Source organism: Henriciella marina, assembly GCF_027213945.1.
GTDB lineage: Bacteria > Pseudomonadota > Alphaproteobacteria > Caulobacterales > Hyphomonadaceae > Henriciella > Henriciella marina_A.
The window spans coordinates 1-224936 of the sequence record NZ_JAPWGW010000005.1 but is presented as its reverse complement, the minus strand read 5'-3'; the positions used below and the strand labels follow the sequence as shown (position 1 = coordinate 224936).

Below are 224936 nucleotides of genomic sequence, written 5' to 3'. Positions count from 1 at the left end.
TCATTCTGGCCCTGGCCTTTTGCGTCGGCGAGCAGGATGTCGGCGGCCTTGTCGAACAGCGCCTCAGAAGGCGCCTCGCCTGTGAGCAAATCGTCGATGGCCGGGTCGTGCCAAGGCTTATGCGCGAGGCCGCCGAAGGCGAGCGAGGCGGACGCAATCTTGCCTGCGTCCATCTCGACCACGGCGGCGATCGAGACAAGCGCGAATGCGTAAGAAGCCCGGTCGCGGACCTTGCGGTAGATGTGGCGGCCTTTTGCAGGCGCAGGAAGGGTCACATGGGTGATGAGGTCGCCGGACTCGAGGATGTTGTCGCGATCCGGCTGGTCGCCCGGCAGGCGATGGAAGTCACGAACGGGCACGGTGCGCGTGTCGCCGCCCTGCCCTTCGATCACGACTTCAGCGTCTAGCGCGGCCATGGCAACCGCCATATCGCCCGGATAGGTCGCGATGCATTCATCGCTCGCGCCGAGGATGGCGTGAATGCGGTTCGCCCCTCCGATTGCGGAGCAGCCAGAGCCGGGCTTGCGTTTGTTGCAGGCCATGTCCGGGTCATAGAAATAATAGCACCGCGTGCGCTGGCAGAGATTGCCGCCCGTGGTTGCCTTGTTGCGGAGCTGGCCACTCGCGCCAGCAAGGATGGCGCGGGAGAGCACAGCGTAGTCCTGACGAATCCGCATGTCGGCGGCGCAATCGCTGTTGGTCACCAGCGTACCGATGGAAAGACCGCCATCATCGGAAGGCGTGATTTCATCAAGGCCGATACGATTAATATCGATGAGCCGATTTGGCGTCATCAGGTCAAGCTTCATGAGATCAAGCAGGTTTGTCCCACCCGCAATGAAGAGCGTCCCCTTTTCGCTGGCAGCTTTCACGGCATCTGCCGGGTCGTCCGAGCGGTAATAGTCGAAGGGCCTCATGAGCTTGCCTCCGCGGCTTCGCGGATCGCATCGACAATGTTCGGATAGGCCGCGCAACGGCAGAGATTGCCGCTCATCCGCTCCGAGATTTCTTCAGGCGTGAGTTTCGCTTCGCCGGTCAAGCTGCCGGACACGTTGCTTGGCCAGTTATCCTTGATCTCTTCGAGCATCGCAGTTGCCGAGCAGATCTGTCCGGGCGTGCAATAGCCACACTGGAAACCGTCATGCTTGACAAACGCGGCCTGAAGCGGGGAGAGATTGCCCGGCTCACCGAGGCCCTCAACGGTCGTAATCTCATCGCCGTCGTGCATGCAGGCGAGCGTTAGGCAACTATTGATGCGCCGCCCGTTTACCATGACCGTACAGGCGCCGCACTGGCCGTGATCACACCCTTTCTTCGAGCCGGTCAGACCGAGGTGATTGCGGAGGGCGTCGAGAAGCGTTGTGCGCGTATCAGCAGAGAGCTTGCGCTCTTCGCCGTTGATGCGCAGCGTCGTGTCTTTCATGGGGCAGGTCCTTGCGTGCGTTCATCGTGAACGCCGGACAACCCGTTCAGTTGCTCATCAGCATCGTAAAAACCGAAAAACGCCGCCCATGCAGGCGGCGTTCTCACAATTTCATTTGAAAGATTTGTCAGGCCGTTTCGTTGGCGATCTTTTCGTGGAGCCAGGCGGCATGACGGGGCGCCTTCTTGGTCTTCGACCATTCGTCGAGCATGTCGTGCGCGACCGATTTTAGCTGTGCCATCTGATCAGGCGTGCCGATATCACAGGCCAGCTCGAGCCGGTGACCATTAGGGTCGAAGAAATAGATCGACTTGAAGATGCCGTGATGGGTGGGGCCGACAACGTCGAGGCCCATTTCTTCTGCCCGCGCCTTGGCGTTCATCAGGTCATCCATCGTCTCCACCTTGAAGGCGATGTGCTGGACCCATTCCGGCGTATTGCGGTCACGGTCCATGTCCGGCTTGGTCGGAAGCTCGAAGAAGGCGAGGACGTTGCCATTCCCCGCATCAAGGAAGACGTGCATGTAGGGGTCTGGCGCGCCGGTCGAGGGCACCTTGTCCTCTGCAATGGCGAGCTGGAAATCCATGCCGAGCAGCTTGTTGTAGAACTCGACCGTCTCTTTGGCATCCTTGCAGCGATAGGCGACGTGATGGACGCCGTTCAGTTTTGGAGCAGCGGTGGCCATTATGCGTCCTCTTTCTCATCGACCTTCAACGCGCCGCGCTTGATCTGGTCTCGTTCCATGCTTTCGAACAGGGCCTTGAAGTTACCTTCGCCGAAACCCTGCTTGTAGTCACCCTTGCGCTGGATGAATTCGAAGAAGACAGGGCCGACCTGCGGTTCTGCAAAGATCTGGAAGAGGAGGCGTGGTTCGCCGCCATCGGTCGTGCCGTCGAGCAGGAGGCCGCGCGTTTTCAGCGCGTTCTCGTCTTCGCCGTGGCCCGGCAGACGCTCGCTCAGCATTTCGTAATAGGTGTCCGGCGGAGGCGTCATCATCGGCACGCCGCGCGCTTTCAGCTTGTCATAGGCGGCCACCAGATCGTCGCAGATGAGCGCGATGTGCTGGATGCCCTCGCCATTGTATTCGCGGAGGAATTCCTCGATCTGGCCCTTGCCGCCTTCAGCTTCCTCATTCAGCGGAATACGGATCTTGCCATCCGGCGCGGTCAGCGCCTGCGAGGTGAGACCGGTATATTCGCCCTTGATGTCGAAATAGCGGATTTCCTGGAAGTTGAAGAGCTTCTCATAGAAGTCAGCCCAGTACTTCATCCGGCCTTTATAGACATTGTGGGTCAGGTGATCGACGAGCTTGAAGCCACAGCCTTCGGGATACTTCTCGACGCCCGGCAGGTATTCGAAATCGATGTCATAGATCGAGAGGCCGTCGTCGCCCTCATCGGCGTAGCGGTCGATGAGATAAATGAGCGAGTGGCCGATACCGCGAATGGCCGGCAGCTTCAGCTCCATAGGCCCGGCGGGGACATCGCATGGCTCTGCATCATTCGCGATGAGGTGGTCATAGGCCGCCTTGGCGTCGCGGACGCGGAAGCCCATGCCGCAGGCGCTCGGCCCATGTTCCTTGGCGAAATAATAGGCCGGGGAGCCTTTTTCGTAATTGGTGATGAGGTTGATGCCGCCCTGGCGCCAAAGCTCAACATCCTTGGAGCGGTGTCTGGCGACTTTGGTGAAGCCCATGACTTCGAAAACGGGTTCGAGCTGGCCTTTCTCAGGCGCAGAAAATTCGATGAATTCAAAGCCGTCGAGGCCAGCTGGATTTTCAAACAGGTCTGCCATGTGCTTAACCTCCAAAAGTTGCGTCTGAATCGATAATAGTTTCATTTGCAACTAAATCAAGTTAACTCGCGCAAAGGTAGGACCTCGCCCGATCATGAATGATGCTGCCGGTGACAAGCTTCGCCTCGACAACTTCCTGCCCTACAGGCTCTCAGTGCTTTCCAATGCGGTCTCACGGAAGATCGCTGACATGTATGAGCGCGAATTCGATATCTCGATCTGGCAATGGCGCATCCTGGCAGTCCTCGGCGAGAGTGACGGGATTACCTCTACTGAGGTTGCCGCGCGCACACTGATGGACAAGCCTGCGGTCAGCCGGGCAACGTCGAGCTTGATCGAGCGCGGCCTGGTCACGCGAACCTCTGATACGGCAGACCGGCGCAAGTCGGCGCTCGGCCTCTCCACCGCCGGCCGCGAGGTCTATAACGCCGTCATTCCGCGCGCGCTTGCCTATGAGCAGGAATTGCTGGCGGCGCTCAGCCCGGAAGATGCAGAGGCGCTTCACGGCTTGCTAACCCGTCTGGCGCAAATAGCGTCACCAGAGCGCGACCTATGGGACAGGCGTGAGGACTGAAGGTGCTTCGGCGCGCCTCGTCCAGTGAGGGCAATGGGGGAATAGATGTCGAAATCGATGACGCTGGAGGATCACTTCGCGCGGCTTCATCCTGTCCGCCCGGAGCATGATGCCGCCCGCTTACTCTGGCAGGATCGTCTCGCGCCCCGGTTGTCCGAAATGGAAGAAGAGCGCAAGGCCGTCATCAAGCGGGCGACCATGCACACGGTTGCGACAGCGGCCTTCATTGTGGCGCTGGTCTTTGCGGCCATTATCGCCTTCGGGTTCGAGGCGATCTTTCCATTCGGCATTTTCGCAGGCATCGTCGCCACTTTCATCGCCTGCGCGGCCGTCTGGATGCCCGTCTTCAGCATGAAGTCGCAGACCAAGCAGCTGGTCGTGGGCGCGGCGTGCGAGCCATTCGGCTTTACCTATCAGACGCTGCATCAGGACTTTTCGGGCGTGAGCAGCCTGCGCAGCCTTGGCACATGGGTCAGCGCCAACCGGTCGACCGTTTTCTCGAAGGGTGATGAGCCCCCGACACCGGCTTTCGAGCGGCTTAAGGCTGTCGGCCTGATGCCGAGCTATGATACGCGCAAATTCGAGGACCTGATCGAAGGCGTGCGCGCAAATGCAGCCTTCACGATGGTTGAGTGCAAGCTTACCGAGCAACAGGGATCGGGCAAGAACCGGCGCACGGTGACCAAATTCCAGGGCCTGCTGCTCAACATTGAATATCCAGACCGCTTCCTTGGACGAACGCTGCTTGCGCGGGATGGCTGGTGGAGCTGGGGCCGCAAGAACGGCATGCAACAGGTCCAGCTTGTATCGAAAGAGCTTGAAGACGCCTTTACGGTCTACTCAACAGACCAGGTGGAGGCGCGCACCCTGCTGACGCCTGACCGGATGGAGCGCCTCATCGCGCTGGAGCGCCATTTCAAGGGCTCAAAACTCCGCGGCGTGTTCGAGGAAGGCCATCTGACGATTGCGCTGGAGGCGGACAACCAGTTCGAGGCTGGCTCTATCTTCAAACCGCTCATCGACCCGGCGCGCTATGTCGAAACGCTGACCGAAATCGGCCTGATCTGCGACCTGATCGACGGCTTCCTGACGCGCGACTGGTACAAGGACAAGATCTGAGCACGGCCAGATCCAGCACCGGGCTGCGCACGCCTGACCAGTTTAGTTGAAATTTGAAACATGCCACAAAGGCAATATTGATGCTGTTCTGGCAGTAATGCTCTCAGTTGCATGAGACCGAGGCGATGGCTGAAGGACTATCCAGACTGGCCGAACCGGCCAACAGCAATCGACCTGATGAAGCGGCTCACCTCGTTTCAACGGCGACGACGTCACCGGCTGACCTATCAGCAGGGGCGCGGCGCATTCAGCAACGCCATCATCCGATCAATCGCGAACTGCTGCGCGCCGCCCTCAAGATCGTCGATTTTGCCGGCGCGGCCTTTATCGCCTGGTTCACGCTTTACCTTACCGGCCACAGCGTTCTCTACTCGCCAGTCAATCTGGTCCTGCCATTTGCCCTTATGCCGTTTGCGCTGCGCTGGGGCCTGAAGGCGAGCGAGTCCTATGCGCTGTCCTATGCGCGGCCTGTGACGGAACACATGATCCGTGCTGCGATTGGCGCCGGGTACGGTCTGGCAGCGCTGTGTGCGGCAACCGCCATCTTCTATGGTGAGGCGCATACGCGCTGGGTGATGGGATCTGCGTACCTTACCTTTTGCGCCAGCATTGGCATCCACGCCCACTTCATCGTCCTGTTCAAGATCCTTACCCGTAATGGCGCCCTCTCGGAGAATGTTGTGCTGGTGGGCGCGACCCCGAATGCGCAGCGCCTCCTCTCCCGAAATGACGAGACGCGTGAGCTGAACATTGTCGGTGTCTTCGATGACAGACTTTCACGTGCGCCAAAGACCATGGAGGGTGTACCCGTGCTTGGACGGCTGGACGATCTCATGAACTGGGACCGCCTGCCTGATATCGACCGCATTGTCGTGACCGTGACATCGGATGCGCGCCACCGTGTTCGTGAGCTTATCGACCGGCTCCGCGTGTTGCCGCAACGCGTCGTCCTTCTGCTCGATCTTGAGGGCTTCGACCCGGAAACCGAAAGCCTTGCCGAGATTGCACGGTCGCCTGCTGCATATGTCTCCGGCGCGCCGGACGACAATCGCCGGGCAACCGTGAAGCGCGCTGCAGATATCGTGTTTGCGAGCCTCATGCTGGTCGCGTTCAGCCCGATCCTTCTGATCACCGCCATCGCCGTGAAGCTGGAGAGCCCAGGGCCGATCCTGTTCCGCCAGCGCCGCCAAGGCTTCAACAATCAGGTCATCCGAGTCTGGAAATTCCGTTCGATGCGCCACGACCCGGACGCCGAAGAGAAGATGTCCCAACAGACGCTGAGTGATGATGAGCGGGTGACGCGTGTCGGCAGACTTATCCGGGCGACATCTCTCGATGAGCTACCGCAGCTGATCAATGTGCTGCGGGGAGAGATGTCGATTGTCGGCCCACGTCCGCACGCGATCGGTATGACGGCAGAAAATGACGAGGTTCAGGGCATTGTCGGCGACTATGCGCACCGCCACCGGGTAAAGCCGGGCATTACAGGCTGGGCGCAGGTCAATGGATCGCGCGGCCCCGTTCATACGCGCGAGGAAGTGCGAGAACGCATCCGCCTCGATATGGAATATGTGAACCGCGCCTCTTTCTGGTTCGACGTGTTCATCATGGTGATCACCGCGCCTTGCCTGCTCGGCGATTTCAAACGCCAGCGCTAGCATGACAGGTCAAGATGCCATGACCCCGGCGGGGGAGCACACCAGACAGGCGGGCGTTCGCAACGATGAAGAGAACTGGTCGAACGGCAAGCCGGGAGACGCCGCTATCACGGTTTGCGTTCCCTGCTACCGCGATGATGCTTCGGCACTAATCGCAGACCTCTCACAGGCAAAAGGCGCGGCCCGCGTCGCGGTGTTGGTCTACGACGATGGCAGCGGCGACCCGCAGCTGACCGCCAGACTGAAACCATTTCTGGAAGCCTATCCGGGACCGGCACGCCTTGTGACGGCCTCCGTCAATCATGGCCGCGCTCATGCGCGAAACCGGCTGCACCACCTTAGTAAAAGCCACTGGATCCTTTTTCTCGACGCCGACATGAAGCCAGACGATCCGAAATTCCTGGCGCGCTACCTGACGGCCGTTGAAGACTGCGATGGCCCGGCCCTCATCGCGGGCGGTTTCAGTCTCCAGCATGCCAAAGTCAGCGCGCAAACGCGACTGCATGCCGCTCAATCGCTCGCTTCGGAATGTCTGGCAGCGGCCGAGCGGCGCAAAGAGCCCGGACGCTATGTTTTCACGTCCAACATCCTCGTCCATCGCCGCGTGCTGTCCGAGGTCCCTTTCGATGACGGCTTCAAGGGTTGGGGCTGGGAGGATGTCGATTGGGGGCTGAATGTCGCGAAGGCGTTCCCTGTCCGGCACATCGACAATACGGCAACGCACCTCGGACTGGACGATGCGGCAACGTTGCTTCGCAAATTTGGCAGCTCAGGACAAAATTTCGCTCGGCTAACACAGCGCCATCCGGACGCTGTAAAATCGATGCCGCTATACCGAATGGCCCGCAAATTCAGAAACTTACCGGCCCGCCGTCCACTGCAGGGTCTTGCGCGCTTTGGCGCGCGATCAGCGATGCTTCCCGATGGCGTGCGACTTGCATGCTTGAAGACCTATCGGGCGCTGGCATATTCGAGGGAGATATAATGACCGCAGCCACGCTTTCCGCCTATCAGCCATCCGACTCGCTTCTGGCGAAAGTCCGTCGGCGTGCCGCACGATGGCACCGGGCGCGCCCCCTTGGTGCAGCGCCGCGGCGCACCCGTATCTGCTTCACCTTCGATGACTTTCCAAAATCAGCCGCCGACACCGGCGCCGAGATCCTGGACGAAGTCGGCGCGAAGGGTTGTTACTATGCCTGCACGGGCATGGCAGGCACGAGCAACCATCTTGGCGACCTGTTCGACGAGCGCGACCTGAAGGCGCTGACCGCCGCCGGTCACGAGATCGGCGCGCATACGCAGACGCACCTGGACTGCAGCCAGGCGCCCGCGTCCATCGTACTGGCTGATATTGATGCAAATCTTCGCAATCTTGTCTCGATGGGACACAATGAGATTGTTCGCCAGTTTGCCTGGCCGTACGGTGAAACCCGTGCGGAATTGAAGCCGCGCCTCGCCACCCGCTTTGACGCCGTGCGCGGCATCCATGCAGGCGTGAATGTGAAAGGGTCTGACCTGATGCAGCTAACCGCTCTGGAACTTGATGCTGACGAGAGCAGCATTGAGCGCGCAGCGGCGGTCATAGAAGCGTCCGCACATAATCCATCCTGGATCTTCGTGTTCACACACGACGTCCGGAAAAATCATAGCCGCTGGGGCACCTCCCCTGAGCACTTCCGCCGGATTGTTCGGCTCGCCCGGGACACCGATGCGCGCCTGCAAACACCGTCTGATGCGCTCGATGCGATCATCGCCCGGGATAAAAATTGACCGGCGATGTCCTCACGATTGTCATACCTACCTATAATCGGCCGGACAGTCTGCGCCGGGCCGTGGAGAGTCTGTTCTGGCAAAGGGCTGCGCGCTCTGGCTTCAGGCTGATTGTCGCCGATAATTCGGTCGATGCGACGGCGCGCCTGACTTTCGATACGCTTGCCGAACAGGCGCCAGACACGATCTCTCTAACCTATCTGCACGTTCCGGAAGCAGGCGTCGCGAATGCGCGCAATGCCGCGATGAAAAAACTCGAAACGCCGCTGATCGCATTTCTGGACGATGACCAGGCAGCGCCGACGCACTGGATCGAAGAGCTTCTCGCGGCCTACAAGACGTTCGGCGCTGCGGTGACATTCGGCCCCGTGCAGACAGTGTTGCCGGACGATATCACCAAGCATCGCGCCTATTATGAGAACTTCTTTGCGCGCGAGCCCAATCTCTCACCCGGCTATATCGACAAGCCATTCGGGTGCGGCAACTGCCTGATCGATGCGCGGCAAGTGCCGACAAAGGGACCATGGTTCGACGCGCGAATGAATGAAGTTGGCGGCGAGGACGATCTTCTCTTCCAACGGATCCGCGCAAATAGTGGAAAGTTCGCCTGGGCGCCGAATGCGCCGGTTTTCGAGTACCCGCTTCGTCAGCGTATTTCGCTATCCTATACGCTACGCCGGGCTTTCGCTTATGGCCAAGGTCCCGTCACGCTGGCGCGCAAACGCCAACCGCCGCGCTACGATCTGCTGGTGTTCTGGGTCATTATTGGTGGCGGGAAATTCGCCCTGCACTCACTGCGCTGGCTGGCTCTTCGCCTGATTGGTCATAAGAAACGCGCTTTCGAAGCCGATCAGGCCGTACGGGGCCTTGGCAAGATCTTTTTCTGGGTCAAGCTACGCTTCTATGGCACCTCGACCGTCACCCAGTTCAGCGGTCAACCCGGCGCCTCATCTGCTACGGGCGACCCGGCCTCCGCTGTGCAGGACACCCGCGCCAGTGTGACCGGGCGCGACAGTCTTGCGCGGCGTTGAATTCGGGACGTAGGCCGGTCGCTTCAGACTTATCGCCGTTTTCGCGGCTATCGCGACATAGGTCACCCAGATGATCGAGTTTTGCTGAAGGGCATTGCTCTCTGACAGGCTGAAAAGCAGGAACTGCCCGGCAACACCTAGTGCAAAAATGCCAAGCCAGTTGTCGATGGACAGCCAAGCCGCCCGCGCGACGAACAGAACATAATTCGCCATGAGAAGCCCGAGCCCGACGAGGCCGACGCTCAAAGCCGTCTCAAGCCATCCATTGTGCGCAGTGGGAACCAGCCATTCCGTAGCCGAGCGCACACGATGGGCCGGCATCGAGTCGAGTTGCCAGAACGCTCCGTACCCATATCCAAGCTGCGGGCGGTCTGCGATCGCACCAGCCAGAACGCTCCAGATATCGGTCCGTCCAGTCAGCGTGGCGTCACGCCCTAGCAGGTTGAGAACGATGCCGGGCTCGATAATCATGATGGCTGTGAAGGCAGAGGACAGGACAATACCAGTCCAAAGACCCGAGATGGTTATGGCCGTCCCCTTCCGGCTGACCCAGCCCGCGAAAAGTATACCAAAGCCCAGTATCAGGCCGAGCAGCGCCGTCTTCGATGTGGAGGCAATGACCAGCGCGCTGCAGAGCAGGACCGCAAAGCCCCAGACCGGACGCCACGGACGGTCCAGGATGAACAGGAATGCGCAGAGAAATGCGGCGCGCGCCATATGACCGCCCAGCGTATTCTTCTCCCACCAGAGCCCCTTCCAGGCGCCCGGGTGAATTTCACTCATGATCGCAAAGCCCGGCGCGACAATGACGGCGCCGAGGGAAACGATTGCCATGAATAGCCACATCGCGCCCATCAGGCGCAGGAGTGTGCGCCAGTCATAGCGTGCGGCGAGATAGAAACCTGCAAGACTCGTTGCGACAACGGCAATCGAGCGGCGCTGTGTCAGAGCCGGGTCGAGCGACCATAGAAAGGAAGCCGCCGTTATCGCTAGCAGCGCAATCAGGAAGGGCATCCGCACCGCAAGCGACACCATTGACTTCACCTTCCAGAGGCAGCCAATCGCGACAAGTCCATAGACCGGCAACCAGAGCAGGCGCAGGAAAGCGCTGCTGTCTGTGTCATACTCAGAGGCAAAAAGCCGAGGCAGAAGGCCTTCGCTGAAGAGGACGAGGCAGATGAAAGCCAGTCCCAGCTCTACCGTCAGTATGACAGTCTGGATCAGCGAGCGCTGATTATCCTGCAAGCCGGTCGGCGAATCTGGCATCGGACCCGATCCTGTTCATGACGACACCGGCGACGTGTCCGCCGTGCGCTTCAATCGCCTCGCGCAGACCCATGACCTCATCGGCGCCAGTGGAATCTGCTTCGAGGACGATGAAGACCCCATCCATCTGTCCGGCCACGGCAAGCCCGGCTTGCGAGCGCGATAGCGAAGGCGCATCGACGATCACGAGACCGGCGGCGCGCCGAACCTGCTGCCACCAGTCTGGTCGGGCGTGAAGCTGTACGCTCTGTCCCCTGCGGACTCCCTCGTTTCGGAAACGTGTCACGAAAAGACGCGAGCCCTGAATAGGGTGAACGGAGAGCAGGCTCTTCTGCTGGCTTTCCTGACGACTGCCAGACAAAGCCGGGGACACCGAATAGATCGGGGCTGTACGAAGCGATCCGTCAAAGGCCCGGCCCGGTTTTCCTACATCGCGGGCAAAGCCCTTCTGGAATGCCCTGAACATGGCATTCTGCCGCAATCCCAGATCGACAAGCCAGGTCGGTCGCGATGACTGGGCTGCGCAGCGAAGCGCCACCGATGCGGCAACGCTGCTGGTACCTTCTTCCTGTCTTGCGGAGATGAACATGACGCAGCGGGCACCCGTATCCGGCGACACCCGCGCCACGGCCTTGCAGACCGGGTCCATCTTTCTGCGCAAATCTTTCATGGCATCCAATTCCCTGTTGAATCGGGCCTATCATGCGGTTGGTTAACGGTTTTCTTAATGTTGATCGCGGCCGTTCCGTCAGACAGCTTTGAGCGACCCGACGACCTTCAGGCCGGTCGTGCGTTCTACTGACCGTGCGGTTGCAAAGCCAGGGCGCGTCAGAGCCCATAACAGGCCTGCCATGAGAGCCGTGAAACCTGCGAACAGGATGCTGAGCGCGGCCACCACCATTTTGAGGCTCTTGCCTTTTACCGGCACACTTGCCGGCTCAAGCACGCGCACACTGTCCGCTGTCTGACCGGAGATCTCGGAAAGGGCACGCTCCTCGACCTCGCGGACCGAGAAGTTCTCGACGTTTCTCTCCATCAGGGCCTTGCGGCGCTGCAGCTCCTGCCATTCCGGGGCCAGGTCGTTCAGACGGCTGAGGCGTCCTTCGACTCTGGCGAGCTGGCGATTGAGTTCCGCTTGCTGCAGCGCGAGCGATTGCTGCTCTGCCTGCAGGGACGAGGCCGATTGCTCGATGGTCTGGTAGACGGGATTGGGGCCGCGCCGGGTCGTGCCGGAAAGGCCGTCGCGCGATGAAAGATAATTCTCGACCTGCGCGATACGCCGGTCGATCGCCTGCACGCGCTGGGACTGTTCAGTGTAGCGCGACAACAGATCTTCGCGCTCAATACGAAGCTGCATCAGCGTCTGGGCGGAGTTGTCCTCGACATAAAGGTCCTGCTGCGGGTTGAGACGCGCGAGTTGCTGGTTATAGATGTCGAGCTGTCCATCGACGGCACTTGCCCGCGACTGCGTGGTCAGAAGCTCCGATGAGACAGTCGAGTAGAGCTGCTGGGCCGTTGCCCGCTCACTTTCAAAGTCACCAATATTGTTGCGGCGAAGGAAGTCACGGATGTCCTCTTCGACATCAAGCAGCTGAGCTTCGAACTTCACGCGCTGTTCCTGCAAGCTGGCCGAGCCATTGCTGGAGAACACTTCGCTGCGATAGTCGAGATAGCTATTGATCCAGTAATTGAGCAAGTCAGCGGATAGCGCGGCATCTTTGTGCTCAAGCGCCGTGCTGATGACCGGTGTCTTGGGCGCCGTACCGGAGCTGAAGTCTTTCTGCAGGCCGAGCACCCCCTTGCGGAATGTCTGCTCTTCAATCGCGGCATGTTCCGATGGTGGGCTGGCGGCGATCTTGTCGTCGCGCGCATCGGCAAGTTTAGGGAAAACCCGGTCGATACCGAACTCGGTCAGGACTCGCTCTGCGATGACGGGGCTGCGTAAAACTTCGAGTTCCGCCTGGATCAGAAGCTCTTCTTCCGGCGCAACACCCTGAAGTTCACCGCCGACGCGAGGCCGGTAGACATTCTCGTCGCCGATGCGGACGAAAAGGCGCGAGGTTGCCTCGTACGATTTCGGCATCTGGAAGGCGACAAGCAACCCGATGAGGAAGATCGGAATGAAGACGAAGATCATCAGCCACTTGGCTCGCCAGAGCTGCAGGATGAGTTCAGTCGGGCCAATGCGGGGGCGTGAGCGAACAGGCATGGCACCGCCCTGCTGCGGTTGTCTCGCTCCCCATTCGGCTGAATTCGACATAGACGGTCATCCCTGAAGGTGTCCGGGAGCAAATCAAACGCAAACCCCCTTACTTGGCTTCTTCAGGCACGTGGCTTGATAATTCCTTAAACATTAACGTTGAGCCTCAGACTGTACACAATTTGCAAAGAGATCGTGAGCCAGCATCATGCGAAGTCTTCTCGCCGCATCTGCTCTTGTCCTCGGTGCCTGCCAGTCAGTCACGCCGACGCCTTCGGAGTATTTTCCAGTCGCCGAATGGCGGCATGAGGATGGCCGCGACCAGCCTTACCTGCTTGCTCCGGGCGATACGGTGTCCATCGTTTTCAACTCCGTGCCAGAGCTCAATCGGGATATCAAAATCGCCCCTGACGGGTCGCTTACCCTGCCTTATGTGGGCACGGTACAGGCCTCCGCGCGCACGCCAGCAGAGATTCAAGCCGAACTCGTGCAGGCTTATGCGGGTGAACTGCGATACCCCGACGTCGACGTCATTCCGATGGAGTTCGACAGTCAGAAGATCTTCGTAGGCGGTGAGGTACAGGCGCCAGGCATGCTTGATCTGCCAGGCCAGATCGATCCGCTGCAGGCAGTCATCATGGCGGGCGGCTTTACGCCCGGCGCCCAGCCAACTCAGGTGGCGCTGATGCGTCGAATGCCGGGCGGCGAGGTCATGACGGCTGTCATTGATATCCGCGCCGGGCTGAATGATCCAAGGCTTGCGGACTTTACGCCGCTTCGCCGTTTTGACGTGGTCTACGTGCCACGCTCGGCAATCGCTGAAGAAAATCTCTTCATGGAGCAGTGGTTCCGCTCTGCCCTGCCGATTGACTTCTCACTGTATTATGATCTCGCGGGCGATTTTCGCGGGCGCTAGGTCAGGCCCGCCTGCCGCGCGAAATCAGTTCATCAGCTGAAGCCAGTCACGTGCAGATTTGAGCGCCTGCTTGATCTCTTCACTCGAGAGCATGTCAGACATCTGCTGGCGGTATTCCTTGGCCTCTTCCGAGCCCTTGAGCACAGCGAGATTGAACCATTTGTGCGCAGCGACCATGTCGGCATCGACGCCCACACCGGTTGAGTAGGCAAGGCCAACCTTGCAGAGTTCTTCGGCCGTCGCGTGTTCGCTGAGACCAGTTTCAGGGGCGACATCCATCGCCATTTCTGAATACGGCATTGTCTTCTTCCTTTAACCCAAAACCCGTCGGTGTGCGGCTGTCTTTGCGTCCGCTTGGCCGATGGGCTTTTGTCCATCCGTCACGTCTTGTGACAGGGAAGAGGTTGCGCTCAGGGGTTTGCCACATGGTTAACAGGATCGGCCTGAAAGCGCGTCTGTGTTAACGATAGGCGGGCCAATCTTTACACTTGGCGAAATTCTGGCTGCAGAGGCGCTGTTGCGGCAGACTTTGCCGAGGGCCGCAGCTTGGCTAATGGCAAACGGACGCATTGGCGCAAAGGCCGCCGCGCGATAGAAATCCGGCCAGGAACAGACAAGGCAGACGCAATGAGCAACCTTTTCGAACCGATCCCCTACAGCCTCTGGAGAGAGGACAAGCAGGCCTTCGCCAGACGGCTCGGCAGCTCTTTCCGTGAGACCGGCTTCGCCGTGATCACCGGACACCCGGTCAACCAGACCATCATCGACGGGGCAAATGACGCGGCGAAGGCCTTCTTCGCACTCTCCGGCGAGGCCAAGGAAAAGTATCACGATGCAGAAGGCGGCCGCCAGCGTGGCTATACGCCGTTCGGCACGGAGAACGCCAAGGGGCAGAAAGCCGCCGACCTCAAGGAATTCTGGCATACGGGCCGCAAGCTGCCCGCAGACTCGAAATACCGCGCGACGATGAAGGACACGCCTGTTGTCGACGAGGTGCCGGAGTTCGACGCCGCGACCTATGCCTTCTACACCGAGATGGACGAGTTTGGCCGCGACCTGCTGCGCGCCGTCGCCTTGCACCTGGAGCTGCCGGAAGACTGGTTCGACGACAAGGTCGAGAGCGGCAACTCCATCCTCCGCCTGCTTCACTATCCGCCGCAGGAAAACCCACCGCCAAAGGGCACGGTTCGCGCCGCCGCGCATGAGGACATCAACGTCATCACGCTTCTGCTGGGTGCTGAAGAGGCAGGCCTTGAAGTCCTGCATCGCTCTGGCGACTGGCTTTCCGTGAACCCGCCAGCTGGCTCTCTCGTCATCAATTGCGGAGACATGCTGCAACGCCTGACGGGCGGCGTCCTGCCGTCCACTACGCACCGTGTCGTGAACCCGGAGCCGGAACGCGCCAAATTCCCACGTTATTCCACGCCCTTCTTCCTGCACTTCAATCAGGACTTCCTGATCGAGCAGCTGCCGCAATGCCTCGAAGAAGGTGGCAAGACACAGCCGCCGATCACGGCGCAGGACTATCTGATGGAGCGTCTGCGCGAGATTGGGCTGGTAAAGGCGTAAAGTTTTCTGGCTGCGTCCTTGCCGCCGCGTCCGGCTTGCAAGACGACATCATAGCGACTGAACTACTCCCAAGGCCCAGCAGAGGCAAAAGGGAGTAGACATGTTCGACAATGACGACTGGCTGAACAAGCACCGTGAGGAGGTCATCGACCCGACCCGCGAGATTGTGGACCCGCATCATCATCTCTGGCGCAAAAGCCACCCGGTTATCCGGTACGACCTCAAGGAATTGTGGTCGGACACCGATGATGGTCACAACGTTACTCAAACCGTATTCATGGAATGCGGCTCATCCTATCGCGATGATGGACCAGAGCATATGAGGCCGGTTGGCGAGACCGAATACATCGCCGAAGCCGCTGCGCTGTCGGATGCCGTACCTGCCAGGGCGAGCATTGCTGCCCTCGTCGCGCATGCTGATCTTCGTCTGCCGATCGAGACGCTGGACGAAGTTCTGGATGCCCATATCGAGGCGTCGCAAGGGCTTTTTCGCGGGATCCGGCACTCAGGTCCGTTCGACAAGGCTGGCGCTGGCTTCCGCATTCCTCCGCGCGCGCCAGAAGGTCTCTACAAGGATGAAGCTTTCAGGCGCGGCGTCGCGCATCTCGGCCAGCGCGGCTTTACCTATGACACTTGGAACTATCACCACCAGATCCTCGACTTCCGCGATCTCGCCGCCGCGATCCCGGACACGGTGATGATCCTCGACCATTTCGGCACGCCACTGGGTGTCGGGCCGTACGCGGGCAAGCGCGAGGACAATTTCGAGAAATGGAAAGACGATATCGCGGCCGTCGCCGAGCAGAAGAACGTCTTCGCCAAGCTTGGAGGGCTGGCTATGCCGGACAATGGATTCGGCTGGCATGAACGGGATCTCCCGCCCTCATCCGACGAGGTCGTCAACGCGCAGGCGAAATACTATCACCACGCCATTTCATGCTTTGGCGCAGACCGCTGCATGTTCGAAAGCAACTTCCCCGTCGACCGGCTCTCGCTCAGCTACCGGGTCTACTGGAACGCCATGAAGAAGATCGCCGCCGACTATTCGGAACTGGAGCAGCAGGCCATGTTCAGCCGCGTGGCACGGCAGGTCTATCGCATCGATCCACCACTATAGGAGGCCCTCCGTGTTCGAAGAAATCCTGTACGAGGTCGAGAATGGCCGCGCGCGCATCACACTGAACCGGCCAGACAAGCTGAACGCGCTGACGCTGAACATGCAGGCTGAAATGTCAGAAGCGCTCTGGCAGGCGGACAATGACCGGGCGGTGCATTGCGTCATCATAAAGGGCGCGGGGAGAGGCTTTTCGGCAGGGTACGACCTTGCCGGCTCTGACAGCGTGCCGATTTCTCGCCTCGACGCCGATACGAGCAACAAGCGCGGCGGACGCTCTGTCGATGACGATATCTGGCAGCTAGAGCGCGCGCAGCGCTATCGCATGGCGATCTTTGACATGCACAAACCTGCCATTGCGCAGGTCCACGGCCCTTGCGTGGCAGGCGGGACTGATATCGCGCTTCTCTGCGACATGGTGATCATTGCCGATGATGCGATGGTGTCCTTCCCGGCAGGGCGAAACCTTGGCGCACTGCCGAACCAGATGTGGCTCTACAATGTCGGACCGCAATGGACCAAACGCCTTATGCTGACCGGCGACAGCATAACCGGCACGGAAGCTGCGCAGCTTGGTTTTGCGATGAAAGCTGTGCCTGCTGATATGCTTGAGGCAGAAGTCGAAGGCCTCGCCGACCGAATGGCGCACATTGATGCTGACATCCTTGCCGCCAACAAGCGGGCCGTGAACCTAGGCATGGAGCTCATGGGCGCCCGCACGATGCAGCGCCTCGCCGTGGAGAATGACGTACGCGGTCACCAGGCGGCCTCAGCCCATGCCTTCGTGAAACGGGTTGGCGAAGCAGGCCTACGAGACGCCTTGCGCGAACGCGACGCGCCGTTCGGTGACGGCCGCGCCCGCGTGAACGGGCCTGAGGTGCGCGACACTGAAGGGAATCTGATTGAGGACTAGCCCACCCCGACCCTCCCCAAAAGGGAGGGAGAAGAGGCATAAGTCCTTCGAGGATATCGTCCCCTCCCCATTCATGGGGAGGGTTCGGGTGGGGCCTACCCGGCCTGCCCCGCCAGCCAGTCATCGCGCATGATTTCCCAGACCTGCGACTGGCGGATGGTGCCGTCTGGGCGTTGGCTCTCTATATCGCCGCGATGGACAAAACCGGTGCGCTGAAACAGCTTCTGTATACGGACATTGTCGGACGCAGTCGTGTTGCAGATGAGGTCGAGGCCCAGCGTTTTGAACATCCAGGTGAAGGTCGTGATCATGCCAGCGCCCCCCTGCCCCTTGCTCTGGAGGTCAGGCCGCATTGCGCCCGCAAGTTCGCCAGCGCCCCATTGCGGCCAGACGCACAGCTCGGAATAGCCAGACAGGACGCCGGCCTCATCGAAGTTGAGCGACAAGAGGCCTTCGCCCCTCTCCCGCGCAGCCTTCATACTGGTGATATATTTCGCGACAGCTGCTTCGGTCAGGGGCCGGGGCAGGCTGTAGATCCAGCGGTTCACTTCTGGAAAGGCGAACAGCTCCGTCAGGGCGGCGGCATCCTCAGATGTTGCCAGCCTGCTCGTGGCAGCAGTGCTGGGTAATTCGCGCGTGCCACGAACAGCAGCCCGGATGTCAGCTTCGCGCGCTGCTCCGACCTCAATCCGCGTCCATGGAAACTGGCCCATCCGCCGCTCTCAGTCCTGCTCTTCCAGAAACGCGCCCACCTCTTCGCGCCAGGGCAGGCTCGGCTGCGCGCCGGGTTTGGTGACAGCCAGCGCAGACGCGGCGGACGCAAAGCGAAGCGCTTCGCCTTCCTCGCGCCCCTCGGCAAGTGCGAGCACGAGCGCGCAGCAGAACGTGTCGCCAGCCCCGGTTGTGTCGATGACGGGTACGGTGAAGGCCGGTGCGCGCGCGATCTCCTTGCCGGCGCGGTAAAGAACAGCACCCTGCCCCCCAAGCGTCAGCGCGACCATGCCTTCGCCGCGGTGGATGCCTTCGCCATAAAAAGCAGCCTCGCCCTCATTGACGACAAGGAGGTCAGTCTTTTCGAGGAGTTCAACAGGAACCGGCGCAGCAGGCGCGAGATTCACAGCAAAAAGGCGGCTCTTCGCACGCATGGCCGCGAGGACGCATGCGGTCGGCACTTCAAGCTGGCAGAGAATGGCATCCGGCGCGCCGTCGATCTTCACATCATCTGGAGTGAGGTTTCTATTGGCGCCGCTCGCCACCACGATCTGGTTCTCACCTGCCTTGTCGACGGCGATGAGGGCGACGCCGGTCTGTTCTTCCGTATCGCCGACGATGCCAGATAAGTCGACGCCGTCTGCCTTTAGCAAGGCGAGGGCAGCGTCACGGTTCGGGCCTTCGCCTGTGCGCGCGATCATGGAAACATCAGCGCCGAGGCGGCGCGCTGCCAGGGCCTGGTTTGCGCCTTTGCCGCCGGGATGCTGAGCGAAGGTGGCCCCCGTGACTGTTTCGCCTGCGATGGGCAGTTTTTCAGCCGTTGCGACAAGGTCGAGATTGACGGAACCGACAACTGTGATACGGGGGCGCGTCATTGAGGATATCTTCCAAGCTGGCCGAGCAGTTCTGCGAAGGCGCCTTCGGCATCGACGCCAGTGTACCATTCGACATGCCCGTCTTCGCGATATTCCGGCACGGTTTTGCCGAAGCGCTCGCCTTCCTCGGTGACGACGGATACGCGCGCCTTGCGCCCCGTGAAGAGATCTGGCCGTAGCAGCGTCAGAATGGTGGAGGGGTCATGCAGCGGGGCGTTGCGCGACTTGGCGGACTCTTCCAGCTTGTTAGACGCGGCCAGGAGGTCAGCGGCGACGACAGCCTGACGCGACCCAAGGGCGCGCACGCGCTCGACCATCTCATCCTGCGTCAGCAACTGGTGGGTCACATCAAGGCTGAGCACGCGCATCGGAATGCCGGAGCGAAAGACGGCCTGCGCGGCATGGGGGTCCGCGAAGCTGTTGAATTCCGCGTGCGGCGTTATGTTGCCGCCTTCGGTGTCAGCCCCGCCCATGATTACGATTTCAGAGAGGCCTTCGGCAATGTCGGGCGCCATGCTGAGCGCGAGCGCGACATTGGTCATTGGGCCGGTCACGACGAGAGTTACCGGAAAGCCCTTCATGGTACGGAGGGTCTGTATCAGGAAGTTCACGCCGTGCTGACGCGAGGCCCGTCCTTTCGGTTTTGGCAGGTCCAGCCCGCCGAGCCCTGTCGTGCCGTGAAAATCTTCCGCCGTTACCGGATCGCGCACCAGCGGGCGCGGCGCACCGGCGCGCACGGGCAGGCCTGACTGGTTGCCCGCAAGATCGCGGACGATGCGTGCGTTTCGATGGGTGAGCTCACCGCGGACATTGCCCGCAACCGTCGTAATTCCGAGCACATCGATCCGGTCGGTTGCCGCAAAGGCAAGCAGCAACGCGACGGCATCATCGAGCCCCGGGTCGCAATCTATTATGATCTGGCGTTTCCTCATGCCCCCTATTTGTGTCTGTTCCGATCTTCCCGGCAAGGTCTAGCTATCACTCAGAGAAACCCTAAGTGAGGCGGGGACACGTCAAACAAGAAGGAATGAAGCTCATGGCCGTTTCAACGAAATCACTGGACTATGAACAGGCCGGACAGACCTATGAAGGCTTTCTGGCCATGCCTGAAGGCAAGCCGAAAGCTGTGGTCCTCGTCTCCCATGCATGGGGCGGGCAAGACAAGTTTGACCATGACAAGGCCAAGATGCTGGCTGAGTGGGGCTATGCGGGCTTCGCGCTCGACGTTTATGGCAAGGGCAAGCGCGGCTCGACCAAGGAAGAAAGCCAGGCACTCATGGAGCCGCTGGCGTCCAATCGCGGCGAGCTACAGAACCGTCTGAAGTTCAGCCTCGAAGTCGCCAAGAAGGAATCTGGCTGCGATACGGCCGCCGCTATCGGTTTCTGCTTTGGCGGTCTCTGCGTGCTCGACATGGCGCGTGCTGGCATGGATGTAGAGGGCGTAGCGTCCTTCCATGGCATTCTGGGCGCGCCCGGCAACACCGATGGCCACAAGACAAAGGCCAAAGTCCTCGCCCTGCATGGCTGGGATGACCCGATGGCGAAGCCTGAGGATGTCATGGCCTTCTCCAAGGAAATGACCGAAGCTGGCGCCGACTGGCAGCTGCACGCCTTTGGCGGCGTCATGCACGCCTTCACCAACCCGGACGCAAACGATCCGGACTTCGGCACGGTTTACGATCCGGCCGCCGAGCGCCGCAGCTTTGCGATCCTCAAGGACTACCTTGAAGAGCTTTTCGGCTAGGCCAAACACCTAATCAGGCCAGGCGGGCCGGTAGGTCCGTACAGCATTTTCCTCTATGGCGGCGCGTTCAATCAGGGCGCGCCGCCATTTCATGTCGGCAAAGAGCGGCGCCTGATCGGCATAATGGGGTGAGGTTTCATCCAGCGTCGCCGCGCCAAACTGGTGGATGACTTCGGCCGTCTGCTCGCCGGCCTCATTCCACTCGACCAGCGCGATCCATGTATCGCCAGCAGCTGCCGCCAATATGCCCGTCTCTCCAATCTCTGCCGGATAGATCGCGCGCAGCGTGTCGGGGCCACCATCGAGCGGCAGGCTGACCTCGCCGCGCACCAGCCGGTTCACCTCGCCCCATTCAGGATCAATGCGACCATGATGGGTCATCAGCCAGTCGACTGCTTCACGGAACGCCTCCGCCGGCGCTGGCGGCGTGCTGCCATCGATTGAGCTGCGGATTTCACGGATGACCGTCAGCACACCAAGCGCGGCATAAGTATTCTCGCGGTTTGTTCGTCTGTCCCATGCGCGCAGGTGATCGGCGGCCGCAGCCAGCGCCTCGTCATCGCTCCAGTCTTCAGCGAGCACTTCTTCGATGACCGCTTCTGTCTGCGAGCCCTGCGCATAGGACTGGTCGAACTTGATATCGAGCAGACGCGTGCGCCCGATAGGCTCGTCGTCGCCTGTCAGCTCTGCGATGCGTAGTGAGCGGTTTGTCTCATTTTCCTGTAGACCGATGGCGGCCGGGAAGTCTTCTGGCTTCAGATTGTCCGCACCGTCAGTTGCCGAATAGGGCGTATTGTTCGCATTGTAGACAAAGCCGCTTTCCGGATTAACGAGCATCGGCACAGCCTCGAACGGCAGATAGTCCTGCCAGATGAGATCGGAGCGATCGCCGGGAAGATCCTTGCGCCAATCCTAGCCGGGCGCTCTATCCGGGTACTGAGCATTATGGATGAAGGCTATATTGCCCGCTTTATCCGCATAGACGTAATTGATGCTCGGCAACGCGTTCATCGACATGGCGTCCATGAATTCTTCAAGAGAGCCTGCCTTGTTTAGACGGTAATATTGCTCCAGCTGTCGAACCTCACCGCGCCCGGCATAGCGGATGGCATAGGTGCCGTGGCCCCCTTCGATCACGGGCCCGTGCACGGAATGCTTGAGCGTACGCTTTGCCTTGAACGCGAACGGGCCGAGTAGGCCGACACGGATGGTCACGGTTTCGGTCTCGAAGTCACGCCACTCGCCGTCCAGCCTGTAGCGGTCCCCAGACTCGTCAACTTCCAGCCGGTAGACATCCGCAAGGTCAGGCTTGTTGACGGTGTTGGCCCAGCCAAGGTCCTGATTGAAGCCATGCAGAATGAGGGGCGTGCCGGGGAACAGGCCGCCAGTGATATTAAGCCCCTCCTCGGAAATGAGATGAGCCTCCCACCAGGCGACAGGCCCGGTCATGGGCTGGTGTGAATTGATAACGAGGCGGGTTACGCCGTCGCCAGACCGCTCCGGGGTGACCGCAAACGCGTTCGACCCGCGTTCTGGCTGGCCATGAGGCACCGCGTGAAACGCGTCGCGCCCGCCACTCGGGTCAAGTGCAATGGCCGCCTGACGTTCATCACCGAACAACTCCATCAACGTTGAATCGAGACCGTAGAAGAAGGGCGTCTTGAAGACGAAACCCGCGACGACGTCTTCTGCCGTGAAGGGCGCGAGACCCGCCCACGTCGCGCCCGGGTTTTCAGCGGCGTAGAGATTAAGGCCAGCGGCATAGGCCTCTGCGATGGCTTTTACATCTTCAGGTACATCCTGTTCGTACCGCTCATCGACCGTGTCCCAGACACCGAGCAAGGCAACGATATAGTCCGTCGGGGCCGCACCAGCGCCGTCATACCGAGCCAGCACGCCGCGAGTGGCAGCGACGACATTCTGGATCGTCTCATAGTCATCTTCGGCATGCGCATAGGCCACGCCGAATGCGACATCGGCGTCACGGGCGCCATAGATGTGCGGCACGCCCCAATTATCGCGGATGATCTCTGCATCGTAGTTTGAAGCTGCGGCGGCGAGTTCTTCTTGCGGCGGATTGCTGCCAACCGGGTCCCAGAGCCAGATGGCGAGCCCGACAACAGCAACAATAAGGGCGACGAGGCCCCATCTCAGGATCCGCATCATGGGCCCCTCCCCTTCAGTTTCTTTTATATCCGTGGAGGCGTGCACGCTTCAAAGCGTGGTGGCAATACCCGCTGCGAGATAGCTGACCACGGCGAGGAGCCCGGCGCTGAGCGCATAGGGCAGCTGCGTGCGCACATGTTCGATATGGTCACATTCGGCCGCGAGACTTGCGATGATCGATGTGTCGGATATCGGCGAGCAATGGTCACCGAAGACGCCGCCACCGAGGACTGCTGCGAGGGCAAGCGACGGCGGAACACCGCTGCCGAGCGCGAGCGGGATGGCGACAGGTACGAGGATGCCATAGGTGCCCCAGCTTGTGCCCGTCGTGAATGAGGTGATACCCGCCACGACAAAGACGATGGCCGGCAGTGCCCATGCGAAGGATATACTGCCTGCAAGGCTGCCGAGCACTTCGCCCGTGCCGAGCGCCTTGAGGCTCGCCCCCAGGACGAGCGCAAGGAAGATCACCGTAACCGCAGGCAGGAGGTCGCCCATGCCCTTGAAGCCTGTTTCGATAAGGCTTCCCTTCGGCTCCTTGCCGGAGCGTAAGAGCAGAAGAAATGCGACAGCGGTCGCAATACAGACCGCCCACAGGATGGATTGAGAGCCTGAACCCTCCAACATGTTGCCGCCGCCTGTCCACAGCATGAAACCAAGCGCACCGCCGACGAGAACCAGTAGAGGCACACCCATATTGAAAGCACTGCCCGTGCCTGTCTCTTCTTCAGGGGCATCGTCATTCGCCGCGATCGTCTGTTCTTCGCGTGCGCGCAGCGGACCGAATGTACGGTCGCTGATGACGGTCAGCCAGACGCCGGCCAGCGTCAGAAGCGCATAGAAATTGAGCGGAATGGTCGCCACCAGCACCGCCAGAGGATTTTCGAGATCGTACTCTGCGATGAGGCCAAGGACGAAAGCACCCCATCCATTCAAAAGGATCAGGATGCTGACGGGGGCGGACGTCGAGTCGATAATGTAGGCGAGCCGCTCCCGGCTCATCTTCAACCGGTCGAAAAGCGGCCGACCCATGATGCCGGTCGTCAGAAGGCTGATATTGGTTTCAACGAAGATGAGCGTACCGGTCAGCGCCGTGACCGCACCTGCCCGCCGCCGCGTGCCTGCCGCGCCCGTGCGCACCAGCCAGTTTACCATGCCGGCAATCCCGCCGGACCGGCGCATATATTCGATCAGCGCGCCGATGATCAGGCAGAACAAAAGGATGCGAGTGTTGCCTTCACTGCCGAAGACGGAGACCGCCCGCTCGACGCCGCCAAGCAGGCCAAGCGCCGGGTTTCCCCCGGCGATCAGCGTCTCCGATGTCCAGATGGCGAGGCCCAGCGCCCAGTAGACATTGCGCGTCCAGACAGCGAGGGCGAGCGCCAGGACAGGCGGCAGTAGTGTAATCCAGTCCGCCATTATTGAACTCCCGTCACTTCGCCCTGAAACGCGTTAGTTCAGAACGTCTGGTGATTCCAGTTCAGAGGTACGGGCCTCTTCGGCCTGACGCAGGAGGCGCAGCATGTTGCCGCTCCAGAATTTCTCGATGTCCTGCTCGCTATAGCCGGCCTCAAGAAGCGCCGCGGTCACTTTTGGAAGGAAAGTGATGTCAGTCATTCCGTCGACGCCGCCGCCGCCATCCCAGTCGGCGCCCATGCCGACATGGTCCGGCCCGACAAGGTCGAGCGCATAAAGAAGGTGCTCCATGAACTTCTCGAAGGTCGAACGCGGGGCCGGGTACTGCGTGTCGATCTCTTCACGTGCAGCCATGTATTCCTCACGTGTGGCGTCGTCGAGATCGTAATAGCTGCCGCCGAAACGCTCTTCGAGGTCAGCCATGGCCTGCTGACGCTCAGCGCTTGGTTCCAGCGCCTCGAGGTAGCCGCCATAAGCGTTGATCTGGATGACGCCGCCATCTTCAGCGATTGCCGTCAGTAGCTCGTCCGGGATGTTGCGAAAGTGGTCATAGACGCCATCAACGCCTGTATGGGACAGAATGATCGGCGTCGTGGACAGCTCAATCATGTCGTACACCGTCTCATCCGAAGCGTGCGAGCCGTCCAGCACCATGCCAAGCTCATTCGCCTTGCGCACCAGTTCCTCACCAAGCGGCGACAGTCCGCCATAGGAGTCGCCAGAGACATCTGTCGCGCTGTCGGCGAACTGGCTGTCACGGAAATGGACGGGCGCGATCATGCGCAGGCCGCCGATATAGAAGGTCTCCATCAGTGAAATGTCGGTGCCCAGCGGATAGGCATTTTCCATGCTCTGATAGACGACTCGCTTGCCTTCGCCTGCAATGCGTTCAGCGTCGTCGGCGGTGAACGCGAGTTCGACCTCGTCACTATACTTTGCTGCAAGTTCGCGGATCGACATCTGGCGCAGCATCGCCTGGTTGCGGGCTGCGGCATAGGAGGCTTCGTCGAGTGGCCCCTGCGCGGTGAAAATCACCCAGAACCCGCCATCAAGGCCGCCTTCCTTCATACGCGGTAGATCTACGTGAGTGCCGTCCTGCTCAAAAGTCTGGCGGACAGAGAAGTCGTAATCAGGCGTATGGAAGTAGGCCGGAGTATCAAGGTGCGTGTCCATGACGAGCATGCCCTCATGGATAGACTCCACATTTTGGGCCACGCTCATGGGAGCGGCGACTTCAGCACTGGACTGGGCCTCAGCTGGGGCAAAGATTTCACTGCCGCTTGGCTCAGCGTCCGGGTTGCACGCGGCAAGCACCGCAAGTGCGCCTGCCATCATGAGACCATTGCGAAAGTTGAAACCCGTCATCCTGTTACCCCTTTAATCAATCTGTTGGCGATACCAGCAGAAGCCGGGCCGCGCTGCAATCGCAGATGCGTCATTCACCCCGGCTCTTGCGCAGTTCTGCCCAGCGTTTCAGCCGTTCGGCGATGGGGCCTTCGCGCCCCTGCCCCTTGGGCTGATAGAAGCTTTCGCGCTTCATCCCGTCCGGGAAATAGTTCTGACCTGAAAAGCCCTCTTCGGCGTCATGGTCATAGGCATAGCCTTTCCCATACCCCTCGCCCTTCATGAAGGCAGTTGGCGCGTTCAGGATATGCTTTGGCGGCATCAGCGAACCGGTCTCTTTCGCGGCGCGCTGCGCGGCCTTCCAGGCAGTGTAGACCGCGTTTGATTTCGGCGCTGTGGCGAGGTGGACGACCGCGTGGGCGAGGGCAAGCTCGCCCTCCGGGCTGCCGAGGCGCTCATATGTGCGGGCCGCTTCATTCGCGATCATCAGCGCCGTCGGGTCGGCAAGGCCGATATCCTCTGACGCCATGCGGACAATGCGGCGGGCGAGATAGAGCGGGTCTTCGCCGCCTGTGACCATGCGGGCAAACCAGTAGAGCGCGGCATCCGGGTCCGACCCGCGTACCGATTTATGCAGGGCGGAGATCAGGTTGTAGTGCTCTTCCCGGTCCTTGTCATAGGCGGGCGCGCGCTTCTGCAATGCCTGGCTGAGCGCTTCTGGCGTCAGCTCAGTGCCCTCATCAGCCAGGGTGAAGGCCTGCTCGGCAAGGTTCAGCATATAGCGACCATCGCCGTCGGCCATGTCGATCAGCGCTTCGCGGGCGCGCGCCTCCAGCGGCAGTTTCCGGCCTTCAAGCGCTTCGGCGCGGACGAGCAGTTCTTCCAGCGCCTCTGGCGTCAGGCGCTTGAGCGTCAGCACGGCGCAGCGCGACAAGAGCGCGCCGTTGATCTCGAAACTCGGATTCTCCGTTGTCGCGCCGACTAGCGTCACGACGCCCGCCTCGACGAAAGGCAGGAAGCCATCCTGCTGCGCGCGGTTGAAGCGGTGGATCTCGTCAACGAAAAGCAGCGTTCCCTTGCCCGTTGAACGTCGGTTCTCGGCCCGATCAAAGGCGGCGCGCAAATCCTTCACGCCGGAAAAGACCGCGCTGATCGCCTCGAATTCGAGATCGGTTTCCTTGGCCAGCAGCCGCGCAATCGTCGTCTTGCCGACACCGGGCGGCCCCCAGAAGATGATCGAGGAAAGCCGCTTCGTTGCCAGCATCCTGCCAAGCGCACCTTCCGGGCCAAGCAGATGGTTCTGCCCGACGACTTCGGACAGCTTTGCCGGGCGCAGCCGGTCAGCCAGCGGCCGCGGCGCTTCATCAGCCATACCGGAAGCGGAAAAGAGATCACTCATGCGTCACACCTAGCCCGCGTCAGTGCCCGTGATAAGGTGGCAGCTGGAGGAACCCATGACACTGACCATCACCCAAAGCGGTGAGGCGTGCGGGGCGCGCGTAACAGGCATAGACCTGAGCCAGCCCCTCAGTGAGGCAACCGTTGCGGAGATCCGCTCGGCCTGGCTCACCCATCACGTCCTTGCCTTTCCGGGCCAGAACCTCAGCGATGATGATCTGGAGCGGTTCACGCAATACTTTGGGCCCTTTGGCGACGACCCGTTCATCGCGCCGATACCGGGCCGAAAGCATATCATCGCCGTCAAACGCAACGCCGATGAGACCGGCCCGGTCTTTGCCGAGACGTGGCATACTGACTGGAGCTTTCAGGCCTCACCGCCCGTCGGCACGTGCCTCTATGGCATCACTATTCCACCCATTGGCGGTGACACGCTTTTCACCAATCAGCACAAGGCGCTGGCAGAGATGCCTGACGATCTGCGTGAAAAGCTGGACGGCAAGATAGCAGTCCATTCGGCGCGCAATGGCTATGGCAAGGCAGGCCTTTATGGCGAGAAGGATGAGGGCCGGAGCATGGACATCCGCTCTTCCGATGAAGCGCTCGCGACGCAGTCCCACCCCATCATCCGCAAGCATCCAGAAACCGGCGAGGAAGGCCTGTTTGGCTGCGCCGGATACATTATCGGCTTTGAGGGCATGGACGAGGAAGAGAGCTGGGCCCTTCTGACAGAGCTCTATCGCTGGCAGACGCGGCCCGAGTTTCAGTACCGCCACAAATGGTCGGCGGGCACGCTGCTCATGTGGGACAACCGCTCATGCCTGCACATGGCGACGGGCGGCTATCAGGGGCATGACCGCCTGCTGCATCGAACGACCATTGGCAGCCGCGCGGCGGCCTGATTGTCGGTCAGACCTCCGACCAGAGGCGACGCAGATTCGCGATCACCTTTGAGAGCGCGAGATGCTCTGGCGCGCCTTCTGGCAGGGAGGCGCGCATCGAAACTTTCAGGTTGGCAAGATCGAACAGGATGTCGCGCTGCTCGCTGGTGCGCACCTGGCTCTGTACCCAGCCGACACAGACTGTGCGCTGGCCAGACGTGATCGTCTCTACGCGGTGCAGGCTGGTCGATGGATAGAGGAGAAGCGAGCCAGCCTCGAGCTTCATCGAATGGATCATGCCCGCCCAGTCGATCGTCAGCTCACCGCCTTCATAATCGGCCGGGTCATTGAGGAAGAGCGTGAAGGACAGGTCCGTCCTGAGCCGGTTTGCGCCTGTGCCCATCAACGCATTGTCGACATGGGTGCCATAGCCCTGCCCCTCGCCGCTGCGGCTAACAAGGAGGCGTGACAGGCGCGCAGGCTGGGCGGCGGCCTGAAAGACGGCGTTCTTGCGAATGGCATCATTGAGCAGCGTGTGCAGTGCGCTGCCCGAGCGGGACGACAGATCCGCCTGCTCGTTGCGCTTCACCTTCGCCGCTTCTGGCCCCGCCGTCTTGCGCCCATCGGCCCAGCCGGTCTTTGCCAGAAGCTCCTTCGCCTCAGTCAGGGCACCTGCGTCGAGAATGTTTGGAATCGTGATCAGCATCTTGCTTTTGAGAATTAATTGCAGATATAGCTAGGCGTTACCGGAACACTCGCAACAATGAAAGTGCACATCTATGGCATCCAAATACAAATCTCTTGCTGCGCTCGGCCTGTCGACCACGCTTCTTGGCGGCCTTGTAGCGTGCGGCAATGACGTGGAGACCACCCCTGCCCCGGCCGAAACTGCTGCAGCCGAAGACACTGACACCGCGGCGACGCAGACCCCCGACGCACAAACCGACACCTCGACATACGCCATGTCCGGCGGCGAAGGTGAAGGCGAAGGCGGCGAGGGCGAAGGTGGTGAAGGTGAAGGCGGCGAAGGCGGTGTAGACCTTGCAGCCGCCGCGCAGGACCCTGCCGTCTATCGCAGCGCACTCGCCATGACCGAAGCGCATATCCGCGCCGGCATCGACGCACTGGACGCGGGCGAACGCCGCGCAGCCGGCGAGATGTTCGCCCACCCGGTCAGCGAGATCCTGCTCGACTTCGAACCGGTTCTCGTCCAGCAGGGCGTCGAACCCTTCGCACAGAAGCTGAGCGATGCGTCGGCCGCAGTGTTCGCTGAAGAATCCGCACAAGACCTCCGCGCGCGCGCCGAAGACATCATCGACACGCTGCGCGCAGCCGCCGAAAAGGCACCCGAGGGAAGCGACAGCGAAGCCGTGGTAGAAGGCAAAGTGATCGCAGACCAGATCGACCGCGCCACTGCGCAGTATGATTCAGCGAGCCGCACGGACGCCTATGAGCCCTACCTCGATGGCTATGGATTCTACAAAACGGCGAACGCGTTGCTGGAAGACCACCGCGCCGACATTGAAGCCGACGCGCCAGAGTTCGTTGAACAGGCTGACGCCGTACTCGCCATCCTGGCAGAGGCCTACCCCACGGCAGACCGCCCGGACACGCTGGACGCTGACCAGTCTGTCATGGCGGCCGGCAATTCAGAGCTCCAGCTGATCGTCAGCGGCCTCTAGGGCGTTGCTTATAGGCATCGCAAAAAGAAAAGGCCGGGCAGATCGCCCGGCCTTTTTTATTCGCGTTTGAGGTTGGCCTAGTCAGCCGCGGTATCGCTTGCAGCGCCCGCTTCCTGCTGGGCTGGCTCGCCCTTCAGATAGGTGTTGAGGAAGCTGACATACGCTTCTGATGCGGTGATGCGGTTCTCGCGCTTCTGGAAGCCGTGGCCTTCATCCGGGAAGAGCACATACTCCACAGTCGCGCCATTTGCGCGGGCAGCTTCGACCAGTTCATCGCTTTCAACCTGCAGCACGCGCGGGTCGTTTGCGCCCTGGATGACCAGCAGCGGCTTGGTGATCTGGTCGGCATGGAAGAGCGGCGAGATGCGGCGCAGGCGCTCTTCATCCTCCGCAGGGTCGCCCATCTCATCGTAGAGGGCATCGCGGAAAGAGCCCCACCATGGCGGGATGCTCTCAAGCGTGCGCAGCCAGTTGGTCACGCCGAAAATGTTGACGCCGACATCGAAGACTTCCGGCTCGAAGGCCAGTGCGGCCGCCACCATGAAGCCACCATAGGACCCGCCGATGATGCCGATCTTGTCAGAGTCGATCCCCTCGACGCCTTCAAGATATTCACGGCCATAAACAATGTCCTGAAGGTCGTTTTCGCCATGGTTCTGGTCATCGAGGTGAAAGAAGGTTTTCCCATAGCCCGATGAGCCGCGATTGTTCGCGCCCAGCACGGCGTAACCATGATTGACGAGGTGCTGGATCGTCGCCGAATAGCCGCGCGTTGTCTGGCCGCCCGGCCCGCCATGCACCCAGACGAGCGCCGGCACAGGGTTATCTGCCGATGCCTGTTTCGGCATGTAGAACACCGCCGGAATTTCCAGCCCGTCAAAGCTTTGGTATCGCACGATCCTTGCCGTCACGAGGTCGTCCTCATCGATCGCTTCTGGCAGCGCAGACGTGAGGCGGCTGGCTTCGCCGGTCTCAAGATCGGCCATGTAGAGGTTGAAGGGCGAGGTATCGGTGTTCACGCCGAAAGCGATCTCGCTCTCATCCCGACTGAAGCGGACCTGTCCGACTTCGCCATCCGGGATGTTGCTCAGGGCCACTTCCTCTCCGGTCTGGTTGTCGAGAATGGTCAGTTCCGTCAGCGCGTCGTTGTTGATCGCGGACACCAGATAGCGACCTGTCGGGCTGTCGAAGACGTAGGACACATCCCAGTCTGCCTGAATGAGCGGGCTACGCTCTCCGCTTTTCAGATGGTAGGTCCAGGCCTGGTTGAACTCGCCGTACTCATTGGTGGCGTAGATCAGCGTCTCGCTGTCGGCAGTGAAGTCATAGACGCCATAGGCGATGTCGCCTTCGTGCTCAGTGATGAGTTGCTGGGTCGCTTCATCTGCCAACAGGTCAACGAGGAAGATGTTGGAATCCGCATTCGTGCGTTCCTTGGACTGTGCCAGCCAGCGGCCATCTGGCGAGACACCAGCAATGTCCTTGCCGTCATTCTCGAAGATCATCTCACGCGCATAGTCGCTGGCCCGATAGGCGTAGAGGTCATTGGTCTGCGGGTCGCGCTCATTGGTCTGGACGTAGAAGACCTCGCCGTCGCCGCGCCAGCCGACAAAGCTTGCGCGCGTTTCCTCGCCTGGCGTCAGGTCGCGCAGTGTGCCGTCTTCCTCGCGCACATAGACGTGGAAGATCTCATTGCCGCCGCCATCAGACGTCAGCAGCGCCCGGTCGTCGTCCGGAAAGAAGGATTGGGCATAGATGGCATCGTTATTGGAGTTGGTCAGCGCCGTAACCGCGCCGGTCTCGTCCATCGTGACGGCATTGTAGATGCCGGTGACATCGGTGGACGCAAGGATTTCGCCGCCCTCAGCCGAGAATCCATAGCCGTTAGACGAGACGAGAGAATAGCTGATCGTTTCGTGGAACAGGGCAGCTGGATACGTCTCCACCTCCATGCCGACAAGCGGCGTGTCGCCAGCATCGGCGCTTTCGCTCGGCGGCGTTGGAGCCGTCGTTTCGACTTCCTGAGTCTGCGCGCAGCCAAAGACGAGCATGGACGCACCAAGCGCCAAAGCAGTTCTGAGTTTCATGGGTGTGCCCCTCCACATCTGATGATGATGCGGACGCTATCACCGCCGCCGAGGGGTGGCGAGGCTAGACCGGGCAGATTCTCGAATTCACTTAGAGCCGCAGCGTCCCGCTGATCCGGCGACCATTGCGATCAAGTTCAATCGCCCAGGTGGACGTCTTGCCGCCGAGCGCCTCATCGAGATCGCTCAGGCCCTCGATCTGCTTGTCATTCACCGACACGATCAGGTCCCCCGGGCGCACGACGCGCCAGGCATAGGCCCCGCGCAGGATGCGCGTGACAAGGACACCGGTTTCGAACGGGTCACGGCCAAGCTCTTCGGCAAGGCGTGGCGACAGCTCTGCCACCTCGGCGCCAGAGAAAGGATGACGCCCTTCGAGAAGCTCAAGCTCTGCTTCAGTTGCGCCGGGCGGCGGGGCAAGCTCTACGCTGATAGTTTCGAAAGATCCGCCGCGCAGGACGGTCAGTTCGGAGAACTCACCCGGTGAACGCGTCGCCGCGAGGAATTTGAGCCCCCGCTCGTCGAACACTTCGCGGCCATCAATCTCGGTGATCAGGTCGCCGCGGGCGATACCGGCTTCATCGGCCGGGCCGTTCTGGAAAACTTCGGTGACCATCACGCCAAGTGGGCGGTCGAGACCTTGCGCCTGAGCGATGTCATAACTCACAGACTGTGCCTTCAGGCCCAGCCAAGGCCGCACGATCATGCCTTCATTCACGGCCGCATCGACGACGCGGCGTACCATTTCAGCCGGGATGGCAAAGCCGATTCCGTTCGAGCCGCCGGAGCGCGAGAAGATCGCGGTGTTTACACCGACAAGCTCCGCCTTTGTGTTGATCAGCGCGCCGCCGGAATTGCCGGGGTTAACCGCTGCATCGGTCTGTAAGAAGAAGGAATAGTCCGACACGCCAACATCGGTGCGCGCGGTGGCCGAGATGATGCCGGTCGTCACCGTCTGGCCGACGCCGAACGGGTTGCCGATGGCAAGCACGATATCGCCGACTTCCGTGTCGCGCGTATCGGCGTATTTGACGGTCGGGAGCGGGTCGCCATCATTGTCGATGCGCAGCACGGCAAGGTCTGTGCGCTCATCAGACAGGACCAGCTCGGCCTCATATTCGCGGCGGTCGGAGAGGACGACCAGGAACTGGTCGGCATCCTTCACCACATGGCTGTTGGTCACGATGACACCGTCATCCGACACGATCACACCAGAGCCGAGCGAGTTCTGCACGCGCTCTCGCGCACGCGGTGTCGCACCAAAGAATTGTCGAAAGATGGGGTCATTGGCGAAAGGCGAATTGCTCTGCCGCACGACGCGGCTGGTATAGACGTTCACGACCGCCGGGGAGACCTGTTTGACCAGCGGCGCGTAGGAAAGCTGGACTTCGGCCTGGCTCTGCGGGACGCGGCGGCCGGGCATAAAGAAGTTGCTGTCCTCTCCAGCCTCAGTCTCACCCGCCAGTTCAGTCTCAGACGGAGATGGCTGCGATTGGGCGCCGGCCTGCTGGCCGAAGGAGAAAAGCGGACTGAATACAACGGCCAGCAGCGCAAGGACCGCGATGGCCGAGATGAAGAGCAGTTTCGAAACGTGCCGTGTCATGGCGGTGTTATGCATCATGAAAATGGCTCTATTGCGGCCTTGGCGAGGGCGCAATCTGGCACCGCATGACATTTTTGTCAGCTGGTGCCAGTTGGTGGGCCTAGCTTTTCTCGAAACGCGGCTGCGTCGTTGCCCCTGATCGGAGGGCTTCGAGATTGGCTTCATGATCTTCGCGGCTGATCCGGTAGAAGCTGATGCAGACCATCATGATCGTCCACAGCGTGAGCAGGCTGAGCGCATAGCCCCAACCAAGGATGCGGATGGATTCCTCGCTTGCCTGCGCAGCCCGCATACCAGGGGTGATGGACGCGACCGCGAGGACACCCGACGCCGTCAGAACGCCCATGCCCTGGGCCAGTTTGCGCATGAAGCTGATGCCAGCGAAATAGATGCCCTCTGACCGCCTGCCGGTGGCGAGCTCATTCTGCTCGACAATGTCGGCGACCATGGAGGCTGCCAGCATCTGATAGGCGATGATGAGCGCTAAATCGAAAATTGTGACGGTGATCACGATGTAGTAGAGCGCATCGCTGCCGTTTGGCGGCAGGAGGCCGAACTGGCGCAGGATCACTGGCATGGGTGCGATCGTGAAGGCGAGGAAGCCGATGATGATGGCGGCCTTCTTCTTGCCAAACGCCTTGCCAACCGGCGGCGCGATGACAAGCGCAAGAATGGCAGAGACATAAACTGCGACGGTCAGCCCGCCGATCTGGTCATTTGTGAATTCCCAGAAGAAGCCGTTGATGTACTGGTTCAGGGTCGCAGAGATGCCGCTCGCCAGAAGGCCGAACAGCGTCGCGATGAAAAGCGCCCGGAAGGACGGGTTCGACACAGTTTCCCATATCTCCCCGAGGATCTTTACGGGGGTCAGCTTGCGCGCGGCAGGCGGAGCCTTGAGGTGCGGAATATGCCGGTGCGTACCAAGCGATGTAATGGCGATGGAGGCAAAGATACAGCTCGCGCCAATCAGGCCGTAAGTGTTCCAGCCAGGGATGTGGAAGAAGCCGGACGGGTCGCCTTCACTCGATTTCAGCAAGAAGAAGAACAGGATGATCTGTACGGTGAGACCGCCAACCCATGCAAAGAAGTAGCGGAAGGACATGAGCGACGTGCGCTCATCATAATCCTGCGTCAGCTCTGCAGCCAGCGCTGTACTTGGCACCTCGAAGAAGGTGTACATCAGCCGCACGATGACCGTGAAGCCGAGCAACCAGGCGAAAAGGTTGAGGCCTGAAAGCTCTGTTGGTGGGTTCCACACAAAGAAATAGGCAATCGCAACCGGCAGCATCGCGATATACATGAGTGGATGCCGCCGGCCCCATTTCGTCCGCATATTGTCGGACCAATAGCCGACAACCGGGTCGGAAAACGCGTCGATCAGCAGGGCAATCCAGAGTGCCGCGGCGACGAGGACGGCCGATAGTCCCATGATCTGGCTGTAGAACAGCAAGAGGACGTACTCGAAGCCATTGTTTTTGATGCCGCCCGCCGCGCCACCAATGCCATAGGCGAGGCGGGTCGCGAGGCTCGGCTTACCGGTCTCAACCATATCGGGCCCTCCTCGGGGACGACGCGTCAGAGGGTTTTATTCAACGATATCGTAGCGCTCGATTTCCGGTTTTCCGCCGAGACAGCCTGCCATTTTTGGACCAGCCGCTTTGAAGTATTCGGTCTGACCGTGCGCCTTCAGCGCCTCATCGTCCGAATACTGTTCCATGAAGATATAGGTCTGCGGATCGGACTGCGAGCGATAGAGCTGATAGGTGAGACAGCCAGGCTCATTCGCTTTGACCTTGGCCATCAGGTCCTTGCCGACCTGCTCGAACTCATCATTCTTGCCTTCAGCAATTTGCAGCTTCGCGACGATACCAATCATGTAGTCCTCCCTTGAGGCGTTTTTCGCCTTTATCGAAGGAGAGCTTATCGACTAGCGGAAAGCAGGCAAGGCATGACGTGGCGGAGGGCTAAGCCCCCGCGCGGAACGCCGTCACTTCGATTTCGATCTTCATTTCAGGCGAAATCAATCCCGCGATCACCATGGTCGCTGCGGGCCGAATGTCGCCCATATGCCTGCCGAGAACAGGCGCAACCTCATCGACCAGCGCGCGGTCGGTCAGCGTGTACTGGACGCGTACAATGTCCGACATGGCAAAGCCTGCCTCCTCAAGCACACCGGCAATCGTGGCAAAGCAGGCCTCTGCCTGCGCGGCAGCCTCCACCGGCATGGTCATCGTCGCGTAATCATACCCCGTGACCCCGGCGACAAAGCACCAGTCTCCCTGCACGACCGCACGCGAATAGCCAAATGCCTTCTCGAAAGGCGAACCGGTGGAGATCAGGCGACGCCCGTTGGGCATTGAAGACCTACTTACCTTCAAACTTTGGCGCACGCTTTTCGAGGATGGCGTGAACGCCTTCCATGTGGTCCTCGGTCTCGTGCATCAGGGCTTGCGACGCGGCCGAAAGCTCCATGATCGTATCGTAGGAGGCAGACTGGCCGTGGCGCAGGAGGGTCTTTGCGAGGCGTAGCGCCTGCGGCGGCTGGACAGCCATACGCTCTGCCAGTGACATCGCCGCGTCCATCAGCGCTTCTGGCGTGTGGACTTCAGAGATCAGCCCCCAGTCGAGCGCGGTCTGTGCATCGATCACATCACCGGTGAAGAGAAGCTGTGCGGCACGCGCATTGCCGACGATCCGCGGCAACAGCCATGCGCCGCCATCACCCGGGATAAGACCAAGCTTCAGGAAAGTAACACCGAACTTCGCCTTGTCCGACGCGATGCGCACATCCGCCATACAGGCGACGTCACAGCCAAGGCCGATCGCCGCGCCATTCACGGCAGAGATCAGCGGGACTTCGAGATTGTAGAGCGACTTCACGACCATATGGATATTACGGCGATAGCCATTGCGGATCTGGTTCGGGCTGCCGCCGAAGGCGCCAGTCTTGTCGCGCATGGCTTTCACGTCGCCGCCAGCCGAGAAAGCGCGGCCTTCGCCCGTCAGGATCGCGACACGGATATCCGGATCGGCCTCAATCTCTGCGCAGGCGGCTGCGACGGCCGGGCCGTCCCCTTCCTGGCCGAGGGCGTTCATCATGTCCGGACGCGTCAGCGTCAGCGTAGCGATGGATCCGGATTTTTCGAGCTTGATGACGGACATGGTGTCTCCCTCAATAGTTGGTGCAGTGTCTGATTTTCCTGATCGGACTATGGCAGCCTTGGGACCATGTCGAGTGGTCACGCGGCTCTTATTCGCTGGCAGGGGTGCGGTGATAGATGCCCGTGAACCAGTCGTCCCAGCTTTCCGTCTCTGAATTATACTGCTGGAAGTGCTGGGTGACGCTGCCATCGGCCTCTGGTGTCCAGCTTCCCCGGAAAGGCGCGGTGTTGCCATTGCGGTAGGCGATCTTGCCTTCGAGGCGCATCTCGCCGTCATCGGTCAGCTTTCCCGCATAGTCGATCGTCGCCCCGCGGGCGACCCAGACCTGGCGCCATTTATCGAGGCCGGTGTCGTAGAAATTATAGCTCTGACCCGTGGTGCCTCGCGCGCCTGTCCACCGCTCAATCAGAAGGCACCCATCTTCGGCTTTCGTGATCGAATTGGTGCCCGCAACCTGTCCGTCCGGTGTGGTGACATCCCACTCGCCCAGCCAGAAATCAAAATCGTCATAGACCTCACCTTTACAGGAAGGCGGTGCAGGCTGAGGCGCGGCCTCGCCGGCGTCTTGCGCGCCTGCCACCGGCTGGAAACCCAAGCCCGCGACCAGAGCGGCCAAGGCAATAGAAACCTGTTTCATCTTCACGCCCCAATAGAAAACCCGGCCTGCAGTGTTGCAGGCCGGGTCTTTTCGTCAAGTTTGTCGAAGGCGCCTATTCGGCGGCCATCGCCTGGTCATCACCGCTGAGGCGGGAGTAGCGGCGCATGTGGTAGTCCACATTGCCATACTCGCTGTCGATCATGGTAAGGCGCTTGAAATAGTGGCCGACAGCCAGTTCATCCGTCATGCCCATGCCCCCATGGATCTGGATGGCTTCCTGGCCAACGAAACGGCCGCCCTGGCCGATGCGGACCTTGGCCGCAGAGACGGCTTTCTTGCGGGTCACTTCGTCTTCGTCGAGTTTCAGCGTCGCCATATACGTCATGGAAATCGACTGCTCGTGTTCCATGAACATGTCGACCATGCGGTGCTGGAGCACCTGGAACTTGCCGATTGCGATGCCGAACTGCTTGCGTTGCTTGGAGTATTCGACCGTCTGCTTGTGCGCGACGCCCATGGCGCCCATGGCTTCAGCGCAGATCGCAACCGTTGCCTCGTCCACGATACGCTCGATCAGTGGCAGGGCCTTGCCTTCTTCGCCGATCAGATTGCCGGCTGGGACAGACACGTTCTCGAAATAGACTTCCGAAGCGCGGCGACCATCGACCGTCGGATAATCGCGGGTGGTGACCCCCTTGGCATCCTTCTCCACGATAAAGACTGAGATACCATCCTTGTCGCGGCGGTCGCCGGAGGTGCGTGCCGTCACGATGAGGTGGCTTGCCCATGGCGCGCCAACGACGACAGCCTTGTGGCCGTTCAGCGTATAGGCATCGCCGTCTTTCTTGGCGGTGGTCTCAAGATCGTTGAGGTCATAGCGCCCGCGCGGCTCTGCATAGGCGAAGGCAAACACGCGCTCGCCGCCAATGATGGCTTCGAGGTGCTCGGACTTCTGCTCTGGCGTACCGGCATGCTTCAGGAAGCCGCCTGCGCAGACGATGGTCGGCACATATGGCTCGACGACGAGCGCCTTGCCGAACTCTTCCATGATGACCATGGAGTCGATCGAGCCACCGCCAAGACCGCCATCTTCCTCAGAGAATGGCGCCGCGAGCAGGCCGAGCTCTGCGAACTGCTGCCACATTTCCGGGCGCCAGCCGCTTTCGCTGCTCACAACCTTGCGGCGCGTATCGAAATCATACTGATCGCGCAGCAGCCGAGCCAGGCTGTCGCGGATCATTGTCTGTTCGTCTGAGAAATTGAAATCCATTACGGTCTCCTCCGGGAATTTCTTAGGTTTTGTCTAGTTCAGAAGTGCCGCGCAATTCCCGAGCGTGTCGGGCGACGGCGCCTCTAGTGTTTCGTCAGATTGCGCAATCAGCGTGACGCGGTCCTTGCCCGTCTCACCCCAGTCCAGCGCAACTGTATATGGCTTGTCGGAAAGCACGAATACGATTTCGTCTTCGTGCTCCTCATCGTCTTCCGGAAAGTCGAATACGACCTTGTTGGCGCTAACGGTCTCACCCATCAGGAAGAAGTCCTCGCGCGCACCAACCCTGATGACGGGGCTACCCGTATAAGTCGTTTCTTCCATGACACTGCCTTCGGTTAACGGGAAAAGCGCAGCCAACCGGCCGCGCTCTGCCTCGTCTGGCATGTGGTCCTCGCGACAACTGCGATAGTCGATGCCGGAAAACAGCGCATACAAGTCTGGACCGACTTCATCGCCCTCATAGAGCCCCTCATCTTCCAGAAGCTGATAGATTGCCCAGTCCTCTCCTGCTGCCACAATGCGTTCCCGATAGCTTGAGTCCATGCTGTCATAATGGCTGACCCAGAAAAGGGATACGCCTGCCTCAACGTCAGGAATGCCCTGACCTGCAGCGGGAAGTGCCGGGGCAGCAATTGCGATACTGAGTGAAGCGATTGCTGCCCGGGCTGACATGACTAGAGCCCCAGGATCATCTTCGTGATGATGTTGCGCTGGATCTCGTTAGAGCCGCCATAGATCGACGTTTTGCGCATGTTGAAGTAGCTCGGGGCTGCCTGGTGGGCATAGTCCGGGCCAATCGGGAACTCATTGGAGCCGTCCTCCGGGAAACCACGGAAGTATGGGTGGCCGTAATGGCCAACGGCTTCAAGCGTGAGCTCGGTCAGGCGCTGCTGGATCTCGGTGCCCTTCACCTTGAGGATGGAGCTTTCCGGACCAGGGCCCTTGCCCTGTGCCTCACCCGCCAGCGTACGCAGCTCGGTGAATTCCAGTGCAGTGAGGTCGATCTCCAGCTGCGAGACCTTGCGCAGGAAGTCGTCGTCATTGATCAGCGGCTTGCCTTCAAGCAGCTCGGTCGAAGCAATCTGGCGAAGCTTCTCGACACCGCGCTTGGAGCGGGCGACGCCTGCAATGCCGGAGCGCTCGTGAGCGAGCAGGAACTTGGCATATGTCCAGCCTTCGTTTTCCTTGCCGACGAGGTTCTCTACGGGCACGCGAACGTCGGTCAGCCACGTTTCATTCACTTCATGGCCGCCATCGATCGTCTTGATCGGCTTCACCTCGATGCCCGGCGTGTTCATGTCGGCGAGAATGAAGGAAATGCCTTCCTGCGGCTTGGCCGCATTCGGGTCGGTGCGGCAGAGGAAGAAGCCCCAGTCAGCGTGCTGGGCCAGCGTGGTCCAGGTTTTCTGGCCATTGATCACATAGTGGTCACCATCGCGGACAGCGGTCGTTTTGAGCGAAGCGAGGTCAGAACCGGCGCCCGGCTCGGAATACCCCTGACACCACCAGACAGACCCGTCACGGATGCCGGGAAGGTGCTTGGCCTTCATTTCTTCGGACCCGAATGTGTAGATCACTGGGCCGACCATGGAGACGCCGAAAGGCAATGGCATGATCGTGTCCATGCGGGCGTTTTCTTCCGACCAGATATATTTCTGCGTCGGGGTCCAGCCGGTACCGCCATACTTTTCTGGCCATGCAGGAACAGACCAGCCCTTTTTCCCAAGGATCTGGTGCCAGGCCAGCATGTCTTCTTTGCCGAGGTCTTCACGCGCGCCAACGCCGCGAAGCTGCTCAGGATAATTGTTCTCGATGAATTCGCGGACTTCCTTGCGGAAGGCCACTTCTTCGGGCGTGAATTCCAGATTCATTTGCGCGCTCCTCTAGTGTTTTTGCTCTTACGCACGTGTTCTGCATCCCGCCTACAGCGAAAGCAAGGTGACGCGAACGTCAACGTAAATCATGTCGCACCCAAAAGGCAGCTATCAGGCGCCTGACTGGTCCGGTTTTCCCAGAAATGGCGCGCAGGCGGTCCGCAGGAGGCCAATTGCCGCAACCGATCCCATTCCGCCGCCCGTATTGAATTCCATGGGCAGAAGCGGGGTCATATCCAGGCGGTCCAAGGCGGCCTGATGGGCCGGACGGCGCGTGACATGGCCTGCCAGCACATGCTCGACCGCACTCGGGTTCATCGCATGGACGATTCCGGCAGCAATCGTCGTCGCAAAGCCATCGAGAACGACTGGCACAGACTGTATTCGCGCGGCCAGAATCGCCCCGACACAGGCGGCCAGTTCGCGCCCACCAAGGCATCGAAGCGCCTCCAGCGGGTCGTCCAGACGGCCGCGGTGCCGGGCAAGGCCAGCATTCACCGTCTTGATCCGCGCGGCACTGATTTCCTTCGGCGTGGATGGGCCGGGCCTGACCCAGTATTCTGGCGTGCCGCCATACAGCCCGCAGGCCACCGCAGCAGCTGCGGTACCGATACCGGCCCCGACAACGCCGAGCGCCAGCAAGTCTGGTTTGCCTTCCAGGGCTTCGAAACCATAAGCGATTGTCGCTGCGCACTCGCGCTCACTCATGGCGGCGCCATCGGTAAAGTTCGCCGTCGGCTTCTCTATAGCCAGCTCGAAGATCCGTATGTTCGCCTCATTGGCGGCGGCAATGGCGGAAAGCGGCGACCTGCCTGCGCGCAGGTCTTCGACGCGCGTTTTAGTATTCTCGTCGGACGAGAGAGAGACAGCGCCATCGAGCGCGGTCACGCCATGGGAACCCGCAAACACAGCCAGGGTCGCGTTTTCTATCCGCGGCGGGTAACGCCGCTGCCAGCCAGCCAGCCACTCAGCCGCTTTGCCTAGCTTGCCGAAATCACCCTGCCGCCCCATGCCGAGCAGCGCGTTGTGCACCTGTTCACTGCTAGATGCATCCGGAGCGATATCGCGCATCGCAAGCTCGCGCACGTCGCTGAAAGGTGTAAATGATTCAAGCGCCTTGCTCACACGATTCCCTCTCACTGGATTTAACGGGAAACCGCATGATCCAGCCCTCGAAGTCAACGAAACTTTCGTGAATTTTTGACATAGTCCATTTGCTGCTGAAGAACAGGCCCTGATGACTACACCCCGACCCACGCCCATCGCTTCGCCCTGCAAGAAGGTTTGCGCCGTAGACGGACAGACCGGGCTCTGCCTCGGTTGCGGACGGACCCTGCGTGAAATCGGAAGCTGGTCGAGCCTGACCCCTGAACAGCGCGAGGAGGTCATGCAGGAACTCGACGAGCGGATGGAGCGTCTTCAGTCGCTCGGAAAACTCGGCTGAGGCGAGGACAGACACGGATGAACCATAAATTCCTAAGCCTGATGGTCAGCGCCGGGGCGATTGCGGCAGCGCTGGTGCTCATCCTGATTCCGAAGATCGAAAACGCCGAGGCTGCTTCCGAAGAGCGGGCCGCAGAGACCGTGAATGTCATCGAGGCCGCAAATCCTGACGAGATGCGCCGCACTGCCGTCATGCTCATCAAGTCTGACGGCCATTATTGGGCCCGCACCCTCGTCAATCGCAAGGCCAGCGTCGACTTCATGGTCGACACCGGCGCCAGCACGGTCGCGCTGACGCAGGTCGATGCCCAGAAAATGGGGCTGCGGCCACGCGACCTGACCTACGATATCGAGATCCGCACCGCCGGCGGCATCACTTATGGTGCCGATGTCGTCATCGACTCCATCAGGATTGGCGAAGTGGAAGTGCGTGATGTCCGCGGCGTTGTCATGCAGGATGTGCTGACGCAGTCATTGCTCGGCATGAGCTTTCTGCGCGAGCTTTATTCCTATGAATTTCGCAGCGACCGGCTGATCATCCGGCAATAGTCTTCCAGATCATCCGCACTGAAACGAGTACGAGAAGCACGCCGAACAGCTTGCGCAATAGGCCTGCATCCAGTTTGTGGGCGAGCGCGGCGCCGATTGGCGCCATCGTAACTGTGCAAACAGAGATCAGCGCGAAGGCCGGTAGGTTCACATGGCCGAGCGAGAATGGCGGAAGGCTTTCGCGGCCGAGGCCGTTCAGGATGGCGACAATCGCACCAGGCAGGCCGATCGCGACCCCAAAGCCTGCAGCCGTGCCGACTGCCTGATGGATCGGGCGGCCACAGATCGTCATCAGGCTGACGCCGAACGTGCCGCCTCCAATTCCCATGATAGCAGACAGAGCGCCAAGACCGGTCCCCAGACCTGCACGCGGCACGCCGCCGGGAAGATCTTCAGCAAGCTTCCAGCTTGGCCTGCCAAAATAGAGCTGCAGCGCGAGTATGAGGAGAAGCGATCCGAAGGTAAGCGTCAAAGCATCTTTCGAGACAAAACCCGCCACCAGCTGCCCCAGGCAGGCACCGACCACGATCCAAGGCGCCCAGCCCTTCAGAACTGCCCAGTCTACTGCTCCATGCTGATTATGAGACATGACGGAGCGGATGGAGGTCAGGATGATCGTCGCGAGAGAGGTTGCGACGGCAACGTGCATGGCGGTCTCGCCATAACCGAGTGCCGTCAGCAGAAAATAGAGAACCGGCACGATGACCGCGCCGCCGCCAATGCCGAAAAGGCCTGCCGCCAGGCCCGCGGCGATACCGGCAAAAATCAGCGAGATCATCAGAACGCCATACTCGGCGAGAAACGCGTCCATCAGGCAGAAACCTTCGCGTCGGCAATATGCGACAGCGCTTCATCCAGCACGTCGAGACCGGCGCCCTCCTTGACGGCCTTTTCAGACAGCGTCCGCCGCCACGCGCGTGCGCCCGGCTGGCCCGCAAACAGCCCTAGCATATGCCGCGTCATGGATGACAGCTTTACCCCTTCGTCCAGCCGCGCTGCCATATATGGCCGATAGCGCTCCAGAGCGGCCAGCGCACCGTCCATGTCAAAACTGTCATCGCCGATGCCCTCATGGATCAGTCTGTCCGCCGCCAGCAGGCAGGCCGGCGTCTGATAGGCCGCCCGGCCCAGCATCACGCCATCAAATGTCTCAAGATGAGTGGCCGCGTCCGCCATCGTCTTGATCCCTCCATTGAGGATGAGCGTCAGGTCAGGCCGCTCGGCCTTGAGGTCTGCCACGAGGCCATAGTCGAGCGGCGGGATATCGCGGTTTTCCTTCGGGCTGAGGCCAGACAGCCACGCCTTGCGCGCATGCACAGTGAACACTTCACACCCTGCATCCGCGACTTGGTCTACAAAGCCGAAAAGCGTTTCGCGCGGCGGGTCATCATTGACGGCGACCCGGCACTTCACGGTCACTGGAATGGACACAGCCTCGCGCATTGCGGCGACGCAGGCCGCAACTGTCGCAGGTTCCTGCATGAGGCAGGCGCCGAACCGGCCGGACTGCACGCGGTCCGACGGACAGCCGCAATTGATGTTGACCTCATCATAGCCAAAGCCTTCGGCAATCCGGCTCGCCTCGGCAAGCTTTGCCGGATCCGACCCGCCAAGCTGCAGGACAAGCGGGTGCTCCTCCTCGCTGAACCCGATCAGCCGCGCCCGGTCGCCATGAATGACGGCATCCGCGGTCACCATTTCGGTCCACAGCAAGGCCCTCTGCGACAAGGCTCTGTGGAACATCCGGCAGTGCCTGTCGGTCCAGTCCATCATGGGCGCGACGGAAAAGCGCCAGGTGTCGCTGTTGGGATAAGGTGTTGTGTCAGACATGGATGGCCGGCTCGCTCGATTGCGCAGCGCACCTATAACCTTGCCGCCACGCTGCAATCTACCCCGCCAGCGCGGGTCCGGACAGCTCGCTGCCTGCAAGACGCAGCCTGCGCGTCAACCTGACGGGGCGAGAGGCGCAAGCGCGCCTTGAAGACATTGCCGGTCGGCGGCAAACGGATGCAGCCCGGACAGAGTGAAGGAAATCGCGCCCCATGTTCTCCCGCCAAAGCCTGAAAGCGGCCTTGCGCCACTTGCTTCCAGCCCTGCCATGGCCGAGCCGCACCGAGGCAGCACGCGCCTCGCTGGGCGCCTTCGCCGGCATCGGGCTCTGCACGCTGCTTGGCCTGTTGCTGCCGACTGTTTCAGATCTGCCGCTCTACCTTGTCGCGCCGCTGGGGGCGTCGGCCGTGCTTGTCTTTGCCGTTCCCAACTCGCCGCTGGCCCAGCCATGGTCTGCCGTCGCAGGCAATACCGTGTCGGCGATTGTTGCGGTCTCTGTCCTCATGCTGGCACCGCCTGTCTGGGCCCCCAGCCTGGCCGTGGGCGGCGCCATCTTCGTCATGTTCCTCACCCGCTCGCTGCACCCGCCAGGCGGCGCCGTCGCCCTGCTGGCCACGCTTGAGCGGGAAGCCGTGCTGGAGGCGGGCTTTGCCTTTGCCCTGGTCCCTGTCGGCATCATGACCGTCACGCTCGTCCTTGCCGGGGTCGCTTTCAACCGGGCGACCGGGCGGGTCTACCCTTTCAGACAGCCGCCACAGCAGGTCTCGCGCCCGGCAGAGCCGCGCCTTGGCCTGTCGACCGGCGAACTCACCGGCATCCTCAAACGCTTCAACCAGTCCCAGAATATCGGGGTTGCAGACCTTTCCCGCCTGCTGGCTGCCGCCGAAAAGGAAGCTGCCGGACACCGGTTCGACGGCATGACCTGCGCCGATGTCATGACGGCGCCGCTCATCACCATAGAACCGGACGACACGCTTGAGCACATTGCCGGCCTCTTCCGCTCCCACGCCCTGAAAACCCTGCCCGTCATGGCAGAAGACGGGCGCTGTCTCGGCCATGTCCAGCAAGCGGATATCATCGGCGCGCTCCTGCCCGCCAGGCGCCCGCGGCTGCAACGCCGCAGCAGATTGCGCGGCTCTGACATCATGCGGGACGTGACCGCCGTCGCACCGTCCACAGCGCCTGTCGGCACCGTGCTCAACCGCTTCGCCCGGCAAGGCGTTCAGACCGTATTTGTCATGGAGGCCGAAAAAGTCGTCGGCGTGCTGACACGCTCCGACATCATTTCCCTGCTGCTAAGCGGCGCAGAAGAACGCACCTCCCCCGCACCCTGAGCCATCGCCAGCTTGCCGGAGGCAACGCTATTTCGCGCCCGTCCGACTCAGCTCCGCCTTCTTGATCTTCTTGGCCAGCGACCATTTGTGCACTTCGGTCGGCCCGTCATAGATGCGGAAGGCGCGCACCTCGCGGAACAGCTGCTCGACAATCGTGTCGCGGCTGACGCCCATCCCGCCCATGACCTGAACGCACCGGTCGGCCACACGGAACAGCGCCTCTGACACCGCCACCTTCGCCATGGAGCTTTCGACATTGCCATTCTCGCCGCGGTCCAGCGCATCAGCGCACCAGTCGATCATCAGCGAGGATTGCTGCAGGTCGATCTGGTTTTCAGCCAGCATAAAGCCGACGCCCTCATGGTCGACCAACAGCTTGCCAAACCCCTGGCGCTTGCACGCATATTCGGTCGCGATTTCCTGCGCCCGGGTCGCCATGCCGTGCCAGCGCATGCAGTGCGAAAGGCGCGCGGGCGCGAGACGGATCTGCGCATAGCGAAAGCCCTCGCCCGGATTGCCCAGCATGTCTGTGGCCGGCACGCGCAGATTGTCGATCAGCACTTCCGAATGCCCGCCCGGCATGGAGCTGTCGATCGTGTCGAGCACCCGCTCGATCCGGATCGCCGGGTCCGGCAGGTCGACCAGGAACATGCACGCGCCCGCCTCCGACTTGGCCATGACGATGCCGACCTTGGCGCCCTCAGCCCCGGTAATGAATGTCTTGCGGCCATTGATGACCCAGTGGTTTCCGTCCTGCACAGCCGTCGTCTGCATCATGGACGGGTCGGACCCTGCCCCGCCATCGGCGGCCGGTTCCGTCATGAAAAAAGCAGAGCGCGCCTCACCGGAGACAAGCGGCTTCAGGAAGCGCTCATGCTGCTCGGGCGTCGCGACCTTGCCGAGCAAGAACATGTTGCCCTCATCCGGCGCGCCCGTATTGCAGGCCACAGGACCAAGCGGTGACAGGCCGGTCTTCTGCAGGACATGGGCGGTGCTGCGCTGCGAAAGGTGTGTGCCATCTTTCAGGATATGCGGCGTCATCACGCCGGCCTCGCGCGCTTTCGCCCGCATCTCGACGACCAGCTCTTCCGATGGGCCGTGTTCACCAAGGCGCGGGTCGCGCTCGTATGGCGCCACGACATCGCGCACAAAGGCTTCCACACGTGCGCCAATTTCCTCGGCAAGTTTCTGGTCGGAATAGGTCATGGGGTCTGTCTCCTTTAGGCGGTCAAAGACCTATCCATTGCAATGCAGGCTGCATAGTCTGGCAGGTCTGATAGGTTTGAAGGCTGAACACAGATGTCGGAAAACATGCTTCATGGCGGCATCGATGCGGGCGGCACGACCTTCAAGTGCGGTCTCGCTGATGCGTCAGGTGCGCTGGTCGCTTCGCACCGTGTACCCGTAACCACGCCAGAAGAGACGTTGGCCGCAACTGCAGATTGGTTCACTGCACATATCGAACCCGGCACGCTGAAGACGTTCGGCATTGCCAGCTTCGGCCCGATAGATGTCGACCCACGCTCGGCCAGCTATGGCACGATTACCGGGTCGGCAAAATCGGGCTGGTCCGGCACGAACCTCCGCGCGCACTTTGAAAATGCGCTCGCCCTGCCCGTCACCTTGGATACGGATGTGAACGGCGCCCTACTCGCTGAAATGACCCTAGGCGCAGCGATGGGCTGCGCCTCGGCTGCCTATGTCACGGTCGGCACGGGTATCGGGGCCGGGCTCTTTGCCAATGGCGGTTTTCTGGGTCGGCCCTCACACCCTGAATTCGGTCATATCGCGCTGCGGCGTCACCCCGGCGACGGGAACTTCGAGAGCGTCTGCCCCTTCCACGAGGACTGTCTCGAAGGCCTCGCATCCGTGCGCGCCATTCGTGCGCGGGCCGGTTCGCCGGAAGACCTCCCAGCCAATCACCCCGTCTGGGATATCGCTGCCGACTATCTTGCGCAGGCTGCTCGCGCGCTGACCCTTACCCTCCGGCCGGAGCGTATCGTCCTTGGCGGTGGGCTGATGCTCGCCCCGCACCTGATTTCCCGCATCCGTAAGGCCTTCGACGAACAGATGGGCGGCTATCTCGAACACGCTCCTTCAGCTGAGCTGATCACCACGCCGGGCCTTGGCGACAATGCCGGTCTCATCGGCGCCATCCTGCTTGGTCAACAAGGCACGCAGTGAGCGGACGCAGGGTCAGGCTGTGCTGAGATGAACTCCCGGTCTAGAACGCTTGCAGCAAGAAAGACCACGAGGGAGCATGCGTCATGGACATAAAGGGATTTCCACTCGAAGGGCTGAAAGTCCTTGATCTCTCGCGTGTTCTGGCCGGCCCTTTTGCCACGCGGATGCTGTCTGACCTAGGCGCGGACGTCCTGAAGATCGAGCCGCCCGAAGGCGATGTCACCCGCCATTTCGGCAAGTCGGATGAGGGCGTCGCTGGCTTTTACCTTCAGCAGAACATCGGCAAGCGGAACATCTGTATCGACCTGAAGGCCGAAGGCGCGCGTGAGCTGGTGCTGGAGCTTTGCAAGGAAGCGGACATGCTGGTGGAGAACTTCCGCCCTGGCGTGATGAAGCGCTTTGGTCTCGACTGGGACAGCGTGCACGCGGTCAATCCGAAACTCGTCATGCTGTCCATTTCTGGCTTTGGCCAGACGGGGCCGGAGGCAAAGCGCGCCGCCTATGCGCCGGTCGTGCATGCCGAAGCGGGGCTTATCGCCCGACAGGCAGAGATCAGCGGCGGGCCACCAACCGACCTTCAATATTCGTTCGCCGACAGCTATAGCTCGCTGCACGGTCTTGTCGGGCTGCTCGCTGCCCTGCGAGTCGCGGAAAAGACCGGCGAAGGCCAGCATGTCGATATTGCGATGATCAACGTCATTCATGCGACCGATGACTATGCGCATTGGGCGCTGGACGGCGTCTGGCCGAAACCGAAAGAGAACCAGGTCTGGGACGCGCCGGAGGGCAAGCGCATCCTGATTGCCTCTGACATGAAATGGATCTGGATCGTGCTGTCCAAAAAGGCGGGGCTCGTCGACCCGACCCCGAAAGGCGCAAGCCTCGAAGAGAAAGTCGCTGCCCGCCACAAGGCGGTCACCGAACACATTCTCTCCTATCCAAGCTTTGAGGCGCTCACCAAGGCACTGGACGGGATGAACCTCGCCTGGGGTCTCGTGCGGAAATTTGGCGAGGAATCCTTCTCGCAGACCAGTGTCGGGCCGAACGGCATTCTGGTCGATGTCGAAGACGACAAGGGCAATGCGCGCCGTACGGTCCAGTCGCCTTACAAGTTTTCTCAGTCGAAGAGCGGCATCTCCGCAGGCATGCGCCCACCACGGCGGGGCGAGCACAATGTCGATGCCCTGAAAGACTGGATCGGCGCTGACGAAGCCCGCGTCTCTGAGCTCACGGAAAAAGGCATCCTGCTCAGCGAATAAAAAAAGGGCGCCGGACTGAAACAATCCGGCGCCCTTCAGCAGTCGTTCTATTCTGGCTTAGCTGACAACGAAATTCGACATCCGCTTCTTGATGATCTCTTCGGCATCGGAAACGATCCGGTCGATCAGTTCCTGCACGCTTGGAATGTCATGGATGAGGCCCTGGATCATGCCGGCCGACCAGATGCCGTCATCGGCGTCGCCTTCTTCCATCGCCTTTCGGCCACGCACACCTGCAACGAGGTGCTGGACGTCCTCGAACTTGGCGCCGCCTTTGGATTCGATCGCGACGACCTCTTCGGACACCTTGTTCTTCATGACGCGAGCCGTGTTGTGCAGCGTGCGGAAGATGAGCTTGGTGTCGCGCTCGGTATTCTCGACCATCTGCTTCTTGAAGTTCTCGTGGATCGGCGCCTCTTTCGTGACGCAGAAACGCGTGCCCATATTGATGCCGTCGGCGCCGAGCGCCAGAGCCGCAGCAAGACCACGTCCATCACCGATACCGCCAGAGGCGAGCATCGGGATTTTCACCTTGTCGGCAGCGGCCGGGATCAGGATGAGACCTGGAATATCGTCTTCGCCCGGGTGACCGGCACACTCGAAGCCATCGATCGAGATCGCGTCGACGCCCATACGCTCAGCCGATAGCGCGTGACGCACAGCAGTACATTTGTGGATGACCTTGATGCCGTGCTTCTTGAACTCGTCGACATGCTCCTGCGGCTTGTAGCCAGCCGTCTCGACGATCTTGATACCGCCCTCGATGATCGCTTGGCGATACTCTGCATATGGCGGAGGCTTGATGGCCGGCAGGATGGTGAGGTTCACGCCGAATGGCTTGTCGGTCATGTCCTTGGTGCGCTGGATTTCCTTGGCGAGGTCTTCCGGCGTCGGCTGGGTCAGCGCGGTCAGAAAGCCAAGACCGCCAGCGTTCGAAACGGGCGCTGCCATCTCAGCATAGCCGACCCACTGCATACCGCCCTGAACGATCGGATGCTCGATGCCGAGCAGTTCGGTGATCCGTGTCTTGATGGCCATGTCGTCTCCTCAAATCATGTTTTCTCGCTCTTGATAGGACAATCGCCCGCTCCTGCGAAGGATTGCCCTCGCGGCAGCAAATCACCCGCCCCTTGCACTCGCCTCAGGACAGTCCATTCTTGCGCGAGTTGGAAGAATTGAGGGAAGGACCGACCCGATGGCTGAAGTCAGTGAGCTTTGGATCAATCGCAGCGACTACCGGAAGACGAAACCCGTTAGCCAGCCGCAGGCACAACTTGAGGGCGGTCAGGTCCGCGTTGCTATCGACAAGTTTGCGATCACCTCGAACAATGTGAGCTATGCGATCTCCGGAGACGCGATTGGATACTGGCGCTTTTTCCCGGCTGAGGAAGGGTGGGGCAAGGTCACTGTCTGGGGCTTCGGCGATGTCGTTGAATCGCGCAGCCCTGATATCGCGGTCGGTGAACGCCTCTATGGCTTTTTCCCGATGGCAAGCGAGGCTGTTCTGACGGTTGGACGCGTCAAGGATGACTTCTTCATGGACGCCTCGCCGCACCGCGCAGACCTTGCCGCCGTGTACAACCAGTATCGCCGGCTCGCTGGCGAACCCGAAGCCATGCGCAAGCTGGAAGATGAGCGCAGTCTCTATTTTCCGCTCTTCATCACGTCTTTCGTGCTCTACGATTATCTGACGGACAATGACTATTTTGGTGCAAGCCAGGTAGTCATCGGCTCTGTGTCGTCCAAGACGGCCTTCGGACTTGCCCAGTTCATCCATGAGGATGAAAGCGCAGGTCAGCGTGTCATCGGTCTTACTTCGCCGGGCAATCGGGCTTTCGTGGAAACCCTTGGCTGTTGCGACGACGTTCTACTTTATGGCGAGGAAGAGAAGATCGATCCGGGCGTGAAGACCGCCTATGTCGACATGTCCGGCAACCGGGATCTGACGGTGACGCTGCACAATCATCTCCAGGAAAACATGGTCGAAAGCTGCATGGTCGGCGCGACCCACTGGGAAAGCGCTGGCCGCGCCAAGGGACTTCCAGGCGCAGAGCCCAAATTCTTCTTTGCGCCTGCGCAAATCGCCAAGCGCGACAAGGAATGGGGACCCGGTGTGCTGTATGGCAAAGCGAGCGAAGCAAGCGCTCGCCTTGCCCGTTCTGCGTCGAAAGAGATTCAGATTGAACGGATCAAAGGCCCGGACCAGGTGGCCGCCATCTGGCGCGACTTCCTCGACAACAAGGTCGCCCCAAGTCGCGGCATCATGGCGTCGCTCTAGCGGTGCGTGCGCTGTCGCCGGGCATTTCATTCCGAGATAGCGCCGCGGGCAAATGATAATCTTGACGAAACCGCTCGGCCTCTCTTCCTGAACAAGATACGCGTTCAAACGCTATCTTGCTTTCAGGGAGACCCGCCATGCCGACCAGAAAGACGCCGCTAGACCCGGCCCGTATCCGCAAATTCCTGCGCGATCATGCAGAAGGCATTGACCGCGACCCGCTGACCAATTCGGTTTTCTCTTTTGCGCTACAACTCTTTCAGGATCTGGAGGCCGGTCGCACTGACCTCTCCAGTGTCGCCGAAACAGTCGACGGCCTGCATTTTGACCTTCTGAAGGACCGCGCTGACCAGTTTCGGGCGCAGCATACCGAGGTCGGCAAATCGAAGGATGCCTTCGCTGGGGTCAAGGCGGCGCTCTCTGCGATGGCCAAATCGGACCCGGAGCGGTTCCGGCAAACGGTCACACGGCATGCCGGTGGGATCGTCTTCACGGCCCATCCCACCTTTGCCCTGTCACGGGATTTGCGCCGTGCCTTCGCTGCCTATGCCAGCAAGCCCGGCAAGAGCGAACTCGGCAACCTCCAATCCGTCGCCAGCGACCCGCAACCGGACTGGCCGGACCAGATCACGCTCACCCACGAACATGAGGAAGCGCAGGATGCGATCGCAAATGCGCAGGACGCGGCAGGCCATTATGCAGGTATCATTGTAGACGCGGCCAGAAAGTCTCTCGATGACTGGCGCAGCCTTCGCACCGCCCTTCCCACACTGGCAAGCTGGGTCGGCTATGACCTCGATGGACGGACCGATATTCACTGGTCGCAGTCAATCACGCTGCGCCTGCGCGAGAAGGCAGCCCAGCTCGCCTATTATCGCGGTCGTCTCTCCAACTTCGCAGAGTTCGAGACGCTGGCCGCGCTCGAGAAGAAACTCGCCGATGCGCAGGCCCACACCGAAGCAGCCGCAGAAAAGTTCGGCCAGAACCTCTCAGACCCGGACGTGCTCAGCGATGCAGCCAATTTCCTGACGGCCGCCTCGGACGCAAAGATCACAGACGCGGCCACCCTGACCGATCCGCTGACTACGCTGATCGAAGACACGGAAACACCAGACGAGACAGCCGCCGCCCTGATGATCCTGCGCGCTGAAATCGACGCGCTCCAGCTTGGCACCGCCCGCATCCATCTTCGCGTGAATGCTGCGCAGGTGCGCACCGTCCTCCAGCGCGATCTCGACCTTGAAACCGAAGACAGCGAACTTGGCCGTCTCGCCCTCAGCAAGCTCTCTGAAATGGCAGGCAGCACCGAAGTGCGCCCTGTAAACTTCGCGGACCTCTTCCTCGAACAGTCCACCGCGCGGCGCCAGTTCATGATGTGCGCACAGATCCTCAAACATATCGATGCAGGCTCACCGATCCGCTTTCTGATTGCAGAGAGTGAAAACCCCGCCACCGTCATGGGCGCGCTTCATCTTGCCCGCCAGTACGGCGTGGATCATGCGCTCGACATCTCACCGCTCTTCGAAACACCGGAAGCCCTCGAAACCGGTGGGCGCTTTGTCGAGCGCCTGCTCGAAGAAGAAAGCTTCTGCGCCTACATCAAGGCGCGCGGCTACCTCTCCATCCAGCTGGGCTTTTCAGACTCTGGCCGCTTCATCGGACAGGTCGCCGGCAATATGGCGATCGAGCGGATCCACAGCCTGATCGGCCGCGCGCTCGGCGACGTCCTGCCCGGCACAGGCCTGCTCGTCTTCAACACACATGGCGAGTCGATCGGGCGCGGCGCCTATCCCGGCAGCTTCCAGCAGCGCCATGACCATTTGCTGACGCCGTGGACGCGCAGCGAACTCCTCGCCCGCGACATCCAGCCAATCCACGAGGTGAGCTTCCAAGGCGGTGACGGCTTTCTCCATTTCGCGACGCCGGAGCTTTCACGCGCCACATATGCTGCCTTCTGCGAACACATCCTGTCAGAACCACCATCCACTGACGAAGACGCCTTCTATACGCAGACCGACTTTGTCTGGGACGCCTACCGCGCGCTTCGAAACTGGCACGAGACGCTCTTCGTCGACCGCGACTATGAGGAAATGCTCGGCGGGTTCACGTCCGGCTTTCTGGTCAAGGCGGGCTCCCGCCCAGTGAAACGTGCGGGCGGCCCAAGCGGGCCCTCGGCCATCCGGGCGATCTCTCATAACGCCATGCTCCAGCAGCTCGGTGTGCCGCTGAACTCGGCGTGTGGTATTGGTTCTGCCATGCCGCGCGAGAAAGAGCGCATGCGCGACATCATCAATGCCTCGCCCCGCCTTCACGCCCTTATCATGCTCGCAACCCGCGCCCGCATGCTGACCAGCCTGCCTGTGCTGCGCGGCTATGCCAACGTCTTCGACCCGCATGTCTGGCTGGCAGTTTCGCGTCATGGCGACATTTCGCAGGCAGGCCCAATGCGCCGCGTTGCGGATGCCCTCCGCGAGAACCAGACTGCCACCAGCCTGCAGAAAATCGCCAACCGGCTTAGCGTCGACCTTGTAGAGTTTGATGGTCTTATCGCCTCTCTCGACGAAGCGCCGAGTGTCGAAAGCCGCCACGAAAGCCGGCTGGACTTCCACGCGCTCCACGCCATCCGGCAGGCGCTCATGCTCTACGCGCTTAGCCTGACAGGGCGCCTCAGCGACCTTTCAGCCCGCCACGACACAAGCCGCAGCGACATCATTGCCCTCGTTCTCACCATGCAGATCGAAGAGGCCGCTGATCTTCTGGAAGAAATCTATCCGCCGTCGCGCGGCGAGGCTGATCTGTTCCAGCACATCGACGAAGCAGGCTATGAGACCGGTGCGCGAAGCGAGACCGGCTATGACCGGTTGCATCAGGAATTGATAGCGCCTCTCCGTCAGTGCGGTACGCTGATTTCGAGGCTGTCGATCGCGACCAGCCACGCCTTTAGTGCATGGGGCTGATCCCGTTCTCGCTCCTGCATATATACCTATGGAAAAGCCCAATCTGTTGTGTTTGCAATAGATCGCGCCAATCGTGACATATGCGTCACGTTTTTCAGCACATTTGCTGCACGCGCGAGAATCAACGGCCAAAATATTGCAAGAGAGGTCAATTCACGCTCTACTTCGTGGCCTATAGGGAAAGCTGAGGCATGAGGATCCAGCACTGGGAGTCCAGTAATTGTAGCGGCCCGGCCAAGAAGGTTGAGACGCGGCACCCCCCATTAACCAAGAACACCACCTCGCAAGATAACGCTGTCTATCCAGACTGGCTCGGCGACCACGCTTTCACGAAAATTCATGGCAGCCGCTTTGCCTATATCGTCGGCGAAATGGCACGCGGTATCGCAACCCCGCGCATGGTCATCGCCGCCGTTCAGTCAGGCCCCCTCGGCTTCTATGGCAGCGCGGGCCTCAGGCCTGAAACCATCGCCGCAGGTCTCGACGAGATCGAAGCCGCGCTCGGCAAAGGCGCGCCCGCCTGGGGCGCCAATCTCATCCACACCCCGCAGCAGCCCGGCTATGAGCGCGCGGTCGTTGACCTCTTCCTGTCGCGCGGTGTCGCCCGCGTGTCAGCCTCCGCCTTCATGCAGCTGTCGCCGGAAATCGTGCGCTACAGCGCCGCCGGACTCTCACGGGCCGCTGATGGCAGCATCACCCGCACCACGCACGTCTTCGCCAAGGTCTCCCGCGCCGAGGTCGCCCGGCAATTCATGGCCCCTGCGCCAGACGCGATCCTGAAACAACTGGTCGCCCGCGGCGATATTACGCCAGAGCAGGCAGAGATTGCCGCCAGTGTTCCCGTCGCCCTCGACATCACCGCCGAAGCCGATAGCGGCGGGCATACCGACAACCGCGCCGCCGGGCCGCTCTTCTCCTCGCTGGTTCAGGCCCGCCGGGAAGTCTGCGAGACTCACAGTCTCAATGCTGACGAGATCCGCATCGGCCTTGGCGGCGGCATTGGCACTCCCTGGGCGGCCGCTTCGGCATTCCAGATGGGCGCCGCCTATATCATCACCGGCTCGGTCAATCAGGCCGCGGTCGAGTCCGGCCTCTCGCTCGCTGGCCGCAAGCTCCTCGCAGAAGCAGGCCCCGCCGATATCGCCATGGCCCCGGCCGCCGACATGTTCGAGCAAGGGGTCGAGGTTCAGGTTCTGAAACGCGGCACCCTCTTTGCCATGCGCGGGCGCCGGATGCGCGAGATCTACAAGACCCGTACTGGCTTTACCGACTGCACCCCGCAGGAGCAGGCATTCATCGAGACCGCTCTTGGCGAGACCTACGCGTCCGCCTGGGAAAAGACCCGCGCCTTCATGGCCGGGACCAATCCGAAAGAGCTGGAAAAGGCAGAAGCAGACCTTCGCCACCAGCTCGCACTTGTCTTTCGCAGGTATCTTTTCTTCGGGGCCCAATGGGCCCGTGAGGGCGAGGAAAGCCGCCTGCGCGACTACCAGATCTGGTGCGGCCCGGCGATGGGCGCCTTCAATGAGTGGGTCAAGGGAAGCCCGCTCGAAGCGCTCGAAAACCGGAGCGTCAAACAGATTGCGCTGAACCTCATGGACGGGGCCGCGCACCTGACAGGACTTCAGGCCCGCCGGGCGCGCGGTGAGAACATTCCACAATCAGCTTTCGACTATCGGGCGGGGCTATTCGAGTAAATCTCTGGCTGAGGGGCTGAGAACAACATGGCAGACAGAACGTCGAGACCAGCAGATATAGCCATCGTCGGATATGGCGCGATGTTTCCCGGCCGCGGCGACGCGGCGGGCTTCTGGCGCGATATTGCCGAAGGTGTCGATACGCTGGGCCCGGTCCCGCCGACACACTGGCTGATCGAGGATTATTACGACGCCGACCCGAAGGCCCGGGACAAGACCTATGGCCAGCGCGGCGGCTTCCTCTCGCCGCAAGGGTTCGACCCGCTTTCCTTCGGTATTCCGCCCAATCAGATCGACGCCACAGACAGCGCCCAGCTCCTCGCGCTCATGGTGGCACAGGCCGCGCTCGATGAGGCTGAGAAAGCCACAAATGGCACGATCGACCGCAAGCGCACGTCCTGCATTCTTGGCGTCGCGTCAGCGACCGAACTCGTGGGCCATATGTCCGGTCGTCTGCAGCGGCCCTCCTGGATAAAGGGACTGCGGGACGCCGGTCTTCCCGAGACGCAAGTTCAGGCCATTGCCGACCGCATCTCGGAAAATTTTTCCGAATGGAAGGAAAGCACCTTTCCCGGTCTTCTCGGCAATGTGGTTGCCGGGCGTATCGCAAACCGGATGGATCTTGGCGGCTCCAACTATGTGACGGACGCAGCCTGCGCGTCTTCTCTCTCGGCCCTGCACGGCGCCATACATGAGCTGCGCGCGGGCGACAGCGACCTTGTCCTCACCGGCGGTGTCGACGCCCTCAACGACATCCTCATGTATATGTGTTTCTCGAAGACACCGGCCCTCTCCCCGACAGAGGACTGCCGGCCATTCTCCGACAAGGCAGATGGGACGATGCTCGGTGAAGGCATCGGCATCCTGGCGCTCCGCCGCCTTGCCGATGCAGAGCGGGACGGCAATCGTATTCATGCCGTCATCAAGGGCATTGGCGCAGGCTCTGACGGGCGCGCCACCGCCATCTACGCCCCACTCCCTGATGGGCAGGCTCGCGCCCTTGGCCGCGCCTATGAACAGGCCGGTTACGATCCGCGCTCTGTCGAACTGGTCGAAGCGCACGGCACAGGTACCAAAGCTGGCGACGCGGCTGAAATCGCAGGCCTGAAACAGGTCTTCTGCGAGGACGGTGAGATGGTGGACACCCCCTGGTGCGCCATCGGATCGGTCAAATCCCAAATCGGCCACACCAAGGCCGCCGCGGGATCAGCTAGCCTGATCAAGGCTGCCATGTCGCTGTCCAGAAAGGCCCTGCCGCCAACCATCAAAATCGACCAACCCGCTCCGGCACTCGCTGGCTCCCCCTTCTATGTGAACCGCGAGCTTCGCCCATGGGTCCGGGACAAATCCCATAAACGACGGGCGTCCGTCAGTTCGTTCGGCTTCGGCGGCTCGAACTTTCACGTCACGCTGGAAGAATACACCGGCCCTCAAGCGGCCCTCCCGGACCGTATCCTGCCAGCAGAACTCTTCATGGTTTCTGCCAGCTCGCCAGATGCGCTCGCCACGGCGATCGAAGCGACGGCCCGCAAACTGGTGCACGAGGAAGACCTCGCCATCGCCGCAAGCGAAAGCCATGCAGGTTTTGAAACCGGCGATACCTGCCGCGCGGCCATTACAGCCACCAGCAATGACGACTTCAATGCGAAGGCCGCAAAACTGGCCGCCCTTATCCGCGCAGGCAACGCCGAAACCGCGCCGCTGCCGAAGGGCAGCAGCGTCAGCCTCACCGCCGCCAAACCCGGCAAGCTCGCCTTCCTGATGCCAGGCCAAGGCAGCCAGTATGTCGGCATGGGCCGCGACCTCGCCCTCGCCTTCCCTGAGGCGCGCGCCGCCTGGGATTATGCCGCAAGCCACAAGAAAGCCGGCAAGCTCGGCCTCCACCGCCTCGCTTTCCCGCCATCGGCCTTCAATGATGAGCAGGCAAAGGCGCAGGCCGACACGCTAACCGCTATGGAAAACGCACAGCCTGCGCTCGCCGCCGCGACGATGGCTGTCCTCGCCGTTCTGGAAAAGGCTGGCCTCGATGCCGACATGGCCGCCGGTCACAGCTTCGGTGAGATCATGGCGCTGAACGCGTCAGGCGTCCTGTCGGACAAGGATGCGCTAAGCACCGCCTGCAAACGTGCAAGACTGATGAGCCAGGCCGCCGCCGACAATGAAGGCGCGATGCTGGCCACGCAGGCCTCAAGCGAACAGCTCGCACCGATCCTGAAAGACCATCCGGACGTCGTTGTCGCCAATGACAATGCGCCAACCCAGACGGTGCTTTCCGGTCCGGTCGACGCCATTGAGGCAGCCCGAGCGGCGATTGAAGCAGCCGGTATCAAGGCACGCCGTCTGCCGGTCGCCTCGGCTTTCCACTCACCCATCGTTGCGGGCGCTGTCGCCCCTTTCCGCAAGGCGCTCGGCAAGACCGATTTCTGCAAGGGCGATTTTCCTGTCTTCGCCAACGCGTCTGCCAAACGCTACCCGCTTGCCTACGACAAGCAGCGGGACCTGCTGGCAGGACAGATCGAAAGCCCCGTCCGCTTCCGCGAAATCATTGAGGGGATGTATGAGGCCGGCGTCACGACCTTTGTAGAGGCTGGCCCCGGCACCGTCCTCACCGCGCTTGTCGGGCAGATCCTGCCCGGCAAGGCCAATGCGGTGGCGCTAGACGACAAGAAGGGCAATGGCCTCGCGGCCTTCCTCGCCGGGCTCGGCAAGCTTGCCGTCCTCGGTTATGAGATCGATTTCGAAGCCTTGTTCGCCAACATGCCCGCGCCAGAGGCGCGCAAGCCCCGTTCGAAGCATGCCATAGATCTCACCGGCGCAAACTATAACAAGCCCTACCCGCCAAAAGGCGGTGCTGCGGCGCTGCCGCCACCAAAAGCGGCACCATCAGTCTCCGAGCAGGTCACCAAACCGATACCAGCCGCTCCGCCAGACCGGGCGCCGCCGCCTGCCCCAGCCTCAACCTCTTCTTCCCAGATTTCCCAGCCAGGACCTTCGCCCATGACTGAGCCCCGCCACTCCGCTCCTGCCAGCACCGCCGCCCAGATCCATGCGCAGATGACAGAAGCCCACACCGCCTACATGCAAGCGCTTCAGACGGCGCACGCCCAATACATGCAGACCACGCAGGCCATGCTCGCATCGGCAGGCTCGGTGGCTACTCCAGCGCCTCAGCCACAGGCCCAGCCAGCACCCCAACCGGCTCCAGAGCCCGTCGCGGCCGCACCCACTCCACAGCCAGTCCCTGCGCCGGCGCCAGCCCCGGCCGCAGCCGCGCCAGCCCCAACACCAGCGCCTCAACCGACACCTCCTCCCGCTCCAGCGCCTGCACCGACCCCAGCGCAGGACTTCACCGCCCTCGTCACCAGCCTCGTCGCCGAAAAGACCGGCTACCCAGCCGACATGCTCGAGCCCGACATGGATCTTGAGGGGGAGCTTGGCGTCGACTCCATCAAACAGGTCGAGATCCTCTCAGCCCTCCGCGAGAAGATGCCGTCCCTGCCAGAGATCGAGCCTGAACAGATCGCCGAGCTGCGCACCATCGCAAAGATCGCCGCCTTCCTCAGCCCGGCTGCAAGCGGCGCGACTTCTACGGCTCCGGCTCCGGCCCAGCCCACGCACGCAAATGGGAACGGCTATGCGAATGGCCACGGCCACCACATTGCCGCCGCCCCAGCTCCGGCCCCTGCAGCTACCTCGGCAGCCGCTGGCGTCGACATGACAGAGCTTGTCCGCAACCTCATCGCCGACAAGACGGGCTACCCGCCGGAAATGCTCGAAGATGATATGGATCTTGAGGGCGAACTTGGCGTCGACTCCATCAAGCAGGTCGAGATCCTCTCGGCCCTGCGCGAGCAGATGCCGAACCTGCCAGAGGTCGAACCGGAACAGATCGCAGAGCTGCGCTCCATCCGGAAGATCGCCGATTTTTTTGGCTAAGGGGCGCGCCGGCGTCACCTGACGCTGCTCGCCCCGCTTCGCGCGATGCTGGACCTGTTTCTGGTCCAGCGCCGCTGGCCTTGAAAGCCGTGGCCTATGTCAGCCAGCCTGCCATCGGACGGGTCACGCCCGGCCTGCGCGAAGCATCCCTGATCGAGTGGGTCACGCCAGACCCCGCCGCCGCTGAGCCTTTCATCGCTGCGCTTGGCGCATCAGGCTTTCAGGTCCGCGCCGTCACCGAACCGAGCGGAGCAGCCAACGCTCTGATCCTCGCGCACGGTCTTTCCGGCGCGCGTGAGACCCTGCACGCCGACGCCGTCGCAGCCTTAAAGACCAGTGCCCCACAGCTCGAAACCCAAGGCGGCGCTGTCATCCTGCTGCAGGACACAGGCGGGCTCTTCCAACCGCAGGACCAGCGCGCGTGGCGCGGCGGGCTTTCCGGCCTTGCCCGCACCGCCGCGCGCGAGTTTACGGCCTCCACCATCCGCCTCATTGATATCGACATGGCAGGCTTCGGCACGTCGCTCGCCGCCAGCCACCTCGTGGAAGAACTCCTCACCGGCGGCACCGCGCCGACGACAGGCCTCAGCCCGGCAGGCCGCTATGTGCCGCAGGACACAGACTTCACCCTGCCCCGCAACCAGCCCGGCCGCCTCGGCCCGCAGGATGTCATCTTCGTCACTGGCGGCGCGCGCGGCGTGACGGCAGATTGCGTCATAGAGCTCGCCCGCCGCACCGGCGCGCGCTTTGCGCTCCTCGGCCGCTCCCCCGTGACCCCTTGGCCAGAAGGCTTGCCGACAACGACCGACGAGAAGACCCTGCGCGGCGCCCTCGCCAAAGCGGCGAAGACCGCAGGCGAAAAGATCACCCCCGCCGCCCTCAACAGTCGCGCCCGCGCGCTGCTCTCTGGCGCTGAGATCCGCGAAACCCTCACCGCAATCGGTCAGGCAGGCGGCGAAGCGCGCTACATCCCGGCAGACGTCTCAGACCCCGCCGCGCTCACCCAGGCGCTTGCCGATATCCGCGCCGACCTCGGAGAGATCACAGGTCTCGTCCATGGCGCAGGCGTCCTCGCCGACAAGCTCATCCGCGAGAAGACGCCAGAGCAGATTGCCCGCGTCTTCGGCCCCAAGATTGGTGGGCTCGATGCTCTTCTGAGCCAGCTCGACTCGTCAAAGCTGAAGACAATCGCCTTCTTCTCATCGGTCGCGGCCCGCTATGGCAATGCAGGCCAGGCCGATTACGCAATGGCGAATGAGATTCTGAACCGCATGGCCTGGTGGCTGAAATCGACCAATCCAGATGCCGCCGTCACCTCCATCAATTGGGGCCCGTGGGATGGCGGCATGGTGGATGATGGCCTACGCGCCAAATTCGCCGAGCTTGGCGTCGCCCTCATCTCAAAACCCGCAGGCGCCAACGCCTTTGCAGACGCCGTGCTCGCTGGCCCCGCCTGCCCGGTCGAAATCGTTGCAGGCGCGGAGATCGCCCATGGCTAAGCCGACGTTTGAACCTATCGCCATCATCGGCCGCGGCTGCGTCCTGCCGGGCGCGCTCACCCCGGCTGAACTCTGGCAGGCTGTGCTCGAGGAAAAGACCCTCATCACCGACGCCCCGCCCGGCAAATGGGGCGTCACCGAAGCCGAGCAACAGGCCATCGGCTACAAGGGCGCTTTCGTCACCGGCTTCGACAAGGTCTTCGACCCCGCCGCCCATGATCTCGGCGACACCGACGCAAGCGACCTCGACCCGGTCTTCCAGTGGCTGCTGCATGCGGGCCGCGAGGCCTGGCGTGAAGCCGGACAGCCCAAGGCCCGCAAATCCCGTATCGGCGTCATTGCTGGCAATCTCGGCTATCCGAGCCGCGCTCTCTCTGATTTTGCCGCCGACATCTGGCTGGACGGCACCTCGGGCATCCACTCGCAGAACCGCTTCAATACGGGCGGCCCGGCGCAGCTTCTGGCCCGCGCCCTCGGCGCCGCCGGTCCTGCCTTCGCCGTCGATGCCGCCTGCGCCTCCTCGCTCTATGCAATCAAGCTGGCCTGCGACCGCCTGCAGGATCACAGCCTCGATGTCGTCATTGCAGCAGCCGTCAACGGCGCTGATAATCTCATCCTGCATCAGGGGTTTTCAGCCCTCAACGCGCTCTCGCCAACCGGCCGCTCTCGCCCCTTCGTGGATGGCGCAGATGGACTCGTCCCGGCTGAAGGCGCCGCCGCCATTGTCCTGAAACGCCTCAGCGACTGCGATCTTGCCGACCGCGTCTTCGGCGTCATTCGCGGCATCGGCCTTTCCAATGATGGGCGCCGTAAATCGCTGCTCGCGCCTGACGGCGACGGCCAGCGCGAAGCCATGGCTGCGGCCTGGACCGGGTCCGGCCTCGATCCTGCCCGCGATATCGGGCTCCTCGAAGCCCATGCCACCGGCACCCGCACCGGCGACGCTGTCGAGCTTGCCGCCACCGCCGCGCATTTTGCTGGAACAGATCAGCTCCCCATCGGCTCGCTCAAAGGCAATCTCGGCCATCTCATTACCGCGGCTGGTATGGCGAGCCTCATCAAGCTCACCTATGCCGTCAATGAAGGCACCATCCCGCCGACCCGGCTTGAAGGCGCGGCCATTTCCGGCTTCGAAGGCAGCGGTCTGACACCGGCCCGGCAGGGCAAGTGGCCGGACGACCGTCCCCGCGTCGCCGCCCTCTCGAACTTCGGATTTGGCGGCAATAATGCGCACCTCATCCTCGCTGCCGATGACGGCCAGCGTGCCCGCCGCAAAACCGCCACGCCAGTTCGCAAGCCGCCGCACATCGCCATCACTGCAACTGGACTTTCGCTTGGACCAGACCGCGGTGTCGCCCGCGTGCTCCAGCGCCTGATGCGCCCGCCCATGGATGCGCGCGGCCCCATGCTCGAGACCCATGCCGACCCGAAAGCGCTACGCGCGCCACCATCTGATCTTTCGTCCGCGCAAGGCCAGCAGGTGGCGCTCTGGGACGCGGTCGATGGGGCGCTCGCCCGCACCTCGCTTGCCGACGGTGCGCGGGTCGGCGTCTACACAGGCTTTTCCTGCTCGCCCGAAGCGACCCGCTGGATGCTCCGTGCACGGATTGCACAGCGCCTCGACCTAGTGCCAACCTCACCGGAGGCGGACGAAGCCCGCAACGCCATCGCCGCCCCGCTAAAGGCAGGTGACGTGCTCGGGGCCATGCCGAACGTCTCTGCAAACCGGTTGAATGTGCGCGGCGACTGGCGCGCGCTTGGCTTTGCGGTGATGGAAGAGGAAGCATCCGGCCTGCGCGCCGCAGAGCTTGCCATCCGCGCGCTCCAGGCTGGCGAAATTGACGCCGCCATCGTCGCCGCCGCTGATCTCTCCGCCGATATCGTTCACGCCGCCACCGGCAGCGAACATACGGGTGACGCCGCCGCCGCGCTCATCCTCCAGCGCAGCGCTGACGCGCCGTCTACGACCGAAATCCGCGCGCTCCGCATAGAGGAAGGTACGCGCCCCAACGCCATGATTTCCCGTATCTATGGCCATGCCCATGCCGCAGGCGGCCTCGTCGAACTTGGCCTGCAGGCAGAAGCTGCCGTCCGCGGGCTGGAGCTTGGCGAAACGGGTCTCGTGCCACGTCTGGGTAGTACATCCCCCCGGCCGGCGGTGGCAGGTGCCGCGGTCAAACTGAAGACGCGGCCTCAGCCAACACCCGACCTGCTGCGTCCGCCGCCGCGCCTGGAGACCTATGGCGCCGAAAGCCGGGACGCGCTCATCGCCTCCCTCGAGGCGCAGCGCCAGTCGAGCGACGGCAATCTACGCATCGCCTTGCTTGGCACACGACCTGAAAAGATGACGGCGCTCCGCCTTGAAGCAGCCTCTCGCCTTCGCGCGGGGTCGCTTGAGAGTAGCGACGGCATCATTTTTGGCGAGGGGGCGCCGGAAGGCGACCTCGCCTTCGTCTTTACCGGCGCGGCCGCCGCCTATCCCGGCATGGGCCGCGATCTCTTTTCGGCCTTCCCGTCTCTCGGCAAGCTCGTTACCCAGCGTTTCCCGACCGCTCAGTCGGTCGCCGATACGCTCGCCACGGGCCTCGAAAGCGCCTTCAGCCAGCTTCGCGCGACAACGCTTGTGTCGCAGGCCCAGCACCTCCTCCTGACGCAGATGCTTGGCCTCAAACCAACCGTCGCCGTGGGGCTTTCATCCGGCGAAACCAATTCACTGATCGCCTTCGGCGCATGGGTGGACGCTGACGGCCTGATGGGCACGATTGGCGAAAGCGGCATGTATGACCGCTATCTGGCGGGCGCGTTTGAAACCGCCCGCAAGGCCTGGGGTGAGAAGGCACCGATCGAATGGGCGACATGGCGCCTGCGCACCAGCGAGGCCGCCGTCCGCGATGCCATCAAGCCCGAACCGCGATGCGACATCACCATCATCTATAGCGCCAGCGATGTCGTGATCTCCGGTGAGGCGTCCGCCTGCCAGCGCGTCATCAAGCGGCTTGGCGCAGCGGCCATCCGCGTCCCGCACGACCTAACCGTCCACACCCCAGCCATGCTGCCTTATGAGAAGACCTGGCATCAGCTCCACTTTCGCAAGACGAAGGCGCCCAAGGCCGTGCGCTTTTACGCCAACGCCATCAACGGCGCTTATGAGGTCTCCGCCGACAGCGCCGCCAACATGCTCACCGGACAGGCGATCGCGCCAATCGACTTCCCAGCGACACTCCACGCAGCGCATGCCGACGGGGTGCGAACCTTCATCGAGATCGGCCCGCGCGACACACTCACCGGCGCAATCGAAGAAACGCTTGGGCCGTCGGTCACGGCGCTGTCAACAGACCGTTTCGGCAAGCCCGCCCTCGACAGCATCGCGATGCTGGCGGCGCGGCTTTTTGCTGGCGGTCACGCACTGAACATAGACTGGCTGAAGTCACAGCTGGACGAGGCCAGCGCGAACACCCTGCCTCTCCGCATCAAGGACAAGAGCGCCGTCACCTTCGACGCCCATGCCGCGCCACCGCGCACGCCTCAGCTTCCATCGCAATCAAGGCAGACGGCGCGTCGCCGCCTCACCCCACCGAAGCGGCCATCCTTCAATCCTGGCCCGCTTCCCTCTGCAAAACCTGCTCTCGCGCGCACGCTTCCCCTGCCACCTGGCGCAAGCTGGGTGCCGCCCGTGGTGAAAACTGTCGGGACAGCTGTGCTGGAGCGGAAGCGAACCGCGGCAGGCCAGGCTCCCTCGCCAGCGCCAAATGTCGCTCCGGCCAGACGTATGTCACCTGCGCCTGCCCAAGCCCATAAATCCATCTCGCCGCTGGAACGGAAAGCGCCCACAGGCCCGTCCTTTACGCGTGCACAAATCGAGCAAGCCGCCGTCGGCAATATCTCGGACATTTTCGGCAAGGCCTTCGCCGCACAGGACAAATACCGCCGGCAGGTGCGCATGCCGCGCGCACCCATGCTGCTCTGTGACCGGATAACCGGTATCGATGCCGAAGCCCTCGTTCACGGCAAGGGCACCATCTGGACAGAAACAGATGTGACGGCGGACCTCTGGGCAGTCAGCGACGGGATGCTACGCCCGGGTCCACTGATCGAAGCGGGGCAAGCCGATCTCGCACTCATCTCATGGATGGGCGCGGACATGCTGAATTGTTCGGATCGCGTTTATCGCCTGCTCGGCTGTGAGCTCACCTTTCATGAAGGCGGATTGCCGCGTGTGGGCGAAACCCTCCGCTTCCAGATTTCCATCAAGGGCCACGCAGAGCTCTCTGGCGTGCGCATGTTCTTCTTTGAATATGACTGCTACGCCGATGACCGCCTGCTGCTCTCGGTTCGCAACGGCCAGGCGGGCTTCTTCACCGATGAAGAGCTTGCCAATTCCAAGGGCGTGCTTTGGGACGCGGCTGAAGGCGCGCCGACAGCAGAGCCGCGCCTCGACAAGACGTCTTCATCAACCAAACGAAGCTTCACCGCCGCCGAAGTCGCCGCCTTCCGCGCGGGCGATACTTATCGCTGTTTCGGCGAAGGGTTTGAGCGCGCCGCGCCTCATACCCGCCCCGCCCGCATACCAGACGGGAAACTCGCCCTCTTTGATGAGGTCCTGCAGTTTGACCCTGAAGGCGGGCCATGGGGACGCGGCTATCTGAAGGCACGCCACCACGTCTCGAAAGACGCCTGGTTCTATGACGGCCACTTCCATGAAGACCCCTGCATGCCGGGCACCCTCATGGCTGAAGCCGCGGTCCAGGCGCTGGAGTTCACCGCCGCCGGGCTAGGCCTGACGATTGAGCGCGATAGCCATGTCTTCGAACCGGCACCGGGCGCGCCAGCAACCTTCTATTGCCGGGGTCAGGTCACCCCGGACACCGACCATGAGGTTACCTATGAAGTCTTTGTCGACGAAATAATCGACGGTGAAGAACCGATGGTCTTCGCCAGCCTCTTGGCCCGCTCCGATGGCCGCAAAGTTTTCTACTGTCCGCGCTTTGGCGTGCGCCTCCGCCGCCAGTGGCCGAAACCAGACAAGCTCGGGGCCACCCCGCATTATGTGAATACAGGCTGCGATGTGCGCGGCGATGAGGCCGCGCTGATCGAATGCGGGTCCGGCGCGCCGAGCAATGCATTTGGCAGCATGTACGCGCCCTTCGATACAAAGGGCGCTGTCCCCCGCCTGCCGCAACCGCCCTATCACATGGTCAGCCGCGTGATTTCCGTCTCTGAACCAGCGGGCCAGCAGGGCGCAGGTCTCGAAGCGGTCGCCGAATACGATATTCCAGAAGACGCCTGGTATTTCGAGGATGGCGGCACGGGTACGATGCCCTTCTCGGTTCTGACCGAAGTCATCCTTCAGCCTTGCGGATGGCTGGCCTCCTATTCCGGTTTTGCGCTGTCCGGTGAGACCCGCTTCCGTAACCTCGATGGCAAAGGCACGCTCCATCGACAGGTGAGACCCGAAGACGGCATGGTCCGCACCACCACCACGCTCACCCGCTGTTCGCGCGTCGGTCCGATGACCATCGTCTTCTTCGCGCTCGAAGCCACTCTTGCCGATGGCACGCCCATCATCTCGCTGGAGACGAGCTTCGGCTTCTTTACCAATGCCTCGCTCGCGGCGCAGGCCGGCCTCAAACCAACCGATGCCGACCGCGATTTTGTGAACGCGCCAGCAGACCCGCCGAGCGAAGCAGATACGCGTCTCAAGCCTTCTCAGAACCGTCTCGCCCTCTTTGATGTCATCGACCGGTTCGAGCCGACAAGCGGCGAGGCAGCTCTTGGCCGTATCCGTGCGAGGCAAGCCGTCGACCCTTATGCCTGGTATTTCAAGGCGCACTTCTTCTCCGACCCGGTACAGCCGGGCTCCCTCGGTCTCGATATGCTGGTCCAGCTTCTTGCCCGGGCCGCAGATCTCAACGGCCACGCCGACCGGTTCGATCATCCGGTCTGGGAGCCGATTGCCGAGACCCATGAGGTCAACTGGACCTATCGCGGACAGGTCATGCCGACCGCGAAACAGGCGACTCCGATGGTGGAGGTTCTTTCGGTTGAAGAGGAAGACGATGCGACCATCGTGAAGGGTCGCGGCGTTCTCTGGGTCGATGGGCTCAAAATTTATGAGATGCGCGAACTGAGTGTCCGGATATGCACCGCCCATGCACCGTCACTGCACCGTCACTGCACCATGTTTTCTGCGGGAAATGACGGCTGGCTCCAGTCGCATCGTCCAACCCATACTCTCCCCTCACTTCCCCTCCTGGCACAGGCTGGAATGGCCTTACGCCAGGCCCGTGCCGCAGGCTTCGAAGGCTACCCGATTGAACTGAAAACGTTTTCACCAAGGCGCTGGGGCAGCCTTAGCGGTGATGGCCTCAGCGTTGAGACCAGGGTCACGCCGGACGGGGAGACAAAACTGCGCGGCCGTGATGCCCTGTCCGACGACGCAACCTGGTATGAAATTTCCGCCGGAAAGATCAGCCAGCCCGTGCGCGGACCGAAACCGAAACTAGTCCCGAGAAAGCATGGAAAGAAGCGCGGCGATCCTTATGCGTCCGGCGACCTTTTCCACGGCCCGGCCATGCAATCCATCATCTCGATCCGCCGCGACAAAACGGGGTTCGAAGCGGTTCTGAACCTCGCCGCTGCAACAAATCCGGGGGACCCGTTCGACCCCGTCATACTGGACGGGCTGGTGCATGGTCCGCCGCATGAAACGCCTGAAGAGTGGTTCAAAGGCGCGGAAAACACCGCCATCTACCCCGTCCGCTTAGAGCGCCTGACCGTTCTGCACGACCTCCCCGAAAGCGGAAAACTCACCGTGAGAGGCAGGCCCCAAACCCGCCTTGAAGGCTCAGAAGACCTGCCTGTCCTCATCGAAGCCTATCTCGAAGATGGAAGCCTCTGGGCCCGGCTCGATCTGGTTGAGAAAGCCTATCCCAAAGGCAAACTCGGCGCGCTTAACCCTCTGGCACGAAAAGCTTTTCTGACTGGCAGGAGCGATGAAGTGGTTGCCCCACTAAGCTGGGAGCAAAGCGGAAGATCGCTTGTTTCACCCGCAGCTGTCATGGCCTGCGACTGGCTCCCCGGTACGGTTGCCGCCGCCTGGGGTCTTGAAGGCTTGACTGGCGCAGATCTCATCAAGGGCGTTGCGGTGAAGGAATTCTTCGCCCGCAAATGGCAGGTTCATCCCCAGAAGCTGACGCTCGATCCGCCATTTGTCATCGGCCCGAATACCCGCAGCCGTTACGATCTAAGCTTCGACAAGACCGCACGCGCCTGGTCTGTAGGAGATGATCCCCATGGATAATTTCGAGATCATCCCAGTCACCGACGCAACGCTGCCACTCGTCCAGCATCTGCGCTACCGCGTCTATTGCGCCGAGAAACAATTCGCCATGCCGGGCGCTGACCATGACAACCGTCTGCTGCGCGACGATGCTGACCAACTCGGCGAAACCTTCGCCCTGTTCGATGGCGCAGACCTTGTCTCCAGCGCACAGGTCATCCCCGTCCATGCGAGCAAAGCCGAAGAAAGATTTCAGGTTTTCGATCTCGGATCAGTCCTCGCTGACGGGGAAAGCTGTGTCGTAGTGTCAAAACTGGTCACGGCGCCTGAGCGTCGAGGTTCGAAAACACTCGGCCCAATCATGCGGGCCGTCCTCGACTATGTCGCCCGCGACAGGCACCGCTACATCGCTATTCTGGCAGAAGCGCAAATGCGAGAATTCTATGGCTCCATGGGGTTCGATATCCGCAAGGAAGGCATCGCCGCGCACCCCTTTGGCACTGTTTCCCTCATGGTTTTTGATATGCATGATGAGCGCCATACAAACGGGAAATCACTTGCCGGCTGGATGTTCAAATCTATTTTTGCGCGCTGAACGCCAAAGTACAGACGGCATTGCGACCAGCGTCGATGACGGAAAGTGATAGCGACGCGCCACGATCATGGATCGTGATTTCATCGGCGCGCCCATGTATGAATGCCAGCGGTATTTCAACGCTCTTCGCCCCGCCGCGCAGACCTTCTCCCCGGCATTTCAGGACCGCTTCCTTGGCCGTCCAGAGGCGATAGAAAGCGAAAAGCTGCGCCGTCTCGTCACCCGCCGACGAGACAGCATCTGCCTCTGTTGCGCTTGCCGTCATTGAGAGGACAGCGCTCGTATCGCGTGCAATCGCCCGCTCGATATCGATGCCGACGATCCCCCCTCCCGAAAGGGCCGCCGCAGCCACTGGCCCTGACTTCGACCAGCTGAGGGCCACATCAGGCGCCGCGGCGATTTCCGGGCGGGCATCGTCAAAGCTTTGGAGAATAGGTATCCCGGTTTGCGGGCGTCGCTGCTGGATTAGCTGACGCATAAGCCATCTGGCATGCAGGAAGTCAGCTGCGTCTTCGCTGCGCCTCAGTTTCGATGCACGGCTTCTCTCTACCGCGTCGGCTGGCTCGAAACCGTGATGGATGCCTCGCCTGTCGGAAATTGCCCAGACCGGGCCGGCAGCCAGAGAGCCGCCTCTCGCTGTCAAAGCGTGTGCCGGGCAGGCCCTGCCAGTTCATCGAGGCGGTGAAGTAAGGCAGGAAGCCCCTCCCCTTCCGGACGCTTGACCACGTAGGTCGAGCGCTCGCTCGAAACAAAACGCCGTTTGACGGTTTCGCGCGCCCGGCTGACGCGGCTCTTAATTGTGCCGGCAGAGCAGCCGCAGACCTCACCGGCCTCATCATAGGTCATTCCCGCCGCCAATATGAGGATGAGCGCGTCGCGCTGTTCATCAGGGAGCTGGCTGATCAACCGCTCCATGCGGGCAAAGTCCTTGCTGGTTTCCTGGTTTGCTTCAGCGACAAGCGCCGCCGCGATCACATCCGGTTCGAGATTGACCGACCGCCAGGAGCGGCGCTTCTGCATGTAGAATTCGTTGCGGAGAATGCGGAAGAGCCAGGGGCGCATGGGTTGTGCCGGGTCGAACATCTCCTGCGATGTCCAGGCTTTGAGGCAGGCATCCTGCACAAGGTCATCAGCAAGCGCAGCGTCGCGGCAAAGACCCCTCGCAAAAGCTCGCAGCTCTGGAATGAGGGCTTCGAGACGGGCGACGAAGGACGCTTCTATTTTTTCAACCAAACACCCAACTCCAACACCTGAAAACCGGCTATTGCCGTGCCTCAATCCGTTTTTCTTTCCTGCTCTCGCAGGCGCCGGATCAGATCCTGCAGACGCTCGGGCAGTGGCTCTTCAGCGACATCCCGATAAGCCTTTCGCAGGGCTTCCCCAACAGGCGGTTCCTTCATCCAGGGTGATGGCGATTTGCGGTTCTCCCGGGAAGGCGACTTTTTCTTTGTCACGTTTTCGTCCCAGCGATAGAAAATCAGGTCCGCTCTGGTGCCATACACCTTTCAATGTCGCAACTATGCCTGATGCCATCTAACGATCAATTTCCTAATCTCTTTCTAAATTCACGTGAAACTTTCTGCCTTTGCTGCCGATCAGCGCCCGCACGACAGGCAGGTGTCCGCTCAATTCGACATGTCCGAACTGTAAATTGCGCGCCGAAAGCGGAAACATAACAACGTAGACAACGTTGAATTCCACTGCAGCCAATATACCGCTTAGGGGTATCGTCGCCATCGCAAGGCAACAGATGCCCGCGGCGGTGCCGGGTTGTTACTTAAAGAGCCGGGGACTGATGTTTAATCGACTTATCTTTTTGCTTGTCGTCCTCATGACGATGGCGGCCTCTGCTGCAGCAGAGAAAGTCGATATCGAGTTTGCAGGAGATCGCCCCGGCGACGAGTTGAGATCAACACTCCAGGATGCGCTTCCAGACGAAAGCGACCCTCAGACGGCGCTAGAGGCACGCCGTCAGGGCAGGCGTGCCGCTGAAGCCGTACGAAGCGCGCTGAATAGTAAAGGCTATTACGATCCGCAGATCGACCTCGCCGTTCTGGGTACAGATGCGCCCGAAGCGCGCCTGCGTATTGATACGGGCCCGCGGTTTGCGCTTGGCCGTGTAAAAGTTTCCTTCATCGGAACGAACCCAAGCGAAACCGACGAGGCGCGTATTCGCGAAGGCCTGCCGGTTCGCGCTGGACGCCCGGCAATCCCTTCCGATGTCATCGATGCAGAGCGCTGGATCACGAATGAATTGCGCAATGCAGGTTATCCCTATGCCGAGGTCGAAGAGCGCCGCGTCCTGGGCGACCGCGACGCCGAAACACTGAGCGTGACCTATGAAACGCGTACCGGCCCCCGCGTCGTCTTTGGCGAGACCCGGTTTCCCGACGGCGATATCAAGACGAAGGCGAGCTACCTTAACCGGCTCGTTCCGTATGAGGCTGGCACCGTCTATGACCCTTCCGAACTATCGAGATTCAACACGCGCCTTGCTGAAACCCGCATATTCAAGGTGGCGCGCGCAGATCTCGCCAGCGAAGCATCTGGAAAGACCGAGGCTGGCGAAGAAATCCGCGATGTGGTCGTCACGCTGACCGAGCGGCCGCAGAACTCCGTTGGCCTCGGCGGCAAATACTCGACCAGCGAAGGCTTTGGTCTCAACGCGGAACTGACCCGCCGCAACCTGACGCGGCGCGGCGACGTGTTGAGCGCAGATCTTACCGTTGCCGAACTGGAGCAGTCCCTGGAAGTCATCTGGCGGCGGCCGAACGAGTTCGGATATGGGCGCGGCCTTATCCTCTCAGCCGGCGTGAACAATGAGACGACGGATGCTTATGACCGTCAGGCAGTCTTCGCCGGCGTTGGTTTTGAAGTCGTGCGGAGCCCGGAATTCACCTATTCCTATGGCGTGCAGGGCGAAATCGCCAACGAAGAAGACGAGTATGGCGAGCGCGACCTTCAGATCGTTTCAGTCTATGCAGATGCCCGCCTCGACAAGACTGATAGCCTTCTGGACCCACGCTCAGGCTGGCGGGCCAATGCGCGGGTTGAACCAAGCTATGCCTTCGGCGACGAAGTCAGCCCGTTTGTTCGCTCGGTCGGTCAGGTAAGTGCCTATGTGCCGTTCGACGAAGACAGGCAATTTGTACTGGCCGGGCGTTTAAAGGCAGGCGCCGTGGTCGGCGCGGACGTCGAAAACCTGCCGGTTGATACGCGCTTTTATGCTGGCGGCGGCGGCAGCGTTCGCGGTTATGCCTATCAGGCAATCGGGCCGCGCGCCGACGATGGCACACCGCTCGGCGGGTCCTCGGTCATCGAAGCTTCGATCGAAGGGCGCTACGCCGTTCGGCCAAACATCGGCGTGGTGGCATTCGTCGACGCAGGCGCTGTTTCGACAAGCCAGTTCTCCGACTTCAGCGATGCGCGCTATGGCGCAGGCATTGGCGTTCGCTACACCACGCCTGCCGGCCCAGTCCGCCTTGATGTGGCGACACCGTTGAACCCCACAGACTTTGACGATCCGGTCCAGATCTACATTTCGATCGGTCAGGCCTTTTAATGAGTACGACTGACCCGACACCAAACCAGCCCGCCGGTAAGCGGAGCCTGACGCGCCGTCTCCTGAAATGGTCGGCGATCCTGCTCGGTGTGCTTCTGGCGCTGATCATCGTTCTTGTCCTGGCCGCGAGATACGCAGCGCAGTCCGGCTTTGGCCGTGAGTTCGTGGAAACACGGATCGAGGCGGCCGACCCATCCGGTCAGGAAATCGAAGTCGAAGGCCTGTCAGGCGACCTGCTCGGTACATTTCGGATCGATCGTCTCACGGTAGCCGACGAAGATGGAATCTGGCTGATCGCGGAAAATTTGCTGGCAGACTGGAAGCCATTCGACCTGCGCAAGCGTGCTCTCACCATCGAAGCGCTGGAAGCAGACCTTATCCATGTCCTGCGCCGCCCCGTGCTCCAGACATCCGAAAATGAACCTTCCTCTGGCGGATCTATGCCACTGCGCGCTGGCGAACTTGGGCGGTTGCGGATTGGAGAACTTCGAACAGATGCAGGCGTCATCCCGCGCACCCTTTCCCTGAACATTCAGGCGCAAGGTCGTGTCGGGCGCGATGGCGGGCGGTCCGAGATGGCTGTCGTCCCGCTGGATGGCAATGGAGATGAGCTGCTGGCTGATCTTACCTGGTCAGACGACTTCCGGGTTCAGGGAGAACTGGCATTGGACGGGCCAGCTGGCGGTCTGTTTGCAAGCCTCGCCCGGCTTGACCCCGATCAGTCGATATCGGCCAAACTCGGCACGGAAGGTGCGCTGAACGACTGGCGGGCCGATGCCGATATCGAAATTGGCGGGGCATCGCTTGTTACCCTCGATGCAGAGGCGCGCGACCAGATCATCAGCTTCCAGTCAGATATCCAGCCAGCGCTTCACCCGCTCACACGGCAGATCGCTAAAACGCTGGGCGAAACGCTGACTATTGAGGGCGATCTGTCCCGCGGCGAGACGGGCCTTACACTGGACATCACCGCCATGGCTGATGGCCTGGAGCTAAGCGCGATTGCGCAGCGGGCCGAGGGAGGCGGCTATCGCGCGGACCTGCGGCTGACGGCGGACAATCCGACCCGGTATGCCAATGTCGAGAATCTGTCGGTCGGCGAAGCCATGGTTGACGGCGTGCTCGTCTATGCAGGCGGCACAGCGCGGTTCGACGGCGATGTGCGGGCGTTGAGTGTGGATGTGCCATCATTCGAGGCGGAGACCGTGTCCGGCCCGATGACGGCCACCTATCGCGAGCGTCTCGCGAGCGTGCGCACGACGCTGACCGCTGCAGGCGCGGCCCTACCGGGCACGCTTGGACAGATTGCAGGTCGCGCGCCGGTCCTCGTGTTGAATGGCGACTACGATATCGCGCAGAGAACGATCGACCTGCGCGAGACGGTCATTCGGGGACGCGCAGGCCGCATTGCCGCTCAGGGCGATATCACCTTGGCGCCATCGCTTAGCGCCAATGTCTCGGGCAGCTTCCAGATCGACGGCAATGCGGCTGAGCTGGCGCGACCGGTCAATTTGCAGGGTAATTTCGAAGCGAGCCGCGCTGGCGCGGGCTCCACGCGGTTCAATACGCGCATCAATGCAACCGAGCTTGGCGCCCTGCCAGCCCCCTTGAGTGACTGGGCCACTGGCTCGGCGCTCGTAAACGTGCGCGGCGTCCTTCAACCCGATAATGCGGTGGATCTCAGCCAGATTTCGCTGGAAAGCGGCACGCTGTCATTGGACGGGTCTGGCCGGTTGAGCAGCGAGCAGGCGATATCGGCGTCGCTCCAGCTTCAGGCTGGTGAGGCGGCTGTGGCAGGCTATGCGCTCGATAGTGTGAGCGGTCGCGCCGACGTTTCGGGCACGCTCGACGCTATGGATTTCGTCGTGAACCTGAATGCCCCGCAGCTTGCCAGCGAGAGCTTCACCTTTACGGATATCGCCCTTGCCGCTGATGGCACTTATGGCGGCAGCACGATCAATGCTTCTGTTTCGCTTGGCGCGGGCACGACCAATGGTCCGCTCGATATCGAGACAGGCGTCGCCATCAATGGGGCTGACTGGCAGGTGGACGGGCTGGAAGCAAGCTGGGGGCCACTGACGGCGAACGCGACGATCAGCGGGTCTGGCGGCGAGCTTGGCGCGATGCGCGGTGAAGCAAATGTACGCGGCGAGCTGCCTGACGGCCTTCCCGCCCGCCGCATCGATGCGAGTGCCTTCATCGAAGGTGAAGCCCTTACAATAGATGCAACGCTGGAAGAGGTGGCGGCTGGACCGACACGCGCCGATGCGCTCGTCATCCGGGCGACTGGCACGCCGGACGATGCTGATTTCATCGTAGAGATGGATGGCAGCACAGAAGTTGACGGTCTGTCCTATCGAACGCTGCTGAACGTGGATGGCAATCTGAGTGGCCTGACAAGCGGCGCGACTGAACTGGTGGCAGGTGTGGACGCCAGTCTTGGGGAGCTAACCCTGGTGACGCAGGAGCCGCTTCGCTACGCCTCGTTTGAAGATGGCATGAAGGCGTCGACAGAGCTCGCTGCGCTCGGCGGTTCAGTTTCTGCCAGCCTCACCACGCGCGGAAACACGCAGCTGCGCGCATCTGCAGACGGGCTCAACCTGGCCCCGCTTCTGGTTCTGATCGGTCGCCCGGCGCTGGACGGCGCGCTAGACCTCTCTCTCGCCTTTGACGAAACGGCCGAAGGTGGACTCAGTGGCCCGATTGAAGCGGAAATGCGCGGCGTGGCGCGGCCAGGAACTGACCTGCCGCCGGTTGACCTGTTTGTCAGTGGCACCCTGCAATCGGACCTGCTGGATCTTGCGCTTCGCGCGCTGGACAATAAATCGCTAGAGGCACGCGCGACGATTCAGGTGCCCGTGAACACATTTGAAAACGCACCATTCATTCAGCCTGTGTCAGGCGCCAGCATGCCTTTCTCCGCCAATGCCAGCGGTCAGATAGAAGCAATTGCCGCGCTCTTCATCCCCCCGCAAATGGTGCTGCAAGGCGTGGTTGATGCCGACCTGTCGGGCGACCTGCCAAGCCTGAATGAGAGCTTTTCGGGTACGGTGCAGTTCTCCGACGGTGTTTTCGAGCATGGCGACCTTGGCATGGTGCTCAACCGGATTTCCGCCGATGCGCGTCTTGGTAGCGGCACCGTCACGCTGGCGAGCTTTGCCGCGCGTGGTCGGTCCGGCGGCACGCTTGAAGGCAGCGGCTCAATGGCCGTCGATGGTTCTGGCCGCAGCGATGTCGAGATCCGTGCCAACCGCCTCGTCGTCACCGAGCGGCGCGAGGGCTCTGCAACGGTAAGCGGGACGCTGTCGCTGAACCAGCAGCCTGACCTGTTCGAAATTACAGGGGACCTCACAGTCGATGAAGGCTCCATCAATCTCGCCAACCTGCCGCAGGGCGGTCCGCCGACGCTGGACGTGACTTTCCGACAGCCGGGTGAAGAAGAAGAAGAGGAGGACGTCGAGGAGGCGGCTACCCGTCTCGATATCAGCCTGAACGCGCCTGGCCGGATCGACATTAGCGGGCGCGGCGTCAATGCAGAGCTTGCCCTCGATGCCGACATTGAGGGCCCGATTGGCAGCCCGATCATCACCGGTCAGGCAGAAATCGTGCGCGGCCGGTTTGACCTCATCGGCAAGCGGTTCGAGTTTGGGGAAAGCACGGTCCGGCTGGCGCCAGATCTCGGTGAAAGCCGCCTTTCCGTCCGCGCAGAGCATGAGACGCGCGACGACATTACCGCCATCCTGAACGTGGTCGGCACCGTGTCACGGCCCGAAATTGAGCTCACCTCAGAGCCTGTGCTGCCGGAAGACGAAGTGCTCTCGCGGGTGCTGTTCGGTCGCTCCCCGACTCAGCTGACTGCGCTGGAAACGGCGCGGCTTGCAGCGGCCCTAGCCCAACTTTCCGGTGGCGGTGGCTTCGATCTTCTCGGCGGCATCGAGACCGCGCTGGGCCTCGACACGTTCGATGTCGGCAGCGGTGCCAGCGGCGGCGTGGAGGTGACGAGCGGCAAGTACCTTACCGACAATGTCTATCTTGAGGTGCGCTCAGGCGCGACCGGCGCGCCTGGAATTGCCATCGAGTGGGAGCCGATCGAAAATATCGAAGTCGAGGCCGCCACCAATACAGGTGAAGAGCAAGGTCAGGAACTCTCCGTCCAGTGGACGCGGGATTTCGATGATCCAGGTAGCGGCAAGAAGGACTAAAGCTCGCCTTTGAGGCGCCGCATCACGCCGGAAAAGTCGATATCGCCGAAGCCATCTTCGTCCAGCTTTGCGTAAATCTGCTGGGCGTGATTGCCGAGCGGTGTATCGGCGCCGACATCATCGCCTGCGCCCATGGCAAGCCGCAGATCCTTTAGCATCATGGCGACCGCGAAGCCTGGCTGATAGCCGCGGTTCGACGGTGCGGTGGAGACAGGTCCTGGCGTAGGGCAATAGCTCGTCATCGACCAGCACTGACCGGACGCGGTGGACGAGATGTCGAAGAAGGTCTGCGCATCAAGGCCGAGCTTTTCAGCAAGGTTGAACGCCTCGCATGTGCCGATCATGGAAATGCCGAGCAGCATGTTATTGGCGATCTTGGCGACCTGCCCATTGCCGGGGTCGCCCGCGTGAAAAACGTTCTTGCCCATGACATCGAGAACCGGCTTTGCCTTCTCGAAGCCGTCCTTGGGGCCACCCACCATGAAGGTCAGTGAGCCAGCCTCGGCAGCCGCGACACCGCCGGACACGGGCGCGTCCATATAGGAGAAGCCCGCCTCTGCCGCTTTTGCGGCAGCATCGCGCGCTTCTTCAACAGCGATGGTTGAACAATCGAGAAAGAGTGTGCCCTGTTTCGCGTGCGCCGTGACACCGTCATCGCCGAAATAGACCTGATGGACGTGCTTGCCGGCTGGCAGCATGGAAACCACGACATCCACATCGCTCACTGCCTCGCCGACGGTTGCAGCTGCTTTCGCCCCAGCCGCGACAGCGGCTTTCACCGCGTCTGCGTTGAGGTCGAAGGCTTGTACGTCATGGCCCGCCTTGGCGAGGTTGGCGCACATGCCGGAGCCCATATTGCCGAGGCCAATGAATGCAATCTTCGTCATGGTGGGGTCTCCTCCCTAGAGAAATGTAAGCTCGTCTGCCCCTAGCGGCGCGAAGAAGCTGTCGACCAGCTTCTCATCCACTGAGGCCAGATCGGCCGGGACCCATTTGGGGTCATTGTCGCGGTCCACGAGGACGGCGCGCACGCCCTCGATGAAGTTCTCGGTACAGACCATGCGGGACCCGATCCGGTACTCCATCTTCATGTTCTCGCGGAAATCAGTGAGTTTGCCGCCCTCGCGCAGCTGGCGATGCGCTACTTTCAGCGTGAGCGGTGATTTGGTCTTCAGCGTCTCGGCCTGTTTCTGGGCCCACTCACTGCCCACTTCGAGGCAGGAGATGATCTCCTCGACCGTGTCCTTACCGAAGCAGCCATCGATCTCAGACAGGTGTTCGGCAAAGCTGCCTTCTGCCGACTGTTCCAGCCCATCCAGAGCGGAAAGACCCTGTTTTGCAAGCTTCGCAGCAAGGCCGGTCGCGTCCTCAGTGAAGTGCGTCGCAACACCTGCGGCGAGGACATCCTTACCCTTGAGGCGCGCACCCGTGAGGGCCAGCCACTGGCCAAGCTCTCCCTTGAGACGCGGCAGAAACCAGCCACCGCCGACATCCGGGAAAAGGCCAATGCCGCTTTCAGGCATGGCGAAGGTCGTGTTGGGCGTTGCGACGCGCACATCGCCATGCACGGAGATACCAACGCCGCCGCCCATGGTGACGCCATCAATGATAGCGACGTAGGGCTTTGGATATTCCTCAATCAGCGTGTTGAGGCGGTATTCAGCCGCGAAGAAAGCCTGCGCTTCCTTGCCATCGGCCTTGCCGGAATCCTGCAGCATGCGGATGTCACCGCCTGCGCAGAAGCCGCGCGTGTCTTCGAGATGATCGACAATGACCAGCTCAACCGCATCGTCATCCCGCCAGGCCAGAAGCGCCTCGATCATCAGATCGCACATTTCCTGATTGAGGGAATGGAGCGCCTTCGGGCGGTTCAGCGTGATCCGCCCTGCCCGGCCCTCTTTGCGGGCGATAATGACTTGATCGCTCATACCTGGCCTTTCATCATTTCACGCGCGACAATGACGCGCATGATTTCATTTGTGCCTTCAAGGATCTGGTGGACACGAAGATCGCGCACGATGCGCTCGACTTCATAGTCGCCGAGATAGCCGTAACCGCCATGAAGCTGGAGCGCGTCATTGGCGACCTTGGAGGATGTGTCCGTCACGAAGCGCTTTGCCATGGCGCAGAACTTGGTCGCGTCGGGCGTCTTCTTGTCGAGCTTGGTGGCGGCCTCATAGAGAAGCGCGCGGGCGGCCGCGAGCTCTGTTTCCATATCGGCGAGCTTGAACTGCGTTGCCTGAAACTCGATGATAGCGCGGCCAAACTGCTGGCGCTCCTGCACATAGGCGAAGGCGCGGTCGAGCGCATCCTGCGCCCCGCCAAGCGCGCACGCTGCAATGTTGAGGCGTCCGCCATCAAGGCCGGCCATGGCGAATTTGAAGCCATGCCCCTCATCGCCAACACGGTTGGTCGCCGGGATGCGGCAGTCGTCGAAGTTGACCATGGCGGTCGGCTGGGCGCGCCAGCCCATCTTGTCTTCATGCTTGCCGAAAGAAAGCCCCGGCGCATCCTTGTCGACAATGAAGGTCGACACGCCCTTCGCGCCGCCATCATCGGTGCGCGCCATGACGACATAGACGTCCGAAAAGCCAGCACCTGAAATGAAGACCTTGGCGCCATTGAGGACATATTCATCGCCCTCCAGCTTTGCCGTCGTCTTGAGGCTGGCCGCATCAGAGCCTGCGCCCGGCTCTGTCAGGCAGTAGGAGGCGATGAGTTCGGTGGCCGTCAGGCGCGGGACGTATTTCGCGCGCAGCTGGTCATGCGCGAAGCTGTCGATCATCCATGTCGCCATATTATGGATCGACAGGAAGGCCGCGTGGCTGATGTCACCGCGCGAAAGCTGTTCGAAGATCAGCGCCGCGTCGAGCCGCGTGAGGCCAGAGCCGCCATGCTCTTCGGTCGTATAGATGCCGCCAAAGCCAAGCTCTCCGAGCGCTTCCAGCTTGGAGCGATCAAGATTGCCTTCCTTGTCCCACCTCGCCGCGTTCGGGCGAAGCTCCTTCATGGCGAACCCCTTCGCCATATCAGAAATCATCGTCTGTTCTTCGGTTAGAAGCGTCATGGACTTAACCCTCAAAATCTAGGACTTGGGTCAGACTTATTGCATCGTCGGGATGATGAAAGCCTGGTCGCCAACATCGCCTTCTGGCCAGCGCTGGGTGACGGTCTTGATCTTGGTCCAGAACTTCACGCCTTCCGGGCCGTGCTGGTTGGTGTCACCAAAGGCCGAGCGCTTCCAGCCACCGAACGTGTGATAGGAGACCGGCACCGGGATCGGCACATTGATGCCGACCATGCCGACATTGACCTGCGCGGCAAACTCACGCGCGGCGCGGCCATCCGAGGTGAAGATCGCGACGCCATTGCCATACTGGTGATTGCTTGGCAGGGCCGCAGCTTCTTCCAGTGTCTCGGCGCGCACGACCTGGAGCACCGGACCGAAAATCTCTTCCTTGTAGGTGCGCATGTCGGGCTTCACATGATCGAACAAGCTTGGACCGACAAAGAAGCCATTCTCATGGCCCTGAAGCGTGTGACCGCGGCCGTCGAGTTTGAGCTCTGCGCCTTCCTCGACACCCATGCGGATATAATCCTCGACCTTTGCCTTGTGCGCGGCGGAGACGACGGGGCCGTAATGGGCGTCAGTGTCCGTCGAGATACCGACTTTCAGGTTCTGCGCCGCTTCCAGCATGCGCTCGACGAACTCATCGCCTGTCTTCTTGCCGACGGTGACCGCCACGGGCAGCGCCATGCAGCGCTCGCCAGCCGAGCCATAGGCCGCGCCGACAATGTCTTTCACCGCCTGCTCCATATTGCAGTCAGGCATGATGATGCCGTGGTTCTTCGCCCCGCCCATGGCCTGGACGCGCTTGCCGTGCGCGGTACCGGTTGAATAGACATATTGGGCAATATCCGACGAGCCGACAAAGCTGACCGCCTTGATGTCGGGGTGTTTGAGAATGGCGTCGACCGACATCTTGTCACCGTGGACGACATTGAGCACGCCTTCGGGCGCACCGGCTTCAAGGAAAAGTTCGGCAAGGCGGACCGGGACGGACGGGTCCTTCTCCGACGGCTTCAGCACGAATGTGTTGCCGCACGCGATGGCGACAGCAAACATCCAGCAGGGGATCATTGCCGGGAAGTTGAACGGGGTGATACCGGCGCAGACACCGAGGGGCTGGCGCATCGAATAGACATCTATGCCGGGGCCAGCGCCCTCTGTATACTCACCCTTCTGAAGGTGCGGGATGCCGCAGGCAAACTCGACCACATCGATGCCGCGCTGCACGTCGCCCTTGGAGTCGGCAACGACCTTACCGTGCTCGGACGAAAGGAGCTCAGCCAGCTCATCGATATTCTGCTCGAGCAGGTCCTTGAACTTGAACAGGATGCGCGCGCGGCGTTGCGGGTTTGTCGCCATCCAGCCAGGCAGGGCGGCCTTGGCTGCTTCGACCGCCATGTCGACTTCAGCATCAAGTGCGAGGCCAACCTTTGCCTGAACTTCACCGGTGTTAGGATTGTAGATGTCACCGAAACGGCCAGAGGCGGTTTCGACGGATTTACCCGAAATGAAATGATGAACGCTGCGCATACGGCTTTCTCCCATATCTATCTGGCCGCAGTTTATCTTTGGCGCACACGCAGTTAAACACGCACATGTGCAGGTTTAACCTGCATGATTGCAGTCCAGGATATCACCCATGAACTGGGACGACCTCAAACTCCTCCTTGAGATCAGCCGCCACACGAAGCTGTCGGATGCGGCGGCGCGCACTGGGCTGGACGCGACCACCGTCGGGCGGCGTCTGAGGCGGCTGGAGGCCGATCTCGGCCTATCCCTGTTTGAGAGAACACGGCGCGGCCACATCCTGACGTCTGCGGGCGAGGCGATCGTCGCAAAGGCCGAGGCGATCGAGCAGTCAGCGCTCGAAATCTCTGCGCAGGCCGACATAGGAGGGACGGAGGCTAGCGGACGGGTCAGGCTGGGTGTCACTGAAGGCCTCGGTAACGCGCTGATTGCTCCGGCCCTGGCGGGCTTTCGCGACCACTATCCTTCCATTGCACTCGACCTTATCGCCATGTCGGGATTTGCGAGCGTGCCGAAGCGCGAGGCCGATATGGCGGTCATGCTGGCGCGGCCGACATCGGGCCGGCTGAAAGTCCGCAAGCTGTCAGACTATGCGCTCCACTTGTTTGCGAGCCGGGACTATCTCTCGCGCCGGGGCGTGCCAAACTCGCCAGCTGACCTCTCCCGGCACACGCTGATTGGTTATGTGGACGATCTCATCTACTCCCCGCAGCTTCGCTATCACGCTGAAATCGCGCCGGATCTGACGCTACAATTCTGCAGCCCGTCCATTATTGCCCAGTTACAGATGGCGCGGGCGGGGCTCGGCATCGCCGTCCTGCCAAACTTTATGGCCGCGCGCGATGATGCGCTTCAGCCTGTTCTGAAGGATGAGGTCCGCGTTGAGCGGAGTTTCTGGCTGACGACGCATGAAGATCTGGCGCCCCTCGCCAGAATTCGCGCGCTGAGTGACTTTCTCGCTGAGCTCTTCGATACGCACCGGGATATTGTGCTGCCGGAAGGCGGCTGACGCGCCTAGAGCATTGCTGTGTCAGCGGGCTGACCAAGATAGAGCCGACCTGTTGTTTCCCAGGTCGACGCGCCAACCATGATGTGCTGGGTCGCGACATGGATGTCGCGAAAGCGCCGCTGGATAGGCGACTGGCTATAGACCGCGGTGCCACCCGCGAGTTCATAGACCCGGTCAACGGCCCGCTTGGCCGACTGAACGGCGCTTGTCGTGGCGAGGCGCAGGTCGCGGCGAAGCTCAAGCGGCACGGGCCCGGCCTGTGCAGCCCGCCAGGCCGCTTCTATGGCCTCAAAGAAGAAGGCGCGTCCTTGCCGGATATCCGCTTCGCTTATCGCCACATCGCGGTGGGTGAGCGCCTTTTCGGACAGGGTCTTGCTGCTACCCGACGGCTTCTTGGCGCCGGCAAGATCATAGAAATCATCCATCGCGCCCCGCGCTGCGCCAAGTGCGACGGCAGCAATACCAATCGAGAGCAGGCCGAATGCCGGAAAGCGGAAAGCGGCTTCATCCTGGCGCGTGCGGCCAAAGCCGGTGGTTACCCGGTCGGCTGGGACAAACACGTCTTCGACCTCGAAATCGGTTGAGCCCGTGCCCTTGAGTCCGGTGACATGCCAAGTATCCACGAAACTGATCTGGTCTGCCGCAAAGATGGGCGCAAGTTGTATGGGTCCGCCCTTGGGGGACATGATCAGCTGGCCAGCCTCATCGGCGAGGAAGCAGCCGCCGCTGACCCAGTCGGCGTTCTGGCTGCCAGACCCCCAAGCCCAGCGCCCTGTAACGCGGTAGCCCTTCTGGCCATCCTGCTCAGCTTCTACGGCCCGGCCCATCGGGGCGAACACCCCTGCCGTCTTCACGCCAGACCGGCACAGCAGCTCGCGCACAGTCGCATTGTCAGCGAAGGCCATACCGAAAGCGGCGGTCGAAGCGATGAAGGCGCACCATGCGGGCGCCGCGTCGCCGCGCGCCAGTGTTTCGATCAATTCGGCATATTCAATGGGTGTCGTGCCCGAGCCACCATCACGCTCTGGATGGCAAAGGCCATAGAGCCCATCGCGCGCCAAGCCGTCGGCGATGTCCTGCGGTAGTTTTCTGCCTACTTCGGCTTCCTCTGCGCGCGCGGCAAGTATAGGACGCCAGGCCTCGGCCCGTTCAAAGAGGGTTGCTTTCATATCGAGCGAGTTGATCGTATCTGCGGGCATGGCGCGCCTCCCATTCGTCATGCAGTGTCAAAGCCTGCGTTGCAAGAATGGTAGCACAGGAGCGGCGGCGCTGTCGCCAATCGCTCAAGTCTCGCTCATCGTTTCTTCGTTCTGGCCGTGCGTTCTAAGATAAAGGGCGCCGACGATGGCGGCCGCGAAGCCTGCAGCCGCCCCTGCGCCCAATCCCCAGCGCGGCCCGAGTACATCTGCTATCCAGCCAATAATCGGCGCGCCAAGCGGGGCACCGCCCAACGCGACAGCGATACGCAGTGCCATGACACGGCCGCGCATTTCCGGCGCCGTGGTCAGCTGCATCATACTGTTCGTGGTGGTCATGAAGGTCAGCGCCGCCATGCCTGTGACCACAAGCGCAGCCGCGAAGGTCCAGTAACCGGGCGCGAGCGCCGCGCCGAGGCAGCCAACGCCGAAGAATGCCGCCCCCGTCACCATCAACCCCATCGTGTGTGTGCGGCGCCGTGCGGCCAGAAACGCACCGGCCACCGTACCGACTGCAATGAACGATGAGAGGACGCCAAAGCCTTGAGCATCGGTCTGAAAGACCTTTGCTGCCATCGTCGCAACGAAGATCGAAAACTTGAAGCCGAACGTCCCAATCAGGAAAAGCATGATGAGAGTGATACGTAAGTCCGGCCTGCGCCACACATAGATGAAGCCCGCGGTGAAGTTACCACGCTGACGCTCGGCTCGCTTCGCCTTGTGCAATTCGCACACTCTCAGAAAGAAGAGCGATAGAAGGACCGCGAAATAGGACGCGCCATTGATCAGGAAGGCCCAGCCTGTGCTAAAGGCGGCGATGAGGAAGCCAGCAACTGCCGGACCGGCCAGACGGGCGCCATTAAAGGACGCTGAGTTGAGCGCGACCGCGTTCGGAAGATCCGTGTCGCCGACAAGGTCGCTCACAAATGTCTGCCTGACAGGTGCATCGATTGCGGCCGCGCAGCCGAACAAAAACGAAAAAACATAGACATGCCAGAGCTCTACAAGCCCCATCACTGTCAGCGCACCAAGGAGCAGCGAGAGAACGCCCATCGCGAGTTGCGTCGCGACAAGTAGCTTCCGCCGATCGAAATAGTCTGCGGCAAAGCCGCTCCATGGCAGCAGGAGAAGCTGTGGTGCAAACTGACAGGCAACGACAAAACCGAGCGCGGTGGCGTTGTGATCGGTAAGCTGGGTCAGGACCAGCCAGTCCTGCGCCGTGCGTTGAATCCACGTACCGAAGTTCGAGACGACTGAGCCGCTCGCCCAGACGCGGTAATTGAAGCTCCGGAAGGAGCGAAGCGCACCGTCTGTCGAGATCCGTATCATGAGGAGTGCGCCGCCATACCACGTGACTTAGACCAATCAGCAGAGCCGGAAAACGGCTGGGAGCCAGCTCGATGAGACCAGAGCCTCAGCACAAACAAAAAAACCCCTGATCCGAAGATCAGGGGCTTATTTGGGTGCGGGAGTAGGATTTGAACCTACGACCTTCAGGTTATGAGCCTGACGAGCTACCGGACTGCTCCATCCCGCGTCAGCTTTTTGTCAGAACAGGATTTCTCCGGTCCTGAAAACACAAATCCGGCCACGGGGGCCGGACTGCATCGCGGTCCGGCTTTAGGCGGCCGGCCACGCTCCGCCCGTAAGGCGGTAAATTGTAAGGAAAAGACTTGTCTGCAAGTGTCTAGTTTTGCGCATCGCCCGTTTCGGCGGACCCGGCAGCGACTTACTCTCCCACGTCTTGAGACGCAGTACCATCAGCGCGAGGGGACTTAACGACCGAGTTCGGAATGGGATCGGGTGGGGAACCCCTGCCATAACCACCGGGTCGGCGGAAACGGGCAATGGCGCAAATTCCAACATGTCACTCATACTCACTCACGAGTATGTACCACTTTCATTTTTATCAGAGGTGTTTTGATCTGAAAACCTCAAGCGGTGGTGCATTCACCACCGCACACGAAGCTTCGCAAGATCAAGCCTATCGAGCAATTAGTACTGGTTAGCTCCACGCCTCGCGGCGCGTCCACACCCAGCCTATCGACGTCGTCGTCTACGACGGCTCTCAAGGGAAACCTGGTTTTGAGGTGGGTTTCTCGCTTAGATGCATTCAGCGATTATCCCGTCCATACATAGCTACCCTGCTGCGCGGCTGGCGCCACGACAGGTCCACCAGAGGTATGTCCATCCCGGTCCTCTCGTACTAAGGACAGATCCTCTCAAGTTTCCAACACCCACGGCAGATAGGGACCAAACTGTCTCACGACGTTCTGAACCCAGCTCACGTACCACTTTAATCGGCGAACAGCCGAACCCTTGGGACCTGCTCCAGCCCCAGGATGTGATGAGCCGACATCGAGGTGCCAAACGATGCCGTCGATATGGACTCTTGGGCATCATCAGCCTGTTATCCCCGGAGTACCTTTTATTCGTTGAGCGATGGCCCTTCCACTCGGGACCACCGGATCACTATGACCGACTTTCGTCTCTGCTCGAGTTGTCACTCTCGCAGTCAGGCAAGCTTATGCCATTGCACTCAACAGACGATGTCCGACCGTCTTGAGCTTACCATCGCGCGCCTCCGTTACTCTTTGGGAGGCGACCGCCCCAGTCAAACTGCCCACCATGCTGGGTCCCGTCCCCATCCAGGGGAGCGGTTAGACATCACAAAGAATAAGGGTGGTATTTCAAGGACGGCTCCACTCAGACTGGCGCCCAAGCTTCAAAGCCTCCCACCTATCCTACACATACACTTTATGATGCCACAGCAAAGCTGCAGTAAAGGTTCACAGGGTCTTTCCGTCTGACCGCGGGTACCCCGCATCTTCACGGGGAATTCAATTTCGCTGAGTCGATGCTGGAGACAGTGGGGAAGTCGTTACGCCATTCGTGCAGGTCGGAACTTACCCGACAAGGAATTTCGCTACCTTAGGACCGTTATAGTTACGGCCGCCGTTCACCGGGGCTTCAATTCGGAGCTTGCACTCCTCCTTTTAACCTTCCGGCACCGGGCAGGCGTCAGACTGTATACGTCGCCTTACGGCTTCGCACAGCCCTGTGTTTTTGATAAACAGTCGCAACCCCCTGGTCTGTGCCCCTCATAGCTGGTTGCCCAGTATGAGGCCTCCTTCTCCCGAAGTTACGGAGGTAATTTGCCGAGTTCCTTCAGCATCGTTCTCTCAAGCGCCTTGGCATGCTCTGCCTGTCCACCTGTGTCGGTTTAGGGTACGGTCTATACGGGAGGGCTATTTCCAGGAACTCCCAGGCTGCCTATCCAATCCAATAAGGACAGACAACTTTCGGAATTCGTCACACACTCCCAGGCCACAGAATATTAACTGTGTTCCCATCGACTACGCCTTTCGGCCTCGCCTTAGGGGCCGGCTAACCCTGCGCAGATTAGCTTTACGCAGGAACCCTTGGACTTTCGGCGAGCGGGTCTCTCACCCGCTTTATCGCTACTCATGTCAGCATTCTCACTTCTGATACCTCCAGCATCCCTCACAGGACACCTTCACAGGCTTACAGAACGCTCCGCTACCGCTCCAATGGAGCCCACGATTTCGGTATATAGCTTTAGCCCCGTTACATTTTCGGCGCAGGGTCGCTTGATGAGTGAGCTGTTACGCTTTCTTTAAAGGATGGCTGCTTCTAAGCCAACCTCCTCATTGTCTAAGCAACCCCACATCCTTTCACACTTAGCTATAATTTGGGGACCTTAATCGGTGGTCAGGGTTGTTTCCCTCTTCACGACGGACGTTAGCACCCGCCGTGTGTCTGCCAGATATTACTTCCAGGTATTCGGAGTTTGGTAAGGTTTGGTAAGACGGTGAGTCCCCCTAGCCCATCCAGTGCTCTACCCCCTGGAGTATTCATCTGACGCTCTACCTAAATAGATTTCGCGGAGAACCAGCTATCAGCAGATTTGATTGGCCTTTCACCCCTAGGCACAAGTCATCCGAGTATTTTTCAACATACAACGGTTCGGCCCTCCAGTGGGTGTTACCCCACCTTCAGCCTGCTCATGCATAGATCATCTGCCTTCGGGTCTAATGCTACGTACTCAATCGCCCTATTCAGACTCGCTTTCGCTACGCCTACACCTAACGGCTTAAGCTTGCACGCAACACTAAGTCGCTGACCCATTATACAAAAGGTACGGTGTCACTCCGAAGAGCTCCACCTGCTTGTAAGCATCCGGTTTCAGGTACTGTTTCACTCCCCTCGTCGGGGTGCTTTTCATCTTTCCCTCACGGTACTGGTTCACTATCGGTCGGTAAGGAGTACTTAGGCTTGGAGGGTGGTCCCCCCATGTTCAGACAGGATTTCACGTGTCCCGCCCTACTCTAAAAGGTCTTCATTTTACGGATACGGGACTATCACCCACTACGGTTGAGCTTCCCAGCTCATTCTCCTTATTTCAGACCAGGCCTGGTCCGCGTTCGCTCGCCACTACTAACGGAGTCTCAATTGATGTCCTTTCCTCCGGGTACTTAGATGTTTCAATTCCCCGGGTTTGCTTTTCAACACCTATGTATTCAGTGTGAAATACCTCTCTAGTGAAATGAAAGACCAAAAGCTGACGCGAACGCCAGCCTGTAGTCTCCCATCTCGGAGGTGGGTTTCCCCATTCGGAAATCACGGGATCAAAGGGTGCTCTCGCCTCCCCCGTGCTTATCGCAGAGTGCCACGTCCTTCATCGCCTCTTACCGCCAAGACATCCCCCGGATGCCCTTTTGACGCTTGATCTCATTCGAAACTCGTGTGCGGAGGTGAATGCACTTTCCAGTACATCACAAATCCGCCCACAATTTCAGATCAGACATGTTGGTTTCTTGCAGACTAACCCTTTGGCGCAAGCTTTGTTGCCATACTCCTATGGCACTTGCGTTATCGGCTATAAGCAGACACATCGATCACTAGGATCGGCATGTCGGCCGGATCAGTCTTTCCCTTACGATTTACAAACATCCCGGACCGCAGTCCGGAAACCTATTACTTCTTTCATTCGCAATTTACGCACACCACTCAAGGAATGGTGGAGCCTAGCGGGATCGAACCGCTGACCTCCTGAATGCAAATCAGGCGCTCTCCCAGCTGAGCTAAGGCCCCAAAAATACCAGTATCAAGCTGTAGCATAGGGCCCGGCGCACTCCCTTGGGTCGTGGTGGGCCGAGATGGAGTTGAACCATCGACCTCACGCTTATCAGGCGTGCGCTCTAACCACCTGAGCTACCGGCCCTTGTTACCAGGACCCGGGGGCTCGCTGAACTATGCCGTCCAGCTGGCCGGCACGGCGAATGAAGGAAGAGAAACGAAGACGGCATAAACAGCCGCATATGTTTTGCTGTCAGAGCAAGCTCTGCAGCTATGTCTATCAGAGCTTTCGAAGTCTGCGTGAGCAGACAATCAGAAAGCATCCTTAGAAAGGAGGTGATCCAGCCGCAGGTTCCCCTACGGCTACCTTGTTACGACTTCATCCCAGTCGCTGAACCTACCGTGGCCTGCTGCCTCCGAAGTTAGCGCACAGTCTTCGGGTAGATCCAACTCCCATGATGTGACGGGCGGTGTGTACAAGGCCCGGGAACGTATTCACCGTGGCATGCTGATCCACGATTACTAGCGATTCCAACTTCATGCCCTCGAGTTGCAGAGGACAATCTGAACTGAGACAGCTTTTTGGGATTATCCCATTGTCACTGCCATTGTAGCACGTGTGTAGCCCCGCGTGTAAGGGCCATGAGGACTTGACGTCATCCCCGCCTTCCTCCGGCTTAGCACCGGCAGTTTCCTTAGAGTGCCCACCCAAACGTGCTGGCAACTAAGGATAAGGGTTGCGCTCGTTGCGGGACTTAACCCAACATCTCACGACACGAGCTGACGACAGCCATGCAGCACCTGTGCACCTGCCAACCAAATGAAGGAAACCATCTCTGGTAACCAAACAGGGCATGTCAAACGCGGGTAAGGTTCTGCGCGTTGCTTCGAATTAAACCACATGCTCCACCGCTTGTGCGGGCCCCCGTCAATTTCTTTGAGTTTTAACCTTGCGGCCGTACTCCCCAGGCGGAATGCTTAATGCGTTAGCTGCGTCACCTGTATGCATGCACACAGACAACTAGCATTCATCGTTTACGGTGTGGACTACCAGGGTATCTAATCCTGTTTGCTCCCCACACTTTCGCGCCTCAGCGTCAGTACCAGTCCAGTTAGCCGCCTTCGCCACTGGTGTTCCACCGAATATCTACGAATTTCACCTCTACACTCGGTATTCCGCTAACCTCTCCTGGTCTCTAGGCTACCAGTTCCAAATGCAATTCCGGAGTTGAGCTCCGGGCTTTCACATCTGGCTTAATAGCCCGCCTACGCGCGCTTTACGCCCAGTAATTCCGAACAACGCTAGCCCCCTTCGTATTACCGCGGCTGCTGGCACGAAGTTAGCCGGGGCTTCTTTACCAGGTACTGTCATTATCATCCCTGGCGAAAGAATTTTACAACCCTAAGGCCTTCATCATTCACGCGGCATGGCTGCATCAGGCTTTCGCCCATTGTGCAAGATTCCCCACTGCTGCCTCCCGTAGGAGTCTGGGCCGTGTCTCAGTCCCAGTGTGGCTGATCATCCTCTCAGACCAGCTATAGATCGTAGTCTTGGTAGGCCATTACCCCACCAACAAACTAATCTAACGCGGGCCGATCCTTCACCGATAAATCTTTCCCCCGAAGGGCGTATACGGTATTACCTTCCGTTTCCAGAAGCTATTCCGTAGTGAAGGGTACGTTCCCACGCGTTACTCACCCGTCTGCCACTATGTCGTTCGACTTGCATGTGTTAAGCCTGCCGCCAGCGTTCGTTCTGAGCCAGAATCAAACTCTCAGGTTGAGTGCTCGATCTCTGACGTACTCGACCTCTTGGAATAGAGGTCGGAAATTGCTGATTGCAATTTTGCGTTTTGACGGGAAACCCTTTTCACAAAATCATTGGCCGAAACCAATAATAGTGAAAGGTATTTCCTTGAAACGCATCGTCATGATCGCATTGGAGCCCCTGAGGGCTCCGCAAGCTATTCATGCCGCCTGCGTTTCTCTTCCATAATCCTACGATGTCAAACAACCGGGCCGGAGCCCTGTTTCCCTCGGCTGGAGCAGTGTGCCCCGCTTCGGAAGAGGCGGCTTATATGAGCCACCGAATTTCCCGTCAACACCCTTTTTTGCGCTTTCTGCAGAAGTTCGCAGTGACCTGCGAAACCTGCAATTTGAAGCGCGAAACCCGGCTTTCGATCCGTGCCGTGAGGCACCGTCTCAACCAGTTGAGCGTCTCAGGAGAGGGCGGCATATATGAGGCCGTCCGAACTCCGTCAACACCCTTTTTCGCACCCTCTGCAGTTCGCGGCACAAGGCCAAAAAACCGCAGAAACATAAGCGCTTACCGTCCGTCCGGAACCCCGAAAGGTTCCTTCCGTCTGGCAGGTCGTCTCCAGAAGAAGGGCGCTCTTAAAGACCGGCCCGACCCCCGTCAACAACCCTTTTGCACTCTTCTGCAGCAACTGGCCAAAAGCCGGAAACTGCAGTGTTTGAAGCACAACCCGGATCCCGCGAAGTTCATTAGAACCTCGTTTTCACCGGAAGGTCATTTCCAGAAGAGTGGCGGCTTCTATTTGCCGATCCGTCTCCCGTCAACGACCCTTCTGCACTTCCCCGACAGATTAAACAGTGACCCGTTTATCCTGCCATTTTGGCGCAAAACGCTGCCCAGCTGAGCCGATTATTCATCGACCCCACATAGGCAGAGGCGTTTCAGATGGAACCGACCATATAGAATCTGTTCGCGGCTCTTGGCAAGCGCTAATATCACCCGAGAGGCGATTATTGTCCCTTGATATAGTCCGCCATGGCGTCGGCTTCTGCGCGGGTCTCCTCGATCTTCCACTTCACGAGGTCACCAATGGAGATGATGCCAGCGAGCCGACCGTCCCGCATGACGGGCAGATGACGCACGCGCCTGTCGGTCATTCGGGCCAGACACTGGTCCAGGCTTTCACCCGGATTTGCTGTAATGACGCCGCGTGTCATCGACTCTTCGACTGTCATCTGTAGTGCATCTGCACCATGGCGAGCGACCTGGCGCAGTATGTCCCGCTCTGAAAGAACGCCTGCGAGGCCTGCGTCATTGACGGCGACAACGGCACCGATTTTCGCATCATCCAGAAATCTCGCTGCATCGCTCAGTGAGCTTTGCGCGTCGATTGTAAGGACTTCACCGCCCTTCGTTTTCAAGATCTGCTCAATCAGCATAGTCATCCTCCCTGACTTTTCTGGCCAGTTTTCTGGCTCCGGTTGGGTTCCTCTATAACACACGCAGACGTGCGCGCGAAGGAATCACTCTCGCCTGATGCGCTTGATCCTGGTGCATATCGGCACAATTTCATCCGTCGGCCGTCACCTGCTGGCCCGAAATTCACGCGGGCTGTTCCCCAAAGAGGCGAGAAAAGCCGTACGCGCTCCCGCAAACTGGCACACCCATTGCAACCGATCCTCGCATCAACCCCAAAAGGGATCGGCAGATGAAACATACGATGCAACTTTTTACCGGCCTGGCTGGCCTTGCAATCGCCGCAAGCGCGGGCGTCGCACAGCCAGCCGCGGCCCAGGCTGCCTCAAGCGCCTCTCAGTTCGAACGTCCTTATGGCTTTGCTCCGGGACAAGAAAGCCAGCCGTTTACCGCAACTTCACGCGATGTGAGCAATAATCGCGTCGTTATCAATGGCTTGATCAATGGCGGCACCGGACTTGGCACCGGCCTCTATACAAGCTGGGGGCAGACAGAAGGTGCACCGGGCATGCTCGGATCAGGAACGGCAATCGGCAACCAGCTTAATGTGGTCACGAACGGAAACTACAACACCGTGATCATTGATTCCACGCAGATCAATAATGGCGACCAGACGGTCGTTCTCAATGGGGAGCTCGACCTGCAATGATCAATATCGGCAAGACGAAAACGACCGCGACCAAGCGGCTTTCCGGCGCAGTTCTGGCAGGCGCCATGCTCGCAACCGGCTGTGTCTCACCCGTGGCAGGCCCGGGCGGCAACTATGCTGACCCGATTGGCAACGCCCCGGTGACGGCGAACCCGACGCCATATTCCGACGGCCTCGTCTGCATGGGCCACTATGCCCGTCAAAGTGGATACGCTGCCCCGCGAATCGCGGTTGGCCGCATCCTCGACTATACCGGCAAGGCAGACTTTGAAGGTGGCCGCCGTGTCACCCAGGGAGCGTCACTCATGGCGATCTCCGCTTTCGCGAAAGCTGGCGCCCGACTGGTCGAACGATTCGACACATCTGTTTCAGAGCTTGAGCTTAAATACGCCAATAACCGCCTGATCGGCGACGACGTGGCCCAGGATTTCCGCCGCATCAATGCAGGCTCCATCCCGGGATCCGACTATTACCTGATCGGCGGCATCACCGAGCTGAACTACAATATCCGTTCGGTTGGCGGTGAAGCTTTTGTCGGCGACACCGACGCGATGGACACCAAAGGCTCCATCGGCGCCAAGCTTTACGTCATCAATGTGGGTCTCGACCTGCGTCTTGTAGAGACAGAGAGCCTAGAAGTCGTCGATGTCATTTCCTACCAGAAACAGATCATCGGCCGCGAAGTCTCGCTTGGCGTGTTCGACTTCGCCAATGGCAACGTGTTCGACATCGGTATTGGTGGCCGCGCGCAAGAGCCGATCCAGCTGGCGATTCGTTCGGTTCTCGAACGTGCGGTGCTGGAAATGATGGCGAATCTCTACGCTGCACCGACCTCCGACGTCTGCGCCCTGACGGCTGGCGGCATCTCAACCAACAGCGTTACCGGCGACTTCCGTCCGGCAGGTGCGCCGCTTGAAGAGTATAACGGCCCGTCGCGTCAGTCCGTCTCCGCCTGGCACAACCGCCGAGACCCTGTCCTGCGTGGCCGTAATTAGTCGCACAAACGGACACAGATAACTGCTTCATGGAGGCTAGAATGCCCAAGACAGCAATCAGACTATCGGCTCTTCTTGCACTTGCCGCCTCAACGACGGCCATCGCTGCGGCCCAGGACTGGGAATACATCCCCTACATGGGCGACGAAGCTGCCGAATCGGAAGCCGAATCCTCTTCCAGCGTTGCATCTGGCACAATTGACCAGGTCCAGTTCGGCAATGTCTGGGCGGATATGGACGTCCAGCTGGATGATCATACGCCGAATGCAGTCTCCACATCGACCACTGTAGGCAACCTCGCCACCGCGACTCGCCATACCGGTGACATCGATGCTGAGGTTCGCCAGAGCTTTGATGCTGCCGCTGCCGCGACGAATCGCCTGCGCGGCTATTCGGCTGGCACTGCAGTTTCGACCACGACGGCTTACGCAAACGCCTCTTCCGGCGGCACGAATTACGGCTCCAACAGCTATTATGCGCAGCAAGGCGCTGCTGGCTCCATCGATGCGTACAGCCGAATCGAACTTTACCAGGCCGATCAGGTTGCCAGTGCAACGACCGCTGTGGCGAATGTGTCGACCAGTGACAACAATCACGGCTTCAGCGTCGCCGATCAGACTCAGTACAGCGCTGCAGATGTCACTGCAGAAACTGATGCAGACATGTGCTGCGATGGCACATCGGCTTCATTTGCCACGACGGCTGGCGCAAATGCGACCTCTTCGACCGGCTATACGAGCACGAATTATAACCGTGCCCTGCAGAAAACCGAGGATGGCACCCGCGTTTCGGCATCGACCGACGTCTATATGGGCAACGGTACGAACGTCATTGCGGCAACCAACAGCTTCGGTAACTCCGCGACGGTCCATAATGAGTGGGGCTATGCCACGCTCGGCATCGACGGCGCACCGACCCAGCAAGAAAACAATGCTGATATCGACGCACAGACCTATGTGACGCTCGATCACTGGAACGGCTATGCGAATGCGAGCTCCTATGGCGTCGGTAACTCTGCACTGATCTCGAATGTCGGATCTGACACTGTACTCTACGCAGATCAGTACAATAGCGGCACAGTTTACAGCTATGCGAATCTCAACGGAGCCTCCTGGACGGGCGGCACCGGCATCGTAACGTCAACGGCTATCGGCAATGCCGCAACGGCAACCGTCTGTAATTTCTGCAGCGATGGCGCGGTCGGTGGCCAGATCAATCAGCACAACGCCGCCAATATCATCGCGCAGGGCCAGGCCAGCATCAGCTATGGCGGAAGTGTCTATGGCTCTGCCAGCGCCGTTGGCAACGCCGCAACCATTCAGTCGCTCGGCGAGCAATAGCCCGCAGACGACTGAGGATCTGCCGATCCAAGGCCCCTGCCCTCGCAAGATGGCGGGGGTTTTTGATTCGCCGCCACAAAATCCGGCCTATATCGCCTTGCATGCTTACACGTATCTTCCTCGGCGCGATCGCCGTTCTCTTCGTCGGCTTCGGCCTCTGGTCCATTATTGACCCTATCGGAATGACGGCCCGGCTGGATGTGACCGTCACCGGGTCCAATGCAGCTTTCGAAATGAGGGGCATCTTTGGAGGAGTGAGCCTCGCAGCTGCTGGCCTCACCGGTGCCGGCGCGCTAATGCCGGCACGCTATGAGCGACCGGCCCTCTGGTTTCTGGTTGTTTATATGGGCGGTTACACCCTTGCCCGGCTCGTTTCGCTGATTGTGGGCGATAGCGCGACCTTCAATGGCTGGGCTTTTGCCAGTTTCGAAGTCCTCAGCTTTATTCTGGCGTCTGTAGCGCTCACCGCGCGCCGTAAGCCCTGAGACGCGCCCGCACTACAAAGAAAAAAGCCCCGCCAGGCATCCTGGCGGGGCTTTCTCATTTCAGATTAGGACGCGTGAGCCCTAGAAGTTCACCTTCAGCTCTGCGCCGTACATCGTCGGGATGCCTGGATAGACGGCAATTGTGCCCGTCTGCTCAGGCACCGCGAAGGATGCGAGGTTGTAGTACTCGTCGGTGATGTTCTCACCAAAGATCGAGAATTCCCACTTACCGTCTGCGGTCTGCAGGCCGATACGGCCACCAACCAGCGTGTAGGCGTCATTGTCCGCGATGCCAGCCGTTGCTGCCGAGGTGATGTGCTCGGAGTTATAGCGAGCATTGAGGTGGAACAGCGCCGTGAGGTTTGGCGAGATATCATAGAGATACGTGCCGGACGCGGTCAGAACATGTTCCGGCGTGAGCGACAGCTGGGTGCCACCCTGTGCGAGGACTTGATTCTGACCATTTCCGAGAGGCACAATTACATCGCCCTGACGCTCTGCCTTCGTGTAGGCGTAGCCGCCCTGGATGGTCAGACCGTCTGCCGGAATGATCGAGGCATCAAGCTCAAGGCCGTAGCTTTCCACGTCAGAGTTGATGACGCGGAAGTTCGTGCCCGTGAAGAAGTTCTCCTGGAAGTCCTGCACGTCCTGGAAGAAGATCGCACCATTCAATGTCGCATTGAGCGCGTTGAAAGACGATTTCCAGCCGAGCTCATAGCTGTCGACTGTTTCAGAATCGAACTGCAGGTCGGTTGGCTGGGCGCCATTGCCGCCGAACAGGACGCTGTCGAAACCGGAGCGATCCAGGTTGTAACCACCGGACTTGAAGCCGCGCGAGTATGACACGTAAGCCATGAAATCATCGGTGAAGTCATAGGCCAGCTTCGCTGTACCGCTGAGATTGGTCTCGTCGAAGCTGTCGCTGTCAGAGCCATTATATTCGCTATTGATCGCAGGGTTACAGCTCAGCAGGGCAAGATCGAGCGCGTTGATCGCACCGAGTTGCTGAAGAACCGACTGGCCGTCTGCGGTGAAGAAGAAGTCACAGGATGGCGCGACCGAAGTGAGATCATAGGCGATCTCTTTTTCTTCATAGTTGAGACGAAGGCCTGCCGTCGCCGTCAGGCGGTCAGTAACCATGTACTCATTGTGGGTGAACAGTGCGGCTGCGTTCGTCTTCACCTCGAACACGTCGCTGTTCTGGCCACCGCCATCGACGAGACCTGGAATGAAGTAAGAGGGCAGGCCTGCAGGTACGCCCGGCGCAATGCGCAGCGCTGGGTCACCTGGCACGCCGTCGCCATTGGCGTCGAACGGAAGGCTCACGAAAAGCGATGGTACGGCTGGGCCGAGCGAACCGGTCAGCTGGAGGCCCGTTGGCACCAGCGGATTGGCGGTCGCGCCAGCCGAAATCAGGTCGGTATAGAGATTTGCCTGCGAACCAGTGCGGATCGTGTCGGTGTAGCCAAGCTCCTCATTCATGTAGAAGCCGCCGACTAGCCAGTCGAGGTCACCCCAAGTGTCCTGAAGACGGACTTCCTGGGTGAAAACCTTGTCGGTAATGTCGGTGCCATCACGATAGGCGCGGTCGATACCGGAGAAATCAACGTCCTGCGCGCGATCCGCCTGCCAGTCACGATAGGACGTGATGGAGGTCAGGCTGATTGTGCCGAGCTGGTTCTTGTACTCGCCAGAAATGCCCCACTCTTCGACATCGTCGCGGATATCGCGGTTAGGGGACAGCGCGACTTTCAGGTCTTCCGGACGCGCATTGGCAAAGCCCTGCAGGCCAGCGAAAGCGGCGGCGGTGTTCACTGCGGCGCCGGTTGGGCCTTGCAGAAGGTTCACGCCGATACAGCAGTCCTCATCGGTCTGGCCGTAGTCTGCGATCACGCGAAGGCTGGCATCGCCTTCTTCGAACAGCATCTGGCCGCGCATCAGGAAACGGTTGAGATTGTTGAGCTCACGACCGGAATTCACATCGTCGATATAGCCGTCACGTTCGCGGTATTTGATGTCGACGCGGGTCGCGATGTTGTCAGCGATCGGGCCCGTGACCATGGCCTCAGCGGCGTACATGCCGTAATTGCCCGCAGAGACGCCCAGCGTTGCTTCAGGGTCGAATTGTGGGCCAGCCGTATTGATCGAGACGACACCGGCCGAAGTGTTGCGGCCGAACAGCGTGCCTTGCGGGCCGCGAAGGACTTCGATGCTACGAAGCTCTGGCAGCTCGGAAAGGGCGATGCCTGTACGGGTGCGGTACACACCGTCGATCAGGACACCGACAGCTGGCTCAAAGCCCGGATTGTTGGAGCCGGTACCGATACCGCGGATGGAAATCGAGGTGCCGGAAGCGGCCGACTCGGTCTGCGCGATCTGCACGGACGGGGCGATCTGCTCGATATCGTTGAGGCGGGCGACGCCGGTATCTTCCAGAAGCGATGCATCGAACGCGGTCACGGAAACCGGAACGTCCTGCACGGTGGTGCCAGCACGGCGCGTTGCTTCGACAACAACGGCATTGAGGCGCCGTTGGCTGTTGTCTGCTTCTTCTTCGGCTTCCTGTGCGGAAGCCGTAAACATTTGCGAACCCATAAGCGCGGCAAGGCCAACACTGGCACAGAGCGACACTTTCGCTACCTTCGCATTGCTCGAAGGTCTGGGAAGAAACCTCATCTAACGTCTCCAAATTCTCTGATTTGTTATTTGAACAAGCCTCTAACGGACTCTTCGCCTGATTATCAGCGCTATGCAGGGATGCAAGTCGCAAACCCAGACGCGAGACAATTCGCCGTATCGAATGTCCGAATTGCAACAATAAAGAAACGCCGTGCAGCCACAGCACGGCGTTTCTCCCCCCACACGGCGCGCAAGAATAGCGCGTCCCTGCCCTGTTAAATTTTTATCTCTAGTAGACGCCTTGTCCCACGCCGCCGTCGAACACCATCGACTTGGCTTCGGCCTGGCGCACCCGTTGAACCTGGCGCGTCACTTCGCGCATCACGGTGCGGGTTTGCGGCACGCAGACTTCTTCTGCAACGCGGGCTTCAACGACCTTGATGCCCGGACCGTAACGGCGCAGGAGCGAGCGTTCATTGCAATCGCGCTGCGGCTTCTGCGGGGCACAGCTGAGATCGCCGCCCGGACGATGAACGAGGGCCTCACCTTTTGCACAAGCCATGGTCTGACCACGATTGAAGTCGGCGCGGCCATTCTGGATCCCTCCGAGCGTGACCTGAAGGCGCGAGCCAGCGACACAGCGAAAGACTTCGCCGCTATAGGTGCCGGCAACATCGCGGCTGCCATCGACTTGCGACGCCGGGTGCGGGGAGCCGGTATCATCGATACAGACAGCCTGAACAGCGCGGAAGGCCATACGATAGCTGACCTGGTCAACGCAGTATTCTTCGGTTTCCGGAACCTGTTCGGTTACTGTGTCGGTATAGGTTTCTTCTGCACCGCTTACATTAAGCTGGCCGATTGACGTCACACCAACCGGGGCCGGCCCCCCAAAACCACCGCCACCGCCAGCATAGGCGATCACTTCGCTGGAGGCCGAGGCGCCTGCGGTCACATTGAGATAGCTCTGCGCCGACACATTAAGATTGCCGCCGTGAACGTTAACATTCGTGCCGCCGATGGAGATGTTCGGACCCGCGACATTCACACCAGGCACGCGCAGCGCGTGTTGCTTGCCACCGTCACAACAGCCGGAACGCCCGCCATTATAAGTCGGTGGAGAGACCGGCTTCGCGGTACACGTATTGCAACCACCATTGCCGCCACTACCGCCAGCCCAGGCGAGGCCGGACAGGGTTATAATGACTGCCGCACCAGCGCCGGCGAACAGGGTGTGTCGTGATGAAACGCGCATAAGGGGTCTCCGTGGCTCTTCGCCTGAGGAGAAGCACAAGCCGTGCCAGTTCTCGCCTGATTAGCGAAAAATGTTCCGATGCCGGAAAATCTGGACCGCAGCAGGACACATAGAACTGGCCCGCGCCTTGCGACGAGGTGATGCGACAGCCTGACGGCAGTCCGACGCTTTAGAGATAACGCCAGAATAGAGAAGCAGGTCAAAATGCTCGACAGAACCCTTCATCCGAACAGCCAGACTCTGCTGTCTGCCTGGCAGCGCATGTCTATTGCTGCTTCGGACGTCCCGTCTGGACCGACAACAAAGGATCATCCGGACCTGATCGAGCGACTATTCGTGATCCAGCAGGAGGGCGACGACCAGTGGCTCTTCCGTACCGCAGGCGTTCAACTCCAGTCCTCGCTTGGGCGTGAGCTGGCTGACCACGACTTTCTCGGCGTCTGGACCGGACACGACCGCGATATGCTGTCGAGCCTGCTGAAAATAATCTCGCGAGAAAAGCTACCCGGCATCGTTCGCGCTCGCGGCGAATCCCTCACGGGAGAACGCGTTGATATCGAAATGACACTGGCCCCGCTTGCAAAGCCGCCTCATATCGAGACAGGCGCGCGCATGCTCGGCCTGTATCAGGCGCTGGGCGGTGAGACTTTCCTGCGAGGGCGACCTGTCTGGCGTCATCGCCTCACGGCGATCTACCCGCCAGACGCGCGGACGAAGGAGCCACGCTTGAAACTTGTGGCCAGCAACGACTAGGCAGGTACCTAACCGTCTATGCGGGTCAGTCCTGATTTGAACCGCTTCCAGTTCTCGACATAGACCTTCGCCGACGCCGCAATCATCTGCGCAGCGCCATCATCAAGCTCGCGCACGACCTTGCCCGGCGCGCCCATGACCAGTGAGTTGTCGGGGATCTCCTTGCCTTCGGGTATAAGGGAGTGTGCCCCAATGATGCAGTTCTTGCCGATTTTTGCGCGGTTCAGGATTGTCGATCCGATCCCGATCAGCGTCCCGTCGCCAATCGTGCAACCATGAAGCATCACCATATGGCCGACGGTGACGTTCCCGCCGATCGTCAGCGGCACACCGTGGTCGGTATGCAGGACACTGCCATCCTGGATGTTGGAATTCTCACCGATCTCGATCGGATCATTGTCGCCCCTCAGCACGGCATTGAACCAGACGCTGGTATTCTCTTTGAGAATCACACGGCCAAGCACGGTCGCATTCTCCGCGACCCAGTAATTCCCGCTCTCCGGTGTGACCGGTTTCACGCCATCGAGGTCAAAAAGTGCCATATCGCAGGGCTCCCTTGTCATAAAACTTTATTGACCCGAACCGACTGGTTAACCGGGCCTTAATACTGGTAATCTCTAATGGTGTTGAGATTCGCGAGGCAAGTGCTGATGGTCCAAAGACCATTCCTGACACCCACCCCGCCCGGCCCCTCCCTCGGGTCCGGAGCCAGTCACTCCCCGTTCTTCGTAACCGCCCGGCATTCCGCCCGGCGGTTTTTTTGTGCCCGAAAAGGAGATCCTCATGGGTAAGCGTGCTGTGTCCAAGCGTCAGAAAGCCAGGAACGAGATTGAAGCCATGGGCTTCCTCGAGGAAATGGGCGGCAAGTCCAGACAGGAAGCACGCCTCTACGCGATCAATGGGGGATGGCACCCCGACGATGCTGAAAAGGTCCGCAATCCCAACACACCGCGCGACCAGCGCTATCAGAAGAATGTAAAGCCACGCTCGGAAAACCAGGCGCGCCTGATGAAGGCGCTCGAAACCAAATCACTCGTCTGCGCCCTCGGCCCGGCAGGAACCGGCAAGACCTATCTTGCCATCTGCAAGGCAGTCGAAGCGCTACAATCCGGAAAGGTCGCGCGCATCATCCTTTCTCGCCCAGCCGTCGAAGCCGGTGAACAGATCGGCTTTCTGCCCGGCGCAATGGAAGACAAGCTCGCCCCCTACCTGCGCCCGCTATACGATGCGCTCGCCGACAGGCTCTCGCCGCAGCAGCTGAAACACATGATGGGCGAAGGGCTGATCGAGATTGCCCCGATCGGTTTCATGCGCGGTCGCACGCTGAACAATGCCTTTGTCGTCATCGATGAGGCGCAGAACTGCACCTATACACAGCTCAAGATGTTGTTGACCCGGCTTGGTTGGCACTCAACCATGGCCGTAACCGGCGACCCACAACAGTCGGACCTCCTGCCATCCCTGTCGGGCTTGGCCCAGGCAGCTGAGAAGCTTGCCGGACTGTCAGACGCAGAAGTTATTTACCTCGAAGGTCAGGACATCGTCCGACATCCTCTCGTCGCAGAAATGCTCGGCGTTCTGTAACGGGACACAGATCAGGTAATCGAGACAGGTGGTCCTTAGGGCCGCCTGTTTTCCTTTGCGCTGTTATTCTGCGGGGAATATCTGCTCATAAAGCCATGCGCCCGCTTGCGCGCTGCTCTGGCGTTCCAGATCGACACGGGAATTGGCCTTGCGCATCAGCTCTGTCGAGATTTTTCCCTCCAGCGCGCCGAGGACATTCAGGAGCGCCGTGTTCGTACGCGCCTCGGGGCCGATCAGCATGAAGGCGTCATAAGGCGGCAAGACTGAGCGCGTGTCCTCTAACAGGACAAGCTCGAAGGCGTCGATCCGGCCATCAGTCGTATACGCCGTGATTAGCCCGACTTCGCCGCGCCGCACGGCGTCATACATGAATGCCGAATCCATGCTTCGCGGAGAGAGGCTTTCGAGTCCATAAGCATCCCGGGTGCGGGTCCATTCAGGACGGCCAAAGAATTCAGGGTCGCTCGCGATGGATAGCGGCGCGCCTGAAAGGTCACCAATTGTCTCAAGATCATGCGTTCGGGCCGTTTCGGGGCTGGTCGCAAACGCATACGCATTCTCGAAACCGAGCTTACCGGCACTCAGAACGCCGTGCTCCGCCAGCAGCCAGGCTGAAACCTGTGCATACATATCCGCGCGTTGTGCCGGTTCCTCCTCATTCATCAGGCTGGCCCAGACTGTGCCGGTATAGTCGACATAGATGTCCACCGAATCTGCGGCGAGCGCATCAAAGGCAACCGTCGTGCCTAGACCTTCGCGGACACGGACACGCGCGCCTTGCGCCTCCAGGGTCCGGCGCAACAGGTCGGCAAGGATGTACTGCTCGGTAAAGCCTTTGCTGGCGACCGTGATTGTCTGACCTTCGAGTGGTAGGGCGTTGCTGCTGTCAGCGACTGCGGCCTCAGAAGAAGGCGAAGTCGTCGGCCCTGTTCGCTGTGGACTGATAACGAGCAAAGCCGGAAGGATGATGAGTACAAGTCCGATCCCGCCAGCGATGGCATGTGACCGCTTCCGCTCGCTGGCCGACTTCTCGAACTGCGCAATGATCTGGTCCAGCGCGAGCGCAAGCGCAGCTGAAACGAGACATCCGAAAAGCACTGCGGACCAGTTACGGGTCTGCAGCCCCTGAAAAATGTAATTGCCGAGGCTGCGCGCCCCGACCGGCGTCGATAGTGTTGCTGTGCCGACGACCCAAGCTGACGCGGTGCGCAGTCCGGCGACAATCACGGGCGCTGCCAGGGGCAAATCAACCTCGCGCAGACGCTGGCGCGCTGTCATCCCGACCGCCAGCGCTGCCTCACGCACGTCTTCATCCACACCACGCAGCCCGACAATCGTGTTCCGGAGCATTGGAAGGATAGAATAGAGCGAGAGCGCGACGAATGCTGGCCAGAAGCCGATCATCCCGCCCATCAGCGGCACCATGAGCGCCAGCAGCGCGATGCCCGGTATCGTCTGGATAACGCTCGCCGTGGCGAGTGCTGGCCCGGCCACATATTTCTGACGCGCCGCGAGAATGCCTGCCGGGATCGACACCAGAAGACCCATCGCAAGCGCACCGAGCGCAAGCTTCAGGTGTCCTGCATAATTGGCCGGGAAGACGACGAGCTCTTCTGTCAAAAACCCGCTCATGTTTTATGCCCGGTAAAAGCGCGTCCAACTGTTTCAGCCAGCCGGCGCGGCGCGGCCAACAGGTCGCGAACCGTATCTGTCGCAGGCAGCGCGATCAGGTCTGCGGGCGTGCCCTTCTGCACAATCTGCCCACCATCCATGACGGCCACACGGTCGCTGAGACGCAGTGCTTCGGCAAAATCATGCGTTACCAGAACCGAAGCAAAGCCAAGCTCCTTTTTCAGGCGTGCCATATCATCAATCAGGCTGGTACGCGTAATCGGATCGAGAGCCGCAAACGGCTCATCCATGAGAATGATCTCAGGCTCACCGGCGAGCGCCCTTGCCAGTCCGACACGCTGGCGTTCACCGCCCGAAAGCGCGGTCGGATAGCGGTCGGCATATCGCTCGGCGGGGAGGCCAACCATGGAGAGAAGCTCATCGAGCTTTTTCTTCTGGCGGCCCTCGTCCCAGCCGAGGAGACGGGGCGTCACCAGAACATTCTCAGCCACGCTGCGATGCGGGAAGAGGCCCGCACTCTGGATGACGAAACCAATCCGGCGGCGCCACTCATGCGCAGGCATATCATGCGCGCGTGTCCCGCCCAGCCAGACCTCGCCCGCGTCCGGCTCCACCAGCCGGTTCAGCATCTTCAGTGTCGTGGTCTTTCCACACCCCGAATGGCCGATCAGGGCGAGCGTCTCGCCCGCGGCCAGATCGAGGCTGACGCCATCCACCACGACCGTCTCACCAAATGCTTTGCTGAGGCGGTCGGCAGATAGCAGGGGCGCGTTCAGTCGCCCAGATCCTCTGAGAGGACCGTCATCTGGAACTGGTAAGACGTCTCGCCTTCATCAACATCCTTGTAGATCACGGCGATGAATTCCGAGCCGAGATAGACCTCTACGGAATCATCAGTCTGCGACCGCGTGACAAGGCGGATTTCAGGGTTCAGCTTTTCTTTCAGATAGGCTTCGAGAAGCTGGGTTTCGTTCTTCTTGAGATCTTCGCTCATCATCGTCTCCTGTATTCGCGCAGAGAGCTATATCAATTGGCGAAGCGCTGAAACGGCTGAACGTGCCTTTTCTTCAGTTGCGCGAATAGGTCGGCGGAACGTCTTCGCTTGGGTCGAAGCTGCGACGTGTGAAACCATCCTCATCCTCGCGCGGGTTTGCGACGCGCCAGAGCGCTGCACAAATCCAGAAGATGAACTCCACAAAAGCCCGGGCAATCAACGTCATCAGTATGCCAAAGATCGTGGTTTCGTTCACGAAATTCCGGAACACGGCAACGGCCGTCTGGGGAATGTCAGGGTTCCGGACGAAGTCGAGATTAGCGATCCAGTTCGCGACATCATTGATCTGGTTCAGCTGGCGCGGGAAGAAAACGATACCTAGCAGCATCAGCAAAATGACCATGAAGAATGTCGCGACAATCTTCGTGGACGCGATCGAAAACCCGCTAAGCAATCTAAGCATGAGAAACTTCCCCTGTGCCCCTACGGGATGTTCTATGCGAGTCTTGTGCCGATATCCAGCTATCTAGGAAGTTTCTGGGAGGGTCTGGTCCATGTTCTTGGCTGGTGCCTCGCCGCCGCCGCCCACAACGCGGGCTGGCACACCGGCTACTGTCGTGCGCGGGGCGACGTCTTTCAGCACGACGCTGCCCGCTGCAATCTTGGCCTCATCACCCACTTCGATATTGCCAAGAACCTTGGCACCCACCGAAACGAGGACGCCTCGTCCGATCTTTGGATGACGATCGCCGACCTCCTTGCCGGTCCCCCCAAGGGTCACGCCTTGCAGGATCGAGCAATCATCGCCGACCACGGCTGTCTCACCAATCGTAATATTCGTGGCGTGATCGAGCATGACGCCCGTGCCCATCTTCACGGCCGGGTGGATATCGACGCCAAACCGTTCGCTTGCGCGTGACTGGAAATGAAATGCGAGCGTTTCCCGCCCATCGCGCCACAGGCGGTTTGCAATGCGCTGCGTCTGCAGTGCGAGAAACCCTTTAAAAAACAGGAATGGCTGTAGCAGCCCGCGGCAGGCCGGGTCGCGTTCGAGAACGGCCTGCAGGTCACGCTCTGCTGCTTCGACCAGCCAGTGATGCTCATCATAGCAATGCGCGATCACGTGGCGCACCTGTTGCGCGCCAATTTCAGGTCCTGCAAGCTTCTCCGCCAGATGAAAGGCGAGTGCCTGACAAATTGTGTCATGCGACAGAATTGCTGCATCGATATAACTTGCAAGCGTGGGTTCGTCGGCTGCGGCAGCCTTCGCTTCAAACCTCAGCCTGCGCCAGGGTGGCGGCGGTGCGCCGATGTCAGGATTATCGACCATGGGCCATGTCCTTCTAGCCTGCGTCTGAATGTGCAGATGGATCGCCCGAAGAGGGGCTTCAAGGCTTCCGCAGCGTTCAGGCGCCGTCCTGCTTGTTGAGATAGCGAATGGCAAACCCGTTGCGCAGCGTGCGCACAACCTCTCCAATGAGGTTGCCGACCGTGACCCGCTCTCCGACAAACGGCGTCGGGCCATTGGTTTCAAATGCCGCGCCAGAGAGCGAGATATCAATCGTCCTGCATTGCAGAACGCGCCCATCGGCGCGCTTCACGAGCGCAGGTCCGCCTGAAGCATAACGAGGCGCTTCGCGTTCATCGGTCAGCCCCAGCACCTTTACATTCGCCAGCCAGGTCAGCCTGTCGGCAATCTTCTCTTTCTTGCGGCTCGTCGCGTGGAACCTGACGGCAAAACCGTTGGCTGTATGGCGAACCACATCGCTTTCGATACGGCCAAGATCATCGAGATAACAGACTACCCGGCTACCGATGGCAGGCTGCTGCCGGGAGACGAATGCCGCGCCGCCGCACGAGATATTGTCCGTCAGAAGCGTGTGGTCATTGCCGCCTTCGGCAAGAAAACGACCATTCAGCTGAACATTGACGCGCCGATTGCGGCGCCTGTCCTTGCGCAGTTCCAGTGCGGGGCGCAGTCCTGCTGCCCTTGGTTTGACGGCTTCCATGCGGCCTCCTGCCTGATGGACCCTGCAGAGATCAGCTGCTGGTCCACCGCGAATGTTAAGAAATCTATGTTCACAAAAGGTTGATGGTCGATCAAAAGTTGACACTGTCGTCAACAATTACGAAACCTCCCTTCCAAGGGAGAAAACTGATGCCAGATACTGCAAACTTCGACTATGTGATCGTGGGCGCGGGCAGCGCCGGCTGCGTACTCGCAAACCGTCTGAGCGCCGACCCGGACGTGAAGGTCTGTCTCGTCGAAGCTGGCGGTCAGGATAAAAGCCTGATGATCCGCATGCCAGCTGGCGTGGGCGGGCTGATCAAGGATGCAGGCCCGCACAATTGGGGGTTCTACACCGAAGCCCAGGAGCACATGGACGGGCGCAAACTCTGGTGGCCGCGCGGCAAGGGCTGGGGCGGCTCCTCCTCCATCAATGGCATGGTTTATATTCGCGGTCATGCGCGCGACTACGACCAGTGGCGCCAGTCCGGTCTCACCGGGTGGAGCTTCGCAGACGTTCTCCCCTATTTCCGGCGCTCCGAAGGCTATCGCGGCAAGGACGAAACCTTCCACGGACAGGACGGTCCCCTCGTCGTAGAGGACAGCCCACTCGATTCGGTCGCCTATGACAGCTTCATCAAATCGGGTGAGCAGGCAGGCTACCCCTACACGCCAGACTTCAATGGCGCGCAACAGGAAGGCGTCGGCCCATACCAGCGCACCATTAACGACGGCGAGCGCTGGAGCACTGCACGCGCCTTCCTCCATCCTATCCTGAAAGACAGGCCGAACCTCACCGTCATGTCGACCGCGCTCGTCTCGAAGATCCGGTTTGAAGGCAAACGTGCCATTGGTGTTGAAACGCTTTCCGGGCGCGGCGCTGAGCCTGCGCTGGTGCGCGCAGACCGCGAAGTTCTCATTTGCGCAGGCGCCGTCCAGTCGCCGCAGATCCTGAAGCTTTCCGGGCTTGGGCCAGAGGCGGAACTGCGCAAACACTCCATCGACGTCGTACAGGACATGCCCGGCATCGGCGAAAACCTCCAGGACCATCTGGACGTCACCGTCATTCACAAGATGACCCAGAAGATTTCTGCCTATTCGCGCCAGGCTGGCCTCAAGAAGATCGCGGTCGGCCTCAATTATCTCCTGCGCAAGCAGGGCGCGGGCCGCGACAACTTCCTGCAGGCGGGCGGCTTCCTGAAATCGCGCGAAGGCCTCGACCGCCCAGACCTGCAGCTTCACTTCGTCAATGCGATCATGATGGATCACGCCCGCACGCAGGTGAAAGCGGACGGCTTTACCATCCATGCCTGCCAGCTACGCCCTGAAAGCCGGGGCAGCGTGACCCTCGCCAGCGCCGACCCGTTTGACCACCCGCTGATCGATCCCAATTACCTCGCCACCGAGGAAGACCGCCGCGCCATGCGCGAAGGCGTCAAGATATGCCGCGCGATTGCCGGCCAGAACGCGTTTGATGCCCTGCGCGGTGACGAGATCATGCCTGGACAGGACGTGCGCACAGACGACGAGATTGATGCTTTCATCCGCAGGACCGGTGAGACGATCTATCACCCCGTCGGCACCGTCCGGATGGGTGTCGACAATGCCGCTCCGCTCGACGGCGAACTTCGCGTGCGCGGCATCGAAGGACTGCGCGTCGTTGATGCGTCTGTGATGCCGACCCTGGTCAGCGGGAATACGAACGCGCCGACCATCATGGTGGCCGAAAAAGCCGCAGACATGATCCGCGGCCTCACTGCCCCCACCCCGGCCGAGATTGCCGAACCCGCCTAATCCAGATCGGCGTTCCACACTCTTCGGATGTGGACATCGGCCTCCGGCCCCAGATTGAGCCAGGCGAGACGACCGGTCGATGCATTGGCGATCATGACCTGGTCGGCAGAGGTGATGGTCTGGTTCAACTGCTCGCGCAGTCGTGCATGCTTCACGCTGGATCTTAGCGCCCACACCCCGGGCATGATTTCCGCAAACTTGCCAAGCCGGTTCATCGCGCTGACCAGCTGGGTTTCGCCAGTGCCGGTCAGCCTTGCAATGATGAGATAGTTGGAGGCTTCACCCGCTAACTCCGGCTGGCTGGAGGGGCGAAGCGCCTCTTTCAGATGGCGGACGAGCGGATGATGCTGTTGGGCTGGCAGGAAGGCCCCGCCATCACCTTCAGCGACCTGCGTGCCCGGCCCGACGCGCTTCTCTGCGATAAAGCCAACCATCTGGCCCAGCGTATAGGGACCGTAGACGACTTCATTGACCAGCACGCGCCACTCCGCCGGGTCCAGTTCCGAAAGATCGAGTGCCGTTTCAGTTGTCATGTCCGCAGCGCTCAGTTTCCTTGAGAATCGCAACCTTGTCTCACGCGGCGACTAGCCATGCAAAGGTAAGCGGGCGGTTACGCTGGAGGGGAACGTCGAACTAAGGATGCTGCACGGCTGGGTCGTATGACCGGCCCCTTAGCCGCGCATATAGCCGCCGCCCCGGTTTCATTGTCATCAGCCTGTAAGCAGCAGGCGTGAAGTAGAGCGCTAGCAGCGCAGACCCGGCAACGCCCCCGGCGATTGCCGTGGCCAGCGGCAGCCAGAACACATCACCGGTCAGGATGATTGGCACGAAACCACCCATTGTCGTCAGTGTCGTCGCCACGATGTGGCGCGTTGCATCGACCACGACTTCGCGCTGGGCAAGCACATCATCAGCGCGGGCCGCGGCATTCCCCTGCAGGAGCGATAGAACCACGATCGAACTGTTAATGGAGATGCCGAGCAGCCCAAGAGAGCCGACGATCGCATTGAAGCCGAGAGGCAGATTGAACATCCACACGCCGCCAAAGGCGAGGCCAACGGACAGGAACCCTGTTAGAAGGATAAGCAGAGACAGACGGAATGAATTGAACACCAGCGTCACCGCGCCCGCCATGATGATGATCAAGGGTACGGCCAGGGACAGAAGGTTTGTTGTCGCTTCGGCCCGTGTTTCTGCCTCACCGCCGATCAGAATGTCGTAACCCGGCGGCGTCTCGAAGTCAGAAGCGTCCAGAAGCGCCTGAAAACGTTCCTGCACAGGCGAGGGAAGCGAGAAAGGTTCGGTAAAACCGAATATCTGGTTCACGCGCCGCCCATCAAACCTCGATATCACAGCGGTCTGAGGATCTAGTGTCATCTCACCCAGCGTTGCGAGCGGTGCCCCTTCTCTGCCATTGACGGTCCCGACAGACATGGCCCGCAAATCTGAAAGCTGCGACCGGCGCGATTGAGGCGCGATCACGCGGACGGGGATTTCTTCAATGCCCTCGAGGATTGAGCCAGCAGGCACGCCTTCCAGCTCCGCGCGAACATCCTGCGCAAGACCGGCCAACCGTTCGCCCGTCATCGCCGTTGCGGCTTCGTCAGCGCGTATTGTGACGATTGGCGCGCCAAGCTGGAGGCTCGCCTGCGTATAGGTCACGCCCGGCGTCGCGGACAGCACGCGCCGCGTTTCGTTGCCAAGCCGGTTCAGCGTTTCGAGACTGTCGCCGCGAATATAGAACTCGATCGGCGCGGGCACGGGCGGACCCTGCTCGAAGGGAAGTGCCAGGAACTGTGCCCCCGGAAACTCCATTCGCAGATCGTCCTGTATCTGGCGGACGAGACGGCGTGTCGAAAGATTATCCGTCAGCTGGACCCAGCCTGAGGCAAAGCCAGGCACGCCCTGCGTGTTGTTGAACGCATTATAATATACACGCGGCGCCGACTCGCCGAGCGTGAGATTGACCAGCTCGACTTCGGAATACTCATGCAACAGTTCAGTTGCGCGCATTGCTGCGCGCTCAGCTTCGTGGATCGTAGCGGTTGCCGGTAGGCTAATCTCGATCTGGAACTGATCACGCTCGGTCTGTGGGAAGAATTGAAGCGGCAGGCTGCCGCCCAGAGAGAAGCCGATAAGCGCGGGCACCAGGCCAATGGCGAGGCCAAGCGGGGGAAACTTCAGCACGGCACCAACCGTCCAGCGATAGCCGTCGGTGACAGCATTGATCGAAATCCCGTCGCGAAACCAGTTCTTCCGTTCTCCAATAACCCTTTTCCGGTCGAAACGGCCCGCGAGGAACGGGATGATCGTCATTGAGAGCAGGAAAGAGGCGATAACAGAAAAGATCACCGAGACGCCCAGCATACCGATAAACTCACCTGCCGCCCCTGGCATCAGCGCAATCGGCGCAAACGCCAGCGCCGTAGTCAGAGTGGAGGCAAAGAGCGGGCCGAACAGTTTCGACAGGGCGATGTCGATTGCTTCAACGACGCTGTGCCCACGGGCGCGCTCCTGATCATATTCATCGAAGACGACGATCGCATTGTCGATGAGGAGACCGAGCGAGATGACGAGGCCGGTTACCGACATCTGGTGCAACGGATAGCCGAAGACGTTGAACAGGATGAGGACGAGCGCGATCGTCAGCGGCAGTGCCGCACCGACAACAAAAGCCGCACGCCACCCCATGACCAGGAACAGGGCAAGAAAGACAATCACCGAAGAAAAGGCGAGATTCTGCGCCAGTCCGTTCAATCGCGCATTCGTATACCTACTCTGGTCGAAGACGAGCTGAACATCGATTGCAGCCGGAGAAGCCGCATCAAACTCGGCTACCAATGCGCGTGCCCGCTCTGCCCACTGGTCGACCCGCTGGTTCGGCTGAATGAAGGCGCTGACCACGACGGACCTTCGGCCATTCGTGAAATTCATCACCGTGGCCGGGTCCTCAATACCCTTACGCACCTGCGCAATATCACCCACGCGCAAAGCGCTGCCATCCGCACGCTGCACCAGAGGCACCGACCTTATCCGCGCAATCCCATCAAAGGAGCCGCCGATTTCGACCCCGACATCGGCACGGTCTCCCCGCACCTGTCCTGCAGGCGCCTTGGCATCCGATGCCGCAACCAGCTGGGCGGCATCGCTCATGCTCAGGCCGGCGGCGGACAGGGCATCGGGATCAATGACGACGCGGACTTCCTCGCGTGGCAAACCGAAAATCTCGGCCTCTTCGGTGCCCGGCAGGTTCTGAAACCGGTCGGAGAGATTACGCGCAAAACGCGACATGACGGCGAGTTCCGGCTCACTCTCTCCGGTCCAGACCAGTGAGACCAACATGGTTGATGCGCCAACATACTGACGCTCGACGCGCGGGACACTCGTACCCAGAGGCAGATCTGCGCGGGCGCCGTCCACTTTTGCCCGCACCAGCGTCCAGGCGTCATCGACTTCCGCCTCGCTAAGGCCCTCATCCATCGAGATATTGATCTGGGAAACGTTCTGGCGCGAACTGGACCGGACTTCGTCGACCTCAGGAAGCTCGCGGATCGCGCTCTCAATGGGGTCTGTAACGGTCGCCTCAATGCGCTCGGCATCAGCGCCTGGCAGGGCTGTCAGCACATATCCGAAACGCTCAACGAGGGTCGGGTCTTCCTGTCGTCCAAGCGTCAGCAGAGACCCGATCGCGCCCGCCACGATGACGAGGATGGCAAGAATGCTGAGCCGCGGCAGCCGGTAGAAAAGCGTACGCATCCCCCTGCCCTCCCCTAGCCTTCGTTCGAATAGGACGCAGCGAGCGGCGCAGGCCGCGGCGCCACGGCTTGTCCGGGCGCGACACGCTGGAGGCCGTCAATAATTATCCGGTCGCCGTCAGAGACCGCGCCACGAACGAAGGCGCGCTCTCCATCGCTCTGGACCACTTCAACCAGTCCCGGTCGCGCGACCCAGCCACCCTCTTGCGGCACCGCGATATAAAGGGACCAGAGCCCGCGCTGCCCCTCAGCGAGCGCAGAAACAGGCAACCATAGACCATTCTCTTCCACATCACGGGATAGCGACAGCCGAACGACCGCGCCCGGCGAAACTGTCCTTGGGTCGGTTACGTCAAACACCGTCGTCACACTTCTCTGCCCGGCTTCTATAACACCGGTTACAGAGCGCAGGCGCGCATCGATCGGTCCACCATCACTTTCCAGCGCATAGACTTTTCCAGGCTCCAGCGTCGAGGCGAGGTTTGCCGGCAGGCCGAGCCGCGCTTCGAGCGCACCCGTCTCAACCAGCTCAAAAACTGGCGCACCTCGAGGGGCAATGGCACCCTCATCATAGTTACGCGCCATAATCATGCCCGGATAGGGCGCCCTGATACTTGCAAGATCGATCTGCACGCGCAGCGTGTCGGCCTGCGCTTTCGCCGCTTCGATCCGGGCATCCGCCGTCGCCGCTTGCGCAAGGGCTTCATCGACGCGCTGCTGCGAAACATGGCCTCGCTGCATCAGCGTCTGCTGACGCTCCACCGTGTTCATTGCGAGCGCATGGGATGCGCGCGCTTCATTGACCCGCGCTTCGGCCGAGGCGAGCTGCGAGCGTAGCGCCCGCGTGTCGAGCACCGCCAGTATTTGTCCATCTGTTACACGGTCGCCAATATCGACGTTCAGCGCAGCGATGCGTCCGCCATCTGCAAAGCCAAGATCGCTCGAGCGGCGCGGCTGTATGATACCTGTGAACTTTTCGTCCAACGCCAGTGATGATCGCACATCTGCGACAACCACATCGACCGCGAGCGGCGCTGGCTCTTCGCTGATAACAAGCGGTCCGTCGCTGGAACGCTGACTGAGAACGAACATCGCAAGAAGCACAACGCCAACGGCAATCACGGCGATGAAAAGCAGGCCCTTCAGGAAGCTGGGCCGGGGTGTGCGGTCATACTCGCTCATGCGGCCACTCCACTTTGTTTTTCGAGACTTCGGACAATCAGGTCAGCATGGAAATCAATGAACTCAGCCTGGCTCATCCCGCCCGGCATGGAGGCGGTGGCCGGGAAATCAGGCAAGTGAGCGATCATCATGGCAAGCCCGTGGATCGATGCCCAGACAGACTTGGCCGTATTCACGGTGTCGAGTTCGGGGCGGAAATGCCCGCCCTCAATCCCTTCGGAGACCATGTCAGTAAGAACGCTGAATGCTCGACCTTTATTCGTATCGTCAAAGGCTTGCGCATCGGAAGGCGCCTCATCATCGGCACGCACACCGGTGAACGCCGCTACGTAATGATGGGGCTTTTCTATCGCGATGCGCACATACCCTGCCATGCACCGGCGCGCCCGCGCGCTGAAAGGCTCCCGCCTGTCTATGATTTCGTGGACGGTGCCCAGCAGACGGCCAAAGAACGACTCCTTCAGAACATCGACAAGGTCATCCTTCGAACTGAAATACTTGTAGATAGCGGCGGGTGAATAATCGATCTCATCGGCAATTCTACGGATGGATAGCCCGGCCTCCCCCTCTTCGGCGAAGACCTTTTCAGCTGCGTCCAGTATTGCCCCGCGCACCCTCAGACGGCGCCGCTCTGCCGGCGAAATTTCGCTATCCTGCATGTCGCGCCACCCTCAGCTTACGCGTACAAACTTAGCCGAACCCCGGTCACCAAGCAATAGGCGTTCATTTTGTGAACACCGTTCACTTTGACCTGCATATCCCACAATTATTTCCGACCGGCTGCGGTTTGAATTAGCCAACACGCCCCTATTTCTTGGGCATGACCAAACTCTTCCCCGACGCCCCATCCGTAGGCACCCCCATGCCGGCCACACGCGAAAGCGAAGCGGCGCGCGAATTCCTGGCCCTGCGCCGGTCCGCCAACAAGGCCTGCATCAGTGGCCCCGGCCCCGATGCCGAAACGCTTGATGCCATTCTTACGGCGGCCACGCGGGTACCGGATCACCGCCGCCTTTCGCCCTGGCGATTCATCATTCTCGAAGGTGATGCTCGACACGCCTTCGGTGAGAAGGCCGCCGAAGTCCACAAGCAGGAAAACGAGTTTGCGACCGACGCAGACCTTGAGGCTACAAAGGCTCTTTTGCTACGTGCGCCATGTGTGGTCGTGCTTGTTTCCAGTCCCAAGGACGACAACAAGACGCCGGTCTGGGAGCAGGAGCTTTCAGCCGGCGCCCTCGGCCATAACCTGCTCCTCAGCGCCAATTCCGCAGGCTTTGCAGGCTGTTGGCTGACCGAATGGATCAGCTTCTCGAAAGGCATCAACGAACTGCTCGGCCTGTCGGGCCGTGAGAGAATCGCAGGTTACTTCTACCTCGGCAAGGCGACCGCGGACCCGCAGGAACGCGCTCGTCCTGACGCGAGCGAGATCATCTCCCGCTGGCAGGGTTAACTCAGCCCGAAGAGCGCCTCGCTCTCGGCAAGAAAGCTGTCACCGCCTCTGGTGATGCCTGAGACTCGGCCCGGCGCTTCGGCGAGTGACGTCTCCGCAAAGAACCCAGCCAGCGCTGTCATCCGCCCGCGAAGCGAGGAGTTGTCGGCTCGGGCCGACAGCGCCCCCTTTGTCAGGAAGTGACCCCCAATGACATCGCCGGCCAGTTCCAGATAGGCCGTCGCGCCGGACAGCCCCTTCTCGCGCTCGTCTCTCATTGCCGCCTTCATCCAGTCGGTCGCCTCCCGAAGCGCGTCAGCTGACGCGACCAGCCTGTCCGCAATCTGGCCCAGCTGCGGGTCATTCGTCTCACGCGCAGCGCGCGCGGTCTCGCGTACTTCCTCAATCATTTCATCCATCGCGCGCCCGCCGGACATAGAGAGTTTGCGCCCGACAAGGTCGATGGCCTGGATGCCATTCGTGCCTTCATAGATCGGAGCGATGCGCGCATCGCGATAAAGCTGGGCGGCCAGTGTCTCATTCATGAAGCCCATGCCGCCATGGATCTGCACACCGAGGCTCGCCATCTCGACCCCGGTATCGGTCGACCAGGCCTTTGCGATTGGCGTCAAGAGTTCTTCGCGCAGGCGCGCTGCCTCGCGGGTCGCTTCGTCCTCTGCAGCATCCGAAAGGTCAGCAGCCACACCGCAGGCATAGCAGATGGCGCGCGCCGCCATTGTATGGGCCCGCATCGTTGTCAGCGTGCGGCGAATATCGGCATGGTGCAGGATTGGCGCAGGCCCATCTACCCCATCCACCTTGCCCTGCTTGCGCTCATTCGCATACGCATAAGCCGTCTGGTACGCCGCTTCGGAGACGCCGACCCCCTCAAGCCCGACATTAAGGCGTGCCGCGTTCATCATCGTGAACATGCAGGCAAGGCCCTTATTCTCCTCACCTACAAGCCACCCGGTGGCCCCGTCATATTCCATGACGCAGGTCGGGCTCGCATGAATGCCGATCTTCTTCTCAAGCCCGATACACTGGACGCTATTGCGCTCACCAAGTGAGCCATCCTCATTCACCAGAACCTTGGGCACGACGAAAAGAGAGATGCCCCGAGAGCCTTCCGGCGCATCCGGCAGGCGGGCGAGGACAAGATGGATGATATTATCCGTCATGTCGTGGTCGCCCCAGGTGATGTAAATCTTCTGGCCGGAGATCCTGTAAGAGCCATCCTCCTGCGGCACGGCTTTGGTCTTCAGCGCGCCGACATCAGAGCCTGCCTGAGGCTCTGTCAAATTCATCGTCCCAGTCCACTCACCAGAGATCAGCTTGGGCAGGTATTTCTTCTTCTCTGCGTCTCCGCCATGCGCCAGAAGCGCCTCGATCGCGCCTGCGCTCAGCATCGGGCAGAGACCGAAACTCATATTTGACCCGTGGAGCATTTCGAGCACCGCATTCGACAGCGTGCGCGGCAGGCCCTGCCCGCCCCATTCGACAGGCGCGGCGAGCCCCATCCAGCCACCTTCTGCGAACTGGCGGTAAGCTTCGGCAAAGCCGTGCGGCGCGACAACCCCGTCGCCGGTCAGCTGGGCGCCCTGCTCATCGCCTGACTGGTTCAGCGGCGCCAGGACGTCGCTCGCCAGCTTTCCGGCTTCTTCAAGGATGGGATCAATAAGATCGTCATCGAACGCTTCGTAGTGGTCACCTGACAGGCGGCCAATTCCGGCGAGTTGCCTGAGTGCAAACGCCATGTCTTCAACGGGTGCCCGATAGCTCATATGATGCATCTCCCGGATAAGTACTATTCTCGACGAGGTCTGAAGCCGTACTGGTTAGTTTAGTCAGCTAGTGTATCTATGTTCTGTCTATTCTTGACCATGTATGAGGAGGTCCGTCCATGCGCCGTATCGTAACAACAGCAGTGCTCGCAGCGCTTACTGCTGCACCTGCGCTCGCAGAACAAACCTTGGAAGGTGTCGCTGACGCGACCTACCAGCTCGACCCGAACCATTCCTTCCTGACCTTCAACGTCACCCATAACGGTATTTCGACCTATACAGTCTACTTCACCGACTTCGATGCGACGCTCGACTTCAATTCCGAAGACCCGACCGCTTCGACGCTGAACCTCACGATCAATCCGGCCGCGCTGGAATCCAATTATCCTGCCGATTACAAGGCCGGACATCCCAATAGTGAGTTCGAAAGCTGGAATGAAGCGCTCGCCAATGACGACCGCTTCCTGCAGGCAGACGAGTTTGGCGAAATCACCTTTACCTCGACCAGCGCCGAAATGACCGGCGACTTCACCGGCACGGTGACAGGCGATCTAAGCTTCCGCGGTGAAACGCGCCCGGTCACACTCGATGTAACCTACAATGGCGTCGCCAACCCGCCATGGATGGGCGAACGCGACACGATCGGCTTCACCGCGAGCACCATCATCGACCGGACTGAATTCGGCATGGATGCGCTTCAAGGCGTGATATCGAATGACGTCGCGATCGAGTTCTCCGGCGAATTCATCGAGAACGAATAGACCTCTAGACAATCAGGGCTGATACAAGATGAAACTCACAACGACCTTTCTTGCTGCTTCGAGCCTTCTGGTTCTGGCGGCATGCTCCGGCGCCGAGACCGACACGTCCGACACCGCCGAAACAGATACGGTTGAAACCGTAGAGACCGATACCGACGCCGCGGCCAGCGAAGGCCCGCTCGCGAACGTTGCGACGGCGACTTATTCCATCGAGCCGACACACGCCTTTCTGACCGCAACGGTCATGCACAACGGCTTGTCGGAATATACGCTCAGCTTCACGAGCTTCGATGGCACGCTTGATTTCAATGCTGGTGACCCTGCAAGCTCGAGCCTTGCATTCACCATCGACCCGACTTCGGTCTGGACGCACTTCCCCGGCGACTATAAGGCCGGCCATCCAGACAGCCCGCATGACAGCTGGACAGAAGCGCTGGCGCAGGACGAAGGCTTCATGAATGCGGGCGCCTACCCGCAGATCACCTTCACCTCTACTGAAGTGACCCGCACAGGCGACACGACCGGCACGGTCACAGGGGACCTCGCCTTCCTTGGAGAGACGCAGCCAGTGACCCTCGACGTGACCTTCAATGGCGTCGCCAATGTGCCTTGGTTTGGCACCCGCGACATCATCGGTTTCGACGCGGTGACGACGATCAACCGCTCGGAGTTCGGGCAGGACGCACTTCAGGGCATGATCTCGGATGAAGTCGTCGTCGAGTTCTCGGGCGAATTCCTGCAGCAAGAAGCCGCAGAGACGGATGCCGAAACAGACGGCAACTAGTTTCTTATGACACGGTCACCGCGTTACTCCGCCGTTGCGATCGCCCTTCACTGGGCGATCGCATTCGGCATCCTGTTCATGATCTGGCTTGGCTGGAACATGGATGGCAAGGAATCCTGGTTCCAGTTCCACAAATCGGTCGGGATCACGATCCTGATCCTGACAGTTGCGCGGATAATCTGGCGGGTGATGAACCCGCCGCCACCTTTGCCCACGGACATGAAGCCTTTGGAGAGCAAGGCCAGCCATGCTGTTCATCTCGGCTTCTACGCCCTGATGGTGATCATGCCGCTGACCGGCTGGCTCACTGTTTCGATCTCCTATGGTTTCGACATTCCGACCGTAATCTTCGGCCTGGTCAGCTGGCCTGATATTCCCGGTGTCGGCTTTCTGGAAAATGAAACCGCCTATGCGATCATCTCCAACATTCATTCCAAACTTGCCTATGTCGCTTTCGCGCTTCTTGCCCTGCATGTCGGCGGCGCATTGAAGCATGAATTCGGGCCCGAAGAAGGCGTTCTGAAGCGCATGCTGCCGGGCCTCTTCGGCAAGACGGACAAGCCAAGCCCGCCGCCGCGGGGCTTCCTGACCGCTTTCGGCGCAGCCATCGCGCTTTTCCTGATCATTGCTTTCGTCCCACAGCTCTTCTCCAGCAGCGGAAGTGAAAATGGCTCAGGCGACGGCTCTGCCGATGTGAGCGAGACCTCAATCGAGCCGAACTGGACCGTTGACTATGACCAGTCTTCCATCGCTTTCACGTTCACCCATGAAGGCCAGACCTATGAAGGCAGCTTCAGCGACTGGAACGCCGATATCGACTTTGACGCGGATAATCTTGCTGGCTCAGAAGTGCTCGTCACGGTGAATACTGGCTCAGCCGCCACACCGAAGAAGCTTTACACCGACAGCCTCAGATCCGCCGAATGGTTCGGGGTCTCCGCCTTCCCGCAGGCCACAGTCCGGCTCACCGGCTTCGAAGAAGCTGGCCCCCGCTATACCGCCGACGCAGCGCTCTCGATCAAGGACAACGAAGTCACCGTGCCATTTGCCTTCACGCTCGCAGAAGATGGTGCCTCAACAGTGATGACGGGCGACACAACCGTAGAACGCACACCGCTCGATCTTGGTCAGACGTCCGACGCGAGCGCCGCCTATGTCTCAGAATCTGTCCGCATCGATGTACGCGTCGTGGCCTCGCCTGCTGGCTGATTGAGTGCTAGGCGACTGAGCCATGACGGCCCCAGTCCTGAAACCGGATTCCGCCGCCCTTGATCGGGCGGGACGCCTCCTCGCAGAAGGCGGCCTCGTCGCCATGCCGACAGAGACGGTCTATGGCCTGGCAGCGGATGCATCGAACGCAGACGCTGTCGCTCGCCTGTATGCGGCCAAAGGCCGGCCTGCCTTCAACCCGCTGATCGCGCATTGCGCCTCTGCCGAAGCGGCATTTGCGCAGGGGCGGTTTTCCGAGAAAGCACGGGCGCTTGCCGCCGAATTCTGGCCGGGCCCGCTGACCTTTGTGGTCGACGCCATCGAAACCACGACGGTCTGTTCGCTCGCTCGCGCCGGCTTGGAGACGCTGGCGCTGCGTGTGCCTGCCCATCCGGCTGCGCGCGCACTTCTGGAGGCTTTCGGCGGACCGCTGGTGGCGCCATCTGCCAACCCGTCAGGGCGTATCAGTCCAACAACGGCAGCGCATGTCTCCGGAGATATGGGCGACAAGGTCGACCTCATTCTTGATGGGGGGCCGTGCAGCGAAGGCATCGAGTCGACCGTGATCGATGCGCGCGGCGAGACGCCCGTCCTTTTGCGTCAGGGCACAGTCCTGGCTGAGGCGATCGAAGCCGTCTGGCCCGGTCTCGAAGCTGGCGGCAGCGCAGATAAGCCGACATCGCCAGGACAGCTCCTGCGCCACTATGCACCCAATGCGCGCATGCGGCTGAACGTAGCGACGCCCGAGCCGGGCGAGGCCTTTCTGGGTTTCGGGCCGGGCAAAGCGACGCTGAACCTGTCACCGGATGGGAGTCTCATTGAGGCCGCCGCGAACCTCTTCTCCATGATGCGCCAGCTCGATGAGACGCATGACCGTATCGCCGTCGCCACGATCCCGACCGATGGCCTTGGTGCAGCGATCAATGACCGGCTGGTTCGCGCCGCTGATCGCGGCTAGACAGGCAGGATGCACCCCGCGCCTGCCTATCTCGAAACAGACCGCGCCACCCTCCTGAAGCGCATCGGCGACTGGCCTTTTGCCCTAGCAATCGGCCTTCACGAAGGGCGGCCTTGCGCCGCTCACACGCCTGTTCTGGCTGATGAGAACGGGACACTGCGGTTTCATTTGTCAAAGGAGAACCCCGCCGCGCAGGGCATCACAAACGCGGGCCAAGCACTGATCGTCTTCTCCGGCCCTCATGATTACATATCGCCCGACTGGTACGGCATGGAGAAGCAGGTGCCGACCTGGAATTACCTCTCCGTCGAAGCCGAAGGATCTGTCAGCATCTGTGATGATCAGGATGCCGAGCATTTTCTCGAAGACCTCTCAGCGCGGTTTGAAGCTGGCCTTGCGCCGAAGCCCGCATGGACGGTCGCGTCGATGGACCGGGCCCAGCTGAAGCGGATGCTGACCTCGATTGTGACCTTCAAACTCACGCCGCAACGGCTCGAGGGGATCACCAAGGTCGCTCAGTACAAGCCCGAAGAAGCGCGTGTCCGGGCCGGTCAGGCCTTGAAAGCAGCAGGCGGAGACCCAACCATTGCTGACATGATGGAGCGTCGCTCATGAACCGCCCGAACCAAGAATTTCTCACCGCTGCCAAGGCTTTGCTTGGCCCTTCTGGCTGGAGCGAAGACGCCGACAAGCTTGAAGAGGTCGCCTCACCATGGCGCGGCATCAATAAAGGCGAGACGCCGTTTCTGGCCATGCCCGCCTTCACCGAAGAGGCTGCAGCCCTCGTCAAACTCTGCGCTGAACATCGCGTCGCACTGGTGCCTCAGGGCGGCAATACGGGCCTTGTCGATGGTGGCACGCCGCATGGCGAAATCACCGTTTCGATGCGCCGCATGACCAAGCTACGCGGCGTCGATACCCGCAACAATTCAATGACCATCGAGGCTGGCGCGACGCTTGTGAGCGCGCAGCAAGCCGCTGAAGAGGCTGGCCGCTTCTTCCCGCTTTCGCTTGGATCTGAAGGTCAGGCCAGCATTGGCGGGCTTATCTCGACCAATGCGGGCGGTGTGGCTGTACTGCGCTATGGGATGATGCGTGACCTTATCCTGGGGCTCGAAGTTGTCCTGCCTTCCGGCCAGATCTGGGACGGGCTGTCGGGTCTTCGGAAAAACAATACTGGCTATGATTTGAAGCATCTGTTCGCTGGCGCTGAGGGTACGCTGGGCCTTATCACAGCTGCGACACTCAAACTTTTCCCAAAGGTTTCAAAGGCAACCGCATGGGTGACCTGCGAGACCCCTGCCAATGTCGTCGATCTTCTGGCGCTGGTGCGCGACCATGCCGGCGACACGGTGACCAGCTTTGAGATTATCCCGGCCAATGCCATCGAAATGGTGAAGGCGGATGTCCCAGACACCCGTGATCCGGCCCCGTCCGACCTGCCGTGGAGGGTCCTTGTTGAGGTGTCGATGTCGCGGGAAGATCAGGCGCGGGAGACGCTGATGACGGCCCTCGCCGACGGGATGGAGAGCGGGCTTGCCGCCGATGTCCTCATCGCAGAGAGCGGCCAGCAGGCGGCCAGCTTCTGGCATATCCGCGAGACAATTCCCTTGTCCAAGCGCGCCTATGGCACGGCCCTGAACCATGATGTGGCGGTCCCCGTTTCGGCCATTCCGGACTTCCTCACCGCAACTCAAGAAGCGATCCAGAAACTGGTGCCGGAAGCAGAGATCGTCGCCTTCGGTCACGTTGGTGACGGCAACCTCCACTATTCGGCCTGCGCCCCCAAGAACCCCGAAAATTCAGCGCTTTCCGACAAGGCCGAAGAGGTTACCCGCATCGTTCATGCGCATGCCATGAAGTTTGGCGGGTCGATCAGCGCCGAGCACGGGGTTGGCCGTCTGAAGCGTGATGAACTCGCCGAGATCAGGCCAAAAGCAGCGACAGAGACGATGCGGGCTATCAAGCTGGCGCTCGATCCGCTCGGTATCATGAACCCCGGCCGGGTCGTGTCGGTCTGATTCGCCAGCAACAGAGCTTCGGCGACGCGGCGTCGTATCCGGTCGCAAAGTCTGGGCCCGGTCCCGTGGAAAAGCGCCAAAAACGCGGTGCAGTGACGGTGTACTGGTGGTGTTTCTGACGGTGTCAGCAAGCATAGATTGCAATGCAGTAATTCGCGGCGATTTTTCCTTTGCCAAACTGCGATTGGTTCTTAACATCCCGTCAGGCAGTCTGCTGCAGACTGAACCCACTTGTCCGCCGATCCGGAGCACTGAATGACCAAAATCCCACGTTCGCTTGCCATTCCAAAATCCTGGAAGACAATCGACATGCCCAGCCTGTTTTCGGCTTTCATCTATCCGGCGCTCGGCATTGCCCTGCTCACCACGATGGTCGCGCTCGGCTTTGCGCTGACGCAGATCGAACTCAAGCTCTGGTACATTCCGCTTTCACTGGGCGTCATCGCGTTTACGATTTTCGTCTGCAATGCCGGCATCGGGCCACTTCACCGCATTATGCAGCACCGGGCGGGCGAAATGGCCTGGCCAGCGCAGGTCCTGACCATGGTCAACCTGATGATTGCCATGCAGGGCAATGTGAAAGACTGGGTAAACTATCACTCCCAGCATCACCGTTTCGCTGATGGTCCGGGCGACCCGCACAATCCGTTCGAGAGCAAACGCTGGGCCTGGGTTGGCTGGATCCTGTTCCGCGACCCGAAGGACACGATGCGCCCGATGCCAATCTGGCTGAAGAACCATCCGATCATCGTCTGGATGGACGGCTTCTACAATTCGATCTCTCTCGTCATCCACCTGCTCATCCCGGCGATCATCTATCTCATCGTCTGGGCAGCTGGCGGCTCGCTGGTCCTGACCGGCATCATCCATGCCAGCGTCGTCATTGGTCGTGCGATCCAGTTCCACGCCACCACCTATGGCATCAACGTCCTTGGCCACCTCAAGACCCCGGCCTGGGCTGACCATGCGATGGCGCTTCTGACCGGCGGTGAGGCCTTCCACGACCATCACCATGATGAGCCAGTGTCGGCGCTCCACCGTCCGCGCAAGGGCGTCTGGAACCGTATCGTCGATTATAACGGCACCATGCTGCTCATTTATGAAAAGCTAGGCTGGGTCAAAGGATTGAAGATCGCCCCTCGCTTCGCATGAGCGACAAGCCGCTCAAGGACCGCGTGACCCTAGTCTCCAGCGACATGCTCGCTGATGACTGGGTCCCGCTGGTCAAACATACGATTGACTATGAACGCCGCGATGGGCGCCGAGAGCGCCTGACCCGCGAGGTCTATAACCGGCCAGACGCCTGCGCCGTCCTGCCCTATGACAGCGCGCGCGGCACCGTCCTCCTCATTCGACAGCTACGCCTGCCTGTCTTCCTGAAGGGCGATGAAGAGCCGATGTGGGAGGCCTGCGCCGGTGTCATTGAAAATGAAGACCCTGAGCAGGCGATCACCCGCGAAGCAATTGAGGAACTAGGCTATCAGTTGCATGACCTGCATCTGGTGACGGCCATGTATGCAAGCCCTGCGAGCTTTGGTGAGCGGGTCTGGTGCTATACCGCGACCTACGAACCCTCAGACAAGGTCGCGAGTGGCGGCGGCGCGAGCGGCGAAGGCGAAGACATCGAGGTCGTCGAGCTTGCTTTTGACAACGCCTATGCGCGCATCGCGACCGGCGAGATTACGGACGCCAAGACGATCCTTCTGCTTCAACACCTCAAACTGTCGCTTTGACGAAAAAGAGCGCTTGCAGCCTGACTGCACGCGCCCTCTTAAAGTTATCGAGGCGGTAAAGCCTTAGGCCGTCAGGTCTTCCACGCGGGCGTCTGGCGCGTTCTTCTTGACGGACTCGATGCCATTGTCGCGGCCAGAAGCGCTCTTGTAGTTTTCGGACGTCCCGATCACCTGGCCATTGGTGGACTTCAGATTGAAGCGGAAATTGCCTGCGTCGGTTTCCTTGCGCTCAAAGCGTGCATCATCGGGGGCATTTTTCTTCACCGACTCGATGCCATTCGTTGCGCTGGCTTTCTGCTTATAGCCTTCGCTTGCGAGAATGACTTCGCCATTTCCGGCTTTGAGCCTGAAGCGAAACTCGCCGGCCTTGTCAGTGTAGAGTTCGAATTTGCCAGCCATTTGGCGCTCCTTTTCATTAGGGAATCGGTCGGTTGATGCTGTCTGAAAGCGTGGCCGCAGCGCTGGGCGGGGTCAAGCAGGTTCAACCCGGCCGAGAGCCCTTGCTCAACCGATGAAGAGAAAACCGCGCAATATGTAGGCCGTTGCGGCAACAATCGTGACGCTGGCGATCGCGATACCCCAGAACCAGGCGAGTCGTTTCCAGAGAGGCCCGGCAGAGCGGCCGGTTTCGTCAGGCCCTTCAGGCTCTATCAGATCAGTCATGATAGGCCTCATCCGGGTCCACCTTGCCCCAGAAGAGCGAGTAGACGTAGCCGGTATAGATGAGGATGACGGGCAGCATGATGGCTGCACCGACAAACATGAGCATCAGCGCATTATCACGCGCGGCTGCCTGCCAGATATCGACTTCGAACGGCACAATGTTTGGAAACAGGCTGACCGCCAGCCCGAGATAACCTGACAGGAAGATACCGGCTGACAGGACATAGGGACGCCAGTCAGGGGCAGACACCTTCCCGCTCAGATCTCGCCAGACAAGTGCTGTCAGGACAAGACCGACAAGCGGGATCGGCGAGAGTGGCAGGATCTTGCCGAACTCAAGCTCTGCCATGGAGAAGCCCCACCGTTCTGTCACGCGGGGATCGATAGAGAGGGTCGCAAGGCTGACCGCTGCGAAACCGACCGCAACGCCAGCGAGCGCCATCTTCCCGCGATTTCGTGCGCGCCGCTGCACCTCCCCTTCGGTCTTGAGAACGAGCCAGCACGCACCGAGGAGAACATATCCGATAGCAACCGATACGGCGACGAGAAGCGAGAACGGGGTCAGCCAGTCGAACGGGCCACCGGCGAAGCTGCGCCCTTCCACTGTGACACCCTGAATGAAGCCGCCCAAGATGAGACCTTGTGAAAGCGCAGCCGCAAGTGAGCCATAGAAGAACGCGCCATTCCAGAAGAGCTTGGTAGGCCTGCGCACAGCCTTGTGCCGAAATTCAAAGGCGACACCCCGAAAGATGAGCGCGGCCAGCATGAGCAGGACCGGCAGGTAGAAGGCTGGCATCAGGATGGCGTAGGCAAGCGGGAATGCCGCGAAGAGGCCGCCGCCGCCAAGGATCAGCCAGGTCTCGTTCCCGTCCCAGACAGGTTCGATCGTGGCCGTCATCAGATTGCGCTCGTCATCGGATTTGGCAAAGCCGGTCAGGATGCCGATGCCAAGATCCATGCCATCGAGAAGGACGTAGAGCATGACCGCCGTCGCGATCAGCAAGCCCCAGATCAGTGGAAGATCAAGTTCCATCGTCTTGCCCTTTCCTTATTCAGCTGGCTTGCGGCCACGTGGACCGGTTTCAGCGGGTTCTTCGACGGCGGCAAGCGGCGATCCAGGGGCGCGGTGCTCGCGCTCTGGCGGCTCCGGCGCGTCGTCCTTGAAGCCGCGCGTTGCGATGCGCGCCATATAGATGCTGCCTGCAGTAAAGACGATCGCGTAGACCACCATGAAGATGATGAGCGAGGTGGCTACCTGCCCGGTTGAGACCGGCGCGAGGCTGTCTTCGGTGCGAAGCTGTCCATAGACCGTGAAAGGTTGGCGACCGACTTCGGCAACGACCCAGCCTGTGATGACGGCGATAAAGCCGAGCGCCCCGCCAGGGATGGCGAGCAGGTGGAAGAGGCCAGGCTTGTCGATACGATTGCGCCACCAGAGAAAACAGCCCCAGATGCCGAGGCCCAGCATCGCCATGCCTGCGCCAACCATTATGCGGAAAGACCAGAAGACGATTGCGACCGGTGGGCGGTCTTCCTCGGCAAAGGCGTCCAGTCCTTGTATCGGACCTTCAGCATGCGGGAACAGGTATGGGCTGGTGCCGGGAATGGCGATCTCGGCAATGTTGCGTTCATTTTCCTCGTCCGGAAAGCCGAACAGGATCGTGGGTTGAACCTCACTCGTTTCCCACCAGCCTTCGATGGCTGCGACTTTTGCGGGCTGATACTCATGCGCGACTTCGCCCGACCAGTGGCCGGCCCAGATCTGCAGTGGCATCAGGACTGCCAGCGTGCCGGCAGCCATGCGCATCTGCCAGCGCGTCGGCTCTTCTTCATGATGGCGCACAACCTGCCACGCGCCAGCCGCCAGAATGACTGCAGCCGTCGTGATAAACGCCGCCAGCATCATGTGGACATAGCGCGCCGGGAAGCTTGGATTGAAGACAACATCCCAGAAATTCGTCGCGTAGAAATTGCCGGTTTCCGCATCGATGGCAAAGCCTGCTGGCGTCTGCATCCAGCTATTTGCCGACAGGATCCAGAAGGCCGAGATCGTCGTGCCGATAGCAACGGCGCAAGTCGCGATGAAGTGGAGCTTGTTGCCGACCCGCTTCCAGCCGAACAGCATCACACCAAGGAAGGTCGCCTCAAGGAAGAAGGCGGTGAGCACTTCATAGCCGAGCAATGGTCCGATCACGCTGCCGGTCTTGTCGGCGAACACCGACCAGTTCGTGCCGAACTGATAGGACATGACAACGCCGGAGACGACGCCCATCGCAAAGGCGAGCGCGAATATCTTGATCCAGTGGAGATAGAGACGCTTGAACACGTCACGCTTCGTCCACAGCCACAGACCTTCACAAACTGCCAGAAAGGCAGCCAGACCGATCGTGAATGCTGGAAAGATGATGTGGAAGGCGATCACGAACGCGAACTGCAGGCGTGAAAGGATAAGGGCGTCTAATTCCATGGAATGTTTTCCCGTTTCGCAGAATGTCAGCCGGGCTCGCATAGACTCCTATGGGGCCCGGCCGAATTAACACTGGCTCAGACCTTGGTAAAGCGAAGGTAGGGCCGTGCCTCGTCCCAGCCTTGCGGAAATTGAGTGCGGGCCGCCTGGTTTGTAACGGATGGCGGGATGATGACCTTGTCGCCCATGACCCAGTCTGCCGGTGTTGCCACCTTGTACTTGTCACCCGTCTGCAGCGCGTCCACGACCCGAAGGATCTCGTCGAAGTTGCGACCCACGCTCATCGGATAAGTCATCGTGAGACGGATCTTCTTGTTCGGGTCGATGATGAAAACCGACCGGACAGCCGCTGTTTCACTCTCGCCCGGATGGATCATGTCATAGGCCTGCGCCACGGCATGATCGATATCGGCGATAATCGGAAATGACAGGTCGGTATTCTGTGTGTCGTTGACGTCATCGATCCATTTGAGGTGCTCTTCGACGCTGTCGGTCGACAGGCCCAGCGGCAGGACGTTACGGGCCGCAAACTCGTCGGCGAGCTGGGATGTCCGCCCCATTTCCGTCGTGCAGACGGGCGTGAAGTCAGCCGGGTGGCTGAACAGGAAAACCCATTTGTCCCCTGCCCAGTCATGGAAGGAGATATCGCCCTTCGTGGTCGGGATGGTAAAGTCGGGGGCCGTGTCGCCAATGCGTAAGGACATGTCAGTCGCTCCTGTAAGTCTGGTTTCCCCAAAGGTAGCGACTGGCCCTCTTTCCTTTGCCTGTGCATTCTGCCACGCGGCAGGATGGCGCGGGGGTGACGGGCACTTCGTTCTGGTTCAAAAGATGGCGCATGCCAAAGACCAAGCCCTCCCCCACCGATACGAAAAAAGAGAAAGAGCCGCTTCATGAGCGCCTCAATATCTACCAGTGGTCAGTCGTCGCCATTCTGCTCTGGCTGGTCTTCGGCCTGGTGCCGATTGCGCTGATGCAACTGGTCCGGCTGGAGGATCTCGCCGCGACCCGTGTCTCTCAGTATGGCGCGATGTTCGGCGCGGCGAGCGCATTCTTCTCAGGCTTTGCACTTATCGGCATCATGCTGACCAATAGCGCCCAGAAGAAAGCGCTGGAACTTCAGAAGCTCGAACTGGAGGAAGTCGCTGACAATCAGCGCAAGGCGCTGAACCTGCAGATCATCCTGGCATTCATGGACGATATCGCCGCTGATGAATTCCGGCAGGCCTCTGGCATTCTGTTCGACTATGAGCGGGCAGGCGCGCTCAGCCGCTATGGAGTGCTAAGGCACAAGATGGACCGCACGCCAGAGGAAGAAGCTGAGTATCAGCGCTTCGATTCTGCCCGCCGTCGGTTCGTTCTCGTCTTTCACAAGATGAAACGCCTTCATGCGGGCGGCGCGGTGGACCTTTCCACTGTCCGGACCGTCTTCTCCCCCGATCTCGTCTGGACGCTGCTGCTTGTCGATGAGCCGATGGAAGAGGCGATCCGCGCCAATTACAGCCACGACACGTTTGTTTTCTTCCAGGATCTGTATGAGCCTGGGGAGATACTCGGCCAATGGCCGAGGACGCCCGGCAATCCGCTGCCGACACGCCTGAAGGGCACAGCTTTCGACCCGGATACGAGCACCTGATGACTGCACCACGCTACAAACTGATTGCCTGGGACTTTGACGGCGTCCTCAATGCCAATGTCCAGAACGGTGTCTTCAAATGGATGACGACGTTTGAACAGGATACTGGCCTGCCGATAGATTCCCTGTCGAGCTATCTCTTCTCTGGCCGGTTCCAGCGGGCCATGGTGGGCGAAGCGGACCTGCACGAGCTGGTCGGCAACTGGGCTGCCGAGCACGGCGTGCCGCACCGGGCGGGTGAAGTGATCGACTACTGGTTCGACAAGGATCACATTCCCGATGAGAAGACGCTGGATATCGTCCAACGCGCGCGCCGGGCGGGCATCACCAATGTCATCGCAACGAATAATGAGGTCTACCGCGCCGACTGGATCGAGGCGCAGGGCTTTGGTGAGCACATGCATACCGTATTTGCCGCGGGGCGGATGCGGCTCGCCAAACCTGACCTTGCCTATTTCGCGCATATCGAGGACGCGCTCGGACATGGCGGCAAGGACGTAATCCTCGTCGATGACATGGCCGAGAACGTCGAGGCGGCCCGCCAGCATGGCTGGGACGCGTTTCACTTCGTGCCGGGATGTCATGATGCGCTGGCGGAAAAACTTGGCCTTTCTGGCGATCGCTAGGCACTGCGAAGGCAAGGCCTAGTCTTTGTCTGTGACGGGCAGGTACCGTTCCAGCCATTTGAACAGGACCATGATAACCAGCGCGAGTATGGTCACCAACGCCGCAATGGCCATGAAACCGGCACCGCAGGCGAGACCGATTGCGCCTGCCAGCCAGAGCCCTGCCCCCGTCGTCAGACCCTCGAGCCGGCCGCTATGGCGTATGATGGTCCCGGCTGCGATGAAGGCGACACCCGCCGTTACGGCTTCGACGATGCGCAGCGGGTCTGGCCGGATACTCGAGGCGTCTTCAGTCGACTCGACCAGATAGCTCACTTCAAGCGCGATGATGGTGAAAAGGCAGGCCGCCAGCGACACCAGCATGAATGTGCGAAGGCCTGCCGGGCGGTCACGTATCTCACGTTCGGCGCCTAGGAGCGCGCCGAAGATACAGGCCGCCGCGATGCGCACGACGATCTGCATCGTTCCGATTTCGGTCCCAAAGAAGCTGTCGAGCATTTCCATGCTCGCAGCAACGCCTCAGCCGCGCGGGGCGTTCCCGCGCGTCTAGAACCGCCCGCTAACCGTCAGCCTTGCATTGAGCGGCGCGCCAACGCTTGCCTGATGGGTCGCGTGCGCATTCGGGAAGTAGAGCTCATCGGTCGCGTTCTCGATATTGAGCTGAACCCGGACCGCGTCTGAGACGTCGTAGAAGGCCGCTGCATCAACGCGCGTATAGGCCGGCAGGATCGCCGTATTGCCATTGTCGATGAAGCTCTCATCCTGATAGGTCACGCCAAGGCCGATGCCGAAACGGTCGGTCAGGCGATAGGTGTTCCAGATCGACGCCATGTGCTCTGGCAGTTCACGCGGACGATTGCCGGTCGGGCCCGTGCGGTTGACGATCTCACCATCGAGATATGAGTAACCAGCCGAGATGAACCAGCGGTCGCTGAACTCCCCCTGCACCTGAACCTCGAACCCTTGGGTCTCAGACTCGATCACTTCCAGCGTGGACGGATCATTGTCAGCGACCTGCGGGGATTTCTGCTCAATCTCAAAGACAGCGGCCGTCAGGCTGACCCCGCCGATAAGGTCCCATTTGAGGCCCGCTTCGAGATTGGTGAACTCGTCGGGGTCGAGCTGATCTGCATTGCCATTGATGTCGGCAAACTGCTCACCGCTGCGCGGCAGGAAGGTCTCGCTATAGCTCGCATAGAGAGAGATGTTCTCCTGCGGCTTGTAGACGAGGCCGAGGCGCGGAGAGACTTCCTCATCCTTGCGGCTGCGGGTGTCATTGGCGAGGACGTTCAGGACTTCGATATCAAAGCTGTCGAAGCGCATGCCGACGATGACGTCGAGCTTTTCGGAGATCTCGATCTCATCCTGGAAATAGGCTGAGAACACATCGACTTCGGCCTTGGTGAAGTCGTTGATATCTACTGTGTAGTCATTGGTGGTCAGCTGGCCGGCTGCATTGATACCGACGCCGCCGTTCAGGATGAGAGGGCGACGGATATCGAAGACTTCATTGTCGTCAGCGGTCGTGTCCCAGAAGGCGTTGAACCGGTCATTATCGTTCGACGTGTCGATATACTCACCGCCGACGATGATGGTGTGTTCCAGCCCCCAGGTCGCAGGCTGCCAGACGAGATTGCCCGACAGGATCGTGTTCTGGCGCTTGGTCGAGTCCTCATAACCATCCAGCGTGACGAGGCCCGGCGTCGCCGCTTCATTGTAACCGGATGCGTAGAAGTTGCGGTAGCGCTTGTCATAGTCGCCATAGAACAGGCTGACATTGGCTTTCAGGGTCTCGGAGAAACGATGCTGCAGCGATGAGCGCAGCAGGTGCGCTTCAAGGAAGGTACGGTTTAGCTCCGGATCGCCGAACACAATATCACGAAACGCTTCGACAGGGCGGCCATCTGCGCCGGTCGGGATGCCCCGGTCCACGAAGCGCTCATGGTCGATATACTCATATGAGAGGTCGAGCGTCGTCGACGGGGTCAATTCGACACGCGCTGTCGGATTGATGCCGATCCGCTCGCCGTCATAGAAGTCGCGGTGATTGTCGAGGCTCTCATACATCGCATTGATGCGAAGCGCCGATGCATCAGACAGGGCGACGTTCTGGTCGATCTGCGCGCCGAGACCGCCAAACGTGTCGACGCTTGCCTGATAGCCTGTGAAGGTTTCTCCGACGACACCCTTCTTGGTGACGCGGTTCAGAATGCCGCCCGTGCCGCCCCGACCGAACAGGAGCGCATTCGGGCCGCGGAGGATTTCGATCTGCTCGAGATTGTAGAGCGGGCGGTAATACTGCACGTCGTCGCGCACGCCATCGATGAAGAAGTCGGCCGTCGAGCGCACACCGCGGAAGACAACAGCGTCGCGGTGGCCTTCACCCTGCGACGTGTTCACGCCGGGCGTGTAGTCGATAATATCGCCGACGCTGTTGAAACCCTGCTGCTCGATCTGGTCCGCGGTAATGATGGAAAGGCTCTGCGGCACATCGATGATTGGCGTCGGCGATTTCAGCGCGTTCACTTCATCAGTGTACAGATACTGGCCGGTCACCAGGATGGAATCGAGGACCTGGTCTTCTTCGACCTCTTGTGCGGCGGCGATCGGCGCTGCGAACAGCAGGGAAAGCGCGCTCACACCGAGAAGGGTTTTGTGCAGGTGTTTCATCTGGTTTCGGGCCCTTAAAAAAATGTACTGGCTGCGCCTACTGCAAATGCGAATGATTGGCAAACTCACGGATGCAGTATCTTGCAGTTGTTGCTTTTGAGGACCACCGGATCTCGCTGACACCCTGCCGCTGACATTTCATGCAGGATCGACTATGTAGCGCGCTTCAATTTGCTGTTTCTGCTGCGGGCCTTGAACCCGCTGGAGGATGAGATGACCGATATAAAGATCGCCCCTGCGGGCGAGCTCAACTCGCTTGGGCTGCCAAAACCCCCGTCTGAAACGCGAGTCGTGGCTGCCATGTCTGGTGGTGTAGATAGCTCTGTCGTCGCAGCCATGCTGGCCGATGAAGGCTATGATGTCGTTGGCATCACGCTGCAGCTCTATGATCATGGCGCCGCCATCGAGAAGAAGGGCGCCTGCTGCGCAGGTCAGGACATCCATGATGCCCGTAATGTCGCCGATCAGGTCGGCATCCCGCACTATGTCCTCGACTATGAAAGCCGGTTCAAGGAACAGGTAATGGAAGATTTTGCCGACACCTATATGGCCGGCTCCACACCCATTCCCTGCATCCGCTGCAACCAGACTGTGAAGTTCAAGGACCTTCTGGCGACGGCCAAGGAGCTTGGCGCCGACTGTCTGGCGACTGGGCACTATATCCGGCGCACTGACGGGCCTGACGGGTCGGAGTTGCACCGCGCCGAGGATGCTTCACGCGACCAGTCCTATTTCCTGTTTGCGACAACACGCGAGCAGCTCGATTTTCTGCGATTCCCGCTCGGCGGCCTGCCGAAGACGCGCGTGCGCGAGCTGGCGGAGAAGTACAACCTGCCCGTGGCATCCAAGCCCGACAGCCAGGACATCTGTTTCGTGCCGCAAGGCTCCTACGCCGATGTGGTCAAGAAGCTGCGCCCGGCAGCCGGTCGCGGCGGCGAGATCGTGCATCTGGATGGACGGGTTCTCGGCAAGCATGACGGCGTCATCCACTACACAATCGGCCAGCGCCGCGGACTTGGTGTTGCGACAGGTGAGCCGCTCTTCGTGGTCAAGATCGATGCGACAACGCGCCGGGTCATTGTCGGCCCGCGCGAGGCGCTGCTGACGGCTGGCTTGACGATGGAAGAACTGAACTGGCTGGGCGACGGCAGCCTGCAGGAAGCTTGCGACATGGGCCTGCCCGTGCTGGCACGCGTCCGCTCCACGCGCGAACCCCTTCCAGCTCACCTCGGCTGGGTCGGCGACCAGCCTGCCGTCTTCTTTGACATTCCCGAAGAAGGCGTCGCGAAGGGCCAGGCCTGCGTCCTGTACGATTTTTCATCAAAAAGTCGCGTGCTTGGCGGCGGCTTCATAGCGTCCACAATCGCCGCTGATGAACGGTTGAGCGCCTAAAAATAAAGGAAATTGTCCGGTTCCGGCACACCTGCTCCAGTCGGGGACAGGTTTGCGAAGCTTTGATTAATGGGGACTGCGAGAACGTATCGAATTTTCATGAAAACTCACAGGCTTCGCTGAAAGGTCATTTAAGTCCCGCGCGCTAGAGCAGAGGTCGGGCGCAAAACGCGCCTTCAGGACTTTAACCGCTAAGAAATGGTGGATCTCATGGCGCAGCAAGCCGCAGCTAGAACTCTGAGCATCAAGGGGCCGGACGGCCAGGTCATGACTAGGGAGGATCTGCCGCCGCCAGGTATTCGCCGATGGGTCACGCGTCGCAAGGCACAGGTTGTTGCGGCCGTTCGCGGAGGTCTGCTTTCCAAGAATGAAGCGTGTGAGCGCTACGCCCTTTCCGAGGAAGAGCTGGCCGGCTGGTCGCGCCTCTATGACGAGTTTGGCACCAAGGGTCTGCGCACCACGCGTCTGCAGCAGTACCGCGCCAACTAGAACTGGCACTCCATCATCCCTGTCGAACTGCTTTGATCCGTTAAAGCGCCGTTTACGCTGACAGGCCTAGCCTTGCGGGAGAGATCCCAAGGGGCAGGTCATGACAGCAGGCAGGTCAATTATGCCAGGAGGCACGCGGCTGGTGGCGCTCATTGCGCTCGCCATCACTGCGTGCCTTTTCGCATGGCGTGCCAACACGCTGCTGTCTGACGGCGCGCCGTCAGCAGAAGCGCAGACCTTCGAGCAGCGTCAGCTGACGAACCTGCTTGAGCCGGTGTTCGGTGCCAGGAATGTCCGTGTCGCAACGCACACGGGCAGCGATGGCAACCAGCAATTTCTGCTTCTGGTCAACTCCACCGAGCGCGGCGTGCCTGTAGACCGCACAGTGTTTGATCGTGTTGTCACCATCCTCGAGACGACGGCAGGATATGATCGCGCCGCAGACAGCCTGCACATCCAGCCTTTCGCATTCGCGCCCGGCACCGCTGGCGGGCTCCAGCAAGTCGAGATGTATGAGCTGGGCGCGCTGGGCGCTGTCGCCCTGCTCATCCTGATTTACATGCTGCTTCCTTTGCGCTCACGCGATGAGGTCACTGACCCGTTTCCACGCGCCGAGGCACCGCTTGAGCTGAAATCCGCAAGCCAGATGATGCGGTCACCGGCAGAGCCGGCGCAAGCTGCGAATGAGGACGAGTTTATCGATGTCAGAGAAGCGGCCATGCGCGACCCGAAAGCAATTGCGCAGGTTGTTCGCGGATGGCTCTCGTCAGACGAGGGCGAAAAATGAGCCTTCCAGCATTCCAGCAGCCAGAGACAGCCTCTCGTACCGGTAACCAGCCAGGTCTTGATCGCGCCGCTCGCCTTATGCGAATGCTTGGCCCTGCGGCCGCGGGCGTGTGGAACGAACTTTCAGCCGGCGAGACAGCGAACCTTCGCCAGGCCATGACTGCAGGGCCGATCCAGCCACGCGCAGAAGACGCCGCTGAATTACGCCGCGCCCTCTCCCGACAGCCGGACTTGCCGGCCAGTGAGCCGCAGAATATCTGGCAGCGCCTCTGCGACCTTGAAGCCGGCGCACTCGCCGGCATGCTGCAGGAGGAACATCCCCAGACGCTATCGCTGATCCTGTCGCAAATGCCCGCGCCCGGCGCAGCAAAGCTTGTGCACGCCCTGCCCCGCCCAGCGGCGATCAAGGCGATGCGGGGGCTCATGTTGCTTGGTCCGGTCCACCCAGCCACACTGAGAACGATCGAAGCCCAGCTTGAGGCACTCGCTGCAACGCGCACCGATGGTTTCAAAGCAGCCGGACCAGTTGGCGTCGCCCGTATCTTCGACAGGCTGAGCAACGGGCTTGAGACATCCTTCCTCAAGGCTCTCGAAGCATCCGACCCGGGCTGTGCCGCGCGGATCCGTGCGCACATGTTCACGTTTGACGACCTCGCGGCGCTTGAACCTGCCGCAATCCAGACTGTGCTGTCGCAGGTCGACCGCTCTGTCCTGGCATTGGCGCTGAAAGGGGCCAGCACTCCTGTGCGTGAGGTCTTCATGAAGAACATGACAAAGCGCGCTGGTGAGCTTCTCGTCTCCGAGATCGGCGCGGCGGGTCCAGTGAAGCGCTCGCGCGTCGAAGCAGCCCGCACAGAGATTACCGACATTGCTCGCCATCTCGCCCGCCGGGGCGACATTCTTGCGCGCGATGACATTGACGATGAGCTGATCGAATGAGCGCCGCCCGCCAGCAGACCGTCACCCCATTCGAGTTTCGCAGCGATTTCAGCGCGCCCGTCCCTGCTCCGATGGGCCCGGAGAAGATCGCGATCAGCATTTCCGAACTTTCCGCGCTTCTCGAAGATACGCGCCGCAGTACGCTGGACATGGTGCGTGACCGTGAAGCGAAGGCACGCAATGCCGCCATCGAGCGGTCATCGGATGCGCTGCGGATTGCGCTCCTGCAAATCGTCGAGCTTGCAAATGCGCTTGAAAAAGCATCGATTTCGGAAAGTGTCCGCCAGGATGCAAAGGCACGAATTCGCAAGATTGCATCCGAGCTCGTTGACGGGCAGGGCAATCTCTTCCAAGGGTGATTCGAACCTGAAATTTTGAGGGGCGAGGTCGCGCGGTAACCCGCGCGAAACCTTTTCGGCCAACCTTCAACACCAAGACCGGGAGGAGCGATACGATGAGCGGGCGTGCGTCTGGATCAAATCTGCTGGATGTGCCTGTGCGAGTCGATGTCATTCTCGGCGAGGCGCGAATCCCGATCGAGAAACTGAGTGCCATGCGCGGCGGCGAGATCGTCGCGCTGGAGCGATTCATTAATGAACCTGTGGACATCTACGTGTCCGACCAGCTTCTGGCGCGCGGGCGCCTGATCGTCAGCAACGGACAGCTCGGCGTGAAACTCTCTGAAATTCTTGATGAAAAGCAGGCTGCTTAATCGGGGCTCTTTCTAAGCCCGACAGCACGAACCCGGCTTTCCATGCATGAAAGTCTGGGGATAACTCTGCCAGTCCTAACAGATTGACAGAATTCGTTAACCTTTCTCGCCGACAACCGATCTCCAGAATGGAGTGATTTGCTCATGCGCATGAAAATGTTCGCAGCCGAGAGTCTGGAAGCGGCAAAGGCCATGATCTTTGCCGAGATGGGCGACGACGCCATCATTCTCTCGGAGCGCGAAGTCCCTGGTGGTGTTGAAGTCCGCGCTGCAACCGACAAGCTCGGCGGCGGCATGGTTCCGAGCGAGCCGCGTTTTGTAACCCGTATTGATCGCACCGGCGTCATGGGTCGTCCGCAGGAAAATCCACTGCGCAACCGCGTGCGCGATGCGCTGCTCTGGCATGGTGCCCCGCCGCGCTTTGCGGACCGCGTGGCCGATGCGGGAATTCCAGCCAGCGCCAAGTCCAGCGATCCGGCTGACATCCTCGCCTGCGGCCTCGACGCGCTGATCAGCTGCGACCCGATCGCCGCACGCCCGGTGCGCGACATCATCCTCGTCGGGCCACCAGGACATGGCCGCACGGCAACGGCCGCAAAGCTGACCCGCCGGGCCGCCGTTGCTGACACACGTATCCTGCCTGTTGCGGCCGACCTCGACGCAACTGCAGGCGGCGCGCAGCTCGCAGCCTATCTTGAGCTTGAGCAGGACCAGATCCGTGTCGCGCGCACGCCAGATGACCTTTTCGAGCTGCTGCGCACTGCGCGCGAAGATGGCGACCGCTGCGTGATCGATCTTCCGGCCATCGTTCCTTTCGACCGTGAGGACATGGCCAGCCTGAAAGACCTCATTGCCGTTATTGACGCTGAACCGGTTCTCGTCATATCGGCCGAAGGCCACCCTGATGATCTCGCCGATGCTGCGCACGCTTTTGCAGATGCCGGTATAAAGCGCGCGATTATCTCCAAACTGGATGTGACGCGAAGGCGCGGCGGTATTGTCGCAGCGCTGAGCGGCGCTGGTATATCCTTCGCCCAACTTGGGATCACCCCGTTCATCGGCGGCGGACTCACGCCCGCAACACCGGCCCGGCTATCAAAGATCCTGCTGGAAGAAGCTTCAGCAGATTTCGCACTGAGAGGAGCTGCATGAGATGAGCTTCATGCTTCCAAAATCGATGGACAGACCAAAAGCGCCGCAAGGCAAGTCTCATCACAGACGCGTTGAACCGGGTTCGATCATAGCGGTCGCATCCGGGAAAGGCGGTGTGGGAAAGACGTTCATGTCGATCACACTGGCCAGTGCCTTTGCCCAGCAGGGGCAGAGGACGCTTCTTGTTGATGGCGACCTTGGTCTAGCAAACGTGGACGTCCAGCTCGGCATTGAGCCGATCACCGACATCGCTGCGGTGATCGCAGGCTGGGTTGAACTAGAAGACGCAGTGACGCCGGTTGATGGCGGCGCTGGCGATGGCGGCTTTGATGTGCTGCCGGGCCGCTCTGGCTCTGGTGCACTGGCAGAGCTCTCTTCCGATGAAGTGTCCCGCCTCGCTGCTGGCCTGACGACGCTGTCGCTGCAATACGACAAGATCGTTCTCGACCTTGGCGCCGGAATCGAAGCCAACTGCATGCGTCTTGCGCGCGCCGCCGATAAGGCGCTGATCGTGATCACCGACGACCCGTCCTCAATGACTGATGGCTACGCCTTCATGAAGGTGCTTCGCGGCTATGCGCCGGACGTCGACCAGCACGTTGCTATCAACCAGGCGGCGAACCGCGCCATGGGCCAGCAGACCTATGAAGCGATCGCCATGGCCTGCCGCAAGTTCCAGGGGTACCGCCCACCGCTCGCCGGGATCGTCCACCGCGACGAAAAGGTGCGCGAAGCAGTGCGTTGCCAGCGGACATTGATCTCGACCGATCCGACGGCGCAGCCAATCCAGGATGCGATCGCCATCGCACAGACTTTCATCGGCCGCTCAGGCGGACGGGACCTGCATTATTAAGAGGTGTGAACAAAATGGGGCAATTAATTACCAGTGTTAAACTCTTGGTAATTCTCGCTCCATAGATTCACATTGGTTAACGGGGCGGCTACTGTGTCGCTAGACTGATTCGGGAGAGTGACACATGCGAGTGCTTCTAATTGAGGATGACAGCTCCGTCGCACGTAGCATCGAACTGATGCTCAAGGCGGCTGGCTTCAACATCTATACCACCGACCTCGGCGAAGAGGGCGTGGACCTCGGCAAGGTGTATGAATACGACATCATCGTGCTTGACCTCGACCTGCCGGATATCTCTGGCTACGACGTGCTCAAGCAGCTTCGCATGGCCCGTATCAATACGCCGGTCCTGATCCTCTCCGGTAATCCGGACATCGAAGCCAAGGTGAAGACGCTCGGCTACGGCGCTGACGACTACCTCACCAAGCCATTCAACAAGGATGAGCTGATTGCCCGGATCACGGCGATTGTCCGCCGCTCCAAGGGCCACGCCGAGAGCGTCATCCGCACCGGCGAGATCGTCGTCAATCTCGACTCCAAGACGGTTGAGGTCGAAGGCGACCGCGTGCACCTCACCGGCAAGGAATACCAGATGTTCGAGCTGCTCTCGCTCAGGAAGGGCGTGACGCTCACCAAGGAAATGTTCCTGAACCACCTTTATGGCGGCATGGACGAGCCTGAACTCAAGATCATCGACGTCTTCATCTGTAAGCTCCGCAAGAAGCTCGCAAAAGCGACTGCAACTTCCGACAATCCGGACGGCGAGCATTACATCGAAACCGTCTGGGGCCGCGGCTATGTGCTGCGCGACCCGAAAAAGAAAGAAGACGCGATCGCTGCCTAGTGGCCGCCGTCAAACCGAACAGTCAGGAAGCCCCGGCCCTAGAGCCGGGGTTTTTCTTTGGCGCAAGGCGCCCTGCCCTAACCAAGATCATTGAGTGAGTACGGATACTGGCGCGGCTCGCGCTGGATGGTGATCCATTGATCGGTGGTGAACGCGTCCACAGCCCAGCGGCCGTTAAAGCGGCCAATGCCTGAATTCTTCTCGCCGCCAAACGGACTGAAAGGAGAATCGTTGACCGGCTGGTCGTTCACGTGGGTCATGCCCGCCTCAACCTGCTTGGCGAAAGCGACGCCGCGTTCGATATCGCGGCTGAAGACAGAACTGGAGAGGCCGTATTCCGTCTTGTTTGCGAGGCGAAGTGCATCGGCCTCGTTCTTGGCCCGAACGATCGGGGCGACCGGCCCGAATATTTCATTCGTGCAGAGGCAGGAGTCCTCATCGACATCAACGAACACATGAGGCGGAATGACGAGGCCATCGCGCTCGCCGCTGACACGGCAATCAGCGCCTTCTGCCGTTGCCTTCTCAATCAGCTCCATCACGCCATCAGCCTGGTCTTCATTCACCAGCGGGCCAACGAATGTATAGGGCTTTGATGGATCGCCGACCTTCAATGCCTTTGCGCGAGCGACAAACTTGTCAGCGAACTCATCAAAGACACTGTCGTCGACAATGATGCGATTGATCGCCATGCAAATCTGCCCGGCATGCATAAATTTGCCCCAGATCGCCGCATCGACCGCCGCATCGATATCCGCGTCATCCAGCACAACGATGGGTCCATTGCCGCCAAGCTCGAGCTCGAGCGGTTTCAGGATGGCTGACTGCGCAACCGTCTCCGCAATACCACGCCCGACCGGCGTAGAGCCGGTAAATGAAACAAGGCGTGGGATTTCATGTTCAACCAGCGCCGTGCCGACGTCCGAACCACCGCCGGGAAGCACGCTGACAAGGCCTTCAGGAAAGCCTGCCTCTTCTAGAAGCTTCGCGAAGATCGTGCCGCCGGTCACAATAGAGTCGCTGGCCGGTTTCAACACCACGGCGTTGCCGACAGCCAACGCCGGCGCAAGCGTGCGGGCAGTCAACTGCAGCGGGAAATTCCAGGGGCTGATCAGAGCGACAACGCCAACAGGCTGGCGATAGGAGCGGGACTCCTTGCCGGGGATATCCTCTGGCAGAATGCGGCCTTCGACCATGAAGGGCAGCACTGCCGCCTCTCTCAACACGCCGAGAACGAGCTGCACCTCAAGCGCCGCTTTGACCTGCGTGCCGCCAATCTCGCGCGTGATCCAGTCCATGACTTCTTCACGGCGCGCTTCGAGCGTGTCAGCCAACGCTGACATCCTGGCTGAGCGTGCGGAAGGCGGAAGAGCAGACCATTCGGTTTGCGCGGCCTTAGCTGCCTTGCAGGCTTCATCGACATCATCGGTCGTTGCCGCCTTCATCTCGAAAATGGTTTCGCCTGTGTATGGGTTCTTGTTCGTCAGCGTCTTGCCAGTGCCCTGACGCCATTTACCGGCAAGGAAAATCTGGTTGAGATCGGTATAAGCGTCAGTCATGGGAGCTCCTGTAAGTCAGACAGAAGCTAGAATTCCCGGGCGCGCTGTCATGTTCCGTTGGTGCGACAAGCTGAGACGGGGACGGCCGTAAACTCAGGCCCCGATATTATCGCGTAATCCAGACAGAAAGCGCCGGACGCCGGTTTCTGCCGCGGATACCTCGAAGGCCTCAAGACTGTCTTCGGTCCACGCAGCCTCTGGCGCGAGCATTTTCAGGAGAGCGGCGTGTTCTTTCCGCTGGGCCTGGCTGAGGGGAAGTCTATCCGCTTCGCGAAGCAACAAGAGCAACTCATGTATACGCCGCATAATGTGAAAGGCACGGCCCATGCGCGACATCAGCTCCGGGTCTTCACGCCAAGTGCCGCCGTTGAAGACCTGCTGCACGACGCGCTGGCCTGCCCCGTGGCAATCGAAAGCTATGCAACCTTTGAAGCCGCAATCTGACAGCTTCTCATGTATGCGGCACCCAAAGCAGTCATCGAGATGCCGGCAAGGCTCACCGCCCGCCTTGTCGAAGGCGAAAGCCTCAGACTTATCGAACGGCAGAAGCACGCAGCAGAGCGCGGCGCACTGACTACAATCAGCCTCGAGCGCGGGAAGGTTCATTCGCCTTCTTCGCCCCCACCCGCTTCGGTGCCCTTGTCGCCGCCATCACCGTCCACGGCGCGTCCTTTCGGCTGTGGGCCCGTGGTGGAGCGGCCACCTCCTCTCGCAGAGCCCTTCACGCTCTTGCTGCGGTTCTTGGACGGGACATCGTTGTCATCCTCGCCCTCTTCGTCGTCATCGCCCGGCGGGCTGAAGGTTTCCGGCGCAAAACCGTCGGGCAGCTTCTCGAAATAGAGAGACCGGCTTGGGAAAGCGAAGCTTGCCTCGTGCTCCTCGACCGTCTTCTTGATGAAGAAGGCAAGCTGTTCCTTGATGGCGAGCCATTCGCCCCAGGTCGTCGTCTTGGTGAAACAGTAGACCATCAGGTTCACGGCTGAATCACCGAATTCATCGACATGCACAAAGGTCGACACGTCAGAAGCTGGAGCGAAGTCGTCAGTCTTCTCGATATAGTCAGCTATGGCGCCGCGGATCTTGTTCAGCGTCTCACTGTCGGTGCGATATTCCAGCCCGATCTTCCAGTAGATCCGACGATGCGTCATGCGCGAGAAGTTGACCAACGGATTATCGGCTAGTTTGGCATTCGGCACATAGACCGGCGCCTTGTCGAAACGGCGCACCGTGGTGGAGCGAAAGCCGACATCCTCTACCGTGCCCTCGACAACACCGTCGACGAACACCCAGTCGCCCTTGGCAAGGCGCTGCTCTGCAATGATGGTCATACCAGCGATCAGGTTTTTGAAGAGATCCTGTGCACCGAGCGCGACGGCGACCGAAAGCAGCGACAGCGAGGCCAGGAATGGAATGACTGGAATGCCCCAGACATTAAGGATCGCTGCGCCGCCGATAAAGACGATCACGCCCTGAAGTATGCGCGTCACCCATCCGATGAAGGTGTCGCCGAGCACCTGCTGGACACGTCCGGCAAGTTGCAGGAGCGGTTTCACAAGCCGGTAGAGCGCCCAGAAGATCGCAAATATAATGACCGACTGGGTCAGCGAGATGAAGAAGGTATCGACGTCGCCCTCAGCGCCCATAGCTTGCGCGGCAAAGAAGATACCCGCAGCGACAGGAAGCAGGGAGATTGGCGCTTTCAGCGCATCGACCAGCTTGTCGTCAAAATCGGTTTCGGTCTCGCCCGCCATCTTGCCGATGGTCGCAACGATGATCTTTGCAATCAGGCCGCGCGCGAAGAAGGCGACCATGAGGATGATGATGGCGAGAACGCCGCGCCCGATGGGCTGTCCCAGAAACCCTGTGTTCAGCACACTCTCGACCTGACCCCAGAAATCCTGAAGTGCCTGGACGAAACCAAGTTCGGTAAGCTGTTCCATCGCTGCTTCCCATTCTCGGGCGGTCGCGCCTCAGACGCATCGCCCTGTCTTGTGATAGCAAAACGCCCCGCAAGTGTGTTGCGGGGCGCTTCAGTGTCAGATGAGGGTGGGTTTAGGCCGACTTGCGGTCGTCGTCCACCTCTTCGAAGTCAGCGTCGACGACGTCATCGTCGCTCGAGGCCGCATCGGCTTTAGCGTCGGTCTCTGCCGCTTCTTCCTGCTGGCTGGCATAGATTGCCTCGCCCAGTTTCATGGCGGCGGTCATCAGTGCCTGATGCTTGGCCTGAATGTCTTCGAGGTTTTCGCCTTCAGCAGCTTTCTTGAGCTCCTCAGAGGCTTTCTCGATTTCAGACTTCACTTCGGTGCCGACCTTGTCGCCATGCTCGGCGAGCTGCTTCTCGGTTTGGTGGACCAGAGCTTCGGCACCGTTCTTGGCTTCGACCAGTTCGCGGCGCTTCTTGTCAGCCTCGGCGTTGGACTCTGCGTCCTTCATCATCGAGTTGATCTCGTCGTCGGAAAGGCCGCCATTCGCCTGAATGGTGATCTTCTGCTCTTTGTTGGTCGCCTTGTCCTTGGCCGACACGTTCACGATGCCGTTGGCGTCGATGTCGAACGTCACCTCGATCTGCGGGACGCCGCGTGGAGCCGCCGGCAGGCCTTCGAGGTTGAACTGGCCAAGGATCTTGTTGTCGGCAGCCATCTCACGCTCACCCTGGAAGACGCGGATCGTCACGGCCGGCTGATTGTCCTCAGCGGTCGAGAAGGTCTGCGACTTCTTGGTCGGGATCGTGGTGTTGCGGTCGATGAGGCGCGTGAAGACACCGCCCAGCGTTTCGATACCGAGAGACAGCGGGGTCACGTCGAGAAGGACGACATCCTTCACGTCGCCCTGCAGGACGCCGCCCTGAATGGCTGCACCGATGGCAACAACCTCGTCAGGGTTCACACCCTTGTGCGGTTCCTTGCCGAAGAAGTCCTTCACGGCGGCCTGAACAGCCGGCATGCGGGTCATACCGCCGACAAGCACGACTTCGTCGATGTCGGAGGTCGACTTGCCAGCATCGGCCAGCGCCTTCTTGCAAGGCTCGATCGTGCGCTTCACGAGGTCCTCGACGAGGCTCTCATACTTGGCACGGCTCAGCTTGATGTTGAGGTGCTTTGGACCGGACTGGTCGGCCGTGATGAATGGCAGGTTCACTTCGTACTGCGTTGCAGACGACAGTTCCTTCTTCGCCTTCTCGGCTTCTTCCTTCAGACGCTGAAGGGCCAGCTTGTCCTTGGAAAGGTCAATGCCCTGATCCTTCTTGAACTCGCTGACTAGGAAATCGACGATGCGAAGGTCGAAATCTTCACCGCCGAGGAAGGTGTCACCATTGGTCGACAGCACTTCGAAGACGCCGTCGCCAATCTCAAGGAGCGACACGTCGAACGTACCACCGCCAAGGTCATAGACAGCGATCGTCTTGTTCTCTTCTTTGTCGAGACCATAAGCGAGCGCGGCAGCCGTCGGCTCGTTGATGATGCGCAGGACTTCAAGGCCTGCGATCTTGCCGGCGTCCTTGGTGGCCTGACGCTGGGCGTCGTTAAAGTAGGCCGGAACCGTGATGACGGCCTGCGTCACTTCTTCGCCGAGATAATTCTCAGCAGTTTCCTTCATCTTGGTCAGGATGAAAGCGGAAATTTCCTGCGGCGCGTATTCCTTGTCGCGGCCCTTGACCCAGGCGTCGCCGCCCTTGCCCTTGACGATCTCGAATGGCGAAATCGCCTTGTCCTTCTGCGCGGTCGGGTCGTCGAACTGACGGCCGATCAGGCGCTTGATCGCATAGAAGGTGAAATCAGGGTTGGTGACGGCCTGACGGCGCGCCGGCATACCGATGAGGCGTTCGCCGCCTTCGGTGAAGGCAACCACGGACGGGGTCGTACGTGCGCCTTCTGCGTTTTCAATGACCTTGGCTTCTTTGCCATCCATGACGGCAACACAGCTATTCGTGGTGCCGAGGTCGATACCGATAATCTTTCCCATTTCTACTCTCTCTTCTTTCAGCCGCCGCCATTTCGTTTTTCAGGGCCTGTCGAGGCAGCACCCCGAAACAGCGGCTCTACGGGTTGAGATGTGCGCCTGCCATCATTGGCAAACACGTCCTACCGCTGCGATATGGGAAGGCCTTTTGCTGGCTCAAGAGGCTGGATCACATTTGAGTGAGCCTACCTCTGCTTGATATTGAAAATTCCGATACATCTATTTCGAATAATAGTCTGGAACTCTAGCTCGCTCCGCCTATTTTCATTTACATGTCCAGCCTGTTGCCCCGCCTGCCCCGTGCCGTCGTCAAAACCATGACCTACAGCGCCATGCACCTCACCGTCGCGGTGTCGGTTGCCTATGCGCTGACAGGCAACCTCGCCATCTCACTTGGCATCGGCCTCATTGAACCTGCAGTCCAGACCGTGGCCTACATGATCCACGAGGATGCATGGCGACGCGCAGGCAGCGGGGATCAGGTGACGGACGCCGAACCTGACCCCTGGAATGCCTAGTTTGCCGGACCTGAACTGACCGCGACGATTGCGGCCCGCAAGGTACGCTCCCCGATCTTCCAGCCGGACTGGAAGGTTTCGGCGATAGACCCGGACGGGTGCTGCGACGGAATCTGGCTGACAGCTTCGTGTTTGTTCGGGTCGAAAGTTGCGCCCGGTTCCGCGTCGATCGCTGTGACGCCATGCTTGGCGAGCTTCGCGTGCAGTTCTTTCTGCGTCATCTCGACACCGCCGAGCAGATTCTGGCCAGCCTCGGTCAGGGCGTCGCGCTCCTCATCGGGCAAGGCCGCGAGTGCACGCGCAAGATTGTCGGACACGCTGAGCAGGTCGCCGGCGAACTTCTCCACCGCATAGACGCGTGCGTCAGCGATTTCCTTCTGGGACCGCTTGCGGACGTTTTCCATCTCCGCATGGGCGCGCAGCACCTGGTCTTTCAGGGCCGTGACCTCGCCTTCCAGCTCGGCAATTCGGGTGTCAGCGTCCGGTTCGCGGTTGTCGGCTTCTGCAGCCTCTTCCAGCACCTCTGACTCCGGAGAGCCCGCATCGAGGTTTTCAGTTTCTACCGCTTCGGGTGGACGCTTCTGATCTTCAGTCATGTTCGCTTCCGTTTGTTCTTCATTTCTGGCGCTCGCCGAGTATCTGGCTGACGATACGCGCGGTATAGTCAACCATCGGGATAACCCTTGCATAGTTTAGCCGGGTCGGACCGATCACGCCGAGTGCGCCGATAACCTGTCTTGAGGCGTTCATATAGGGGGCAACAATCAGGCTTGAACCCGACAACGGAAAAAGCCTGTTTTCAGCACCGATGAAAAGGCGCACCCCTTCAGCTTCGCGTGTGGAGTCCAGCACGTCCAGCAGCCCTTTCTGACGGTCCAAGATGTCGAATAGCTGGCGGACCTGCTCCATATCGTCTGCCGCGCGCGAATCAGAAAGAAGGTTTGCGCGCCCGTGCACGATCAGCGCGCGTTCCTCTCCCGGAACTTCGCCTGCCCATTCAGCCAGACCTTTTTCGACCAAAGAGGTCGCTGCGGCATCGAGCTCGGCACGTCTCTCGGCGATTTCGCTCCGGATGGCCAAAGCTGCTTCGCGCAGGGTACGCCCCTTCATCCGCGCAGCAAGATAATTGCCGGCCTCGATGAGTGTCGTGACAGGCAGGCCCTTTGGTATGGGGACGAGGCGATTTTCGACTTCGCCCAGCTCATCGACCAGGATGCAAAGCGCCTCGCCAGTCGCCAGCGGGACAAATTCGACATGGCGGACAGGCCGCTCGCGTGTCGGCGAAGACACAAGCCCAGCCCCACCTGCAAGGCCGGAAAGAATCGATGAGGCTTCTTTCAGCACCCCCTGGAGGTCCCGTCCATTGGCGCGAAGTCGATCCTCGATGGCGCCGCGATCATTCTCGACGGGTTCACCAATCTCAAGGAAGCCATCGACGAAAAGGCGTAGCCCGATATGGGTCGGCATCCGCCCAGCAGAGATATGAGGGCTGTCCAGAAGACCAAGCTCTGTCAGGTCCGACATGACGTTGCGAATCGAAGCCGGAGACAGGCCAATCCCGCTTTTTGACAGGGTACGGGAGCCGACGGGCTCACCGGTTTCCAGATAGGTTTCGACAATCTCACGGAAGATAGAGCGAGAGCGCTCATCGAGGCTCTGGAGAAGGCCGGTTGGTTTGAAATTCTCGGTCATGGGCGCGAATTTCCGGGGTTTGCAATCACGCGTTTAATCGGTTGTTTTTCTCTTGGACGCGGACCGCAAATGGGTTTCAGTCTGATCCATGTCCAGTGTGCCAACGAAACTGTCTACCTCACAAGTGATTGCATACGGCTCGGTCGGAATCCCCTTCGGGGCGGTCGGCCTGCCTATGGCGGTCTTCATTGCCCCTTTCTATGCCGAACAGATGGGCCTCGGCACAGCCATGGTGGGGATCATCTTCATGATCCTGCGGTTCTGGGACCTTTTCTCAGACCCGGTCATGGGCTGGCTGGTCGATACCAAGCCGTCCCGCATGGGCAAGATCAAGCACTGGCTGATCATCGCGGTGCCAATCCTGCTCCCGGCCGTCTGGCTCCTCTATAACCCGATCGGGCCTCCGGTCTCGCCGCTCTTCCTCGGGATCATTCTGTTCATTTTCTATATCGGCACGACGATGATCACGACGCCGCACCAGGCCTGGGCCCCGTCGGTTGCGCGCTCCTATGACGAGCGTTCGCGCCTCTTCATGTGGCGCGAACTTTTCACCATCTCCACCATGCTCGTCATGCTCGCCCTGCCCTCACTTCTGGAGCGGTTTGGCGGGGTGACCTTTGCCCAGCAGATATCGATCATGGGCTGGTTCCTGATCATCGCCCTGCCGGTCACCGTCGGCGCTGCCGTCTGGCTCGTTCCGGACCCCCAGCCTGACCCGAACGCCCCGAAGGCCAGCTTCCATCCGTCCGCCATTCTCGAAGCGCTTCGTCAGCAGACCCTGTGGCGGCTGCTGGCAACAGAGATATTCATCGGGATCGCCATTGCCGGCACAGCCGGCACATTCCTCTTTGCCTCCTTCTGGGGCTTCGGCGTGGGTCATGGCGCCGCCTCTCTTATCCTGATGGCGCATTTCATTGCCGGTTTCGCGGCAATGCCCGTCTGGGTCTGGCTGTCCAAGCGCACCGAAAAATATGTTGCTATGCGCTATGTCTGCATGTGGTCGGCCATCACCTATATTGCCTATTTCCCGCTTTCGGTTTTTGGCGGCGGCATTGTTCCGCTTCTGATCGCTGCCGTCATTTCGGGCTTCGGATATGGCTCGCCCTTCATCCTGGTGCGCTCCATGATGGCCGACCTTGTCGAGGCCGAAGAAGCGCGCGGCGGGGCCAACCGGGCGGGGCTTTTCTTCTCGCTCATGTCGGGCGCCTACAAGACCGGGGCGAGCTTCGCCATCGGCATTCCCTACATCCTTCTCGGCGTCCTCGTCGGCTTCAATCCGGCGGGCGAGAACTCACCAGAGACCGTGCGCGGCCTGATGGCGGTCTTTGTCGGGGTGCCGGTGGTGTCCTACGCCCTCGCCGCAATCCTGATCTGGAAGTACCCGATCACCCGCGCCGTACAGGCAAAGGCAGCAGAAGCCATGAGCGGGGGTGGACAAGCCAATCTCGAGTCGCTTCACCCCCCGGTGAAAGATGGAGATTTGTAATGACCGACCTCGTACGCCCGTCGGGCCGCACCGCAGACCAGCTGCGCGATATCGTGCTGGAAACCAATGTAACCCGCTACGCTGAAGGCTCGTGCCTTGCGAAATTCGGCCACACCCATGTGCTCTGCACCGCCTCATGGTCAGACAGCGTGCCGCCATGGCTGCGCGGTCAGGGCAAGGGCTGGGTCACCGGCGAATACGGCATGCTGCCGCGCGCCACCCACACCCGTGGCAGCCGGGAAGCGGCCCGCGGCAAGCAGTCCGGCCGCACGCAGGAAATCCAGCGCCTTATCGGCCGTAGCTTGCGCTCGGTTGTCGATCTGACGGCGCTCGGCGAAAACCAGCTCACCATCGACTGCGACGTCATCCAGGCCGATGGCGGCACGCGCACAGCCTCCATCACCGGCGGCTTTGTCGCCATGGCGCTCGCGCTGAAATACATGCGCGAAGAAGGCGTCATCAAGACCGACCCGATCCAGAAACAGGCCGCCGCCATTTCGGTCGGCCTGTACAAGGACCACCCCGTCCTCGACCTCGACTACCCCGAAGACTCCGGCGGCGAAGGCGACATGAACGTCGTCATGAGCTCAGATGGCGGCTTCATCGAAATCCAGGGCACCGGCGAAGAGCGCCCAATGACCCGGCCTGAAGTCGAGGAAATGATGCGGCTGGCGGAAAAAGGCTGCACGGAGCTCTTCGAGGCGCAGAAGAAGGCGATCGGGTAGCTTCAAGACCCCACCCCAACCCTCCCCTTTCGCGCGGGAGGGATAGGGTGGGGCCCTAGCCCCGCTCCAGACTGTCGAGCCCGAACATGGCGAGCTGCAAACTTTGCGCGATCCGCTCGGCGCGAACCATGAAATAGTCCACGGTTTCAGCGCCCGGCGAGATATCCTCCAGCGTGCGCCTGAACAGGCCCAGCCATTCACCGAAATCCTCGCGCCGGACGCCCTCAAGCTTCATGTGCGCAGGCACGGGCTTGCCGGAATAACGCCCCGCATTCATCGCCACAGACGCCCAGAAGTCCTTCAGCTTTGCGAGGTGGTCAGGCCAGTCATCAATCTCACCATTGAAAATCGGCCCGAGTCGGTCGTGCTGCCTGACCCGCGCGTAGAAGGTCTCCACGAGCTTCGAGATGAAGGCGTCATCAATACCAAGGCTCCCGGCATGGGCCTTAATATCGCGGCGTCGCTCCTCAGCAGTGCGTCTCTGATAAGTCATGACTTACGCGTGCCACAACACGGCCAAGACCGTCGATACGCAAATGTACCGACGCCTTACTCCGCCAGCTGCCTGCTCTCGAAAGGCCGCGTGCTTAGACGTCACTCGGGAGCGAAGTCGAACCATTCGGGGCGCGCGAAACGCCGCATCGCCAGCCACGTCACGCTCCTGCATGATCGCTTTGATTGCCGGGCATACCCTATGAGCGAAGTTCGAACTTCCCGCGCTTTAGCGTTCCAGTCGCCTTGGCGAGTCGTCCTTGGCTGTATCCTGGCAGGGCCACTTTCCCCGATGCTTCTGCTTTTTTCTGATGTGTTGACCGGAACGCCAAGTCTATCGGCCCTCTTTTGGATTTTTCTCGCCGTCCCCCTGCCAGCCAGCATTGGGGTTCTTGCAGCGTTGATATTTCTATCACGGAAGCATCGCCTGACCGAGGCGACTATCGTGGGCGCGATGGGCTTCGGCGTGTTATGCGCCGTAGTGTTCTATTACGTTCTGTATCTGGTCGCCCTTTATGCTGATCCAAACGCCCAGACGACGCTGATTGAAAAGCTTGCAATGCCGCTTGGTATCCTCGGCCCCGTAACGATTATCGGCTTGTGCTGGGGCAGCTTCACGGCCGCCGCTTCCTATGTCCCCTTCAGGTTCATCGCCTTTAAACGCATCCGCTGATAGGCGCCTACTCTGCCACAGGCTTCTGCCGGCCCTCCCACGTAACGTCAGCGTCCCACAGGGGCACCGTGGAGAGGCTCATCTTGGCGGAGCCGTCGACCGGCTTGCGCGAGAATGAGACATACATCATCGCGTCGCTTGCAGGGTCGTAGATCCGGCGCACGGCGAGTTGCTTGAAAATAAGCGAACGTCCACGGTCCCAGACTTCCTCGCCAGAGCGATCGAGATCGATCCGGCCGATGGTGACGGGGCCGGTCTTCAGGCAGGAAATGGAGGAGTTTGACGGATCCTCGAACCAGTTACCCTTGCCGATCCGGTCCCAGACGCCGCGGTCGAAATAGGCGATATGGCAGGTAATGCCCGGGACTTTTGGGTCCTGAAGACGGTCAATCTTGATCTCGTTACCGAGCCAGTCATTCTTGAACTCGCCAACCTCGCGATCACCACCGCCACATGCCGCGAGGATGAGGGCGGTAAAAAGAACGGCTACAACACTATAAAATTGCATCATTGGGTCCCCGATAGTGCTGATCCAAGCAATGCTTCGCCCCGAATTTGGTTGCCTCCCCACGGCTTGTCCGTGGGGCCCATCTCCTGAGTTGCACAAGCCGCGAGGTCAGAAGCTGGATGCCACGGACAAGCCGTGACAAGCCAAAGACTGAAAAGCCATCACGTGAACGGAAGTATCATCGTAAGGTCCTTCCAATCCGGATTGACCTCTTCAATGAGATTGGTTTTCCACTGCCTCGGCCATGTCTTCAGCCGCCTTTCGCGGTGCACAGCTGCCGAGATGTCCTGATGGAATTCACACCAGACAAGCCGGTCGCAACCATACTTTGCGGTAAAGACCGAACCCTGACCAGATTTGTGCTGGCCGATCCGGGTCCATAGATCAGACGTCGATCCTGTATAGAGCGTCCCATTCTTGCGGTTCGGCATCATGTAGGTCGCGATCAGATCGAACCGCGCCATGTCCGGGCCTACGCCGCAGCCTCATCCTCGCCTTCGGCAGCGCCGTCGCCTTCTTCGTCGAAGATGAGAATGTCGCCCGGCTGGCAGCCCAGCTCACGGCAGAGCGCCTCAAGCGTCGAGAAACGTACCGCCTTTGCCTTTCCGGTCTTAAGGATCGACAGATTGGCGAGGGTCACGCCGACGCGATCAGAGAGTTCGGTGAGAGACATGCGGCGCTCGAGGAGAACGCGGTCGAGAGTTACGCGAATGGCCATATAGGGTGAGGCCCTCCTAAATCGTCATCTTCTCTTCCTCGCGCAGGCGGCTTCCTTCACGGAAGACCTGCGCAAGAACGAAGAGCGCGATGACTGCCGCCCAGGCGGCAAGGTTGATGCTGAGCCTCAAGGGCTGGTCGCTGCCAAGGTCGACAAAGGCATTGAGGAGAATAACGGTCAGATAGCGCGCAAGTTCGATCGCACCGATTGCCATCGCAATACGGGTGAGGCGCGGCCCGTTTTCAGGCACGAACGGATCGCCACTGGCAAGGGTGGAAAGGATGCTACGCAACTGGATACAGACATAGATAATGCCCGGCGCGAAGACGGCGAGACCCGCAAGCCCCGCGATGAATTGGCCCGGTGCCACGCCTTCGACATAGGCTTCCATGCCCGGCACGCGCATGACGCCGCCATTCAGGCTGCCGATCAGGCCGACACCGATCAGGATGAAGGCGATAATGCCGCTCAGGATCGCGATCCAGATCACGACCTGCATCAGTCCCGAAAGAAAGGCAGCCATGGAGTTATGCTGGCGGATTGTCATATGTCTTTCAAATCCTCAGATACCGCTGAACGGCCATTATCTGGCAGCCACATGCGAATTTACCGTTAAACGATAATCGTGTTCACACAGAAAGCAAGATCGGAGCCACATCCACGCATGACTCGCAAACTAGAGAAAGGCCGTCTCGTCGCGGCAACGCATAACAAGGGTAAGGTCCGCGAACTAAAGGACCTTTTCGAACCTGTCGGTATGGAAGTCGTCTCCGCCATCGAGCTGGATCTGGAGGAACCGGAAGAGACCGAACAGACCTTTTCGGGCAATGCGCTCATCAAGGCCCGCGCGGCCTGCAAGGCGACGGGCGCGCCTGCCCTCTCTGACGATAGCGGTCTCGAAGTTGACGCCCTCGGCGGTATGCCGGGTGTGCATACTGCCATCTGGGCGGGCGAGCCGCGCGACTTCTATGTCGCGATGGAAAAGGTAGAGACGCTGCTGAAGGAAAGCGGCGCGACTGACCGCACCGCCCGCTTTGTCTCCACGCTCGCCGTGGTCTGGCCGGACGGGCATGAGGAAGTCTTCGAAGGGACTGTTGAGGGCGAGGTGGTCTGGCCACCGCGCGGCGACAAGGGCTTCGGCTTTGACCCGGTCTTCGTCGCAAGGGGCGAGACCGAGACATTCGGCGAAATGGACCCGGCGAAGAAACACGCGATGAGCCACCGCGCTGATGCCTTCGCGAAGCTGAAGGCTGCCCTTCTTTAAATGGCCGATGCCCCACCCTTCGGCCCGGCGCACGGCTTCGGGCTCTATATCCACTGGCCCTATTGCACGCGCATCTGCCCGTATTGCGACTTTAACGTCTATGCGGCCAAGGACCGGGACAACGCCCCGCTGAATGCGGCGCTATTGAGCGACCTTGGCCGACATGCAGACCTGCTTGCGGGACACCCGGCATTGGGGTCAGTCTATCTGGGTGGGGGCACGCCGTCGCTGATGGCGCCGGCTGATATCGCGGCCTTGATAAAGACAGCGGATCAGCGCTTCGGGCTTGAGGCGGACGCTGAAATAACGCTGGAGGCCAATCCGGTCGACATCAACCGCGCGGCCCTGGAAAGCTGGAAGGCGGCGGGCGTCACGCGCCTGTCGCTCGGCATCCAGTCACTGGATAATGAGGCTCTCAATTTTCTCGGACGCGACCATGATGCAGCCATGGCGCAGCGCTCGGTCGCTGAAGCCCTCACCGTTTTCGAAAACCTGTCGATCGATCTCATCTATGCGCGCCCCGGCCAACCGCAGGCGAGCTGGAAAACAGAACTGACTGACGCACTAACGCTCGGCGCGCCTCATCTTTCGCTTTATGAGCTGACCATTGAGGAGCGGACCGCCTTTGGCCAGCGCGCCCGGCGAGGTGAACTCGTGCCAATGGATGATGATGATCAGGCTGATCTCTATGAACTAACGCAAGAGGTCTGCGAGGCACGCGGCCTGCCAGCCTATGAAGTGTCAAACCACGCAGCGTCGAAACACTACCAGTCGCATCACAACATGACCTATTGGCGCGGCGGCGACTGGATCGGCATCGGCCCAGGCGCGCATGGCCGCCTGACCGTTGATGGAACTCGCATTGCGACCCACGCCCCTGCACGGCCAGCCGATTACCAGCTCAGCGCGCAAACGCCTCTCGAACCCGCATCCTTCAGCGGACTTTCGCCAATGGACAATGCGCGGGAACTGATCGCATTGGGATTAAGGGCTGAAGCGGGTTTCGATTTGGAACGGATTACGCAAGTCACAGGTAGCGAAATCGACCCAGACGGGCTTAAAAGCTTCGTCGAAACCGGTCTGATCCGTCAGAACGGCTCCACAGTATCGCTCACACGGGCTGGCCGCCTGCTTGCTGACAGGATCGCGGCAGAGCTTTCGCCCTAGTCCACTTTCCGGAAGCGTTTGCCCTGTTTCTTCATGATCGCCCGGCCGACAGGCTCTGGCAAGATCCGTGTCAGTGTCGCAACGCCCTTGTTCACCATGCCAGGCACAACGACTGGCTGGCCGCGCGCGACACCTTCCAGTCCAGCCTTAACGACGGGCGCCGCCTCCATCCACATCCACTCGGGCGACTCGTTCGTCATTTCCCGCGTCCCGTTCACATCGTGGAATTCGGTCCAGGTGAAGCCGGGGCAGAGCGCAGTGCAGTGAATATCATGGCCGGCCGTTTCAGCTTCTGCATGCACGCTTTCAGAGAATTTGATCAGGCCCGCCTTCACGCTGGCATAAAGCGTATGCCCGCTTGAGCCGGGCGCGTAACCGGCCAGCGACGCGACATTGATGATGCGCCCGAAATTGCGCTCTGCCATGCCAGGCAGGAGCTTGTGGGTCAGCTCGATCGGCACCGTGTAGAGCACACGGATAAAGTCTGCCTGCTCTTTCCAGCTCGTATTGAAGAAGGTGCCCGGCAGGCCGTATCCTGCATTGTTCACCAGCGCATCGACATGGCGGCCTGCTTCTTTCAGCTCATGCAGGATCGTGTCGGCCGCCCCGTCGCGGGCAAGGTCCTGCGAAATGGTCATCGCCGAGACCTTGTATTTCTCCTCGATCTCGCGGGCGAGGCCATCCAGCCTGTCGAGGCGGCGCGCCGTCAGAGCGACATCCCACCCCTTGGCGGCATACTGGCGCGCAAATTCAGCGCCGATACCTGCCGACGCGCCTGTGATGAGTGCGAGCCTGTTGCCTGCCATACTGCCTATCCTTCCGTCTTGCGCCAGACATTCACCTTGGTGAGGAATGCAAGCTCTGTCCGTTCCAATTTGAAACCTGCCGCCTCCATGGCAGGCGCAAAGTCCCATGCGAGATAGGCATTATAATAGGGTTCGTGGAAACCTTCAGGGAAATGTTCAAGAATCCCGTCGAGACCGTCATTGTCCCCGAATTGAAGGCTGTCGGCCACGATGAACGCGCTGCCGGGTTTGAGAACACGCGCGGCCTCAGCGATGGCCTTCGCGCGGACTTCCTCTGGCAGCTCATGAAAAAGATAGATCGATACGATCATGTCGAGGCTCTCATCTTCCAGCGGCAGCACCTCTGCCTGCCCCTCGATGATCTCGACTTGCGGCCAGGGCGCGACGAGCTGGCGGGCGCGGCCTGCATAATTGGGCGAGAGGTCCAGACCGGTCGCCTGCAGCCTTGGAAAAGCGCGCATTGTCTCGCGCAGGAAACGGCCTGTGCCGCATGCAAGATCGAGCAGCTTTACCTCTCTCTGGTCGCGGCCTTTCATCTCTTGCGCGATCTCAGCCAGCGCTCCGCGTCGCATGGCGTCTGCCGCGCCGGTGAACAGCGCCTCGACCTGATGATCGTAGAGCTTCGCGCTGTCATCAGAAAGCCAGCCATCGGTCTGATAGTGAAAGTTCTGCTGGTAATAGTCCGGATAGCGATTGCTGCCCTCGAACTGCTCTCTCACTTCATCGCCTTCGCGCGCAACGCGCCTGCGATCCACATCCGCAACATCCCGCATGAAATAGCGTGCCCGGCTGACCGCCTTTGGCAGGTCCGCAAGGCGAACATCTTCAGGGGATGGGTAAAGCCCAGCCTCTATATTGGCGCGGTCCTTCGCGAACAGGCCAAGATAGGCCTTGCGTAGCTCTTTGGTATCGACCGGATTGATCGGCTTGAACTCTGGTTCGCCCGGCCGGTTAAAGCCTGCAGAGCGGCGTTTCGCGATCGTGTACTGCGCGCCATACCAGGCCGCGCGCATCGCCTGCGCGGCGCCATATCGCGCCCGGGCAAGCGTCTTTCCCGTTTCTTGCATGATAGCCATACAGGAAAAATGGGGCAGCAAGCCCGCTTCGTCCAGCCAATAGGTTAGAAGTTTGAATTAATTGTAATTTACCCTTCAGCCTGCGTTCAGGCGCAGATGTTACTGTGGCAGGTGAAGTAACAGGGGACGATGTTCGCCCCGGCAAAGGAGACCAGATGTTCAAGATGCGTACAGCAATTCTGGGCAGCGCCGCAGCGCTCGCAATCGCGCTGCCGGCTGGCGCCCAGAACTATGGCTATTCCGATTATGACAGCTATGGCTATGGCCAATCGGCCAACAGCAACGCTGCCTATCTCAACTGCGAACGAGAGCGCCGCCAGCGCCAGCAGACCGCAGGTGTTGTGGGCGCGATCGCAGGCGGCCTACTCGGCGCAACCATTGCCGATGACGATGATGACAAGCGCTATCGCAACCGCCACCGCGGCTATGACCGGTATGATCGCCGCGACCGCTATGGACGTTATGACCGCTACAATCGCCGCGGCTATGGTCGTCACCACCGCGATAACAATGATGGTGACCAGATCGCCGGTGCCGTGATCGGCGCAATCGTTGGCGGTGTTGCAGGCTCTGCCCTTGGCGGCAGCGGCAGCGATGACTGTGCCCGCAGGGCGCAGGCCCAGCCGACCTATCAGTATGGCAACCGGACCAATCCGCCGTCGCGTGTCACCTATGACAATCGCTATGATCCGAACGCCTATAATCGCGGCAGCTATAGCAACGACACCTATAACCGGACCTATAGCCAGGATGAGCTTTATGGCGGTGAGCGGACCTACCGCACCAGCACCACCTACAGCAATGGCGCGACCACGACCGGCTATAATACCGGCTATCAGAGCCAGGGCTATGACAGCGGCGAGTGCCGCATCGTCTACCAGGGCAACCGCGAACGCACTGCCTGTAATGTCGGCGGCGACCGCTGGGAGTATGTCGACTAGCCTGCCAATACAGTAAAAACCAATCGGCCTCGCCCTTCGACAAGCTCAGGGTGAGGCCGTTGGTGAGGCCGTTTTTGTATTCGGCCACAAAGAAGCTCGTCATCCCGACAACAGCTCCCTCATCCTGAGCGAAGTCGAAGGATGAAGAGGCAAAGCACTACATCCCAACAGCGCCCAGAATCACCCGCGCGCCCTCATCCGGCGACACCTCATCGGTCGAAACTTCAAGATCATAGTCCCGGCCTGCATGGACACGGGTAAACTGCCAGCGGGCCATGCCGATCTTACGGTCGCCCCTGTCCCGCTCACGCTGCTCTGCCGTCTCCAGCGCGCAGCGCACCGCGACAAAAGTAACGTGGTGTTCGCCCAGCACGTCGCGGTAATGTGCCTGATCGCCTGCCTCAAGCATGACATCGTCGACCACCAGATCGAGGCCCTCGTCGGCAAGCGCCGCCACAGAGGTCCGCATACCGCGCATGAGTGCTTCGCCGTATGAACCGGTCCCTATCTCGACCACGGCAGGCGTGGCATCCGGGATTAGTCGGAAGCTGAACGCCTCATCGTCATTGGCAAAGCGCGGCGGCATCATCTCAAGGAAGTCGTCCATGCTGACACGCAGCACGGGGCCGTTCGCGAGGCGCTGGATCGCGCGCGCCAGAGACGTCTTTCCGGAACTGCTCGTCCCGTTGAGAATGACGACTTTGGCCATGTGCGCCTAATCAGCCCGGCACGATAGCCGCGATCAGCTTCGGTCCGCTGGACTTCATTGCCTTCTCAAAGGCCTCGTCGAAATCCTCAGCCGTCGTGACCGCTGTCGCCTCGACGCCCATGGACTCAGCAAGGCTGACCCAGTCGATATCCGGCTCACCAATGGCGAGCATATCCTTGGCTGTCGGCCCAGGATTGCCTGCGCCCGTGCGGTGCAGCTCGATATTCAGGATGCGGTAGGTGTGGTTGACGAAGACAATCGTGGTCACGTCCGCGCCCTCGCGCACCATGCTCCACAGCGCCTGATTGGTGTACATGCCAGCACCGTCGCCCGTCAGCGCGATGACCTTGCGGTCCGGCGCGGCAACAGCGGCGCCCAGCGCCAGTGGCAGGCCCTGCCCGATCGCGCCGCCCGTCAGCATCATCCAGTCATGCGGCTCCGCCGTCATTGTCGACAGGAAAACGGGCAGCGAGTTGGACACGCCATCATCAGACACGATGGCATTCTCTGGCATATGACGCGCCACACTTGCACCGACAGCTGCTGCGTTAAGCTCACCCTTCGGCGCGTCTGGTTTGCGAAGCGGCATCGGGTCGGCAATGTCGGCCGCGCCCATCGCGTCGGCGAGCGCCAGCAGTGTCTTCGCGCTGTCCGTATCAGCACCGCCAAGATCCAGCGTCTCGCAGCCTCCCGGCACAAGCAAACTCGGCTTGCCCGGATAGGCAAAGAAAGCGGCCGGCAGGCTGGTGCCCGCGACCAGCATGAGGTCCGCGCCCTCAAGGTCTGACATCGCGCCTTCAGCGAAATACTGCATACGGTCAGGCGCGAAGACGCCAGCGCCCCGGCGCATCTTCCAGTAGAAGGTGTCGGTGATGACGCGCACACCTGCCGCCTTCAGGCGCGCTGCTGCGGCGAGCCCCTGCTCGGTCAGCGCGGTCCCGTTGATCAGGATGACGGGCGCTTTCGCTTCGCCAATGGCTTCCTTGGCCTTGGCTATAAGCTCCGCCGATGTCTGGCGCATCTGAGGTAGCTGCGCCTTGCCGCCTGTTTCGCCGCCTTCTTCCCAGGCCGAATCCGCCGGCAGGATCAGCGAGACCGGGCCGGACACAGGCCCAAAGCTTGCCGCGAAGGCTTCTGCGGCCAGCTTGCCGGTCGCCTTCACATTGTCGGCTGACTTGATCCAGACCGAATTGGGACCCGCAAGGCCCATAATGTCAGAGTTCAGCGGCGCATCATATTTGCGGTGATCGACGGCATGGTCGCCGATCACATTGATCATCGGCGTGTGCGCGCGCTTGGCATTATGGATGTTCGCCCCGCCATTGAGGTAGCCCGCGCCAAGGTGCAGCAGCGTCATGGCCGGCTTGCCCGCGATGCGCGCATAGCCATCGGCTGCGCCCGTCGCCACGCCTTCGAACAGGCAGAGCACCGACTTGATCCGCGTCTCACGGTCGAGCGCGGTGACAAGGTGCATCTCCGACGTGCCGGGATTCGCGAAACAGGCATCCAACCCGTTCTCGGCCAGCGTTGAGACCAATGCGTCTGCGCCTGTCAGTTTCTGTTCCGCCATGGCGTCCTCCTGATAATTTCTTTACCGGGCCGCGCTCAGCGCCGCCGTTTGATACTGTCTGAACTTCTAGTCGACGAGGATCACTTCGTCGTCATAAGGCGCTTTGTATAGTCGCTCGACCTCACGCGTCCGAAGCGTCTGAACACGCCCCTGATTGATATAGCCCTTTTCGGTGATCTCGCCTGCGTCGGCCTTGGGTTGGTCCCGTTGCAGCAGGATACGCGCAATGCGCTTGGCTGCATTCGGATTTGCCTTGTTGTAACGCTCAATGCCTTCCCGCACCGCGGCACGGACCTGATCGTCCTGCGCCAGCTCATCGAGGCCAACATTGCGCCCCGTCTTGCGGCGGCACCAGGCCTCATTGAGGAAGCCGATCAGCGCGATGTCATCCTGATTGAGGCCGCAGACCACGACATCCGACAGCGCGCCATCGACCGCCTCGACCACTTTGACGCGCACCGTGCCTGCTGACACCCAGGTACCATTGGCGAGCTTGAACTCCTCTGCCAGCCGCCCGTCAAAGGCGAGGCCCTCTTCGGGGTTGTCCGGATCCTTGAACTTCACCGCATCGCCCAGCTTGTAGAATCCTTCCTCGTCAAACGCTTCTGCGGTCTTTTCGGGATTCTTCAGATAGCCTTGCGTAATGCCCTGCCCGCGCACGCGCAGCTCCATCTTCTCGCCCGCAGGCACCATCTTCATCTCGACACCCGGCAGCGGCAGGCCAAGCAGGCCCATCGTGTCGCTCGGCCAATGGACGTTTGAAATGGTCGGAGAGGTTTCGGTGGCGCCATAGCCTGCCGACAAGCTGATCCGCTCACCCGTCACCTCTATGGCGACTTTCTGAATGCGCTCATAGATATCCTGGCCCATGCTCGCGCCGCCATAGGCCATCACCATGATGCGCGAGAAGAAGGTCTCTGCCAGCGCGCGGTCCTGCTCCAGCTCGGTCGCGATCGCAGCCCAGGCGGCAGGCACGGTCGTGTGCTGTGTGGGCGCGATTTCCTTCAGATTGCGCAGCATCTCTGGCAGGCGCGCAGGCGTCGGCGCGCCCCAGTCGATATAGAGCGTGCCGCCCCAGTCGAGCATCGAATGAAGGATGGAGTTGGCCCCATAAGTATGGCTCCACGGCAGGAAGCTCACCATGACCTGCGGCCCGTCGGCCATCTCTTCCAGCTTCTCCACATCCCAGACGGAGCGGATCATCTTCACCATGGAGGCGATATTGCCATGCGTGTTGATGACCGCCTTTGGCTCTCCGGTGGACCCGGACGTCAGCATGTATTTGGCAACCGCGTCTTCCGACAGGCGGTCATAGGCAAGGTCCACCTGGCTGGTCGGCTTCTTTGCAAAGTCGAACAGCGAGACGGCGTTGTGCACGTCAGGCGCGCTCTTGCGGTAGATGACCAGCCGCTCATTAACGCCCATGCCTTTCAAGCCGCGCTGGAACTGGATGCCGTCCTCGACATAGACAAAGGCAGGTTCTGTCAGCTTGTCGACGTGTTTCAGACGCGCAAAGTCCTCGCTCAACGTCGCATAGGCGGGCGTCACCGGCACGACGGGGCTGCCTGCCCACATGGCGGCATACATGACGAGCGCATGCTCAATCGCATTGCGCGACAGGATCATCAGCGGCTTGTCCGGCCCGGCCCCGGCATCAATGAAGCCCTGCGCCAGCGCGCGCACCTGATACAGTGCTTCAGCATAGGTGACCGTCTTCCAGCCCGGCTTTGAGGGGTCGTCGGGATCGCGCTGCGCAAGGAAGACCTGATCTGGCCGCGCACTCGCCCAATAGACCAGAGGCGCGAGCATGTGCGGCGGGTGAGGCCGCTTCGGCTGACCGTTGCGCAGGATGATCGAGCCATCGCTACGCCGCTCAACCTCCAGCTTCTGTGGCAGGTAGGGAATATCGCGGAATGGAATATCGGAGGTCATGAAAGGCCTTCAGTCTTGATCTTCATTGGGGCGCCGCAATGCTTGCAATGGACTGCATCGCGGTCATGGCGCATCAACCCGCACGTCTCACACTCACAATCGACCCTGTTTTCCGGTTCGACAATGGCGCGCAACAATTGGAAAAAGAGCGACAGGCCCAGCACCATGGTAAATATGGCGAGCCACCGCCCGAACTCATCGGTCATGATGATATCGCCGAACCCGGTCGTGGTAAGAACGGTCACGGTGAAATACACCGCGTCCGTATAGGTCGTGATGTCCTCATTCCGGCCGACCTGGGTGGCGTAGGTGATCGCCGACATCACAAAGACGAACACAACGAGGTTCGTCACCTTGTCGATGATGCGCTCATGACGCTGAAAGAAGGGCGTGAGCACCTTCACTCGCCGGATGAAAGTGAAGGCGCGGATCGCCCTGACCGCGCGCAGGATGCGCAAGAAGGCGAAATTCGAGATAAGCAGCGGCGCAAACATCGTCACCACGACAACGATATCCGCCCAGTTTATCCATTTCAGGAAGAAGCGATGGCGCGGAGCGGCAATGTAGAAGCGGGCGACGAGGTCAAGCAGGATCACCCCGCCAATCAGATAGTCGATCAGATGATAGCCGCGCTCACGCGAGTCGAACGGCGCCCATAGAAAGTAGGCAATCGTCGCGAAATCAAACGCCAGCAATGCCCAGCGAAACCAGAAGGAGGCCCTGCCCGTGCCCTGGTAAAGCCAGAAAAGCTGGCGATTTAAACCCGTCCGATCGCTCATTGCTCTGGGGTGTCACATGCGCCCGTCACCAGATCAATAGAAAGAGCGGCGCGGTGGGCCCGACCAACCATCTTTTTGCGCCGCACACGGAGTTGTGAGCAGACGCATCAACGTTTCACTCTTTAAACATTGAAAGAGTTCCTTATACCTCTGGATTGTGAAGCTTACTGATTCACCAACCTGACCGGGAGGCATGAAAGACCATGTTCGACTTTGGATTGCCTGCCTTCTTCGACGTTCTGGCCGAACCGCAGCGTGTGGAGCTCAAGAGTCTCTCCCGCCAGAAGACCTATCGTGACGGGGAAACCCTGCACCAGCCAAGTGATGTCGCTAACACGATGGGCTGGATCGAAAGCGGCACCTTGCTTTTCGGCAAGTATCTCCGCGACGAAGGCTTCCACACGCTCGCCCGGCTCGGGCCCGGTCATCACTTCGGCGAGTTCAGCGCCTTCCCGAACGCCAACGGCGAAAAGACGCTGAGACGCCTTGCTGCGGTTGCCGAAGGACGCACTATCGTCAATGAGGTCTCAGCGGACGACCTTCGCGGACTATTCTCGAGCGATCCCGAATATCTACGCGCCTTTCACCACGTTACGACGGCCCGGCTCGCACTTCTGCTCGAACTTTATGACGATGCACGCAGGCTGCCAGCGCGCCAGCGCATCATCAACTTCCTGTCTCTGGTCGACCGGCTAATGCAGGAAGAGCGGCTGTTGAACTGCACGCAGGCGGACGTATCCAAGATGCTTGGACTGTCCAAGGTGACCGTCAATCAGACCTTGAAAGCGCTGACTGAACGCGGTGTCATCTCGATCGGCTATGGCACTATCAAGTTTCAGGATGCTGAGCGCCTTCACGCCATGACTGACCGGGCCTGAAGAAGAGCGCCCTTTCTAAACCCTGCGTTCCAAGAAGTGTCAGCTTCCGGCTCGATGAGGTCTGTTCCTTCTCGGCAATGCGTGCCAGCATGCCTGCAGCTTATAGTTCAACAGCCGCGACAGGACCCGTCCCATGCGCCCAGCTTCTTCCAGCCACCTTTTCAAAATCCTGCTCGCATCTGCTGCGCTCGGCCTCGTTTCGGCCTGTGGCGGGGGTGGAGGTGGCGGTGGCGGAAGCGCTGCGGCTCCGAGCCCTCCGCCACCACCACCTCCGCCTCCGCCGCCGCCCCCACCTTCGGGCCCGTCCTATCAGGCAGGCGTCTACCCGGCCGCCAGCCAGTTCAAGAACCAGTGCGCCAATCCGCGTTCTGGGGTCGATATTGAGGGCAATCCGTTTCCCGATGAGGCAGGCCTGCTGGTCGAAGAACTGTTCTGGCTTCGCTCATGGACGGATGAGACCTATCTCTGGCGAAACGAAGTGCCCGATCTCAATCCCTACAATTACAATGACAGGGTAGCGTATTTCGACCTTCTGAAGACAAGCGAAGTCCTGCCATCCGGCACGCCGAAGGATGACTTTCACTTCAGTGAGCCGACGGCGGACTATCTCGCCTCACGCAATTCGGCGCCCACGCCCGGCTATGGCGTGAACTTCCGGGCCATATCGACGACCCCGCCGCGCGACTTCCGTGTCACCTATACAGAGCCAGGTTCACCGGCTGCACAGACCGTCAACGGACAACCAAACTTCGAGCGTGGGTCACGTATCCTTGAGATTGACGGCGTCGACTTCATCAACGTCAACACGCAGAGCGGTATCGATACGCTGAACAATGGCCTCTTCCCGACCACGGCGGGCGAGACGCATGAGTTTCGCCTGCGCGACCCGGACGGGACCGAACGCACCGTAAGCGTCGCCGCTGGGAGCATTACGAGACAGCCTGTCAACGAGACCACCGTCTTCAACACAGGCAGCGGCCAGGTTGGCTATATTCACTTCACGACGTTCAGCCCGTTCTCTTCGGAAGAGCAGATCGTCAGCGCCATGCAAGAAATGAGCAATGCTAGCGTCAGCGATCTTATCCTCGATCTTCGCTATAATGGCGGCGGCCTTCTCGCTGTGGCGAGCCAGGTTTCCTACATGATCGCGGGTCAGTCCCGCACGGCCAACCGGACCTTCGAACAGCTACGCTTCAATGACCGCGCGGGTAATCTGAACCCGGTTACGGGCCGGGTAAATGACCCGATCCCGTTCTACTCCACCGGACAGGGCTTCTCGGTAAACAATGGCCAGAACCTGCCTGCGCTTAATCTGAACCGGGTCTACATCCTCTCCACAGCGCGCACCTGCTCGGCCAGTGAAGCGGTGATCAATGGCCTTCGCGGCATTGATGTCGAAGTGGTCCTGATTGGTGACATCACCTGTGGCAAGCCGTTCGGCTTCTATCCGACCGACAATTGCGGCCGGACCTATTACACGATTCAGTTCCAGGGCGTGAACGAGAAGGGCTTTGGCGACTATGCAGACGGTTTCGTGCCGCAGAATGCCAACTTCCAGTTCGGCGTGCGCGCGCCGGGCTGTCAGGTTGCCGATGACCTCGTGGCCCCGCTCGGCACCACGGGTGATCCGCTCATCGCTGCGGCGCTCCAGTACAGGTCGAATGGCTCATGCCCGGCCCCGACAAGCTCCAGCAGCGCGTCGCGGGTTCAGCCATTCCGGTCGTCAGAAACTGCCCAGCCTTCGGGCACGGCGATCACGCTGCCGCGCCCCGATGTCATGGACACCAACCGGGACCTTTCCATGCCTGGCGAATATCGCGGACGCAGCAACTAGAAACGAAGCCGGCACCAGAGTCTCAAGCGCGGCCTAACACTCTCGTGCCGGCGTTCTCGCCCTGTAGCGTTTCGAGCCCGACCCGGATCGTGTCGGCGAGGCTATGGGCTGCGACCGTATGCCAATAGGCTGAAACTTCCCACGAATAGAACTCCATAAGGAAGGCATTCTCGCGGCATGCCACCTCCAGCGGTGCGATCAGCTTCGTATCGCGCCACATCGATCCTCCCTCGACCTCGCCACGCTCAAAAGCGGCAATTAAATCATCAGGGCTGGCGTAGCTGAGCTCTCCCGGCTCGGCGATATGGAGCGTGCTCAAAGGATCGCTCTCCAGCTCGTCGTTTATCTCGATGGAATAGCGCTGCATCTGATCGATATGGCTGATCACCTCCATCAGAGTCTCTCGCGTGGCGGCATCCTGATAGGGCAGGAACGCTTCGTTCGCGATCAGCTGATCGAGCGCATGGGTGTCGAGGATGAACTCAATTTCCCACTGGATCGGAGCGAGCGCCGCCTGGACGTTGGCCTCTGCCTCCGGACCCGTGCGGCAGGCCCGCAGATCTTCCAGTGCCTGCTGAACGACCGGCAGCCGCTCGCGGATCGCCTCCTGATCTGCCTCAATGCCTGCGAGATTGTTCTCAAGCTCAATGACAACCCGCCCGAATGCTTCGCTATAGAGTTCCCGGTCCTGGCGGTCCTCGTTCAGATTGCCCAGCCACAGGCCGAGATAGATACCCAGCACGATGAGAACGAATTCGATTGCGACAGCAATCCAGTTCTGCTCGGCAACATAGCGCGAAAGCCGTCGCAAGATCATGGCACCTGTCCCCCCAAGGCTTAACCTTAGCGGGACAGGCAAGAAAATCTACAGGGTCGGCAGGCGAGCCTGGCTCACCCTTCGTCCGGGCCAGCCAGCTCTTTCAGAATCACGTAAAAATGGTCGAGGCCATCATAGAAGCTGGAGACGAGAAGACGCTCGTTCAGGCCATGCGCGAACGTGTCATTCTGCTTGGCTGCCGCCCCGCCCACGCCATACGTGTCATAGCCAAGATTGCGATAATGCATCCCGTCCGTGCCGCCCGCCGACATGTGCGGGATGATGTCGACATCGGTGACGCCGCGCGCTTCCAGCGCTGTCTCAACCGCTGCCAGCACATCCTCGCGCATCCCGGACTCCGGGCTTTCGACGAGGTCGGAGATCAGTTCGAACTGCACGTCTTCATTGCCAACCACGTCCTTGAGCGTGGCTTCGGTCGCCTCGATGCCGACGCCCGGGAAGATGCGGCAGTTCACCGTTGCCGTTGCCGATTGCGGCAGGGCGTTCTCTGCATGGCCGGCGCGCAGCATGGTGGCGATACAGGTCGTGCCTATCTGGCCGACCGTCGCCGGATTGGCGCGCAGAGTTTCGATCGCGTCTTCGTCAGTTGGGTCGGCGGCAAAGGCACGCTGGGCATTGCCGAGACGATCAAGCCGCTTGCGGCCCGCAGCCTCAATTGAGGCGAGCGTCAGGTCATTGTACCGGACCGGAAATTTGTACGCCTCGATCTTCTTCAGCGCATCGGCAAGCTCATAAATCGCATTGTCAGCGCGCGGCGCAGACGAATGACCGCCCGGATTGGTGACCGTCAGCTCAAAGGTCGCATAGGTCTTCTCTGCGCCCTGAATGCCATAGTCGAGCGGCTCACCATTATCGTCGAGCCCAAGGCCGCCTGCATCAGCGTTAAGCACGAAAGCCGGATCGACTTCTTCTGCCACCCAGTTGGCCTGCGCCCGTGTAGACACCATGCCGGTTTCTTCATCGCCGGACAGCACCATGACAAGGTCGCGCGTCGGCTCGAAGCCTTCTTCCTTGAGACGGATGAATGTCGCGACGAGGCTCGTCACGCCATACTTGTTGTCGGCTGTGCCGCGGCCAAAGAAATAGCCTTCTTCCTCGATCAGCTTGTACGGCTCACGCACCCAGTCTTCAGCCAGCGCATCAACGACATCCATGTGCGCCAGTAGCGCGATCGGCTTGTCCTGCGGATCGGGCGAACGGTACCAGACGACCAGTCCCTGCGTCGCCTCGCCATCATTGTCGTAATCGGTGACTTCAATGTCCTCGTCCGTGAAGCCTGCCGCTTTCAGCTCACCCACTACATAATCGACAATCTCTGGCACATTCTCATGCCCGCGCGCCGAGCGCACTTCGACGACATTGCGATAGATTTCCCGCGCCTGCTGCTCGAAATCGGTACGCTCCTGCGCGAACGCAGCAGGTACAGCAGTGATCAGCGCTGCTGACAGCAGCAATGAAGGTCTGAAGGCCATGAAATTTCTCCCGGTTTCCGGCGTATGATTTGCGTTTGTGGCAAACCCTAACCCGCTTGCTGAAAATGTCAGGCAGGAAGTTTGCGGGCGTCCCCAATTTATGTTCCCCGACCGGCAATACTGCGGAGCTTGGCCACCATCGGCGCATTGACCGTTTCGAGATCGGTGATCGCCGTTTCGACATCTGCGAAGCGAATCTGCAGCGCCTCGATGAGATCCGGGTCAGCGCGCAGCAGGCCGGCAGCGCGCGCGATCTCGTCCTGCGGCAGATCCAGCGAACACGGATAGGCGAGCGAGCCGACAATCGCGTCATAGTCGCCGCTGGTGACGAAGCGGTCGCCGCACTGTCGCAACACTTCCGCCTGTACGCCCGCTGGCACCCGGCGGCGAAAAATCGTCCTCACCGGTGCGGTCCGCCCCTCTTGAGCAATGACATCGAGCAGGTCTGTGGTGAACAGGCTGATAGCTGTCGTGCGCAGCGTCTCATCCTCGATCAAGCCGATATCCCCCGTCGAGATCAACTCATCATAGGTCGCCCGGCCACGATCATTATATTTGTACTGCGTCGCCCGGTAGACATTGATCAGCAACTGATCGTCCGGCAGTGGCGCCGCGCCAGTCAGCGAATCGAGCGCGGCTCGTGCACTGCGCCGGACATCCTTGTTGTACTCCAGCAGATACTCATAGGCCCAGGCCTCATAGCGAAGATCGACGGTCAGCCGCTCACTGAACACTGCCGCGCGCTCATGACTCGCCTGGTCCTCATTCCAGTTGCCAAGCTGGATACCGAGGAACACACCAAGAACGACGATCAGCGTCTCGATGACAACGGTGAACCAGTCCTGCTTGCGGATGGAGGTGGCGAGGCGGCGTAGGATCATGGCGCGGCCCCATCATTGCGAAGCCCGTCAATGACGACCTCGAGGTTGGCGATATTTCCGTCAATATTATTACGCACGGTGGCAACCATCGAATATTGGTGGCGCAATGCTTCCCGAATTGACGGCGAAGATTTCAGCTCCAGCGCCGCTGCCTCGAGCAGGGCCTCATCCACATCTATACGACACACCGCCACAAAGCCGGTAATGGCGCCGGCTTCGCCTACCGTGTCACTACACCCTTCCCTGATCGCCAGCTGTAGGGGCAGCGGAATGAGTGCCCGGACTGCAAACCTGTAAGGCGTACCCTGCAGCAGGCTATTGGTCTCGTCGTTCAGATCCTGGAACTTGTAATACTCGGACAACCCATCCGCCACCTCCTGGCTTGGCAGCAGGCCGAGGTGCCCGGAAGAGACGATCTGATCCCACGTTGCCCGGTCGGTCGGGTTGTTGCTGAACTCGCTCGCCCGGTAAGCGGCGGCAACGAGGTCCTTCGAGTTTGCATCGGGGCTGGCCAACAGCCGATCGGCCTCCACGACACTGGCGAGCACCTGATCATAATAGGCGCGCAGGATCAGATTATCGGCCAGGTCCTGTTCAAGGTCGGCGACCAGACGAACTTCGTATTGGTCACCCAGCTCCCGGTCTGCCCGCGCGCCATTCCAGTTGCCAAGCTGGATACCGAGAAACACACCAAGCACAACGATCAGCGTCTCGATGAGGACGGTGAACCAGTCCTGCTTGCGGATGGAGGTGGCGAGGCGGCGGAGGATCATCGCGTGTCGTCCCATCCGCGCGTAACCAACTCTTCGGCGAGTGCCCTTTCGGCCTGCACCACGCGGGCGAGAACAGCCCCATTCCAGTGATAGAGATTGCGCGTCGCTTCACGCGTATTACCGACCGCCGCCTTGAACTCGAAATCCTGGCAGGCCGTGCCGACGTCGAACTGCAGATTCTCCCAGCTTTCCCAGCGCCCGGAATCGACCTCTTCCGGGCTGTCGAAATAATAGAAGCGGCGGGCGTAATTGGTCCAGGGTGTGGCGTGCTCGAGCCATTGCGGCTCGACGCGAAGCTGGCCATCGGATTCCTGGGACATCAAATTAATGGCCTCACGGACCTTGCGGTTTGAGATCACGTCGAATTGGCCGGACGCCCGCAACTGGTCGACGAGGTCTCGATCAACGACAGCAAAATTGTACTTCCCCAGCGAACCAAGCGCAGCCACCACGGCTGACCGGTCTGCTTCGGCAATTTCACATGACTTAAGGCTGGAGAGCAGCACACCTTCATTTTCGACCTGACCTGCCAGAAACGTGTTCGAATTCCGGATGGCCACAGCGCTTCGCTGCATGTCGTCATGCAGCCGAACCAGATACTGTCGTTCCATGGACCGTTCGATCCGCGCGTCGTTCCAGTTTGCGACCTGAATACCGAGAAAGACGCCAAGCACCACGATCAACGTCTCGATGAGGACCGTGAACCAGTCCTGCTTGCGGATGGACATGGCGAGGCGGCGGAGAATCATCGGACCGTCACTCCACTGCCTCGAGCCGGTCCCATAGGTCGACTTCCGGTGCGTCTTTCACCATGGCATCGACGACATCGACGAAGCCCGGATTGAAATAGGTCCGGCAGATATCCCACAGCGCACGGCCGCGGACAGTGCCAAGAACGAAGAAGATCACACCTCGATAAGTCTCCCAGGACTCCTTCGTGATCGCACCATTCTGATATTGCAGCCACTCATATTCGCGCGCCCGCATCTGACCGATCATCCAGAAGAAGAGCCGCGTCTTCTGCTCGAAGCTTGGCGTCTCGGCTTGAGAAAAGATGCGTCCGAGCTCAGGGAAGTCGACGAATTTGTAGACGCCGGTCTGGTCATAGGTGAGCTGCGCCTGTCGCGCCTCGGACCGCATCTGACGCGCGCCCTGATGCACCTGTATGGCAAGATAAATAAGCGTTGCGGCGACGACAACGACGCCGGCAATCTGTGCAATGAGAGCGGCCTGTTCGAGCGTCATGACGCCATCTCCAGCAGCGGGGCGGTCGGCCCGGCCTCGATCAATTCGTCAACCAGTTTACGGAAGCCTGGCGGGAAATGATGGCGCCGCGCCTTCCAGAATCCCTGATAATACTTCGATGCCAGGTGGTCGCGAAAATGGTTCTGCGTATGGTGCCAGAAATCCTCCTCGAAAACCTTTTTGCGCGCCTGGTAGTGCATGACCTGATAGCCGCGCGTCAGCATGGTGTAGAAGACGTTGAGCTTTGTCCGCTCAGCCGGCTCGAAGGTCTCCGGCCCCCTCTCCAGACCAAGCAGAAACAGGTCCACGAGACTGGCTTCCTCCAGGGTTTTCATATGATCCCGGAAGAAATCGTAATAGCTGACGGCTGTCGCGATACGTTGCTGGTTCGCCGAATGCCTCAGCTGGAATCCGACAAAAACAAGCGAGGCGATCACAGCAACCGAAGAGACGATTCCAGCAAGGAAATAGAGCTGTTCAAGCGTCATAGGCCGGCCCCACCCTTATTGTCCGCCGGAGACGAGATCCCAGAACTCGGCCCGATCATTCGTCCTCGGGAATGGGCCTTGCGGTACATCGGCGCCAAGAAAGCGACAGAGCGGTTCCCACCCCTGCTTAACTTCGAAGACAAGCAACTGCCCGGCGGGGATCGTCTGCTTGACGGCCTCATTATGCGCCGTGAACCGGGCCATGCGTTCGTCGTCTGACAGGCCGTCGGGGAAGCCGCTTCTTGCGATCACCCCATAGGCCATCTCCAGCCATGGCTTCATCGGCTCCGCCGCCATGCCGCGCTCTTCAAGAAGTTTTGCGATCGTCGCCCCGAAACTTGCCGCCCAGCTATCCGGGCTACGGGTCGAAAGGATGAATTTCGCGTCGGGATAGGCGGCGTACAACTCCTCGTAAAAACCGGCGATCGGCCAGTCTACGCCGCTATCGAACCCTTCGAATGTTTTCTCCCAGTCAGGCTGTCCTGCCAGCGCGTCATTCCACTGCGGCACACGTTTCTCCAGGTCGTTGAACACCGCCTCCATGTGGTAGCATGGCCCAAAGCCAAGCTGCTCAAGCGCCAGCTTAAGCGACATCGTCCCAGTCCGGCCGAGGCCAGTACCAATGATTTTCATGTCTGGTCCCACCCATATCGACGACTCGTCCATCAAGGCGGACTCGAAGTCATCAAGTGGATGCTAGCGCGAGAATTGAGGCAGGTCACCCCGGCGCGAAACAAACCGGCGAAACGATCTTAAGCGTTCCGCTGCGCAAGAGACCGGGCAAGGTTCCGGCGGGCCTGCGCGTCCCAGCGGCTCTGGCCCTCGCCGGTGAAATAGATGGCCGGGCGGTCAGCAAAGCTCTTCAGCACTTTCGCGCGTCCTGTCCGGAAATCCTCTTCCGGCACGAAGGCGTATTCCATTCGGACATTCACTTCATACTGATCGAAGACCGGTTCTGGCGCGCCTAGAATGGAGAGGTCAATATCCAGGAAAAGCGAGAGGTCTGCGCGGTTGTCATCGCTGAGACCTTCGGGCACTTCATGCTTTGCCGTCGCCCGGATGATCTCAGTCGCAAAGGCGAGGTCGTCGGCGCCAAGATGGGCGGCCCCTTCTTCTTCGAGCAGCTGCGCACTCAGCTCCTCATTGTCGGGCCGCGTCGGATCATAGATCGCATCATGCCAGTAAAGCGCCCAGAGCACGGGCTCAGGCCGGTGCCAGTGACCATCAAGGCTGTCGAAATGGCGCTTCAGCGCCTCGATATGGTCCCATGTGTGATAGTGGCGTTGCGGTTCGGCGTATCGGGCTTTCAGGCCCTCGATCAGTTCCGTCGGGATCATCATCGACGCTCTGGCGCAGCATCATAGCAGACACGGCAGTGCACACGGTTCGGCCCGGCGGCGCGTTCAAAATGTTCGCGGTCGATCGTCTCAAAACTGTATGACAATCCAGAAGTGTAAGGCGCACCATATAATGCGGCTAATTCCTCAACCGACTGCAAGCCGCAAGGGCCTTTCCTGTACCAGATGCCGTTGCCAAATGCCGACCCAAAGTAAAGCCCGGGGGGGACTTCTTCGGCTAGGTCACCTAGCACGCCCATCAAGGCCCACGTGGCGTTAACCTCGACGTCGCCAATGCTGCGGAAATTGGGATCCTCAATGACTTTGGCGTCGGGAAACAGATCGTGAAGTCGGTCATAGTCGAGGCTTTCAATCTTGTAATAGCAAACCTCTGACCAAGCTGGCGTGGTAGTAGCCGCTCCAACAACGGTGGCGACGATGATCCGAGCTACCCTTCCTGACCAGTGCCGCTTAACAGCTCTCAATTCTCTGCCGGCTCCAGCGTTTCGTTGAACTTCACCGGTTTGCCGCCGCCCTTCTGGGTGATCTCGCCGTCGCGCATGACGAACTGGCCGCGGATTATCGTCGCGACGGGCCAGCCAGTGGCCTCGAAGCCATCATAGGGCGTCCAGCCGCATTTGGCCTTGGTCCACTCTTCCGTGATCGTTTCCTTGCGCTTCAGGTCCACGACGGTGAAGTCGGCGTCATAGCCTTCAGCGATGCGGCCCTTGTTCGCGATGCCGAAGACGCGCTGCGGGCCAGCCGAGGTCAGCTCGACAAAGCGGCGCAGCGTCAGCTTCCCATTGTTCACATGGGTCAGCATGATCGGCACGAAGGTCTGCACCCCCGGTGTCCCCGACGGCGAGGCGGGATAAGGCCGCAGCTTCTCTTCACGCGCATGCGGGGCGTGATCGGTCGCGACCACGTCGACGATGCCTGCATTCAGCGCACGCCACAGCGCATCCTGATGGCGCTGTTCGCGGATGGGTGGGTTCTGCTGGGCGAACCCCTTGAGGCGCTCATAACATTCAGGCGCTGCCAGCGTCAGATGGTTCGGAAGTACTTCGACCGACGCCACATCCTTGGCATCGCGAAGCAGCTCCATCTCTTCAGCCGTGGAGATATGCAGCACATGGATGCGCTTGCCCGTCTTGCGGGCGAGGCGCAGCAGCCGCCGGGTGGAGCTCACAGCCGCCTCGACATCGCGCACCACAATATGGCTCTGCCAGTCGCCCTGCACGGCAAGCTTCTGCCGGTCTGCAAGCCTGTACTCATCCTCGGAGTGGAAGGCCGCCCGGCGCTTGATTGCGCGTAGCACCGCCTCGACGCCTTCATCATCATGCACCAGCAGGTCGCCAGTCGATGAGCCCATGAAAACCTTGACCCCGCAGCAGCCCTGCATGCGCTCCATCTCGCCGAGGAGACCGGTATTCTCATGCGTCGCGCCCGCATAGAAAGCATGGTCGACATCCATGCGGCCCTTCGCCCGGTTCAGCTTGTCGGTCAGCATCTCCGGGCTGGTCGTCGACGGGTTCGTGTTCGGCATTTCGAACACCGCCGTTACCCCGCCAAGCGCCGCAGAGCGCGCTTCGGTCTCAAGGTCTGCCTTGTATTCAAGGCCCGGCTCACGGAAGTGCACCTGGCTGTCAATTACACCAGGCAGGACGTGCAGGCCGGTGGCGTCATAGGTCTCGCCAGCCTGCGCGCTGTCAAACTTGCCAATGGCGACAATCTTGCCGCCGCGTACAGCCACATCGACATGGTCCTCCCCACCAGGAGAGACAACGGTGCCGTTTTTCAGGATCAGATCATAGGTCTCGGTCATGAGGGCGTTATGCGCCTCTTGGCCGCTTGAGTCACGAGGCCGGGTTCAGGCTGGGCGCCTGCCCTTACACGCCGCTCACTAAGAGCGGCTCCACCTACGCCCCAAAAGGCTCATCCTGAGCGAAGTCGAAGGACGAGCCTACGCACCCCCGATCGCGAAACCTTCCCCTCTCCCGGACGCGGGAGAGGGGTCAGGGGTGAGGGCGCCAATGTCGAAGACTTATTCGATCGTCACCACAGCCACAGAGGTCTCAGCCCTCATCCCCGGCCCTTCTCCCGCATTCGGGAGAAGGGAGCGCGGCCCGAGAGCCCAGCTCTTCCTACCCCGCCCGGCGCCCGAACCGGTCGACCAGTTCGTCGATCTGGTCGCCCGTCTCATCAAGGGTGAAGAAATAGCCGCGCCACGTGGCCGGATCTGGCGGGTTGAGGGTGTAGTTCTGCAGGTGCGGGACGCAGGCATCCGGCGACCAGAGCTCTACCGAGCGGGCAAAGCGGGTGCGCACATCCTGGTGCGCCCGCTGCATGTTCTGGGCGCGCAACAGCCAAGTCTCAGCGTCGCAGTCTTCGCTGATCCGGTCACAGTCATGCAGTTCTGCAAAGCCCGCGCGCAGCTCCGGGCGGAGCGCGTCGAGGTAGATCGTCGTGTCGCGGATCGCCCCCTGCAGCCGGTCGACGTCATTGTCGCAAGCCCCGCGCGTCTTGTAGCCCTGACAGCCAGACGCAAGGAGCACCAGCGCGAGCGGTAGGAGGACGGTTCTCGGCGTCGAAGGCATGGGCTCTCTCAGGCTCACCTGCTCCAAAGCGAATCGCCAGCAGGTCGAGATCCCACTCTTTGCTGCCCTGCCCCCGCTTGCAAGTCCCGGGGCCGCCTTGACCCCGCCGCCGCACCGGCGCACACCCGGCCCAACCAAAACATAGACAACAATGAGCGTGCCTCCCCCATGCAGACCACATCGATGACAGACCGCCTCGCCCCCACCCGCCAGATCGCCCTCCTCCTCGCCGGGGTAGGTGTCCTGACAGCATCTTCCTATGTCGCCGTGCCCATGGTGCCGGTGCCTGTCACGATGCAGACGCTGGCCGTGCTTCTGGTTGGCGCGCTGGCTGGGCCGCGCTTGGGTCTGGCGATGATCGTATCCTGGCTGGCGCTCGCCGCGTTTGGCCTGCCCGTGCTCTCTGGTGGCAAGGCCGGGCTGCTTGCCTTTACCGGCCCCACGGCCGGTTTCCTCCTCGCCTTCCCGGTTGCCGGTTATCTTGCAGGTGTCGCCGCGCGCACGATCGCGCGCGGTCATATCAGCCGCTTTGCAAGCTTTCTTGGCCTGCACGCCCTCATCCTTCTCGCAGGCTGGGCATGGCTCGCGACGCTGGTTGGCGTAGAGACGGCCTTCCTCGCAGGCGTCGCGCCATTCCTCGTTGGCGCGGTGATCAAATCGGCGCTCGCGGCCGCCATTATCGCAGCTATTCCGGGTCGCTACCGCCAGCGCGGCTAGAAAACACCGCCCATGCACCGCCAGTACACCGTCACTGCACCGTGCAAATGCGGGGACGGGGCTGGCGGATACGGTCGGAAACCCTAAATCTGCGGGCATGGACACAAAGATTCTTTCCGACAGATCCGTGCTCGTTCTGGACGGTCCCGACACGATCGCCCTGCTCGAACGCCTCGTCACGAACAACACCCATGACTGGGCGACGGGTGAGGCGCGCTATGGCGCGCTGCTGACGCCGCAGGGCAAGGTCATCGCCGATTTCATCGCCCACCGCACAGAGGCGGGCGCGCTGCTCGATGTCGCGACCCACGCAGTCGGCGACCTCTCCAAACGCCTGCAGATGTTCCGCCTGCGCGCCAAGGTCGACATCAATGTCGATGGCAAACAGGCCGTCGCCATTGGCGATGAAGGCACAGCCGACCCCCGCTCGCCAGAGCTTCCGAAACGATCTTTTGTCGAAGATGGCTCAGCGCCGCTCATCAGCGACGAGGACTGGGACGCGATCCGCATTCCGGCAGGCGTCGCCGAATGGGGCCGCGACTTTCAGGGCGGCGAAGTCTTCCCATGGGAAATCAACATGGACCGCCAGGGCGGCGTGGACCTCAAAAAAGGCTGCTTTGTCGGGCAGGAAGTCGTCTCCCGCATGCACAGGCGCGGCAAGCTGCGCAAGCGCACCATCATCGTGGAGGGCGAAAATCTCCAGAAAGGTCAAAGTCTTGAGGGTGAGACGCCCGTGGGTGAGATCAGCAGCGCGATCACTGGCAAAGCGCTCGCCACGGTTCGCGTTGACCGTCTCGCAAAGGCTGGCGATACACTGACCGTTGAGGGAAATCCGGTTAGTATCCTCGGTCCGGACTGGCTCAAGGACGAACTCGCCGCCGTTCTCGCCGAGAACGAGACCGACTAGGAGACGCGCAGCATGGGCATGAATCTCTCACCCGATGAGACCCTGCCCTGCCGCTGGGCCCCAGCCGAAGATGAGCTTTACCGCGCCTATCACGACCATGAATGGGGCGTGCCCGAGTATGACCCGCGCGCCCTCTGGGAGAAGTTGCAGCTCGATGGCATGCAGGCCGGGCTGTCCTGGGTCACCATCCTTCGAAAGCGCGACGCCATCCGCGAAGAGTTCGACAGCTTCATTCCCGAACAGATTGCCATGTGGGACCAGGAGCGGATCGAAAAAGCCCTGACCAATCCGGGCATTATCCGCAGCCCGACCAAGATCAAGGCGACGATCGGCAATGCCCGCGCCTTCCTTGATATGCAGGAAAAAGGCGAGGACTTTTCCAAATGGCTGTGGAGCTTTACGGGCGGCACACCTATCGTGAATCAGCTGCGCGACATCACAGAAGTGCCCGCTAAAACGCCGCTTTCAGAGGAAATCGCCAAGGCGCTGAAGGCGCGCGGATTCAAGTTCTGCGGGCCTGTTATCGTCTATGCCTTCATGCAGGCCGTAGGTATGGTCAATGACCATGAGACGCGCTGCCCGCGTCACGGCGAGATACAGGAGCTACACTCATGAAAACAAAGATTGGCGCGGCCTTCGTAGGTCTGTTGTTGCTGACGGGCTGCGAAAGCTTCAACGGCCCGTACCTCAACAATAGCGGCGCCTGCGATGAAATCGTCGATGCGCGCGAGCGTCTGGACTGTCTCGACCGCGCCGAACAGGCCGAAGACGATTGGCGAGAGGAGCGTCGCCGCGAGCGCGAAGACAAGGACCGCGAAGACGCCAGCGCACCTTAAAGGTCGACGCAGCCTTCAAGCCTGTCTAATTTCATTTGTAACCGAAGTCTGACGCACCGAGAGGCGTGCGCAAGGAGGGCTTTTCTATGACACCTGTTATCTCCGCGACCGGTCTCTGGACGCCGCCGCACACTGTTACCAATGCCGAACTGGTCGAAAGCTTCAATGCCTGGGCCGACCGTTGGAATGAGGCAAACAAGGCCGAGATTGAAGCAGGCACGCTGGAAGCCAAGACCCATTCGAATGTCGAATTCATCGAGAAGGCATCGGGCATCAAGTCGCGCTATGTCGTCGACAAGTCCGGCGTTGTGGACCCGGCTGTGATGCGTCCGATCATTCCGGAACGTCCGAACGAGGAGATCTCGATTCTCGCTGAGATCGCGGTGAAAGCGGCCAGGCAGGCGCTTGAGACCGCTGGCCGTGACCCGAAAGACGTAGACGCCGTGATCTGCGCTGCCTCCAACATGCAGCGCGCCTATCCGGCCATGGCGATTGAAGTGCAGGAAGCTCTGGGGATCGAGGGCTTTTCCTTCGACATGAATGTGGCCTGCTCATCGGCCACCTTCGGCATCCAGACTGCGGCGGACTTTGTCCGTTCTGGCAACGCGAAATCAGTTCTCATGGTCAATCCGGAGATCACGTCCGGGCACCTCAACTGGACCGACCGCGACAGCCATTTCATATTTGGCGATGTCGCAACGGCTGTTCTGGTCGAGGCAGATGATATTGCGCCGAAGCAGCACTGGAAAATTCTCGGCACCCAGCTGAAGACCAAATTCTCCAGCAATATCCGCAACAATTTCGGCTTCCTGAACCGGGCCGACCCGTCCGGCGAAGGCCAGGCAGACAAGCTGTTCATTCAGGAAGGCCGCAAGGTCTTCAAGGAAGTGGTGCCGATGGTTTCTGAAATGATCCTGTCAGAACTCACGCGCCTCGACCTTAAGTCGGACGAGCTGAAGCGGCTCTGGCTGCACCAGGCCAATGCGAACATGAACAGGCTCATCTCGACCAAGGTACTCGGACATGAGGCCAGTGAGGATGAAAGCCCGACCGTGCTCGACGAATATGCAAACACATCCTCGGCCGGCTCAATCATCGCTTTCCATAAGCATTCGGCCGACTTCAAATCCGGGGAAAAGGGCCTCATCTGCTCTTTCGGCGCGGGCTATTCGGCAGGCACAGTCTTTGTGGAAAAGGTCGCCTGACCGCCCTACATGCGGGCTATGACTGCACGCACGATCAAGGCGAAACACGCCGCCTACAGAGACGATATTTCCGACCTGATAACCCGCCGCCCGGTACCGAACCGGGGGCTGGACCAGGTCGACCCCTTCCTGTTCCTCAACCATCACGGGCCGCAGCTCTACAAGGCTGGCAATAACGGCCTGCCTTTTGGCCCGCACCCGCATCGCGGCTTTGAAACGGTCACCTTCATCCTGAAGGGGAGCCTCGCCCACATGGACACGGGCGGACATGAAAGCGTGATCCATGCTGGCGGGGTGCAGTGGATGACCGCAGGCTCCGGCCTCATCCACGCAGAGCTGTCGCCGCCGGAATTCAAGCGCGACGGCGGAGACATGGAAATCCTGCAGCTCTGGGTGAATCTGCCTCCAGAGCTGAAGATGACGACGCCGCGCTATACAGGCCTTCAGTCACAGGACATTCCGTCGATTGAAGCAGATGGCGGCGCGACACTGCACCTTGTCTCAGGTGAATTCGATGGCAAGAGCGGCCCGGTCGATTCGCTGACCGGCGTAATGATGTCGATGGTGGACCTGCCGTCTGGAGCGAAGATCACCCTGCCCGCGCCAAAGGGCCGGAACGTCTTTTTCTATGTTGTGAGAGGCGCAGTCTCGCTCGGGCAAGAAAATGCGGAAAAGTTCGAACTGGTTGAGTTAACTGACGATGGCGACGCGATTGAAGTGAGTGCGCCAGATGGCGGCTACCTTCTTTACGGTCATGCAGACCCGATCGGGGCCCCTGTCGTCGCACACGGACCGTTCGTCATGAATACCGAAGCTGAAATCAGGCGGGCGATCGTCGACTATCAGGCTGGCAAGTTTAACCGCGAGCCGGTCAACACCTAGTCCTCGTCGTCGCCGAGGTCACTCCAGAGAATGGACTTGCAGCTGCGGGCGGCCTCGACCGTTATGATCAGTGCCGCCCCAGCCAGTACCCACCACGGTGCGAGCGCGTTCTCCGCCGCATGCATCACCATATCCACCATAATCACTCCGCCTCGGCTTTGCCGTTGTCTTTGAGTGTGTTTATGCCGGAGAGGCCTTAACGAGGTCTCACCAGTTCGCGGCAAGAACGGGGCAGTTCGTAAGCGAAATGAGGCGTTTTCTTTACCCCTTCAGGCAGATGTATACATAGACCTCATGAGCTCCCGCCCTTCAACGAAACCAAGAAAAGCTCCAGAGCGAGTCTGGCAACGCATGCTGTCGGGCCGGCGGCTTGACCTGCTTGATCCCTCCCCTGTCGACATCGAAGTCGATGACATTGCGCATGGCCTCGCAAGGGTTGCGCGCTGGAACGGCCAGACGCTGGGTGACCATGCTTTTTCCGTCGCCGAACACAGCGTTATCGTCGAACAGATCTGCGGTCAGCTGGAGCCTGCGCTGCCCGCCGCTGACCGTCTGATGGCGCTGCACCATGACGCCGCCGAATATGTGATCGGGGACATGATCTCGCCCTTCAAGACAGTGCTTGGCGATGGCTACAAGGACATTGAGAACCGTCTGACAGAGGCCATCCATGTGCGCTTTGGCTTGCCAGCCCGCTTGCCTGCCAAGCTGAAAAAACTGATTAAGCGTGCTGACCATATCTGCGCCTGGTTCGAGGCGACGCAGCTTGCTGGCTTCTCGACCGATGAGGCAGACAAATTCTTCGGCACCCCACCGGAAGGCATTGCGCTGACCTTGCAGCCATGTGCACCGACAAAGGCGCAGGCCGCTTTCGTCGCCCGCCATGAGACCCTGCTGGATGAGATGGAGCGCGCAGCCTGATGGCGATCCCGCTGATCATCGGTCTTTCCGTCGTAATCGTCGCCTGCGACGGCGACACGCCGCGCGTCCTCGTTACCCGCCGCGATGGCGGACTTGGCGGCCTGCCCTTCGGTACGTTCGACCCGGGCGGCCACCGCACCTTCGAGATCGCCCTCCGCGGCTGGGTCCGTGAACAGACGGGCTTCGATCTTGGCTATGTCGAGCAGCTTTACACCTTCGGGGACCGCGACCGCGAAACACCAGAGGCGACGCTGGCCGATGCCCCTGCAGATGCCCGCGTCGTCTCCGTGGGCTACCTCGCACTGACACCCGATCAACAGCGCCTGCCCGACCGGCTCGAAGCGCAATGGCGCGGCTGGTACAGCCATTTCCCCTGGGAAGACCACCGCACCGGCCGCCCAGACCTTATCGATCGGGAGATCGCGCCGCGCCTTGCGACCTGGGCCGCAGGTTCCGATACGCGGCGCACCCGCATCGATCTCGCCTTTGGCCTGAATGGGCAGGACTGGAGCGAAGACCGCGTGCTTGAGCGCTATGAGTTGCTCTACGAAGCTGGTCTCGTGATCGAATGTGCCCGCGATGCCGACCTGCCGCTGCCTGATGTTCGCCTTGGCGAACCGATGGCGTCAGACCACCGCCGCATCCTGGCGACCGCCATGGAACGCCTGCGCGGCAAGATCCGCTACCGGCCAGTCGTCTTCGAACTCATGCCGGACCGCTTCACCCTGTCAGACCTGCAAACCGCCTGCGAAGGCATCCTCGGCCTTTCACTACACAAGCAGAATTTCCGCCGCGCGCTGGATCGCACAGGGCTGGTTTGTGGCACGGGGGAGATGAAGGCCGGCACTGGCGGGCGCCCGGCAGAGCTTTACCGCTTCATGCGTGAACGCGTGAGGAAGAGCGCAGCCATCGGGATCGCCGCCCCGGCGCTGCGCCGTGAGCCCTAGAGACTAGAGACGCTTCACCAGCCGCCAGAGGCGCGTGTTGAACACAGCCAGCATGAGTGGGAACAATACGAACCCGCCTGCAACCCCGCCGATATGAGCTGCCCAGGCAAGTCTGATCCCGATAATCGAGGCCATGAACTCACCGACCACGGCGATGACCAGGTTGATGATGATCCAGGGAATGGAGATGCGGACGGCGCCTTTCAGGCCGCCACGCAGCCAGCCGACCGCCGGCAGGAAACCCGAAAGGGCGGACGACGCGCCAATGGCCAGTTCCGACTGTCCTGTGAACTCACTCCAGCCGATCTGAAAGAGTGCACCGGAGATGGCGGCGCCAGCAAAGAAAAGCAGGAAGGCAAAGGCCCCCTTGCGGTCGATGCCGAGCGCAATCGCGACCGGCGGACCAAAAGCGACCAGCGCCATCATGTTCATCGCAAGGTGGAAGATTCCGCCATGCAGGAAGACGTGCAGGATGAGCGGCGCAAGATCGCCGAGAGGGCGGTAAACGCCGTCAAACTCGGGACCACCCGCAATCGCACCTGCATCGAACATCCAGGCGGCGACCCAGCGATCAAGGAAAAGCTGCGACTGCGACAGAAGCTGAACAGACGATGCGATCGTGATCGCAGCCGTCAGCATCAGGACGACGGGCGGCAGCCTGTTGAAAAGCGGCTCCGGACGGCCGCTCAGCATCTCGGGGGAGGTATGATATCGCACAGTGACATCTAAGACACACAATACGGCGCGGTAAAGGCAGCGGGGTGTTACAGTGTCTTCACTTTCTGCCAAAACCTGCCCCGGCGTCACGAATTGATTTCGCTGCGTGTCTCGACACCATCGCGCGCATGGCAAAAGCACAAGAAATCACCTTCGACAGTCTTCGTCCCCCAGCCCCCTGGATGGACGAGACCCATTCGATCTGGCGCAAGTCCGTTCGCGCCTTCGTCGACAAGGAACTGGTCCCTCACATCGAGGAATGGGAGGCGGCCGGAGAAATCCCCCGCGACATCTATCCGAAAGCGGCGGAAGCCGGCCTCATCGGTATGGGATATCCCGAAGAATATGGCGGCGCGGGCACCGACTTTGACCGCTTCCATGGAACGGTCACGTCTGAGGAACTGGCCCGCATGGCCGCGGGCGGTGTCTCTTCTGCGCTGATGATCCACGGTATCGGCCTGCCTCCGGTCATGGTGGGCGGCAGCGAGGATATGAAGCGCGAAATCGCGCCGCAGGTCCTTTCAGGCAAGAAGCAGATCAGCCTCGGCATCACAGAACCAGGCGGCGGATCAGATGTCGCGCAGCTGAAGACCAACGCCAAACGCTCCGGCAATGGCTGGGTGGTGAACGGGTCGAAGACCTACATCACGGGCGGGTGCACCTCGAAATGGCTGACGACCGCCGTTCGCACAGGCGGCGAAGGCATGGGCGGCATCTCGCTCATGCTGATCGATCTCGAAGCCGAAGGTGTCTCGCGCACCGCCCTGCCCAAGATGGGCTGGTGGGCATCGGACACGGCCACCATCCACTTTGACGATGTCTTCGTGCCGCCTGAAAACCTGATCGGCGAAGTCGACCGCGGCTTTGTCAGCATCATGGCGAACTTCAATGGCGAACGTCTTGGCATGGCCGCGCAGGCCGCCGCCTGTGCCCGTGTCTGTATCGAGGACGCCGCCGCCTGGGCCCAGCAGCGCCAGACATTCGGCAAGCGCCTCGCCGATCACCAGGTCATCCGCCACAAGATCGCGGCCATGTGCCAGAAGGTCTGGGCGACGACGGCCATGCTCGATCAGCTGACCTGGCGGGTCCAGAACGGCGAACAACCGATCGCAGAGCTTGCCATGCTGAAGGTGCAGGCGACCGAGACAATGGAGTTCTGCGCGCGAGAAGCGATGCAGATCCTTGGCGGCGCTGGCTTTATCCGGGGGCACCGGGTGGAGCGCATCTACCGCGAGGTTCGTGTCATGGCGATTGGCGGCGGCTCTGAAGAGATCATGCGCGACCTCGCCTCACGCCAGCTTGGTCTCTAGCGACGGAAATATGATTGAGAAGCAGGGACCGCGTCCAACAAGGCGCGGAACCCTGCTTTCTGTCCTTTCGTTAAGTCTTCTGAAGCGGCGCGGGTTTCATCCCGCGAGAAAGCCTGCTGCGCAGGCGAAACCCAGGAGTACAATAATGAAAAAGACCATCCTCGCCTCATGCCTGATTGGCGCATCTCTTATCCTACCGGCCTGTGGCACAAGCGATGGGGATAAGGCTGAAATGTTCAATCAGTGCCGTATTGTTCTCGGTGATCGCTCGCTCAGCCCGAACTTGCGCGAAGCAGATACGACACCGGATGCAGCCTGCACCTGTCTTGAAGCGACGCTGGATGATGGCGGTGATGAGCGCGAGATGATCGCGACCTTCTTCGAGCGGGTTTCAACGCGTATGTCGTCGGCCGATGAAAGCGCCAAGGAAGCGACGGACAAGCTCGTCTCGGGCGCGTTGCTGCCTGAGGACGCAGGCTCGGATGAGGGGCAGACCTTTGCCGACAATCTATCGACCTTCAACCGCGTCGTGAATGGCATGCTTGAAGGCATGCGCGAAAATGGCGGCGCGTGCCCGGCTATCTAGTCACCCAAGTACAAGAAGGCCCTCCGCGCGGTGCGGAGGGCCTTTCAGTTTTCCTGGATGTTCGGGAGGTGCCTCGGGCGCAGCTAGAAGCGATAGCCGAGACCCAACCCCACAATGACCGGATTGATTTCGACGTCAGCATTGACGTTGACCGGCGCGGTGCCAAGTGCAGGGCCGAGCGCGCTGGTGAGGTGCACCTTCACATCCGGCTCAATCCAGACCTTCTTGATATCCGCATTCAAGGCACAGCCGCCCTCGACGCCGTCGAGGTCATAGTCGAAGCCTGCCTGCAGCGCGAAACCGACAGTCGGATCGTAATCAATCGCATCCGCCACCGGGCCCTCGTCTTCATTGAAGAAGAAGGTCGCGTTCACCCCCGCCCCGACATATGGCTTGAAGGCGGACCCGGTATCGAAGTGATACTGCAGGGTCAGCGTCGGTGGCAGCAGCCAGACATCGCCAAGATCGACCGTCGCACTCGTCATCACGCCAGGAATGGTGACATTCGTCGCCTTCACATCGTGAGGTGTCACACCAAGGATCAGCTCTGCAGCGATGTGGTCGGTGAAGAAGTAAGTGATATCAAGCTCTGGCACGTACTGGTCGCCAATATCGACCGTGCCTGGCAGGCGCGTATTGCCGACGCTAAGCTCGCCGCTCTCATCGGGCAGAACGCCCAGAACGCGGCCGCGCACCATCCAGTCGCCTGGTTCGGCAAAGGCTGGCGCCGTGGAAACAAGTGCTGTCGTTGCAGCGAGCCCGGCAAGGAAATGAAGTTTCATGAGACCCTCCTCATTGATGATGAGGCGAGCTAAACACCCGTCAGAGAACCGAATATTGGCCTCTCTGTCGCGCGCCCGCATACCGCGCGTCACAAGCGCCCAACTACGCATCTCACCTTATGGACGAACGGACAGACAGCGTTTCTGACTGGAAATTCCGCCCGAAACATCCGACATTCATATCCATGGCCCACGCCGATACCCATCCACACGTTCACGCGAACACGCCCTGCAGTCCTCAGGATGTGGAGACCTTCCTTGCCGAGGCCGAAGCGCTTGCGGCAAAACGCGGCCAGCGCCTGACGAAGATCCGCCGCAAGGTATTGCGCCTCCTGCTGGAGAGCGATGAGCCGTCAAAGGCCTATGACCTTCTTGCCAATCTGGACGGCGAAGGAGCCGCCAAACCCCCAACAGTCTATCGCGCGCTCGACTTCCTTCAAGAACAGGGCCTCGCCCACAAGATCGAGAGCCTTAATGCCTATGTCGCGTGTGGTCATACCGGTCACAAACACTCAGCGGTGTTCCTGATCTGCGAGAAATGCGGCGCTGCCGAAGAGCTCCATGCCGTTGCGACCAATGACGCCCTGAAAGCCGAGACAGCGGCGGCTGGTTTCAAGGTTCGGCAGGCCGTTATTGAAGCCCGCGGTGTCTGCCGCGATTGCACAGTCTGACGACAGGTTGCCCCCCGCGCCGAGCGCGGCTACTTCTGCCCGGAAAGATAGTGCCAAGCCAGCCGGAGGAACCAGCTTGATCGACCTTTGGAAGGGAAGCGCGAATACCTGGGACTGTGATGAGATGGGGCATATGAATGTCCGCATCTATCTGGAAAAGGCGTTTGAAGGGCTCGGCACGCTGGCTGCGCATTGTCATATGAGCCATGTTTACCAGACCGGCTCGCCGTCGACCCTGATCCCACTTGAACAGCATATCCGCTTCATGCGCGAGGTTCATCCCGGCCGCCCGCTTCGTATGCGCGGCTGCGTGCTTGAGATCGATGAGACGCGGGTTACCGTCTATCAGGAACTGCTTCACAGCGATGGCACGCCGGCTGCCGCATTCCGCACCAAGCTTATCCATGCGTCTGCCGACGATATGCGCCCGTTCCCGTGGAGCGACCGCACCCACAAGGCGCTGACAGAGCTGATCGAAGAGCCCCCGGCAGCCACAGCGCCGCGCGGCATCGACCTCAGCGTTGAGCCCTTACCGAACGAAGAGGTGACACTTGGCTTTGCTGAAGGTCAGGGCGTCGAGCTGATTGGCCAGGGCATGGTCGATGCGAAAGATTGCGACGTGTTTGGCCGCATGAAGCCGCACTGCTTTATCGGCCGGGTCTCTGATTCGGTGCCGAACCTGCTTTATGACTGGCGCGAACGGGTCGCCAGCGCCGTTGAAGGCAGCCATATGGGCGCCGCTGTGCTGGAGAACCGGATCATCTACCGAGGCTGGCCAAAGGCTGGCGATCTCTTCCAGATCCGGACTGCACTGTCACGGGCCGAAGAAAAGGTCCACGCCCTCACCCACTGGATGCTGGACCCGGTCACCGGGCAGCCATGGATGACGTGCGAGGCAGTGGCCGTTACCTTCGATCAGATCACGCGCAAGGCGATGGCAACGCCGCCGGCGCTGATCGATGAGCTCGCCGAAATCGCCCCCGGCGACCTCACGCTCTAGCCGGGCAGTCTAGTCGTAATCATCCCACTGGCTGCCATGCAGGGTACGGCGCAGCAGCCCGTCTTCAGCCGGTGAATAACCGTCGATCAGGTAGGCGATCTGACGGGCGAGCTCGTCGCGCACCTCATAAGGCACTTCCATTGGATGGAAGTGGCTTGCGCCGGGACGCTCACGCAGGACGAGTTCGCGGTAATGCGCCATCATCAGATTAGTGACCTTGTTGGTCATCACTGGCTTGATGTTCGGGCGAAAAACCACAATCGGCGTCTGCACTTTTTCAATCTTCTTCAGCGCGCCCCAGGGCTGGTTGCGCTGTGAGGAGAAGGTCGCCGATTCCCAGGCTGGATTACAGGTCAGCCTGACGACAGATTCGCCCTTCTCATTCGTCGTCTCCCTTACGCCATCTTCGAGATAGTCGTTCAGAAAAGGCGCGCGCCAGCTCTTGAACGCACCTTTGCCATGATAGGCGTCATAGGCGGCCTCACGGCTCGCAAATTCAGCGCGGCGGCGCTTTGCCTGTCGCGACATCTGGTTCGTCTGCCGGACGAAAGGCAGCACGTGGAGCCAGAAATAGAAGCGCGGATTGAGCACCACCGGGTCAACCAGAATGAGGCCCGCGACGAGGTCTGGACGCTTGCCCGCAACCAGAAGCGAGACACAGCCACCCATGGAATGCCCGCCAAGCACGACAGGGCCTTTGGCTTCTTTTTCCAGGAAGTCGATCACGTCATCACGGTAGACATGCCACGACTTCAGCGTCTTCGGATCTGCAGGCAGGCTTGTGAGGCCATGACCTCGCATGTCGAGCGCGGCGACCCGGTGGCGTTCGCCGAGCGGGGCCAGCATCGACTTGTAGGTCATGCCGTTAAAGCCGGTCGCATGCAGCCACAGGGCGGCCAGATCGCGGGATTCGTCCCCGAAATGGACGGAGGCGTGCGCCCCTTCTTCGGGGCCTTCAGTTGTTCGGCGGTACATCATCATGTGGACGGACGCCTGCCCCTTTTTCTATCAGCCGACGCCGAGTCTGCACGCACACGGAAAGAGTTGTAAAGCGAAACAAGATGGCTGCGCTGCATGCAGCGCGCTGGGTGTTGCCGATCTGCTCTGCCCTCAGACGTCAGGCAGCGTCCAGCCTGAAAATCGCAGTTGAGCGGACATGCAGACCTGCCGCAGAGGAAAGCTCTGCCCCCATGAAGATCAGCGTGCGTGTCTGACGATCAGCCCGGCTTTCAACCGCTGCACTGCCACCGTCGAACGATGTGCCCGTCACATCATGGCTGATAGATACGAGCTTCGCGCTGGCAGCGCCCGCCAAGGCCGTCGCTGCAGCCTGCATCGCCCGGATCGACAGGGCACAGAGCGCTGCTGCATCGAGTGCGTCAGCGGTGAAACTCGCCCGGCTGCCGGATTCTACAGTGATTGGCGGAATGGTCTGGGGTTCGATACTGGTCGTCATGGAACGGGTGCTAAGCCGCAAGCCTGCAATTGGGAAGCCCTCTCGCAGCGCCAGCGCCGCTCTCAATCAGCTACTGACCCCTTCGCGCTCAGGCGACAGCGCTGCTACGGCCTGGATTTTCGGACTCTATAGCTGGCGCACTGCCCTCGAACAGCGCCGCGATGAGCGCGGTCTCGCCGAGTGAAAAGCGCTTACCGAGGACCCGGCTGAGTGTGTTCATAAGCGATGAAATCTCGGCATGGCCGAGACCTGCACGCTGCAGACGAAAGAGCATGTCAAACGTCACGTGCTGACGTCCACCGGGTGTCTGTTCGATCAGTTGTGCGATCGGGCCACGTGGCGCGCCTTCGCGTGTCGCGGTCGAGGCGGACAGGGTCCGCGCGCCGGGCACCTGGGCGAAGATCCGCTCAATGAGATCGCCGCCCTGCCGCTGCGCTGCGTTAAGGATAATGCCAACCGCGTGACGCGCCGCCGGCTCTTCGACGCCTGATTCGATTGCTGCTACCGAGATGATATCTTTAAGCATGAGGCTCTCCTTCAGGCGCCGCTTTTCAGAAGCAGCATAGGAAAGAGGCCTTGCACGAAGGTTACCGCCACGACGAACCGAACGACTGATTTGCGGCGCGAACTCCGGAATCGATACTGGAAGGGTTAACGAAGCGCCCGCTTCTGTTAACCGGGCGCTACATACGCTCTGGCGCTTCAATCCCGAGAATGGAAAGCCCGGCTTCAAGCTGCTTCAGCACGGCTTCACAGAGAGCAAGGCGTGAGGCCCTGATATCCGCATCGTCTTCATTCGCAATCGGATTCGCGGCGTAAAGGGCGCTGAAGGCCTGAGCGAGCGAATAAACGTGCTCACATAAGATGTGCGGCTGACGTTTGGCATGCGATTGCTCAAGCGCGCTCGCAAACCCGTCGAGCCCCAGAACCAGCGCGCGTTCAGTATCGCCTTCAATGCGGATCTTTCCTGGCGCGTGACCAGCTTCTTTCGCGCGGCGAAGCAGCGATTTGATACGCACGGCTGCGTAGAGAAGGTAAGGCCCGGTCTTGCCCTCAAAGCTGGTAAACCGCTCAAGATCGAAGACGTAGTTGGTCGTGCGGACGTTCATAAGGTCAGCGAAACGCAAGGCCGCGCGCGCGACAAGTGCGGCGATCCTTGCGCGTTCTTCCTCTCCAAAATCGCCGGATAGACCCGCTTCGCCGATCCGTTTCTCGGCCTCTTCAAGGGCCATGCGGTTGAGATCCGCCAGGCGAAGGATGCCGCCCTCGCGCGTCTTGAAGGGCTTGCCGTCCGTGCCGTTCACCGTGCCGAAGCCGATATGCTCCATCCGGTCCTCGGCCATCAGGCCTGCCATGTCAGCAGCGCGGAAGACCTGCTCAAAGTGCAGCGCTTGGCGCTGGTCGACCACATAGAGCATGCGGTCTGGATGCAGCGTCTCGACCCGGTCAACAACGGTTGCGAGGTCCGTCGCGTGATAGCCGGTACCGCCGCGCGAATTGATGACCATGAAGGGCGGCATCTCTTTCTTGTCGCTTTCGCGCGCAACATCGATGATCCATGCCCCGTCATCCAGCTTGGCGAGGCCTTTTTCCTTCAGGTCCTCAACCATGCCGGGAATCAGCTGGTCGACATCGCTCTCGCCTTTCCAGAGATCGAACTCGACCCCCAGGAATGCGTAATCGATTTTCAGTGCTTCGACCGAAACATTGATGAAGTGACGAAGCAGCGCGCGGTAGCCGGGGTGTCCTGCCTGCATCTCTGCCACGGCGAGCTGGCTTGCTTCATTGCGGGCAGGGTCAGCCTTCGCCTTGGCAGAGGCCTGCGGATAGAGGCGGCCAAGATCCTCGATCGTGACCGGCGGCTCTTCGGGATAGGGCCCGGAAAAGTCGGGGCGAAAATAGATGAGATCGGGCTGTTCGGCGAGAAGCTCTGTAATAAGGTGGCCCATCTGGAGACCCCAGTCGCCAAGGTGCGCGTCACCCGTCACATCGTCGCCTAAAAAGCGGAAAAGGCGGCAGAGTGTGTCACCGATGACCGCAGAGCGAAGGTGGCCCACATGCATCGGCTTTGCGACGTTCGGCCCACCGAAATCGAAAATGACCTTTTCCGGCTTGGCGACGGTGCCGCCGCCCGCCTTGTCGTCAGCGCGGACCGCTTCTGCCTGCCTGGACAGGGCCGCGGAGGTCACCTTGATATTCAGGAAGCCGGGGCCAGCGACATCGACGCGCTCGATTGCATCGTCGCCCTGCACCTTCTCGGCAATCATCGCGGCCAGATCGCGCGGCACGAGGCCCCTGGATTTTGCAGCGCCCATGCAGCCATTGCACTGGAAGTCGGCAAGCTCTGGCCGGTCCGAGCGGCGCACAGCGCCCCAGCGGCTTTCAAAGCCCTCAGCTTCAAATGCCTGTTCGAAAACCTTCGACAGGTGCGTAACGAGATCCATCATGGCCGTTTCCGGAAGAATTTAGTGTCAGCTGCCGGCGTCGAGGCGGAAGCGGCGGCCTTCACGGTTGAAGGCGAGCTGCTCATCGGTGAGGTCGAAACCAACGATGACCTCAAAGTTCGAGCCAGAGATCGTCTCATCAGCGCGCGGCACCAGAATGTCCTGAATGACTTCGCGGCGACCGTCGATCGTGTTCCCGGCGAAGTTGGCATCGACCGTAAAGTATTGCTTGGCCAGAACCTTGGAGCTACGGCGCGTGACGGCGACCCAGTAACGATAGGTATGACGGTTTGAGTCCGCCTGCGGGCCCTTGCCGAAAGCAAAGTCGATCTCGACCTCTGCGCGCATCGGCTGGTCGTCCAGATAGCGGCAGACGAGGTCTACGCCGGTGATCTCACCCGAATAGGTGATTTCGTGGAAGGAGTTGGTATCTCCAGAAAACTCAACGATGCGCGACGCATCATAAAGCGCGGCGACAGGCGGGCACGGGCCCGCATTCTGACGCGAATCCAGCGCCCGCGTGAGAGGGTTGCTTCCGCAAGCCGCGAGCATAAGTCCGGCAGCAAGTACAGCTAGAACGCGCATAATCATGCCTTGTGGTCTTGGCCTCGCGGGCGAGGCTGTCCATGTAAGTGATGCAGTGTTACCGGGCACCAGCAAATGGCGCAACGCCCCATCTGCGTCGTGTGCAGGAGGATTTATATGGACCGCCAAAAACTGCAGATCAGACTCGCCGCCCCGCGCGGCTTCTGTGCAGGCGTCGACAGGGCCATCCAGATTGTCGAGGAAGCTCTCGGCAAGTGGGGCGCGCCTGTCTATGTGCGCCATGAAATCGTGCACAACCAGCATGTCGTCTCGCGTCTCGAATCGCTAGGTGCCGTCTTCGTCGAGGAGCTTGATGAATGCCCGACCGACCGGCCAGTCGTCTTTTCAGCGCACGGCGTACCCAAGGCCGTGCCGGCTGAGGCAGAGCGGCGCAACATGGTATATGTCGATGCGACGTGCCCGCTGGTCTCCAAGGTCCACGTTGAAGCGGAACGTCATCACAGGGGTGGCAAGGAAATTGTGCTGATCGGCCATGCGGGACACCCCGAAGTCATCGGCACGATGGGACAGCTTCCAGACGGCGCCATCAGTTTGATCGAGACAGAAGAAGACGCCCAGACGTTTGAACCGAAAGACCCTGCCAACACCGCCTTCGTTACGCAGACGACCCTGTCGGTTGATGACACAGCGAGCATCGTCGCTATTCTACAGGACCGCTTTCCCGGCATCGCGACCCCGCACAAGGAAGACATCTGCTATGCCACGACCAACCGACAGGAAGCGGTGAAGGCGATGGCGGAAGGATGTGACCTCTTCCTGGTGATCGGCGCAGAAACATCCTCCAACTCCAAACGCCTCGTCGAGGTTGCCCTCCGGGCCGGCGCGAAGGATTCTCGTCTTGTGGCCAGCGCATCCGATGTTGACTGGAGCTGGTTCGAGGGCGTCGGAACGCTCGGACTGACCGCTGGTGCATCTGCTCCTGAAGACCTCGTCCAGGGCCTCATCGCTGCCTGCCGCGCCCGCTTCGATATTGAGGTCGAGCACGTCACGACGGCACAGGAGACGGTGACCTTCAAACTGCCGCGCGTGCTCGCCGCCGAAGTCTAGGGCTTGCGACTCTCGCCTGCGGGCGTAGAACCCGCGCCATAAGCGCGAGAGAGGCCTGACATGATTGAACGCTATGCCCGCCCGGAGATGACCGCGATCTGGTCGCCTGAAAGCAAGTACGGCATCTGGCTGGAGATCGAGACACTCGCAGCCGAAGCAATGGAAGAGCTGGGCCAGATCCCGGCAGGCACCTCAAAAGCTGTGCGCGACAAGGCGAGCTTCGAAGTCGCCCGCATCGACGAGATCGAGGCAGAGGTCAAACATGACGTCATCGCCTTTCTGACCAATGTCGCCGAACATGTCGGAGAGCCGGCCCGCTTCCTACACAAGGGCATGACCTCGTCTGACGTGCTCGACACCTGCCTCAATGTGCAGCTTGTGCGCGCCTCAGACCTGCTTCTGACTGGCATGGACCGCGTCCTGGCCGCGCTGAAGAAGCGCGCCGAGGAGCATAAATACACGCCGAAGATCGGCCGCAGCCACGGCATACATGCAGAGCCCACGACCTTTGGCGTCACGCTAGCCACTTTCTATGCAGAGTTCGCGCGAGGCCGTGAACGCCTCGTCGCCGCGCGCAAAGAAGTCGCGACCTGCGCCATTTCCGGCGCTGTCGGCACGTTCGCCAATATCGACCCGCGCGTTGAGGAACATGTCGCCGAGAAACTCGGTCTTGCGGCAGAGCCTGTCTCGACGCAGGTCATTCCGCGCGACCGTCACGCCATGTTCTTTGCGACGCTCGGCGTGATTGCCTCATCGGTGGAACGTCTCGCGACCGAGATCCGCCACCTGCAGCGCACCGAAGTTCTGGAAGCCGAGGAGTTCTTCTCCAAGGGCCAGAAAGGTTCGAGCGCCATGCCGCACAAGCGCAACCCGGTACTGACGGAAAACCTGACCGGCCTCGCACGCCTTATTCGTTCTGCCGTTACCCCTGCGCTGGAGAATGTCGCCCTCTGGCATGAGCGTGACATCTCTCACTCGTCCGTCGAGCGCGGCATTGGCCCGGATGCGACGATCCACATGGATTTCGCGCTGCATCGGCTTGCCGGCGTTGTAGAGAACCTGCTGATCTACCCAGACCGCATGATGTCCAACATGATGCGTCTTGGCGGCCTGCATAACTCCCAGCGCGTGCTGCTCGCCCTCGTTGAAGCGGGCGTCAGCCGTGAAGATTCCTACCGCCTCGTCCAGCGCAATGCGATGCGCACCTGGGCGGGAGAAGGCGCCTTTCTCGACTTCCTGAAAGGCGATGAAGAAGTCTCCTCCAAGCTGAGTGATGCCGAACTCGAAGCGCTGTTCGACCTCGACTACCACTTCAAGCGCGTCGACCTGATTTTCGAGCGGGTGTTCAACTAGGTCCCGGCTCCAGATACGCACCAGACAAAAAGCCCTCATCGAATGATGAGGGCTTTTTTTTGCCTACGCCTTTTCTGTATCCGCGGGCCCGCCCGGGCGTTCAGTCAGCTGCCAGGCCGACTTGTCGATATTGAGGTCGCTGAACTTGTCCGGATCGAAGATCGGCACTTTCACGCCGGCTTTTCGCTGGGCATCGAAGTCCCTCATGATCCGCAAACCGATCGGGAAGAGCAGCGCGACCGCGAACAGGTTCACCATTGCCAGAAGGCCCATAGTGACGTCGCTGAAGCTCAGAACGTCGGCCAGCTGGATCGTCGAACCGAGCAGGACAAAGCCGATCACCATGAAGCGGTAGACATAGACCGCGACCATGTTGTCGGGGATGTAGTAGTCGACCGCATTCTCACCGAGATAGTAGGAGTACATGATCGACGAGAAGGCGAAGAGGAACAGCGCGAAAGCGATGAAATACTCTGCCCAGCCGCCAACGTGATCAGCCAGCGCAAGCTGGGTCAGCACGCCCTGAACGTCGTCATCGACACCGATATAGGACTGGGTGGAGAGGATAATGATCAGCGCCGTCACCGTGCACATGATGATCGTATCGATGAAGACGGACAGCGATTGGACCATGCCTTGCTGGGCGGGATGTTCGACATAAGCCGCCGCGGCCACATTTGGCGCAGACCCGAGGCCCGCTTCATTGGAGAACAGGCCGCGGTTGACGCCCATCATGATCGCGCCGCCGATACCGCCCGCAACCGCCTCGTTGAAGCCAAAGGCACTCACCACGATGGTCGACAGCGCGCCCGGGATCTGCGGAATGTGCGTCAGCAGTACATAAAGGCCGATCAGCGCGTAGAAGACGGCCATGACTGGCACAATGATTTCAGCAACGCTGGCGATCCGGCGCACGCCGCCAAAGATCACAAGGCTGACCACCACGCCGAGGCCGATGCCTGACCAGAGGCGCGGCGCACCGAATGCTGAATCGATTGAACTCGTCGTTGCAAAGCTCTGGAAGCAGATGAACGCAAAGCCGAAAGTGACGAGCAAAAGCAGCGAGTAGACAAAGCCGAGAACGGGGCCCGCCTTGCCAAGCTTTTTGCCGAGACCATGCTTGATATAATAGGCCGGGCCACCGCGAAAATCGCCATTCGGCTCTTTCTGCTTGTAGACTTGCGCGAGCGTACATTCGAAATAGCTGGTCGCCATGCCGACAAGGCCGACAATCCACATCCAGAAGATCGCGCCCGGCCCGCCCAGCGCAAGCGCCGCGGCCACACCGGCAATATTGCCGCCACCGACACGGCCTGCGACTGACAGCGCCAGCGCCTGAAAGGATGACGGTTGGTCCGTTTCGTGCTGGAACCCCTGTCCAAGGACGGAAAACATGGATCCGAAAAGCCTGAACTGTACCCCTCTGGACCAGATGGTAAAAATGAGACCCAGTGGAATGAGAACGGCAATGAGAATCTTGCCATTGATGAGGTCGTTCAAAAAATCCAGCATGCTCGCCCTGTTATCGTTATTACAGTCTCGTCATAGACAGCTGCGTCGCCTGTTACAAATGCCCAGCCCAGCGAAATTTATCGCTGCGTTTGTGTTGATCCCGGTTTGCACGAGTGCCGGGCAGGCCCCAGTCAAAGTGGTCAATCTGACAGCCGACTGGTGTGTGTCCTGCCGTGTCTTCGAACCAAAGCTAAGCCGTGCACTGGAAAGTGTCACCGGTGAGCAAGTGGAACTGGTCACGATTGACCTGACGCATCTCCGGTCCGGGTCCGACAGCCGCCAAGCCACGATTGATGCGTCGAAGGCCCTGCTACGATTTCATAAGGCCGATTACATCTGGGACTGGTATGGAGGCTATACGGGTATGGCGATCATGATCGCGTCTGACACCGGCGAACCGATCAGCTGCGTGGACAAGCGACATAGCATCGAAATGATCGAGAACCGGCTCGCACTCGCGGATGTACTGGCCACGCGTGCCGCCCCGGGGCGACGACGTCCGGATGGCGCAGACTGCCCTGCGCCGCTGCGCTGATTTTGCAACGTATTGCGGATGTCCGCATTTCAGACATTCATACCGCCTTCACCCTGCCTAATTTAAAGCCATGATGCGCTGGCAATCTCGCCCGCGACTTCGAGGGAAGGACCTACTTGGCCGGCAAATCGAACTTCGGATCGCCAGGGGATCGTCCGCCGACCTATGACGGTCGCGCGCGCAGTTCCGGGCGCGGCTTCCTTGCAGGTCGTCCCATCCTGACATGGGGCCTGGTGGTCACCTTTGCCCTGATGGTCATCACCCTTCTGGCGGGCTGGATCTACGTGCAAAGCCTCTATCGCGGCATGCCGGGACTGCCGACGACTGAACAACTCTGGGCGAAGGGACGCGAACAGGCCATCGAGTTTGTCGATCGCGATGGCGACACGATTGCGATCCGGGGCCCACGCTATGGCCGCGCCGTACGCGTGGAGGAGTTGCCGCCCCACGTGGCACAAGCCTTCATCGCGGCCGAGGACAAACGCTTCTACGAACATAATGGCGCCGATACGCAGGCGATCATCCGGGCCGCCTGGGCAAACTTCACCTCTGGCGAGACGGTATCAGGTGCGTCCACCATCACGCAGCAGCTGATCAAGAACCTCGTCCTGACACCGGAGCAGACGCTTCGCAGGAAGGCGCAGGAAGTCCGCCTCGCTCGCGAACTTGAAGAGCGTCTGTCCAAGGATGAAATCCTCGAGCTTTACCTTAACCGTATCTATTTCGGCGCGGGCTTCTATGGCCTTGGTGCTGCCTCGCGTTTCTATTTTGGCAAAGCGCCTGAAGAGCTGACTGTTGGTGAAGCGTCGCTGCTCGCCACGCTGCCACAGGCCCCGTCCCGTCTCGCCCTGACAAACAATATGCCAGACGCAAAACAACGACAGGCCTATGTCTTGCGCGAGATGGTCGCTGCTGGCTTCCTGACGGAGTCGCAGGCCGCCCGCGCATCGACTGAAGAGGTTGAACTGGCTGAACCACCTGCCCGCGACCCGCAGTTTGGCTATGCGCTCGACACGGCAACAGAACGCGTGAACGAAATCCTGCCCAGCCTTCCAGGCGACCTTGTCGTAACGCTTACGATCGATGCCAGCCTTCAGGCCCGGATCAATGACGCCTTCGACAAGCGTATGGAAGAAGAAGGCGCCAGCCAGAATGCCGGTCAGGCCGCTGGCATCCTCATGGATGAGAAAGGCCGTATCCTCGCCATGTATGGCGGGGTCGATTACACCGAGAACCAGTTCAACAGGGCGACCCAGGCACGCCGCCAGCCGGGGTCTTCCTTCAAACCATTCGTATTCGCCGCGGCCATCCGGCAGGGTCTGACGCCGTATGATGTGCGCCGCGACCAGCCGACGACAATCGATGGCTGGTCGCCGCAAAACTATTCGCGCAACTATGCCGGGCCGATGACGCTGACTGAAGCGTTGCAGGATTCGGTCAACACAATCGCCGCGCAGCTTGGTCAGGAAGTGGGCGAAGAGAATATTATCTCTCTCATCAAGTCGCTCGGCGTGAGCGGAGAATTCCAACCCTTCCCGTCTATTGCACTCGGCAGTCAGGGGATGAGCCTGCGAGATCTGGTTCGTGCCTATGGTGCCTTCATGACCGGCGGTACGCGCGTCGACCCATATATCATCGAGCGCATCTCAAACTCGCGCGGGGACGTTCTCTACGAACGGCCAGCATATGATCCACAGCGGGTCATGAACCAGCGTGATGCCGAAACCATGGTGGCCATGATGGAGCGTGTCATCGCCGACGGGACCGGAAAACGCGCCCAGCTGGAAGGCTGGCAGACGGCAGGCAAGACCGGGACGAGCCAGGACTGGCGCGATGCATGGTTTGTCGGTTTTTCGGCAGCAAGGCTTGGCGGTGTCTGGGTTGGCAATGACGACGACACACCGATGAGCCGCGTCACAGGTGGGGGCCTCCCGGCAACGCTTTGGCATGACATGATGGTGATCGCCCACGAGGAGTTAGAGCCTGAGCCACTGGCCGGTGCAGGCTCGCTCGTGACCCTGTCGCCGCAGACGCGCAGGCGCATCGCCTTCTACCGGGATGTAGGCGCGGCCTTCTCAGCGACGCAGTAGACCCTAGTCGATCTGCAGTGGCGCAAAACTGTCAGCCTGCGCCATGGCCCATTCACGCGCGAGATGCGTGTCGTCTGCGCCAGAAATGAGCACGCCCGGTTCCAGCAGATTGTAGGCCCGGTGCGCAGGCTGCGCGACATCCTGTGTCACCCTGTGCATGATATGGCGCGGCGTCAGCTCGCCGGGATGTTCACAACCGGCAGCGCCCACGACTTCCATCAGGGCCCGGATGGTATTGCGGTGAAAATTATAGACGCGCTCGGCCTTGTCCGGAATGACCAGCCCGCGCTGGCGCCCGGCATCTGTTGTGGCGATGCCTGTCGGGCAGCTATTGTTGTGGCAGTTTAGCGACTGGATACAGCCCAGCGAAAACATGAAGCCGCGCGCCGTATTGATCCAGTCGGCGCCAAGCGCCATTGAAGCTGCCATCGAAAACGCCGAAATCTGCTTGCCGCTCGCAGCGATGCGGACGTGCTGTTTGAGATCACAGCCGACCAGCGCATTGCGAACAAGCACGAGGCCCTGTCGCAGCGGCGCACCAATATGATCCATGAATTCTGCAGGCGCCGCACCCGTGCCGCCTTCTGCGCCGTCGACCACGACAAAATCAGGCATGATGCCCGTTTGCCTCATTGCCTTGCACAGGGCGAGCACTTCCCATCGATTGCCGACGCAAAGTTTGATCCCGACAGGTTTGCCGCCCGACAGCTCACGCAGCTGCGCGATGAAGTCCATCATCTGTTTCGGCGTCGAGAAAGCGGTATGCGCGGCAGGCGAATAGCAGGTCTCGCCAATCGGGATACCGCGCGCCTCGGCAATTTCTGTAGTCACCTTGTTGCCGGGCAGCACGCCGCCATGCCCCGGCTTTGCGCCCTGGCTGAGCTTGATCTCGATCATCTTGACCTGATCGCTCGCGGCGACGTCGGAGAACCTGGCCGGGTCGAAACTTCCATCCTTCGCGCGGCAACCGAAATAGCCTGAACCAAGCTCCCAGACGAGGTCGCCGCCACCTGCGCGATGGTATTTCGACACGCCGCCTTCGCCGGTATCGTGGTAGAAACCACCTTTCGCTGCCCCGCGGTTCAGCGCTTCGACCGCATGCGAGCCGAGCGAGCCGAAACTCATCGCAGAGATATTGAGTACGCTTGCCTCATATGGCTTTGCCGTCCCCGGCGCGCCGACCTTCACACGTGGGTCACCGCTTTTGGGATGACGTGCTGCAATGGAATGGGAAAGCCATTCATAGGGCGGAGAATCGATATCGAGCTGACTGCCGAATGGCTCGACGGAAGAGACATCCTTCGCGCGGCGATAGACCATGGCGCGTTCTTCATGGTTGAACGGGCGTCCTTCGGTGTCGCTCTCGACAATATAAGAGCGGAAGAAGGGACGCAGTTCTTCAGCGATCCAGCGGATGCGCGCCACGATCGGAAAATTGCGCCACAGCGTGTGCCGGGTCTGGAAGACGTCATACAGGCCGATGCCCGAAAGCCCGCCCATCAGGATCACGCCAATCCAGAAAAACGAACTAACCGGGACCATGACGCTGAACAGAGCGAGCATCGCCAGCGAAGCGATCAGGGGGAGAAAACGATACATGCCGGGCGCTCCTGCATCTGCGACGCGCAAGGAGCTAGCACGCCATCATCTGAGATCAATCACACGCCGCCCCGCCCCTACAAGCTGCACACATCAGCCAAACATACAGATCGAGGGGAACCTCATCGCGCCGATCTTGTTTCCTGAGTTGTAGATCGCACGCCATTCCATGCACGCGTATCCGGACCATTCACATGTGCATGGATGATGGGCCGGAGCCTTATGGCTCCGGTCCATTTCTTATCGGAGTGGTGTGATTGCCCTAGTAGCCGTTCAGCTTTGCATAGCGGTCACGATGAAAGCTTGCTGAACCTAGGAGGGCTTCCTGAACGCGGGCCCGTTTCATGTAGAAACCGGAATCATGGTCGTCGGTCATGCCGATGCCACCATGCAGCTGAACCGTCTCATTCGACACCAGGTGGACAGTCTCGCTTGCGCGTGCCTTCGCAAGGCTTGCCAGTTCGGCAATGTCGTTGCGCTGGCTGTCGACAGCGGAAAGGGCCGCCGCAATGCAGGACGTGGTCAATTCCAGCTCCGTGAACATTTTTGCCGCGCGGTGTTGCAACGCCTGGAATGAGCCAATCAGCTGACCGAACTGTTTGCGGGTCTGCATATACTCATGAGTCATCTCAAACGCGGCGAGCGATGAGCCCAGCATCTCTGCCGCCAGAGCAATCCGGCCGCGATCGAGAACCGGCTCGAGCACGTCCATGCCTTTGTCAGCTGCGCCGAGCACATGGCTATCGTCGACATGTACGCCATCCAGCGTCAGATGGGCAGCGCCATGGCTATCGACCGTGTTGAGTGTCTGGACGGTCAGGCCCTTTGCATCGCGCGGCACGAGGAACAGCGTCAGGCCGTGGCTATCGCCTGCTTCACCAAAGGTGCGTGCGACAACGATGAACACATCTGCATGGTGGCCGTCCTGAACGTACTTCTTTGCGCCGTTCAGCGTGTAGCCCTGACCATCGCGTTCTGCCTCGGTGGCAACGCCTGCTGGATTGTGATGACTGGTTTCGTCTAGCGCGAGCGCGGTGGTGACCTCACCGGCAGCGATCTTCGGCAGCCACTCTTTCTTCTGCGCTTCGGTGCCGCCCATCAGGATGGCGCTGGCACCGATACAGGCGGTCTGCAGAAGCGGGGTCGAGGCCAGCGTACGGCCCTGGGCTTCCATGACCTGGCCAAAAGCGGTCATGCTCATTTCCACGCCGTCATATTCTTCGGGTATCAGCACGCCGAAAAAGCCCAGCTCTGCCAGTTTCCGGCGTGCCTCTGGGTCTACGCCGTTCTTGCCAGCATCGCGCAAGGAGCGGAGGTGCTTCACCGGCAGCTCGTCACGGGTGAAGTTCACTGCGGTGTCGCGCAGCATTTCCTGGTCTTCAGTCAGTACGAAAGTCATCGGTCTCTTATCCTATACAGTCGTGTTCGGTGCTTGGCGCAGCGGATCCGCTTTCGCCTTCCGAGTCATACATTTCCAAATGGCCATCGGCGCGGAAGACGACGCCGTCGCCGTCCCTGCCGCCCTCGAGCGCATATTCGTTCACGCCGACAGCGCTCAGATTGAAGGTGTTCTGGTTCTCTTCGGCGTCCGTGAAAACAAGTTTCACGGCGTCCGAATCTTCGCTGACGGTCGACGCAAATATATTTGCGCCCACGTCATCGCTGGGGTGCTTGAAGCACCAACCCTGCATGGGCTGTTCAGCGACAGCAACTGGCGTAGCGGCCAACATCAAGCCTGCGATGAGAAAACCACGCATCATTGGTGGTCCCGAAGGCCGAGTACGCGTTTGGACACCACGTTGAGATTGATCTCGCTCGTGCCACCCTCGATCGAATTGCCTTTCGAGCGCAACCAGCCGCGAGTGACCATCTTGGCACCGCGGTCAAAACCTTCACCTTCCCAGCCAAGCCCCTCAGTGCCAAGCGATTCGATCATGAGCTCGTGCTTGTCCTGGTTCATCTTGGCCGCCGCGTATTTGATAATCGATGCGGTGTGGCCGACTTCCTGTCCCGCCTTCGCCTGCTGCTGGCTGCGCTGGACAGTCAGGTTGAAGGCCTTGGTGTACATCTGGTGCTCGGCGATACGTCCACGCAGGTCACCATCGAGCAGCTTGCCGTCACCGTCAGTGCCGACATGGATTTTCGCGTACTCCTCAAGCTCCAGCATGCCGGTGCCGCGGGCAGACCCGAAGCCGCTGGCGGAAATCGATGAGCGCTCATGCTGCAGCAGGCGCTTGGCGATCTTCCAGCCGCCATTCACTTCGCCGACGAGCTGGTCTTTCGGGACTTTGACATCAGAGAAGAAGGTCTCGCAGAATGGCGAAGACCCGGAGATCAGTTTGATCGGGCGCGTTTCTACGCCTTCGCTTTCCATGTCGAAAAGGATGAAGCTGATGCCTTCATGCTTGACCGTATTGTCGGTGCGCACGAGGCAGAAAATCCAGTCGGCTTCATTGGCATAGGAGGTCCAGACTTTCTGACCGTTGATCAGATAGTGGTCGCCTTTGTCCTCACACTTGGTCTGCAGACCTGCAAGGTCAGAGCCGGCACCCGGCTCAGAATAACCCTGGCACCAACGCGTCTTGCCGTGAACGATGTCTGGCAGGAAGCGTTTCTTTTGCTCTTCATTGCCGAACTCGATCAGAGCCGGACCAAACATCCAGAGACCGAACGAAAAGAGCGGCGTGCGAGCGCCGATCCGTGCCATTTCCTGCTCAAGGATCTTTGCCTGTTCACGGGTAAGACCGCCGCCGCCATATTCCTTTGGCCAAGTGGGGGCTGTCCAGCCCTGATTGGCCATACGCTCCAGCCAGACCTTGGAGTCCGGGTTCTTGAATTTTTCACGGCGGCCGCCCCAGACGACTTCGTCTTCTGGCATCGGCGTGCGCATGGATTCCGGGCAGTTCTCTTCGAGCCAGCCGCGAACTTTCTCGCGGAAGGCATCTGGATCGGATGGCGCGTCAAATGGCATGGTTTCGGCTCCCTCAAGCTATCCTGTCGTATCTGATAGTGACATAGCCGTTGCCGCGCTCTGCGTCACGACCCGACGCTGCGACAAGGCCGATCTGACGCACGATCAGAAAGTCAGGTCATCTTCTGCCTAGTAGAAGAATTCCTCACGCACGATCTTGCCATCATTCACAGTGTAGAGGGCAATTTCCTGCATCTTCACCCGCTCGCCTGAGCTCTTATCGGTCACATCAATCGTGAAGACGACGCCGAAACGATCGTCACCATGAAGATATGGACCGTGCGCCTCTGTCTCGTGGACGTCGTGATTATCTTCCCACCAGGCCCACTTCCCCTTGATAGCTTCGATGCCGCAAGCCTCAGCGCTTCCGCCGGGCGGCGGCGCCGATTCAACTGACACGCAGTCGACGTCGTAAATCGTGTCGATCAGTTGCTTGTAGCTGCCATCATTATTCGCCGCGACGAGCGTTTCACCGACGGCTTTCAACACATCCCTGCTCATTCCCACCCCTCTGTTCCGTATTTGTTCTAGACCCGAAACGAGATGTCGGCAAGGAGCATCAAATTTTGGAGTTAGAAGCGCCCAAGCAGGCTGTGTTCGGGTCCGGTTTCGAAACCAGCAAGATTGAACAGGTGAACAACCATGAGGAATATGCCGAGTACGCAGAACACCATGATGAACCCCCATGGCAATTTGTTCGGCCGTCCATCGCGCCGCGGTTTTCCAAGCCTCATGTTTGAATACACCATGGTTATGGAGAACAGGGTGATGAGCCCGATAGGTATGATCCAGTCCAGCATGAATGCCCCAGGGTTTATGCCGAAGGGATATGGGGCGTCTTGGCCCAGTAGAAAGGACGAAGCACAAGCCCGATCACAGCCTTGACGGCAGCAGCTGTCAAAAGAGGCCAGTAAAACGGCCGTGTGATGATCGCAATCACGCGCGACACCGTCCACTTTCCGGGCGCCAGGCAGTCAGCAACCACGCATCCCGTCATGCCGGCCATGAACAGGCCGAAGTCCACCGGCGTATAGTTGAAGAAGGAGGGGAAAAGCGTTCCAAGCAGGATCATTAAAACCATCGGGCCGTAGAGAAACGCGCTGACGATGGCGCCGCCAAGGGTCAATTGAAGACTGGTCCAGCGCAACAGCCCGAGTTCCAACAACAAAGTCACAGGGGTTCGCATGCAGACAAGCCAGGTCTGGACAAAGCCCTTGATCCAGCGGCTACGCTGGCTGGTCCAGACGGGAAGAGACTCTGGCGCGGTCTCTCGCGTTCCGGCACGGATTGTTGCGGTCCGCCCACCGAGGCGCGCGATCCGGATGCCTAGGTCAGCATCTTCCGTAACATTCCACGCGTCCCAGCCGCCAAAGGCGATCAGGTCATGGCGGCGGAAGTGATTGCTCGTTCCGCCCAGCATGACGGGAAGGCTGAGACTTGCCAAAGCTGGCACATGAAGGCCGAACTGCACCGCGTATTCGAGCGACCACTGGGCCTGTAGCCACCCATCAGCGCCGTTACTGGCGATGAGAGGCGCCTGCACGCAGCGGACATCTTCGCCCTCGCGGCAGAAGGTTTCGTAGGCCGCTCTCAGCTGATCCGGATGCGGGCGGTCCTCCGCATCGAGCACAGTCACATACTCTCCCAGCGCTGCTGCGAGGCCATAGTTCAGCGCGCGCGGTTTGGTCATCGGCTCACCGGGCGGGATGGTTATGCAGACAGTTCCATTCGGGAAGTCCGCATTCATTGCCGCCTCGTAGGTTGCGACATCGTCCTCTTCGATGAGAAGCAGGATATCTAGACGCTCGGCCGGCCAGTTTATCGCTCTTATACTGGCGGCGAGCTGATCCATCATGTTCTGTTCATGACGAAGGGCAATCAGGACCGAATAGACCGGCAGTTCATTGTCCGGAATGGATGGGGATGCAGATTGGCGAGGGCCGGCCACTCGCTCCAGCGCGCCGACGATGGTCAGGGCAAGGCGCCAGACGACGGTCATTGAGAAGAGCAGCCAGAACACCACCTTCGCCGCTACGCCCAACAGAACCGGCGCCAACAGAAGCGCGATGATGACCAGCATCAGGAAAGCGCCGAAGATTTCCCATTGCCATCTGGTGAGGCGTTGTTCTGCGCTAAGGATCGGCGGCAAGGCCCTGGAAAAAGCAAGCGCTTCCAGAAGCCGGGGGGCGCCGGCTGCTGGCTTCGCGTCGCCTGGCTCTAGCCAGACGACATTGTCTTCTTGTCCCCCCACATGCATGGGGCGATAGAAACACGAAGATTCCTTAATTCAAGGTTGCGGCTGCTCAATCAACCAAACTGGCCGCAAGCGCGTGTCCACTTTGCCACGCTGCCTCTATCCGCGGCGCGATGCGCCAGTCGCCTATGACGCCAATGCGCTGCGCTTCATCCCAGCCATAGGGGCTCGCGGCAGCCGTCTCCGTCTTCGCATAGAGCCAGCGATGCGCCGCAGCGAGCGATGGCGCGCCTGCGCCCGTTATCTGACTGAAGAGGCCGGACAACTCTTCAGCCACCTGTTCCTTCTCCATATCGACATTCGTCCGCGTCCATTCCGGTGTTGCGTGCAGAACGAACGTCTCTTCATTCGCTCGGCCCGGCTTGGAGCTGTTTCGCACCAGAAGGTTCAGCGGCGAGCCGGATACCTCGGCCACATCCCATCCGGTCTCGATCGGGGTATCGAAGGCTAGCATGACCGCCCAGCACGGAGCGGTCACGGAGGCGGCGGCCTCACTGGCAAGTTCAGGACTGGTATCAGCAAGCAGCTCGCGCGCCTGTTCGGCAGGGATCGCAAAAATGACCGTCTCGAACGGACCCTGCCAGCCAGACGCGTCAATGTGCACATATCGGCCGTCCTCTCGTATGGAGAGCCCGGTGGCACGCTCTCCCCAGCGCACATCGTGGCCTTCAGCCATCCCCTTGACCAAAGAATTCATGGACGGCGCGCCGACATACCAGTCGTCTTCAGAGTGAAGCGGCGCTGGTGACCAGGTCCCGCCATCAGTGGAGAGCGCCACGCGCGACGGCGCCCATTTCGCCACATGGCCTCTGCTTTCAAGATCCGAAACGAGCGCGCGGAAACCAGTATCGCGGGCCGTGAAGAATTGCGCGCCGTGATCGAAACGCAGGTCTCCAGCAGGCGTGGATGCGCGCCGGGTCGACAGCCTGCCACCAGCGCCTCGCCCCTTATCAAAGATCACGACCTCGCGGCCTGCTCTCTTCATATCCGAGGCCGCACTAAGACCCGCAACGCCTGCGCCAATGATTGCAATCGCCATCCCGACTTCTCCTGCTCCCGTCTGAGACCTAGTTTAACGGTGAAGAAGGCAAGGTTGATGACAGACAGAAAACGCACCTCCAACAAAATGGTCCGCAAAAGCGATCTTCCGCAGAAGACCTGTCCTGCCTGCCAGCGCCCCTTTTCGTGGCGCAAGAAGTGGGAATCGGTCTGGGACGAGGTGATGTACTGCTCGAAACGGTGCCGCGGCGAAGCCAAAAAGAGCTGACGCAAGTCCGTTTATCGAAAAACAGTAATTTTTATCCCCCTGAATTATATACAGATTTTAAGAAAACACATTGTTTTTCGATAATCGTATATTGAAAAACAATAATTTCGTTGCTAGATCAATCTCGTCGGCGGCACAGAGACAAACCCGCCCCGGCAGACAACCAACCAACCGGCACAAGAAGACCGGAAACTTGCAACGAAGGAGTAATATCAGATGCAACCGCTCGCCTCCCAGACCCGCCAACCCCGTCTGGAACAGACTGCGACCAACACCGGCATGGCGCCGGTGCTCGCAGGCACCACCGGACGCGTGTCCGGAAAGGCTGCCAACGACAATGCCGGGATCTGGAAGCCCACCCTTCTGGTCCAGCGTCGCCGCCGCCACAACAGGCTTGCCGGACGCGTCTGATCAAGCTTCAGGCAACCCCGGCAGGGACTCTCACTCTCATCGCGCCCCAACCTGCCGGGGCCCTGAAAACAGACCGCCCTGCCCCGCCCGGCAGGGCGGTCCTATATTTGGGCGCGAAGTGATTTCGGCCTGATCCAGCCCATCATTTTGAAATGAACAGGCGTGAACGCTTCGTCTTCCTCGGATTCAAACAGGACCGCCGTTCCTGTTGGCAGCTTCTCCCCAAGCTTGCGCGCCGCGATCTCATCATTCGTTCCCGCTTCACGCAGGATCGACAGCGCCGCTTCCTGCATTCCCGGATTGTGCCCGATGACCATAAGGGTCGAGCTCTTGGGCGCTGCCAGTGTCACCTGGTCGAGAATGGTCGGAACGCTCGCAAGGTATAGCGTGTCCGATAGCTTTGCCTCGCACGCTGGAAAGAATTCCTGAAGATGGCGCCAAGTCTCCCGCGTGCGCCGCGCACTTGAAACAAGCGCCGCATCGGGCACCCATCCTCTCGCTTTCAGCTCATTGCCAATCGCTTGGGCATCCTTGTGCCCGCGGGCTACGAGCTTGCGGTCGCGGTCCGAAACTCCTTCATTCCAGAGTTCAGTCTTGGCATGGCGAAGCAGGATCAGACGTTTCATGCGTGCTCGACGGCCAGCGTGGCCTTAGTAAAATTAAAGACCGAAATCAGCACCCTGAACTTGTCCTCTAGCCCGCCGACGCCAATCTGTGTGGCGAAGATATAGCAATCAACGGAGAATGCCATGAGCCTTCTGCTAGGTGATACAGCACCCGATTTCGACGCCGAAACCACTGAAGGCAATATCAGCTTCCACGACTGGATCGGGGATGACTGGGTTGTCTTCTTCTCCCACCCGGCAGACTTTACTCCTGTCTGCACAACGGAGATCGGCTACACGGCAAAACTGAAAGACAAGCTTGCCGCGCGCGGCGCGAAGGCAATCGTGATTTCTGCCGACAGCCTTGAGGACCACAAGGCGTGGATCAAGGACGTCGAAGAGACACAGGGCGCGAAGGTGGAATTCCCACTCATCGCCGACCCGGATAAGAAGATCGCGACGCTCTACAACATGATCCATCCGAACGCGGATGCGAAAGTGACTGTGCGCGCCGTTTATGTGATCGACCCAAAGAAGAAGATCCGCGCCTCGATCATCTATCCCCCAAGCGCTGGTCGTAACTTCGATGAAATCCTGCGCCTGATCGACTCGCTACAGCTGACCGACGGCTACAAGGTCGCAACGCCGGTGAACTGGCAGGACGGCGAAGACGTCATCATCGTACCGAGCGTATCCAATGAAGACGCCGACAAGATGTTTCCGAAAGGATATAAGACGATCAAGCCCTACCTGCGCACCACGGCGCAGCCGAACAAGTAGGCGCGTCTGAAATTGACGGCGCTGCCGTCAGCTAAATGACCGACTTACCATACGCAGCAATTTCTGACTCGGGCTGAGGCGGCGACGCTTCAGCCCGAATTTGCGTCGCACGCGGTCAGGTGCATCATAAACGGCCTTGATCGTCTGTAGACGCTTCATCGCGCTCTTCGCACGCGGCTTCCGCTTTGCTTTCTGTCGGATTGCAAACTCCCTCGTCGTGGGTGGACCCTAGCACAAGCAGAGGCCCTCGACAAAAAAGCGGAAGGCGACCCCTGACAGAAAACCTTCACGTCGCAGACGTAAATGTGTCGAAGAATCGCGTCATACGCGAAATATGGTGGCCCCCGACCGCATCCACTCGCTTTCCCGTGCAGGCGGCACCTCGCCGAACGACGACCGCGCCAATGGCGCGGTGGCTGCCTCATGTGGACACGCCTGGGTTATAGACGGGGCAACAGGTGTGAGCGACCAGACCTATGTCAGTGGCGCCAGCAGTGATGCCGCCTGGCTAGCCGCCCAACTCGATACCCACTTTGCCGGCCTGCCGCAGAACTCAGAACCCATCCGCGTGGCTTTGAGACGTATCGTTGGCCGTGTTCGCGATGACTATCTTCTGCAGACGTCTCAGTCTCACATACCCGAATATGCGATCCCCTCGGCTGCTGCGCTCTACTGCGGATGGGAGCAGAGCGGGCACCGGGTGCATATCCGCTTTTCGGGCCTCGGCGACTGCAGCGCGATTGTGCGTGAATCCAGCGGGCTTCTACACATTATTGGAGATCTCTCACGGGGCGGCGACGCGCATATGCTGGACCGCTTTGCCGCCTTCCACGGCGATGAGAGCGAAGCGGCCAAAAGCGAGCTTCGTGCCTTTCTCCAGGAACAGCGCAGCCGCATGAACAAGCCTGATGGCTACTGGGTGTTCTCGATCGCTCCGGAAGCCGCAAGTCATATTCAGGAACGCACGCTCTGCCTGCGCAGCCCGGCAGACCTCCTGCTGATGACAGACGGGTTTGCGCGGCTCATTGATCATTTCGAGGCTTACACGCCCGATACGCTGATCGATGCGGCGCTGAGGAACGGTCTAGGCCTTCTCTACGAGGAACTACGCCGCCTCGAAGCGGGCGACCCCGGTCGCACAGCTGCACCGAGGGTAAAACAGGAGGACGATGCGAGCGCCGTGCTGGTGCGCCTTGAAGCTTCAGACGCACCAACAGGCAATTCTGCCTAGGCTGGCATCTTGATCTTGCCGTTCACAAGATCGGAATAGTCGTTGACCAGGCCTTCGGTGACGCTGCCAGGCTTGTAGTTCACATCACCGATCTGACGGACTGGCGTAATCTCAGCGGCCGTACCTGTGATGAAGCATTCGGAGAAGTTCTTCAGCTCATCCGGCATGATCGTTCGCTCGACAATCTCGATCTGGCGCGCCTTGGCCAGCTTGATGGCTGTCTGGCGCGTGATCCCGTTGAGGAAGCAATCCGGGGTCGGCGTATGCAGAGCGCCGTCCTGCAGGAAGAAGATGTTTGCGCCTGTCGCCTCTGCCACATGGCCGCGATAATCGAGCATAAGGGCGTCTGCAAAGCCGTCCTTCTCGGCAGCATGCTTGGACAGGGTACAGATCATGTAGAGGCCGGCGGCCTTTGCTTCGCACGGGGCGGTCTTCGGATCAGGGCGGCGCCATTGGGCATGCGTCATAGCAATGCCCTTCATCTTGTCAGCGAAATAATCGCCCCAGTGCCAGACCGCGATCGCGACGTGGATCTTGTTGTTCTGCGCCGAGACGCCCATCATTTCGGAGCCGCGCCAGGCAAAGGCGCGCACATAAGCGTTTTCAAGACCCGACTTTGCCAGCGTTTCATGCTTGGCCTTCTCGATCTCATCGACCGTGTAGGGCAGCTCGAAGCCGAGGATGTTCGCGGACCGGTGAAGACGTTCGGTGTGACGACGCGATTCGAAGATACGCCCGCCATACGCACGCTCACCTTCAAACACGGACGACGCATAGTGCAGGCCGTGGGTCAGGACATGAATTGTCGTCTCGCGCCAAGGTACGAATTCGCCGTCCATCCAGATGTATCCATCGCGGTCGTGATACGGTGTGGAGGCGTCGGCCATTATTTCTTGTCCTTGCTTGAACTTATACTCGAAAGAGGCTCCATTCTCAGACTGTGGCATCTGAAGTCAACCAGAAGACAGGCGAAAGCGCTCGTGTCGATCCGCGGCTTTTTCTCAGGGAGGAAGAGCTCGATAATGGTATCGCGCTACTGCTCGCCACAGAGCGCATTATCAGCGACATCACCCGCAAGGCGCAGCGTCAGACTGGCCTTAATGCGTCGGGGCTACGGCTGCTGATGACGATCCGCTTTGAACCTGGCCTGACGGTCAGCGAATTGCGTGACAAAATGGGAGCAACGACGCCAACAATTGCCCGGATTCTCGGAGAGCTCGACCGGAAGAACCTGGTGGTGAAGACGCAAGGTGGGCGCGATGCCCGGCGTCGGCGTCTGACCCTGTCGGATGAGGGAGAACAGATGCTGCGCCCACTTGTGGACAAGTTACGCTCTGCCCTGCGCGATGCTTACCGAGACGCTGGCGCAAATGCCGTGTCCGGCACCCGCGCGGTCCTGGAGGCCCTTACCCAATGAGTGACGCACAACACATTCTGGTGGTTGATGACGACAATCGCATCCGCGACCTGCTCAAGAAGTATCTTGTCCGCAACGGATTGAGGGTCACGGCAGCCGCCGATGCCGCCAGCGCGCGCAAGCTGATGACGACTTTCGATTTCGATCTTGCCATCCTCGACATCATGATGCCCGGTGAGACAGGGCTTGAACTGCTTGCCAGCCTCCGCAGTGCAGGACAGAGCGTTCCGGTTCTACTTCTCACCGCAAAGGGAGAGACTGGCGACCGGATCGAAGGGCTGAAAGCAGGTGCCGACGACTATCTTTCCAAGCCTTTCGAACCGGAAGAACTGTTACTTCGCATCAATGCCATACTGCGGCGCACGCATGTTGAGCCGCCGCCTGAAGAAATCGAGATGTCGGGCCTCGTCTTCAACGCCAAGCATCAGGAACTCACCTCCGGCGCACGCCGTGTCCGCCTGACTGAGGCGGAGCTTCATCTCCTCTCAATGCTTGCTGCCAAAGCTGGAGAGGCCGTGAGCCGCGAGGAACTGGCCTCCAAGTCACCGAACAGCACGGAGCGCTCTATCGATGTCCAGGTGACGCGCCTTCGCCGCAAGATCGAACCAGATCCCCGCCAGCCGATTCATATCCAGACGGTACGCGGCATTGGCTACCGACTCATGCCCGACTGAAGCGCGGAAAACTGCCGCTTTGCCAAACCACCGCTTGCCACTAAGGCTTGCAGCTGATGCCCCGCCTCGTTCGCCTCCGCCTTAGAGATTTCACCCCGCGCGGGCTCTATCCGCGATCGGTGCTGATGGTGATCCTTCCGGTGATCCTGTTGCTGAGCGCCGTGACCTACATATTCTATGACAGTCACTGGAGACACACCTCCCGTAAGCTGAGCCAGACCATGGCGAGCGAAATCGAATTCATGGTCGGTCTTCGGGGCCGGTATCCCGGCCAGTTCGACATGCTGCGCGATGACGCCCGCCAAGCCATGCAGCTCGATGTCGTGGTGCTCGAGAATGCAGAACTCCCTACAGAGCAGAAAGAGCTCTTCTTCTCGGCGCTCGACGATATCCTGTCGCGTGAACTGGAAGTCTCTCTGGAGCAGCCCTTCTGGTTCGACATATCCGGCTATGGCGAGACCGTGGAGATCCGTGTCCAGGACGGCGACGACGTGCTACGCTTTCTCGCCGAGCGCGACAGGACCTTTTCGACAACCGGCCACATCTTCATCGTCTGGGTCATCGGCGCGACAGGCATCCTCATCGCACTCGCCCTCGGCTTCCTGCGCAACCAGGTCCGCTCCATCCTGAAGCTGACCGAAGCGGCAAAGGCGTATGGCCGGGGCCGGGATGCCGGCAATTACCGCCCCTCCGGCGCAACCGAAATCCGCGACGCCGCCCGCGCTGTGATGGATATGCGCACACGCCTTACGACCTTTGCGGAAGAGCGCACGACTATGCTAGCCGGCATCAGCCATGACCTGCGCACGCCGCTAACAAGGCTGAAGCTTCAGCTCGCGATGATGGACGATACGCAGGAAATCAGGGAGGCCCGTCAGGACCTTCAGGAAATGTCGGTCATGCTGGACGAATACCTCGCTTTCGCAAGCGGCAAGGAGGGCGAACAGTCTGCCACATTCCGGTTCGATGAGCTGGTCGCCGAAATCATTTCCGCCCTTGGCGGACAAACCCATATCCGCGCCACAGCACCTGTCACGATCATCGCGCGGCAGGGCCTGATCCGCCGTGCCGTCTCTAATCTTATCTCAAACGCGCAAGGCTTTGCCGACAAGGTGGAAGTGGAAGTCATCGAAGGTCCACACATGGTCGAACTGATTGTCGATGATGACGGCCCCGGCATCCCGGAAGACAAGCGCGAAGAAGCCTTCAAGCCTTTCCACCGCCTAGATGACTCACGGAACCAGAATGTGCCCGGCACCGGCCTAGGCCTTTCCATCGCGCGTGACACGGCCCGCCAGCATGGCGGCGATATCCGGCTTGAAGAAAGTCCGCTTGGCGGCCTGCGCGTGCGCCTGCGCCTACCTGCCTAGAAACCTGCTGGCGGTGGCATGCCCGGCGCGCTGAGGCATATCACCTTGAACCGGCTGCCCAGCTCGTCTGGATCGACGAGCCGCTTCACGCCTTCGTAGATCTGCTCGGCGCGGTCTGGATTGGCCTTGATAAGCGCCTGCATGCGCGCTTCTGCGCCCAGCGCCATAAGGAACGGCCCCTGCTCAACCGGGCCAGACACTTTAAGTCCGCGCTTCTCTGCCAGACGCGCCAATCGCGCAAAATCGACATCGACGGTGAGGTCGCTTTCGCCTGGCATGTCCAGAGGCCCGACCTGCGCCCCATTCTTGAAGGCACGCAGCGTATCGCCGGGCGCATTGCCTGCAGGCCCGTAATCGATCAGCAGCGCCCGTCCCGGCGCGCGGACAAACGCGTTCGCCAGTGTCTCGCAGAGTGTATCCAGCGCCGGTTGCACTTCGATGGAGGTCTGGCCGTCTGCTGGCTCTCCCGACAGTTTCTCCACATTGTCCGTTGCAAGGCCAAAAGTGAGATCGCCCTCATCGGTCAGGCCAACGACACGCTCCAGCCAGCCTTCCCCGCCCTGCACAAACTGGCGCGCAGGCAGGCAGTCCAGCCACTCATTCGCAACCAGCAGGAAAGGCCGCTCGCCCAGCGTCTCGAACGCGCCAAGGAAGTCGGGATGAAACTCAGAGAGTCTCGCTTTCTGGGCGGCCGCATAGACCGGGCTTGCCTCGCTGATAGACAGGCGAAAACGCTCACCCCCGCCGACGCTGGCGATCGCCCGCATCATGTCGTCCATCATCGTGCCGCGGCCCGCGCCGACCTCAATCAGGTCGAACGGATCTGGCCCGCCAAGCGCCTGCCATTCATGCAAGCTCCACAGGCCAAGCAGTTCACCGAAAACCTGGCTGATCTCTGGCGCGGTAATGAAGTCGCGGCCTATGCCTGGACGCGTGGCGTAATAGCCAAATTCCGGGTCATGCAGGCAGGTATTCATATAGGCGGACACTGGCAGCGGCCCGCCTGCCTCGATCAGCGTCTTCAGCTTTGCCTTCAGTCCCGTCATGCCCTCGCGGCGCCGGCCGGTGGTTTGCTGAGGCCGTGCCAGACCAGATATGCCCCGCCGATCCACATGGGCAGCGACAGCAACTGTCCCATCGTGATGAAGTCAGGCAGCACGCCCATGGTGAAGCTATCAGGCTCACGGAACTGTTCGGAAATCGATCGGCCAGCCGCGTAAAAGAGCAGGAACATGCCAGCCGCGAGGCCGCGCCGCTTCAGGAGATCGAATTTCCAGATGAGGAATGAGATGACAAGAAACGGCAGCAAACCCTCAAGGACGGCCTCGTAGAGCTGGCTTGGATGGCGCGGCATTTCTGGCTCGCACAGTCGGAAAGCCGGGTTCTGGTCGCGGCAATAGATCCACTCATCGGACTGCCAGTCATAGGCTGATGGCGTCCCGCCCGTATTTGCTTCCGGGAAGACCATGCCGACCGACGCATTGGTATGGCGGCCATACAGCTCAGCATTGATGAAGTTCGCACAGCGCCCGAAGAAAATGCCTATTGGCGCGACCGCGCCTGCAATGTCGGCAAGTGGCAGCAGCTTCACGCCGCGCATCTTGGCCGAAATCAGAATGGCAATTGCAACACCGAGCAGGCCGCCATGGAAGGACATGCCACCTTCCCAGATGCGCAGCAGGCTCCACGGATCACGCTGCACCGTCTCGAACTGGAAGGGCAGCTGATAGAAGAGGATGTAGCCAATGCGCCCGCCAAGGATGACGCCCAGCGTCACATAGAACAGGATATCATCGATATCGTCTGGCGTTGCCGGGCTCGCGCCGCCCCAGAGGCGTTCGCGCTTCACAAGCATCACGGCATAGCGCCAACCAATGACGAGACCCGCAATGTAGGCGAGGGCATACCAGCGGATCGGAAAGCTGCCGATTTCGACGAGCGCCGGATTGAACTCCGGAAAACTGAGCGCTGCTGTATAGAGTGCGTGCATTGGCTGCCTTTTCCCGTCGCGCGGCGTCGCCTATCTGTAGACCGATACCGGCTAGTCTCTCCCCTTAGTCGCGGCAAGGAGTAACCGCATGGCCAATACAAATCCACTGCTTGATGACCTCGCAGGCCTCATGACAGGCGCCATGGGCGCAGCCCGCTCTGCAGGCGAAGAAGCGCGCACCGCCGTTCAGTCGCGTGTGCGCGAATTTATCGCCGACATGGACCTCGTCGAGCGTGACGAAGTCGAAGCCCTCCGGGCTATCGCGATCAGCGCACTTGAGAAAGTCGAGGCGCTCGAAGCACGCGTCGAAGCACTCGAAAAGAAGTAGCTTTTTAGCGAAAATCACCGGCCAGGCGGACGCTCTTCATCAGGGCGAACACCTGCTGGCCGGTTTCAAGCTTCAGCTCTGACAGGGCATGGCGCGTGATCTGCGCGCGGATCAGCTCACTGCCAATCGTGAGATCGACGAGCGCGTCGGCTGCCGCATCACTTGAGACAATACGGCCAACGCGGGCAGGTAGAACATTCCGGATAGACATCGGCCCCGGGCGCTCCACGGCGATCGCGACATCGCGCGCATCGATGAAAAGCCGGAGTTTTTCAGCCTCACGCGCCCCCGGCGCAGTGGGCAGGAGAAGGGTTTCGCCACCCGCCTCCAGCGCCATCAGACCGCTATCGGTATCAATCCGGGTAACTGTCGCTTCGATCAAGGACGCAGGCCCGGCACCTTCGGAGAGCGGCCCAAGATCAAGGCTCCTGCCTATCTCGCCGACAGGGCCGTTCGCCAGCACCCGCCCGGCCTCCATCACGACGATCGCCGATGCCAGCGCCGCCACTTCTTCCAGGTCATGGCTGACATAGAGGACGGGGCAGCCGGAGTGCTCTGGCAGGCTTTTGAGAAATGGCAGGATGTCCCGACGTGCAGCCCTGTCGAGGCCAGTCAACGGCTCATCAAGCAACATGAGGTCAGGACACGAAAGAACCGCCCGCGCCAGTGCCACTCGCCTGCTTTCGCCGCCGGATAGAGACACCGCGCGGCGCTCCAGCAGTCCGTCTATGCCGAAGGCAGCAATCGCTGCATCCACGTCCGGGCTCCGCCCCGCTTTGCGCGCCCGCTTCGCCGCAAAATCGAGATTGCCCTGCACATCTAGGTGACTGAAGAGGCGCGCATCCTGAAACACATAAGCGACGGCACGCCGATGCGCTGCAACGTAAACTCCCGCGGCGCGGTCTTGCCAGACAGTCTCTCCAAAGCTGATACGGCCCTCGCTCGCGGTCTCCAGTCCGGCAATTGCCCTCAACAGGGTCGTCTTGCCGCTGCCGCTCGGCCCGAACACTGCCGTCACACCTTCCAGCGCCAAGTCTTCGCGCACCTTCAGGCCGAACGTCTCACGGGCAAGCGCAATGTCGAGAGAGAGGCGATCAGCTGACACGGAGACGGTAGCTCCTGTTCAGGGCATAGACACCGACCAGCGTCACGAAGGAAAACACGAGTAGGCCCGCAGAGAGGATATGCGCCTCGGCGTACTCAACGGACTCCACATGCTCGTAGATCGCGATGGAAATGACCCGCGTGCGCTCAGGGATGTTGCCGCCCACCATCAGCACGACACCAAACTCTCCGATCGTATGTGCAAAGGTCAGCACGCAGGCCGTCAGGATGCCCCGCGCCGATTGCGGCAGCAGGACATTCCAGACGGCGTCCAGCCTCGACGCCCGCAGCGTCGCCGCCGCCTCCATTGGGCCGCGCCCTACGGCCTCAAACGCTGATTGGAGCGGCTGCACCATGAAGGGCAGTGAATAGATGGCAGACGCAAACACCAGCCCTGAAAACGAAAAGCTGAGTGTCCCGCCCGTCAGGCTGACCCATGCCGCACCGAGCGGCGCAGACGGGTTCATCAGGATCAGAAGGTAAAAGCCGATCACGGTCGGTGGCAGAACAAGCGGCAGAGCCGTCACGGCCTCCACCACCGGCTTCAGACGGGCCTGCGTTGTCGCAAGCCAATAGGCCAGCGGCACGCCGATCACGAGAAGGATACCCGTCGTGACCGCCGCGAGATGCAGGCTGAGCAGGACCGGCCCAAGATCAGGCATCACAGGTCAGCCTTCCTCATAACCATGGTCGCGCATGATGGAGAGCGCCTTGTCGCTTCGAAGGAAGGCGATGAATTGCAATGCGGCTTCATTGCCTGCCGCTCGCTGCATCAGGACCACATCCTGCCGGATCGGCGCGTGGAGATCGCCGGGGACTTCCCAGACGCCGCCCTGCCCATCCGCAGCACCTTTCACCAGTTGCGACGCCGCCACAAAGCCCATCTCCGCATTGCCGCTGGCGACAAGTGCATAGGCCTGGCCGATATTCTGACCGTAGACGATCCGGTCTGACAGGGAATCCGCAAGATCGAGAGAAACCAGCGTCTCCTCGGCAGCTGCGCCATACGGTGCAAGCGCCGGATTGGCCAGCGCCAGCGCGCGATAGCTCCCGTCCCGCAGTTCGTCCGCCCCATCGAAATCAGGCGTCTGCGACGCTGGCATCCACAGGACCAGGCGCCCGGTCGCATAGGTGAACTGCGTCCCCTCCAAACCGTTTCCTGCATCAACAAGTCGGCGAGGGCGATCCGTGTCGGCGGCGAGGAAGATATCGAAGGGCGCACCATTCTCGATCTGCGAGTAGAGCTGGCCGGTCGATCCTGACGACAGAGTGACCTCAAGGGCAGTTTCGGCCTCGAACTCAGCTTCGAGCACCTTCGCAGTGTCAAGGAAATTGGTGGCGACCGCGACCATGACATCGCCCTGATGTGCCTGCCCGCAGCCCGCGATCAGGGCCAGAGGCAGTGCGACCGCCATTCCGGCACGTCTGATCCAGAGCAATCTCGACATTTCAACCGTCTACCACCCTGCATATCGGTCAGCAACGCATACAGATCGAGCAACCCAACGCCTATTCTGTATAGCTGTGCTCACCAATTGAAACGGCTCCTCAGGCGTGCGAATGATTGCGAAGGCTTCCACAAATGAAATTTGAAGTCAGGTTGCAGGGGCGCTGCCCCGTGTTACCGTTCGACCAGTGGCGGCCTGCCACGCTGATTCGGAGGAAATCGCCGATGAGCCTCAATCTCGAACAAAGCTATAATATGGATGGCGACCCGCTCGACATGGTTGAAGTGTGTCTGGAGCACGCAGGCTGGGAACACCAGCGCGAAGACGACGCTGCCATTCAGTGCATCGCCCAGACACGTTGGGGTGAGATGGGCGCGCTCATCGCATCGCGCCGTGAGCCGCCTGCCCTCCACTTCACGATCACGCTGGACCTGAAGCCGACCGCCGCCCGCTCGAACGCCATCGCCAAGCTGGTGCTGATGGCAAATGAGCGCCTCTGGCTCGGTCATTTCGACTATTGGATCGAAGACAGCGTCCTTCTTTTCCGCCATACGCTGCCGCTACTCGACCGCGTCGAACCGGAAGCCGGCGAAATCCGCGCCGTGATGGCAGCTGCCACCGATGCGGTGAACATGTTCGTTCCTGCTTTCAACTTTGTCATCTGGGCCGGCAAGACCCCAGAAGAGGCCATCGACGCAGCGATGTTCGAAACCGATGGCGAGGCCTGAGCCGGGCCTTACGCTTGTCGGCGGTGGTCGCATGGGCTCCGCGCTCGCAGGCGGCTGGATCAAATCGGGCTATGCAGGCCCGATAGCCGTTTTGACGCCAAGGCCATCCGACCTGCTCAGGTCTTGGGAAAATGACGGCAAGATCCGCCTTAATCCTGAATCAGCTACGGCCAGCACACTTGTCATCGCCGTGAAGCCGCAGGTTTTCCCGAAAATTCTCGATGAACTTCGCACCATGGTCGGGCCGGACACGCTTGTCCTGTCGGTTATGGCTGGCATCACGCTGTCATCACTCGCCGACAAGCTCGGCACGTCCCGTGTGGCTCGCGCCATGCCCAACACGCCCGGCCTTGTTGGCGAAGGCATGACCCTTCTTTGTATGCCGGAAGGCGCAGCAGATGACGATACGGCCTACCTGCAGGAACTTCTGACACCTCTTGGCGCCGTTGAAGGCCCGCTTGGCGAGAACCAGATTTCGGCTGCGACGGCCCTCTCCGGTTGTGGCCCGGCCTATGCTTTCCTGCTCGCCGAAGTCATGGCCGCCGCTGGTGTCGCTCATGGACTTGATGAGGCCCTTGCCCTCCGTCTTGCCCAGAAAACCGTACAGGGCGCAGGCGCACTCATGATGGACAGCGATGAGCCGCCATCCACGCTGCGTGAAAACGTTACCTCGCCCGGCGGTGTCACCAAGGCAGCGCTCGACGTCTTGATGCGCGACGGGGCCATGCCATCTCTGATGAAGGAGGCGGTCGCAGAAGCTATCCGGCGCGACCGCGAGCTTTCAGGAGACTGACACATGAGCGATGCGCGCAAGGACCTACTCAACAAGGGCGTTGAGGCCGCGCTCGAACTCGCAAAGACGATCGACTGGCGCGACCTCACCCTAAGCGCAATCGCAGAGCGCGCTGGCCTTTCGCTGAAGGATTTTCACGGCGTCGCTGACAAGGCGAAGATCTCCGACGCTGTCGAAGCCTGGCTCGACGATGCGATGAGCGAAGGCTCCACCAACGAGGATGAGACACCGCGCACGCGGCTTTTCGATGTCATCATGATGCGTTTCGACAGGATGGAGGAGCACCGCGAGGCGATGCTGTCCCTGATCGAATGGCGCCAGACCCAGCCTGCCCGCCTGCTGAACCTCATCGCCGCCAGACACACCACTGCCAGCTGGGCGCTATCCTGCTCTGGCCTTGATGGCTCAGGCGACTTTCCAAAACCCATCCGCACCACGGCGATCGCCTGGGCGCTGGCGCAGGCAGAGATTGCCTGGCGCAAGGAAGACAGCGCCGACATGTCTCGCACCATGGCAAAGCTCGACGGCGAACTTCGGAAGATGGAAGAACGCGCCGGCTGGATCACATCGCGCTTCTCAGGCCGCAAATCCGGCACCGGCGAAAAGCCGGAAGCCACCACTGGCCATGAGCCGACAACCGAACATCAGCCGAGCTAAGGCTTGGTGCGCAGAAGATACGAATTCTGCGGGCTACCTAAGCTCGTATAAGTCTGCGAGCCTTTGCATCTCGCCAATCAATTCGCGGACCCAGTCGGAATCTGGCCCCCAGCAATCGAGGAACACGTATTCAGATTGGGACGCGTATTCGACTAACGCCGTCGTGCCGTCACGGCCAAACGATTGGCAGTCTTTGTCTTTGGCATGCCGGAAACGACCTAAATCCAGCGTCGAGCGCAAACGTTGCAATTCGTCATCTTGCAAAACGCGCTGGTGGACTGATTTACGCTGATCACCGTAAAAGTAGGTCATCGACACAACCACCCCGGAAAGCGCAAGCCGATAGTTGCCTCCTTGAGGGTTGCCGAGGGAAGTCCAAACTCCCAGGCGCCAGATCTCAGTGTCTGCGTCGCTCGTCGTTCGCGAATAATCATAAAGACTGGGTTCGTCGTATCTTCGCCACCTTCCTCCGATAATCTCTACTCCAGCGGGATGGAGACCCTCAGGTATTTGATATCCCTCACTGTCGAGCCGTTCGAAGAACTTCTCCCAACTTTCGTTGGGCAAGGGTTGGGGGGCCTCTTCATCCGGACGCAAATCGGCCGGATCGAAATATTCGGCGTTCGTTTCAGGAGGCCCGTTCATGTGCTGGGCCATTGCCAAGCAGGGCACACTGGCGGCACACATCAAAGCACAGACTACTCGGAACATTGCTAGGCTCCTTACCTCACCGAGCATTGAGCACCTCTTTTCAGACTATCCACGATTGTAAGTTAAATGGCTACCATCCCTCACGTCCTCGCGCCCCGGCTTGCCGGAATGAACGGCATCAAGCACGGCTTTTTTGGTCGTCAGGGAGGCACGTCCGAAGGCATCTATGACAGTCTAAACCTCGGCATCGGCTCTGAGGACAAACCGAAAGCCGTGATGCGCAACAGGCGTCTGGTTTCAGATCTGATCGGCACGCGCGAAGTCGATCACATGCTGTCCTGCTATCAGGTCCATTCTGACCGCGCGATCCTGGCCACGATGCCCTGGGGCCCGGACCGCCCGCAGGCCGATGGCATGGTCACGAACCTTCCCTGCATCGCGCTCTGCATCCTGACCGCCGACTGTGTGCCTGTCCTCTTTGCTGACAGGAAAGCGAGCGTCATCGGCGCATGCCATGCTGGCTGGAAAGGCGCGCTTGCCGGTATCTGCGAAGCGACCATCGCAAAGATGGAAGAGACCGGCGCGAACCGCAAAGACATCTACGCCGCGGTCGGGCCATGCATTGGCCAGAAGAGCTATGAGGTCGGCCCGGAATTTCGCGATGAAATCCTCAGCGGCGCTCCATGGGCGGGCAACCTGTTCCATCCGGGCGAAGGTGACCGCTTCCACTTCAATATCGAAACCTTCGTGAAGAACCGCCTCGTCAAGGCGGGCCTCGCTTTCGTCGAGGTTATCGGACACGACACGTGCGAGCTGGAAGACATGTACTTCTCCAATCGCCGCCGCAATCACTTCGGCGAACCTGACTATGGCCGTCAGGGCTCAGTGATTATGCTGGAGGGGTAGAGGAGCCCCGCCAACGGCCTCGCCCTCCGACAAGCTCAGACTGAAGCAGCTATTATTTGAGCTTAGCGACGAAGCCGGGCCAAAACCTGCACCCTTATTCTTGCGACTCTGCCTCTCGTGCGTCACAAGCACCCGAAACTGATCTCAAGGGAAGGCAGCCCCGCGATGAAACTCATTACCTGCAATGCAAACCGTCCCCTGGCCGAGGCAATTGCCGACCATCTGGACTGCCCTCTCTCCAAGGCGGAGATCAAGAATTTCGCCGATGATGAGATCTTTGTCCGGATTAATGAAAATGTCCGCGGCGAAGACGTCTTCCTGATCCAGTCCACATCGAAGCCAGCCAATGACAACCTCATGGAGCTGCTGATCGCCATCGACGCGCTGGCCCGCGCGTCGGCAGAGCGGATCACGGCTGTCATCCCCTATTTCGGCTATGCCCGTCAGGATCGCAAAACAGACGGCCGCACACCGATTTCGGCCAAGCTGGTCGCAAACCTGATCTCGACCGCAGGCGCCGACCGCGTTCTGACCATGGACCTTCATGCTGGTCAGATCCAAGGCTTCTTCGATGTGCCGACTGACAACCTCGTCGCCATGCCGGTCATCGAGAATGATATCCGCATGACGCATAATGGCGCTGACCTCATGGTCGTCTCGCCTGACGTTGGCGGCGTGGTCCGCGCACGTAACCTTGCGAACCGTCTCGGCTGCGACCTTGCCATTGTCGACAAGCGCCGCCCGGAAGCGGGTAAATCCGAAGTCATGAACATCATCGGTGACGTGACCGGCCGCCGCTGCATCCTGGTCGATGACATCTGCGACTCCGGCGGCACACTTGTGAACGCGGCAGCTGCGCTGAAAGACTCCGGCGCTGTCGGCGTCAGCGCCTATGTCACGCATGGCGTGCTGTCGAACAATGCCGTCAAGCGGATCGAAGGCTCCGTCATGGACGAGATCGTGATCTGCGATACGATCCGCCCGACGGAGGAAGACTTCCAGTCCGACAGCCTGCGCGTCCTTTCCGTGGCCCCGCTCCTCGGCGAAGCGATCCGCCGCATCGCGAACAATGAGAGTGTCTCGAAACTCTTCGACTGATCTTTAATGTCGCACCGCCTGCCTTTGCAGGAACGCCAGTCTCTCCTTCGTGTTGGTTAGATAACTTATCCAGCAAGTAGGAAGGGCCAAGAAATGGCTGACAGTCAGAGACTGGGCGACATGCTCACGACTATTAATCCGGCGACGGGCGAAGAGCTCGAGCGCTACCCCCTCATGACCGACCGCGAATATGAAACCGCGATCGAACAATGCCATGAAGCATTCCTGAACTGGCGCCATGAAGCACCGGAAAAGCGCGCCGAAATCATCAAGAAAATTGGCGAAGGCCTGAAGGCCAAAAAGTCCGAGCTCTCCAAGCTGATGACGGACGAGATGGGCAAGCTCGTCAAACAGGGCGAGGCAGAGATCGACCTCTGCGTCGGCATCTGTGACTGGACCGCAAAGAACGGCCCGAAGGAATTGCAGAGCGAAGAACGCGAGCTGCCAAACGGCAACAAGGGCGTCATCGCCTATTCGCCAATCGGCGTCATCTACGGCATCCAGCCCTGGAATTTCCCGGCCTACCAGGTCATCCGCTACGCTATCGCCAACCTGATGGCCGGTAATGGCGTCCTCCTCAAGCACGCTGAATCGGTGACCGGCTCGGCGCTGATGCTGCAGGAAATATTCGAGGATGCTGGCCTGCCAACGAACCTCTTCTCGGTCCTCCGGATCAGCCACGACCAGTCAGACAAGGTCATTGAGAACAAGCTTGTGCGCGGTGTGACGCTGACGGGCAGCTCAGGCGCCGGCAAGATCGTCGCAAAAAAAGCTGGTGAGCAGCTGAAGAAAACCGTTCTCGAGCTAGGCTCGAATGACGCCTACATCGTGCTTGAAGACGCCGACATGGAACAGGCCGTCAAGCAGTGCGTCACCGGCCGCGTCTTCAACAATGGCGAGACATGTGTCGCCGCCAAGCGCTTCATCGTCGTCGACGCCGTCTATGACAAGTTCCGTGACGCCTTCGTCGAGGCCATGAAGAATGTGAAGATGGGCGATCCGTCGAAGAATGAAGGCGACATCGGCCCGATGGCCCGCGAAGACCTTCGCGATGACCTCCATGAGCAGGTCGAGAAGAGCGTGGAGAACGGTGCCAAGATCCTCTGCGGCGGTGAGAAGCCTGACCAGAAGGGCTGGTGGTATCCTGCGACAGTCCTCGACAATGTCGAACCTGGCCAACCTGCCTATGATGATGAGCTGTTTGGCCCTGTCGCCTCGCTCATCCGTGCCAGGGATGCCGAAGATGCAATGCGCATTGCCAATGACAGCCGGTTTGGCCTCGGCGGCGGCATCTTCACCACGGATCGTGAGAAGGGCATCGAACTTGCCGAGAAGTATTTTGACACCGGCATGGTGTTCATCAATGGCTTCGGTCTTGCGCAGCCCAACATGCCCTTTGGCGGTGTGAAAGACTCTGGCTATGGCCGCGAGCACGGCGGCTTCGGCATGAAAGAGTTCGTGAATGCCAAAGCCATCAATGTGATGGGCTAGACGTCCGCCACGCCAACCCAAAAATAGGCCCTGCCAGTCCGGCAGGGCCTATTTTTGTTTACGATGCTCACGGCTAGGGCTTGTAGAGAACGAGCCCGTCAACAGAAGCCGGGTCGAAGCTTTTCATCTCGACCGTCCCGTCCGCGTCAGTTACAGGCCGCCAGTATTCGATGTGAAGATGGGGCCCGGTTGCCCTGCCGCTCGCGCCCAGCAAGCCAACTCTCTCACCAGCGCCAACCGTATCGCCCGTCTCCAGCAGGCGCTCCGATAGCTGGCAATAGATGAGCTTTGAGCCATCTGCGTAGATCACCTCAATCATCTCGCCATAGCCGTCCTTATAGCCAGAGAACCCGATCTCTCCGTCGGCAGGCGAATAGATCGGCGTACCCATCGGCCCCTTGATATCGGTACCCTTATGCATGAGCGCCTCGCCGCTGACCGGGTGAGTGCGCAGGCCGTACTGGCTCGTCACCTTGGCGTTTGCTTCCATAAGCACCGGGTGGCTGTAGGTGATGCTGGAGGCAAGCCCGCTCCCCTGCCCTACGGCGAACGGGGCAGCCGCCAGAGCAAGCAATGCTGCAGCTGAAGCGAGGACGGGCCTCTGACGTTTCTGTTGGCTGTCGAGAATACGGGTCAGTCGCATGGGTAGGCTCCTTTTTGGGGGCAGTATGAAACTTGAAACGGGAAGGTTTCTGACCGGCGCGCTGGATCGGGCCGCGCGGGCCAGCGTCCGGGCATAGCCAATCGGGTCGCCGCTTCGCTCAGCTGCAATCTCATCGCAGACCGCCTCGCGCCAGAAGTCGAGCTCACGCCGCATCGTCCATGCAAAGGGCGAGAACCAGAAGATATCAGCGATGAGCCTTTCGAAGGGGCGCGTGATCAGGTCGCCGCGCTCTTGGTGGACACATTCATGGATGACAACGTGGCGCCGGTCCTCAGCCACCTTCAACGCCTCGGGAATATAAATGGCGGGATTGAAGAACCCTGCGATAAAAGGAGACCCGGCAGGAATGACGCGAAGAGGCGGCGTCTCTCCCGCATCAGTGTCGGGGCTAATCTCCATCATGGTCGACGAAGCTTTCAGTCGGTGCAGCCGCATATGATCGGCAAGCGAAAGACCGGCCCGCACACACCAGCCTGCGAGCAGCACGACAAGCAGCGCCATCTCGGCAGTGGCCCGGTCCGGCCCCGCTATGGCAAAGCGAAGTCCTGTGGACGCGGTCTCAACTGCCTCGGTGAGCGGATAGAAATAGGCGATCTCCGGCAGGCCTTCAGGAAACCGTTTCGGCAGAAAGGAAAGCACGCCGAGGATCACCCAGGGCGCAAGCGAGAGGCAGGCCGCGCCGCGCCAGACCAATTGCGCATACCGGGCGCCAGCATCTTGACCTGTCAGCAACCGGGCCAGGCCAGCGAGGCCACCTGTCCAGACCAGCGAAAGGGAGATGAACCAGACCGCACTCATGACTTGTCGCCTGCCTTGTCGTGGGCGCGCTCTTCGGCTGCATTTATGATGGCGTCGAGTTCGTCGAGCTCTTCGGCCGAGAGGTGAGGGCTATCAGCGAAAAGGGATGCAGGCAGAGGTCCTTTCAGGTCCAGCACCTGGCGCGCAAGCTGGCGCACCATTCCGCCAAGCGTTTCCACACGGTCCAGAACGGCTGCATAGAATGCGGCATTGTCGGGTGCTTCACCTTCGCGCTTTACCCAACCCTTGACCTCCATCCGATTGATCACGGTACGCGTTGTCGAAAGCTGCCAGCCTTGCTCGGGTCCAACCGCTTCATGGATTTCCCGCGCCGTCTGGCGGCCCTTCGCCCAGAGGCGCTTCAGGATGACAAGTTCTGAGGAATTCGGTTTCGACATGGACAGGCCTTACGTTACATTTGTAGTGTCGTTACAACTGTAACGTGATGACGTCAACCCCTGTCAGCTGGCTGGTTGCGAAGGCAGGCCCGCTAGTGTATTGGCCCCAGCTTCAGAAAGGACGGCGCGAGGCCGTACCTGTCAGGCTGTCACTGACCGGCAACAGACCGGCGGCGGACTTCAGGACGAAAGGAAGCAAAAATGGCTGATACACTTAGTTTTAACGTCGAAATCCGTGAGCGCACGGGCAAGGGCGGCGCACGCGAAGCCCGCCGCAATGGCAAGGTGCCAGGCGTTCTTTATGGCGGCGGTGAAAACCCGGTCGCTGTGAACCTGAAGCTCAACGAAGTCATCAAGGGCATCAATTCCGGCCACTTCCTGACCTCGACCGCCAACCTCGTCCACGACGGCAAGAAGCAGCTGGTCATCCCGCAGGCGATCCAGCTCGACCCTGTCTCCGACATGCCGCTTCACGTCGACCTTTACCGCGTGAACGCCAGCCAGGTTATCTCCGTGGAAGTTCCGGTTCACTTCCTCAACGAAGAGGAATCACCTGGCCTGAAGCGCGGCGGCTCACTCAACGTGGTTCGGTTCGCCGTTGAACTGAACGTGCGCGCGGACAGCATTCCGGAAGCACTGGAAGCTGATCTCGCAGGCCTCGACGTCGGCGACAACGTCAAGATCTCCGACATCAAGCTGCCGGAAGGCGCTGAGCCAACCATTACCGACCGCGACTTCACCATCGCGACCATCGTCGGCAAGATGGCTGAAGTTGTCGAAGAAACCGATGAAGAAACCGAAGCCGGCGACGTCGAAGCCATCAACCAGTCCGATGAGGATGGTGAAGGCGACGCAGAAGGCGAAGGCGAAGAAGAATCCAAGGAATAGTCCGCAGACTCGTGGGGGGGGGGGGGGGGGCGGCCCGGGGGGGGGGGGCGGGCGGGCGGGGGGGGGGGGGGGGGGGTGTGGGGGGTGGGGGGGGTTCGGGTGGGGTGGATTGAGGGGGTCGGCG

The 224936-nt window shown here is 60.3% G+C and carries 212 protein-coding genes, 3 tRNA genes, 3 rRNA genes and 2 pseudogenes (1 of these 220 running past the window's edge); 95 read left to right on the top strand and 125 right to left on the bottom strand.

The window, feature by feature from the left end:
- The 4 genes from O4G74_RS15250 to hppD all read right to left on the bottom strand — a co-directional run.
- Positions 1 to 917, bottom strand: partial view of an FAD binding domain-containing protein gene (locus O4G74_RS15250; protein ID WP_269403412.1) — the 5' portion only. It extends 70 nt beyond the left edge of the window; 917 of the gene's 987 nt are visible here — the first part of the coding sequence; its start codon is at positions 915 to 917; its stop codon lies off the left edge, out of view.
- Positions 914 to 1423 carry a 2Fe-2S iron-sulfur cluster-binding protein gene (locus O4G74_RS15245; protein ID WP_269403411.1) on the bottom strand — a complete coding sequence of 170 codons (510 nt, stop codon included), beginning with the start codon at positions 1421 to 1423 and terminating at the stop codon, positions 914 to 916. The genes O4G74_RS15250 and O4G74_RS15245 overlap by 4 nt, the downstream gene beginning before the upstream one ends.
- Positions 1424 to 1550: 127 nt before the next feature.
- Positions 1551 to 2108 carry a VOC family protein gene (locus tag O4G74_RS15240; RefSeq protein ID WP_269403410.1) on the bottom strand — a complete coding sequence of 186 codons (558 nt, stop codon included), beginning with the start codon at positions 2106 to 2108 and terminating at the stop codon, positions 1551 to 1553.
- Entirely contained in the window at positions 2108 to 3217 is a 1110-nt protein-coding gene (hppD, locus tag O4G74_RS15235) for a 4-hydroxyphenylpyruvate dioxygenase (protein ID WP_269403409.1), read from the bottom strand. Before hppD ends, O4G74_RS15240 begins: the two co-directional genes overlap by 1 nt.
- A 94-nt stretch (positions 3218 to 3311) precedes the next feature.
- Here hppD and O4G74_RS15230 point away from each other — a divergent pair, with 94 nt between their 5' ends.
- The 6 genes and pseudogenes from O4G74_RS15230 to O4G74_RS15205 all read left to right on the top strand — a co-directional run bounded on the left by O4G74_RS15230 (position 3312) and on the right by O4G74_RS15205 (position 9369).
- A complete protein-coding gene (locus O4G74_RS15230) occupies positions 3312 to 3791 on the top strand; it encodes a MarR family winged helix-turn-helix transcriptional regulator (protein WP_269403408.1) in 480 nt (159 codons plus the stop codon).
- A gap of 45 nt (positions 3792 to 3836) precedes the next feature.
- Positions 3837 to 4910: a DUF3137 domain-containing protein gene (locus O4G74_RS15225; protein ID WP_269403407.1), complete on the top strand. Its 1074-nt coding sequence runs from the start codon at positions 3837 to 3839 to the stop codon at positions 4908 to 4910.
- 125 nt (positions 4911 to 5035) lie between these two features.
- A complete protein-coding gene (locus tag O4G74_RS15220; RefSeq protein WP_269403406.1) occupies positions 5036 to 6568 on the top strand; it encodes an exopolysaccharide biosynthesis polyprenyl glycosylphosphotransferase in 1533 nt (510 codons plus the stop codon).
- A gap of 1 nt (position 6569) precedes the next feature.
- Positions 6570 to 6980 (top strand): annotated as a pseudogene (locus tag O4G74_RS16490) (glycosyltransferase); the annotation flags it as partial.
- Between the two features lie 572 nt (positions 6981 to 7552).
- The gene (locus tag O4G74_RS15210) at positions 7553 to 8338 is read left to right on the top strand and encodes a polysaccharide deacetylase family protein (protein WP_269403404.1); all 786 of its coding nucleotides are present in this window, start codon (positions 7553 to 7555) and stop codon (positions 8336 to 8338) included.
- Positions 8335 to 9369 carry a glycosyltransferase family 2 protein gene (locus O4G74_RS15205; protein WP_269403403.1) on the top strand — a complete coding sequence of 345 codons (1035 nt, stop codon included), beginning with the start codon at positions 8335 to 8337 and terminating at the stop codon, positions 9367 to 9369. Before O4G74_RS15210 ends, O4G74_RS15205 begins: the two co-directional genes overlap by 4 nt.
- On the opposite strand, the gene O4G74_RS15200 is transcribed toward O4G74_RS15205, so the two are convergent.
- The 3 genes from O4G74_RS15200 to O4G74_RS15190 form a co-directional block, all read right to left on the bottom strand.
- Entirely contained in the window at positions 9286 to 10635 is a 1350-nt protein-coding gene (locus O4G74_RS15200) for an O-antigen ligase family protein (RefSeq protein ID WP_269403402.1), read from the bottom strand. The genes O4G74_RS15205 and O4G74_RS15200 overlap by 84 nt on opposite strands.
- Positions 10604 to 11305, bottom strand: coding sequence for a hypothetical protein (locus O4G74_RS15195; protein ID WP_269403401.1), 702 nt, complete (start codon positions 11303 to 11305; stop codon positions 10604 to 10606). Before O4G74_RS15195 ends, O4G74_RS15200 begins: the two co-directional genes overlap by 32 nt.
- A 78-nt stretch (positions 11306 to 11383) precedes the next feature.
- A complete protein-coding gene (locus tag O4G74_RS15190) occupies positions 11384 to 12895 on the bottom strand; it encodes a GumC family protein (RefSeq protein ID WP_269403400.1) in 1512 nt (503 codons plus the stop codon).
- Positions 12896 to 13043: 148 nt separating this feature from the next.
- On the opposite strand from O4G74_RS15190, the gene O4G74_RS15185 reads away from it, so the two are divergent.
- Positions 13044 to 13751, top strand: a complete 708-nt coding sequence (locus O4G74_RS15185; RefSeq protein ID WP_269403399.1) for a polysaccharide biosynthesis/export family protein — start codon at positions 13044 to 13046, stop codon at positions 13749 to 13751.
- A 24-nt stretch (positions 13752 to 13775) separates the two neighbouring features.
- Here O4G74_RS15185 and O4G74_RS15180 read toward each other — a convergent pair whose 3' ends face one another.
- On the bottom strand, positions 13776 to 14051 hold the full coding sequence (locus tag O4G74_RS15180; protein WP_119378466.1) for a sel1 repeat family protein: 276 nt from the start codon (positions 14049 to 14051) through the stop codon (positions 13776 to 13778).
- 327 nt (positions 14052 to 14378) lie between these two features.
- Between O4G74_RS15180 and O4G74_RS15175 the strand changes: the two genes are divergently transcribed.
- From O4G74_RS15175 to O4G74_RS15165, 3 genes are all read left to right on the top strand, one after another.
- Positions 14379 to 15320 carry an isopenicillin N synthase family dioxygenase gene (locus O4G74_RS15175; protein ID WP_269403398.1) on the top strand — a complete coding sequence of 314 codons (942 nt, stop codon included), beginning with the start codon at positions 14379 to 14381 and terminating at the stop codon, positions 15318 to 15320.
- A 100-nt stretch (positions 15321 to 15420) separates the two neighbouring features.
- Positions 15421 to 16437, top strand: a complete 1017-nt coding sequence (locus O4G74_RS15170) for an amidohydrolase family protein (RefSeq protein WP_269403397.1) — start codon at positions 15421 to 15423, stop codon at positions 16435 to 16437.
- 10 nt (positions 16438 to 16447) lie between these two features.
- The gene (locus O4G74_RS15165) at positions 16448 to 17347 is read left to right on the top strand and encodes a crotonase/enoyl-CoA hydratase family protein (RefSeq protein ID WP_269403396.1); all 900 of its coding nucleotides are present in this window, start codon (positions 16448 to 16450) and stop codon (positions 17345 to 17347) included.
- Between the two features lie 95 nt (positions 17348 to 17442).
- Here the strand turns inward: O4G74_RS15165 and O4G74_RS15160 are convergent, their stop codons facing one another.
- The 3 genes from O4G74_RS15160 to O4G74_RS15150 are packed head-to-tail and all read right to left on the bottom strand — an operon-like array spanning position 17443 to position 19865.
- Positions 17443 to 18060: a GNAT family N-acetyltransferase gene (locus tag O4G74_RS15160; protein ID WP_269403395.1), complete on the bottom strand. Its 618-nt coding sequence runs from the start codon at positions 18058 to 18060 to the stop codon at positions 17443 to 17445.
- 9 nt (positions 18061 to 18069) lie between these two features.
- A complete protein-coding gene (locus tag O4G74_RS15155; RefSeq protein ID WP_269403394.1) occupies positions 18070 to 18933 on the bottom strand; it encodes a ribokinase in 864 nt (287 codons plus the stop codon).
- Positions 18930 to 19865, bottom strand: a complete 936-nt coding sequence (locus O4G74_RS15150) for a nucleoside hydrolase (protein WP_269403393.1) — start codon at positions 19863 to 19865, stop codon at positions 18930 to 18932. Before O4G74_RS15150 ends, O4G74_RS15155 begins: the two co-directional genes overlap by 4 nt.
- A gap of 104 nt (positions 19866 to 19969) precedes the next feature.
- Here O4G74_RS15150 and O4G74_RS15145 point away from each other — a divergent pair, with 104 nt between their 5' ends.
- Positions 19970 to 20677 (top strand): dienelactone hydrolase family protein, encoded by a 708-nt coding sequence (locus O4G74_RS15145; RefSeq protein WP_269403392.1) that lies wholly within the window; start codon positions 19970 to 19972, stop codon positions 20675 to 20677.
- A 9-nt stretch (positions 20678 to 20686) separates the two neighbouring features.
- On the opposite strand, the pseudogene O4G74_RS15140 reads toward O4G74_RS15145, so the two are convergent.
- The 4 genes and pseudogenes from O4G74_RS15140 to O4G74_RS15125 form a co-directional block, all read right to left on the bottom strand.
- Positions 20687 to 22840 (bottom strand): annotated as a pseudogene (locus O4G74_RS15140) (acylase).
- A 51-nt stretch (positions 22841 to 22891) separates the two neighbouring features.
- Positions 22892 to 24262, bottom strand: coding sequence for a Na+/H+ antiporter NhaC family protein (locus O4G74_RS15135; protein ID WP_269403391.1), 1371 nt, complete (start codon positions 24260 to 24262; stop codon positions 22892 to 22894).
- A gap of 33 nt (positions 24263 to 24295) precedes the next feature.
- Positions 24296 to 25624 (bottom strand): dipeptidase, encoded by a 1329-nt coding sequence (locus O4G74_RS15130; RefSeq protein ID WP_269403390.1) that lies wholly within the window; start codon positions 25622 to 25624, stop codon positions 24296 to 24298.
- A 70-nt stretch (positions 25625 to 25694) separates the two neighbouring features.
- The gene (locus tag O4G74_RS15125; protein WP_269403389.1) at positions 25695 to 27002 is read right to left on the bottom strand and encodes a replication-associated recombination protein A; all 1308 of its coding nucleotides are present in this window, start codon (positions 27000 to 27002) and stop codon (positions 25695 to 25697) included.
- Positions 27003 to 27057: 55 nt separating this feature from the next.
- On the opposite strand from O4G74_RS15125, the gene O4G74_RS15120 reads away from it, so the two are divergent.
- On the top strand, positions 27058 to 27903 hold the full coding sequence (locus O4G74_RS15120) for a TauD/TfdA dioxygenase family protein (RefSeq protein WP_269403388.1): 846 nt from the start codon (positions 27058 to 27060) through the stop codon (positions 27901 to 27903).
- A gap of 7 nt (positions 27904 to 27910) precedes the next feature.
- Here O4G74_RS15120 and O4G74_RS15115 read toward each other — a convergent pair whose 3' ends face one another.
- On the bottom strand, positions 27911 to 28588 hold the full coding sequence (locus tag O4G74_RS15115) for a Fe2+-dependent dioxygenase (RefSeq protein ID WP_269403387.1): 678 nt from the start codon (positions 28586 to 28588) through the stop codon (positions 27911 to 27913).
- Between the two features lie 73 nt (positions 28589 to 28661).
- On the opposite strand from O4G74_RS15115, the gene O4G74_RS15110 reads away from it, so the two are divergent.
- A complete protein-coding gene (locus tag O4G74_RS15110; protein ID WP_269403386.1) occupies positions 28662 to 29564 on the top strand; it encodes a hypothetical protein in 903 nt (300 codons plus the stop codon).
- A 77-nt stretch (positions 29565 to 29641) separates the two neighbouring features.
- On the opposite strand, the gene O4G74_RS15105 is transcribed toward O4G74_RS15110, so the two are convergent.
- The 11 genes from O4G74_RS15105 to O4G74_RS15055 all read right to left on the bottom strand — a co-directional run bounded on the left by O4G74_RS15105 (position 29642) and on the right by O4G74_RS15055 (position 41286).
- Positions 29642 to 31651, bottom strand: coding sequence for a S9 family peptidase (locus O4G74_RS15105; protein WP_269403385.1), 2010 nt, complete (start codon positions 31649 to 31651; stop codon positions 29642 to 29644).
- Between the two features lie 91 nt (positions 31652 to 31742).
- Positions 31743 to 33272, bottom strand: coding sequence for a Do family serine endopeptidase (locus O4G74_RS15100; RefSeq protein ID WP_269403384.1), 1530 nt, complete (start codon positions 33270 to 33272; stop codon positions 31743 to 31745).
- An 82-nt stretch (positions 33273 to 33354) separates the two neighbouring features.
- Positions 33355 to 34803, bottom strand: a complete 1449-nt coding sequence (locus tag O4G74_RS15095) for an MFS transporter (protein WP_269403383.1) — start codon at positions 34801 to 34803, stop codon at positions 33355 to 33357.
- Between the two features lie 36 nt (positions 34804 to 34839).
- Positions 34840 to 35130 carry a putative quinol monooxygenase gene (locus tag O4G74_RS15090; protein WP_119378483.1) on the bottom strand — a complete coding sequence of 97 codons (291 nt, stop codon included), beginning with the start codon at positions 35128 to 35130 and terminating at the stop codon, positions 34840 to 34842.
- A gap of 88 nt (positions 35131 to 35218) precedes the next feature.
- Entirely contained in the window at positions 35219 to 35611 is a 393-nt protein-coding gene (locus tag O4G74_RS15085) for a RidA family protein (RefSeq protein ID WP_269403382.1), read from the bottom strand.
- 7 nt (positions 35612 to 35618) lie between these two features.
- The gene (locus O4G74_RS15080; RefSeq protein ID WP_119455125.1) at positions 35619 to 36416 is read right to left on the bottom strand and encodes a crotonase/enoyl-CoA hydratase family protein; all 798 of its coding nucleotides are present in this window, start codon (positions 36414 to 36416) and stop codon (positions 35619 to 35621) included.
- 88 nt (positions 36417 to 36504) lie between these two features.
- Positions 36505 to 37053, bottom strand: coding sequence for a hypothetical protein (locus O4G74_RS15075; protein WP_269403381.1), 549 nt, complete (start codon positions 37051 to 37053; stop codon positions 36505 to 36507).
- Positions 37054 to 37126: 73 nt separating this feature from the next.
- Positions 37127 to 38284, bottom strand: a complete 1158-nt coding sequence (locus tag O4G74_RS15070) for an acyl-CoA dehydrogenase family protein (RefSeq protein WP_269403380.1) — start codon at positions 38282 to 38284, stop codon at positions 37127 to 37129.
- Between the two features lie 33 nt (positions 38285 to 38317).
- On the bottom strand, positions 38318 to 38959 hold the full coding sequence (locus tag O4G74_RS15065) for a hypothetical protein (protein WP_269403379.1): 642 nt from the start codon (positions 38957 to 38959) through the stop codon (positions 38318 to 38320).
- A gap of 2 nt (positions 38960 to 38961) precedes the next feature.
- Complete coding sequence (locus O4G74_RS15060; RefSeq protein ID WP_269403378.1) at positions 38962 to 40158, bottom strand: acyl-CoA dehydrogenase family protein; 1197 nt, start codon at positions 40156 to 40158, stop codon at positions 38962 to 38964.
- Between the two features lie 114 nt (positions 40159 to 40272).
- Positions 40273 to 41286, bottom strand: coding sequence for a nicotinate-nucleotide--dimethylbenzimidazole phosphoribosyltransferase (locus tag O4G74_RS15055; RefSeq protein ID WP_269403377.1), 1014 nt, complete (start codon positions 41284 to 41286; stop codon positions 40273 to 40275).
- 112 nt (positions 41287 to 41398) lie between these two features.
- On the opposite strand from O4G74_RS15055, the gene O4G74_RS15050 reads away from it, so the two are divergent.
- Both O4G74_RS15050 and O4G74_RS15045 read left to right on the top strand, forming a co-directional pair.
- Positions 41399 to 41605 carry a DUF1289 domain-containing protein gene (locus O4G74_RS15050; protein ID WP_269403376.1) on the top strand — a complete coding sequence of 69 codons (207 nt, stop codon included), beginning with the start codon at positions 41399 to 41401 and terminating at the stop codon, positions 41603 to 41605.
- Positions 41606 to 41622: 17 nt separating this feature from the next.
- Positions 41623 to 42153 carry a retropepsin-like aspartic protease family protein gene (locus tag O4G74_RS15045; RefSeq protein ID WP_269403375.1) on the top strand — a complete coding sequence of 177 codons (531 nt, stop codon included), beginning with the start codon at positions 41623 to 41625 and terminating at the stop codon, positions 42151 to 42153.
- Here the strand turns inward: O4G74_RS15045 and O4G74_RS15040 are convergent.
- Positions 42140 to 42964, bottom strand: coding sequence for a sulfite exporter TauE/SafE family protein (locus O4G74_RS15040; protein WP_269403374.1), 825 nt, complete (start codon positions 42962 to 42964; stop codon positions 42140 to 42142). The two genes, O4G74_RS15045 and O4G74_RS15040, sit on opposite strands and share 14 nt — an antisense overlap.
- The gene (gene dusA, locus O4G74_RS15035; protein WP_269403373.1) at positions 42964 to 43983 is read right to left on the bottom strand and encodes a tRNA dihydrouridine(20/20a) synthase DusA; all 1020 of its coding nucleotides are present in this window, start codon (positions 43981 to 43983) and stop codon (positions 42964 to 42966) included. Before dusA ends, O4G74_RS15040 begins: the two co-directional genes overlap by 1 nt.
- Positions 43984 to 44195: 212 nt before the next feature.
- Between dusA and O4G74_RS15030 the strand changes: the two genes are divergently transcribed.
- Entirely contained in the window at positions 44196 to 45317 is a 1122-nt protein-coding gene (locus tag O4G74_RS15030; protein ID WP_269403372.1) for an HPP family protein, read from the top strand.
- A gap of 27 nt (positions 45318 to 45344) precedes the next feature.
- On the opposite strand, the gene O4G74_RS15025 is transcribed toward O4G74_RS15030, so the two are convergent.
- Positions 45345 to 46523, bottom strand: a complete 1179-nt coding sequence (locus O4G74_RS15025) for an acyl-CoA dehydrogenase family protein (RefSeq protein WP_269403371.1) — start codon at positions 46521 to 46523, stop codon at positions 45345 to 45347.
- 93 nt (positions 46524 to 46616) lie between these two features.
- Here O4G74_RS15025 and O4G74_RS15020 point away from each other — a divergent pair, with 93 nt between their 5' ends.
- Positions 46617 to 47501 (top strand): ROK family protein, encoded by an 885-nt coding sequence (locus O4G74_RS15020; protein ID WP_269403370.1) that lies wholly within the window; start codon positions 46617 to 46619, stop codon positions 47499 to 47501.
- A gap of 83 nt (positions 47502 to 47584) precedes the next feature.
- Positions 47585 to 48760 (top strand): CaiB/BaiF CoA transferase family protein, encoded by a 1176-nt coding sequence (locus tag O4G74_RS15015; RefSeq protein ID WP_269403369.1) that lies wholly within the window; start codon positions 47585 to 47587, stop codon positions 48758 to 48760.
- A gap of 57 nt (positions 48761 to 48817) precedes the next feature.
- Here the strand turns inward: O4G74_RS15015 and O4G74_RS15010 are convergent, their stop codons facing one another.
- On the bottom strand, positions 48818 to 49798 hold the full coding sequence (locus O4G74_RS15010; protein WP_269403368.1) for an NAD(P)H-dependent flavin oxidoreductase: 981 nt from the start codon (positions 49796 to 49798) through the stop codon (positions 48818 to 48820).
- A gap of 157 nt (positions 49799 to 49955) precedes the next feature.
- Here O4G74_RS15010 and O4G74_RS15005 point away from each other — a divergent pair, with 157 nt between their 5' ends.
- From O4G74_RS15005 to O4G74_RS14975, 7 genes are all read left to right on the top strand, one after another.
- Entirely contained in the window at positions 49956 to 51038 is a 1083-nt protein-coding gene (locus tag O4G74_RS15005) for a DUF2855 family protein (protein ID WP_269403367.1), read from the top strand.
- A gap of 137 nt (positions 51039 to 51175) precedes the next feature.
- Positions 51176 to 53995: a phosphoenolpyruvate carboxylase gene (locus tag O4G74_RS15000; RefSeq protein WP_269403366.1), complete on the top strand. Its 2820-nt coding sequence runs from the start codon at positions 51176 to 51178 to the stop codon at positions 53993 to 53995.
- A 191-nt stretch (positions 53996 to 54186) separates the two neighbouring features.
- Complete coding sequence (locus O4G74_RS14995) at positions 54187 to 55692, top strand: PfaD family polyunsaturated fatty acid/polyketide biosynthesis protein (RefSeq protein WP_269403365.1); 1506 nt, start codon at positions 54187 to 54189, stop codon at positions 55690 to 55692.
- Positions 55693 to 55719: 27 nt separating this feature from the next.
- Positions 55720 to 59628, top strand: a complete 3909-nt coding sequence (locus tag O4G74_RS14990; RefSeq protein WP_269403364.1) for a beta-ketoacyl synthase N-terminal-like domain-containing protein — start codon at positions 55720 to 55722, stop codon at positions 59626 to 59628.
- 89 nt (positions 59629 to 59717) lie between these two features.
- Positions 59718 to 61127, top strand: coding sequence for an SDR family NAD(P)-dependent oxidoreductase (locus O4G74_RS14985; protein WP_269403420.1), 1410 nt, complete (start codon positions 59718 to 59720; stop codon positions 61125 to 61127).
- Positions 61120 to 68427 (top strand): beta-ketoacyl synthase N-terminal-like domain-containing protein, encoded by a 7308-nt coding sequence (locus tag O4G74_RS14980; RefSeq protein ID WP_269403363.1) that lies wholly within the window; start codon positions 61120 to 61122, stop codon positions 68425 to 68427. The genes O4G74_RS14985 and O4G74_RS14980 overlap by 8 nt, the downstream gene beginning before the upstream one ends.
- Complete coding sequence (locus O4G74_RS14975) at positions 68420 to 69001, top strand: N-acyl amino acid synthase FeeM domain-containing protein (protein WP_269403362.1); 582 nt, start codon at positions 68420 to 68422, stop codon at positions 68999 to 69001. The genes O4G74_RS14980 and O4G74_RS14975 overlap by 8 nt, the downstream gene beginning before the upstream one ends.
- Here O4G74_RS14975 and O4G74_RS14970 read toward each other — a convergent pair.
- The 3 genes from O4G74_RS14970 to O4G74_RS16485 are packed head-to-tail and all read right to left on the bottom strand — an operon-like array spanning position 68985 to position 70401.
- Entirely contained in the window at positions 68985 to 69644 is a 660-nt protein-coding gene (locus tag O4G74_RS14970) for a 4'-phosphopantetheinyl transferase family protein (RefSeq protein ID WP_269403361.1), read from the bottom strand. The genes O4G74_RS14975 and O4G74_RS14970 overlap by 17 nt on opposite strands.
- A complete protein-coding gene (locus O4G74_RS14965) occupies positions 69641 to 70234 on the bottom strand; it encodes a sigma-70 family RNA polymerase sigma factor (RefSeq protein WP_269403360.1) in 594 nt (197 codons plus the stop codon). The genes O4G74_RS14970 and O4G74_RS14965 overlap by 4 nt, the downstream gene beginning before the upstream one ends.
- A 41-nt stretch (positions 70235 to 70275) precedes the next feature.
- Positions 70276 to 70401 (bottom strand): NepR family anti-sigma factor, encoded by a 126-nt coding sequence (locus O4G74_RS16485; RefSeq protein WP_419715404.1) that lies wholly within the window; start codon positions 70399 to 70401, stop codon positions 70276 to 70278.
- A gap of 395 nt (positions 70402 to 70796) precedes the next feature.
- Here O4G74_RS16485 and O4G74_RS14960 point away from each other — a divergent pair, with 395 nt between their 5' ends.
- Together O4G74_RS14960 and O4G74_RS14955 are read left to right on the top strand one after the other, a co-directional pair.
- On the top strand, positions 70797 to 72563 hold the full coding sequence (locus O4G74_RS14960; RefSeq protein WP_269403359.1) for an autotransporter assembly complex protein TamA: 1767 nt from the start codon (positions 70797 to 70799) through the stop codon (positions 72561 to 72563).
- Positions 72563 to 76765: a translocation/assembly module TamB domain-containing protein gene (locus O4G74_RS14955; RefSeq protein WP_269403358.1), complete on the top strand. Its 4203-nt coding sequence runs from the start codon at positions 72563 to 72565 to the stop codon at positions 76763 to 76765. The genes O4G74_RS14960 and O4G74_RS14955 overlap by 1 nt, the downstream gene beginning before the upstream one ends.
- Here O4G74_RS14955 and mmsB read toward each other — a convergent pair.
- Genes mmsB through O4G74_RS14935 form a run of 4 tightly spaced genes read right to left on the bottom strand, consistent with a single transcriptional unit; the run spans position 76762 to position 81365 of the window.
- A complete protein-coding gene (gene mmsB / locus O4G74_RS14950; protein ID WP_269403357.1) occupies positions 76762 to 77652 on the bottom strand; it encodes a 3-hydroxyisobutyrate dehydrogenase in 891 nt (296 codons plus the stop codon). The genes O4G74_RS14955 and mmsB overlap by 4 nt on opposite strands.
- 15 nt (positions 77653 to 77667) lie before the next feature.
- Positions 77668 to 78693 (bottom strand): enoyl-CoA hydratase/isomerase family protein, encoded by a 1026-nt coding sequence (locus O4G74_RS14945; protein WP_269403356.1) that lies wholly within the window; start codon positions 78691 to 78693, stop codon positions 77668 to 77670.
- Positions 78690 to 79832, bottom strand: a complete 1143-nt coding sequence (locus O4G74_RS14940) for an acyl-CoA dehydrogenase family protein (protein WP_269403355.1) — start codon at positions 79830 to 79832, stop codon at positions 78690 to 78692. The genes O4G74_RS14945 and O4G74_RS14940 overlap by 4 nt, the downstream gene beginning before the upstream one ends.
- A 36-nt stretch (positions 79833 to 79868) precedes the next feature.
- Positions 79869 to 81365 (bottom strand): CoA-acylating methylmalonate-semialdehyde dehydrogenase, encoded by a 1497-nt coding sequence (locus O4G74_RS14935; RefSeq protein WP_269403354.1) that lies wholly within the window; start codon positions 81363 to 81365, stop codon positions 79869 to 79871.
- A 109-nt stretch (positions 81366 to 81474) separates the two neighbouring features.
- Between O4G74_RS14935 and O4G74_RS14930 the strand changes: the two genes are divergently transcribed.
- On the top strand, positions 81475 to 82371 hold the full coding sequence (locus O4G74_RS14930) for a LysR family transcriptional regulator (protein ID WP_269403353.1): 897 nt from the start codon (positions 81475 to 81477) through the stop codon (positions 82369 to 82371).
- Between the two features lie 5 nt (positions 82372 to 82376).
- On the opposite strand, the gene O4G74_RS14925 is transcribed toward O4G74_RS14930, so the two are convergent.
- From O4G74_RS14925 to O4G74_RS14885, 9 genes are all read right to left on the bottom strand, one after another.
- The gene (locus O4G74_RS14925) at positions 82377 to 83570 is read right to left on the bottom strand and encodes an acyl-CoA dehydrogenase family protein (RefSeq protein WP_269403352.1); all 1194 of its coding nucleotides are present in this window, start codon (positions 83568 to 83570) and stop codon (positions 82377 to 82379) included.
- Positions 83571 to 83654: 84 nt separating this feature from the next.
- A complete protein-coding gene (locus O4G74_RS14920; protein WP_419715406.1) occupies positions 83655 to 84893 on the bottom strand; it encodes an MFS transporter in 1239 nt (412 codons plus the stop codon).
- 134 nt (positions 84894 to 85027) lie between these two features.
- Positions 85028 to 85104 (bottom strand) — tRNA-Met (locus tag O4G74_RS14915).
- Between the two features lie 179 nt (positions 85105 to 85283).
- Positions 85284 to 85398 (bottom strand): 5S ribosomal RNA (gene rrf, locus O4G74_RS14910).
- Between the two features lie 143 nt (positions 85399 to 85541).
- Positions 85542 to 88319, bottom strand: a 23S ribosomal RNA gene (locus O4G74_RS14905).
- A gap of 287 nt (positions 88320 to 88606) precedes the next feature.
- Positions 88607 to 88682: transfer RNA gene (locus O4G74_RS14900), tRNA-Ala, on the bottom strand.
- Between the two features lie 53 nt (positions 88683 to 88735).
- Positions 88736 to 88812 (bottom strand) — tRNA-Ile (locus O4G74_RS14895).
- Positions 88813 to 88996: 184 nt separating this feature from the next.
- Positions 88997 to 90450: ribosomal RNA gene (locus tag O4G74_RS14890) — 16S ribosomal RNA — on the bottom strand.
- Together the 16S, 23S and 5S rRNA genes with 3 tRNA genes alongside form the textbook arrangement of a ribosomal RNA operon.
- A 983-nt stretch (positions 90451 to 91433) precedes the next feature.
- Positions 91434 to 91862 carry a CBS domain-containing protein gene (locus tag O4G74_RS14885; protein WP_419715405.1) on the bottom strand — a complete coding sequence of 143 codons (429 nt, stop codon included), beginning with the start codon at positions 91860 to 91862 and terminating at the stop codon, positions 91434 to 91436.
- Between the two features lie 269 nt (positions 91863 to 92131).
- Here O4G74_RS14885 and hfaA point away from each other — a divergent pair, with 269 nt between their 5' ends.
- From hfaA to O4G74_RS14865, 4 genes are all read left to right on the top strand, one after another.
- Positions 92132 to 92548 (top strand): holdfast anchoring protein HfaA, encoded by a 417-nt coding sequence (gene hfaA, locus O4G74_RS14880; RefSeq protein ID WP_269403349.1) that lies wholly within the window; start codon positions 92132 to 92134, stop codon positions 92546 to 92548.
- Positions 92545 to 93543 carry a holdfast anchoring protein HfaB gene (hfaB, locus tag O4G74_RS14875; protein ID WP_269403348.1) on the top strand — a complete coding sequence of 333 codons (999 nt, stop codon included), beginning with the start codon at positions 92545 to 92547 and terminating at the stop codon, positions 93541 to 93543. The genes hfaA and hfaB overlap by 4 nt, the downstream gene beginning before the upstream one ends.
- 41 nt (positions 93544 to 93584) lie before the next feature.
- Positions 93585 to 94883: a holdfast anchor protein HfaD gene (gene hfaD / locus O4G74_RS14870; protein WP_269403347.1), complete on the top strand. Its 1299-nt coding sequence runs from the start codon at positions 93585 to 93587 to the stop codon at positions 94881 to 94883.
- Positions 94884 to 94984: 101 nt separating this feature from the next.
- Positions 94985 to 95368, top strand: a complete 384-nt coding sequence (locus O4G74_RS14865) for a DUF4345 family protein (protein WP_269403346.1) — start codon at positions 94985 to 94987, stop codon at positions 95366 to 95368.
- A gap of 81 nt (positions 95369 to 95449) precedes the next feature.
- Here the strand turns inward: O4G74_RS14865 and O4G74_RS14860 are convergent, their stop codons facing one another.
- Both O4G74_RS14860 and O4G74_RS14855 read right to left on the bottom strand, forming a co-directional pair.
- Positions 95450 to 98044 (bottom strand): TonB-dependent receptor, encoded by a 2595-nt coding sequence (locus tag O4G74_RS14860; RefSeq protein ID WP_269403345.1) that lies wholly within the window; start codon positions 98042 to 98044, stop codon positions 95450 to 95452.
- A 232-nt stretch (positions 98045 to 98276) separates the two neighbouring features.
- Positions 98277 to 99242, bottom strand: coding sequence for a hypothetical protein (locus tag O4G74_RS14855; protein ID WP_269403344.1), 966 nt, complete (start codon positions 99240 to 99242; stop codon positions 98277 to 98279).
- Between the two features lie 204 nt (positions 99243 to 99446).
- Between O4G74_RS14855 and O4G74_RS14850 the strand changes: the two genes are divergently transcribed.
- Positions 99447 to 99995: a PAS domain-containing protein gene (locus tag O4G74_RS14850; RefSeq protein ID WP_269403343.1), complete on the top strand. Its 549-nt coding sequence runs from the start codon at positions 99447 to 99449 to the stop codon at positions 99993 to 99995.
- 8 nt (positions 99996 to 100003) lie between these two features.
- Here O4G74_RS14850 and O4G74_RS14845 read toward each other — a convergent pair whose 3' ends face one another.
- Positions 100004 to 100537: a gamma carbonic anhydrase family protein gene (locus O4G74_RS14845; RefSeq protein WP_269403342.1), complete on the bottom strand. Its 534-nt coding sequence runs from the start codon at positions 100535 to 100537 to the stop codon at positions 100004 to 100006.
- 241 nt (positions 100538 to 100778) lie between these two features.
- Between O4G74_RS14845 and O4G74_RS14840 the strand changes: the two genes are divergently transcribed.
- Positions 100779 to 101579, top strand: coding sequence for a PhoH family protein (locus tag O4G74_RS14840; RefSeq protein ID WP_269403341.1), 801 nt, complete (start codon positions 100779 to 100781; stop codon positions 101577 to 101579).
- Positions 101580 to 101642: 63 nt separating this feature from the next.
- On the opposite strand, the gene O4G74_RS14835 is transcribed toward O4G74_RS14840, so the two are convergent.
- The 6 genes from O4G74_RS14835 to O4G74_RS14810 form a co-directional block, all read right to left on the bottom strand.
- Positions 101643 to 103211: an ABC transporter permease/substrate-binding protein gene (locus tag O4G74_RS14835; RefSeq protein ID WP_269403340.1), complete on the bottom strand. Its 1569-nt coding sequence runs from the start codon at positions 103209 to 103211 to the stop codon at positions 101643 to 101645.
- On the bottom strand, positions 103208 to 103930 hold the full coding sequence (locus O4G74_RS14830) for an ATP-binding cassette domain-containing protein (protein ID WP_269403339.1): 723 nt from the start codon (positions 103928 to 103930) through the stop codon (positions 103208 to 103210). The genes O4G74_RS14835 and O4G74_RS14830 overlap by 4 nt, the downstream gene beginning before the upstream one ends.
- A gap of 53 nt (positions 103931 to 103983) precedes the next feature.
- The gene (locus O4G74_RS14825) at positions 103984 to 104205 is read right to left on the bottom strand and encodes a DUF3126 family protein (RefSeq protein WP_119378536.1); all 222 of its coding nucleotides are present in this window, start codon (positions 104203 to 104205) and stop codon (positions 103984 to 103986) included.
- Positions 104206 to 104278: 73 nt separating this feature from the next.
- Complete coding sequence (locus O4G74_RS14820; RefSeq protein ID WP_269403338.1) at positions 104279 to 104668, bottom strand: hypothetical protein; 390 nt, start codon at positions 104666 to 104668, stop codon at positions 104279 to 104281.
- 63 nt (positions 104669 to 104731) lie between these two features.
- Positions 104732 to 105535: a serine O-acetyltransferase gene (gene cysE, locus O4G74_RS14815; RefSeq protein WP_269403337.1), complete on the bottom strand. Its 804-nt coding sequence runs from the start codon at positions 105533 to 105535 to the stop codon at positions 104732 to 104734.
- 76 nt (positions 105536 to 105611) lie between these two features.
- Positions 105612 to 106214 carry a PilZ domain-containing protein gene (locus tag O4G74_RS14810; protein WP_269403336.1) on the bottom strand — a complete coding sequence of 201 codons (603 nt, stop codon included), beginning with the start codon at positions 106212 to 106214 and terminating at the stop codon, positions 105612 to 105614.
- 149 nt (positions 106215 to 106363) lie between these two features.
- Between O4G74_RS14810 and O4G74_RS14805 the strand changes: the two genes are divergently transcribed.
- Positions 106364 to 108007: a choline dehydrogenase gene (locus tag O4G74_RS14805; protein ID WP_269403335.1), complete on the top strand. Its 1644-nt coding sequence runs from the start codon at positions 106364 to 106366 to the stop codon at positions 108005 to 108007.
- Here O4G74_RS14805 and O4G74_RS14800 read toward each other — a convergent pair.
- The 4 genes from O4G74_RS14800 to O4G74_RS14785 all read right to left on the bottom strand — a co-directional run bounded on the left by O4G74_RS14800 (position 108004) and on the right by O4G74_RS14785 (position 113603).
- Positions 108004 to 108540, bottom strand: coding sequence for a hypothetical protein (locus O4G74_RS14800; RefSeq protein WP_269403334.1), 537 nt, complete (start codon positions 108538 to 108540; stop codon positions 108004 to 108006). The two genes, O4G74_RS14805 and O4G74_RS14800, sit on opposite strands and share 4 nt — an antisense overlap.
- 100 nt (positions 108541 to 108640) lie before the next feature.
- Complete coding sequence (locus O4G74_RS14795; RefSeq protein ID WP_269403333.1) at positions 108641 to 111763, bottom strand: efflux RND transporter permease subunit; 3123 nt, start codon at positions 111761 to 111763, stop codon at positions 108641 to 108643.
- Positions 111764 to 111777: 14 nt separating this feature from the next.
- Positions 111778 to 112944, bottom strand: coding sequence for an efflux RND transporter periplasmic adaptor subunit (locus tag O4G74_RS14790; protein WP_269403332.1), 1167 nt, complete (start codon positions 112942 to 112944; stop codon positions 111778 to 111780).
- Positions 112941 to 113603, bottom strand: coding sequence for a TetR/AcrR family transcriptional regulator (locus O4G74_RS14785; RefSeq protein WP_269403331.1), 663 nt, complete (start codon positions 113601 to 113603; stop codon positions 112941 to 112943). The genes O4G74_RS14790 and O4G74_RS14785 overlap by 4 nt, the downstream gene beginning before the upstream one ends.
- A 161-nt stretch (positions 113604 to 113764) precedes the next feature.
- Between O4G74_RS14785 and O4G74_RS14780 the strand changes: the two genes are divergently transcribed.
- Complete coding sequence (locus tag O4G74_RS14780) at positions 113765 to 114394, top strand: nitroreductase family protein (RefSeq protein ID WP_269403330.1); 630 nt, start codon at positions 113765 to 113767, stop codon at positions 114392 to 114394.
- Here the strand turns inward: O4G74_RS14780 and O4G74_RS14775 are convergent.
- The gene (locus O4G74_RS14775) at positions 114391 to 116157 is read right to left on the bottom strand and encodes an acyl-CoA dehydrogenase (protein ID WP_269403329.1); all 1767 of its coding nucleotides are present in this window, start codon (positions 116155 to 116157) and stop codon (positions 114391 to 114393) included. The two genes, O4G74_RS14780 and O4G74_RS14775, sit on opposite strands and share 4 nt — an antisense overlap.
- Positions 116158 to 116276: 119 nt before the next feature.
- On the opposite strand from O4G74_RS14775, the gene O4G74_RS14770 reads away from it, so the two are divergent.
- From O4G74_RS14770 to O4G74_RS14735, 8 genes are all read left to right on the top strand, one after another.
- Positions 116277 to 116918 carry a YceI family protein gene (locus O4G74_RS14770; RefSeq protein WP_269403328.1) on the top strand — a complete coding sequence of 214 codons (642 nt, stop codon included), beginning with the start codon at positions 116277 to 116279 and terminating at the stop codon, positions 116916 to 116918.
- 28 nt (positions 116919 to 116946) lie between these two features.
- Positions 116947 to 117702, top strand: coding sequence for a YceI family protein (locus tag O4G74_RS14765; RefSeq protein ID WP_269403327.1), 756 nt, complete (start codon positions 116947 to 116949; stop codon positions 117700 to 117702).
- A gap of 6 nt (positions 117703 to 117708) precedes the next feature.
- On the top strand, positions 117709 to 118911 hold the full coding sequence (locus O4G74_RS14760) for a cytochrome b/b6 domain-containing protein (RefSeq protein WP_269403326.1): 1203 nt from the start codon (positions 117709 to 117711) through the stop codon (positions 118909 to 118911).
- A gap of 22 nt (positions 118912 to 118933) precedes the next feature.
- Positions 118934 to 119869, top strand: a complete 936-nt coding sequence (locus O4G74_RS14755) for an L-threonylcarbamoyladenylate synthase (RefSeq protein ID WP_269403325.1) — start codon at positions 118934 to 118936, stop codon at positions 119867 to 119869.
- Positions 119870 to 119878: 9 nt separating this feature from the next.
- The gene (locus O4G74_RS14750; RefSeq protein WP_269403324.1) at positions 119879 to 120484 is read left to right on the top strand and encodes an FMN-binding negative transcriptional regulator; all 606 of its coding nucleotides are present in this window, start codon (positions 119879 to 119881) and stop codon (positions 120482 to 120484) included.
- On the top strand, positions 120481 to 121890 hold the full coding sequence (locus O4G74_RS14745; protein ID WP_269403323.1) for an FAD-binding oxidoreductase: 1410 nt from the start codon (positions 120481 to 120483) through the stop codon (positions 121888 to 121890). The genes O4G74_RS14750 and O4G74_RS14745 overlap by 4 nt, the downstream gene beginning before the upstream one ends.
- A 255-nt stretch (positions 121891 to 122145) precedes the next feature.
- Positions 122146 to 123042 carry an acyl-CoA desaturase gene (locus tag O4G74_RS14740; protein WP_269403322.1) on the top strand — a complete coding sequence of 299 codons (897 nt, stop codon included), beginning with the start codon at positions 122146 to 122148 and terminating at the stop codon, positions 123040 to 123042.
- Positions 123039 to 123623, top strand: coding sequence for an NUDIX domain-containing protein (locus O4G74_RS14735; RefSeq protein ID WP_269403321.1), 585 nt, complete (start codon positions 123039 to 123041; stop codon positions 123621 to 123623). The genes O4G74_RS14740 and O4G74_RS14735 overlap by 4 nt, the downstream gene beginning before the upstream one ends.
- Before the next feature lie 63 nt (positions 123624 to 123686).
- Here the strand turns inward: O4G74_RS14735 and O4G74_RS14730 are convergent, their stop codons facing one another.
- From O4G74_RS14730 to O4G74_RS14710, 5 genes are all read right to left on the bottom strand, one after another.
- A complete protein-coding gene (locus O4G74_RS14730) occupies positions 123687 to 124022 on the bottom strand; it encodes a YegP family protein (RefSeq protein ID WP_119378554.1) in 336 nt (111 codons plus the stop codon).
- Positions 124023 to 124127: 105 nt separating this feature from the next.
- Positions 124128 to 124286, bottom strand: coding sequence for a hypothetical protein (locus O4G74_RS14725; RefSeq protein WP_269403320.1), 159 nt, complete (start codon positions 124284 to 124286; stop codon positions 124128 to 124130).
- A complete protein-coding gene (gene cydB, locus O4G74_RS14720) occupies positions 124279 to 125319 on the bottom strand; it encodes a cytochrome d ubiquinol oxidase subunit II (RefSeq protein ID WP_269403319.1) in 1041 nt (346 codons plus the stop codon). The genes O4G74_RS14725 and cydB overlap by 8 nt, the downstream gene beginning before the upstream one ends.
- 15 nt (positions 125320 to 125334) lie before the next feature.
- Positions 125335 to 126753 carry a cytochrome ubiquinol oxidase subunit I gene (locus O4G74_RS14715; protein ID WP_269403318.1) on the bottom strand — a complete coding sequence of 473 codons (1419 nt, stop codon included), beginning with the start codon at positions 126751 to 126753 and terminating at the stop codon, positions 125335 to 125337.
- Positions 126754 to 126830: 77 nt separating this feature from the next.
- Entirely contained in the window at positions 126831 to 127457 is a 627-nt protein-coding gene (locus O4G74_RS14710) for a peroxiredoxin (RefSeq protein ID WP_269403317.1), read from the bottom strand.
- Positions 127458 to 127588: 131 nt separating this feature from the next.
- On the opposite strand from O4G74_RS14710, the gene O4G74_RS14705 reads away from it, so the two are divergent.
- Positions 127589 to 128386 (top strand): hypothetical protein, encoded by a 798-nt coding sequence (locus tag O4G74_RS14705; RefSeq protein ID WP_269403316.1) that lies wholly within the window; start codon positions 127589 to 127591, stop codon positions 128384 to 128386.
- Positions 128386 to 129012 carry an HAD family hydrolase gene (locus O4G74_RS14700; RefSeq protein ID WP_269403315.1) on the top strand — a complete coding sequence of 209 codons (627 nt, stop codon included), beginning with the start codon at positions 128386 to 128388 and terminating at the stop codon, positions 129010 to 129012. Before O4G74_RS14705 ends, O4G74_RS14700 begins: the two co-directional genes overlap by 1 nt.
- Positions 129013 to 129030: 18 nt before the next feature.
- Here the strand turns inward: O4G74_RS14700 and O4G74_RS14695 are convergent, their stop codons facing one another.
- Entirely contained in the window at positions 129031 to 129516 is a 486-nt protein-coding gene (locus O4G74_RS14695; RefSeq protein WP_269403314.1) for an MgtC/SapB family protein, read from the bottom strand.
- 42 nt (positions 129517 to 129558) lie between these two features.
- Positions 129559 to 131682: a TonB-dependent receptor gene (locus O4G74_RS14690; RefSeq protein WP_269403313.1), complete on the bottom strand. Its 2124-nt coding sequence runs from the start codon at positions 131680 to 131682 to the stop codon at positions 129559 to 129561.
- Between the two features lie 213 nt (positions 131683 to 131895).
- On the opposite strand from O4G74_RS14690, the gene mnmA reads away from it, so the two are divergent.
- From mnmA to ctrA, 9 genes are all read left to right on the top strand, one after another.
- The gene (mnmA, locus tag O4G74_RS14685; RefSeq protein WP_269403312.1) at positions 131896 to 133074 is read left to right on the top strand and encodes a tRNA 2-thiouridine(34) synthase MnmA; all 1179 of its coding nucleotides are present in this window, start codon (positions 131896 to 131898) and stop codon (positions 133072 to 133074) included.
- Between the two features lie 210 nt (positions 133075 to 133284).
- The gene (locus tag O4G74_RS14680; RefSeq protein ID WP_269403311.1) at positions 133285 to 133563 is read left to right on the top strand and encodes a DUF1153 domain-containing protein; all 279 of its coding nucleotides are present in this window, start codon (positions 133285 to 133287) and stop codon (positions 133561 to 133563) included.
- Between the two features lie 121 nt (positions 133564 to 133684).
- Positions 133685 to 134350, top strand: a complete 666-nt coding sequence (locus tag O4G74_RS14675; RefSeq protein ID WP_269403310.1) for a hypothetical protein — start codon at positions 133685 to 133687, stop codon at positions 134348 to 134350.
- Positions 134347 to 135288 carry a FliG C-terminal domain-containing protein gene (locus O4G74_RS14670; protein WP_269403309.1) on the top strand — a complete coding sequence of 314 codons (942 nt, stop codon included), beginning with the start codon at positions 134347 to 134349 and terminating at the stop codon, positions 135286 to 135288. The genes O4G74_RS14675 and O4G74_RS14670 overlap by 4 nt, the downstream gene beginning before the upstream one ends.
- Positions 135285 to 135647 carry a hypothetical protein gene (locus tag O4G74_RS14665; RefSeq protein ID WP_269403308.1) on the top strand — a complete coding sequence of 121 codons (363 nt, stop codon included), beginning with the start codon at positions 135285 to 135287 and terminating at the stop codon, positions 135645 to 135647. The genes O4G74_RS14670 and O4G74_RS14665 overlap by 4 nt, the downstream gene beginning before the upstream one ends.
- 95 nt (positions 135648 to 135742) lie before the next feature.
- Complete coding sequence (locus tag O4G74_RS14660; protein ID WP_269403307.1) at positions 135743 to 136000, top strand: FliM/FliN family flagellar motor switch protein; 258 nt, start codon at positions 135743 to 135745, stop codon at positions 135998 to 136000.
- A 144-nt stretch (positions 136001 to 136144) separates the two neighbouring features.
- Positions 136145 to 137152, top strand: a complete 1008-nt coding sequence (locus O4G74_RS14655) for a flagellar biosynthesis protein FlhF-like protein (RefSeq protein WP_269403306.1) — start codon at positions 136145 to 136147, stop codon at positions 137150 to 137152.
- 1 nt (position 137153) lies between these two features.
- Complete coding sequence (locus tag O4G74_RS14650) at positions 137154 to 138005, top strand: AAA family ATPase (RefSeq protein WP_269403305.1); 852 nt, start codon at positions 137154 to 137156, stop codon at positions 138003 to 138005.
- A gap of 124 nt (positions 138006 to 138129) precedes the next feature.
- The gene (gene ctrA / locus O4G74_RS14645; RefSeq protein WP_119378568.1) at positions 138130 to 138849 is read left to right on the top strand and encodes a response regulator transcription factor CtrA; all 720 of its coding nucleotides are present in this window, start codon (positions 138130 to 138132) and stop codon (positions 138847 to 138849) included.
- Positions 138850 to 138926: 77 nt separating this feature from the next.
- On the opposite strand, the gene O4G74_RS14640 is transcribed toward ctrA, so the two are convergent.
- The 4 genes from O4G74_RS14640 to dnaK form a co-directional block, all read right to left on the bottom strand.
- On the bottom strand, positions 138927 to 140408 hold the full coding sequence (locus tag O4G74_RS14640; protein WP_269403304.1) for an aldehyde dehydrogenase family protein: 1482 nt from the start codon (positions 140406 to 140408) through the stop codon (positions 138927 to 138929).
- A 93-nt stretch (positions 140409 to 140501) separates the two neighbouring features.
- Entirely contained in the window at positions 140502 to 141014 is a 513-nt protein-coding gene (locus O4G74_RS14635) for a hypothetical protein (RefSeq protein WP_269403303.1), read from the bottom strand.
- Positions 141011 to 142348: a mechanosensitive ion channel family protein gene (locus tag O4G74_RS14630; protein WP_269403302.1), complete on the bottom strand. Its 1338-nt coding sequence runs from the start codon at positions 142346 to 142348 to the stop codon at positions 141011 to 141013. The genes O4G74_RS14635 and O4G74_RS14630 overlap by 4 nt, the downstream gene beginning before the upstream one ends.
- Positions 142349 to 142460: 112 nt before the next feature.
- The gene (gene dnaK, locus O4G74_RS14625; RefSeq protein ID WP_269403301.1) at positions 142461 to 144371 is read right to left on the bottom strand and encodes a molecular chaperone DnaK; all 1911 of its coding nucleotides are present in this window, start codon (positions 144369 to 144371) and stop codon (positions 142461 to 142463) included.
- Between the two features lie 269 nt (positions 144372 to 144640).
- On the opposite strand from dnaK, the gene O4G74_RS14620 reads away from it, so the two are divergent.
- Positions 144641 to 144886 carry a DUF2061 domain-containing protein gene (locus O4G74_RS14620; protein ID WP_269403300.1) on the top strand — a complete coding sequence of 82 codons (246 nt, stop codon included), beginning with the start codon at positions 144641 to 144643 and terminating at the stop codon, positions 144884 to 144886.
- Here O4G74_RS14620 and O4G74_RS14615 read toward each other — a convergent pair.
- Positions 144883 to 145482 carry a nucleotide exchange factor GrpE gene (locus O4G74_RS14615; protein ID WP_269403299.1) on the bottom strand — a complete coding sequence of 200 codons (600 nt, stop codon included), beginning with the start codon at positions 145480 to 145482 and terminating at the stop codon, positions 144883 to 144885. The genes O4G74_RS14620 and O4G74_RS14615 overlap by 4 nt on opposite strands.
- A 19-nt stretch (positions 145483 to 145501) precedes the next feature.
- Entirely contained in the window at positions 145502 to 146578 is a 1077-nt protein-coding gene (gene hrcA / locus O4G74_RS14610; protein ID WP_119378575.1) for a heat-inducible transcriptional repressor HrcA, read from the bottom strand.
- An 88-nt stretch (positions 146579 to 146666) separates the two neighbouring features.
- On the opposite strand from hrcA, the gene O4G74_RS14605 reads away from it, so the two are divergent.
- Positions 146667 to 148064: an MFS transporter gene (locus O4G74_RS14605; RefSeq protein ID WP_269403298.1), complete on the top strand. Its 1398-nt coding sequence runs from the start codon at positions 146667 to 146669 to the stop codon at positions 148062 to 148064.
- Positions 148064 to 148789: a ribonuclease PH gene (gene rph, locus O4G74_RS14600; protein WP_018147991.1), complete on the top strand. Its 726-nt coding sequence runs from the start codon at positions 148064 to 148066 to the stop codon at positions 148787 to 148789. The genes O4G74_RS14605 and rph overlap by 1 nt, the downstream gene beginning before the upstream one ends.
- Positions 148790 to 148844: 55 nt before the next feature.
- Here the strand turns inward: rph and O4G74_RS14595 are convergent, their stop codons facing one another.
- Complete coding sequence (locus O4G74_RS14595; protein WP_269403297.1) at positions 148845 to 149282, bottom strand: group III truncated hemoglobin; 438 nt, start codon at positions 149280 to 149282, stop codon at positions 148845 to 148847.
- A 291-nt stretch (positions 149283 to 149573) separates the two neighbouring features.
- Between O4G74_RS14595 and O4G74_RS14590 the strand changes: the two genes are divergently transcribed.
- Positions 149574 to 149954, top strand: a complete 381-nt coding sequence (locus O4G74_RS14590; protein ID WP_269403296.1) for a hypothetical protein — start codon at positions 149574 to 149576, stop codon at positions 149952 to 149954.
- 7 nt (positions 149955 to 149961) lie between these two features.
- Here O4G74_RS14590 and O4G74_RS14585 read toward each other — a convergent pair whose 3' ends face one another.
- The 4 genes from O4G74_RS14585 to O4G74_RS14570 all read right to left on the bottom strand — a co-directional run bounded on the left by O4G74_RS14585 (position 149962) and on the right by O4G74_RS14570 (position 151703).
- Positions 149962 to 150465: a CreA family protein gene (locus O4G74_RS14585; RefSeq protein WP_269403295.1), complete on the bottom strand. Its 504-nt coding sequence runs from the start codon at positions 150463 to 150465 to the stop codon at positions 149962 to 149964.
- 158 nt (positions 150466 to 150623) lie between these two features.
- Entirely contained in the window at positions 150624 to 150926 is a 303-nt protein-coding gene (locus O4G74_RS14580; RefSeq protein ID WP_269403294.1) for a GIY-YIG nuclease family protein, read from the bottom strand.
- Positions 150927 to 150934: 8 nt separating this feature from the next.
- Entirely contained in the window at positions 150935 to 151180 is a 246-nt protein-coding gene (locus tag O4G74_RS14575; RefSeq protein WP_119378581.1) for a helix-turn-helix domain-containing protein, read from the bottom strand.
- Positions 151181 to 151196: 16 nt separating this feature from the next.
- On the bottom strand, positions 151197 to 151703 hold the full coding sequence (locus tag O4G74_RS14570; RefSeq protein WP_233350383.1) for a DUF2975 domain-containing protein: 507 nt from the start codon (positions 151701 to 151703) through the stop codon (positions 151197 to 151199).
- A 141-nt stretch (positions 151704 to 151844) separates the two neighbouring features.
- Here O4G74_RS14570 and rdgB point away from each other — a divergent pair, with 141 nt between their 5' ends.
- Together rdgB and hemW are read left to right on the top strand one after the other, a co-directional pair.
- Entirely contained in the window at positions 151845 to 152444 is a 600-nt protein-coding gene (rdgB, locus tag O4G74_RS14565; protein WP_269403293.1) for an RdgB/HAM1 family non-canonical purine NTP pyrophosphatase, read from the top strand.
- Positions 152445 to 153611 carry a radical SAM family heme chaperone HemW gene (gene hemW / locus O4G74_RS14560; protein ID WP_269403292.1) on the top strand — a complete coding sequence of 389 codons (1167 nt, stop codon included), beginning with the start codon at positions 152445 to 152447 and terminating at the stop codon, positions 153609 to 153611. It begins immediately after the preceding gene.
- Here the strand turns inward: hemW and O4G74_RS14555 are convergent.
- Both O4G74_RS14555 and O4G74_RS14550 read right to left on the bottom strand, forming a co-directional pair.
- Entirely contained in the window at positions 153608 to 154417 is an 810-nt protein-coding gene (locus tag O4G74_RS14555) for an SDR family NAD(P)-dependent oxidoreductase (RefSeq protein ID WP_269403291.1), read from the bottom strand. The genes hemW and O4G74_RS14555 overlap by 4 nt on opposite strands.
- 5 nt (positions 154418 to 154422) lie before the next feature.
- Complete coding sequence (locus O4G74_RS14550) at positions 154423 to 155493, bottom strand: class I SAM-dependent methyltransferase (protein ID WP_269403290.1); 1071 nt, start codon at positions 155491 to 155493, stop codon at positions 154423 to 154425.
- A 155-nt stretch (positions 155494 to 155648) separates the two neighbouring features.
- Here O4G74_RS14550 and O4G74_RS14545 point away from each other — a divergent pair, with 155 nt between their 5' ends.
- Positions 155649 to 156434, top strand: coding sequence for a hypothetical protein (locus tag O4G74_RS14545; RefSeq protein ID WP_269403289.1), 786 nt, complete (start codon positions 155649 to 155651; stop codon positions 156432 to 156434).
- Positions 156435 to 156591: 157 nt separating this feature from the next.
- Here the strand turns inward: O4G74_RS14545 and O4G74_RS14540 are convergent, their stop codons facing one another.
- The 4 genes from O4G74_RS14540 to O4G74_RS14525 all read right to left on the bottom strand — a co-directional run bounded on the left by O4G74_RS14540 (position 156592) and on the right by O4G74_RS14525 (position 161424).
- Complete coding sequence (locus O4G74_RS14540; protein WP_269403288.1) at positions 156592 to 157143, bottom strand: chloramphenicol phosphotransferase CPT family protein; 552 nt, start codon at positions 157141 to 157143, stop codon at positions 156592 to 156594.
- Positions 157144 to 157153: 10 nt separating this feature from the next.
- Entirely contained in the window at positions 157154 to 158713 is a 1560-nt protein-coding gene (locus tag O4G74_RS14535; protein WP_269403287.1) for an acetolactate synthase large subunit, read from the bottom strand.
- Positions 158714 to 158779: 66 nt separating this feature from the next.
- A complete protein-coding gene (locus O4G74_RS14530; RefSeq protein WP_269403286.1) occupies positions 158780 to 160645 on the bottom strand; it encodes a feruloyl-CoA synthase in 1866 nt (621 codons plus the stop codon).
- Positions 160642 to 161424: a potassium channel family protein gene (locus O4G74_RS14525; protein ID WP_269403285.1), complete on the bottom strand. Its 783-nt coding sequence runs from the start codon at positions 161422 to 161424 to the stop codon at positions 160642 to 160644. Before O4G74_RS14525 ends, O4G74_RS14530 begins: the two co-directional genes overlap by 4 nt.
- A 203-nt stretch (positions 161425 to 161627) precedes the next feature.
- Between O4G74_RS14525 and O4G74_RS14520 the strand changes: the two genes are divergently transcribed.
- Together O4G74_RS14520 and O4G74_RS14515 are read left to right on the top strand one after the other, a co-directional pair.
- A complete protein-coding gene (locus O4G74_RS14520; RefSeq protein WP_269403284.1) occupies positions 161628 to 162302 on the top strand; it encodes a Crp/Fnr family transcriptional regulator in 675 nt (224 codons plus the stop codon).
- A 133-nt stretch (positions 162303 to 162435) separates the two neighbouring features.
- Entirely contained in the window at positions 162436 to 164136 is a 1701-nt protein-coding gene (locus O4G74_RS14515; protein ID WP_269403283.1) for a S41 family peptidase, read from the top strand.
- A gap of 22 nt (positions 164137 to 164158) precedes the next feature.
- On the opposite strand, the gene O4G74_RS14510 is transcribed toward O4G74_RS14515, so the two are convergent.
- From O4G74_RS14510 to O4G74_RS14455, 12 genes are all read right to left on the bottom strand, one after another.
- The gene (locus O4G74_RS14510; protein ID WP_269403282.1) at positions 164159 to 164953 is read right to left on the bottom strand and encodes a hypothetical protein; all 795 of its coding nucleotides are present in this window, start codon (positions 164951 to 164953) and stop codon (positions 164159 to 164161) included.
- Positions 164954 to 165027: 74 nt separating this feature from the next.
- Positions 165028 to 166446, bottom strand: coding sequence for a M20/M25/M40 family metallo-hydrolase (locus tag O4G74_RS14505; protein WP_269403281.1), 1419 nt, complete (start codon positions 166444 to 166446; stop codon positions 165028 to 165030).
- A gap of 98 nt (positions 166447 to 166544) precedes the next feature.
- Positions 166545 to 167327 (bottom strand): DUF6090 family protein, encoded by a 783-nt coding sequence (locus O4G74_RS14500; protein ID WP_269403280.1) that lies wholly within the window; start codon positions 167325 to 167327, stop codon positions 166545 to 166547.
- Positions 167324 to 168100 (bottom strand): hypothetical protein, encoded by a 777-nt coding sequence (locus tag O4G74_RS14495; protein WP_269403279.1) that lies wholly within the window; start codon positions 168098 to 168100, stop codon positions 167324 to 167326. Before O4G74_RS14495 ends, O4G74_RS14500 begins: the two co-directional genes overlap by 4 nt.
- Positions 168097 to 168849 carry a hypothetical protein gene (locus O4G74_RS14490; protein WP_269403278.1) on the bottom strand — a complete coding sequence of 251 codons (753 nt, stop codon included), beginning with the start codon at positions 168847 to 168849 and terminating at the stop codon, positions 168097 to 168099. Before O4G74_RS14490 ends, O4G74_RS14495 begins: the two co-directional genes overlap by 4 nt.
- A 7-nt stretch (positions 168850 to 168856) precedes the next feature.
- Positions 168857 to 169345, bottom strand: coding sequence for a hypothetical protein (locus tag O4G74_RS14485; RefSeq protein WP_269403277.1), 489 nt, complete (start codon positions 169343 to 169345; stop codon positions 168857 to 168859).
- The gene (locus O4G74_RS14480) at positions 169342 to 169833 is read right to left on the bottom strand and encodes a hypothetical protein (protein WP_269403276.1); all 492 of its coding nucleotides are present in this window, start codon (positions 169831 to 169833) and stop codon (positions 169342 to 169344) included. The genes O4G74_RS14485 and O4G74_RS14480 overlap by 4 nt, the downstream gene beginning before the upstream one ends.
- A gap of 15 nt (positions 169834 to 169848) precedes the next feature.
- Positions 169849 to 170466, bottom strand: coding sequence for a sulfotransferase family protein (locus tag O4G74_RS14475; protein WP_269403275.1), 618 nt, complete (start codon positions 170464 to 170466; stop codon positions 169849 to 169851).
- A gap of 119 nt (positions 170467 to 170585) precedes the next feature.
- On the bottom strand, positions 170586 to 171173 hold the full coding sequence (locus O4G74_RS14470) for a hypothetical protein (protein WP_269403274.1): 588 nt from the start codon (positions 171171 to 171173) through the stop codon (positions 170586 to 170588).
- Positions 171170 to 171655, bottom strand: a complete 486-nt coding sequence (locus tag O4G74_RS14465) for a hypothetical protein (protein WP_269403273.1) — start codon at positions 171653 to 171655, stop codon at positions 171170 to 171172. The genes O4G74_RS14470 and O4G74_RS14465 overlap by 4 nt, the downstream gene beginning before the upstream one ends.
- Positions 171652 to 172995 carry a dihydroorotase gene (locus O4G74_RS14460; protein ID WP_269403272.1) on the bottom strand — a complete coding sequence of 448 codons (1344 nt, stop codon included), beginning with the start codon at positions 172993 to 172995 and terminating at the stop codon, positions 171652 to 171654. The genes O4G74_RS14465 and O4G74_RS14460 overlap by 4 nt, the downstream gene beginning before the upstream one ends.
- Positions 172996 to 173314: 319 nt before the next feature.
- Positions 173315 to 173767: a hypothetical protein gene (locus O4G74_RS14455; RefSeq protein ID WP_269403271.1), complete on the bottom strand. Its 453-nt coding sequence runs from the start codon at positions 173765 to 173767 to the stop codon at positions 173315 to 173317.
- Positions 173768 to 173935: 168 nt separating this feature from the next.
- On the opposite strand from O4G74_RS14455, the gene O4G74_RS14450 reads away from it, so the two are divergent.
- The 6 genes from O4G74_RS14450 (at position 173936) to O4G74_RS14425 (ending at position 178314) form a co-directional block, all read left to right on the top strand.
- Positions 173936 to 174484, top strand: coding sequence for a biotin transporter BioY (locus tag O4G74_RS14450; protein ID WP_269403270.1), 549 nt, complete (start codon positions 173936 to 173938; stop codon positions 174482 to 174484).
- A 97-nt stretch (positions 174485 to 174581) separates the two neighbouring features.
- Positions 174582 to 175391: a YgfZ/GcvT domain-containing protein gene (locus tag O4G74_RS14445; RefSeq protein ID WP_269403269.1), complete on the top strand. Its 810-nt coding sequence runs from the start codon at positions 174582 to 174584 to the stop codon at positions 175389 to 175391.
- Between the two features lie 12 nt (positions 175392 to 175403).
- Positions 175404 to 176006, top strand: a complete 603-nt coding sequence (locus O4G74_RS14440) for a DNA-3-methyladenine glycosylase I (protein WP_269403268.1) — start codon at positions 175404 to 175406, stop codon at positions 176004 to 176006.
- On the top strand, positions 176003 to 176227 hold the full coding sequence (locus O4G74_RS14435; protein WP_269403267.1) for a hypothetical protein: 225 nt from the start codon (positions 176003 to 176005) through the stop codon (positions 176225 to 176227). The genes O4G74_RS14440 and O4G74_RS14435 overlap by 4 nt, the downstream gene beginning before the upstream one ends.
- A gap of 86 nt (positions 176228 to 176313) precedes the next feature.
- Positions 176314 to 177432: a beta-ketoacyl-ACP synthase III gene (locus O4G74_RS14430; protein WP_269403266.1), complete on the top strand. Its 1119-nt coding sequence runs from the start codon at positions 176314 to 176316 to the stop codon at positions 177430 to 177432.
- Between the two features lie 18 nt (positions 177433 to 177450).
- Positions 177451 to 178314 carry a pirin family protein gene (locus tag O4G74_RS14425; protein ID WP_269403265.1) on the top strand — a complete coding sequence of 288 codons (864 nt, stop codon included), beginning with the start codon at positions 177451 to 177453 and terminating at the stop codon, positions 178312 to 178314.
- Here O4G74_RS14425 and O4G74_RS14420 read toward each other — a convergent pair.
- Entirely contained in the window at positions 178311 to 178454 is a 144-nt protein-coding gene (locus tag O4G74_RS14420; protein WP_269403264.1) for a hypothetical protein, read from the bottom strand. The genes O4G74_RS14425 and O4G74_RS14420 overlap by 4 nt on opposite strands.
- 154 nt (positions 178455 to 178608) lie before the next feature.
- Between O4G74_RS14420 and O4G74_RS14415 the strand changes: the two genes are divergently transcribed.
- Both O4G74_RS14415 and O4G74_RS14410 read left to right on the top strand, forming a co-directional pair.
- Complete coding sequence (locus tag O4G74_RS14415) at positions 178609 to 179235, top strand: HD family hydrolase (RefSeq protein ID WP_269403263.1); 627 nt, start codon at positions 178609 to 178611, stop codon at positions 179233 to 179235.
- Positions 179235 to 180182, top strand: a complete 948-nt coding sequence (locus tag O4G74_RS14410; RefSeq protein ID WP_269403262.1) for an NUDIX hydrolase — start codon at positions 179235 to 179237, stop codon at positions 180180 to 180182. Before O4G74_RS14415 ends, O4G74_RS14410 begins: the two co-directional genes overlap by 1 nt.
- Positions 180183 to 180185: 3 nt before the next feature.
- Here O4G74_RS14410 and O4G74_RS14405 read toward each other — a convergent pair whose 3' ends face one another.
- A complete protein-coding gene (locus tag O4G74_RS14405; RefSeq protein ID WP_269403261.1) occupies positions 180186 to 180899 on the bottom strand; it encodes a rhomboid family intramembrane serine protease in 714 nt (237 codons plus the stop codon).
- Positions 180900 to 181027: 128 nt separating this feature from the next.
- Here O4G74_RS14405 and O4G74_RS14400 point away from each other — a divergent pair, with 128 nt between their 5' ends.
- On the top strand, positions 181028 to 182209 hold the full coding sequence (locus tag O4G74_RS14400) for an acyl-CoA dehydrogenase family protein (RefSeq protein ID WP_269403260.1): 1182 nt from the start codon (positions 181028 to 181030) through the stop codon (positions 182207 to 182209).
- Between the two features lie 145 nt (positions 182210 to 182354).
- Positions 182355 to 182795, top strand: a complete 441-nt coding sequence (locus O4G74_RS14395) for a hypothetical protein (RefSeq protein ID WP_269403259.1) — start codon at positions 182355 to 182357, stop codon at positions 182793 to 182795.
- Positions 182796 to 182878: 83 nt separating this feature from the next.
- Here O4G74_RS14395 and O4G74_RS14390 read toward each other — a convergent pair whose 3' ends face one another.
- A complete protein-coding gene (locus O4G74_RS14390; protein WP_269403258.1) occupies positions 182879 to 183577 on the bottom strand; it encodes an OmpW/AlkL family protein in 699 nt (232 codons plus the stop codon).
- 185 nt (positions 183578 to 183762) lie between these two features.
- On the opposite strand from O4G74_RS14390, the gene O4G74_RS14385 reads away from it, so the two are divergent.
- Together O4G74_RS14385 and O4G74_RS14380 are read left to right on the top strand one after the other, a co-directional pair.
- On the top strand, positions 183763 to 184248 hold the full coding sequence (locus tag O4G74_RS14385) for a transcriptional repressor (protein WP_269403257.1): 486 nt from the start codon (positions 183763 to 183765) through the stop codon (positions 184246 to 184248).
- Between the two features lie 76 nt (positions 184249 to 184324).
- Positions 184325 to 185248, top strand: a complete 924-nt coding sequence (locus O4G74_RS14380) for a thioesterase family protein (protein WP_269403256.1) — start codon at positions 184325 to 184327, stop codon at positions 185246 to 185248.
- Positions 185249 to 185257: 9 nt separating this feature from the next.
- Here O4G74_RS14380 and O4G74_RS14375 read toward each other — a convergent pair whose 3' ends face one another.
- The 5 genes from O4G74_RS14375 to O4G74_RS14355 all read right to left on the bottom strand — a co-directional run bounded on the left by O4G74_RS14375 (position 185258) and on the right by O4G74_RS14355 (position 189739).
- Positions 185258 to 186229 carry an alpha/beta fold hydrolase gene (locus O4G74_RS14375; protein ID WP_269403255.1) on the bottom strand — a complete coding sequence of 324 codons (972 nt, stop codon included), beginning with the start codon at positions 186227 to 186229 and terminating at the stop codon, positions 185258 to 185260.
- 136 nt (positions 186230 to 186365) lie between these two features.
- Entirely contained in the window at positions 186366 to 186704 is a 339-nt protein-coding gene (locus O4G74_RS14370; protein ID WP_269403254.1) for a hypothetical protein, read from the bottom strand.
- Between the two features lie 88 nt (positions 186705 to 186792).
- On the bottom strand, positions 186793 to 187230 hold the full coding sequence (locus O4G74_RS14365; protein ID WP_269403253.1) for a hypothetical protein: 438 nt from the start codon (positions 187228 to 187230) through the stop codon (positions 186793 to 186795).
- Positions 187231 to 187387: 157 nt separating this feature from the next.
- Complete coding sequence (argS, locus tag O4G74_RS14360) at positions 187388 to 189151, bottom strand: arginine--tRNA ligase (protein WP_269403252.1); 1764 nt, start codon at positions 189149 to 189151, stop codon at positions 187388 to 187390.
- 24 nt (positions 189152 to 189175) lie between these two features.
- Positions 189176 to 189739 carry a hypothetical protein gene (locus tag O4G74_RS14355; protein ID WP_269403251.1) on the bottom strand — a complete coding sequence of 188 codons (564 nt, stop codon included), beginning with the start codon at positions 189737 to 189739 and terminating at the stop codon, positions 189176 to 189178.
- Positions 189740 to 189850: 111 nt separating this feature from the next.
- On the opposite strand from O4G74_RS14355, the gene ispH reads away from it, so the two are divergent.
- Both ispH and purB read left to right on the top strand, forming a co-directional pair.
- Positions 189851 to 190801 carry a 4-hydroxy-3-methylbut-2-enyl diphosphate reductase gene (gene ispH / locus O4G74_RS14350; RefSeq protein WP_269403250.1) on the top strand — a complete coding sequence of 317 codons (951 nt, stop codon included), beginning with the start codon at positions 189851 to 189853 and terminating at the stop codon, positions 190799 to 190801.
- A gap of 60 nt (positions 190802 to 190861) precedes the next feature.
- Positions 190862 to 192154 (top strand): adenylosuccinate lyase, encoded by a 1293-nt coding sequence (gene purB / locus O4G74_RS14345; RefSeq protein ID WP_269403249.1) that lies wholly within the window; start codon positions 190862 to 190864, stop codon positions 192152 to 192154.
- A gap of 63 nt (positions 192155 to 192217) precedes the next feature.
- Here purB and O4G74_RS14340 read toward each other — a convergent pair whose 3' ends face one another.
- Entirely contained in the window at positions 192218 to 193666 is a 1449-nt protein-coding gene (locus tag O4G74_RS14340) for an alanine/glycine:cation symporter family protein (RefSeq protein ID WP_269403248.1), read from the bottom strand.
- 136 nt (positions 193667 to 193802) lie between these two features.
- On the opposite strand from O4G74_RS14340, the gene O4G74_RS14335 reads away from it, so the two are divergent.
- Both O4G74_RS14335 and O4G74_RS14330 read left to right on the top strand, forming a co-directional pair.
- Positions 193803 to 194201: a thioredoxin domain-containing protein gene (locus O4G74_RS14335; RefSeq protein ID WP_269403247.1), complete on the top strand. Its 399-nt coding sequence runs from the start codon at positions 193803 to 193805 to the stop codon at positions 194199 to 194201.
- 116 nt (positions 194202 to 194317) lie between these two features.
- A complete protein-coding gene (locus tag O4G74_RS14330; protein ID WP_269403246.1) occupies positions 194318 to 196291 on the top strand; it encodes a transglycosylase domain-containing protein in 1974 nt (657 codons plus the stop codon).
- A gap of 3 nt (positions 196292 to 196294) precedes the next feature.
- On the opposite strand, the gene O4G74_RS14325 is transcribed toward O4G74_RS14330, so the two are convergent.
- The 8 genes from O4G74_RS14325 to O4G74_RS14290 all read right to left on the bottom strand — a co-directional run bounded on the left by O4G74_RS14325 (position 196295) and on the right by O4G74_RS14290 (position 204154).
- Complete coding sequence (locus O4G74_RS14325) at positions 196295 to 197890, bottom strand: FMN-binding glutamate synthase family protein (RefSeq protein WP_269403245.1); 1596 nt, start codon at positions 197888 to 197890, stop codon at positions 196295 to 196297.
- A gap of 262 nt (positions 197891 to 198152) precedes the next feature.
- Positions 198153 to 199289 carry an acyl-CoA dehydrogenase family protein gene (locus O4G74_RS14320; protein ID WP_269403244.1) on the bottom strand — a complete coding sequence of 379 codons (1137 nt, stop codon included), beginning with the start codon at positions 199287 to 199289 and terminating at the stop codon, positions 198153 to 198155.
- A gap of 7 nt (positions 199290 to 199296) precedes the next feature.
- Entirely contained in the window at positions 199297 to 199650 is a 354-nt protein-coding gene (locus tag O4G74_RS14315) for a hypothetical protein (RefSeq protein ID WP_269403243.1), read from the bottom strand.
- Positions 199647 to 200861 (bottom strand): acyl-CoA dehydrogenase family protein, encoded by a 1215-nt coding sequence (locus O4G74_RS14310; protein ID WP_269403242.1) that lies wholly within the window; start codon positions 200859 to 200861, stop codon positions 199647 to 199649. The genes O4G74_RS14315 and O4G74_RS14310 overlap by 4 nt, the downstream gene beginning before the upstream one ends.
- Before the next feature lie 129 nt (positions 200862 to 200990).
- Positions 200991 to 201362 (bottom strand): nuclear transport factor 2 family protein, encoded by a 372-nt coding sequence (locus O4G74_RS14305; RefSeq protein ID WP_269403241.1) that lies wholly within the window; start codon positions 201360 to 201362, stop codon positions 200991 to 200993.
- 71 nt (positions 201363 to 201433) lie between these two features.
- Entirely contained in the window at positions 201434 to 201661 is a 228-nt protein-coding gene (locus O4G74_RS14300; protein WP_269403240.1) for a hypothetical protein, read from the bottom strand.
- Between the two features lie 14 nt (positions 201662 to 201675).
- Positions 201676 to 203112 carry a glycosyltransferase gene (locus tag O4G74_RS14295; protein ID WP_269403239.1) on the bottom strand — a complete coding sequence of 479 codons (1437 nt, stop codon included), beginning with the start codon at positions 203110 to 203112 and terminating at the stop codon, positions 201676 to 201678.
- A 52-nt stretch (positions 203113 to 203164) separates the two neighbouring features.
- Positions 203165 to 204154, bottom strand: a complete 990-nt coding sequence (locus O4G74_RS14290) for an NAD(P)/FAD-dependent oxidoreductase (protein ID WP_269403238.1) — start codon at positions 204152 to 204154, stop codon at positions 203165 to 203167.
- A gap of 87 nt (positions 204155 to 204241) precedes the next feature.
- On the opposite strand from O4G74_RS14290, the gene O4G74_RS14285 reads away from it, so the two are divergent.
- Both O4G74_RS14285 and O4G74_RS14280 read left to right on the top strand, forming a co-directional pair.
- Positions 204242 to 204382, top strand: coding sequence for a DUF2256 domain-containing protein (locus O4G74_RS14285; protein ID WP_269403419.1), 141 nt, complete (start codon positions 204242 to 204244; stop codon positions 204380 to 204382).
- A 216-nt stretch (positions 204383 to 204598) separates the two neighbouring features.
- Positions 204599 to 204793: a hypothetical protein gene (locus O4G74_RS14280; RefSeq protein ID WP_269403237.1), complete on the top strand. Its 195-nt coding sequence runs from the start codon at positions 204599 to 204601 to the stop codon at positions 204791 to 204793.
- A gap of 101 nt (positions 204794 to 204894) precedes the next feature.
- Here O4G74_RS14280 and O4G74_RS14275 read toward each other — a convergent pair whose 3' ends face one another.
- Both O4G74_RS14275 and O4G74_RS14270 read right to left on the bottom strand, forming a co-directional pair.
- Positions 204895 to 205419 carry a SixA phosphatase family protein gene (locus O4G74_RS14275; protein ID WP_269403236.1) on the bottom strand — a complete coding sequence of 175 codons (525 nt, stop codon included), beginning with the start codon at positions 205417 to 205419 and terminating at the stop codon, positions 204895 to 204897.
- Positions 205416 to 205544: a hypothetical protein gene (locus O4G74_RS14270; RefSeq protein ID WP_269403235.1), complete on the bottom strand. Its 129-nt coding sequence runs from the start codon at positions 205542 to 205544 to the stop codon at positions 205416 to 205418. The genes O4G74_RS14275 and O4G74_RS14270 overlap by 4 nt, the downstream gene beginning before the upstream one ends.
- On the opposite strand from O4G74_RS14270, the gene O4G74_RS14265 reads away from it, so the two are divergent.
- Together O4G74_RS14265 and O4G74_RS14260 are read left to right on the top strand one after the other, a co-directional pair.
- Entirely contained in the window at positions 205543 to 206178 is a 636-nt protein-coding gene (locus O4G74_RS14265; protein WP_269403234.1) for a peroxiredoxin, read from the top strand. The genes O4G74_RS14270 and O4G74_RS14265 overlap by 2 nt on opposite strands.
- Before the next feature lie 334 nt (positions 206179 to 206512).
- A complete protein-coding gene (locus tag O4G74_RS14260; protein ID WP_269403233.1) occupies positions 206513 to 207409 on the top strand; it encodes a protein phosphatase 2C domain-containing protein in 897 nt (298 codons plus the stop codon).
- On the opposite strand, the gene O4G74_RS14255 is transcribed toward O4G74_RS14260, so the two are convergent.
- Positions 207406 to 208296 carry a branched-chain amino acid aminotransferase gene (locus tag O4G74_RS14255; RefSeq protein ID WP_269403232.1) on the bottom strand — a complete coding sequence of 297 codons (891 nt, stop codon included), beginning with the start codon at positions 208294 to 208296 and terminating at the stop codon, positions 207406 to 207408. The genes O4G74_RS14260 and O4G74_RS14255 overlap by 4 nt on opposite strands.
- A gap of 53 nt (positions 208297 to 208349) precedes the next feature.
- Here O4G74_RS14255 and O4G74_RS14250 point away from each other — a divergent pair, with 53 nt between their 5' ends.
- From O4G74_RS14250 to O4G74_RS14240, 3 genes are read left to right on the top strand one after another with little or no spacing between them, the layout of a single operon-like run.
- Complete coding sequence (locus O4G74_RS14250; RefSeq protein WP_269403231.1) at positions 208350 to 208826, top strand: MarR family winged helix-turn-helix transcriptional regulator; 477 nt, start codon at positions 208350 to 208352, stop codon at positions 208824 to 208826.
- A complete protein-coding gene (locus O4G74_RS14245; protein WP_269403230.1) occupies positions 208823 to 209500 on the top strand; it encodes a response regulator in 678 nt (225 codons plus the stop codon). The genes O4G74_RS14250 and O4G74_RS14245 overlap by 4 nt, the downstream gene beginning before the upstream one ends.
- A 56-nt stretch (positions 209501 to 209556) precedes the next feature.
- The gene (locus O4G74_RS14240) at positions 209557 to 210870 is read left to right on the top strand and encodes a sensor histidine kinase (RefSeq protein ID WP_269403229.1); all 1314 of its coding nucleotides are present in this window, start codon (positions 209557 to 209559) and stop codon (positions 210868 to 210870) included.
- On the opposite strand, the gene O4G74_RS14235 is transcribed toward O4G74_RS14240, so the two are convergent.
- On the bottom strand, positions 210867 to 211916 hold the full coding sequence (locus O4G74_RS14235; RefSeq protein ID WP_269403228.1) for a class I SAM-dependent methyltransferase: 1050 nt from the start codon (positions 211914 to 211916) through the stop codon (positions 210867 to 210869). The genes O4G74_RS14240 and O4G74_RS14235 overlap by 4 nt on opposite strands.
- The gene (gene lgt, locus O4G74_RS14230) at positions 211913 to 212860 is read right to left on the bottom strand and encodes a prolipoprotein diacylglyceryl transferase (RefSeq protein ID WP_269403227.1); all 948 of its coding nucleotides are present in this window, start codon (positions 212858 to 212860) and stop codon (positions 211913 to 211915) included. Before lgt ends, O4G74_RS14235 begins: the two co-directional genes overlap by 4 nt.
- An 88-nt stretch (positions 212861 to 212948) precedes the next feature.
- On the opposite strand from lgt, the gene O4G74_RS14225 reads away from it, so the two are divergent.
- A complete protein-coding gene (locus O4G74_RS14225) occupies positions 212949 to 213188 on the top strand; it encodes an accessory factor UbiK family protein (protein WP_119454977.1) in 240 nt (79 codons plus the stop codon).
- Between the two features lie 4 nt (positions 213189 to 213192).
- On the opposite strand, the gene modC is transcribed toward O4G74_RS14225, so the two are convergent.
- From modC to modA, 3 genes are read right to left on the bottom strand one after another with little or no spacing between them, the layout of a single operon-like run.
- Complete coding sequence (modC, locus tag O4G74_RS14220; RefSeq protein ID WP_269403226.1) at positions 213193 to 214293, bottom strand: molybdenum ABC transporter ATP-binding protein; 1101 nt, start codon at positions 214291 to 214293, stop codon at positions 213193 to 213195.
- Complete coding sequence (modB, locus tag O4G74_RS14215; protein WP_269403225.1) at positions 214283 to 214954, bottom strand: molybdate ABC transporter permease subunit; 672 nt, start codon at positions 214952 to 214954, stop codon at positions 214283 to 214285. The genes modC and modB overlap by 11 nt, the downstream gene beginning before the upstream one ends.
- A gap of 6 nt (positions 214955 to 214960) precedes the next feature.
- Positions 214961 to 215707 (bottom strand): molybdate ABC transporter substrate-binding protein, encoded by a 747-nt coding sequence (modA, locus tag O4G74_RS14210; RefSeq protein WP_269403224.1) that lies wholly within the window; start codon positions 215705 to 215707, stop codon positions 214961 to 214963.
- Between the two features lie 257 nt (positions 215708 to 215964).
- Here modA and O4G74_RS14205 point away from each other — a divergent pair, with 257 nt between their 5' ends.
- From O4G74_RS14205 to O4G74_RS14195, 3 genes are read left to right on the top strand one after another with little or no spacing between them, the layout of a single operon-like run.
- Positions 215965 to 216468 carry a YbjN domain-containing protein gene (locus tag O4G74_RS14205; RefSeq protein ID WP_269403223.1) on the top strand — a complete coding sequence of 168 codons (504 nt, stop codon included), beginning with the start codon at positions 215965 to 215967 and terminating at the stop codon, positions 216466 to 216468.
- The gene (gene proC / locus O4G74_RS14200; RefSeq protein WP_269403222.1) at positions 216455 to 217261 is read left to right on the top strand and encodes a pyrroline-5-carboxylate reductase; all 807 of its coding nucleotides are present in this window, start codon (positions 216455 to 216457) and stop codon (positions 217259 to 217261) included. The genes O4G74_RS14205 and proC overlap by 14 nt, the downstream gene beginning before the upstream one ends.
- Before the next feature lie 3 nt (positions 217262 to 217264).
- Positions 217265 to 217918: a TetR/AcrR family transcriptional regulator gene (locus O4G74_RS14195; RefSeq protein ID WP_269403221.1), complete on the top strand. Its 654-nt coding sequence runs from the start codon at positions 217265 to 217267 to the stop codon at positions 217916 to 217918.
- Between the two features lie 33 nt (positions 217919 to 217951).
- Here O4G74_RS14195 and O4G74_RS14190 read toward each other — a convergent pair whose 3' ends face one another.
- On the bottom strand, positions 217952 to 218629 hold the full coding sequence (locus O4G74_RS14190) for a hypothetical protein (RefSeq protein WP_269403220.1): 678 nt from the start codon (positions 218627 to 218629) through the stop codon (positions 217952 to 217954).
- A gap of 66 nt (positions 218630 to 218695) precedes the next feature.
- On the opposite strand from O4G74_RS14190, the gene pgeF reads away from it, so the two are divergent.
- The 3 genes from pgeF (at position 218696) to O4G74_RS14175 (ending at position 222064) form a co-directional block, all read left to right on the top strand.
- Positions 218696 to 219475, top strand: coding sequence for a peptidoglycan editing factor PgeF (pgeF, locus tag O4G74_RS14185; protein WP_269403219.1), 780 nt, complete (start codon positions 218696 to 218698; stop codon positions 219473 to 219475).
- 165 nt (positions 219476 to 219640) lie between these two features.
- The gene (locus tag O4G74_RS14180) at positions 219641 to 220573 is read left to right on the top strand and encodes a ribose-phosphate pyrophosphokinase (RefSeq protein ID WP_119378646.1); all 933 of its coding nucleotides are present in this window, start codon (positions 219641 to 219643) and stop codon (positions 220571 to 220573) included.
- A gap of 93 nt (positions 220574 to 220666) precedes the next feature.
- Complete coding sequence (locus tag O4G74_RS14175) at positions 220667 to 222064, top strand: NAD-dependent succinate-semialdehyde dehydrogenase (protein ID WP_269403218.1); 1398 nt, start codon at positions 220667 to 220669, stop codon at positions 222062 to 222064.
- A gap of 73 nt (positions 222065 to 222137) precedes the next feature.
- On the opposite strand, the gene O4G74_RS14170 is transcribed toward O4G74_RS14175, so the two are convergent.
- Positions 222138 to 223526 carry a M23/M56 family metallopeptidase gene (locus tag O4G74_RS14170; RefSeq protein WP_269403217.1) on the bottom strand — a complete coding sequence of 463 codons (1389 nt, stop codon included), beginning with the start codon at positions 223524 to 223526 and terminating at the stop codon, positions 222138 to 222140.
- Positions 223523 to 223924, bottom strand: coding sequence for a BlaI/MecI/CopY family transcriptional regulator (locus O4G74_RS14165; RefSeq protein WP_269403216.1), 402 nt, complete (start codon positions 223922 to 223924; stop codon positions 223523 to 223525). Before O4G74_RS14165 ends, O4G74_RS14170 begins: the two co-directional genes overlap by 4 nt.
- Before the next feature lie 201 nt (positions 223925 to 224125).
- Here O4G74_RS14165 and O4G74_RS14160 point away from each other — a divergent pair, with 201 nt between their 5' ends.
- The gene (locus O4G74_RS14160) at positions 224126 to 224812 is read left to right on the top strand and encodes a 50S ribosomal protein L25/general stress protein Ctc (RefSeq protein ID WP_269403215.1); all 687 of its coding nucleotides are present in this window, start codon (positions 224126 to 224128) and stop codon (positions 224810 to 224812) included.
- The last annotated feature ends 124 nt before the right edge of the window (positions 224813 to 224936 follow it).

Excerpts from the sequence above, each read along its gene's own strand:
- O4G74_RS15245 (WP_269403411.1), bottom strand. The coding sequence starts at position 1,423 with ATGAAAGACACGACGCTGCGCATCAACGGCGAAGAGCGCAAGCTCTCT.
- O4G74_RS15240 (WP_269403410.1), bottom strand. The coding sequence starts at position 2,108 with ATGGCCACCGCTGCTCCAAAACTGAACGGCGTCCATCACGTCGCCTAT.
- hppD (WP_269403409.1), bottom strand. The coding sequence starts at position 3,217 with ATGGCAGACCTGTTTGAAAATCCAGCTGGCCTCGACGGCTTTGAATTC.
- O4G74_RS15230 (WP_269403408.1), top strand. The coding sequence starts at position 3,312 with ATGAATGATGCTGCCGGTGACAAGCTTCGCCTCGACAACTTCCTGCCC.
- O4G74_RS15225 (WP_269403407.1), top strand. The coding sequence starts at position 3,837 with ATGTCGAAATCGATGACGCTGGAGGATCACTTCGCGCGGCTTCATCCT.
- O4G74_RS15220 (WP_269403406.1), top strand. The coding sequence starts at position 5,036 with ATGGCTGAAGGACTATCCAGACTGGCCGAACCGGCCAACAGCAATCGA.
- O4G74_RS15210 (WP_269403404.1), top strand. The coding sequence starts at position 7,553 with ATGACCGCAGCCACGCTTTCCGCCTATCAGCCATCCGACTCGCTTCTG.
- O4G74_RS15200 (WP_269403402.1), bottom strand. The coding sequence starts at position 10,635 with ATGCCAGATTCGCCGACCGGCTTGCAGGATAATCAGCGCTCGCTGATC.
- O4G74_RS15195 (WP_269403401.1), bottom strand. The coding sequence starts at position 11,305 with ATGAAAGATTTGCGCAGAAAGATGGACCCGGTCTGCAAGGCCGTGGCG.
- O4G74_RS15190 (WP_269403400.1), bottom strand. The coding sequence starts at position 12,895 with ATGTCGAATTCAGCCGAATGGGGAGCGAGACAACCGCAGCAGGGCGGT.
- O4G74_RS15185 (WP_269403399.1), top strand. The coding sequence starts at position 13,044 with ATGCGAAGTCTTCTCGCCGCATCTGCTCTTGTCCTCGGTGCCTGCCAG.
- O4G74_RS15180 (WP_119378466.1), bottom strand. The coding sequence starts at position 14,051 with ATGCCGTATTCAGAAATGGCGATGGATGTCGCCCCTGAAACTGGTCTC.
- O4G74_RS15175 (WP_269403398.1), top strand. The coding sequence starts at position 14,379 with ATGAGCAACCTTTTCGAACCGATCCCCTACAGCCTCTGGAGAGAGGAC.
- O4G74_RS15170 (WP_269403397.1), top strand. The coding sequence starts at position 15,421 with ATGTTCGACAATGACGACTGGCTGAACAAGCACCGTGAGGAGGTCATC.
- O4G74_RS15160 (WP_269403395.1), bottom strand. The coding sequence starts at position 18,060 with ATGGGCCAGTTTCCATGGACGCGGATTGAGGTCGGAGCAGCGCGCGAA.
- O4G74_RS15155 (WP_269403394.1), bottom strand. The coding sequence starts at position 18,933 with ATGACGCGCCCCCGTATCACAGTTGTCGGTTCCGTCAATCTCGACCTT.
- O4G74_RS15150 (WP_269403393.1), bottom strand. The coding sequence starts at position 19,865 with ATGAGGAAACGCCAGATCATAATAGATTGCGACCCGGGGCTCGATGAT.
- O4G74_RS15145 (WP_269403392.1), top strand. The coding sequence starts at position 19,970 with ATGGCCGTTTCAACGAAATCACTGGACTATGAACAGGCCGGACAGACC.
- O4G74_RS15135 (WP_269403391.1), bottom strand. The coding sequence starts at position 24,262 with ATGGCGGACTGGATTACACTACTGCCGCCTGTCCTGGCGCTCGCCCTC.
- O4G74_RS15130 (WP_269403390.1), bottom strand. The coding sequence starts at position 25,624 with ATGACGGGTTTCAACTTTCGCAATGGTCTCATGATGGCAGGCGCACTT.
- O4G74_RS15125 (WP_269403389.1), bottom strand. The coding sequence starts at position 27,002 with ATGAGTGATCTCTTTTCCGCTTCCGGTATGGCTGATGAAGCGCCGCGG.
- O4G74_RS15120 (WP_269403388.1), top strand. The coding sequence starts at position 27,058 with ATGACACTGACCATCACCCAAAGCGGTGAGGCGTGCGGGGCGCGCGTA.
- O4G74_RS15115 (WP_269403387.1), bottom strand. The coding sequence starts at position 28,588 with ATGCTGATCACGATTCCAAACATTCTCGACGCAGGTGCCCTGACTGAG.
- O4G74_RS15110 (WP_269403386.1), top strand. The coding sequence starts at position 28,662 with ATGGCATCCAAATACAAATCTCTTGCTGCGCTCGGCCTGTCGACCACG.
- O4G74_RS15105 (WP_269403385.1), bottom strand. The coding sequence starts at position 31,651 with ATGAAACTCAGAACTGCTTTGGCGCTTGGTGCGTCCATGCTCGTCTTT.
- O4G74_RS15100 (WP_269403384.1), bottom strand. The coding sequence starts at position 33,272 with ATGATGCATAACACCGCCATGACACGGCACGTTTCGAAACTGCTCTTC.
- O4G74_RS15095 (WP_269403383.1), bottom strand. The coding sequence starts at position 34,803 with ATGGTTGAGACCGGTAAGCCGAGCCTCGCGACCCGCCTCGCCTATGGC.
- O4G74_RS15090 (WP_119378483.1), bottom strand. The coding sequence starts at position 35,130 with ATGATTGGTATCGTCGCGAAGCTGCAAATTGCTGAAGGCAAGAATGAT.
- O4G74_RS15085 (WP_269403382.1), bottom strand. The coding sequence starts at position 35,611 with ATGCCCAACGGGCGTCGCCTGATCTCCACCGGTTCGCCTTTCGAGAAG.
- O4G74_RS15080 (WP_119455125.1), bottom strand. The coding sequence starts at position 36,416 with ATGTCCGTCATCAAGCTCGAAAAATCCGGATCCATCGCTACGCTGACG.
- O4G74_RS15075 (WP_269403381.1), bottom strand. The coding sequence starts at position 37,053 with ATGAAACAGGTTTCTATTGCCTTGGCCGCTCTGGTCGCGGGCTTGGGT.
- O4G74_RS15070 (WP_269403380.1), bottom strand. The coding sequence starts at position 38,284 with ATGGATTTCAATTTCTCAGACGAACAGACAATGATCCGCGACAGCCTG.
- O4G74_RS15065 (WP_269403379.1), bottom strand. The coding sequence starts at position 38,959 with ATGTCAGCCCGGGCAGCAATCGCTTCACTCAGTATCGCAATTGCTGCC.
- O4G74_RS15060 (WP_269403378.1), bottom strand. The coding sequence starts at position 40,158 with ATGAATCTGGAATTCACGCCCGAAGAAGTGGCCTTCCGCAAGGAAGTC.
- O4G74_RS15050 (WP_269403376.1), top strand. The coding sequence starts at position 41,399 with ATGACTACACCCCGACCCACGCCCATCGCTTCGCCCTGCAAGAAGGTT.
- O4G74_RS15045 (WP_269403375.1), top strand. The coding sequence starts at position 41,623 with ATGAACCATAAATTCCTAAGCCTGATGGTCAGCGCCGGGGCGATTGCG.
- O4G74_RS15040 (WP_269403374.1), bottom strand. The coding sequence starts at position 42,964 with ATGGACGCGTTTCTCGCCGAGTATGGCGTTCTGATGATCTCGCTGATT.
- dusA (WP_269403373.1), bottom strand. The coding sequence starts at position 43,983 with ATGTCTGACACAACACCTTATCCCAACAGCGACACCTGGCGCTTTTCC.
- O4G74_RS15030 (WP_269403372.1), top strand. The coding sequence starts at position 44,196 with ATGTTCTCCCGCCAAAGCCTGAAAGCGGCCTTGCGCCACTTGCTTCCA.
- O4G74_RS15025 (WP_269403371.1), bottom strand. The coding sequence starts at position 46,523 with ATGACCTATTCCGACCAGAAACTTGCCGAGGAAATTGGCGCACGTGTG.
- O4G74_RS15020 (WP_269403370.1), top strand. The coding sequence starts at position 46,617 with ATGTCGGAAAACATGCTTCATGGCGGCATCGATGCGGGCGGCACGACC.
- O4G74_RS15015 (WP_269403369.1), top strand. The coding sequence starts at position 47,585 with ATGGACATAAAGGGATTTCCACTCGAAGGGCTGAAAGTCCTTGATCTC.
- O4G74_RS15010 (WP_269403368.1), bottom strand. The coding sequence starts at position 49,798 with ATGGCCATCAAGACACGGATCACCGAACTGCTCGGCATCGAGCATCCG.
- O4G74_RS15005 (WP_269403367.1), top strand. The coding sequence starts at position 49,956 with ATGGCTGAAGTCAGTGAGCTTTGGATCAATCGCAGCGACTACCGGAAG.
- O4G74_RS15000 (WP_269403366.1), top strand. The coding sequence starts at position 51,176 with ATGCCGACCAGAAAGACGCCGCTAGACCCGGCCCGTATCCGCAAATTC.
- O4G74_RS14995 (WP_269403365.1), top strand. The coding sequence starts at position 54,187 with ATGAGGATCCAGCACTGGGAGTCCAGTAATTGTAGCGGCCCGGCCAAG.
- O4G74_RS14990 (WP_269403364.1), top strand. The coding sequence starts at position 55,720 with ATGGCAGACAGAACGTCGAGACCAGCAGATATAGCCATCGTCGGATAT.
- O4G74_RS14980 (WP_269403363.1), top strand. The coding sequence starts at position 61,120 with ATGGCTAAGCCGACGTTTGAACCTATCGCCATCATCGGCCGCGGCTGC.
- O4G74_RS14975 (WP_269403362.1), top strand. The coding sequence starts at position 68,420 with ATGGATAATTTCGAGATCATCCCAGTCACCGACGCAACGCTGCCACTC.
- O4G74_RS16485 (WP_419715404.1), bottom strand. The coding sequence starts at position 70,401 with ATGAAGGAACCGCCTGTTGGGGAAGCCCTGCGAAAGGCTTATCGGGAT.
- O4G74_RS14960 (WP_269403359.1), top strand. The coding sequence starts at position 70,797 with ATGTTTAATCGACTTATCTTTTTGCTTGTCGTCCTCATGACGATGGCG.
- O4G74_RS14955 (WP_269403358.1), top strand. The coding sequence starts at position 72,563 with ATGAGTACGACTGACCCGACACCAAACCAGCCCGCCGGTAAGCGGAGC.
- mmsB (WP_269403357.1), bottom strand. The coding sequence starts at position 77,652 with ATGACGAAGATTGCATTCATTGGCCTCGGCAATATGGGCTCCGGCATG.
- O4G74_RS14945 (WP_269403356.1), bottom strand. The coding sequence starts at position 78,693 with ATGAGCGATCAAGTCATTATCGCCCGCAAAGAGGGCCGGGCAGGGCGG.
- O4G74_RS14940 (WP_269403355.1), bottom strand. The coding sequence starts at position 79,832 with ATGACGCTTCTAACCGAAGAACAGACGATGATTTCTGATATGGCGAAG.
- O4G74_RS14935 (WP_269403354.1), bottom strand. The coding sequence starts at position 81,365 with ATGCGCAGCGTTCATCATTTCATTTCGGGTAAATCCGTCGAAACCGCC.
- O4G74_RS14930 (WP_269403353.1), top strand. The coding sequence starts at position 81,475 with ATGAACTGGGACGACCTCAAACTCCTCCTTGAGATCAGCCGCCACACG.
- O4G74_RS14925 (WP_269403352.1), bottom strand. The coding sequence starts at position 83,570 with ATGCCCGCAGATACGATCAACTCGCTCGATATGAAAGCAACCCTCTTT.
- O4G74_RS14885 (WP_419715405.1), bottom strand. The coding sequence starts at position 91,862 with ATGCTGATTGAGCAGATCTTGAAAACGAAGGGCGGTGAAGTCCTTACA.
- hfaA (WP_269403349.1), top strand. The coding sequence starts at position 92,132 with ATGAAACATACGATGCAACTTTTTACCGGCCTGGCTGGCCTTGCAATC.
- hfaB (WP_269403348.1), top strand. The coding sequence starts at position 92,545 with ATGATCAATATCGGCAAGACGAAAACGACCGCGACCAAGCGGCTTTCC.
- hfaD (WP_269403347.1), top strand. The coding sequence starts at position 93,585 with ATGCCCAAGACAGCAATCAGACTATCGGCTCTTCTTGCACTTGCCGCC.
- O4G74_RS14865 (WP_269403346.1), top strand. The coding sequence starts at position 94,985 with ATGCTTACACGTATCTTCCTCGGCGCGATCGCCGTTCTCTTCGTCGGC.
- O4G74_RS14860 (WP_269403345.1), bottom strand. The coding sequence starts at position 98,044 with ATGAGGTTTCTTCCCAGACCTTCGAGCAATGCGAAGGTAGCGAAAGTG.
- O4G74_RS14855 (WP_269403344.1), bottom strand. The coding sequence starts at position 99,242 with ATGCGCGTTTCATCACGACACACCCTGTTCGCCGGCGCTGGTGCGGCA.
- O4G74_RS14850 (WP_269403343.1), top strand. The coding sequence starts at position 99,447 with ATGCTCGACAGAACCCTTCATCCGAACAGCCAGACTCTGCTGTCTGCC.
- O4G74_RS14845 (WP_269403342.1), bottom strand. The coding sequence starts at position 100,537 with ATGGCACTTTTTGACCTCGATGGCGTGAAACCGGTCACACCGGAGAGC.
- O4G74_RS14840 (WP_269403341.1), top strand. The coding sequence starts at position 100,779 with ATGGGTAAGCGTGCTGTGTCCAAGCGTCAGAAAGCCAGGAACGAGATT.
- O4G74_RS14835 (WP_269403340.1), bottom strand. The coding sequence starts at position 103,211 with ATGAGCGGGTTTTTGACAGAAGAGCTCGTCGTCTTCCCGGCCAATTAT.
- O4G74_RS14825 (WP_119378536.1), bottom strand. The coding sequence starts at position 104,205 with ATGAGCGAAGATCTCAAGAAGAACGAAACCCAGCTTCTCGAAGCCTAT.
- O4G74_RS14820 (WP_269403338.1), bottom strand. The coding sequence starts at position 104,668 with ATGCTTAGATTGCTTAGCGGGTTTTCGATCGCGTCCACGAAGATTGTC.
- cysE (WP_269403337.1), bottom strand. The coding sequence starts at position 105,535 with ATGGTCGATAATCCTGACATCGGCGCACCGCCGCCACCCTGGCGCAGG.
- O4G74_RS14810 (WP_269403336.1), bottom strand. The coding sequence starts at position 106,214 with ATGGAAGCCGTCAAACCAAGGGCAGCAGGACTGCGCCCCGCACTGGAA.
- O4G74_RS14805 (WP_269403335.1), top strand. The coding sequence starts at position 106,364 with ATGCCAGATACTGCAAACTTCGACTATGTGATCGTGGGCGCGGGCAGC.
- O4G74_RS14800 (WP_269403334.1), bottom strand. The coding sequence starts at position 108,540 with ATGACAACTGAAACGGCACTCGATCTTTCGGAACTGGACCCGGCGGAG.
- O4G74_RS14795 (WP_269403333.1), bottom strand. The coding sequence starts at position 111,763 with ATGCGTACGCTTTTCTACCGGCTGCCGCGGCTCAGCATTCTTGCCATC.
- O4G74_RS14790 (WP_269403332.1), bottom strand. The coding sequence starts at position 112,944 with ATGAGCGAGTATGACCGCACACCCCGGCCCAGCTTCCTGAAGGGCCTG.
- O4G74_RS14785 (WP_269403331.1), bottom strand. The coding sequence starts at position 113,603 with ATGCAGGATAGCGAAATTTCGCCGGCAGAGCGGCGCCGTCTGAGGGTG.
- O4G74_RS14780 (WP_269403330.1), top strand. The coding sequence starts at position 113,765 with ATGACCAAACTCTTCCCCGACGCCCCATCCGTAGGCACCCCCATGCCG.
- O4G74_RS14775 (WP_269403329.1), bottom strand. The coding sequence starts at position 116,157 with ATGAGCTATCGGGCACCCGTTGAAGACATGGCGTTTGCACTCAGGCAA.
- O4G74_RS14770 (WP_269403328.1), top strand. The coding sequence starts at position 116,277 with ATGCGCCGTATCGTAACAACAGCAGTGCTCGCAGCGCTTACTGCTGCA.
- O4G74_RS14765 (WP_269403327.1), top strand. The coding sequence starts at position 116,947 with ATGAAACTCACAACGACCTTTCTTGCTGCTTCGAGCCTTCTGGTTCTG.
- O4G74_RS14760 (WP_269403326.1), top strand. The coding sequence starts at position 117,709 with ATGACACGGTCACCGCGTTACTCCGCCGTTGCGATCGCCCTTCACTGG.
- O4G74_RS14755 (WP_269403325.1), top strand. The coding sequence starts at position 118,934 with ATGACGGCCCCAGTCCTGAAACCGGATTCCGCCGCCCTTGATCGGGCG.
- O4G74_RS14750 (WP_269403324.1), top strand. The coding sequence starts at position 119,879 with ATGCACCCCGCGCCTGCCTATCTCGAAACAGACCGCGCCACCCTCCTG.
- O4G74_RS14745 (WP_269403323.1), top strand. The coding sequence starts at position 120,481 with ATGAACCGCCCGAACCAAGAATTTCTCACCGCTGCCAAGGCTTTGCTT.
- O4G74_RS14740 (WP_269403322.1), top strand. The coding sequence starts at position 122,146 with ATGACCAAAATCCCACGTTCGCTTGCCATTCCAAAATCCTGGAAGACA.
- O4G74_RS14735 (WP_269403321.1), top strand. The coding sequence starts at position 123,039 with ATGAGCGACAAGCCGCTCAAGGACCGCGTGACCCTAGTCTCCAGCGAC.
- O4G74_RS14730 (WP_119378554.1), bottom strand. The coding sequence starts at position 124,022 with ATGGCTGGCAAATTCGAACTCTACACTGACAAGGCCGGCGAGTTTCGC.
- O4G74_RS14725 (WP_269403320.1), bottom strand. The coding sequence starts at position 124,286 with ATGACTGATCTGATAGAGCCTGAAGGGCCTGACGAAACCGGCCGCTCT.
- cydB (WP_269403319.1), bottom strand. The coding sequence starts at position 125,319 with ATGGAACTTGATCTTCCACTGATCTGGGGCTTGCTGATCGCGACGGCG.
- O4G74_RS14715 (WP_269403318.1), bottom strand. The coding sequence starts at position 126,753 with ATGGAATTAGACGCCCTTATCCTTTCACGCCTGCAGTTCGCGTTCGTG.
- O4G74_RS14710 (WP_269403317.1), bottom strand. The coding sequence starts at position 127,457 with ATGTCCTTACGCATTGGCGACACGGCCCCCGACTTTACCATCCCGACC.
- O4G74_RS14705 (WP_269403316.1), top strand. The coding sequence starts at position 127,589 with ATGCCAAAGACCAAGCCCTCCCCCACCGATACGAAAAAAGAGAAAGAG.
- O4G74_RS14700 (WP_269403315.1), top strand. The coding sequence starts at position 128,386 with ATGACTGCACCACGCTACAAACTGATTGCCTGGGACTTTGACGGCGTC.
- O4G74_RS14695 (WP_269403314.1), bottom strand. The coding sequence starts at position 129,516 with ATGGAAATGCTCGACAGCTTCTTTGGGACCGAAATCGGAACGATGCAG.
- O4G74_RS14690 (WP_269403313.1), bottom strand. The coding sequence starts at position 131,682 with ATGAAACACCTGCACAAAACCCTTCTCGGTGTGAGCGCGCTTTCCCTG.
- mnmA (WP_269403312.1), top strand. The coding sequence starts at position 131,896 with ATGACCGATATAAAGATCGCCCCTGCGGGCGAGCTCAACTCGCTTGGG.
- O4G74_RS14680 (WP_269403311.1), top strand. The coding sequence starts at position 133,285 with ATGGCGCAGCAAGCCGCAGCTAGAACTCTGAGCATCAAGGGGCCGGAC.
- O4G74_RS14675 (WP_269403310.1), top strand. The coding sequence starts at position 133,685 with ATGCCAGGAGGCACGCGGCTGGTGGCGCTCATTGCGCTCGCCATCACT.
- O4G74_RS14670 (WP_269403309.1), top strand. The coding sequence starts at position 134,347 with ATGAGCCTTCCAGCATTCCAGCAGCCAGAGACAGCCTCTCGTACCGGT.
- O4G74_RS14665 (WP_269403308.1), top strand. The coding sequence starts at position 135,285 with ATGAGCGCCGCCCGCCAGCAGACCGTCACCCCATTCGAGTTTCGCAGC.
- O4G74_RS14660 (WP_269403307.1), top strand. The coding sequence starts at position 135,743 with ATGAGCGGGCGTGCGTCTGGATCAAATCTGCTGGATGTGCCTGTGCGA.
- O4G74_RS14655 (WP_269403306.1), top strand. The coding sequence starts at position 136,145 with ATGCGCATGAAAATGTTCGCAGCCGAGAGTCTGGAAGCGGCAAAGGCC.
- O4G74_RS14650 (WP_269403305.1), top strand. The coding sequence starts at position 137,154 with ATGAGCTTCATGCTTCCAAAATCGATGGACAGACCAAAAGCGCCGCAA.
- ctrA (WP_119378568.1), top strand. The coding sequence starts at position 138,130 with ATGCGAGTGCTTCTAATTGAGGATGACAGCTCCGTCGCACGTAGCATC.
- O4G74_RS14640 (WP_269403304.1), bottom strand. The coding sequence starts at position 140,408 with ATGACTGACGCTTATACCGATCTCAACCAGATTTTCCTTGCCGGTAAA.
- O4G74_RS14635 (WP_269403303.1), bottom strand. The coding sequence starts at position 141,014 with ATGAACCTTCCCGCGCTCGAGGCTGATTGTAGTCAGTGCGCCGCGCTC.
- O4G74_RS14630 (WP_269403302.1), bottom strand. The coding sequence starts at position 142,348 with ATGGAACAGCTTACCGAACTTGGTTTCGTCCAGGCACTTCAGGATTTC.
- dnaK (WP_269403301.1), bottom strand. The coding sequence starts at position 144,371 with ATGGGAAAGATTATCGGTATCGACCTCGGCACCACGAATAGCTGTGTT.
- O4G74_RS14620 (WP_269403300.1), top strand. The coding sequence starts at position 144,641 with ATGTCCAGCCTGTTGCCCCGCCTGCCCCGTGCCGTCGTCAAAACCATG.
- O4G74_RS14615 (WP_269403299.1), bottom strand. The coding sequence starts at position 145,482 with ATGACTGAAGATCAGAAGCGTCCACCCGAAGCGGTAGAAACTGAAAAC.
- hrcA (WP_119378575.1), bottom strand. The coding sequence starts at position 146,578 with ATGACCGAGAATTTCAAACCAACCGGCCTTCTCCAGAGCCTCGATGAG.
- O4G74_RS14605 (WP_269403298.1), top strand. The coding sequence starts at position 146,667 with ATGTCCAGTGTGCCAACGAAACTGTCTACCTCACAAGTGATTGCATAC.
- rph (WP_018147991.1), top strand. The coding sequence starts at position 148,064 with ATGACCGACCTCGTACGCCCGTCGGGCCGCACCGCAGACCAGCTGCGC.
- O4G74_RS14595 (WP_269403297.1), bottom strand. The coding sequence starts at position 149,282 with ATGACTTATCAGAGACGCACTGCTGAGGAGCGACGCCGCGATATTAAG.
- O4G74_RS14590 (WP_269403296.1), top strand. The coding sequence starts at position 149,574 with ATGCTTCTGCTTTTTTCTGATGTGTTGACCGGAACGCCAAGTCTATCG.
- O4G74_RS14585 (WP_269403295.1), bottom strand. The coding sequence starts at position 150,465 with ATGATGCAATTTTATAGTGTTGTAGCCGTTCTTTTTACCGCCCTCATC.
- O4G74_RS14580 (WP_269403294.1), bottom strand. The coding sequence starts at position 150,926 with ATGGCGCGGTTCGATCTGATCGCGACCTACATGATGCCGAACCGCAAG.
- O4G74_RS14575 (WP_119378581.1), bottom strand. The coding sequence starts at position 151,180 with ATGGCCATTCGCGTAACTCTCGACCGCGTTCTCCTCGAGCGCCGCATG.
- O4G74_RS14570 (WP_233350383.1), bottom strand. The coding sequence starts at position 151,703 with ATGGCTGCCTTTCTTTCGGGACTGATGCAGGTCGTGATCTGGATCGCG.
- rdgB (WP_269403293.1), top strand. The coding sequence starts at position 151,845 with ATGACTCGCAAACTAGAGAAAGGCCGTCTCGTCGCGGCAACGCATAAC.
- hemW (WP_269403292.1), top strand. The coding sequence starts at position 152,445 with ATGGCCGATGCCCCACCCTTCGGCCCGGCGCACGGCTTCGGGCTCTAT.
- O4G74_RS14555 (WP_269403291.1), bottom strand. The coding sequence starts at position 154,417 with ATGGCAGGCAACAGGCTCGCACTCATCACAGGCGCGTCGGCAGGTATC.
- O4G74_RS14550 (WP_269403290.1), bottom strand. The coding sequence starts at position 155,493 with ATGGCTATCATGCAAGAAACGGGAAAGACGCTTGCCCGGGCGCGATAT.
- O4G74_RS14545 (WP_269403289.1), top strand. The coding sequence starts at position 155,649 with ATGTTCAAGATGCGTACAGCAATTCTGGGCAGCGCCGCAGCGCTCGCA.
- O4G74_RS14540 (WP_269403288.1), bottom strand. The coding sequence starts at position 157,143 with ATGGCCAAAGTCGTCATTCTCAACGGGACGAGCAGTTCCGGAAAGACG.
- O4G74_RS14535 (WP_269403287.1), bottom strand. The coding sequence starts at position 158,713 with ATGGCGGAACAGAAACTGACAGGCGCAGACGCATTGGTCTCAACGCTG.
- O4G74_RS14530 (WP_269403286.1), bottom strand. The coding sequence starts at position 160,645 with ATGACCTCCGATATTCCATTCCGCGATATTCCCTACCTGCCACAGAAG.
- O4G74_RS14525 (WP_269403285.1), bottom strand. The coding sequence starts at position 161,424 with ATGAGCGATCGGACGGGTTTAAATCGCCAGCTTTTCTGGCTTTACCAG.
- O4G74_RS14520 (WP_269403284.1), top strand. The coding sequence starts at position 161,628 with ATGTTCGACTTTGGATTGCCTGCCTTCTTCGACGTTCTGGCCGAACCG.
- O4G74_RS14515 (WP_269403283.1), top strand. The coding sequence starts at position 162,436 with ATGCGCCCAGCTTCTTCCAGCCACCTTTTCAAAATCCTGCTCGCATCT.
- O4G74_RS14510 (WP_269403282.1), bottom strand. The coding sequence starts at position 164,953 with ATGATCTTGCGACGGCTTTCGCGCTATGTTGCCGAGCAGAACTGGATT.
- O4G74_RS14505 (WP_269403281.1), bottom strand. The coding sequence starts at position 166,446 with ATGGCCTTCAGACCTTCATTGCTGCTGTCAGCAGCGCTGATCACTGCT.
- O4G74_RS14500 (WP_269403280.1), bottom strand. The coding sequence starts at position 167,327 with ATGATCCTACGCCGCCTCGCCACCTCCATCCGCAAGCAGGACTGGTTC.
- O4G74_RS14495 (WP_269403279.1), bottom strand. The coding sequence starts at position 168,100 with ATGATCCTCCGCCGCCTCGCCACCTCCATCCGCAAGCAGGACTGGTTC.
- O4G74_RS14490 (WP_269403278.1), bottom strand. The coding sequence starts at position 168,849 with ATGATTCTCCGCCGCCTCGCCATGTCCATCCGCAAGCAGGACTGGTTC.
- O4G74_RS14485 (WP_269403277.1), bottom strand. The coding sequence starts at position 169,345 with ATGACGCTCGAACAGGCCGCTCTCATTGCACAGATTGCCGGCGTCGTT.
- O4G74_RS14480 (WP_269403276.1), bottom strand. The coding sequence starts at position 169,833 with ATGACGCTTGAACAGCTCTATTTCCTTGCTGGAATCGTCTCTTCGGTT.
- O4G74_RS14475 (WP_269403275.1), bottom strand. The coding sequence starts at position 170,466 with ATGAAAATCATTGGTACTGGCCTCGGCCGGACTGGGACGATGTCGCTT.
- O4G74_RS14470 (WP_269403274.1), bottom strand. The coding sequence starts at position 171,173 with ATGATGATCCCGACGGAACTGATCGAGGGCCTGAAAGCCCGATACGCC.
- O4G74_RS14460 (WP_269403272.1), bottom strand. The coding sequence starts at position 172,995 with ATGACCGAGACCTATGATCTGATCCTGAAAAACGGCACCGTTGTCTCT.
- O4G74_RS14455 (WP_269403271.1), bottom strand. The coding sequence starts at position 173,767 with ATGCCTTCGACGCCGAGAACCGTCCTCCTACCGCTCGCGCTGGTGCTC.
- O4G74_RS14450 (WP_269403270.1), top strand. The coding sequence starts at position 173,936 with ATGCAGACCACATCGATGACAGACCGCCTCGCCCCCACCCGCCAGATC.
- O4G74_RS14445 (WP_269403269.1), top strand. The coding sequence starts at position 174,582 with ATGGACACAAAGATTCTTTCCGACAGATCCGTGCTCGTTCTGGACGGT.
- O4G74_RS14440 (WP_269403268.1), top strand. The coding sequence starts at position 175,404 with ATGGGCATGAATCTCTCACCCGATGAGACCCTGCCCTGCCGCTGGGCC.
- O4G74_RS14435 (WP_269403267.1), top strand. The coding sequence starts at position 176,003 with ATGAAAACAAAGATTGGCGCGGCCTTCGTAGGTCTGTTGTTGCTGACG.
- O4G74_RS14430 (WP_269403266.1), top strand. The coding sequence starts at position 176,314 with ATGACACCTGTTATCTCCGCGACCGGTCTCTGGACGCCGCCGCACACT.
- O4G74_RS14425 (WP_269403265.1), top strand. The coding sequence starts at position 177,451 with ATGACTGCACGCACGATCAAGGCGAAACACGCCGCCTACAGAGACGAT.
- O4G74_RS14420 (WP_269403264.1), bottom strand. The coding sequence starts at position 178,454 with ATGGTGGATATGGTGATGCATGCGGCGGAGAACGCGCTCGCACCGTGG.
- O4G74_RS14415 (WP_269403263.1), top strand. The coding sequence starts at position 178,609 with ATGAGCTCCCGCCCTTCAACGAAACCAAGAAAAGCTCCAGAGCGAGTC.
- O4G74_RS14410 (WP_269403262.1), top strand. The coding sequence starts at position 179,235 with ATGGCGATCCCGCTGATCATCGGTCTTTCCGTCGTAATCGTCGCCTGC.
- O4G74_RS14400 (WP_269403260.1), top strand. The coding sequence starts at position 181,028 with ATGGCAAAAGCACAAGAAATCACCTTCGACAGTCTTCGTCCCCCAGCC.
- O4G74_RS14395 (WP_269403259.1), top strand. The coding sequence starts at position 182,355 with ATGAAAAAGACCATCCTCGCCTCATGCCTGATTGGCGCATCTCTTATC.
- O4G74_RS14390 (WP_269403258.1), bottom strand. The coding sequence starts at position 183,577 with ATGAAACTTCATTTCCTTGCCGGGCTCGCTGCAACGACAGCACTTGTT.
- O4G74_RS14385 (WP_269403257.1), top strand. The coding sequence starts at position 183,763 with ATGGCCCACGCCGATACCCATCCACACGTTCACGCGAACACGCCCTGC.
- O4G74_RS14375 (WP_269403255.1), bottom strand. The coding sequence starts at position 186,229 with ATGATGATGTACCGCCGAACAACTGAAGGCCCCGAAGAAGGGGCGCAC.
- O4G74_RS14370 (WP_269403254.1), bottom strand. The coding sequence starts at position 186,704 with ATGACGACCAGTATCGAACCCCAGACCATTCCGCCAATCACTGTAGAA.
- O4G74_RS14365 (WP_269403253.1), bottom strand. The coding sequence starts at position 187,230 with ATGCTTAAAGATATCATCTCGGTAGCAGCAATCGAATCAGGCGTCGAA.
- argS (WP_269403252.1), bottom strand. The coding sequence starts at position 189,151 with ATGATGGATCTCGTTACGCACCTGTCGAAGGTTTTCGAACAGGCATTT.
- O4G74_RS14355 (WP_269403251.1), bottom strand. The coding sequence starts at position 189,739 with ATGATTATGCGCGTTCTAGCTGTACTTGCTGCCGGACTTATGCTCGCG.
- ispH (WP_269403250.1), top strand. The coding sequence starts at position 189,851 with ATGGACCGCCAAAAACTGCAGATCAGACTCGCCGCCCCGCGCGGCTTC.
- purB (WP_269403249.1), top strand. The coding sequence starts at position 190,862 with ATGATTGAACGCTATGCCCGCCCGGAGATGACCGCGATCTGGTCGCCT.
- O4G74_RS14340 (WP_269403248.1), bottom strand. The coding sequence starts at position 193,666 with ATGCTGGATTTTTTGAACGACCTCATCAATGGCAAGATTCTCATTGCC.
- O4G74_RS14325 (WP_269403245.1), bottom strand. The coding sequence starts at position 197,890 with ATGTATCGTTTTCTCCCCCTGATCGCTTCGCTGGCGATGCTCGCTCTG.
- O4G74_RS14320 (WP_269403244.1), bottom strand. The coding sequence starts at position 199,289 with ATGACTTTCGTACTGACTGAAGACCAGGAAATGCTGCGCGACACCGCA.
- O4G74_RS14315 (WP_269403243.1), bottom strand. The coding sequence starts at position 199,650 with ATGATGCGTGGTTTTCTCATCGCAGGCTTGATGTTGGCCGCTACGCCA.
- O4G74_RS14310 (WP_269403242.1), bottom strand. The coding sequence starts at position 200,861 with ATGCCATTTGACGCGCCATCCGATCCAGATGCCTTCCGCGAGAAAGTT.
- O4G74_RS14305 (WP_269403241.1), bottom strand. The coding sequence starts at position 201,362 with ATGAGCAGGGATGTGTTGAAAGCCGTCGGTGAAACGCTCGTCGCGGCG.
- O4G74_RS14300 (WP_269403240.1), bottom strand. The coding sequence starts at position 201,661 with ATGCTGGACTGGATCATACCTATCGGGCTCATCACCCTGTTCTCCATA.
- O4G74_RS14290 (WP_269403238.1), bottom strand. The coding sequence starts at position 204,154 with ATGGCGATTGCAATCATTGGCGCAGGCGTTGCGGGTCTTAGTGCGGCC.
- O4G74_RS14285 (WP_269403419.1), top strand. The coding sequence starts at position 204,242 with ATGGTCCGCAAAAGCGATCTTCCGCAGAAGACCTGTCCTGCCTGCCAG.
- O4G74_RS14280 (WP_269403237.1), top strand. The coding sequence starts at position 204,599 with ATGCAACCGCTCGCCTCCCAGACCCGCCAACCCCGTCTGGAACAGACT.
- O4G74_RS14275 (WP_269403236.1), bottom strand. The coding sequence starts at position 205,419 with ATGAAACGTCTGATCCTGCTTCGCCATGCCAAGACTGAACTCTGGAAT.
- O4G74_RS14265 (WP_269403234.1), top strand. The coding sequence starts at position 205,543 with ATGAGCCTTCTGCTAGGTGATACAGCACCCGATTTCGACGCCGAAACC.
- O4G74_RS14270 (WP_269403235.1), bottom strand. The coding sequence starts at position 205,544 with ATGGCATTCTCCGTTGATTGCTATATCTTCGCCACACAGATTGGCGTC.
- O4G74_RS14260 (WP_269403233.1), top strand. The coding sequence starts at position 206,513 with ATGGTGGCCCCCGACCGCATCCACTCGCTTTCCCGTGCAGGCGGCACC.
- O4G74_RS14255 (WP_269403232.1), bottom strand. The coding sequence starts at position 208,296 with ATGGCCGACGCCTCCACACCGTATCACGACCGCGATGGATACATCTGG.
- O4G74_RS14245 (WP_269403230.1), top strand. The coding sequence starts at position 208,823 with ATGAGTGACGCACAACACATTCTGGTGGTTGATGACGACAATCGCATC.
- O4G74_RS14240 (WP_269403229.1), top strand. The coding sequence starts at position 209,557 with ATGCCCCGCCTCGTTCGCCTCCGCCTTAGAGATTTCACCCCGCGCGGG.
- O4G74_RS14235 (WP_269403228.1), bottom strand. The coding sequence starts at position 211,916 with ATGACGGGACTGAAGGCAAAGCTGAAGACGCTGATCGAGGCAGGCGGG.
- lgt (WP_269403227.1), bottom strand. The coding sequence starts at position 212,860 with ATGCACGCACTCTATACAGCAGCGCTCAGTTTTCCGGAGTTCAATCCG.
- O4G74_RS14225 (WP_119454977.1), top strand. The coding sequence starts at position 212,949 with ATGGCCAATACAAATCCACTGCTTGATGACCTCGCAGGCCTCATGACA.
- modB (WP_269403225.1), bottom strand. The coding sequence starts at position 214,954 with ATGCCTGATCTTGGGCCGGTCCTGCTCAGCCTGCATCTCGCGGCGGTC.
- modA (WP_269403224.1), bottom strand. The coding sequence starts at position 215,707 with ATGGCGGTCGCACTGCCTCTGGCCCTGATCGCGGGCTGCGGGCAGGCA.
- O4G74_RS14205 (WP_269403223.1), top strand. The coding sequence starts at position 215,965 with ATGAGCCTCAATCTCGAACAAAGCTATAATATGGATGGCGACCCGCTC.
- proC (WP_269403222.1), top strand. The coding sequence starts at position 216,455 with ATGGCGAGGCCTGAGCCGGGCCTTACGCTTGTCGGCGGTGGTCGCATG.
- O4G74_RS14195 (WP_269403221.1), top strand. The coding sequence starts at position 217,265 with ATGAGCGATGCGCGCAAGGACCTACTCAACAAGGGCGTTGAGGCCGCG.
- O4G74_RS14190 (WP_269403220.1), bottom strand. The coding sequence starts at position 218,629 with ATGTTCCGAGTAGTCTGTGCTTTGATGTGTGCCGCCAGTGTGCCCTGC.
- pgeF (WP_269403219.1), top strand. The coding sequence starts at position 218,696 with ATGGCTACCATCCCTCACGTCCTCGCGCCCCGGCTTGCCGGAATGAAC.
- O4G74_RS14180 (WP_119378646.1), top strand. The coding sequence starts at position 219,641 with ATGAAACTCATTACCTGCAATGCAAACCGTCCCCTGGCCGAGGCAATT.
- O4G74_RS14175 (WP_269403218.1), top strand. The coding sequence starts at position 220,667 with ATGGCTGACAGTCAGAGACTGGGCGACATGCTCACGACTATTAATCCG.
- O4G74_RS14170 (WP_269403217.1), bottom strand. The coding sequence starts at position 223,526 with ATGAGTGCGGTCTGGTTCATCTCCCTTTCGCTGGTCTGGACAGGTGGC.
- O4G74_RS14165 (WP_269403216.1), bottom strand. The coding sequence starts at position 223,924 with ATGTCGAAACCGAATTCCTCAGAACTTGTCATCCTGAAGCGCCTCTGG.
- O4G74_RS14160 (WP_269403215.1), top strand. The coding sequence starts at position 224,126 with ATGGCTGATACACTTAGTTTTAACGTCGAAATCCGTGAGCGCACGGGC.